This window comes from Paraburkholderia sp. (assembly GCF_047605525.1).
GTDB lineage: Bacteria > Pseudomonadota > Gammaproteobacteria > Burkholderiales > Burkholderiaceae > Paraburkholderia.
Map to the genome: position 1 here is coordinate 56,458 of NZ_JASGFN010000010.1, position 215,245 is coordinate 271,702.

A 215,245-nucleotide genomic window follows, 5' to 3' on the forward strand; every position below is an offset into this window, starting at 1 on the left:
GCCTTCGACTTGTTCGCCGAGAAGCGGCGCACGAAGTCCTGCAGGTCGGCCACGCGCTCCTTCGCCTTGGCGTTGGCGGCCTGCTGACGCTCGCGTGCCTGCGTGCTCGCGAGCATGTAGTCGTCGTAGTTGCCCGGATAGACCTTCAGCGTGCCGTAGTCCATGTCGGCCATGTGCGTGCAGACCTGGTTCAGGAAGTGCCGGTCGTGCGAGATGATGATCATCGTCGAGTTGTACTGGTTGAGAATTTCTTCCAGCCAACGGATCGAGTTGATGTCCAGGTTGTTGGTCGGCTCATCCAGCAGCAGCACGTCCGGATTCGAGAACAGCGCCTGCGCGAGCAGCACGCGCAGCTTCCAGCCGGGCGCGACATTGCTCATCGGACCGTTGTGGTCTTCGATCGCGATGCCGATGCCGAGCAGCAGTTCACCCGCGCGCGCTTCGGCCGTGTAGCCGTCGTACTCGGCGAACTTCGCTTCGAGTTCGGCGGCGTGCATGTAGTCGTCGTCGGTCGCGTCGGGGTTTGCGTAGATCGCGTCACGCTCGGTCATCGCGGCCCACATTTCGGTGTGGCCCATCATCACGACGTCGAGCACGCGCACGTCTTCGTATGCGAACTGGTCCTGACGCAGCTTGCCCAGACGCACGTTCGGCTCGAGCATCACGTTGCCCGAGCTCGGCTCCAGATCGCCGCCGAGGATTTTCATGAAGGTGGATTTACCGCAGCCGTTCGCACCGATCAGGCCGTAGCGGTTCCCTTCCCCGAATTTGACCGAAATGTTCTCGAAGAGGGGCTTCGGCCCGAATTGCATGGTGATATTGGCAGTAGACAGCACGGCGCGTCCCTTTGAATGTGATATCGGCGAAAAACCCAATATTTTAGCAGGTTATAGAGAAACTAACCCGCGTGGCCCGCGCTACCTGCCCGCCGCGCCGCGCGGCGTCTGCAAAACGTCGATGAAGGCCGACAGATCGGCGTCGGCGAGGCCCATCGCGGCACCGAGCCGCAGCAACTGCTGGACCGTCGACGCAACCGGCATCGGCGTGCCGGTCTCATGGGCGGTGGCGGCGACCGTGTCGACGTCCTTCTGGAACGTGCGGAACGCGCCGATGGGCGCGAGGCCGGCTTGCGTCATGCGCGGCACGAACGTTTGCAGCAGCACGGAATCGGCCCAGCCGCCGGCGAGCGCGTCGGTGAGCCTCGCGGCGTCGATGCCGCTGCGCTGCGCGAGGCTCACCGCCTCGGCGATCGCCGCGACGGTCGCGGTGACGATCGCCTGGTTGCAAAGCTTCGCGGTCTGCCCGGCGCCCACCTCGCCCATATGGGTGACGCGCGCCGCGTAGGCGTCGAGCAAGGGACGTACCGCGGCGAGGTCGGCGGCCGCGCCGCCGGCCATGATCGCGAGCGTGCCGGCCTGCGCGCCGGCTACGCCGCCCGATACGGGCGCATCGATCCAGCCGATGGGAGCGGGATCGGCCGCGTCACCCCGCCCGCCATACAACGCCACCCGCCGCGCCAACGCACGCGTGGCCGCCGGCGGAATGCTCGAATGATCGACGATCCAGCGCACCTGGCGCGGCGCCGCCGGGTCGCCGTCGAGCAGCCCCGCCGCGCCGAACACGGTCTGCTCGACCGCCGCCGCGTCCGCGACGCACAACAGCACCGCCTCGCAGCGCGCGGCCAGCTCGCGCGGCGTATCGACGATGTGCGCGCCGTCGACCTGCAACGCCTCGGCCTTGGCCCGCGTGCGATTCCAGACATGCACGGTATGCCCCGCGCGCAGCAGATGCCGGATCATCGGCGCCCCCATCAGACCGGGGCCACAAAAACCAATTTCCACGTTAAAACCTCGTCGCTATCGGATTGACTGGCGCAATACATCGCGCGGACATGATAACGGCCGCGCGCCGCCGCGAAACCCCGGGCATGCGATGTGCGGGATCACGCATACGGGCAGCCACGTGTTACGTGCGGCGGATACGGTGCTTACCGGCGCGAACCGTTGCCTATACTTTTCCTGAAAGCGCGCTTTTCACCCGTGCTTTCCAAACGGCGTTTTTTTCGACCAGCGGTGCAGACCAAGGAGAACATTCATGTCAGACCACGTTTACAAGAAGATCGAACTGACCGGCTCATCGACGAAATCGATCGACGACGCGATCAGCACCGCGATTGCCAAAGCGTCGGCGACGCTGCGCAATCTGCACTGGTTCGAAGTCACGGAAACGCGCGGCCAGATCGAGGACGGCAAGGTCGCGTACTGGCAGGTGACCCTCAAGGTCGGTCTGCGGATCGAGGATTAAGCGGAAGATTGAGCGGCGGCCTTGCCGCGTCGCGACATTGCGGACTCAACGCGAACCGGCGGCCGAAAAAAAGCTGCGTCCAATCCAGGCTGGACGCAGCTTTTTTCAAAAGCAGGCGGACCACGACGGCGGAGGCTACGCCGAAGCGGGTTCGTAAACCGGCTCTTACTTCGCGGCTCTTACTTCGCGGCTGTTACTTCGGCAACGACCCGTCCACCCCCTCGACATACCAGTTCAGGCGTTGCAGCTCCGGATCCGTCAGCGTCTTGCCGGCCGGCACCTTGACCGCGCCCGACTGATCCTTGATCGGCCCGGTGAACACGTCACGCTTGCCGCTCGCGAGTTCGTCGCGCTGCGCCGCGACCTGCTTCTGCCCGTCCGCCGGAATCACCGACGTATTCAGATCCTCGAGGTTGACCGCCTTCTGCGGAATGCCCCACCACACCGGATCGTTCTTCCACTTGCCGTCGAGCACCTGCTGGATCACCGCGCTGTAGTACACGCCCCAGTGCGCGACCACCGAGCCGAGGTGCGCGTCGGGACCGAACTTCTTCATGTCCGAATCCCAGCCGAACGCATGCACGTGCTTCTCCGACGCGGTCGCGAGCGTCGCGCTCGAATCGGTGTTCTGCAGCAGCACGTCGGCGCCCTGGCCGATCAGCGTTTCGGCGGCCTGCTTTTCCTTGCCCGGATCGAACCAGCTATTGATCCAGATCACCTTCGTGTGCACCTTCGGATTCACCGAGCGCGCGCCGAGCGTGAACGCGTTGATGTTGCGCACGACCTCGGGAATCGGCACCGACGCGACGAAGCCGAGCGTATTGCTCTTCGTCACGTAGCCCGCGGCGACGCCGGCCAGATACGCGCCCTGGTACATGCGCACGTCGTAGGTGCCGAAGTTCGGCGCCTTCTTGTAGCCGGTCGCGTGCAGGAACACGGTGTCCGGAAAGTCCTTCGCAACCTTCAACTGGAAATCCTGGAAGCCGAAGCTCGTGCCGAAGATGATCTTGTTGCCCTTGTTCGCGAGATCGCGGAACACGCGCTCGGAGTCCGCCGATTCCGGCACGTTCTCGACGCGCGTGATCTTGATCCTGTTGCCGAACTTCGCCTCGGCTTCCTTCGAACCCTGGTCGTGCGCGAAGGTCCAGCCGGCATCGCCCGGATTGCCGAGATAGACGAACGCGACGCCCGGCGCGTCGGCGGCCCGCGCGGTTTGCGCGAGCGGCGCGGCGAGCGCGAGCGAGGCCGCGCCCCACGCGAAAGCGGTCAGCAGATTTCTTCTCTTCATGTCGTTCCCCTGTCGTGTTGATCAGATGGTGTTGAGCGGATGGTGATAAGCGAATCGTGTGAGTGGAAGCAGCGAAAACATGGCGCCGCTCAGCCCGCCGAGAAAAACGGCTTGCCGAGCGATGCGGGCGCGTTCAGACGGATCGTGTTCGGATTGCGCGAGATCAGCGCGAGCACGACGATCGTCGCGACGTACGGCAGCATCGCGAGGAACTGCGTCGGCACCGGCACGCCGATCGCCTGCGCGTAGAACTGCAATCCCGTGACCGCGCCGAACAGCAGCGAGCCGATCAGCAGACGCCCGGGGCGCCACGTCGCGAACACGACGAGCGCGAGCGCGATCCAGCCGCGGCCCGAGGTCAGGTTTTCCTGCCACAGATGCAGATTGACGATCGAATAGTAGCCGCCCGCGAGCCCCGCCATGCCGCCGCCGAAGGCGACCGCGCCGTAGCGCACGCCGACCACCGGAAAGCCGACCGAATGCGCGACCTGCGGCGATTCGCCGACCGAGCGCAGCACCAGCCCCGCGCGCGTGCGATACAGGAACCAGCCGATCGCGGCGAACATCAGGAACGCGAGGTAGTCGAGCGGCGTGAGGGTGAAGAGCGCCGGGCCGAGCACCGGAATCTTCGACAGGCCCGGAATGGTCCACGTGTCGATCGTCGCGCGCACCGCGGCCGACGTGTACGGCTTGCCGACATACGCGGACAGCCCGATGCCGAAGATCGTCAGCGAGAGTCCCGTCGCGACCTGGTTGGCGAGCATCGTCAGCGTGAGGAACGCGAACAGCAGCGACATCGCGAGCCCGGCGCCGATCGCGGCGAGCACGCCGAGCCACGGGCTGCCGGTGATCGCCGTGACCGCGTAGCCGCTCACGGCGCCCATCAGCATCATTCCTTCCACGCCGAGGTTGAGCACGCCCGACTTCTCGGCGACGAGTTCGCCGGCGCCCGCGAACATCAGCGGGATCGACGCGGTAATGGCGCTCGACGTGAGCGCGCTGGCTTGCTGGATATCCATAAGTAGCCGGTGAGCGGATGGGCGGGCTTAACGAACCACCGCGGCCGCCGAACGGCGCCGCACGCGGTAGTTCACGAACAGGTCGGCGCCGAGCAGGCAGAACAGCAGCAAGCCCTGGAACACGCCGGAGAGCGCCTGCGGCAATTGCATCGAGGTTTGCACCGCTTCGCCGCCGAGATACAGCAACGCCATCAGCAGGCTCGCGAGCACGATGCCGAGCGGATGCAGCCGGCCGACGAACACGACGATGATCGCGGTGAAGCCGTAGCCCGGCGACCACGTCGCCTGCAACTGGCCGATCGGACCGGCGATCTCGCCCATGCCGGCGAGGCCCGCGAGGCCGCCGCTGATCAGGAGCGAAGTCCAGATGGTTTTCTTGTCGGAGAACCCGGCATAGCGCGCGGCGAGCGGCGCGAGTCCGCCGACGTTCATCCGGTAGCCCGCGAAACTCTTGCGCATGAACAGCCACACCAGCGGAATCGCGATCAGCGTCAGGAATATCGATGCGTTCAGGCGCGTGCCGCGCAGCCATTTCCAGTGCCAGTCGCCGTACAGCGTCGGATAGAGCGCGTCGCCGCTGAACATTTCCGACAGCGGGAAGTTCATCCCCTGCGGATCGCGCCACGGTCCGCTCACGAGGTAGATCAGCAGTTGCGTCGCGACGTACGTGAGCATCAGGCTCACGAGAATTTCGTTGGTGTTGAAGCGGCTCTTCAGGAACGCGGGGATCGCGGCCCACGCCATCCCGCCCGCCACGCCGGCCGCCATCATCGTCGGCAGGATCCACCAGCCGCTCGCCTGATCGAAACAGATCGCGACGCCGCTCGCCGCGATGCCGCCGAGCAGCATCTGCCCTTCGGCGCCGATGTTCCACACGTTCGCGCGATAGCCGATCGCGAGACCCAAACCGATCAGGCACAGCGGCGACGCCTTCAGCAACAGTTCGGACCAGCCGTTGATGCTGGACAGCGGCTCGATGAAGAACGCATGCATCGCCTGCAACGGGTCGCGGCCGACGAGGCCGAAGATCAGGAAGCCGATCGCGAGCGTGAGCAGCGCGGCGATCAGCGGCACCGCGAGCTGCATCGCGCGTGAAGGCGCCGTGCGGGCTTCGAGTCGATAAGGAAGCGTCATGGGTGGTCTGGGATGGTTCGTATTCTGTTGTTCAGGGTCCGGGGATGCGCGCGTCACACCTGCTCACCGCGCGCTTCAAAACGCGCGTTACGCATGCGCGGGCTGGTCCGCCGCGGGCGCCGCGCCCTCGCGGTCGCCGAACAGCCCCGCCATCCAGCGGCCGATTTCCTCGGCATTGGTCGCGCCGGTCGCCCGCACCGGCGAAAGCCGCCCGCCCGCGAGCACCGCGATGCGATCGCAGATATCGAACAGTTCTTCGAGCTCCTCCGAGATCACCAGAATCGCGACGCCGCGCGCGGACAGATCGAGCAACTGCTGACGGATGAACGCCGCGGCGCCGACGTCGACGCCCCAGGTGGGCTGCGCGACGACGAGCACCTTCGGCGCCTGCAGGATCTCGCGGCCCATGATGTACTTCTGCAGATTGCCGCCCGACAGGCTTTGCGCGAGCGCATCCGGGCCGCCGCAGCGCACGTCGAACGCGTCGATGCAGCGCTGCGCGAACGCGCGCATCGCGCCCGCCCGGATCCAGCCCGACTTCACCATGCTGTGCCGATGCGCGGTGAGCAGCGCGTTGTCGGCGAGACTCATCGCCGGCACCGCGCCGCGGCCGAGACGCTCCTCCGGCACGAAGCCGAAGCCGAGCGCGCGCCGGCCACCGGCACCGAGACGCGCGGCCGGCTTGCCGCGGATCGTGATCGCATCGGCAGGCAGGCTGCGTTTTTCAGCCCGCTTTTCACCCGATAGCGCGGCCAGCAATTCCGCCTGCCCGTTGCCCGACACCCCGGCAATGCCGAAGATCTCGCCCGCGTGCACGCTGAACGACACGTCGCGCAACGACGTGCCGAACGGATCGTCGCTCGCCACCGACAGCTGCTTCACGTCGAGCAGCACCTCCCCCGGCTTGTGCTCGCGCCGCGTGTAGTCGGGCAGCGAATGGCCGACCATCAACTGCGCGAGCGATGCGTGGGTCTCGCCCTTCGGCTTCACGTGGCCGGTTACGCGGCCGCCGCGCATCACGGTCGCGGTGTCGCACAGTTCCTGGATTTCGTCGAGCTTGTGGCTGATGTAGAGAATGCTGCAGCCTTCGGCCGCGAGCCGGCGCAGCGTCGCGAAGAGCTTTCTCACCGCCTGCGGCGTCAGCACCGAGGTCGGTTCGTCCATGATCAGCAGACGCGGATTCTGCAGCAGGCAGCGCACGATTTCGACGCGCTGCCGCTCACCCACGGTCAGGCTATGCACGTGGCGCTGCGGATCGATGTCGAGGCCGTAGTCGGCCGACACCTCGCGAATGCGTCTGGACAGCGCCTTCAGGTCGAACGGCTCGTCGAGCGCGAGCGCGATGTTTTCGCCGACCGTCAGCGTCTCGAATAGCGAGAAGTGCTGGAACACCATGCCGATGCCGAGCTTGCGCGCGGCCGCCGGACTCGCGATCTCGGCCGTCTCGCCTTCCCAGCGGATCTCGCCGGCGTCGGGCCGCACCGCGCCGTAGATGATCTTCATCAGCGTGCTCTTGCCCGCGCCGTTCTCGCCGAGCACCGCATGGATTTCGCCGGGCGCGACGACGAGCGTGACGTCGTCGTTGGCCCGCACGGCCGGATATTGTTTGGTGATGCCGGTGAGCGCGAGCCGGGGTACCGCCTCGCCGGTCGTTTGCGCGCCGTCGCTATGTGGAGAGTCGCTCATGAGATTCCGTAGTGCGTTCGTGACGCCGCTTTTCCGCCTGGTTGCCGCCTGGTTGCCAGCTCGTTGTCGCGCGGTTGCCGGAGATCCGTTCCGCCCGACCGGCGAACGATCCGTCACCACAACCGGATGACAATACCTAATTCGACCCACTCAGTCGAGCCGACAAAATTCCCGCAAACCCGCGCCACAGCAAGCTCTGCGGGTATGCCACCCTTGACGTCGTTTTTCGTCCATATTAAAACGCATATACCCCCACGTTCGTTCGATCAGCCAGCACATATATTTCGGAGAGTCCATGAGCCAGCAACGCGAGGCGATCGACACGTACCTGCTGCGCGTGTTGCACACGCTATTGATGGAGCGCAGCGTCACGCGCGCGGCCGTCAAACTGAACCAGTCCCAACCCGCGATCAGCGCGGCGCTGCGCCGTCTGCGCGACATCACCGGCGACCCGCTGCTGGTGCGCGGCAAGTCCGGCATGGTGCCGACCGAGTACGGCCTGCGCCTGCTCGAGCCGGTGCAGAACGCGCTGCGCGAGATCGAGCGCATCAAGTTCCAGCAGCACAACTTCGATCCGGCCACGTCGATCCGCTGCTACCGGATCGGCTGCCCCGATTACCTGAACGTGCTGTTCGTGCCGACGGTCGTCGAACGCTTTCGCCAGGCCGCGCCGAACGCGACGCTCGAATTTCATTCGCTCGGCCCCGCGTTCGACTACGAACTCGCGCTCGAGGACGGCAAGCTCGACATCGTGGTCGGCAACTGGCCGGAGCCGCCCGAGCAGTTGCATCTGTCGAACCTGTTCGTCGATCAGATCGTCTGCCTGATGAGCAACACGCATCCGTTCGCGAAGCGCGGCGGGCTCACGCTCGACCAGTACCTGAACGCGCCGCATCTCGCGCCGACGCCGTACTCGGTCGGCCAGCGCGGCGCGATCGACGTACACCTCGCGCGCGAGCGGTTGAAGCGCCATGTGGTCGTCACGTTGCCGTACTTCAATCTCGCGCCGTACGTGCTGATCAAATCCGATCTGATCTTCACGACGACACGCCTCTTTGCCGATTACTACGCGAAGTTCCTGCCGCTCACCGTGGTGCCCGCGCCGCTCGATTTTCCGCCGATGCAGTACTACCAGTTGTGGCACGAGCGCGTGCATTACTCCGACGAAGTGCGCTGGCTGCGCGGGCTGGTTGCCGAGGCGACCAGGACGCTGATCGACAAGCCGTGAGGCCGCTGGCGGCGCGGGTGGCCGCCACGCGTCGCTTTTCCCTGCCTACGCCGCCGCCTCATAAAGCACCCGCGCCAGCCGGTTATGCCGCTCGATCACCGGCCCGAGCTCGAGCGTCGTCAACTGCCCGTCCCTCACGACCACCTTGCCGTCGATCACGCTGTGGCTCACCTGCGACGGCGCGCAGAACACCAGCGCCGCGACCGGGTCGTGCAGCGCGCCCGCAAAGAGCGGCTGACTCAGATCGAACGCGACGAAATCCGCGGCCATGCCGGGCGCGAGCGCGCCGATGTCGTCGCGGTTGAGCACGCGCGCGCCGCCCAACGTCGCGATTTCGAGCGCGTCGCGCGCGCTCATCGCATCCGGTCCGAAACCGACGCGCTGCAACAGCAGCGCCTGCCGCGCCTCGGCGACCATCTGCGCGCCGTCGTTCGACGCCGAACCGTCGACGCCCAGCCCGACCGGCACGCCCGCGAGCCGCATCCGCCTGACCGGCGCGATGCCCGACGCGAGCCGCATGTTCGAGCACGGACAATGCGCGACGCCGGTGCCGGTACGCGCGAACAGCTCGATGCCCGCGTCGTCGAGTTGCACGCAGTGCGCATGCCATACGTCGCGGCCGACCCAGCCGAGATCCTGCGCGTACTGCGCGGGCGTCATGCCGAACTTCTCGCGGCTGTACGCGACGTCGTTGAGGTTCTCCGCGAGATGCGTGTGCATCGACACGCCGAACTCGCGCGCCATCAGCGCAGACTCGCGCATCAGGTCGCGGCTCACCGAAAACGGCGAGCACGGCGCGACGACGACGCGCAGCATCGCGTAACGTCCTTCGTCGTGATACGTCTCGATCAGACGCTGCGTGTCCGTCAGGATGTCCGCTTCACGCTCGACCACCGAATCGGGCGGCAAGCCGCCGTCCTTGCGGCCCACGCTCATGCTGCCGCGCGCCGCGTGAAACCGCATGCCGATGCGGCGCGCCGCGGCGATGCTGTCGTCGAGCCGGCTGCCGTTCGGATAGATATACAGATGGTCGCTCGAGGTCGTGCAGCCGGACAGCAGCAGCTCGGCCATCGCGGTCAGCGTCGACACTTCGATCATCTCCGGCGTGAGGTTCGCCCACACCTTGTAGAGATTCGTGAGCCAGCCGAACAGCTCGGCGTTCTGCGCGGCGGGAATCGCGCGCGTGAGGCTCTGATACATGTGGTGATGCGTGTTGACGAGCCCCGGAATCACGAGGTGGCCGCGCAGATCGAGCACTTCGGCGGCGGTGGGCGGCAACTGCGCCGTGGGGCCGACCGCGGCGATGCGGTTGTCCTCGATATAGAGCGCGCCGTCGCGCAACTCGCGCCGCTCGCCGTCCATCGTGACCAGCACGTCCGCGTGCTTCACGAGCATCGTTTTGCCGGGTTTCTGCGCTGCTTCGTTCATCGTCATTCGTCTTCTCCGCCAGATTGCCTGCATGCAAAGCCGTTCGAACGCGATGCGGCGGCACGCCGACCGTGCCGCCGCGTTCCGTCGAACGCCAAGGGCTCGGTTACCCAGCGTGGTTGCGCCGTCTTCGGGGAGTGCGCCGCGCCCGAGCCGCCTCGGATTCGCACGAGCCGCACCGCACAGCCCCCACCTTCGGCGGCCAAAATCCCGCTGGCAACTCGCGCCATCGAGATACCCGACTTCACGCCGCCGATATAGTGGTCCTTTTTTGGCGCCGGTACGATCGTCCGACGGGTCCGCGCGCGGCGTCGAACGCGCGGCGCGATGCGCGGCGGCTTTCATGCGGCTGTCCATCATGCGTCAGTCATTATCTTTCCTATCGCTCGCGCGCCGGATGGGCCATCCTTTTTACAATGGCTCTCACGGCGCTCGCTTCAGTTCGCCGACGGGTATGTAGCCACTGACGTGGAGCCTCGATCCGCCGCAAACGTAAATGGATCGGGCCGCCGCCGACACCTCGCATTCACACAAGGACAATTGCGAATGGGCAAGCTCACTACCCACGTGCTCGACACCGCGAACGGCCGTCCCGGCGCGGGCATCAAGGTCGAACTCTTCGCGCTCGCGGGCGACACGCGCCGCGCGCTCAAAACTACCGTGACCAATAGCGACGGCCGCTGTGACGAACCGCTGCTCGAAGGCGACGCGCTCGTCGCCGGCGAATACGAACTCGTGTTCGGCGCGGGCGACTATTTCGCGTCGCTCGGCACGCAGGTGCCGCAGCCGCGCTTCGTCGATCGCGTGGTGCTGCGCTTCGGCGTGGCCGACGCCGGCGCGCACTATCACGTGCCGCTGCTGGTGTCGCCGTGGGCGTACAGCACGTATCGGGGCAGCTAGAGCAACCCGGCACATGACCCGTGGCCGCATTCCCTGTTTGAGAACCGCGTGAGGCGTGCGTGAAACCCGCGCGAACCCGAACCCCGAATCCATAAAAACCGTGTCCGGCGAACCGGGCACCCTGCGTCCCTGACCCCGCGGACGGCGCGACGAACGACGCGATATCACGCCGGAAGCCCGTAACTCAGGCGCACCGGCATACCGAACGTCAACGCGCGCACAACGAATCAGAAGTGGAGGAGTTTCATGGAAGGCTTTATTACCGACTGGCTGAACCTGGCGATCCGCTGGTTCCACGTCATCGCCGCGATTGCATGGATCGGCGAATCGTTCTATTTCGTCGCGCTCGACAACAGCCTGACGCCGCCGAAAGACCCGAACCAGCGCCGCCGTGGCGTGTTCGGCGAGCTGTGGCACGTGCACGGCGGCGGCTTCTACAACATGCAGAAGTACACGGTCGCGCCGCCCGAAATGCCGGAAGACCTGCACTGGTCGAAGTGGCCGTCATACACGACGTGGCTGTCGGGCTTCGGTCTGTTCACCGTGCTGTATCTGTTCTCGCCCAGTACGTACCTGATCGACAAGAACGTGCTCGACATGGGCCCGGTGGTCGCGGTTGCCTCCGCGATCGGCTTTCTCGCCGCCGGCTGGATCGTCTACGACTCGCTGTGTCGGATTCTCGGCAATCGCGACAAGGTGCTCGGCGTCTGCGTGGGCCTGTACGTGCTGATCGCGGCATGGCTCGCGTGCCATATCTTCTCCGGCCGCGCCGCGTACCTGATCATGGGTGCGATGCTCGCGACGATCATGTCGGCCAACGTGTTCTTCGTGATCATTCCGGGCCAGCGCAAGATGGTCGACGCGATGCTCAAGGGCAACACGCCGAACCCGATCTACGGCAAGCGCGGCAAGCAGCGCTCGGTGCACAACACCTATTTCACGCTGCCGGTCGTGTTCGCGATGCTGTCGAACCACTACGCGATGACCTACACGCATCCGTACAACTGGGCCGTGCTCGTGGTCATCATGCTCGCGGGCGCGCTGATCCGGCAGTTCTTCGTGATGCGCCATCGCGGCCAGGTGCTGTGGTATCTGCCGCTCGTCGGCGTCGCGCTGATGTGCACGGCGCTCGTCTGGACGATGCCGCGGCCGGTGGTGCAGCAGGCGCAGGCCGCCAACGCGCCGACGCTCAAGGTCGCCGACATCGCGCCGGTGCTGCAACAGCGCTGCGTCGCCTGCCACTCCGCGCATCCGACGATGATGGGCAGCGCGCCGGCGGGCGTGCTGATGGATACGCCGGACGAAATCTCGCAGAACGCGCAACGGATCTATCAGCAGGCGGTCACGCTGAAGGCGATGCCGCTCGGCAACGTCACGCACATGACCGACGAGGAACGGATGAAGATCGCCGCATGGTTCGAAGGCGGCGCCGCGAAATGAGGATCGCGTAACCGATCGATGTGGCGAAACGGGCGTGCGGACCGCGGGTGAAGTCCGCCGCCGGGATCGATAGAGCGAGGTAAGGCAGGAAAGTGAAACGGGCTTGTCGCGAAAGCGGCAGGCCCGTTTTTTTCGGCCGGAAAAAACGCGGAACCGGCCTGCCAGACAAACAAAGAGGCAGACAAACAGGCAGACCGGCATTTTGTCGCCTCAAGGCTACAAATTCTGCAACAATGACCAAAGATGTAGCCTTTCAGGCACAAAATCAGATATTTTTTTGTGCTCTTTGGGCTACAATATGCCGATAAAGCGTCCAGATTGACGCCTTGGGGCTACACATGACCAATCTCGCAGACGTCGCGGACATGCTCAAAGCCGTCCGGCACGACACCAGACTGTCGCAGGAGGAACTGGCGCGCCGCGCGGGCGTCGCCCGCACCACCGTCGCGCGCATGGAAACCCTCGCCAGAAACGATATGAGCGTATCCGTGCTCGTGCGCCTGCTCGAGGCGGCCGGCTACGATCTGAAGTTCGTCGCGCACGGACACGGGCGCACGCTCGAGGACATCCTCGCTGAACAGCGCAACCCGGACGCGACGCCATGAAACTCGACGTCCAGGTGCTCGGTAAAAACGTCGCCACGCTGTTTCGGGAGCGCGACGACTATGTCCTCAAATACAACCGCGACGCGAACCCCGCCGACTTCGTCAGCCTGACGATGCCGGTGCGCGAAGAAGCATGGCGCTGGCCGCGCGACCTGCATCCGTTTTTCCGCCAGAACCTGCCCGAGGGCTATCTGCTGAATCTGATCCGCGAGCAGTTCGGGCCGTTGCTCGACGGCACCGATCTGTCATTGCTCGCCGTAGTGGGCGCGATGGGCATTGGCCGCGTCACCGTGACGCCGGAAGGCGTGGCGCCAGGCACCGAGTTGCAGGCGCTCGACGTCCAGCACATCCTGCACGGCGACAACTCCGCCGAACATTTCGCGCAGCTCGTGCGCGAATATGCGCGCGCGGCCATCTCGGGCGTCGTGCCGAAGTTCATCGCGCCGCAAGCGCAGTCCGCCGCGTCGGCACCGTTGCAGCTCGGCAAGCCCACGATCCGCACGAGCCGCCACATCGTCAAGGGTTCGGACGACAACACGCCCTTTCTCGGCTTCAACGAGTTCTATTCGATGCGCGTGCTGGAGCGGCTGGGCGTCGCGCCGGTCGCGCGCACGCAGATGTCGGACGATGGCCGCGCGCTGATCGTCGAGCGCTTCGATGTCGACGCACAGGGACTCCCGTTGTACGGCGTCGAAGACATGTGCGGTCTGCTGGGTTTGCCGCCGCACGAAAAATACAATGCCACGAGCGAAAAAATGCTCAACGCCGCGCGCGCCTATCTGCTCGATCGCGACACGATGCGCGCGCAACTCCAGCAGCTCGGCTGGCATCTGCTGACGAATTACGTCGTGCGCAACGCGGACTGCCACACCAAGAACGTCGCGCTGTTCTATACGTCGGTCGACGACGTCGCGTTCACGCCGGTCTACGACGTCGTGACGACGCAGGCCTACCCGCGCTTCGCGGCCAATCCGCCAGGCCTGGCCGTCGACGGCCGCAAGACCTGGGCGGCCGGCAAAACACTGGAGCGCTTTTTCAACACGCGCATGGGTATCGCGCCGCGCCACTATGCGCAGATGGTCGAAGCGCTGTGCGACTCGGCCGTCGCCGTCGGTCACGAGTTGATCGAAGCGGCGCGCAACGAACCGCGGTGGCGCGCGGTCGCGAAACAGATGCTGCACGCGTGGGACGACGGCATGGCGTCGCTGCGCTCGCCGAAGAAAAGCCTGCAATTCAAGGGCCTCAAACCGGCGATCGAAGCGGCGGGGTTTTCGGCGCCCGAGCCGCCTGAGCGGGCGCGGGAAGTAATCGGGCATTCGCCGCTTCTCGGCAAGCGGAAGTAAGCGCGCGCCGGGGTTGACCTCGATCTTCCGCCTCACCAGCACTCATGGATGCAAAAAGGCCCACGGCATACACCGTGGGCCTTTTTGCTAACCAACGCCACCAGCGCCGCGGACTAACCCGCGACATCCACCATCAAACCGCCACCGCGCTCAACGCATCTTCCGTGAGCCACAGCGATTCCGCCAGATCCTGCTCATTGAGATTGAGCCCATCGCCGCCGCGATCGACGACGATAAAGTCGCTCACCTCGCCCAACGCGATCAGCGGATGGTGCCACACGCCCTTCGCATAGTTGACGCCCTGCCAGCCGCTCGTCACGAACGCGCGGATCCTGCCGGCGTCGAGCTCGCCCGCCGGCGCGACGACGACCAGATACGGCTTGTCGTTCAGCGGCACGAATGCCTGGCTGCCGAGCGGATGCCGCTCGAGCATCTTCACCTCGAACGGCAGCTTACGCGGCTGGCCGCGAAACAGGTTCACGAGCGTGCGGCCGTTCTCGTCGGTGACATCCACGTTCGCGAGATCGTGAAAGCGGATCGTCGTGCCGAGGTTGATCGGGATCTGCTTCGCGCCTTCGAGTTCGATCACGTCGCCGAATGCGGCGAATGCTTCCTTCGTCAGCGGTTCGATGGCGAGCGTTTTCATTCGAGCGTACCCCACAGACGCAGACGCGAGACCCCGCCGTCCGGATAGATGTTGAAACGCACGTGCGTGACCGGCCCGAGCGCGGCGATCTCGCTTTCGAAGAAATGCTGCTTGTCCATCTGCAGCTTCTGTTCGCCGAGCAGCACCGGCCAGAACATCGCCTGCGTGACGAGCGAGCTGTCGGTGCCGCCCTTCACGTACGCGGCCTGGATCGAGCAGCGGTCCGGATAGTTGCCCTTGAAGTACGCGGTGTCGACTTCGATCTTGCGGATCACGCCCGGCTGCGCGAGCGCGATGATCGCCCAGTCGTTGCCCGGCTCGCGGCGGCGGCGCGTTTCCCAGCCGTCGCCCATGTTCACGCCGCGGCCCGGCATCAGCAGCGTCGAGGCCGCGCCGAAGTGCTGGTTGTTCGCGCCGACCAGATAGGCACCGTTTTCCATCGCGGCGAGATCGAACTGCTCGGTGCGGCTCGCGCCGGCCCAGTCGACCTGCGGCTGGCCGTACACGCGCAGACGCGCGATACCGCCGTCCGGATAGATGTTCACGCGCAGATGCGTGTATGCGTTCGTGTCGCCGACTTCGAGATAGTGGTGGCTATTGCCCTGCAACGTGGTCGACGGCACGATCTCGGTCCATTGCGTCGACTGGTTCGGCGTGCCGTCGACGACGCGCGCCGCTTCCACCGACGCCGCCGGCGGGAAATTGCCGGTGAAGTGGCTCGTATCGAGGTCGAGCCCCTTGATGACGCCCGGGCGCGCGAGCTTGACGACGCACCAGTCGTAGCCGGTCGTGCGCTTGCGGCGCGTTTCCCAGCCGTCCATCCACTTGCCGTTGTCGTCGTACTTGCCCGGAATGAAGACGGCGGCCTCCGGATTCAGCATGCGGTCCTTCGGCGCGAAGAATTCGTCGCTGGCCTCGAGCGCCTGCGCGCCCAGACGCGGATCCGCCAGATTCACGTAACGGCGCGTGAATTCCGGTGCGTTGGGGTCGAGAATCGGAAGTGCCATCTTTGTCGTCCTTGATATCGGTTGAGGCGAAAAAACGCCGGAAAAACGTCACGGTTCGCGCCACGGTCCGGCGCGTGACGCCGAACGCGTCAAGCGTCGATCAGCTCGTCGAGCCGGAAACGTGCAATGCGATAGATCTGGTCGAGGCTCGCGCGCAATTCGTCGGCGCGGCTATTGTTCACGCGCGCTTCGAAGTTCGCGATGATGCCGTGACGGTCATAGCCGCGCACCGCGAGAATGAACGGAAAGCCGAATTTCTCGCGATACGCGTGGTTCAATGCAAGCAGCTTGTCGAACTCTTCCCGCGTGCATTGCGCGAGGCCCGCGCCGCTTTGCTCGCGCGTCGATTCGGCGGTCAGCTCGCCGCGCACCGCGGCCTTGCCGGCGAGTTCCGGGTGCGCGTTGATCAGCGCGAGCTGCTTCTCGTCGCCGGCCGTTTCGACGATCGCCGACATCTTGCGATGCAGTTCGTCGACGCTCGCAAACGGCCGTTGTTGCGCGGCGATTTCCGCGACCCACGGCGAGTGCTCGAAGATGCCCGACAGCGCCGCGACGAATGCGTCGGCCGAGATGCGATTGAGTTGGTCCAGGGTGTAGTGCATCGCCTTCATGCCGCCGCCTCGCGGTTGTCTTGTTGGTAAGGATGAGTTTCGTGCCAGTGCCGCGCGATATCGACGCGCCGCGTGACCCACACGCGGTCATACCGTTCGATGTGATCGAGAAAACGCTGCAGCGCGCGAAAACGTCCCGGCCGGCCGAGCAGCCGGCAGTGCATGCCGATCGACAGCATCTTCGGCACTTCGTCGCCCTCTTCGTAGAGCACGTCGAATGCGTCGCGCAGATAGGTGAAGAAGTGATCCGCGGTATTGAAGCCTTGCGGCGTCGCGAAGCGCATGTCGTTCGTGTCGAGCGTGTACGGCACGATCAGTTGCGGCACCGTTTTACCGCCCGTCACTTCGACGTCCATCCAGAACGGCAGGTCGTCGCCGTAGTAATCCGAGTCGTACAGGAAGCCGCCGTGTTCGGCGACCAGACGATGCGTGTTCGGGCTGTCGCGGCCGGTGTACCAGCCGAGCGGAAGCTTGCCCGTCACGCGTTCGATCGCGTCCATGCCGAGACGCATATGCTCCGCCTCTTTCTCCGGCGACATGTCCTGATAGTGAATCCAGCGATAGCCGTGGCACGCGATCTCATGGCCGAGCTCGACGAACGCGCGCGCCACTTCCGGATGCCGTTCGATCGCCATGCCGACGCCGAACACCGTGAGCGGCAGACCGCGTTTTTCGAATTCGCGCAGGATGCGCCACACGCCCACGCGCGAGCCGTATTCGTAAATCGACTCCATGCTCATATGGCGCGCCGGATACGCGGCCGCGCCGACGATCTCCGACAGGAACTGCTCCGAGGCGGGATCGCCGTGCAGCACGCAGTTCTCGCCGCCCTCCTCGTAGTTCAGGACGAATTGCACCGCGACACGTGCCCGGCCCGGCCAGTTCGCCTGCACCGGGTGGCGGCCGTAGCCGATCAGATCGCGTGGGTAGTTCGGGTCGAATGGCATGGTTTGACGGATGCGTAGTGACGTGACGGGGCCAAAAAATCGCGTAAGGCGCGGACGGCGCGCGGGTTCGGATGTGCGCCGCCGCGCCGAGTTGAGCCAGTGTAGCGAAAAGGTCCCGGTGCGCCCATACAGCCGGGCAGATAGTGCGTGTTACACGGAATGTATGTGCGTGGCCGCAGTTTTACGCGTTTACCCGCGTTGCGCCGGCATCGTCCTGTGCGAGCGCCGCGCCGATGCCGGCCGGATCGCGCGCGGTTTGCCCGGTGATCTCGTCGGTGGCGGCCGATTCGTCCGCGCCGGGACTGAACGATGCCAGCGCGCCGTCGTAGCGCTTCGCGAGCGGCCGCGCGTAGTCGCCGCGCTTGGCCGTCGACAGCCGCAGCGCGACCAGCGCCTCGGTCCATTTCACGGCCGCCGTCACGCCTTCGATCACCGGCGCGCCGAGCGCGTCCTCGATCTCCGCGCATAGCTCGGCCATGCCCGCGCAGCCGAGCACGATCGCATCCGACCCGTCCTCGGCGAGCGCGCGCCGGCATTCGTCGAGGATGACGCGGCGCGCGGCCGAGCCCGGCCTGTCGAGATCGAGCACCGCGACGTCGGTGGCGCGCACGTTGCGGCAGAAGCGCTTCATGCCGTAGCGCTCGGCCAGATGCCAGGCCATGCCGCAGGTGCGCGCGAGTGTGGTCACGACCGAGAAGCCCGGCGCGAGCACGCTCGCCGCGTGCATCGCCGCCTCGGCGATGCCGATCACGGGACCCTTCGCCAGCTCCCGCGCCGCATACAGGCCGGGGTCGCCGAAGCAGGCGATCACGTAGCCGTCGCAGCCCTCCCGCTCGCCCGCCGCGACTTCGGCGAGCAGACCGGGCGTGGCGAGCGCCTCGTCGTAATAGCCTTCGATCGACGGCGGCCCCATCGTCGGATTGACGGCGACAACCTCGGTGCCGGGCGCGGCGACTTCGCGCGCGCAGCGCCCCATCGCCTCGGTCATGCGCCGGGTCGTGTTCGGATTGATCAGTTTGATGCGCATGATGACTCCAGTTGTTCGATGTCCTGTTGCGGTGGCGAAAGCCCGGCGACGCTCAGCGTGCGAGCACGCGATAGAACAGCGCGCCGAGCCCCGCGCCGATGAACCACGAGAAATTCGCCCAGCCGTCGAGCCCCGGCACCATCACGCAGAGCACTGCGATCAGCGCGGCCGGCAACAGCGCCGCCACCGCGCGGTGGTTCACGCCATTGCGATACCAGTAGGTGCCGCTGGGCTCGACCGTGTACAGATCGTCGAGCACGATCTTCTGGCGCTTGACGAGGTAGTAGTCGACGACCAGCACGCCGTACAACGGTCCGATGAAGCTGCCGAGCACGTCGAGCGTGTAGTGGATCACGGCCGGATTGTTGAACAGGTTCCACGGCGTGATGAACACCGAGGCGACCGCCGCGAGCATGCCGCCCGCGCGCCAGCTGATCAGCCGCGGCGCGACGTTGGAGAAGTCGAAGGCCGGCGACACGAAGTTCGCGACGATGTTGATGCCGATCGTGGCGATCGTGAAGGTCAGCGCGCCGAGAATGACCGCGAGCGGATAGTCGATGCGGCCCACCGTTTCCACCGGATCGGTGATCAGTTCGCCGAACACCGGCAGCGTGGCCGCGGTCGTGATCACCGTGACGAGCGAGAACGCGAGGAAGTTGACCGGCAGGCCCCAGAAGTTGCCGCGTTTGATGCTGCGAAAGCTCTTGCCGTAGCGCGAGAAGTCGCCGAAATTGAGCATCGGTCCGGAGAAGTACGACACCACCAGCGAGATCGCGGTGATCATCACCGGCACCACTTCCATGCCGTGATATTTGACGCCGCCGAGGTTGATGCCGATGTTGCGCCAGCCCGCGCGATACACCATGTAGCCGGCGAGGATGAACATCACGACATAGACGGCCGGCCCGGCGAAGTCGATGAACTTCTTGATCGTCTCCATGCCGTGCCAGAACACCAGCGCCTGCAGCACCCACAGCAGCATGAAGCCGGCCCAGCCGAGCGTCGACAGGCCGAGCAGGCCATGCCGATGCACGTCCGCATACGGCAGCAGTTGCGGCACGAACTTCAGCACGACGATCACGAGCGCGCTCGACGCCAGATAGGTCTGGATGCCGTACCACGCCACCGCGATCAGGCCGCGAATCACCGCGGGAACATTCGCGCCGAGCACGCCGAAGGTCGCGCGGCACGCCACCGGATACGGCACGCCGTTCGCCTGGCTCGGCTTGGCGATCAGGTTGCACAGCACGTTGACGATCGTGATGCCGACGAGCAGCGCGACCAGCACCTGCCAGCTCGTCAGGCCGAGCGCGAACAGGCTGCCCGCGAATACGTAGCCGCCGACGCTGTGCACGTCGGACATCCAGAACGCGAAGATGTTGTATGCGGTCCAGCTCTGCGCGCGCAGCGGCGCGAGATCTTCGTTGTAGAGCCGCTCGCTGTAGCGGGCCGGCATCGATGCATCGGCTGGCGTGGTGCCGTCCTCGTAGGTGGGCATTGAGTGACTGTCTGGCGCTGCACTGAACTGAGCCATGATTCCTCCTTGGGATAGGGACCGTCGATTGAAAATCGAAGGACATTGCATCGGCCATGCCAGTCGCTCGCCTGCCGCCCTGCGCGGGTCGGGAAAGTCGGCGCTCTGGTCGCCAGCCGTGCCGCGGATGTCTCCGTACTGAAGTACTTGTGGTTATCGCCTCGCCGGCCGCCGCGGATTCCCGGCGATGCGTCACTGCCCGAAGTCCGGCGCCTCGCGACGGACGTGCGTGTTCAGGCCGGCGGCGCTCACGGGAGCGCTGCCTTGCCATGCGTCTTTGGTTCAATTCAATTCAGTGCGGCGCGCACCACGAACGGGCGCATCCGCCGCTTGCCCGCCGCTTTGCCTGCTGCCTGCCAGCGGTCCGGCTTGTCGCCTCAGCCTTCGTTGGAACCGGCTTTGGCTGTCTCCGTCGATATTTCTCGTGGCGCCAGCGCGCCGAATACTTCGTGCAGATCCGCCGCCCCGCGCGCGGGGCGCTCCAGCATCTTCAACTCGACGCTTTGCAGATGGCGCGACATCAACGCCGCGGCCTCCTTCGCATCGCCGGCGTCGAGCGCGGCGATGATCGCTTCATGGTCCTCGAACGAGCACGGGCTGCGTCCCAGTGACTCGTACAGCGCGGAAATCAGCGTGGAGCGCGCGACCAGTCCGTTCAGGCAATCGCACAGCACCGTGTTGCCGGTGAGATTCGCGAGTTCGGTATGAAACTCGCCCGACAAACGGATCCACGCCGGAAAATCCCGCGTTTCGAACGCCTTGCGCTCGCGGCCGATCATGCCGCTGATGTTTTTCAAACGCCGCATGCCGTGTCCGTTACAGATCTTCTCGACGACGGCCAGCTCGATGATGCGGCGCATTTCGAACACCTCGTGCACCTCCTGCAGCGACGGACTCGCGACGAACGCGCCGCGATTCGGCTCGAGATCGACGAGGCGCTCGCCAGCCAGTTGCGACAGCGCCTGACGGATCGGTCCGCGCTTCACGCCGAATACTTCGCATAGCTGGGCTTCGGTCAGCTTCGCTCCCGGTGCCAGCCGATGCTCGAGAATCGCGGCGCGGATACGCTCGGCGATCGCTTCGGGTTTCGAACTGTTCGCGGCGGAATCGGTATCGGACATGATGTGTGTCTCGGTATGTTGGTCATCATAGGATGGACACAAATATTGTCAACAATTTTTGCGTCATTTTTCGACAATTTTATTGAGGCTTGTTATCAGTTGGCTCGTAAAATCAGGCCGCAAGGCCCGACTGGTGGGGATTTTACCGTGACCGGGCATCGCCGGTCCGTTTGTTGTGGGCCGGTTTTTGTCAACAAAAAATGAAAACATCGACGGTCGGTGTGGAAGGTCGGGGGGTTGAAATGAAGACGGTTAGTTGCGCCATGACGCATTAAAAAAGCGGGCCTGCGCCCGCTACCGCCCTGCCCGTCGCCCCGCTCAGGCGAGACAGGGATAGCCCGACAACGTCAGCCTGAACTCATGCGCATTGGCGACGAGATGCGCGTCCGCGCCGACCGGCAGCGTCAGCATGTTATGGATGTGCCCGAACTGCAGCCCGGTGACGACCGGAATGCCGATCAGCGCGCGCACCTGCTCGATCATCGCGTGCAGGTCGTAGCCGTTGTCGTACTCGTAAGGCTTGCCGCCGGAGAAGTCGCCGAGCACGAGCGCCTGCTGCTGCGCGAGGATGCCGGCCAGATGCAACTGATAGATCATCCGCTCGATCCGGAACGGCTGCTCGTTGACGTCCTCGAGAAACAGGATCCCGCCTTGCACCGGCGGCATGTACGGCGTGCCGACCAGCGACGCCAGCACCGCCAGATTGCCGCCCCACAGCATGCCGGAGACGTCGACCGTCTGCGCTTGCGGCGCGTTGCCGGTCACCGTCATCGCCGGCTTCGTGACGGCCGACCAGAAATGCTGCATCGTGAATTCGCTCAGTTCCTCGGCGCCGAAATCGCTCATCAGCATCGGGCCGCCGAAGGTCTTCACGCCGGCGCGCGCGAGCAGCGCGAGCTGGATCGCGGTGAAGTCGCTATGGCCGACGAGCACGATCGGCTGGTCGGCGAGACGCCGCTGCAGCCCTTCGTAATCGAGGCCGTGCAGAATGCGCACCGCGCCGTAGCCGCCGCGCACGGCAAGCACGACGTCGGGCAGATCACGTGACGGATCGGCGAGCCGGTTCAGATCGGCGGCGCGTTCGCCATCGGTGCCGGCAAAGCGCTGATAGCGGCGCTTCGCCGCCGCCTCGCCGTCGACGCGATGCCCCTGCGCCCGCAGACGATGCAGCGCGCGATGCAGCACCTCCGGATCATGCGGATACCCGGACGGCGCGATTAGTTCGATGGTGCGATGAGCGGTCATGGCGAGGCCCGTGGGATGGTGTCGTTTTTCAGAGCGGCGCGGTGGGGGGCGGTTCGCTGTCGGGTTCGGCGGTGGTTCCGTCGCGCGTGCTATCGCCGCGCGCCGCCGTGCGCGCTTCGCGGTGCGCGCGGCGGCGCTCCGCGAAGAACGATTTGAGCGCGGCGCCGCATTCGGCTTCGAGCACGCCGCCGCTCACCGTCGTGTGATGATTCAGCCGCGGATTCGCAAAGGCATCGACGACACTGCCGCACGCGCCGGTTTTCGGATCGCGCGCACCGAACACGACGCGGGCGATGCGCGCGTGCATGATCGCGCCGGCGCACATCATGCACGGCTCGAGCGTCACGTAGAGTTCGCAGCCCGGCAGACGGTAATTTTCGAGCGCCTGCGCGGCGGCGCGCAGTGCAACCATTTCCGCGTGCGCGGACGGGTCGTGCGCGCCGATCGGATGGTTGAAGCCTGTCGCGATGACTTCGTCGCCGCGCACGAGTACCGCGCCGACCGGCACTTCGCCGGCTGCGCGCGCTTGTTCGGCGACGGCCTGGGCGAGCGCCATGAAACGGAAATCGCGTTCCGGGACGACAGGTGGTTCTGGTGGAATGGCGGCGGTGGGTGTCGCGGAGACAATCGCGCCGGCATCAGTCGACGGCGCGGGAGCTGCATCGACTGCTCCAAGGCCGGCGGAACCGGCTCCGGCTCTGGTCTCGCTCTGCCCCGCAGCCTCCGCCGCCGCGGCATGAATGAACGGCTCGCTCACGGCGAACCCGCGCCGGCCGCATCGACATTGCCGACGCGCTCCGACAGACGTTCAGCGATCCGGCGACAGTATTCGCGCGGCAGGACCAGCGGGCCGCCGCGCAGCGATTCAAGCGCCATATCGAGCGCGAGCATGCGCGCCTGGAGACGGCAACGGGTCGCCTGATCGCTCACGGCATTGAGTTCCGTTTGCAGATCGCGCAACGCGCGAAGCTGCTCGACGGCGGGCGGCACGAAACCCGCGTTTTTCAGAATCCGGTTGGCGATGCGCACCTCCTCCGGCACCAGAGCATCGTCGTCGAGGGGCAGCGGCGCACCCGCACCCGGCAAGTCGTCGAACTCCCCGCGCGCGGCTGCGGCGGCAATACGCTGTTCGACAAGCGCATCAAGCAATTTCATCTGCAATCCACTACGTTGCGGCCCGAGCATTCTATCAGGGAGCGCACGAGCGTTTCAGTCGCGTTTCGGTCGCGTTTCAGTCTGCCTCGCCGCCCTCAAACCCCCGCCGGGCGGCTGATTTTTCCTGTTTGACGCGCCCTCGGCATCGACTTAGAGTGAATCATCAGGTTGCATCCACGCGTGGCGATGACGTGCTGCCACGCTCCTGTTTGCCCTCATCGAAGTTCGTGACGCGATGCCACTCAGAACCATCGGCCGACGCCGTGCCTCTCCTGCTTCGACTCCCCGTCCGGTTTTCGCGGCGTATTACGTTCGGCGCGGCCCGCGCGCATGGCGCGCCGGCATGCCCGGCATGCGTGCGGTGCTGGCGGCGCTGGCCGTCTCGGCGCTGCTGTCCGGCTGCGGCGTGTTTTGCGGCGGCGTGGACGGAAACAACGGCTTTGCCGGCGGATGCGGGACAAGCGTGCGGTTTTAGCGGAATCGTTCCAGTGTCAGCAAGACCTCGTGCTCGCCGTCACTCACCATCACGCACATTCGCCGCCGCTCAACGCTCGCGCGCCAATGGCCAGCGCGCCAGCACGTTATGCTTCGTGCGCCCCAGCAGACTGTGAACCAGCGCAAATTCGCGCACATTCCAGCATGCCGGTTCAGCGGGACGGCGCTCGACCCAAGGCATCCCATAGGCCAGCGTCACGTGCGGCGTAAACTGCGAGCCGGGCCCGAAACCGGCGTTTTTCAGAGCGGCCTCGAGCGCATCGTGAAGCGCATGCAGACCGAGCACGCCGTCGTCTCCCACCATCACCGCCGGCCCCAGCCTCGGCCGTTTCGCGAAGCTGGAAACCGCGTCGAACTCGACCGTAAACGGCGCCATGCTGATCGATGCGGCTGCCCGCTTCGCCGCGTCGACATATTCTTCCGGCAAACCGCCCGCGAAATTGCCGAGATGCCGCAGCGTCACGTGCAAACGGTTCGCCGCAAGCGGTTTGCCGCGCACGCGTGCCTCCACGCAAAGCCGTTGCGCGAACTTTGCGATACCGGCCGCCGTGTTCGCGTCCGGAAAGACCGCAAAAAAAAGCCCGTCGGTCGGCGGGGGCGGCGCCTCGAGCCCCGGCAGCCACAGTTGTTCAGGCATCCTGCCTCGTTCCTTCGCTGTTCTCCGTTCCGATCCGCGCGCCGCCAGCATGCGCGGCCTGTCTTCGATAATACTGTATATTCATACAGTATTCCAGCGCGCAAACGAAGCCGCCCCGCTACGCGTCGGACGGCTTGCCGATGCGCTTGTACCAGAGCTCGATAAACGACTCGGCCGCCGGCGACAGCGAATGCTCGGCCCGCCGGATCAGATTGACGTCGCGCGTGACGACGGGCGCTTCGAGCCTGCGCGCCACCAGATCGCGATGCGGAAACGAGCCGAGCAGAATGCCCGGAAAGATCGCGATGCCGAGACCCGCCTGCACCATCGAAAGGCCGGTCGTCATGTAGGACACTTCGTACTCCACCGCCTTGCGCATGCCGAGGGTGAACAGCGTTTCGTCGATCAGCTTGCGAATGCCGCTCGTCGATCGGATGCCGACCCACGGATATTGCAGCGCATCCTTCCAGCTTACGCGGCGCTTTTTCGCGAGCGCCGAATCCTTGCGGCAGATCGCGCGCAAATGGCTCGAACTGCTGCGGCGGCGCGGCGGCGCCTACAACATCCAGACGCGCCCCGATGGTCAGCAGGAAGTGTTTCGCGGCAACACGCCGGTCGTGATTCCGCAAAAAGGCCATTTCGATTTCGACATGCGCATCCGTCAGATGGACGAATCGGGCATCGACATCTCGGTCGTGTCGCTGACCTGCCCGAACGTGTACTGGGGCGACCGGGAAACGAGCTGCGTCGCCGCGCGCGAATCGAACGACACGATCGCCGACGCGCAGGCCAGGTATCCCGAGCGCATCCGCTGGTTCACGTCGCTGCCGTGGGAGTACCCGAAGGCGGCGCTCGCGGAACTCGAGCGCACCTGCGGAAACGGCGCGAGCGGCGTGATGGTGCTCGCCAACATCGCGGGGCGCAGCCTCACCGATCCGATGTTCGCGCCGATCTGGGCCGAGATCGATCGCCGCGCGCTGCCGGTGCTGGTGCATCCGACCGATCCGCCCGGCGTCGAACTGATGGACATGACGAAGTTCGATCTGAGCTGGGCCGTCGGCTTCATGTTCGACACGACGCTCGCGATCACGCGGATGATCTTCGAGGGCTTCTTCGATCAGTATCCGGATCTGAAGCTCATCGCGTCGCATGCGGGCGGCGCGCTGCCCTATCTGGCCGGCCGCTTCGAGAAAGGCAACGAGGTCGAGATCGCGCAGCGCCATCAGATGAAGAAGAAGCCGATCGACTATCTGCGCCATATCTACTACGACTGCATCACGTATAGCCCGGCGTCGCTCGAATTCCTGGTGTCGGTCGTCGGCGCGGATCGCGTGATGTTCGGCACCGACTGGCCGCATCAGGTATACGACATTCGCAGCGCGTTCGCGAACACCGCGCGTCTGCCGAAGGATCAATGCGACGCGATCCGCGGCGACAATGCGCTGCGCGTGTTCGGCTTCTGAGCGGAATTTAAGCGTATGACGCAGGCGGCGACTCCGGGATCAACGCGGAGATCGGCGCCCGCGGGACGACGGCGCAATCCAGTGCCGTCCGCTACATCGCCCAACGCCCCCTTTCACCATTCCCAACGCTCACCCTCGGGCCAGCCATCGCCGCCAACAAGCGGAACGAATCTCACATCGCCGAACGCGTGTTCTTCATAGTCCTGTTCATTGACGCGCACGATCTTCACGAGCCGCTGCCGGTCCGGCTCGTGCCCCACCGGTATCACGAGGCGTCCGCCGCGCGCGAGCTGGGAACGCAGTGCCTGGGGCACGTGCGGCGCGCCGGCCGCCGCGACGATCGCGTCATACGGCGCGTGTTCCGCGAGGCCGGCCGTGCCGTCGCCGAGATAAACCGCGACGTTCGCATAGCCCAGCCGCTGCAGGCGCTCGCGCGCGGCCTCGACGAGTTCTGCATCGCGTTCGATCGAATCCACCCATGCGGCGATCTCCGCGGCGAGCGCGGCCGCATAGCCGGAGCCCGTGCCGATATCCAGCACGCGATCGCCGGCATGCAACTGCGCGGCCTCCAGCATCTTCGCGACAATGAACGGCTGCGAAATCGACTGCCCGCCGCCGATCGGCAACGGCGCGTCATCGTAAGCGAACGGCCGCCAGTCGGGCACGACGAACGCATCGCGCGGCACGCGGCGCATCGCGGCCAGGACGTGGGGATCGTGCACGCCGCGGCGAACGATCTGCTGCTCGACCATCTGCTCGCGCGCTTCGTTGAAATCACTCATCACAGCCTCCTGACGATCACGGCGTCGTCGTGTGTGCCGTCATACATTCAGTCAAGCAATGAGCATACCTCGGTGCAAGGACGCGCAGGTGCGAGAACGCGGCGCCGGGGAATGGATCCAGACAGGCTCGATCGGACAACCAACGCGCGCTATTTAAGCCCGAGCAGCGCGAAGTAACGCCTCAGATCGCCCTCGGTGCGAACGATCTCGCGCATCAGGTCCGCCAGTGGCATTTGCCCCCACGCAACGCCCGTAGGTGCGCGAGATTGTGTCCTTTGGTCAGGTGCTGCGCGAGCAGTTCGCGCGTCAATGCGCCGGTGGCGGCGTCATCGTCGGCAAGCTGTATCACCCGCTGCCAGTCATCGAGATTGACCTCGGCCGGCTCGCGCCCGTCGACCGTCATCAACGGCCGTGCAGCGACAACGTCAGTGCAAACGAGCAGGTTCTGGCCGCCCAGCCCCGCGTGCGCCACATGGAACGTCTCCGACATCGCCGCGTAGCGCCTGAGCACCTGCCCGAGCTCACCGAAATCCGCCGCGCCGGGTTCCGTTGTGTCTTTGTGACGGAGAATCCGAAGAGTTCGGAAGACCCGGTATCCGTCGCTGTTCGGTGTATAGCACTATCGTTCAAAAATTTTCAGGCTGTCTACCGATCCGTACTTCGTGGAGAAGTCTCAGCGTACAAACCGCTGTATTTGACTTGCCCGAACATCAAGGCAAAACCCGCCGTATCCTGCAGGCCCTCGTTCACCCCTCCCACCACCATTGCTGCCGGCGCGCTGCGAATCGCCATGCCGATCAAATCCGGCTTCACGATTCCCATCAGAAGGAGGTCACGGTCTATGCCGAGGAGCATGAATGAACCTGTCCCACCAAACAGATACCCGGCTGCACCTTCCAGATAGATCGTCCCGCCTTCGAGGCTTTTCGGATTCACAAGATCGGTGCCCCTGAATGAATCTGTCAGATATAGCGTCCCTCTGCTCATGAAGTCAGTCGTGGAGCCCGACCCGCTCAATTCATTTTCCTTGACGACGACTTTTGGCAGCGCAAACCTTGGGATGCGAAGCAAGCTCGAAAGCCCGCGAGATGTGCCCATTCCAGAACCGCTGTAAACATATTGATGAGTCTGGCTTGATGGCGCATCGAGTGCAAACATACCGCTTTCGGAATTAAAGGCACCGAAGCCAATCCCTGCACCCGCGCCAGTGTTGAATTGCCATCGACTCTTTCGCAGGACTATCATCGAAGCCCCTTTCGAAGCGGCTTATCTCTCAACCCCGCATCGAGAAAACCAACTGCCAGAATCAACAGAAAAACTGATGGGGCCCAGAGATCGAGCGCACTATCAATCACGGCTGAGCCGGCCGGATCGTCGGAGCGATATCGAATCAGAACGGATTGACCCGCCTCGAACGACCGGATCGTGCCAATCGGTCGCTCGTAGCGCTGCCCATCTTTTCCAATGAAGGCTATCCGCGGATGATGCCCCCCGGAATTCAAGCGGATAATCTCGCCCGTTGTCCTGACTGATGAAAGGTGAAACTCGACGGCTGAGTAAATCGAGGATGCGGCTGCGATGGAGGCACAAATCCCAATCGCAAGCGCGAAATAGTTTCGACGTTTCACCGGTCCAGATTCCCTTTGATGTCGAAACTGGCAGTGACAGTGCCTGTGCTTGCGCCAATCGCGCCCTGAACGGTGTATTCGTTCTTTACGCGAGCGAATGACAAAGTGACGTGCTCGTGATAGCTCTCACCAAACACAATAGGTTCAACGCCCGTGATAACCACGTCACCCATTGTGATTTTCAGAAAATCCAGCGGGATGCCACCAGCTTTACGCATGGCTAGCACGACCCTCGGTATGTGTCGCCCCGTGAGGCAATACCGCATCAGATTCGGACTCGCGCGATCAATCTGATGAACGAATTCCATGTCGCTTATCGTTGCCTTGCCTGCTCCACCGCCGGAACCTGACATCATCGACGATTGCTGGGAAATTTTCCAACGCCAACTACTTACCTGAATTTCCCCAGGATGGAACTCGTCCTGTGATTCGCCTGCGATACCGTCAATCTTGATAAAAAATGTCCGCCACTTCTACTCCCTGTTGCCTGGACTGAATCGATGCCGTATTTGAGATATAGGGCCTTCATTTGAAGCGTTGTAAATCTAGCAGATCACCGGTGACCTATGTTTTTGGGATATGCTTCCCTACCCTTCGCATACCAATTGGAATCGACATCAAACGGCGCAAGTCCAATCTGCCTGAGTGGACAACGGATAAGCGGAAGGCTCGATGGTGTCGCCGATCAGGCTGCCCATCGCAACGATCCACGATTGCGCTAGCCGTGTGCCCGGCCATCAATATGCCAATGCCACCAGCTTCGGCTTCGCGAGCGACGCAACACCGCGGCGCGCCTCCCCACCCGCGCTCCCCCTTCAACTCAAAACCGATGCCGCAACCCGGCCAGCACCGCGATCTGGCTATTGCGCCCCGCCCCCGCCGGGCCGAAGAAGTTGATCGCGACGACGCTCGCATCGCCGGCCAGCCGCTGATAGACCATCGACAGATGCAGATCGGTGCGCTTCGACAGCAGGTAGCTGATGCCCGCGTCCACCTGATGCCATCGCGGCCGGTCGCCGGTCGCGAACGACGTCGCGCCGCTGCCGGTATAACCATGGCCATCGGTGAAGATGTAGCCGACCCCCGCCATCAATGCCGGCGTGAAGTTGTAGCGCCCGTTGATCTCGTAGTTGTCGACCCGCAGGCTGTGGCCGCCGCGATAGTCGAGCCGCGTGTCGGTGGCGACGAAGTTCAGCGCCGCCGCGCCGAACGTATAGCCAGCGCCCAGCGCCGAGATCCGCTGACGCTCGACGAAGCCCGCGTTATAGAAGATGCTGGTCGAACCGCTGTACTCGTCGCCGATCGCGCCGTTCGGATTGTTGCCCGACGCGAGCCCCGCCGACGGATTATCGAGTTGCAGGTAGCTCGCGACCACACGCAGCGGCCCGCGCCGGTAATCGAGCCCGAAGCCGTACGCGCGGTTATTGGCGAAGCCCTCGCCGGCCTCGCCGCCCGCCTGGTTGCTGAATGCGTAGAGCGCGCCGAGCTTCAGTCCCGCGAGCGGACTCACCTCGTACTTGACGCTGTTGTTGAGGCGAAACGTCTGGAAGCTGTCGTCGACGTCGCCGATGTGCGCGCCGTAGATGCTGCCGAACTGCAGCCACGACATCAGCGGCGCCACGTAGTCGAACGTGTAGTCGTACTGGCGGCCGAGCGTCAGCTTGCCGTATCGCGTGCTCGACAGCCCGACGTACGCCTGCCGCCCGAACAGCCGGCCGCCCTGCGACGACGTGCCGTTCAGTCCGCTGAAGCCCGCTTCGAGCTGGAACACCGCGGCGAAACCGCCGCCCAGGTCTTCGCGGCCGAGAAAACCGAAACGGTCGCCGCTGCCCCAGCCGGTCGCCATCGACCAGCGCGAGGCGCCCTGCGTCCTGATCGACGACGCGACCGTATTCGTCCACGCGATACCCGTATCGATGATGCCGTACAGCGTGACCGAGCTTTGCGCGTCGGCCGTCAGCGGCGCCGCGAGGGCGCAAACCGCCGCAGCAGTGCAGACTGCTGTTTTCATTGTCTTTCTCCGGTTTTAATTTAATTGGGGATGCCGCGGCTGCCAGCCGGCGGGAGCGAGCCTCGTGCGCGAACGCGCCGGGCCTGCCCGCCATGTTTTCGCGGTGTACGGCGGTGCGCGGCGCACCGCCGCCGAACCTGGCGTTCCTATCGATCGGCCGCGGGCAGCGGCGCGTCGGCGCATGCGCCGCCGTCCGCGAGAGCGCCGTCCGCGAGGCCGTCGTCGTGTGCGTCGCCGGGCCGGTACATGCGGCCGAGCACGAACATCAGCCCCGCGACGGTGACGACCGGCAGCGCCGCGACCTGAAACAGCTCGCGCACCGGCAGATGTCCGGCAAGCAGCATCCCGCCGATCATCGGGCCCGAGATCGAGCCGATCTTCGCGACGCCGATCGCGGTGCCGGTGCCTTTCGAGCGGAAGCTGGTCGGATAGACGATCGACGCGACCGCGTTCAGCCCCGCCTGGGTGCCGGCGACGCAGAAGCCGACGCCGAACACGGCGGCGGTCAGCAGCGCCGTATTCAGGTTCATGCCGAGCGCGGCGACGAGCGGAAAGCCGACGAGCGGCAGGCAGGTGACGAGCCGCACGCCGTGCCGGTCGATGAAGCGCATCAGCACGAGGCCGCCGAGCGTGCCGCCGACCGAGAACAGCGTCGTCATCAGCGCGGCGCGATGCGCGGCGACGCCGGTCGCCTCGATCAGCACGGGCAGCCAGTTCTGCAGGAAGAACAGCGCCATCGAATTCGCGATGTACGCGAGCCACAGCGCGCTCGTCACATAGCGCAGGCGGCCCGCGAACAGCATGCGCGGCGAGAACTTCGCGATGCGGCGCTCGTCGGTCACGACGAAATGCGCGCCGGGCGGCAGCGCGAGTTCGGGCCGCACGCGCGCGGCGGTGGCCGCGATGCCGTCGCGCGGCCAGCCCTTCAGGACCTGATAGCGCAGCGACTCCGGCATCACGAACGACAGCGCGGCGGCGACCGCGAGCGGCGCGATGCCGCCGACCACGAACACCGCGGGCCAGCCGTAGTGCGGCACGAGCCACACGGCGACGCCGCCGCCGAAGCCCGCGCCGAGCGTGTAGCCGGTGAACATCAGCGTGACCCAGGTGGCGCGCAGCCGCTTCGGCGCGAACTCCGACACCAGCACGAACGCGTTCGGCACCGCGCCACCGATACCGATGCCCGCGGCAAAGCGCAGCCATAGCAACTGGTCGACACTCGTGGCCCACGCGGTCGCTAGCGTGACGAGCCCGTACCAGCACGCGCCGAGCAGGATCGCGCGCTTGCGCCCGATCCGGTCGCCGACATAGCCGAACAGGATCGAGCCGACCATGATGCCGAAGATGTTGGCGCCGAACACCGGACCGAGCACGCTACGCTCGATGTGCCACGCGCGAATCAGCGAAGGCGCGGCGAATGCCAGCGCGCTGAGCTCGTAGCCGTCGGTCAGCATCACGAGCCATGTCGATGCAATCAGCAGGATCGCGAAGCGGCCGATCTTCTGTTCGTCGATCAGGCGCGACACGTCTACCGTGCGCGCATCGGGCAGGATTTGAATCATTGTCTCCTCCAGAGGTGCCGCGTCGGCGGCCGGGCAGATCCCGGCGCGTCGCGCGGTTCCGTCATTTCGTCTCTGGCCGGCGCGGGAGCGGGTGCTTGTCGTGCGACTCCGGGGGAGCGCGCGACGCACCTCTATCGAATTCCCGCGCCGCCGGCGGGTCGTGCGTCAGTCCGTGCGTCAGTCCTTCAGATGCGGCGGATCGATCCGATCGACGTTGTCGGCGAGCCGCTCGCGCAGCATGCCGCGATCGATGTCATGGACGCTGCCGCCGTCCGCGAGATCGAACGCATGCGCGGCCGCCGCGCCCATCGCGATGCACGGCCCCATCACCCGCACGCTCGACAGCGCGGTCGCATCCGCGTCGATGCAGCGGCCGGCCGCGATCAGGTTGTCCGCGTCCTTCACGACGAGGCTGCCGAACGGCACGGTATGCAGATGGTCGTCGCCGAACGGCTTCCATTCGTAGCCTTCGGCGCGATCGTGCAATTCGATCGGCCACGACGTGCGCGCGACCGCGTCGGGAAACTGCCGCGCGGCGATCACGTCCTGCGAGCTCAACTGCTGCGCGCCGACGATCCAGCGCGTCTGCCGGATACCCGGCAGCCCGTAGCTGCGGATGTGCGCGTTGCGATAGATGTGCGGATACTCGCCGCGCAGGAATTCGAACGCGCGATCCGCCTGGTCGCGCCCGACGAGCGCGGTGCGCGATGCCGCCATCGGCTCGAGCGGCGTCTCGATGTGCGTCATGTTCGCAATGCCGATGTTGCGGCCGCGGAAATAGAACACGAGACCGTCCTTGCGTTCGAGCCCGTACGCGTGCGCCTTTTCCTCGACGCGCTCGCGAAACGCGGGTGGCGTCGGCAGATCGGTTTCGTCGAGATTCTCGAGCACGATCATCTGCGTGCCGCGAATCGGCGTTTCCGGTTCCTGGCAGTCGAAGCCGGCGAGCCACGTGAGCGCCGCGTCGCCGCTCGCGTCGACGAAGCCGTTCGCCGCGATGCGCACGTCGCCGTAGCGCGTCGCGACGTCGAGCTCACGCACCCGCCGGCCTTCGCGCACGACGTCGCGCAATACCGCGCCGAGCACGACGGTGATGCCGGCGTCGAGAATCTTCTGCTCGATCCAGCGCGCGAGCGCCACTTCGTCGTACAGCACGACGGTCGTCAGCGGCCCTTCCTTGTAGTGCAGCGCGCCCTTCTCGCCGAGATCGCGCAGGATGCCGTCCGCGATGCCGTGCGTCACCTGGAAGCGCTTCGGCCCGTTCGAGAACAGCCCGCAGAACGTGCCGATGATCGAGTTGACCGCCTGGCCGCCGAGCGCCGGCAGGCTGTCCACCAGCACGACCTTGCGGCCGAGCGCCGCGGCTTCGAGCGCGGCCGACGTGCCGGCGATGCCCGCGCCGACGATGCACACGTCGGCGTCGAGTTTCCAGCCTGTCGGTCGGCCGTTGCGGCGGACGATGCGAGTACCAGTCTTCAACACATTTTCTCCTTGAAAAGCAATGGCAGGCGCGCGCGGGCGGCCCCGCGCGGCAGGATCAGACGATCAGGCGCGGCCGCGTTTGAGCACTTCGACGATGCCGCGCTCGGCGTCGACGCGAACCCAGTCGCCGGTCTCGATCACGTCGAGCGGATTGGCGTCGAAGTCGGTCAGCGACGGCGCATGGCTCACCACCGCGCCGAGCGCGATCTTCGTGGTCATTTCGTTGAACAGCATCGCGGCGGGCGCGGTGCCGGCGATGCGCGCGATATGGAACTGGCTCGACCAGCCCGACGAACCCTTCGCGCCGGGAAACACCAGCACCTTGTTCGCGAAGCTCTGGCCGCGCAGCTCGTGGCGCGTCTCGATGATCGTGCCGGTGCGCGGGTCGATGCCGCCCCAGCCGGAGATCCGGTCGCGCGTGACGAGCGCCTCGCCCTCGACGCAGCCGCCGACCACCTTGCGCCCGCGCAGCACGATCGGCTCGCGCGGCGTGCTGGCGGTCCTGTTGTTCGTCATGTCGTTCTTCATCCCATTCGTACTCATGCGGCGAGCCCTCCACGCCAGCGACCGCTCACCGCGGCCTCGATGCAGTCGGCCGTGGTGCCGAACCACGCCTGCACGCCCATGATCGCGGGCAGGTAATGCGCCTGCTTCGCCGAATCGAGCGCGACCACGCGCGTGCCCTTCGGCATCACGCGACCGATCGCCGAGCACGTGTCGGTCATCAGCACGCCGCCCGCGTCCTCGATCAGCTTCGTATAGCCGGCCTGATCCGCCAGTTGCCGCGTCGCGCGCGCGGTGAAGATCCACAGTTCGGTATTCGCGCTGAGGCGCCGTCCTTCGAGCAGCTGGCACACCTCCCAGATCTGCTCGATCGAATAGTGCGGGCAGCCGAGCATCACGAAGTCGACCTGCGCATCTTTCGCGGTGGTGTTCACGCGCTCGTACGCGATGCGCCGTTCGGCCGCGCCGTAGCGGATCGTCTCGAGCGGCTTGCGGCCGCGCAACGCTTCGTCGCGCGTGCGCGCCTCCGGGGTCTGGCCGACGATGTGATACATCTCGACGCCGCCGGAAGAAGCCGCGGCCGCGCCGAAGTGCTTGAGCTTCGGCAGGTTCGGCACGTCGCGCAGCCCGTCGATCACCGGAATGCGGTCCTGCACGAGTTCGCCGACGTAGTAGCCGAGCAGCCCCCAGTCCCGCACCGTCCTCACGTCGACGTCGAGTTCGATCAGATGCGTGCCGCCGCGGTTTTCGTCGAGGTGCAGGCCCCAGTACGGAATCTTGCCGGTCAGCATCGCGGCGCCGGTGCTCTCGCGCCCTTCGGCGTTGGTGCGCGCGCCGAGCACCGCGTTGATGTAGATCACCGCCGACGACTCCATCCACGCGCAATGCTCGCCGCGCACCGGCACGTTGCCGGTCAGGTACGGCGCGCAGGTGTTGAGCGGCTGGATGCCGAGTCGTCCGGTGAACGCCTCGCCCTGGCGGTAGAGCTTCACGATCTCGCCATCGATGCCCTGACGCTGCGCGTGCTGCGGGTCGAGCCCCTGCTGCAGATGGCTGCTGAACACCTTCGCCTTCGGCACCTCGACTACCTCGGGGCTATCGAGGTTGAATTCGGAAAACACCGCGTCGAGGCCGCCGTGCCGCGCCGCGTAGTCGCGCAGGAACGGCATCGTCGCGCCGACCGTGCCGCACACGTTACGGGTGTCCACCAGCCGGGGCGCGTCGAGCGCTTCGCCATAGCGCACCAGCAGATCCATCGCGCGCTGCACGGCCGCGCCGTCGCGGCCGTCGAGCATCGCCTGTTCGTCGTCGTTCAGCCGCATTTAATGCGCTCCGTGTGCGGGTTCGAGTTCCACTGCTTGCGGCATTGCGTGCCGGTCCACGTCGACCGTCGTCGCGCGCCGCAGCTCGCGGCGCACCGACAGGTCGTGACGGCGGCCCCGGTGCAATGTGCAGCGGTTGTCCCAGATCACGAGGTCGCCCGGCTGCCAGCGATGCGAGTACACGAAGCGGCGCGCGGTCGCGTGTTCGAGCAGGTCCATCAGCAGCACGCGTCCTTCGGCAATCGTGCGATCGGCGACATGCGTCGCGTGCGCGCCGATGAACAGATGCCGACGCCCCGAACCCGCATGCTCGCGCACCAGCGGCCAGCGCACCGGCGGCAGCGCGTTGCGCTGTTCTTCGCCGTAGTCGGTGTCGCCGAGCAGGAAGCGCGAGTGCAACGCGTAGTGCTCCGCTTCGAGCCCTTCGAGCTCGCGCTGTTCGTGCGGCGCGAGCGCGTCCCACGCGGCACGCATGTCCGCGTACTCGGTCTCGCCGCCGGATTCCGGCACGACGACCGCATGCAGCATCGAATAGCGCGCGGCCGGCTGCTGGAACGAACTGTCGCTGTGCCACAACTGGTTCGCGAGATTGCCGACGATGCGCCGGTGCGCGCGGTCCGCGATCTGTCCGGACTCGTCGACGTTCGAGATGTCCGCGAGCTCCTGGTACGCGAGCCGCACATGCGGCCGGGCGACGCGCTTGAAACCGAGATCGAGCGGCCCGAGCGCGCGCGCGAACGCGAGCTGTTGATCCTGCGTGAGCGGCTGACCGCGGAATACGAGCACCGCGTAGCGGTTCATCGCGGCGTCGATCGCGCTGGCGAGCGCTTCGGAAACCGGCGCGGTGAGATCGATGCCGCTGGCAAGGCCGACGAAATCCGCGCGCGCGGCGTCAATGGGAACGACTTCAAGCGACATGGGCTGCTCCTGTTTGAGAGTTGTCCGGCGCCGCATCGTCGCGGCGGCGATGCAGCCGGCCGAGTGCGAACGCGAGCAGCGCGACGAACGCGACCGGCACCGCGCCGAGGAAGAACAGTTGCTCGACCGGCAGATGCGCGGACATCAGCATTCCACCGATCACCGGCCCCGCGATCGCGCCGATCTTCTGGATGCCGACCGCCGCGCCGGTGCCTTTCGCGCGCAGCGCGGTCGGATAGACGAGCGCCGCGACCGCGTTCAGGCCGAACTGCGTGCCGACTACCGTGAAGCCGGTGAGGAACACCGCCGCGACCAGCATCGGGCCCGGCAGTCCGGTGCCGAGCAACGCGACGAGCGGGGTGCCGACGAGCGGCAGCACGGTGATGATGATCGCGCCGCGCGTATCGACGAAGCGCATCAGCGCGAGGCCGCCGAGCGTGCCGCCGAGCTGGAACATCGCCGACACGAGCGCCGCCTCGCGCGGTGCGAGGCCGACGCTTTCGATCAGCACCGGCAGCCAGCTACTAAGAAAGAACAGCGCCATCGAGTTCGCGATGTACACGGCCCACAGCACCGGCGTGAGCGCGCGCAACCGGCCCGCGAACAGCAGCCGCAGCGAGCCGTCGCGTGGGTCACCATGAGATTCGCCGCCGGTCACGAAGCGCGCGTGCGGCGCGACGGCGAAGCCCGGCGCGATACGCGCGACGATTCGCGCGACTTCGGCGTGACGGCCCTTGAGCGTCAGGAAGCGGATCGATTCCGGCACCGCGAACCACAACATCGCGCTCGACACGAGCGGCGCGATGCCGCCGATCACGAACACCACCTGCCAGCCGAACTTCGGCACGAGCCACGCGGACACGAGACCGCCGACGCTGCTGCCGATCGTGTAGCCGGTGTACATCAGCGTGACCCACGTCGCGCGCCAGCGTTTCGGCGCGAACTCCGTCGTGTACGCGATCGCGTTCGGCACGACGCCGCCGATACCGATGCCCGCGAGAAAGCGCAGCACGAGCAACTGCTCGAGCCCGCTCGCGCGCGACGCCGCGAGCGTGAACACCGCGAGCACGACGCTGCCGATCACGATCGTGCGCTTGCGGCCGATCACGTCGCCGAGATAGCCGAGCACGAACGCGCCGATCATCGTGCCGAATACGAAGGCGCCGAACACCGGGCCGAGCATGCCGTGTTCGAGATGCCACGCGCGGCTCAACGCCGGCGCCGCGAACGCCATCGCGGCGAGGTCGTAGCCCTCGGTCATCATCATCACGCCCATCGCGACGATCAGCAGCACGCCGAAGCGGTTCGTCTGCTGCCGCTCGATCACCGTGCCGATGTCGATTACGGTTTCGCCGCCCATCTCAACGCTCCCGCGTCGGCCGGTCCGCGCCGAGCACCGCGCCTTGCGGCATCGTGCCGACCATCGCGCGATAGATCTTCAGCCAGCCGCTGTCGTTGACCGGCGCGGGACGCTGCCACGCGGCGCGGCGGCGCGCCAATTCGATGTCGTCCACCTTCAGATCGCAGACGCGCCGATCGAGGTCGATCTCGATCGTGTCGCCGTCTTCGACGAACGCGAGCGGGCCGCCGGTCGCCGCCTCCGGCGCCACTTCCGCGACCACCAGACCCTTGCAGACGAGGCCGGACAGATGCCCGTCGGTGAGCATTGCGACCTGCTCGGACAGGCCCGCGCCGTCGATCGCGAACACCACGCGCGACGCACCGCCGCCCATCGCCGGGCCGCCGCACACGCCCGCGCCGCGCATCACGACGACCTTGCCCGGTTGCACGCGGCCGTCCTTGATCGCCGCGATCGCCTCGTCGGAGGTCGAGAAGCAGATCGCCTCGCCGGTGAACGCGCGCTGCTTGGCCGGCGAGATGCCGAACTTCACGATGCCGGCCTGCGGCGCCAGGTTGCCGCGCACCAGCACGATGGCCGGATAGCTCGCGAACGCGCGCTGCGGCGCGCGGATCACGTCGTCGTCGGCAATCCGGACATCGCGCAGGTTGTCCCGCACCGTGTGCCCGGTCACCGTCAGCGCGCCGGTGTCGAGCCACGCTTCGAGCCGCTTCATCACGCCGCGCCCGCCGCCCGCCGCCTCCAGTTGCTCGATCGTGTGCGAGCCGACCGGACGCACGCCGGTCAGCACCGGAATCCGCGCGGCGAATTCCTCGAACAGCGCATAGACGTCGACGTCGAGCTGGCCTTCGGCCGCGACCGCCTGCAAGTGCTTGACCGTGTTGATCGAGCCGCCGACCGCGAGCACCGTCTTCACCGCGTTCGCGAACGCGCCGCGCGTGAGGATGTCGCGCGGCTTCAGATCGTCGCGCACCATCTCGACGATGCGCGCGCCGGCCTCGCGCACGAACGCGAACATCCTCGCGCTGTTCGCGGCGACCGGCGTGCTGCCGGGCAACGACATGCCGAGCGCCTCGCTGACCATATGCATCGAGTTCGCCGTGCCGAGACCCGAGCACACGCCCGGCCCGCGAATCGCGTTCTGGCTCATGCCGATCAGGTCCTCGACGGGCAGCTTGCCGGTCAGCGTATGCATCGCGCCGACGAATACGTCCTCGATGTCCACGTGCTCGCCGCGGTATTCGCCGCTCGGCTGATAGCCGCACGCGACGACGATGGTGGGGATGTTCAGGCGCGCGGCGGCCATCAACTGGCCCGGCACCGTCTTGTCGCACGACGCGAGGCACACCATGCCGTCGAGCTGCGCGCCCTCGACGGCCACTTCGATGTCGTTCGTGACGAGGTCGCGGGCGGCCAGCATGTACGCGCCGCGCGCGCCCGCGCCGGTGATGAAGTCGCTCGGCGCCGCGGTGCGGATCTCGAAGGGCAGCGCGCCCGCCGCGCGGATCGCGTCTTTCAGTTGCGCGGCGATGCCGTCGAGGTGGCTGAAGCAGGTAGCGAGTTCGGACGAAGAGTTGACGATGGCGATCTTCGGCTTGTCGAGATCTTCCTCGCCGATGCCGAGATTGCGCCACTGGGCGGCGCGCACCGCGCCCAGGTAGGAACCACGCGGGAAATTGCTGCGCAACGGGCGTTGCGGCTTGCGTCCATCGGACATGGTGTCTCACTCCTTTGTTGTGGAAACGATGTTAGGAACCGGGATAAAATCCGTCAATTATGTGACATCGATAGGCATCATCCATATCATGGATATTCGTCAGGTCGACCTGAACCTGCTGAAAGTGTTCGACGCGTTGCTGAAAAAACGGCATGTGACGCAGGCGGGCGTGAGCATCGGGCTCAGCCAGCCGGCCATGAGTTTTGCGCTGTCGAAGCTGCGCAAGCTGTTCGAAGACCCGCTGTTCGTGCGCACCGGCCGCGGCATGGAGCCGACCCCGCGCGCGCAGGCGCTCGGCGACCCGGTCGCTCGGATACTGGATCTGGTGCAGACCGAAATCCTGCCGGCGCCCGAATTCCGCCCCGCCGAGTCGTCGCGGAGCTTCGTGCTGTGCATGTCGGATATCGGCGAAATGGTGTTCCTGCCGCGCTTGCAGAACTTTCTCGACAGGACCGCGCCGCGCGTGAGCATCAAGACGGTCGCGCTCAGCATGCCGGAACTGGAGGAAGGTCTGGCGAGCGGCGACGTCGATCTCGCGATCGGCTACTTTCCCGGTTTGCACAGCGAATCGCTGAAGCGCAAGGCGCTATACCGGCATTCGTATGTGTGCATCGCGCGCGACGATCATCCGGAAATCGGCGACACGCTGTCGCTCGATCAGTACCGCTCGGCCGCGCATGTGATGGTGCATCCGGAAGGTCGCGAGCAGGACGTGCTCGCGCGCGCGCACGAACGCCTCGGGATTCGCATCAACGTGCGCTTCAGCGTGCCGCGCTTCATCGGCGTGCCGTTCGTCGTCGCCGGCTCGGACATGATCGCGGCGGTGCCGCAGGCCGTCGGGCGGCGTTTCGCGGAGTTCGTCAACATCAAGCTGCTGCCGCTGCCCTTCCCCGCGCCCAAGTACGACTTCTATCTGCACTGGCATCCGCGCTTTCATCACGAGCCGGCCAACCGCTGGATTCGCGATGCGATGAGCGAGCTGATCAAGGGGCCGATGCAGCACGAGCCGCTGCCGAATACGAAACGGATGCGGCTCAAGGCGGGGGCGTAGCGGCTCGCGCGCGGTCTGTCATGCGTCGTTGTATCGACCGCGCTTTATAAATGCGATTCCGATTCCGCCACCTTGCCCGCGTGCGCTTCGGCCGCGAACATCTCGACCAGGTCGCGCGCGAATAAAGGCAGCGCATCGAAGTCGCGCACGCAGACATGCAGCCGCCGCAATGCCCAACTGTCGGTCAGCGCAATCGCGCTGATACGCATGCCCGGCACCAGCCGGCGCGCCACCGAATCGGGGATCACGCCGATCCCGACCGTCGCCTCGATCATCCGGCACACCGCGTCGAAATTGCCCATCTCCGCGCGAAAGCGAAACGGCCGCCCGGCCTCGGCGGCGGCTCGCACGAGAAAGCCGTGAATCGCGCTCCATTCGGACAGGCCGACGTAGTCGAACGCGAGCGTCTCGACGAAAGCCACCGCCTCGCGCCCGTCCAGCACGTGGCCCTTCGGCACGACGAGCACGAGACGATCGTCGCGGCACGGCAGATAGTGGACGTTTTCCGCGGGCGGACAGCCCGCGACGATGCCGACGTCGGCGGCGCCGTCGGACACTGCCTTGACGATCGCCTGGCTGCCGCTCTCGCGCAGTTCGAGATCGACATCGGGATGCGAAGCGAGAAAACGGCTGAGGATATCCGGCATCACCTCCATCATCGCGGTCGTATTGCCGAGCACGCGCAGGCGCCCTTTGACGCCGCGCGCAAACTCCTGCATGTCGCCGTGCAATTGCTCGACCTGGGCGATCAGGATGCGCGCGTGCCGCATCAGTTCCTCGCCGGAACGGGTGAGCGTCACGCCCTGATTGGTGCGGTACAGCAACGGGGTGCGGAAATAGTCTTCGAGGTTCTTGATCCGCATGCTGGCCGCGGGCGCCGACAGGTGCGATTTTTCGGCTGCCCGCGTGAGACTCAGTGAATCGCCGATGTTCACCATCAACTGCATGTCGGTCAGATCGAAATGCGTCGCCATAGCGTCGAATGTCTCCTCAGCGGCAAACCGGGGCGCACGAATGTCGTAACTCGTCACGACTCCCGCGTGACTCATGTTACGCCTTCCGGCCTGCCGGTCCATCGCGACACCGTTGCCGACGCATTCAGGCGAGACCGAGATCCTTGCGCACATTCGGCAGGAACTCCATCATCGCGACCTGGAACAGGAACTGCGCGCCCTGGATCATGATGAAGTTCATCCCGGCGTCGTGCAGCCGTTTGACCCGCTGGCGCATTTCATCCATCGTGTACGCGTAACTGGTGTTGGCGCCGACCATGATGCCGCGCTCGTGCGCTTTCTTCACGCCACGGTCCACCAGCTTCCACAGCTCCGGGCTATTGAAGTCCGGCTTCTTCGCATTGCCGCCGAGGACTTTCGACAGATCCGTCATCGCGAAGAAGAACATCTTCAGCTCGGGATGATCGAGTACCTTGTCGAAGTCGTCGATGCCGCCCTGGCTTTCCACGTGCGGAATGATGTAGGTGGCCTGCGCCATTTCGTCGGTGCGCTGTTCCCATTCGCGGCTATTGAACGGATGAATCCACAACGCGCGCCGGTGCCAGTCGCGCGCGATTTCGAGCGCTTCGTCGATTTCCCGCAATCCCGAATGCGAAATCAGCACGTATTCGGCGCCCATGCCTTGCAGTCGCGACAGATCGACACCGATGCGCGCATCGTAGCCGTGCCACGGATTGGTCTGCATGCGCACCACCGGCGTAATGCCGGCCGCCTCGCAGGTACGGATCATGTTCTGCACGTCATGGAAATCCATGCCGGTAAACATCATGTCGATCATGATCCAGTCGAAGCCGAGATGCGCGCACAGCTCCGCGGTTTCGGGGTCGTTCGCCCACACGCCGAGCGCGGTGCGGCCCGACTTCATCGTGTCCATCAGCATGTTCTTCGGTTTCATACCCTGCTCCTCCAGACGCCCGTCAACGGGCAGGTTGCGCAGACGGCTGTCTGCTTCGATTGAGTGCTCTTCGCTTGAGTGCTTCGATCCATTGCTTCAGCCCGGCGTGACCGCCTGCATCGAGCGCGGCGCGCTCCAGCTGCGAAAACAGGTCTTCAGAATCGCCATGAAGACGATGCCGACCGCCATCTGCAACAGCGAATAACTCGCGAGCCGCGAGAAGTCGCCGACGTTCCACGCCTCGAATGCAAGCACGGAGAACGTGCGGTCCTGCGCGGTGTAGAGAATCACGACCATCGACAACTCGGTCATGAAGAAGCTGAACAGCAGCAGCCAGGCCGCGACCACGCTCGCGCGGATCAGCGGCAACGTGATGCGCGTGAAGGTGCGCAACGGCCCGTAGCCGCATACGCGCGCGCTTTCCTCGAGTTCGGGATGCACCTGGATCAGGCTCGCCGACACCGAGCGCACCGCATACGCGGTAAAGCGGCCGACGAAAGCAAACACGATGATCAGCGTCGTGCCGTAGACGGACAGCGGCACGTTGATCCAGAACAGCAGCATGCCGACGCCGAACGCGATGCCCGGCATCGAAATGGGCAACAGCACCACGTATTCGAGCAGCCCCCTGCCGCGCAGGCGCGTGCGCACGACGATCCATGCGATTACGATGCCGACGAGCGTCGCCACGGTCGCGGACACCACCGAGATGAACACGCTGTTTTGCAGCGTGAACCACACGTCGTCCGATTGCAGATAGTCGAGCGCGGTCGCGAGCGAGTACGAGCCGGACCACGTGTAGCGCGACAGCGCCGCGGCGATCAGGATCGCGATCGGCGCGAGGATCGTCGCGACGACATAGAGCGCCGCGAGCGCGCAGGTCGCCCAGCGCCAGCCGCGCAGTTCGACGAGCCGCGGCCGGAAGCCCTTGCCGCTGACGGTCGTATACACGCGCCGGCCGACCAGCACGCGTTGCAGCCACGTGGTGAAGCTCGACAGCGCGAGCAGATAGATCGACAGCACGGCCATCACGCCATAGTTCGGCGGGACTTCCTGCGAGCCGATCCAGATCCGCGACGTCAGCATCAGGATCTGCCGCGACCAGCCGAGCACGACCGGCGTGCCGAACAAACCGATCGCGATCGTAAACGACAGCACCGCGCCGGACAGCACGGCCGGCGTGAGCAGCGGAATCGTGATGCGGCGCATCGTCTGCAACGGCGTGAGGCCGCAGACCTGCGCGGCCTCCTCGAGGCTCGGATCCATGCTACGCATCGCGGCCGCGACGATCATCATCACGTACGGCGCGAGGTACAGGCCGATCACGATCAGCATGCCCCAGCGGGTATAGACGTCCAGCACGCCGGGCAAATCGAGCGCCGCGAGCAGATGGTTCATCACGCCGCTGCGCGGCGCGGCGAGCAGCGCCCACGCGACCGCGCCGACGAACGGCGGAATGAAGATCGGCAACTGGCTGATCCATTGCAGCACGCCGCGCATCCCCGTGTCGGTGCGCTCGAAGAGCCATGCGAACGAGACGCCGAGCAGCGTCGCGAGCAGCGCTGCGCCGCCGGACACCAGCAGCGTGTTCCACAACGCGTCCCAGTAGATCCGCCTGCCCAGCACTTCGACGAGGTAGCGGCTCGTGAGCGACGGCGCGGCGGCATCCGCATCGAACACCGCGCGATACAGCACCGCGCACAGCGGCGCGATCACGAGCACCGCGACCGCGCAGAAGATCAGCACGACCGCCACGGCGGCCGGCAACCGCTGCATGAACCGGTGGCGTTGCATCTCGTGACGCTTCGCAAGAGGCAGATCGGCCAACGTCATGCTCCTACCACGCGGATGTCGTCCGCCGCCACCTCGATGCCGACGATGTCGCCCGGCCGGCGCGGGCCCGCGTCGAGCTGCACGGCGCTCATCTGGCCGAACGGCGTGTCGATCCGGTACTCGGTGCGATTGCCGACGAAGCTCGCCTCGGCGACGCGCCCGGCGATCGAGCGGGGGGCGCCGGCCTCGCGCACGCGCCACTTCTCCGGCCGGATACACAACAGCTCACCGGGGTGCGGCGCCTGCGCGAGCGCCGCGGGCAACGTCACGCCGCCCGGCAACGCGAACACCGCACCGCTCGCGCCCATTTGCCACTGGTAATCCGCGATGATGTTCGCGCGCCCCAGAAACTCCGCCGCGTGACGCGTGGCGGGACGGTCGTAGAGATCCTTCGGCGCGCCCCGCTGAATCACCGTGCCCGCGTGATACAGGTAGACGGTATCGGCAATCGACATCGCTTCTTCCTGATCGTGCGTGACGAACAGGATCGTGCGGCCCAAGCGCCGCTGCAGCGCGCGGATTTCGACGCGCATCTCCACGCGCAGTTTCGCGTCCAGATTGCTGAGCGGTTCGTCCATCAGAATCACCGGCGCCTCGGAGACGATCGCGCGCGCGAGCGCCACGCGTTGCTGCTGGCCGCCCGATAGCTGCGTCGCGCTGCGCGGCGCAAACGTTTCGAGCCCGACGAGCCGCAATGTCTCCATCACCGTGTCGCGCGCCCGCTCGCCTTTGATACCCGCCGCCCGCAGCGGCAGCGCGACGTTTTCGAACACCGTCATATGCGGCCAGATCGCGTACGACTGGAACACCATCGACACGTGACGGCGTTCAGGCGCGATCCATATGGGCGGCGTCGCCTGGTACACGGTCCTGCCGGCGATCGCGATCTCGCCGCCGGAGGGCCGCTCCAGTCCCGCGATACAGCGCAGCGTGGTGGTCTTGCCGCAGCCGCTCGCGCCGAGCAGCACCGAGATCCGCGCCTCGGCGAAACTCTCGCTGACCGATTTCAGCACGGACTGCGTGCCATAGGATTTTTGCAGGCGGCGAACGACGATCGACATGGCCAGGGTCTCTTCTCAATGGATCCCGGTTGCTTTCTGCCAGAGCTCGATCAACTGCGTCTGCTGCTTGAGCGCCGCGTCGATATCGAGCGGCAGCACCTTCACCGTCGCGAGTTTCGGCATCCCCTGAGGCGGCGTGGAGCCGTTGCGCAACGCGTACTCGTTCGCCTTCTGGATGATCGTCTGTGCGTCGCTCATCATGAAATCGACGAACAGCTTCGCCGCAGCGGGATGCGGCGCGCCGGCGAGCACCGCGACCGAAAACGGCGTCGACACGGTGCCGGATTTCGGCACGATGAATTCGATCGGCGCGCCCTTCGCGACCGCGCCGCTGAAGTGGTTGTTGACTACATAGAACATCAGCGGCTTTTCGCCGGACAGCATTTTCGCCAGACCGGCCGGCGTGGTCGGCGTCAGTTCCGCACCCGACCTGACGAGCCCCTGGTAGATCGCGACGGTCCGCTGTTCGCCGAAGTTCTGGTACAGCGTGGCCAATAGCGAGAATGCCGCCGACGACGTACGCGGATCGTAAAACGTAATCTGGTTCTGCCACGCCTTGTCCGGATTGGCGAAATCCATCCAGTCCCGCGGCGGCTGCATGCCGTTCAGATAGGCCTTATTTGCGGCGATGCCGAGAATCAGCGTCTTCACGCGTTGAAAGTCTTTTCCGGGCGGCGCGGCGTCCGCGGGAAAGTTCTTCAGCTCCGGCGAATGATAGGGATCGAGCAATTGCTCGTTCTGCATCCGCGTGAAGACGTCTTCCAGCGAGAAGAACGCGTCCGCGGCCTGCTTGCCCGCCTTGCGCTCGGCGACATGGCGGTTGTAGATCTGCCAGCAGCCCGCCACGTAAGAACTCACCTTGATTTCCGGGTAGAGCTTCTTGAATGCTTCGAGGTATACCGGGGTTTGCGGCGGATCGCATCCGTACACCACGAGGGCGCCCTCTTTCTTCGCCGCGGCGACCAGCGCGGGATCGCTCGCGAACGCATCGCGCGATGCGGCCGGCAACAACGCGAACAGCAACGCCAGTACGCCGAGCCAGTTTCGCAGCGGGACTTCGAGCATGTCTGTCTCCAATCTTCCTATGTTATGTTGCGCGCCGCATCGAGAACGTCGCGTCATAGGTTTTCCTGAGCATCGCCGATATTCGCGGCATCCGGAATTCCGATGTGCTGAACGTCGATTTAAGCGCGCACGAAGATTCGGGTTATCGCGGATGCCGGCAATGGATTGCGCGAAAGATCCTGCTTGGCTTGTGGTGCGACGCGATCTATAACGTGAATCCTGTCGATCCACGCTTGCATGCGCCGCGACCCGGCGCACGATGGAGTTCACGATGACCAGCACCGCCGCCAGCACGTCCTCCGGCAGCCGCACGCTTTCGCAAACGCTCGCCGCCTTCGCGCATTCGCTCGAACCCGGCGACATACCCCGCCGCGTGCGCGTGCGCGCGAAGCATCTGATTCTCGACACGGTCGGCATCGCGCTGGCATCGCACCGCAACGAATTCACCGGCGTCATGCGGCGCGGCATCCGCGCGCTCGGCGAAAGCGGGACGAGTCCGGTGATCGGTTGCGGCGATACCCATACGGTGCGCAACGCGGTGCTGCTCAACGCGGCGCTGATGCACGGACTCGATTACGACGACACACATATGAAAGGCATCGTGCACGCCAGCGCGTTCTGCGCGCCGACGGCGCTGGGCGTCGCGCACGAAACCGGCGCAAGCGGACACGCCGCGCTCGCCGCCTATCTGGTGGGTATGGAAGTCGCCACGCGGCTCGGCGCGGCGGCGAAAGGCGGCTTTCATCGCGCCGGCTATCACCCGACCGGCGTGCTGTCGCATTTCGCGGCGGCGCTGATCGCGGGTCGCCTGTACGGACTCGACGCCGCGCAACTGGCCGCGGCGCAAGGCATTGCCGCGAGCACGGCGGCCGGCGTGCAGGTGTTTCTCGAGGAAGGCACATGGTCCAAGCGTTTGCATCCGGGCTGGGGCGGTGCGGCCGGCATCATGGCCGCGCGCCTCGCGCAGGCCGGTTTCGTCGCGCCGTCGCGCCCGTACGAAGGACGTTACGGACTATTCGATTCGCACCTGCAGCAACATGCGGGCGAAGTCGATTACGCGATGGCGAGCGCGGGACTCGGCGAGATCTGGGAAACGGAGCAGATGGCGATCAAGCCCTACCCTGTGTGCCACTTCCTGCATTCGATCGCGGAAGCCGGCGCCGATCTCGCGCGTGACACACGGATCGATCCGGAGCGGATCAGCCGGATTCGCGTGCTGCTGCCGGAACCGGTGATGCCGATCGTCACCGAACCGCTCGACGCGAAAAGGCAGCCGCGCACCAACTACGAAGCGAAATTCAGCGCGCAATACGTGGCGGCGGCTGCGCTCGTGCGCGGGCGGTTCGGACTGGCCGAGCTGGAACCCGACGCACTCGCCGACCAGCGCATCCTGGCGCTCGCGGCGCGCGTGGAATGCATGGCGGACCCGGACAGCGCGTTCCCCGCCTACTACTCGGGCGGGATGATCGTCGATACGGACGACGGGCGGCAACATCGCCGCTATTACCGCATCAACAAAGGCGCCGGCGAACGGGCGCTGAGCAATGAAGAAATCGTCGCGAAGTACTTCGACAATGCGTGCTGGAGCGTGAGTCGCGCACGCGCCGAACAGATACGCGACGCGGTGCTGGCACTCGACGAGTTGCCGGCCGGCGAACTGTGGGCGGTACTGCGCGCAAGCTGATACCCGCAACGAAATGCCGCAACGAAATGCCGCGACGGGATGCGCGGCGCGCGCTACGCCCGGTCCGCAATCTTTTTACAGTATTTGGCGACCGCCCGCCCGATCGACATTTCGTTGCCCTTCACCCGCCGCGTCGGCGCGCCGACGACGATCGCATACGCCTCGCCGTTGATCCACACGTAGTGCCCGACCGACGCGACTTCCGACTGATATCCGCCGATCGACACGAACCAGCCGCGCGCCTTGCCCTGCTCGATCATCCGCTTGTAGCGTGTCTTGCTGGTCACCGTATCCGGCGCGTATTGCTCGAACCGAAGCTCTTCGATCAACGCGTCGCGTGCGGCGTCGTCCATTGCGCCGAGCAGCGCCTGTCCCGCCGCGCCGATGTGAAGCGGCCGCTTTTCGCCGACCGTGGCCGCATAGCGCAGCGTTTGACCGGATTGCACGACTTCGAGGTAATGCGACTGATGGCCGACGCGCGTCGCAAGAAACACCGTCTCGCCGGTTTCGTTGCAGAGCTCCTGCAACACCGGCCGCACGTGCGACAACAGCGGATCGTTATCGATGATGATGCGCGCTTCGTCGAAGATCCGGCGCGTGGGGTAGTAGTCCGCCGAATCGTGCACGCGATACAGGTAGCCGTTCGATTCGAGCGTTTTCAGCAACGCGAGACAACTCGACTTCGGAAACTCGAGACGCTTGCTGATCAACGCGAGCGGCACTGCCTGCCGAAGCTCCGCGAACAACTGGAAAATCTCGACCACGCGCCGCGCGCTTTTGACGTCCGGATCGTTCGCAACCGCCATTGCGCCCCCGAAAAAAGCCTAAGGAAAACCCGCATTCGCGCAAATACGGACGGCACACGTGCTTGCGCGGCGTGTGCGCATCACCTATTCTGAGTTCATGGATAAGAATAGTCGTTCATGTATATGAACGCAAGCAGTTTTCCGTCACGCCTGCCGCGGAGGAAACTCGCATGGCATCGAGCATCATCGTCAGGCCGCTCGCCGGTTCACTGGGCGCCGAAATATTCGGCGTCAACCTGTCAACGGAACTGGATCCGGACACGGTCGCGCAGATCCGGCGCGCGTATCACGAATACCTCGTGATCTTCTTCCGCGACCAGGATGCATCCGACCACGACCTCGCGCGTTTCGCCCGCTATTTCGGAGAGCTGGCGGTATTGCCGCCGCACCGGCAGCATCCGGGCTCGTTGCCGGAACTGCTGATCATCGACAAGAAGCCGGAAGACGCACTCGTCTTCGGCTGGGAATGGCATTCGGACACCACGCACCTGGAAATTCCGCCGCTCGGCTCGGTGCTCGCGGCGCGCATCCTGCCGCCGGTCGGCGGCGACACGCTGTTCGCCAATCAGTACATGGCTTACGACACGTTGTCCGAAGGGATGAAGGCGATGCTCGGCGGGTTGCGCGCGGTGCATGCGAACGGCCACATTCTCGCTTCGCTCGAGGCCGAGGACGTGCTCGCGCAGGGTGCGGGCTACGGCAGTCACACGACGATGTCCGCGGTGCACCCGGTCGTCAGAACGCATCCCGACACCGGCAAAAAGGCGCTTTTCGTCAATTCGCTGCACACGGAACGCTTCGAGAATATGACGGTGCCCGAAAGCACGCCGCTCCTGCGCTTCCTGTTCGAACACTCGACGCGCCCCGAATTCACCTGCCGCTTCCGCTGGGCGCCGGGATCGATCGCGTTCTGGGACAACCGCTGCTGCCAGCATCTCGCGCTCGACGACTATCCGGGCCAGCGGCGCCTGATGCATCGCGTGCAGATACGCGGCACGCGGCCGGTTTGAGCGGCGCTGAAGCGGCGACACATCGCACGACAACAACCGGGCACGGCACCGGGACGGGCATCACTGGAGGAAGACACCATGTCGATCGCGGAGGCAACTATCGAGCGGATGCCCGTCGGCGCGGCGCACCGCCGGATGTTCTGGCTGCTCGGCGCGGGCATGCTGATCGACGCGTTCGAGCTGTTCATGCAGGCCGGCGTCGTCGCGTCGATGGTGCACACGAACTTCACCGGCACGCGCGGCGTCGCGCAGTTCATCTTCGCGACGTTCCTCGGGCTCGCGATCGGCTCGGTGATGAGCGGCACGCTCGCCGATCGTTTCGGACGCAAATCGCTGTACCAGTTCAACCTGCTGCTCTTCAGTCTCGCGACGCTGGCGACCGCCGCGGCGCCGTCGTTCACACCGGTCGTACTGTTGCGCTTCATCGCCGGAATCGGGCTCGGCGGCGAGCTGGTGGTCGGCTACGCGATCATGGCGGAAATGACGCCCGCGTATTGCCGCGGACGCTGGGGCGTCACGCTCGGGCTGCTGGTGAATTGCGCGCAACCGCTCTCGGCATTCGTCGGCGCATGGTTTCTGCCGATGGTCGGCTGGCGCGCGATGTTCGTGGTGGGCGCGGTGCCGGCACTCATCGTCTGGTATCTGCGCCGCGCGCTGCCCGAATCGCCGCGCTGGCTCGAACGCCAGGGGCGCACCACGGAAATGCACGAAGTACTCGACGCGCTGTGGCTCGAAAATACCGGCGACGCGCAGGCGCCGCGCATCGCGCCGACCGCTTCCGCGCCGCTGCGCGACGAGTTGCCGTGGACCGCGTTATTTGGCCGCCGGCGGCTGGGACGCACGTTGTTCTGCTTTGCGATCGTCTCGCTGATCCTCGCCAGCCAGTACGGCTTTATCGCGTGGGTACCGACGCTGCTGCTGCATCGCGGCCAGTCGATCGTCCATTCGCTCACCTACTCCGCCGTGATGGCAATGGGCGCGCCGATCGGCATGCTGCTGCCGATCTTTTTCGTCGACCGCCTCGGACGCCGGACCGTGGTGGCCGCCGCGTCGTTTCTCGCCGCCGCGGTCGGCATCGGCTACGCGTTCGCACTCGACGCACCTGCCTGGGTGCTCGTCTCGACCGGCTTTCTCGAAGTGCTGTTCATCCAGATCACCGCGAATACCGTGCTCGCCGTCTATCTGCCGGAGCTTTTTCCGACCGATATTCGCGGCACCGGCTTCGGCGCATCGACGGCCGTGGGCCGCGTGTCGGCCGCGATCATGCCGTACTTCGTATTGTTCGTGCTGAATGGCTTTGGATCGTTTGCGGTATTCGTGATGCTCGCGTGCGTGCTGCTGACCTTGTGTCTGCTGGTGCTCGCGATCGGACCGGAAACACGGCGTAAAACGCTGGAAGACGTCGAGCGGGAAATCCTCGCGGGGATGGAGCTGCGCGCGGATCACAAGCATGCCAAATCGCCTGCGTCCTGATGAGGTGAGAATCCCGGCGAGCTGAAGATACGGAGAAGGACGGCGCGGGTTCCGGCGCGCGGCTTTTACCGGGCCGCGATGGACCGCTATCGCATATGCGTGATGCGGCGAAACAGATCGGCGTCTTCACTGTTGTGCCGGGTCACGCGCGCATGATCCATTGCCGGATCGAGCAGCGTGATGCCGGACCACTCACCCTGCGTGGACAGTTCGTGAATCAGATCGACGATGGTCTGACACACGGCGGACGTCGCGGAATTCATCGGCGTCGCGCTGGACCAGCAGACGCTCGCGGGACGCTGCAATTCCGGGTTGACGATCCGGCGCACCTTCGGGCGTCGCGACGGATCACGTTGCGCGAGTGCCGACACCGGCAGGATCGTGCACGCGGCGCCCGATTGCGCGATGGAGATCAGCGTGGGCAACGAATCGATATCGGCGACGATGTTGAGCTCGACGTTCTCGCGCGCGAACACTCTCTCCAGCAGCAGGCGCAGGCCGTTGGACAGGCCGGGCGCGACGATTCTCACCCCACCGAGTTGCGCAAGCGTGCAGGTTGGCGCGAGCGGATCGACGGTGCCGCCCGGCTCGCCGAATACATAGAGCCGCTCTTCGAGTACCGGTAGCGCGGTGACACCCAGCGTATCCGAGTCCCGGAACAGAATCGCGAGATCGATGCGCTGATTGGCGAGCAATTCGCTGATAAAGCCGCTCATGCTTTCAAAGAACTGTAACCGGATGCGCGGATAACGTTCCTGAATGCGCGCGAAAAGCGGTACTGCCAGAATCGACGCCATCGTGGTCGGCAAACCCACCGCGACGGTCCCGCTCTCCGCGATACCGCCCTCCTTCACTTCCTGACGCAATTCTTCCATTTGCCGCAATACGAGCCGGCTATGACGGTATAGCGATTGTCCCGCGGCGGTCGGTGCCACGCCTTGCCGGCTTCTGATCAACAGTTTCGTGTCGAGTTCGTCTTCGAGGCGGCTCATCTGCTGGCTCAGCGAAGGCTGCGCGACATAGAGCTTTTCGGCCGCTTTTCCCATGCTGCCGCAGTCGACGATCGAAACGAAATATCTGAGCTGACGCGTGTCCATGAGTCGAGATCCCGGGCCTGACGGTCAGAGGTTATGCCTATGACGGACTCATTCAATTGGTATTTCCACGCAACTCACACATCTTCTACAGTCTTTCAATTGGCATCACTCAAAAGCGCGCAAATACGTTTGCGCCGACAGGACATGGAGACACTGATTCGCGAGGAAAAGCACGTCAATTGCGGCATAGCTGATATGCCGGCGATCCCGTTGATGCTGCACGGCAATCAAAACAACAATGCACGCATTTCCTCTTTTGCCGGCTCCATTTCACGACTCATGAATCTGGCCACGAATTCGGCGCGTGATGCCGCGCTTAATGCCGCGTTTAATCCCGGTAAAGCCAGCACGTCATCCCATGCATTGCTCTCGGTACTCGCCGCCAATGGCGTGGACCGCGTTTTTCTCGTGCCGGGTGAAAGTTATCTGGGGATTCTCGATGCGCTCGCGGACTTTCCGCGGATCGACGTCGTGACGTGCCGCCACGAAGCCGGCGCCGGTTTCATGGCCTGCGCGGATGGACGGTTGACACGCCGTCCGGGTGTCGTGATGGTGAGCCGCGGGCCCGGCGCAACCAACGCGTCGATTGCGCTGCACACCGCGCAACAGGACGGCATTCCGCTGCTGCTGATCGTCGGACAAATCGCCACGGCGAATTTGCGCAAGGAAGCGTTTCAGGAAATCGACTATCAGCACATGGTTGGATCGATTGCGAAATGGGTCGTGGAAGTAACCGAGCCGGAACAACTGGCGCCGGCAACCTTCAAGGCGCTGCGTATCGCGATGTCCGGCACGCCCGGCGCCGTCGTTCTGGTCGTACCGGAAGACATCCAGCAGCAGAGCGTCGAGGTGAACGCGTGGCAGGTGCCGCCCGCGATCGCAACGTTGCCTGGCGCGCAAACGCTGCGGCGCATCGCGCGTTTGCTCGACCAGTCGCAGCGTCCGCTGATCATCGCGGGCGGCGGGTTCGATGCGCCGGACGGACGCGCGTCGCTGCTGCGGCTCGCGCAAACCTACGACGTACCCGTCGCGGTATCGTTTCGCCGTCAGGATATTTTTCCGAACCGGCATCCGCTTTACGCCGGCGAGCTTGGGCTCGCCAATCCGCCGGAGCAGATCGAGGCCTTCGAATCGAGCGATCTGGTCGTCGCGATCGGCACCCGTCTCGGCGATATTACGACGCAGGGCTATCGTTTCCCGAAACCGCCGCGCGCATCGCAAACACTCGTGCATTGCCACGCGGATGGGCACGCGGTCGGGCTTCATGTCGCGCCGGATATCGGCGTCGTGTGCGATCCGGTTGCGCTGGCCGACGCGCTGGCCAGCCTCGGCGGCTCGACGGTGCGCTCCCGGCCCTGGTCGGCGCATTTGCGCAACATCGCGCAGCGGATCGCGCAATGGCCGCCGCGCGCAGCAGACGAGCACCACGCCCGTGACGACGACATTCGCCACGCGGTGCAATTTGCCGACGTGATCCGTTCACTAGAAAAGCACGCGCCCGCCGATGCCGTCGTCTGCGTCGACGCGGGCACGTTCGCGGCCCCCGTGTACCGCCACTTTTCTTTTTGCCCTCCCCAACGTCTGATGGCGCCGTTGTCCGGTGCGATGGGTTACGGCACGCCCGTCGCGGTAGCCACGCAACTGCGCCTGCCGGGCCGGAAGACGATCTGTCTGGTCGGTGACGGCGGCTTCGCGATGACCGGCAACGAAATGATCGCCGCGGTCGCGCGGCGCCTGCCGATTCTCTTCATCGTTTCGAACAACGACTGCTACGGATCGATTCGCCTCCACCAGCAGCGCGCCTATCCGGGGCGGCATGTCGGCACGTCGCTCGTCAATCCGGATTTCGTCACGCTGGCCCGCGCATTCGGTATCGAAGCCGAACGCATCGACGCGTCCACCGATATCGACGCCGCGATCGAACGCGGCCTCGCCGCGCGGCAGCCCTATTTCATCGAAGTCCTGTCGCGCATCGAAGCCGCGCGATGACCGACAGGCGCGTCGCCATCGGCGCTCACTCAGGAGCCGGACTACCCCCTGGTACGAATACACAGACGCAAGGAGACACAACATGAAAAGGACATCGACCGCCGGCGTGCTGGCTTTGCTGGCTACCGCCGCGTCACCCGTTTTCGCGCAATCGAGCCTCACGCTGTACGGCATGATCGACGAAGGCCCCGAATACAACAGCAACGCCGGCGGCAAGCAGTTGTACAACCTGACCACGGCGGCACAGGGCGGCAGCCGTTGGGGCTTGCGCGGAACGGAAGATCTGGGCGGCGGCACGAGCGCGATCTTCAGACTGGAAAACGGCTTCGATCTCGGCACCGGCAAGCTCGGCCAGGGTGGCCTGTTGTTCGGCCGGCAAGCGTACGCCGGTTTGTCATCCAGAAGCCTCGGCACGGTCACGCTCGGGCGGCAATACGATTCGGTGGTCGACTATATCGGCCCGCTGACGGTCGGCGATCAATGGGGCGGCACGATCGGCTCGCACCCCGGCGATCTCGACAACTTCGACAACACGCAGCGCACCAACAATTCGGTCAAGTACGCGAGCGTGAACTACGACGGCATCACGTTCGGCGGCCTGTACAGTTTTGGCGGCATGGCGGGCAACGTCACGCGCAACCAGGTGTGGTCGCTCGGCGCCGGCTATACGAACGGCCCGCTGGTGCTCGGTGCCGCTTATCTGAACGTGCGCAACCCCAACGTCAGCTTCTTCGGCAACAGCACGAGCGGCACCGCGACGCCGGCCGCCAACTCGATCACGAGCCCGGTCTACAGCGGCTACGCGTCCGCTAATACGTATCAGGTGATCGGCGCGGGCGCCAATTACACGATCGGCGCCGCCACGCTCGGCGCGACCTATTCGAACATCAGGTTCATCGGGCTCGGCAACACCGCGCAAAGCGGTCCCAATCCGCGCGGGCTCACCGGCAACGTGAGCTTCAACAACGTCGAAGTCAGCCTCAAGTACCAGTTGCTCGCGAGTCTGCTGTTCGGCCTCGAATACAACTACACGCGCGGCAATTCGGTGAACGGTGAAGACGCCGCGCAATATCACCAGGGCACGGTCGGCCTCGACTACTTCCTGTCGAAGCGAACCGATGTCTATCTGGTCGGCGTCTATCAACATGCATTGGGCGTGGACTCGACCGGCAAACCGGCGGTCGCCGCGATCAACCAGGTGACGCCGTCGGCGAGCAACAACCAGACGGTGGTGTCGCTCGGCTTTCGCCACAAGTTCTGACGCTCACCGCGCATCCGGTGCGAGCCGTGGACTCTCTCCGATTTTCTCCGCCTGGGCGCGCGACAGATGCGCGGGATGAACGCGCGCGCTCCCGACGGACACAAGGAAACACCATGACAACCAACCTGCACATTCCGATCGCGGCGCGAATCGAGCGCCTGCCCGTTTCGAAATATCTGCTGTGGTCGATCCTGCTGATTTCGCTCGGCACGTTCTGGGACTCGTACATGCTGTTTTCAGTCGGGCCCATTTCGGCGCATTTCTTCGCCTATCTCGGGCAACCGCATTTCGCTACCGCATTGCCGCTTGCGCTTTTCTTCGGCACGTTTGTCGGCGCGGTCGGCCTGAGCACGGTGGCCGACCGGATCGGCCGGCGCGGCGCGTTCACGCTCGACCTGTGCGTTCTCGCGACCGGCGCGTTGATCGCCGCGTTCTCGCCGAATGCGACGGTCTTGCTGATCGCGCTGTTTATCGCCGGCCTCGGCACCGGCGCGGAACTGCCGCTATCGACGACCTACGTGCAGGAGCTGTCGCCCGCGCGGGTACGCGGCAAGATGTCGAGCTTTGCATTGACGATCGGCTTTTGCGGCGGCACGGTGGGTGGCTTCGCGTCGATGCTGCTGGTGCCGTTGAACGACCTGCCGCTGCCGGGATTCCGTATCGCGCTGCTGCTCGCGGCAGTGGGCGGATTTTCATCGCTGCTGCTGCGGCTCGGCTTACCCGAATCGCCGCGCTGGCTCGAGCGCGTGGGCCGAAGCGACGAAGCCGACGACGTGATGAACAGGATCGAGCGCCGCGTGATGAAAGAGAAGCATCTCGTGATGCTGCCGCCGCCACCCAGAACGGAATATCAACGCGAAAGCGGCGTGTCGCCGGTCAGTCTGCTGCTCTCGCGCGCCTATCTTCGCCGCACGATGAGCGCGTGGGGCATCGAACTGCTGCAAGGATTCGGTGCATACGGCTTCGCGACGTTCGTGCCGTTCTTCCTCTATTCACGCGGTTATTCGATCGTGCACGCACTCACCTACACGGCCATGATCCAGGTCGCGTACCCGGTCGGCAGCCTTGTTTCGATCTACATCACGGAAAAAATCCAGCGCAAATGGGGGATGGCGTTCGCGTACGTGCTGAACATGATATTCGGACTCGGCTTTCTGCTCGCGAACACGACCTTCCTGATCGTGCTGTTCGGCTTTCTGACCGAGGCGATGATCTTTATCAACGGACCGCTGCTGCACACGTACGAAGCCGAAATCTATCCGACCGGCATCCGGGCGCGTGGCGCCGGTATCAGCTTCGCGTTGAGCCGGCTCGGCGGCTTTTTCGCGCCGCTCGTCGCGGCGCTGCTGCTCGGCCTCGGCGCGGGCCATGCGTGGCTGATCGCGATCGGCGCGGCCGCGTGGTTTGCGTGCGCGCTGGTGGCCGCGATCGTCGCCGTCGATACGACCAACATCAGTCTGGAAGATCTCGAGGTCAAGCATTGAAACGCCGCCGGCTGCCGGCCGGCTGCGCCGCGCGACGGCGAAGCGTTCAGCCAAGCCGCGCTACCAGCGCGTCCGTGAACGTAGCCGTCGACGCATGTCCACCGAGATCCGGCGTGCGCACGTTGTCGTCGTTGAGTGTTTGCCGGATCGCGCGCTCGAGTTGCCGCGCGAGTTCGCCCGCGCCGACATGTTCGAGCATCAGCCCCGCGGCCAGCATCTGCGACACCGGATTGGCGATGCCGCGCCCGGCGATGTCCGGTGCCGATCCGTGTACCGCCTCGAAGATCGCCGCGTCGGCACCGAGATTCGCGCCGGGCGCGAGACCGAGCCCGCCGACCAGCCCGGCCAGTTCGTCCGAGAGAATATCGCCGAACAGATTCGTGCACAGCAGCATGTCGAATTGCCACGGATTCAGTACGAGTTGCATCGCGCATGCATCGACGATGCGATCGTCGATCGCGACCTTGCCTTCGTAATCGCGCGCGACTTCATGCGCCGTCTCCAGAAAAATACCGGTCAACGCCTTGAGCACATTGGCCTTGTGAACCACCGTGATCTTTTTCCGTCCGTTCCTGACCGCGTAATCGAATGCGTAACGGGCGATACGCCGGCACCCTTCGCGCGTGTTCATACCTGTCAGCACGGCCACGCCATGCGGATCGTCGCCAAGCGGAATGTAATGTTCATGCGCGACATAGAGACCGCCGAGGTTCTCGCGCACGAGCACGATATCGATGTTCTCGTAGCGGCCCGGCACGATCGTGTGGACCGGACGCAAGTTGGCGTACAGCGCGAATGCCTCGCGCAGCCTCACATTGGCGGAGCGGAATCCGCCGCCTATGGGTGTCGTCAACGGACCTTTCAGCGCGAGATGCGTGTTGCGAATGCTGGCGAGCGTCGTCTGCGGCAATGCGTCGCCGCAGCGTTCGATGCCCGTCATGCCTGCGTGCTGAATGTCCCATGCGAACGGCGCGCCCAATGCGTCGAGCACCTTGAGCGTTGCGGCGGTCACCTCCGGGCCGATGCCGTCGCCGGGTATCAGCGTCGCGGGAATCGGGAATGCTCGGTGCGCGCTCATCGATAGCTCCTTGCGTGCGGGCCGGGAATGGCAACATCACGGCAACATCAGTCATGACCTGTCGCGACGAATACCGCTGGATGCGCTGAATGGAGCACCATTATCAAAAGTTCTCGCGCGCATCACAATGGATCTGTCCGGCATAGCAGCTATGCCGGGAAAAGCGGGAGTGGCGCAATGGATCTGAGACGACTCGAATTGCTGATGCAGGTATCGTCATTCGGCAGTTTTTCGAAAGCGGCCACGGTACTCGGCATCGCGCAGCCCGCACTGGGCCGGCAGATCCAGAAACTCGAGGAGGAATGCGGGCTGCGCCTGCTCTATCGTCACGGACGCGGCATCTCGCTGACACCCGAGGGTCTTGCGCTGATCGAACGCGCGGGTCCTCTGGTGCGTCAGCTCACTGCGATTCCCGCCGATCTGCAAGCCGAACGCGACTCGCCGCACGGCATCGTCACCCTGGGTCTGACGCCGACGGTGTGCAATCTGATCGGCCTGGAGCTGATTGCCGGGCTGCGCAAGACGCACCCCAATCTGCAGTTGAACGTCGTGTCGGGATATAGCGGCTATGTACACGAATGGCTGATCGACGGGCGCCTCGATATGGCGATCCTGCACGATGCGCGCCGTTCATCCACCATTGCCGTCGATCCGCTGGCGGTCGCCGAGCTGTTTCTCGTCACTCCGGCTGCCGCGCCCCAATTCGCGGGGCCGGGCGAAGCGGCGTTGTCCAGCGGCTTGTGCAACGGGTCGTCCAGTCTCGCGCGCGTGCCACTGGTTTTACCGACACGCAATCACGGTCTGCGCCGGACGCTCGAATCCGCGGCAAGCAGGGAGGGACTGACGCTCGACGTGCAGTATGAAGTCGACACACTCGACCTGCTCAAGGAGATCGTGGTCGCCGGGCTCGCCTGTACGGTGCTCGCGAGACCCGCGATACTCGATGAGCTGGCCGCGGGCACGCTGCGCGCGCATGCGCTGACGGAGCCGCGTCTTGCCACGCGGCTGATGCTGGCCACCGCGGTTCATCGTCCTGTCACGCACGGCATTCGTGTCGTCGACATGCAGATCCGGACACTGCTCGCAAAGTTTATCGAGCAGCACGATCAATATGGTCTCGCGCTGCCGCAATAGTGCCGAAGCATCATAGGATTCACCTATGTCCATCTCATCGTTTTGATATTTCCGCGCCGCGCGGGCTTGCTCTATATTGAATGCTGCACCGCGCTGCAGGAGAGCGCGCATGACCGGACAAAACCCCGTAGACCGAGCCCCATGAACGCAGATCCAGCGCATCTCACGCGCACCGCGATTTCTACTTTACGTCTGCATTTCATTCACGCACTTCATTTCCGCCAATGTTCTCTTCACGCGGAAAGTACTGTCTCTGCCTCGCGGCACACGGTCAAGCACCCGGTCAACCGCGCTCGCGTCTGGCACGAATCAACTTGAGCCAAACCAGCAGCCAATCGGAATCCAACCGAAGAGGACGCCATGGAACAGACTACAAGCCCGTCAAAAGAGCCGATCGACGTGATGGCAATGTTTCCGCAGGTCGCCGATATCGGCGATGCGACGCTGCGTGAAGCCGTCATTTCCACCTGGGAAACGCTCTGGGACATGAGCCCGTGGAAGCGCATCGCGGAAGTGCCGACGTCGACCGAAATTCCCTATCCGACGTTGCCGCACAACCAGTGCGTGCTCGAAATGGCGATCGCGGTGGCCGATCTGTTCGAGCGTCATCATGGCCTGAAGGTGAATCGCGATTATCTGATTGCGGCAGCCGTGCTACAGGATGCGAGCAAGGTCGTCGAGTTCGCGCCCAATGCGGAAGGCAAGGTCGTCGCAACCGATATCGGCAGGCAGTATCCGCATGCCTTCTGGGCCGCGCATCTGGCGCTGCGCAACGGCATTCCTGACGAAGTCGTGCACGTGCTGCTCACGCACTCGCCTCAGGCGCCGAAGTTCCCCGCCACGCTGGAAGGCAAGATTCTCTATTACGTCGACCAGATGGACGTGATAGGCATTCACAAGGACCGCTGGCGCAAGGAACTGTTCATCACGAAGTGACGCGTCCCGCGCAAACGCGAATATCAGCACCCGAAGCGGTTGCCGGTTCGTACTTCCTGGAGGATTCGATGAGCAAGAGAAAGCAGTTGCGTGAATTGATCAGCGCGCCGGACATACTCGTGATGCCCGGCGTATTCGACGGCTACAGCACGAGACTGCTCGGTGCGTCCGGATTCGCCGCGGGCTTCGTAACCGGGGCCGGCGTAAGTGAGGCGAGTCTCGGCTGGGCCGACCAGGGGATCATGGGACTCGAGGAAAACCTGCGTGTGACGCGCGCGCTCGCGGCGTGCGCGGACGTGCCGCTGATCGCGGACGCCGACACCGGTTACGGCAACGCGGTCAACGTGCATTTCACGGTTCGCGCCTTCGAGAACGCGGGCCTCGCCGGTGTGATGATCGAGGACCAGGTGTGGCCGAAGCGCTGCGGCCATATGAAAGGCAAGCAGGTGATCTCCGCCGAGGAAGGCATGGAAAAAATCCGCGCCGCCGCGGAAGCGCGGGTCGATCCGGACCTGCTCGTCATGTCGCGCACCGACTCGCTCGCCACGCATGGCATCGCGGAAGTCATCAAACGCCTGAACATGTATGCGGAAGCCGGCGCGGACCTGCTGTTCGCCGATGCGCTGCTCGCCACCGATCACATTACGATGGTCGTCAGAAACGTTTCCAGACCGGTGTGCGTGAACATGGGTTTCGGCATTCGTCAGCGCTCCACCACGCCCTTGATCTCCGCGCGGCAACTGCAGGAGCTGGGCGTCGCCGTCGTGGTCTATCCCCGCCTGCTGACGGCAGCCGCCATTCAGGGCATGAAGAATGCGATCGCGACGTTGAAGGAATCGGTTGCCAGCGGCAACGTGATAGAGCGTCCGGATCTCGTCGTCTCGTTCGAGGAACTCAACGAGCTCGTGGGGATCGACGAACTCGAACGCATCGAACAGCGTTATCTGACGCCCGAGCAATACCAGCAGAAATACGAAGGCGCCAGTTATGAAAAGCGGCCATGATGGCGGGCCCCGTCGCGGAGCATGACATGACCGGGCCCACGGAAGATCACCGCGCCGCCGGCGGCGGCGAACCGCCGCTCTGCCAGACGCCGGATGCGTCGCCGGTCGCGCTGTCTTTTACGTTGCCGGCCGGCGCCTGCGATTGCCACGCGCATATCTACGGGCCACCCGAGCGCTATCCGTATCGCGCGGGGCGACGCTACACGCCCGCGCCGGTCGGCCTCGCCGAATATCGCGCGGTGCTCGCTACGCCTGGCGTCAAACGCGCGGTGATCGTGCAGCCGACCATCTATCACGACAACCAGATCACGCTCGACGCGCTCGATGCGGCGTCGGGCACCTGGCGCGGCATCGCGCAACTGAAACCGGACGTGAGCGACGCGGAACTGCGACGGCTCGACGCCGCCGGCTTTCGCGGCGTGCGCATGCACACGCGCACGGGGCTCGATGATCTCGAGGCGATGGCGGGCCGCGTCGCGCCGTTCGGATGGCACGTGCAATTGCATCTCGACGCGCGCGATCTGCCGGACATCGGCGCGCGCCTCGCGCATTTGCCGGTGCCCGTCGTGATCGATCATTTCGCGCGCGTCGTGGTCCGGCAAGGCATCGATCAGCCGGGCTTCAGTGCGCTATTGACGCTGCTGGAAAGCGGCCGCTGCTGGGTCAAGCTATCTGCGCCGTTCCGGCTCGGCGACGAGGTGTCGCCGTATGCCGGCGTGCTGCCGTTCGCGAGAGCGCTGGTCGCGGCGCGGCCCGACCGGCTGGTCTGGGGCAGCGACTGGCCGCACTCGTCGTATCACGGCGCGATGCCGAACATGGGCGTGCTGCTCGGCCTCGTCGGCGAGTGGGCGCCCGACCCCGGCACCCGCGACATGATTCTCGTCGGCAATCCCGCGCGGCTATATGGCTTCGAATAGATGTCGGGCCGCCGCGCGTTTTCATGAGTGGGAGAGTGTCATATGAGCAGCACCAGAATCCAGCAGATGCGAGCGCTGATGAATGCCCCGGGAATCATCGTTTCTCCCGGCGTGTACGACGGCTACAGCGCGAGAGTGATCGAAAAGATGGGCTTCAAGGCCGCGTCGACGACCGGCGCCGGACTGGCGAACTCGCGTCTGAGCCAGCCCGACATCGGCATCATGACGCTCACTGAAAATGTCGACGCATGCCACTGGCTCGCGCGCTCCGTGTCGCTGCCGCTGATGGCCGACGCGGACACCGGCTACGGCAATCCGGTGTCGGTGTATCACGCGGTCCAACTGTTCGAGGAAGCCGGCGTGGTCGGCGTGAATATCGAGGATCAGGTCAGCCCGAAGCGTTGCGGCCATATGCGCGGCAAGGAAGTGATCGACGCGCGGGAAATGGCCAAAAAAATCGAGGCGGCGGTCAAGGCGAAATCCGATCCCGGCTTCGTGATCAATGCGCGCACGGACGCGATCGCGGTGGAGGGCATCGATGCCGCAATCGAGCGCGCGAAGCTGTATGTCGAGGCCGGCGCGGACATGGTCTACCCGGATGCGATTGCGTCGGAGGAACAGATCAGGCGATTCGTCGACGCCGTCGAGGCGCCGGTCAGCATCAACATGGGCTTCGGCATCCGCACGCGCCCCACCACGCCGCTGATTCCGGTGCTGCGGCTACAGGAGCTCGGCGTGAAGCGCGTGACCGTCGCGCGGATGCTGCCGGCCGCCGCGATCATGGGCATGCGGCGCGCGCTCGAACTGTTTCGCGATGCCGCGCAGACCGGCACCGTGCACAACCGGCCGGACCTGCTGGTCGGCATCGAGGACATCACGGACCTGATGGGCTATCCGATGATCGACCGGCTCGAAACGGAATTTCTGCTGCCGGAGGACATCGAGCGGAAATATGGCGCGAATGCGGCGGGTTATGTCGTGAAGGAAAAGCATTGATGCGGTTCGTTGCCGCGGCGCGTCACGGCGCCGCGGACTTGCCAGCAGGCCACGTTTCCAGTCTCACGCAACACGCAGGTCTATCCGGATTCCGGCACGCGCTCAGGCTGACATTCCAGCACCGCGACGAATCCCGTCCCGGTCGCGAACAGCACCTGCCTGAGCATCAGGTCGCGCTGCTCGCCGGTCAACCGGTTCACCTGCTCTTCCAGCATCGCCAGCGTCGCGCCGACCACGAACCGATATCTCCGTGTTCCGTCATCGGGTTTGCCGGCGGGACCGTCGCGATGGCGCGCCTGCGCCTTTGCGGCGCCCGCTTTCGCACCCGCCGCGGTATCCGCGCTCCGCACCGCGGATTTACGCGCAGTCATGGCAGCCTCCTTCATGGATATCGAATCGCTCACGGGGCCGAACCGTGTCGCAGCAGTGCTGGATAACTTCGTAACGGCATAGCACGAACACACGTTCGAGGTTGCCGATGCAGTTGGCAAAGGTCAGCGTCATCCGGTGGCCGGGGTGGCAGGTGTCGATCGGCGCAACGCGGATTTCTCCGCTGCCGTGATACAGCCCAGGCCAGTCGATGCTGTTCTTGCATTCGATCTCGAGCTCACCGGTCTCGCAGTCATCGTCCGGATGATCGACCGTCACTTCGACCAGATGGCTGCCGCGGCCGGCCTCGTCCGCGCACGGGCATTCGCCGATCTCCGGACAGGGCTTCTCGCTGTCGTGACCGCTGTCGAACAGCACGGCAACCTGGGTGATTTTGATCGACGGGTCACCCGGCAGATAGGGAAACAGCTTGCGCGAAACCGGCAGCGTGATTACGCCGCGGGAATGTTTTTCATCGACGTCTCTCCCGTTTCTCCGGGCCATTCCGAGCGAACGCCGCAGTTGTTCCCACGCATCGGGAAAATCGCGGTGCAAGTCGAGATAGATCCAGCCGTTACCCGGCAACCGTTCGCCTGACGCCGCGCGCGCCGCGTCGCGCAGCGCGGCGCCGCCCTCGCGCGCGGTGTAGTTCAGATGCAGCACCGTGTCGGTCAGCGTATCGAGGTCGAAGTAATTGCTTTGCTGCGGCAATTCGATGCGCCAGCAACTGACCGCGCCGGAATATTCGAACGGCAGGTGTCGATCGTCGTGGAAACTCAGCTCGAACAACCCCGAGTCATTGCGGCCGCTCGACGTCGCAATCGCTTCGCGCGCGCCGTAGTGCCTGACACCGCGCGGATCGCAACAGCCCACTTCGTAATGCTCATGCAGCGGATGGCGGCAGCCGCACGCGCATTTCGGCTTTTCATCGCAGCAATGCGTCACCGGACACGGCAGGCACGGATCGATCCGCGTCCAGCTATGCAGCAGCGTAAGCTTGCAGTGCACGCCCGTATAAGGACCGGTCACGCAGGGCACCGTCAGACTGACGCTCTTCAGACGCCGCATATACTGCCCCGGATAGTCGATGTCGAACATCCATTCCGGGATCTCGATTTCGCAGTAGCCCGTCAGCTTCAGTTGCAGGAACTGCAACGGGAAATGCAGCGCCAGCGACACATGTTTCGTCAGCTCGTATTCGCGCTGATGATTCTGCAGGTATTCCTTTTCCATCCGGTCGAGCGCGAGCTGCAGTTTCTCACCGGCGAGCAGCCCTTCGTGCAGACCGTTCCAGCTTTCGCACGGCAGGAAGTTGCGATGGCTGAAGCCAAGCTCGAAGTTGAACGCGCGCTGCGTCTGATGCACGAGATGCAGCGTCAGCTCATACATCTTCCAGTACATCGCCACCCCTTCCTTCTGCAGATACAGCCACAGCTCATGGCTCGTGAATTTGTCGCGCAGCATATTGAGCGTTTCGCGCGATTGCTCGAGCGTCTGCTGCTGCAGGTTCAGTTCGAGCAGGGTTTCCTGCTCCTTGCGCTCGGCGGCGAGAATCTGGATTTCGATCTGCTCGATCTCGAGGTCGAGTACTTCGACCTGGTGCACCCATTCGTCGAGCCTGCGCTGCCAGCCCGATTGCGTGAGGTCGAGCTGCGCATTGGTCCCGGCGATTTCGCCGAACTCGTTCGTGATGCGCGCGAGCGTCTTGAACATGCCGGATAGTTTGGTGCCGAGCGGCAGCCAGGTTTCTTCGCACGGGAAACCGACGAACAGGTCGGGAATCAGCTCCATCGTCTCCGCGACGCCCTCGATTTCAGTCGCGGCGGTGCGCAGGATGATGTCGCTGTTCATGTTGTCCTGATAGTCCAGCTCGCCATTGATCAGGCCAAAGTCGATCAGTTGCTTGTAATAGCGCCGGTTGGTCTGCTGCACTTCCTTGCCCTTTCTCAACGCCTGTGCCTGCCAGTCCGCTTCGCGCCACTGCTGCTGGCGGATCGCGACGGTCATGTCGGCGAGTTCGGTTTCATGGCGCGCGCGCATCTGCGCGAGATATTCGCTGTCGCCACGATCGAACGCGTTCAGCAGTCCGGTGCCCAATTCGCGCAGCCGCCCCGCGCATTCCAGCGCTTTCTGCATCAGCACGCTGAAGCGATACGGCGTGTGCGGATGGCACCAGTCCTCGTCGTCGCAGCAAAGCAGCTCGTCGCAAGGCCGATGGGGTTGCGGCACGCAACAGCACGGGTCCTGCCCCCAGTAGGGCGAGCCGCACGCACCGGTCGCGCCGGGGTTGCGCAGCCGTTTATCGGAAAGACAGCGATGGATCACGGACAGACCGTCGCGCACATGGCAGTACAACTGCATCAGCCGTGGATTCAGCGCGGGGTTGAGCGGCTTGAAGCCGGCGACGTTCTGGCCGACCTGTCCGGCGTGGACTTTCACGGTCGGCGGGCACGGCCCGAGAATGCCGGCGGCGGTATCGAGAATCAGCCGCGCCTGCTGCGCCGCCTCGCGCGAATTCCTGCGCATCAGCGCTCGCGCCCAATCGACCAGCGTGTCGACGTAATCGAGCACGATCGCGCGGTCGCGCGCGGTCTGCGCGGAAATCTTCGTACTGTCGCAACACATGTCCGACGGCATGCGGCCGCGCTCGAGCCGCGCCGGCTGGTCGACGGTTTCAGGCACATCCACCGTGCCCACCGCGCCCACCGCACCATTGCCCGGCTCCGTGGCGCCGCCGCAATGCACCCACGTGTTGTCGGATTGCAATGGGTCGCGCACCAGCCGGTACCACTTCAGCGCCGCTTCGAAATGGCAGTGACAGCGCAACACATCGGCAATCGCGCTCGACGGACTGAACATCGATTCGATAAAGAGCCGCGCGCCCGGCTCGACGAAAATAAAGTACGGGTAGGCCGGCAATCCCGCGGGGAACGGGCTGGCGACCGGCGCCGGGTCCTGCACGAGCGGCAAGGTCACGCAGTCGTCATTCGCCATGTCGTAGCGGAAGCCCGCGGCATCGGCGCCGTTATAGCCGGTCGGCGCGACGCCGCCGGTGACCGCGAAGCTCAGCGAATCGTCGAGCCGGCCGACATAGGTCAGGTCCGGCGTCGCACCGGCCGACACCTGTACGAGGTCGCCCGAATGCCGCGGCTGTCCGAATTCACCGTTATGCACCCGGCACCAGGCGAGACGCACCGCGCAGTCCAGCTTCCAGTCGAGCAGCGTCGGCAGTTGCGTCGGGTCATGCCAGTAGGTCGAACTCTGCAACGTCAGATCGTAGTACTCGTCCTGCACCGGCGCGTTGAAGATCTGCGCGGGCACCAGCCAGAAATAGTATTCGTCCACCAGCGGCGAATGCACGCAGCCACATTCGCCGCAGCAACCGGGCTCCGGATGAAAATCGCTCGGCACGAACGCGTGGGCGGCGGGCGGCACGCCGCCGGCCGCGACACGCACGAAATGCACGCCGAGGCGGATGGCCGCCTTGATCCAGAACGGCAGCTTGTCCGGCGCATCGGCGGCCGGCGCGGGCGGCGCCGATGCCGCGGCCTCGATAGCGACGCCGGCGCCCACCCCCGGACCCTCGCGAGGACCCTGATCCGCCGGCGGCGGTGCCGATATGCGCCGCGGCTGGCCGGCATCCGGCGCCAGCCACGAGCAACGTGCATCGCGCTCGGGCGTGCCCAGCACGCCGAGCCCTTCTCGCGGCGGCGTGAGCAGACGCAATGCGGAAGGCTCGCACTGTTGCAGCAGCTTCACCGCCGGATGCGATGGCGGCAGCGATTCTGGCCAGTATTCGAGCCCGCCGGGCGCGGCCAGTGTGAGCGTCGAGCGGCGCAACTGGTCTTCGAGCAACTGGAAGGCCTCGATCCCGCGCGCCTTGCGCAATTCATCCCAGCCGATCCAGTTTTCGCGGTACAGCGTCCCGCAGCGGCAGCTTTCCCACACCTTGAAGCTGGCGAACTCGTGCTTCCACAACGTCAGGAACGGCGCGCCGGTGTGCCAGTCTTCCAGCCCCAGCCGCGCGCGCTGGACGAACGTCTGCGCGGCGCTGATGCCTTCCTCGATCCGGCTGGCCTTTTCACAAAAGCCGCTCTCCACGTCGATCAGCAGCAATGCGCTCAACGCCTGCGGGGACGTCGCATAACCGCCCCAGGGCAGCGGCACCCGGTTCATCGCGCACAGATACGCGAGCAGATGCACGCGTGCGTGTTCGCGCAGGCAGTCATTGATTTTCTGAAGATCGTCATAACGGCGCAGGTCAGGTTCATCGGGCTCGATCAGCGCGTTTTCGACGAGCCGCACCAGGTTGACATTGCCGCTCTTCGTTTCCGCCGGCAGCCACGCGCCGGGATCGTCCGACGCCCACAGGTCGGGCCGCGCGACGCGGATATCGTTCGGCTGAAAATGAGCCAGCAGACGATCGATCCAGCGCCCGGCATGCCAGACCCGGACCGCCCACCGGTCGTCTTTCAGGTCGCTGCCGGCGAGCTTGTAGACGGGCGTCGTCTGCGTCGAGAAATACGACAGCACGCAGCTCGCGTGGTCGAGATCGATGTCCAGATGACGCAGCAACTGCGCGGGGTTGTCCGGCTGGTTTTCCGCGGCTTCCTCGAACAGCAGCCACACGGGTCTTTGCCACGCGGGTTCGCCCCATGCCGCCATCCCGCGCATCTGCGTGTAATCGAAGATCCGCTCCCACCAGTCGAACAGGGCCTGCCTGCGCTGGCTGCTCGGCTGGACGCGCTGGTCCTGGCTGGCCGGCGGCGGCTGATAGAAGTCGAGCAGCGGCAGCAGGTTCATGTCGAAATTGGCGGTATGCCTGACGAACCCCGGATTGCGGTAATAGCTGACGCCCGCAAACAGATCCGCATGCGCGAACAGATAGCCCAGTTCGGACTGGCCAAACGGTCTCACCGGATGCCCGTCCAGCGCGAAGCGGTGCGCGAACAGCAGCGCCTTGAACGCGCGCTGGTAGGTCCGGCGAATGTCGCGCAGGCTGCTCGTGTAGCGCAGGTACAGATATTCGGCGGCGCTGCTTCCTTTCGGGAAACTCATCTTGCCGATCAACTGTTCGTCCTTGCTCGCGCAGAACAGTTTCCGCAACGGCAGCACGATCATTTGCCCGTGCGTGTCGGCGCCCGAATACCGGACCTCGAACCCGGTGCGCACCGGATGCACATCGTCTTCGCCGGTAAATTCCGGCTCGTTCTGAAAGAACTCCACGTCGATGTTGTACGCGCCCGACTTCAGATGCAGCGTCGTCTGGCCTTCGCCGTGTTCGTCCTGCCAGTGACGCGACAGCACCACCCAGGTCTTTTGCCCGCGGTTCAGGCTCACGCGCCAGCGGCGATCGGGGAGCTCTTCGCAGTCGCACGCGTCGCTGTCGCTGGCGCTGTCTTCGTCGTTATCCCGATGCGCGCGCGGCACGCCGGCGGCGAAGCGGTAAGCGCCTTCCTCGTCGATCAGCAGCACCCCGTGCCATCTGACATGAAAGCCGGCCGCGCCGCCGAGTTCCGTGCCGCGCCGGTTCTGTATCGCGAAGCCGTTGCGCACGTCGAACAGTTTCAGTTGCGCCGGCTCGAGGCTCAGGTCCAGTGCCGGCAGGATCGTCGGCAGCGGCGCGTTTTTCCGGTTCTTCTCCGCATCGAACGCCTGCATGTCAGCGCGCGGCTCACGCCAGACGAGCTCGCCGCCCCTCGTGTGAAATTCGCCCATCAATCCGGTACCGAGCAGGCCGAGCAGCGCGGCAAACGCGCCGCCGGACGGCAACGGTTTCCACATCACGCCGGGCGCCGCGCCGGAATCGTCCTCCCACGATGTCAGGCCGCGGTTTTCATCGGCGAACAGGTGCTGCAACACGAGCCATGCGGTGCGCGACGCTTGCGGCAACGGCCGATCGGCGCAACCGCACAGCGACGCGCCCGTCACCGCGCCGACATGGCTGACCAGATGCGCGGCAATCGCATGGCAGCGCTTGACCATCAGCGCAAAGCACGCGCGGAACCAGTGCCAGCGTTTCTCTTCGTCCGGCTCGGCAATCAGGTGTCGTTCCGCGTCGCCAAAACTGGCAAACATCATCGCGAACGGCGCGAGGTCGACGCGCGGCATCGCGTACAGGTTCTGCACCGCGAGTTGTTCGTTCGCCGTCAGCTCGCGCATGTGCACGAGCTTTTCGATCACGGCCCGGTCGCTCAGCGGCAATTGCGTGACCAGCTCGCCGGTCGCCGCATCGAAACGGAACGGACCGTGCGGCGGCGTATTCCACATGTCGGGCGATGCGGTGGTCACCGGCGTGCGGTATTGCCGCTCGGTGGTCGCGACGGCCACGCCCGCGCGTTCGAGCGTGCGGGCAAAGAAATGCTTGCCCAGCGAGGTCAGATAGTCGGTCCCGCCGGCCGGCACCGCATAGCCGAATTCGGTTTTCAGCGTGGTTTCGATCCGGTGCCAGGTCCACGCGTGGATCTCCTCGTCGTCGACGCTCAGGCTCAGCAGCTCGTTGCGCAGCGCGGACAGGCCGTGGCCGTGCCCTTGCGCCGCATGGCCCTCATGGCCCTCTTCATGTTCCTCTTCATGTTCCCTTTCATGTCCGTCCTCACGCCCTTCCCCGCGCTCCTCCTCCGGCAGCCCGAGCGGATAATCGAGCGCTTCATTGGCGTCCTGCAGCGGGAACGGGTCGTCGCCGTCGAGGTGCGGGTCGACGGAAAACAGATACAGCAGTTCGCCGATACCGAAACGCGAGCCGGTGATTTTTGCCAGCACTTCGGCAAGGCGCAGCGTATGGGTCGGCAACGCATGCCAGCTATCGCCGGCTAGTGTGGTCGAAAACCCGGCGAGCGCCGACAGCGGATCGAGGTTGTCGGTCAGCAGCTTGACGAAGTGCGGCGGACGCTTCGGGCAATGGTCGATCTTCTTCTGCGCGAAACGCAGCACGCGTTCGACCAGATGCCGCGTGGCCCACGTCCATTTGGCCGCGGCGGGCCCCACCCACAGCGCGAGCAGATGGGTCCTAGCCGCGCCATGCGCGCCCGCCGTCGCGGTGCCATCGGTTAGACGCAGGTCGAACTGGTCGCGCAGGATCTGGAAAGACACCAGTTGGCGGATAAAGTCCGGGTTGATGCCGCCGCCGATGTAGAGCTGCAGTACTTCGCAGATATCGCACAACTGGGCGAACGTGTAGCGTGCGCCGCACACCGCCTGAAGCTTGCGCCACAGCCGTAGATAAACCGCGAGGAACTTCAGTGCATCGAGCGGATTGCCGGGGTTGGTAAAAACGACGACGTAATGCTCGGGGCAACAGGGTTCGCATTCAGGCAACAACCTGGACGTGCGTTCACCGTTACCGTTCGCTTCGGTTCTGGACCGCATATCGGTATTGCGTGGCCCGTCCGGTTCTTTCCGCACGACAGCAAACTGCACACAGCCTGACTTTTGCAGCTCGACCAGTTCGCAATAGCTGAGGCCCGTGCGCTTCAGCAGTTCGGGCAAGCGAAGGACGATATCGACCCAGTCGACACCGCCCGGGTCCGGCACCGGAAAACCATACAGCTCGTACAGCACCAGTTGACCCGGCGTCGGAACGAGCGCGATGTCCCTGGTGAACAGCAGGTCGTACTCTTCGGGATTGATGCCGAGGTATTCGATGCCGATATCGATTTTCACCGGGTAGCGCCACAGGTGGCTTTGAAATGGCGGCGCGGCGAGCGTCGGGTCGAGCGCGAATTCGGTGATGTCTTTCCTGAAGCCGCGCATCGCCGCAAAGCGGCAAGTGGACAGCGCGTCCAGATAGCCGCGGTTGACGTCGAGCGGCTGCGAATACGGCAGCTTCGGCGATGAAAAATCGTCTTTCAATGCGTGATACGCGCCGCCGTTGGCGACCGGCGTGGCCGGCGACGCGAATTCGGGCTGCGCCGTCAAGAGCCTCACCGGCGCATGGCACTCGTCGGTGTTTTCAATCACGTCGGCGCAGTCGTCGGCCGAGCACAGCTTATGTCCGTTCAGCCCGTGTATCGCGGTGTTGTACACGGTGCCGGGAGCCGGCGGCGAGACCAGGTTCTCGAGCTGCTCGTTGACGATATCGATCAGCGGCAGCGGCGTCATCGCATTGGCGGCCGACACTTCCAGCAAGCCGGGATCGGCACGGCGCGCGGCCAGTTCCTCTTCGAGCGTGAGCCCGCCCGCATCGGGCGCGGCGGAAGGATTCGCGCAGGTCGAATTCTCCGAAAGCCGCAGCAACTCGTGCAGATACTCGATCGTGCCCAGCGGCGACAGATAACAGGGCGGCACGCAGTTTTCCAGCCCGCCGGGATTGATCGGCCGGAACGGGCCGGGCGCCGGCGGCGCGGGCGGCGCGATCCCACCGGCCGCGCTCCAGATCGCGGCGGCGTCGTCGAATGCGACCGTGCCGCGCAACGCGTCGGCAAAGTCGGACTGACTCAACTGGCTGACGTCCGCCGCACTGGTGAAGCCGCGCGCATACAACGCTTCGGCGATGGAAAACGCGAGGCTCGGCACCGGCGGCATCACGTTCGACGCGACGCCGGCCAACTGGCATAACGCATTCAGCACGTTCACGCGCTGAACCAGCCACGCCTGCGCGGACGGGTCCGTGGGAAAGACCGTCTGCGCGGCGGCGGTGACATCGGCATCCACCAGCGCGCCGGCGCCGAACGTGAATACGCCGCCGACGAGCGCCTGATACGCACCGACCCAGCCGGCCACGATATCGACCGTGGGCAGATCGAGTGTCGGCGCGGGCAGTGCCGCCGCGGACGGCAGCGCGGCGATTCCGAAACCCATCGCAAAGAATTTCTGCACGTAGCGGATAAACGCCGCCTCGCGCGCCTCCGGCGTTCCCGGCGCGGTGAACGGCGGCAGCAGCGCGGTATTGGGCGGCGTGCCGAACAGGGTCTGCCAGTCGGTGACGCTCATTGCCGCAAGCTGGCCCACGGTCGAAACCGGCACCGCGAGCAGCGCGGCGATCAGCGGCGCAAAGTCGTTCGTCACCGCGGCCAGATCGAGCGCCAGATACGCGGTCGGCCGCGTGCCGATTTCAGGTGTCCAGAATCCGGCGACATCGTCGCCGGGATGATAGTCGCGCCAGTCGGCGGCCGCCGGATAGGCGAGCCAGTCATTAATCAGCGGCGTCAGCGTCGCATCGAGCGTGCAGTGCGGGGCGGTCGCGTCGTACTGCGCGCCCGGCACCAGCGCGGCCAGCCGGCGCGCGGCCTGCGCCGGGTTGACCGCGAGCGCGTCGCTGATGGTGCCGGCGTCGACGGCCGCCGTCAGCGCGGGCAGCGTGCGCTCCTCGTTGTCGCGGCAGGCGAGCTGATAACGCTGGGTGGCCGACATCTGCAACGGCAGCATGAGGCCCAGCGCGTAAAAGTAGTCGGCCGGCACCTGGAACGCCGGCACGAGCGCGCCGCCGCCGCTTTCGACCAGCACCACGTCGGCCGTGCTGATGGTCGTGCCGGGACTCGACACGCCGGGGTTGACCGGAAAAACCAGCAACGCCATCGTCGCGTCGATGCTCATCTGCTCGCAGGCCATCGCGCAGCCGAGCGCGAAGACATAGCGCGTCAGCCGTTCGACGTCGGCGTTATACGTCGCGTAATAGCTGTTCAGATTCCCTTCGAACTGTTGACGGTTCTGTTCGAGCTGGTTGCCGATCGTGCCGTCGTTGGGCGGCTGCGAATACAGCGCGCCCAGATCGTCGTAGCCGGCCTGGACGCTGGCGGGCGGAACCGGCAGCGGGTCGCGCGTTCCCCAGATGATTTCATTCGCGATATGCGTCGCCTGTAGCGGCGTGAGGTCGGCGAGCGCCGGGACCGGCCCCTGATCGGCAGCCAGCACCGTCTGCACCGCCTGTTTCAGCGACGCGAAATCCGGCACCTGGCCCTGGCTCAGGTCGAGCTGCGCGACGCCGGCCGCCAACGGACGCGGCAGCGGCAGATAGATCGCCACGTCGGCGGCCGCCATGAACGGATACGTGGCCGGCGCGGGCAATGCACCGACGGTCGTGATAGTGGCGTCGTAGTAAATCAGCTTGCTGACGATCGGGGTGCCGCCGCGGCTGATTTCGAGCCGGATATCGGCGCTCGCATATTCGTTGTAGCCGGCTGGCAGCGTAATCTCGATCACCGCCGTCGCTTCGGCTTCGGGCTGGTCGACCGGAAGCGGCGGCGGAACCGACGGCGTGTAGTGCTGGACGATGGTCGTGCCGGGGTCGGGAATCCACGGTGTCGCGACGGGCGGCGCAACGAACGTCGCATCGCCGAGATGCTGACCGACCTTCGGATCGCCGACGTTGAGGTCGTACGCGGAGATTTTCAGGCCGCTCAAATAGCCGCTGAAATCGCCGCCGGCAACAGGCTTATCCGGATGCAGCCGGATGACGAGAATGTGTGGCATGTCGTGGCTCCTCGGTACGTCGTCCTCTGCGCCGCTTTGCTCGATGAAGCGGCGCCGTCGCAGTCAATCGCTCGTTATCAATCGCTTGCTATCGTTCCTTCGCGCCTATCTCGACGGCACGCGCACCGGATCGTTCGGCAACTGATCCGCCGAACGGCACACCAGATCGAGCGCGTCCTCGCCGGTCTGGAATCCGGGCGCATCGGCGGCACGCAGCGAATAGAACGCCTTGACGTCCTCGAACGACTGGTTCGGTGTGGGCGCGAGCGTGCCGTCGCCCGTCACCTCGATCGTGACGTTCGGAGCGGCGGGATCGCCGCCGATCCCCACTTCTCCGCTGAACCGGCCGTTGACGGCACGGTTCAGGGTTCGCTGCACCGCCGTTGCATTGGTGTGCTCGTCGCCTTGCACGTCGATGCAGATCGCGCTGTTGTGGTTCGGATTGCCCGTTGCCGACGGCCCGCCCGACGAGTAGGAGGCCGACTGGTGCACGTGGTGTCCGGCGGTCGAGCGATACGTGCCGGTCGCGCGCGGATCGACACTCGCGTTGGCGGCCGGGTCCGCATAGCTGGCGTTGGGTTCGCCGGTTCCGGAGGTGCCGCTGGCGTCGCCGCTCGCGTCCGGCGCGGGCGAGGAATCGGACGAGCCGGAGTTCTCGTCCTTCGGCGCATTGCCGCCGCCCGAAGAACCGCCGCCATCCATCATCGACATCAGCAACGGCGTGGCGAGCACGCCGGTGCCGACCGCGGCCATGTTGATGGGCGCGGCGAGCGACTGCGTCGCCGCGGACGCGGTGACCGGCGCGGGTACGTTCAGCGACGGGACGTCGAACGTGAAGCCCTCGGGTGTCGTAAAACGTCCGCCGGCCGGCACCGGGTCGCCCAGCCCCGGCGGCCCGCCGCCGCTCAGGCCGCGCGCGCCGAGAAAAGTCGCGGCCGCTTCGATCGGCAGCGCGCCGAGCCGGCGAGATCTTTCCTGGTCGGTCAAGGTGCGCCCGGTGGCCGGATCGACGCCGGTTATCACCGCGCCGGCGGTATCCGCCGTGCCCGCCGCGCCCAGCACCACGCCGGTGGCGACGGCGGCCTGCCCGAGCGTCGTGATGGTCGCCGCGCTGACGCCCGCCTCGGCCAGACCCGCTGCGATCACGGGGGCCGCGGCGCCCGCGGTGACGACCACGACCGCGACGGTCGCGACCGCCAGCACCGCGCCGATCGCGACATCGCTCCAGCTGATATCCCATTTCCCGGTCGGGTCGACGAGGTTGAACGGGTTGTTGCCGACATACAGATAAAGATTCATCGCGTCGCGCAGCCCGGCCGGATCGCACGCGGTCCAGCGGCCGATCCAGGGGGCGTAGTAACGCGCGCCGTAGTAGTAAAAACCGGTTTCCTCGTCCCGCTCCTTGCCGCAATAGCGATACCGTTTGGCCTTCACTTCGGCGGCGCCGCGCCCTGCCTCGAGAGACGACGCGCCGTACGGAAAATATTCTTCGTAGCTGATCAGCGCGCCCTGCGCGTCGCACTCGATGCAGGCGGAACCGAGATGGTTCGACAACTGGTAGCGCGTCAACGCCTGCGGCTGTTCGCGCGGCTTGCCCTCCTCCAGCGTCTGCGTATCGACGAGCGCGATGCATTGCTGCCGGTCCGTCACGCAGCGCGTGCCGCGTTCCAGTTCGATCTTTTTGCCATCGGCGCCGAACCTGCGCCACACTTCCCAACCGTTCAGATAACGGCGCTCGTTTTTGCGCGTGCCGTTGTGCCGCTCGGTGATCTTGCGCACACGCTGGCCGCCCGCGTCGTACACATACCAGGTCCGCTCGCCGCGATCGCCACGCACGATCTGGCGCGCGCTGAGCGAGAGCTGATCGTTGAAATTCCAACGCAGTTGCGACAGGTGAGCGATCTGCGTCAGATTGCCGTGCGCGTCGTAAGCGTAGTTTTCCTGCGCGCTTTCGGGGTTCAGCCGGGTATGGCTCAGGCGGTTGCTGAATACCCGCGGATCGAGCAGGCTCGCTTCCCTGTACGTGTATTCGCGCGTCCAGTTGCCGCCCGGCGCCTGGTGGCGCACGCAGGTGAAATTGCCGGCCGGATCGTAGTCGAAGAATTCGACGTAATTGCGCAGCGCCTGCAGGTCGGCATGCTGCGTGAATCCGGCGAACGGATAATCGCGCAGATCGCCCACCGGCGTCAGGTTGAAACTCGCCTGCAGCGCATGCTCGCGCCCGCTCGCCGCAATCAGACGGTACAGCGCGTCATAGGTCAGATCGACCACGGGTTCGACCTTGCGCCCATCGTGATGAACGGTCTTCAATGCCCGGTCGGTGATGTGCACCATATGACCGGACGGGTCGTACACATAGCGGAGGTCCTGCAATACGTCGACCGCCGCGAAGATCTGGCTGGAGAAACCGGCGTTGCCGTCCTTCGCCCGACGCCGGGTCTTCAAACGCAGCAGGCGCCACGTCAGCGGATCGTAGTGCGATTCAGTGGCGATACCGTTCGCATACGTGATGTCGAGCCGCTGGCCTTTCGCGTTGTATTCGACGTGCGTGACGAACGGCGTGGTCCTGGCGTCGCCGCTGCCGGCCGCCAGCCGCATGTCGATGCTGACCAGTTGATTCGCGCGGTTGAAGCCCGGCAGATAAACACTGCCGTCGGGCGTGGTCACGGCAATCGCGCGGTTGAGCGCGTCGAAACGGCTGCTCTGCGTGAACGTCTCCGGCTCGAGCAGCGGATGCGACGACCAGTCGGGCGCGTGCCTGTAGTCGCTGCAAAAGCGGCGATAACTTTCCAGCAGGTTGCCCTTGAAATCGTACTGCGTATTGACGACGATGCCCGCGCCGTCCATGTGCCGGACGATCCGGTTGCGCGCGTTCGCCCGCAGCCGCTCCGCGTCGCTCAGCCCCGCTTCCGCGCTGTCGCCATAGACACTGCGTTCGTACTGCAACGACTCCACCGTGGCGTCGCCCTCGCCGCCATCGACGAACGACGCCACCGGCCGGCGCAGCGCATCGTATTCGGTGCGAAAGTGAAAGCCGCGGCTGTTCCACGTGCGGATCGGCTTGCCCAGCACGTCGTTCAGACTCCAGCGCTCGCCGGCTTCCATGCTGGCCTGATGAATCTGCGTGCCGCCATGCGCGTAGTCGTAGCGCATCACGACTTTCTGTTCGGCATCGATCACCGCGCGCCGGTTGCCTTCGATATCGAAGTCGACCTGAGAGCGGTAATACACGTCGTTTCGTCGGGCCACCGAGCGGTTATGCGCGATGCTCAGAAACAGGCGCCCCGCGCTGTCGGCAAACGCAACCGACGGCGTGCCCGCGTGCACCGCGGTTTTTTCCGCGGCGGCACGCTGGTCCGGCGTGCCCGATGCATGCGCTTCATACCACGTCGGCAGATAGTCGGATTCCGGCAGGCGCGCGAAATAGACGCCCACGTCGGGGTCGTGCTTCGGGTCGGCGATCAGCGCCGTATCGTTGGGATCCCATTCGGTTTGTCCCCACGCGTCGAACACGGTTTTTTTCCAACTGTGATCGGGGTTGAGCGTGGCGACGACGCGATCGGCCGGGTCGTAAAACAGGGTTGCGCTGACGCCTTGCCGATACGCGTACTGGTACTGATGCGTGGTCGAGAAAAACGGCTCGTATTCGCGTACCGGCTTGCCTTTGTTGTTCAGGATCACCCAGCCGCTCGCGATCCAGCGCGGGGTCGCGGGATCGTCTTGCGCCGGGCTGGTCTGCAGCTTCTTCTGCACTTCGCGGCCAAAGCCATCCGAATAGCTGAAGCCGATCTGCACCGCGCTCGACTGTCCGGGCGCGAGATCGCCGACATGCGTTTCGCGCACGATCACGCACGCGTAACACGGCTTCGCGTCGCGGTAAAAACGGCGCGGGTCGTAGACGACCCGCGTGGTCGCTTCGCCAAGCAACGCGCGCGCGGCGGCGTCGCCGGGATCGGCGAAAAAGGCCTCGCGTTCGGCGCCGGACAGATCGGTGTTCAGGCCCGCGAGACTGTCGCCCTGGCGCTCGCCTTCCTTGCCCATCACGGCGGTGGCGACGACCATCCCCAGCACGTCGAACGCAACCGCGCAGCGATTGCGGTTCACGTCGGTCATCTCACGCGGTTGCAGCACACGGTAGTCGTTCGTCGCGGCAATGGTGTTGCCGAGCGCGTCGGTGAAGCCGGTGATCAGCAGGTCGTCGCGATCGTAGTCGACGCGCTTGCGTTGCCCGAAGGCGTCGTCGTAAGCGCGGGCCTGAAAGAAATGCGCGAGTGCCTGCCGCAGTTCTTCGTCGCTGCCCGCTCGTGGATCGGGGTGATAGAATGCCCGCCCGGAGCGGCTCCAGAAACGGCCGTCGTGATGCAGATCGACATAGCCGCCTCCCGCGCTGTCGCGGCGCGTCAGCTCGACTTCCGTCAGCAGCGGCTCGCCGTTTCGCCGATAGACCCGCGCGATCAGGTCCCGGCTGAAAACGAGCTGGTAGCTTTCGCCGGGCAGCGCCAGCGATTCGACCTGGCCCAGCGGCAGCAGACGGTCGAGTCGATTGCTGCGATACGTCGCGGCGCTTTGCCTCAGCAGACGGCGGTGCGGCGTGCTGACGGCTGCCTGCCACGCGTCGTACGGAAGATCGTGTTTTCCATCGCCGGCCTGCCCGGCGAGCCGGGTGAGTTCGCTAAAGCGATACAGACGCTGCACCGTTTCCACCGGTTTGGGAAGATGCAATTCATAGACAGCCGCGCCGGCCGGCTGCGGCACGCGCCATGCGTCGGATGAACTGACCGCGCCGGTGAAGGTGTTTTCACTCAGCGTCATGTGCCGCCGCGCCTGAATCTCGTGGTCCGTCTGATTCAGAAAGGGCGATCCGGCGGGAAAACTCCGGCCGTATTCGACGTTCACCGCCTGCAATGCATTGCCGAACGCGTCGGTCTTCAGCGTGAATTTCTGCGCGATGCGCGGCGCTGTCCGGAGAGCGTCGAGCGCACCGTCCGTCACGCGATAAAGCCTGCGCTCGTAATCGAGCCGCACCATTTCGCGCTGGGTCCTCAAAAACACCGCATAGCGGTTTTGCCCGCGCGGTTGCAGCATCTGCACCTGGTAGCCGACGTCGTCGACGGTATAGGGCCGGCCGGCGGCCTCGGTGCGATCCTGCGCATACACTTCCTTGTGCAGGATGCTGCCCTTCAACGCGCGGCATGCCTCGCGCATCTCCTCGCCCGTCATCCTCGCTGGCAATGCGCTTTCTTCGCAGCGCAACGCGGCATCGACGGGCCAGTATTCGCGCGCCAGCGCATGCACGATCGAGTCGCCGGCGACATAGGCGCCGGTGTGATACCAGGTGCGCGTGAGCACCGGCGGCACGTAGGACGCGGCATCGATATTGCCGGTGGTGTCCAGTTGCCCGCCTTCGCTCAACGCGGCGAGTTCCTCGGTATCGATCCGGTCGACTCTCGCAAAGCCGCGGAACTCCCTTTCGACACCGTCGTAATACCCGTGGTGATAGCTGTAGCGCGTGACGAAGCGGCTGCGGCTCACGAGATCGTGGGTTTCGGAGCGGGCGACGACGTGAACCGGCATCGGCAGGCGCGTGACCCATTGCGTGCCGGCGGCCTTGTCGGCCAGATAGAACTCGGTGGACGTCGTGTAATGGAGCAGGTTCAGCGCCCCCATGTTGTTGCGGACGCGGGTCACCAGATGCGGCTTGCCGCCGCCCATCAGGTCGACATAGCGGATCTGCCGCCCCTGTTCGCGCGGCAGCGGCGACGACCACAGCAGACACGCGGTGCCGTGGCCAAGCAGATCGGCGACGCTGACGGTCGCGGTGTCGTCGAACGCCGGAAACTGTTCGAGCAAGCGCGCGTCGCTCCAACTGTTGCCGCTCTGATTCAGATAAATGCCGACCGCGCGGTGGCCGAGATAAATGATGTCGGTGAGTCCGGAGCCATCGGTATCGGCGAGCCGGAGCCGCGCCGGATTGAACTGTTCGGGCTCGTCGAACGACGGCGCATTGGCCATCGCGATTTTGGCGCCGAAGCGGCCATAGCCGAGATTCGGCCAGTAGCAGACGTCGCGGTTGCGGATTCTGACCAGATCGAACAGGCCGTCGCCGGTCATGTCGGCCAGATAAACCGACTGCGCGCCGTCATCGAATACGACACGCGGGCCGCTGTGCTCTTCGGTGGGGACGTGGACCAGCACGCCGCGGTCGAACCCTTCACGGCGCAGCGACGCATGCCAGGTGAACGCATGATCTTCGGTGATCAGGATGTCGGCCACGCCGTCGCCGGTCAGGTCGACAAAGCGCAGGTCCGGACTGGCAAAATCCCGCACCGGCAGGCTGCGGAACGCGCGAAAGCCGGCCCAGTCGCGGTTCTCCGTGCGTTCCTGAAAACCGGCAATGGCCGGCGAAAAATCGACCAGGTCGAGTTGGCCGTCACCCGCGATGTCGGTGAGCAGCCATTGACTCTGGTCGGACTCCGACAGCGCCGGCTGGGTGCGAACGATCTCGGTGGCGCCAAAGCGCCCGCCGCCGAGATTGGGTTTATAAAACCAGGCCTCGGCCTGAAGGGCCAGCATCCCGGCAATGCCCTCGCCATCCAGATCGACCAGCCGATACTGGCTCCCGTCGATGCCCGGCAGGCTTTGCAGCGTCGACATGTCGAGCTGCTCCACCCGCAGGCTGGCCGTGTCGCCGTCGTCGAGCGGACTCGTCGACCAGCCGAATTCGCAGGGAGCGAGGCTCGCGGTGTCGAACAGACGGTTGTCCCGATGACGGTGCGCGCTCTGGGTGATCCGCGTGAGCACCGAGACAGTCGGCTTCTCCTGATAGTCGAACTCGAGCGAGCGCACCAGATAGTCGTCGACGCCGAGTTCTTCCGCGAAATGATGAAACATCAGGATCCGCCGGCACAGGCGCTCCGTGCGCAGCGGGAATCCGGGGCGGCACGACATGAACGCATCGCGCCGCTTCGGGGCCGCGTGGCGGGGATCCTTATGGACACGTGCGACACCGGGTTCGACCACCTCGTAATGCCCGTCGCCGTAATCGAAGACCAGCTCGAACATCCATTGCAGATCGTCCGATTTTTTGTACCAGTCGAAATCGCGGCTGCGCAGATCCGGCTGCCGCGCGTCCAGCCCGACCGGTATCCGGTTGCCGTAGCGAACGCGTTTCGGGTAGCGCATCGCCGCGTCCGCGTCGCCCTCGTAGTCGCGCTCGTAGTCGTAAACGATCGCATTGCCCCGGTCGTCCTGGCTGAAACGGATCAGCCAGTTGAACACCTGCGCCGGATTGCCCGGGTTGCTAATGCGTGACTGCTCGTCGCAGCCGTACACGCTCAGCACGTTGTCGCGCGACAAGCTTCGCCAGTGCGCGACGCCGCCGCGGCAACAGGTCCAGCGCTCGATGCGGGTAAAGGTGGTCTCTATCCTGGGGCGAAAGCGCTCGATCCGAAAATCGCCGCGATATTCCGGCTCGCCCGCCGGCACCAGATCCTCGCTACCCGCGAGGATAAAAATGTCGGCGCACTGCGCGGCTCCGCTATCGGCATAGCGCGGCACGCCCTTGTCCGTGCGGCGGCTGATGTTCGCCAGCGTGACGTTCCAGCCGATACCGAACAGGCCGTTGCCGGCTCCGGAGTCGTAGTCCAGCGAAAGTTGTGGATGAAAGCCCGAGCGCGACGGACTGATGGGCAGTGGAACCGACAGGTTGGCCGCGCCGGTCACCGGATTGACGGACAGCTTCTCGTCGATGCCGCGAATCGCGCCGCCGCCTTTGGGCAGCGACACCTGCGGGGGATTAAAAAATCCGCCGGCCCCCGGCGACGGATCTGCTCGCCCGTCCGTCTGCCGCCGCGGCCTGCCCGCCTCGTCTGGCTGATCCGGGTCACGACCCGGGCCGGCAATCGGACTGTCTTCCGTCATTTCGCACCTCGACGAATCGAGCTACCTCTGCCACAGAACGAACGGGAAGCGAGCAGTTTTTACAGGAGATTTCAAAAAGATTGCGAAGCTGCCGTTAACCCGTTCTGACAAGCTGTCGATGTCGGTGACGCCGGCCATCGCGGCTTGATCCGCGAGATCACTCGCGGCGCAATCAATCGCGGGCGGCATGTTAGGTTATGTGTTTCGTTAATGCCGTTCGTGACGATCCTGCTGACGGGCGATCTACTGCCATCGGGGCGTGAGTCGGATACTGAAAATGAATCAGAGTGTCGAGATGTACACGTTGCCACGGGGGAAACTGGCATCGTGGTTGTTGCACGCGGGAAACGACGTTCCGCTGGAAATTCGTGTCGCGCTGGCCGGCAGTCTCTTCGGCACGTTGCCGATTTTTTTCGGCGGCGTGCTCAATACGATTGCCGTTGCATGGGTGCTCGAACGCCGGCATCCGCAGATGCTGTTCAGGATCTGGCTGCTGGTGGAACTCGCTGTCTGCGTGACCCGGCTGTGCGTGCTCGTCACCGCGCGCAGGCGAGCCCGGCGCGAACAGTCGACCCTGACCGACTTCTATGTTCTGCTCGCGCCGGTCTGGGGCGCGACCGTCGGATACGGCGCGCTCGTCAGCGTGTTGAGCGGCGACTGGGTGGCGGCCACGCTGTCGTTTCTGTCGGCGGCGGCGATGGTCGGGGGCATCTGCTTCCGCAATTTCGGTGCGCCGCGGCTCGTCGCCGTGATGATCTTTCTGTCGCTGGGGCCATGCTGCGTGGGCGCGTTATTCGCCGGCGAGCCGGTCATGCTGCTCACGCTCGTGCAGATTCCGTTCTATCTGTTCGCGATGAGCGCGGCGGCCTGGCGCCTGAACGGGCTGCTCGTCACGACGATGAAAGCCGAGCGCGAGAACGACCGGCGCGCGCGTCACGACGGCCTGACGGGACTGCTCAATCGCGCGGGGCTGTTTCATGCGGCGAAACATGGCGACGGAGAGTTTTCGCGTCTGCGGCCTGGCATGGCGCTGCTGTTCCTCGACCTCGACGGCTTCAAGCCGGTCAACGACGCCTACGGCCATGACGTCGGCGATGAACTGCTGATCCGCGTCGCGAAGCGCCTGCGCGCGGTCGCAGGGTCCGGGGCGCTGGTCGCGCGGCTGGGTGGCGACGAGTTCGCCATCGTCACCGCGTACGCGCCGGCCGAGCCGCCGCACGAGCTCGCCGGGCAGATCATCCGGGAGCTGGGCAAGCCGTTCGAGCTGGGCACCGCGGTGTCCGTACGCGTCGGCGTCAGCGTGGGCATGGCGATGGTGCCGGCCGAAGGCAGCGAGATCGACAGCGTGCTGCGGGCCGCGGACGAAGCGATGTATGCCGCGAAGCGCGAGGGGCGCGGCAGACGCGCGCTCGCGCCGGACAGCACGGCGCCGGCGGGCGACGGCGCGGGCCTGTCGTTGGCGTCGGGATGCTGAGGCATCGGGCGCCGCGCGACTGACACATTGAGAAAATCCGCAGCCATGTATCATTGTCACGAACACCGGGCGTGACGGTCGTCGATGGCCGATGGCCGATGGCCGATGGCCGATACCTGATGACGCAGTCAGGGCCGTCCGATGCAACACCCCCTCATCGGTTCCGGGGCATTCCACCGCGCAAGCGGATGAACAGCCTGTCCTTCGATCTGGATCGCGACACGCAACAACAATGACGAATCCGACCTACAACGAAAACATCAACGAGCCCCAAGCGGTCGCGCAACAGGCGATGCGCTGCGCGATCTTCATCGTCGCGACGGTCAATCCCGATCCGTCGAGCCAGCAAACGGTGCGCGAATGGTGCGCCGATATTGCCGGACTCGTCCGCGCGGTCGGCAAGCGCGTTCCGCAGGCAGGGCTTTCGTGCGTGACCGCGTTCTCGTCCGCCGCGTGGGATGCGCTGTTCGGCGAGCCGCGCCCCGCCCGCCTGCATCCTTTCAGGGAGTTCGGCGTGCCCGGCCGCATGGCGATCGCCACGCCCGGCGATATCCTGCTGCACATTCGCGCCGACCAGATGGATCTGTGCTTCGAACTGGCGGCGCTATTGATGGCACCGCTCGCCGGCGCCGTCGCGACGGTCGACGAGATCCACGGCTTCCGCTATTTCGATCAGCGCAGCATCGTGGGCTTCGTCGACGGCACGGAGAACCCCGTCGGCAACGAGGCGTTCACGTACACCGTCGTCGGCGACGAAGACGCGGCGTTCGCGGGCGGCAGTTACGTGCTGGTGCAGAAGTACACGCACGACATGACCGGCTGGAATGCGCTTTCCGTCGAGACGCAGGAGCGCATCATCGGGCGCACCAAGCTGGCCGACATCGAGCTGGCCGACGGCGTGAAGCCGTCGAATTCGCACAGCGCGCTGACCACGCTGACCGAGGACGGCCAGGAGATCAAGATCCTGCGCGACAACATGCCGTTCGGCCGCCCCGGCTTCGGCGAATTCGGGACTTATTTCATCGGCTACGCGCGCACGCCCGACGCGATCGAGAAGATGCTCGAGAACATGTTCGTCGGCAAGCCGCCGGGCAACTACGACCGGCTGCTGGACTTCAGCACGGCCGCCACGGGCGGACTCTTTTTCGCTCCGTCGCAAGCCGCGCTCGAAGCGCTCGCCGAACGCGGCGCACCCGCGGCCGACAGCGCCTCTTCCGGCAACGACACCGAGGCAACCCCGTCGCATGGCGACGGTTCACTGCAGATTGGATCACTGAAAGGAACCCCCTCACATGAATAATCTCCATCGGGAACTGGCACCCGTATCGGCGGCCGCGTGGTCGCAGATCGAGGAAGAGGTGGCGAGAACGTTCAAGCGCTCGCTCGCGGGCCGTCGCGTGGTCGACGTGAAGGGCCCCGGCGGCCTCGAACTGTCGGCGGTGGGCACCGGGCACCAGGTGTCGATCACCGCGCCCGGCACGGGTATCCGTGCGCGCCAGCGCGAGGTGAAAGCGCTGGTGGAACTGCGTGTGCCGTTTGCGCTCACGCGCGACGCGATCGACGACGTCGAGCGCGGCTCGAACGATTCGGACTGGCAGCCCGCCAAGGATGCCGCGCAACTGCTGGCCTATGCCGAGGACAGCGCCATTTTCGACGGCTATAAGGCGGCCGGCATCCAGGGCGTGCGGGAGGGCTCGTCGAACACGGCCCTCGCGTTGCCGGCCGAGGTGCGCGACTATCCCGACGTAGTGGCGAAAGCGCTCGAGGAATTGCGGCTTGCGGGTGTCGAAGGTCCGTATTCGATTCTGCTCGGCGCGGATGCGTACACGGCAGTCGCCGAAGCCAGCGACCGCGGCTATCCGATTCTCGAGCACATCCGCCGGCTCGTCACCGGCGAGATCATCTGGGCGCCGGCGATCACCGGCGGCAGCGTGCTCTCGACGCGTGGCGGCGACTTCGAACTGCACCTGGGTCAGGATGTGTCGATCGGGTATTCGAGTCATACCGACGAAGTCGTCAATCTGTATCTGCAGGAGTCGCTGACGTTTCTGCTGCTGACGGCCGAGGCATCGGTGACGATTGGTTCGGAATAGAGGCGCGGCGCGCGGCGTGTCCATTCGGCGTGTCCATTCGGCGTGTCCATTCGGCGTGTCCATTCGGCGTGGTATGAGGGTATGAGGGTATGAGGGCAGCCGGTCGGCGCTGCCCGACGCCGCTCGCACATGGTGCCCCGGTGGCCCCCATAAAGTTCTCCCCTTCTGTCCGATTCAGGACAATTTGAATCCGGCACCGCTACTAATCTACGTGACAGGCCAGCTACTCACCCAACTGGGCGAGCCGCGCGGTTCCTGTTGGGATCGATCTGACGAACGTCGCATTGCCGTTGGTCATCTCTCTTTCCGACGCATTGCCACGCCGGGCCACGCTCAGTGGAAGCGCTCGCCACTCAACGCCTGAATGGGATGGTGAGTCGTTCCCGTCAGCGTAAGATCGGCCAGAATTTCGCCGATCACACTGGTGAACTTGAATCCTTTGCCGGAATCGCCGCCCGCGTAGGCGACCTGCCGATATCGCGGATGGCGACCGATCGCCATCAGGCCGTCCGGGGTATTGGTGTACATGCACGTCAGCGCCTGCCTGACGGCGCCGATTGCGCCAGGCATATAGCGGTTGAACACGTCCGCCAGTTCGGCCACTTCTGCCTCGCCGATGTTGCGATCGATGGTCTGAGGTGTGCAGAACCGGTCTCCCTTGTGTACGCCGAGTTTCATGCCCTCCCCGTCCAGCATCGGAAATCCGTAGAAATACCCCTCGGGCACGTCCAGTTGATAGACAGGACAATGGCCCGCGTCCGAAAGTGCCGGCCTGAGTGATTCGAAATGCGCGTTGACGATCCGCTCGACATTCCACGGCAATCCCAGTTCCGCGAGAAATTCCGGACTCCATGCGCCCGTGGTCACGACGAGGCGGCTGGCCGAATAGGTGTGCCGCGACGTCGTCACACGGACGCCGTCGCCTTCCGGTTTCCAGCTCAGAACCGCCTCGCCGTGCGTGAGCGTGGCACCGCGAGACGCGGCTAGTTTCAGATGGGCCTCGATACAGTTCCGCGGTCGCAGGAAGCCGGCTAACGGATCATAAAATGCGACATATCCATCCGGTATCCGGAAGAGCGGATATCGGGCGGACAGTTGCGCCGCATCGAGTAACTCATAGTCCATCGCATGCCGCCTCGCGCTCGAGACGCGGCCTCGAACATGCTCGCTATCCGGAAGACCAATCGCCAGACCGCCGGTAACGGTCAGCAGGTCTTCGCCCGACGCGTGCGCGAGACTCTTCCACAATGCGTATGCGCGCCGTGCCAGCAGGAAGTACGCATCGCCTTCCGGATGGGCCGCGCGGATCATCCGCGTCTGCCCGTGGGACGACCCGTTCGTGTGCCCCGGCATGTTGGCGTCCAGCCCCAGAATGCGGCAGCCCCTTTCGGCGAGATGGTAGGCCGCCGCGCTCCCCATGCCCCCCAGGCCTACGACGATCGCGTCATAGTTGGTATTCATCGAGCCGCTCTCCTTTTCAGACCGATTCCCGCAACAGTCGCTGATGGTCGGTTCTACCGCGCGCCGGTCAACCGACTCCGGATATCGTCCTTGCCCGTTCCAGGTCGGGATTGTGACGGATCGTCATGATCAGCACCGCGCCGACGATCGCTGCCGCGCTGAGCACGAAAAGTCCCTGCATCGTCGAACCCGTCGCGTCGACGATGAGCCCCAGCAGATAGGGGCCGACGAAGCCGCCGAACGTTCCGATCGAATTGATGATCGCGATGCCGCTGGCCCTCGCCGCCCCGCTCAGAAAAGAAGTCGACAGCGCCCAGAAAACGGCGTGCGTGCCGAAACCGAAAGCGCCGACGCATAACGCTACCAATGCCAGCGCCGGGTGCTGCTCGAACAGAAGGCCGCAAACGATCAACCCCAAAGCCGTGCAGACAAGGCCGGCAACGATGTGTTTTTTTCGCTCCAGGCACCGGTCCGAAGAGTGCCCGAGGATCAGCAGGCCGATCAGCGTGAATATCCACGGCACCGCCGCAATCAGGCCGATGTGCGCGACGCCCGATACGCCCAGTTGCTTCACGGTGGGAGGCAGCCAGAAGATGATGCCGAACTGCGCGACGGTCATGCAGAAATAAGCCAGCGAAATCAGCAGCACGCGGGGGTTGCGAAAGCTCTGCGCGACGCTCAGCCGTTCCTCGGCCAGCCTCGCGTCCTCTTCGCGCTTCAGACGCTGCGCGAGCCAGGTCTTTTCGGTGCTTTCGAGCCACGCGACCCGGTCGGGCCCTTCGGGCAGGTAAAAGAATGCGCAGATTCCGACGAGGACGGACAACACGCCTTCGACCAGAAAGAGCCATTGCCAGCCACGCAGGCCAGCCACTCCGTCGAGAGTCAGCAACAAGCCGGCGCTCGGGCTACCGAAAATCAGCGCGAGTGGAATCCCCAGCAGGAACAGGCTCATGATGCGGCCTCGATGCATCGCCGGAAACCAGTAGGTCAGGTAAAGCAGCACGCCCGGCACGAACCCGGCCTCGGCCACCCCAAGCAGGAAACGCAGTGCGTAGAACGACATGGGCGTGCGGATAAACATCATCAGCGCGGCGACGATACCCCACGTCACCATTATTCTCGCGAGCCAGATGCGCGCCCCGATCCGATAAAGCACCAGGTTGCTCGGCACCTCGAACAGCAGATAGCCGACAAAAAAGATCCCCGCGCCCAGGCCATAAGCCGCGCCGCTAAAGCCGAGATCCTGCTTGAACTGGATTTGCGCGAAGGACACGTTGGTGCGATCGACGTACGCGATCAGGTACATCAGCAGCAGAAACGGGATCAGGCGCGCGCGGGTCTTCCTGACGACTTCCAGTTCGAGTTGATCGGGGTCGTGCCGTGCCTGCGTGTCGATATGGGCGTTCATCATGTTCCCCTTCGCGATGTACGCTGCGTCCCGCTTCCAGCCGGAGCGCCAGTCGTTCTCAAATGGCGTTGTCGTTTTGCGCGAGCGAGCTCGAATGCGCGAAGTGCAGAGGCGTCGTGCGATCCGACATTGCGCGGTTGATCGCGCGCGTCAGGCGTCCCAATGCATCGTCGATTTCGGCCTCGCTTATGATCGTGGGCGGACATAGACGGATGAAATTCTTCACGCAGATGACGATGACACCCTCGGCGGCCGCGTAATAGCGGACCCGTTCCGCCATTTCATAGTCCGGCTGCTTCGTGCGCCTGTCGGCCACGATATCGAGCATCTGGTACAACCCCTTGCCCCGCACGTCGCCGATGCATTCGTACTCGTCTTTCATGATGTCGAGGCGCGCGCGCAGCACGTGTCCGAGTTGCGCCGCGCGGCTGACCAGGTCGTCGCGCAGCACGATTTGCAATTGCTTGAGCGCGACCGCGCAAGGCAGCGGGTCCTGCGGGTAGGTACCGGCCCACGGTATGCCGGCATGGCCGCGCGCCTGTTCGGCAATCTCGGGGGTGGTGATGGTGCCGCACACGGGCATGCCGGCGCTCATGCCCTTGGCGAAGGTGACGATGTCCGGAACGATGTCGTAGTGCTCGAAGCCCCACATCTTCCCCGTGCGCCCGGGCGCGAGCTGCGCCTCGTCGAGGATCAGCAGCGCGCCCCACTTGTCGGCAATACGCCGCAGCCCTTTCATCCATTCATTGCTGGGCACGATCATGCCCCCCGCGACCATCATCGTCTCGGCGAGCACACCCGCTACCTGCTGGCTGGATGCATGCTGGATCAGCTCTTCCGTCAGTTGCAGACTGATCTCGTCCCAGCGGTCTTCGCAACCCGCGGGAGCGCGGTAGGTAAAGGGCGGAATGATGCAGTTGGCCTTCGCCGGAATCATCAGCGGCCCCAGGCCGCGCCGGCGCGCGCCTCCCACCGTGGTCACGGCTTCGGCGGCCAGTGTGCCACCGTGCAGGCCGCGAATCACCGAGAGAATATCGAACTTGCCCGTTACGCCGAGCGCCATGCGCATCGCAATTTCGTTGGCCTCGGATCCCGTCACCGCGAAGTTCACCACCTTCAGCTTGCCGGGCAGCGTCTGGCCAAGCAGTTCCGCGAATTCGATCGCCCACGGATTGGAATACCACGACGAATGATGGACGAGCCGCCCAGCCTGCTCGCGGATGGTCTCGACCAGTTCGGGGTGAGCGTGACCCAGCACGAGGCACATCATCCCCGAGGTCATGTCGTAGTAGTCGTTGCCGTCCACGTCGGTAATGAACACGCCGTGACCGCGCTCGAAGATGATTCCCGGTTCGTAGCGCCAGCCGAGGACCGACTGTGCGTCCCGGTCCATCCAGGACCGATGTGCCGGTGAAAAATCAAATTCAGGGTTTGCCTCGAATGCCGACATGGGGGTTCCTCTGACGTTCGTTCAATGGAACGGCTCAATGGAATCAACGAAATCGAGTCCACTCCGCTGCGCCATCGCCTTCAATTTCGTTCTAATTTCTCGTACGTGGTGTACGAATATTAGGAACGAAATGGCAGAAGGCCAATTACTTGTGGCTATCGATTTCGTGAACTTTGAAGTCCGCTAGAATCGTGCGGTCAGCGAAAACCCCCATAGAGGCGCTTGCCATGAAAGAACAACCGCCGCCGTCCAACGTCGAGCCCTCGATCGAAGCGAGCCCGAGCGCCCCCATCGAAAAGCTGTTTGCGGTCCTCACGCTGCTCGGCAACGCGCGACGCCCGATGACGCTCAGCGAATTGGCCGCCACCCTGGGCACCGCGAAAACCACGTTGCACCGCATCACCACCCAGCTCGAGCGTCTTGGTTATCTGCAGCGGGAACCGGGCACGCGCTTTCTGCTCGTCGCGCGGCCGATGGTCGACCTTGCAGTGTCGATCGTCAGCACGGCGACGATCACCGGCAGGCGCCACGCGATCCTCCGCGGTTTCTGCGAGAAGGTCGGCGAAAGCGTGACGCTGGGCATGCGCGTCGGCGACGAGATCGCCTATCTCGACGATGTGACGACCGAAGCCGGACTGATGCTGAAAATACGTACCGGCCTGCGCGCGCCCATGCATTGCACGTCGATCGGCAAACTGTTTCTGGCCCACATGGACGAACAGGAATGGCAAGACTACGCAATGCGCCCGTTGCAACGGTTCACGGAAAAAACGCTGACCGACATCGCGGATTTGCGCCGGCAACTCGACGAAATCAGGCGAACGGACTTCGCACTTAGCGACGAGGAGTTCGTACGAGGGGTGATAGGCGCGGCCGTGCCCGTGTACGACGGTAGCCGCCGGTTGCTTGCGGGGTTGTCGATCTCCGCGCCGGCGGCTCGCATGACGAGCGCGCAACTGCGGAAGTTAAAGCCCGTTTTCTCGGACGTGGCGCAAGAAATCGCGACCACGTTCAAATCCGGTCAAAGTGGGGAGACCTGAATCAACCTGCGCTGACAGCGCTGCTGAAGTACGCCTGAGACCCGGGTATCGGCAGTTTCCATCGCGTGCACGCGTCGGTTGTCCACCGCCGGCGGTCTAGCCACGCGCCGCCGACAGTGTCATGTCCATGCCGCCGAAACGTATGCGCGCGTGACTCAGGTCGCGCTGCGCGCCGAGATAACGGATCATCTCCGCGAGCGGCGAGGTTCTATGCTCGTAGACCGGCTCGCTCTTTTTCAACGGACTGAGCAGTTCGGGCGCATAGAACGCCGCGAGCAGCATGTCCTCGTCGCTCGCCGATGCGCCGAGCTGCGCGCGCAGGCGCGGCAATGCGGGCGCGAGATGCACGGCCGGCGCTGTGTCGACGCGCTCGTCGTCGCGAATGCGCGCGCGCTCGAGAAACGCGTCGGCCGGCTGCGCGGCAAGCCGGCCGTAGTAGCCCATCGCGTACTTGCGCACTTCGTCGGGAATGGTCTTGTAGCGCTCGCCCTGCACGACGTTGAGCACCGCCTGCGTGATGATGTACTGCGCGAACGGGCTGACGAGAATCGGATAGCCGAGGTCGCGCCGCACCTGCGCCGCCTCCTCGAGAATCTCCGGCAGACGATGCGACAGGTTCATCGTCCGCAGTTGCGACTTCAGGTTCGAAATCATGCCGCCCGGCACCTGATGCTCGTAGAGCGCCGGATCGTACCGGGCCACGCGGCCGCGCGGCTTGTCGTCGCGAACGCATACCCAGTCGAAGTAGCCGGACACTTCCGCGAGCGCCCCCCGATCGATGTCGGTCGCGAAGCCCAGACGCCGTGCCCGCGCGTCGATCTCTTCGGCGGCCGGCAGCGATGCGCCGTTCGCAAGCGGCGTCACGGCCGTGTGTCCGAGCGCGAAGCCCGCCGCCATCGCCACTTCGTAGACTTCCGGCGCGAGACCGGACTGTGCGTGCGAATGCAGTTGCAGCGGAATGTCGCCGACCGCCGCGACGAGCGCCGGGAAAAGCGTGCGGCCGCGCTCGGGGGTGAGGAGCCCCGTCGGATCCTTGACCGAGATGAAGTCCGCGTCGAGCGCGACCAGTTCCCGCGCGCGCTCGACGTAGTATGCGTCGGTGTGAACCGGGCTCAGCGTGTAGGTCAGCATCGCGTTGACCTTCATGCCCGCTTCGTGTGCCGAGCGCACCGACGAGACGATGTTGCGGTTGTCGTTGAGCGCGTCGTAGACGGTGAGCACGGCCACGCCGAGTTCGGCGAGCACCTTCGAATTGAGCGAGACGATGTCGTCCGGAAAGAGTTCGAACGTGTACAGGCTCTGGCCGCGCGTCAGACCATCGCACGGTGTCGCGAGCCGCTCGCACAGAAGCCCGACGCGCCGCCACGGATTTTCGTGCAGGTAGCGCACGCACACGTCGAAAACCGCGCCGCCCAGAATGTTGACGTATGCATAGCCCACGCGGTCGATCGCGCCAAGAATCGGCGTCATCGTGGCCGTCGTCATGCGCGTGGACCAGAGGCACTGATGCGCATCGCGCAGCGTCACGTCGACGAGGCCGAACGTGCGCGCCATGATGGATGGATCGGTGTCGGTCATGGCGTCTCCAGAAGCCGTTCTTCGACAAAGCGCGTGTGAATCTCGCCGCGCGCGAAGTTCGGATCGGCCAGCAGGGAAAGATGAAAAGGAATCGTCGTCGTGACGCCGTCGACGCGCATTTCGGCGAGCGCGCGGCGCATGCGCGCAATCGCTTCGTCGCGCGACCGGCCCCACACGACCAGCTTCGCGAGCAGCGAGTCGTAGTACGGTGGAATGCGATAACCGGAAAACAGATGTGAATCGACCCGCACGCCGGGGCCGCCCGGTGCATGGAATTCGCGCACGACGCCCGGGCACGGCGCGAAGTTGCGCGCGGCATCTTCGGCGTTGATGCGGCATTCGATCGCGTGGCCACGGATGCACACGTCCGCTTGCGCAATGCGAAGCGGCTCGCCCTGCGCGATGCGAATCTGCTCCTTCACGATGTCGATGCCGGTTACGCATTCCGTCACCGGATGCTCGACCTGCACGCGCGTGTTCATCTCCATGAAGTAGAAGTTGCCCGACGCATCATCGAGAATGCACTCGATCGTGCCGGCGTTCCGATAACCGACGTGCTGGCACAGACGCACCGCGGCCGCGCCGATCTGCGCGCGCAGGCTTGCGCTCAGCGCGGGCGACGGGCTTTCCTCCAGCAGCTTCTGGTTGCGGCGCTGTGCCGAGCAGTCGCGCTCGCCCAACTGCAGAACGGTTTCGCCGTCCGAGAGGATCTGGATTTCGATATGGCGCACACGTGTCAGGAATTTCTCCACGTAGATCGCGCCGTCGCCGAACGCGGCCTTCGCTTCTCGCGACGCGTCGCCGAACCGGCTGTCGAGATTGGCGGGATCGTGCACGACGCGCATGCCGCGTCCGCCGCCGCCGGCCGCCGCCTTGAGCAGCACCGGATAGCCGATCTCGCGCGCGATCGCGCATGCTTGCGCGGAGTTCGCGACCGTGCCGCGCGAACCCGGCGTGGTCGGCACACCGGCTTCATCGGCCATGCGGCGAGCCATCGCCTTGTCGCCCATCAACGAGATCACGCGTGCGCACGGCCCGATGAAGACCACGCCCTCCTTGTCGCACGACGCGGCGAACTCGGCGTTCTCGGAGAGAAATCCGTAGCCGGGATGAATGGCATCCGCGCCATACACGAGGGCTGCCGACACGATGAAGCGCGCGTTCAGATAACTTTCGCCGGAGCGCGCCGGGCCGATACAGACCGCGCGGTCCGCGAGCCGCACGGCGAGCGAATCGCGATCGGCGTCCGAATAGACCTGCACGGTCTCGATGCCGAGCTCGCGGCACGCGCGGATGATGCGCACCGCGATCTCGCCGCGATTCGCGACGAGCACGCGTCTGAAGCGTTTCGCGCTCGCGGACGGTCGGGCGGCCAGGTTCATGCGCGTCCCTCGCTGCCTTGCTGCGCGCGGCGCGGCGCGATCACGATGAGCGGCTGGCCGAACTCCACCGGATCGCCGTCCTCGACCAGCACGTGCGTGACCACGCCGCCCTCGCCCGCCGCGATCGAGTTCATGAGCTTCATCACTTCGATGATGCACACGGTCGTGTCGGGTTCGACGGCGTCGCCGACCTCGACGAAAGGCGTGGCGCCGGGCTCGGGCGAACGGTAGAAGATGCCGACCATCGGCGATTTGACGACGCGGGCGTCGGCGGGCCAGGCGGGAACGGAACCGGAAACGGAAGTAGAAGCGGGAGCGGCTGCTTCAGAGGGTGGCTCGAAGGGCGCGGGCGTCGGCGCGCTGGCCGCAGCCGCTGCGACCGGCGCTTCCGTGCTCGCGCCGCTCGTCGCGCGCACCGCGGGCGCGGTGCCGCTGACCGCCTCGCCGCGCCGCAGGTCGAGTTCGACATCGCCCATGCGCAGATGGAATTCGTTGAAACTCGCCGACGACCTGATCAGTTCGACGAGCTGAACGAGATCCTGAAACGTCAGGGTTGTTTCCTTTTCCATGTGCTGGGCACCTCGCCTTTGCGGCCGGCGCCGGTATGCACCGTGCGCCCGGATTTCAATGGATGGAATGCTGTGTTTCGTTGAGAGAGATGATTGCACACCTGTGAGTCAGGTGCAATAATGAAATGCAGCGTTTCTTTCAGTGAAATCCACTAGATCGCTATTTCACTCAACGGGGAGTCCCGCATGCCGTCTCCAGTCATCATCACCGTCGCGATCACGGGCGCGGTGCCGAGGAAGCGTGACAATCCCGCCGTGCCGGTCACGCCCGACGAGCAGATCGAGTCGACGCACGAGGCGTTCGAGGCAGGCGCGTCGCTCGTGCATATCCACGTGCGCGATTCCGGCGAGAATCCGAGTTCCGATCCCGAGCTGTTCGGCCGCGTGCAGGAAGGCGTGCGCAAGCATTGCCCGGGAATGATCGTGCAGTTCTCGACGGGCGGACGCGGCCGCGAGCAAGCGGCCCGCGGCGCGATGCTTCCGCTCAGGCCCGACATGGCGTCGCTCGCCACCGGCTCGGTCAACTTTCCGAAAAGCATCTACGAGAACCCGCCCGAGTTCGTCGAAGGACTCGCGCGGACGATGCTCGAATACGGCATCAAGCCCGAAATCGAGGTGTTCGATCTCGCGATGCTCTACAACGCCGCGAACCTGGTCAAAGCGGGGTTGCTGGCGCCGAACGCGCACGTGCAGTTCGTGCTGGGCGTACCGAATGCGCTGCCCGCGCGACGCAGCGTGTTCGATTTTCTGCGCGCCGAGCTTCGCGAAGTGCTGCCCCAGGCGACGTGGGTCGCGGCTGGAATCGGGCGGCATCAATGGGAGGTGAACCAGTGGTGTCTCGAGGCGGGCGGCCACTGTCGCACCGGTCTCGAGGACAACACGCGCATCGATGCGACGCGGCTCGCGTCGAGCAACGCGGAGCTGGTCGGCAAGATCGTCGACGCGTGCGAGCGCTTCGGTCGCGTACCCGCGACACCGCAGGAAGCGCGCGCGATCCTGAAGCTGCCGCGGGCGGCCTGAAGGCGTGCTCACGTACAATGGGCGCTTCGAGTTCCTGCCGGATTCCTGCGACGAGCAATGCCGAATGTTGATCCCCAGAAGCCCGAATCGACTGCGTTAAGAGCGTTTGCCGTACTCGAATACGTGGCGCACGCGAACACTCCCGTTTCCCTCGACGACGCGACCCAGGCCTGCAAGCTGCCCAAGCCGACGGTGTTCCGCATCCTGTCGATGCTCGTCGAAGCCGATCTCGTCTATCGCGAGCCGCTCGGCAAGCGCTATACGGTCGGCGCGCGCTCGGCCGCGCTCGCGCTCGACGTGCTGCGCCATTCCACCTTGCGCTCGCAGCCCCATACGGTTTTGCAGGAACTCGTCGACGAAGTGGGCGAAACCTGCAACCTGACCATCCTCGACGGCAACCAGGTGCTCTATCTCGACCGTGTGGAAACGCCGCGGCCGTTACGTCTGCATCTGGAGCCGGGCACGCGCGTGCCGCTGCACTGCACGGCGAGCGGCAAGCTCTTCCTGATGAACATGACGCAAAAGCAGATCGAGGCGCTGATCGGCAAGCCCCCCTACAAGCGCTTCACGTCGCGCACGATCACCGAGTGGGAACCTTTGAAGGAAGAACTCGCGCGCACGCGCGACACCGGTGTCGGCCTGCACGACAGCGAGCTCTTCGACGATTCGGTGGCGATTGCCGTGCCGCTTTCCGCTGCATCCGGACGCGTGTATGCAGCCCTCGCACTGCATGGCCCTTCTTCGCGGCTCGACATCGCGGCCTGCATGAAGTTGTTGCCCGCGTTGCGCGCGGCGGCCAGCGCCATCGCCGATGCGATGGCATAGGTTCGCAGAAGGACCGGGGCATATGCGAGACGACCGGAAGTCTGCTTCGCTGATTTTTCCCCGCGTTTTCCCCGCATTTTTCCCAGCACCCGGCGCTATTCACCCCGACCGGCCGACTGTTCAATACCCAGTTCCATGGTGCGATCCCGCGCCGCGGTTCTGATCGCATCGACGAGCGCTTGCGCCGCGGGCGAGCGCGCCCTTCCGATCGGATAAAGAAAACCATATTCGAGCACGACTTCCGGCGCGAACGGCCGGATCGCAAGATTCCGCGCACCGGTTGACAGCGCGACGAAGGGATCGGCCAATGCAACGCCCAGACCTTGCGCGGCCAGCTCACACGCGATCAATCCATTGGTCGCCTCGAAGCGGATGTTCGGCTTTCGCGCGTGTTCGCGGAACAACCGTTCGAGATGTTGCCGCAACAGCGACCGGCCATGCGTGGCGACGACGGCAATATCGAACAGGTCCGACACTTTGACCCGCCGGCGCTTTGCCAACGGATGGTCTCGCGACATGACGACCACCGCGCGCGTTTTCAGAAACGGTTCGACTTCCACCGTGGGATTGTCGATGGGCAGGACACTGACGCCAATATCGAATTGCTCCTGCGTGATCCATGTTTCGATGTCGAGCCGCACACGCGACGCGACTTCCGCGGTCAGATCCGGCGCGCTTCGCTGAAGAGCCGCCAGTGCAGGCGAAACCAGCGCATTGGTGACGTGAGGCGCCACCAGAATCCTCAGGTGATTCGATGCGCCGGAACGAATCTGCGCGGCTGAACGGGACAGCGACTGGAACTCCCGCATCACCCGATCCACCTCTTCATAGAAGCGCCATCCTTCGGGCGTCGCCTGCAGGCGCTTGCCGACGCGGTTGAACAGCGCGAACCCCACGGACTCTTCCAGCGATATCAGCAACCTGCCCACCTGCGGCTGCGTCCGGTTCAGCCGTTCGGCAGCCTGCGTCACCGACCCGCATTCGATAAACGCCCGAAACGCCTCCAGTTCACGCACGTTCAGCATCTTGCCTCCTTTTGAACTATTTTCGCATATAAGCAATTGTTTTTCGCATTTGACGCATAAGAGCGTGGCTCGTTTAATGGACGACATCGCGGCGGCCCGCGAAGGTCAGGAGAATCCAGCATGTCCAGCGTCGCTGCACGACTCGAACGGCTTCCGTTCTGCGGCTTTCACAAGAAGCTGCTCTTCATGGGAGGACTTGGCTACACCTTCGATGCGATGGACTCATCATCGATGGCCTTCGTCCTGCCCGCGATCAGCCACGCGTGGGCACTGACCTCGTTCCAGATCGGGCTCATCGCCAGCAGCACGTATACGGGTTTTTTCTTCGGCGCGTTGCTGGCCGGCCTCGGCGGTGACCGCTTTGGACGCCGTTTCGTCATGGTCACGGCGCTGATCATTTTCTGCATCGCGTCGCTGATCAGTTCGCAGGTGAATCACTGGCAGGCGTTCTATTCGATCCGGATCTTCGCGGGGTTCGGCGCCGGCGCCGAAAGCGCGATCGTTGCGCCGTTCCTGTCGGAGTTCGTTGCCCGAAAGTATCGGGGCGCGTTTACCGGGGCGCTGGCCGGCTTTTTTGCGGTCGGCTATGTGATGTCCGCGATACTCGGCAATCTGATCATTCCGCACATGGAAGACGGCTGGCGAGTCGTCATCGTGATTACGTCGCTGCCGATTTTCATCCTGCTGTGGTGGCGGCGTTCCCTGCCTGAATCGCCGCGCTGGCTCGAAAGCCGGGGACGTTTCGCGGAGGCAAACGCGACCCTCGACAGGATCGAGGCCCAGGTCAGGAAGGATGGCAAGGCTTTCGAGACTATTCCCGCGTCGATCGCGAAGGCCGTCACGCCACGACATGGTTCGTCGTTCGCCGGCAATCTGGGCGCGATATGGTCGCGCCAGTTGCGCCGTACGACCGCGATGTCGTGGGCAATGTGGTTCGCCATCGCCTTCAGCTACTACGCGTTTTTCACGTGGATCCCAAGCCTGCTGGTTCAACACGGCATGACCATCACGAAGAGCTTCGGCTTCTCGCTGTTGATGTACGTCGCGCAAATCCCGGGTTACCTGTCGGCGGCTTATTGCAATGAACGGTTCGGCCGTCAGGCGACGATCGCCGGCTATATGATCCTCGGCGGCCTGTCGGCGATCGGGATGGCACTGTCGGATGCCACCTGGCAAATCGCCGCCGCGGGCATCTGTCTGTCGTTCTTCATGAATGGCACGTTCGGCGGCATTTACGCGTACACGCCGGAAATCTTTCCCACCTACCTGCGCGCCACGGGCGTCGGCACCTCGTCGTCGTTCGGCCGTATCGGCGCAATCATCGCCCCTATCATGGTCGGCATGATCTATCCGGTACTGGGTTTCGCGGGCGTGTTCGGCGTGACGACCTGCGTGCTGCTGGTCGGTGCATCGACGGTGCTGATTCTGGGCGTGCCGACACGCGGACTCGCGCTCGAAGATATTTCGGCAGCCCATGAAGACGGCGGCCCGGATGACCTCCCGCTCAACGCACGGGAGAGCGACGCGTGAAGACCTTATTGGAGATTGCCCCGGCATGGCTGGCGATTGCCGACGCGCATCGCGACGCCGACCAGCCCGGCGCGACCTTGCGGGCACTGGACGAGGCACTGGAAGCGCTCGTTGGACGCACGTTGCTGACCGTATTGACGGTCTTTCCGGACGACGGCATCGTGCAGCGCACTTATAGCAACCTGAGCGAACGCTATCCGGTTGGTGGATTCAAACGCATCGACCACGCGCCCCGTCTTCGCGAGATACTTGAAACGGGACAGGTATTCATCGCGCGCACGCGCGACGACATCGTCGCCAACTACGCAGACGCGGACACCATTTTTGAAACGGGCTGTTCGAGCGTTCTGAATCTGCCCGTATTCTGGCGCGAACGGATCGTGGCGACAGTCAACCTGCTCCACACGGAAGGGTTCTACGAACCTCGACACGTTCCTGTCGTTCGCAGCCTCGCGCAGGCTGCGCTTCCCGCATTTCTCGAACGTCTGCCGGGTCAACGGCAGGCATTGGCACAAAAAACCGAGCAGGAATACCCTCATGTCTGATCGCGACGATAAAAACAACGCATGGAAAAAGCCGCCCAGCGCTTACCTCACGACGCGCCCCGCCGAATTCAGTCTGCCTTCGACGCCGGTCTCCACCTATATCACGATGCGCGACGGCTGCCGTCTCGCCGCGGATGTTTATGTGCCTCGAGGCGCCGACCCGACTGCGGTGTTTCCGGCGCTGCTGATCTTCACGCCTTACTACCGGCGCTTCAAGACCAACGGCGAAGTCGCTGAACCCGCGCCGGCGGCGGCTCGATATCGGGACTTTTTCGTCGTGCGCGGCTATGTGGTCGTAGTCGTCGATGTGCGCGGCACCGGCGCGAGTTTCGGCACCAGAGACGCGCTGCGCTCGCCAACCGAGCGCGACGATTATCGCGAGGTCGCCGAATGGGCGGTGAAGCAGCCGTGGTCCAACGGTATCCTGGGCTCGACGGGGATCTCGTATGTCGGTGCCGCGGCCTGCTTCCTCGCCAGCACCGGGCACCCCGCGGTGAAGGCGATCGCCCCGCTGTTCGGCGTGTCCGACATCTACAGCGAGCAGTTGTACCCCGGAGGGCTCCTGTCGAGAGTCTGGACCGGCGCATACGATCAACTGATGCTGGCGATGGATCACGACAGACGCGATCTGCTCGGCCAGTTTTCGTACTATACGGACCCGGGGCTTCGCGGGCCGCAGCCAGTCGACGAGGACACCGACGAGGCATGGCTCAAAGCCGCAATCGCCGCGCATCGCAACAATTTCAGCCTGAACGACGCCGCCTCCGAATTCGCGTTCCGGGGCGAAGGCATGCTGCATGATCCGTCGTTGACGCTCGCCGCGTGCAGCCCTTACCACTACCTCGAGCGGATTTCTGCTGACGTACCGATCTACTCGGTGTCGGGCTGGTTCGATGGAGCGGGTTACAGCAACGGCGCGATCACGCGGTTTCTGACCCGGAACAACGCTCACGACAGACTTCTACTCGGCGCGTGGGATCACGGCGCGCGCACGAACGTGTCGCCGTGGCGCGAGGAAGCCGCGCCGCAATTCGACCTCATGGCCGAACTGCTGCGGTTCTTCGATACGCATTTGCAGGGCCGGGAATCCGGTCTGGCCGAAGAGGCGCCGATTCACTATTTCAATATCCATGCGGAAGAATGGGCATCGGCGACATCCTGGCCTCCCGATCACGAACCCGTGCATTTGCATCTCGGGGCCGACCAGTCACTCTCGCCAGCCGAACCGGCGCCGGATGTCATCTCGCATCGCGTCGACTTCGCGACCTCAACGGGTTCACAGACGCGGTACGAGCGCCTGGGCGCCGCCGCAATCGTCGACTACTATCCGGACTGGACGCAACGCTGCGCTTCGATGCTGAACTTCGACACGTCCCCGCTCCCGAGCGCGATGCTGGTCGTGGGACACCCGGTCGCAACGCTGCGCATGTCGATGGATCAGGGCGACGCGTCGATTTTCGTCTATCTGTCGGAAGTGTGCGGCGATGGCCGCGTACATTACATCACCGAAGGAATGCTCAGGGCGATTCATAGAAAGACGGCGCCGGCACCCGACGATTACGTGACCGTGTGGCCGTTCCGACGTTACCACCGCAAGGATGCGAAACCGGTCGACAAAGGCACCGTCGACGAGTATTCGATTCCGCTGCTGCCGGTCGCATGGAAGCTGGCTGAAGGCAGCCGGCTTCGCTTGTCTGTTGCGGGAGCCGACAAAGGACATTTCGTGCCCATGCCGTATGGCCGTCCGCCGACCTTCGACATTCAGGTCGGCTCCGGCGGGAGTTTCGTGGTCGTTCCGGTTCAGGCGAGTTAGACGAACCGACCATCGCCGATACACGATCAGTTGCCGTTGATCGCCCTGTCGGCAATCAGCGCGCCGTAGATTTCGACGGCTTCGTCGATGCGGCTGACCAGACAGAACTCGTCGACCTTGTGAGCCATCGAAGGCTCGCCGGGCCCGAGAATCACCGTGGGCGGATTGCCGGTGACGGACGAAAGCACGCCGCCATCGGTGAAATACGGCGCGGACCTCGCGGTAAGCGCTTCGCGGTGATACGGCGCACAGACCTCCCAGACGCGCTGCATTAACGGATTGCGCCAGTCCGACGTGAGAGGGGGCACGTCGACGAGCCGGTCGAGTTCCACTTCGTCGGTAAGATAATTCGACAGACGCGCGCACAAACATTGATGGTCGAGGCCGGGCACCGTTCTGATATCCACTTCGAACTCGGCCCTGTCCGGCACCGAGTTGACGTTCAGGCCACCGCGAATGGTGCCGACGTTCATGGTCGCGTCGCCCATCAGCGGATGCGTCGGGGCGCCCAGGCTGAATGCCTTGAGCTTCGATATCGCTTCGGCGGCCTTGTAGATGGCGTTGACGCCCTGCTCCGGCATCGATCCGTGAGCCGCGCGGCCACGCGCCGTGGCGCGCATCCACAGCGCGCCCTTGTGGCCGACGAACGGATAGTTGGAGGTTGGCTCACCCACCACCAGGAGCGCGACGTCGCGCATCAGATGACGCGCGGCACCGGCAAGCGCTCTCGCGCCGTCGCAACCCGTTTCTTCACCGCCCGTCAGCACGAGATGAACGCCGGCGCCGGCGCGAATCGCATCGGCATGGTTTGCGCACGCGGCCACGAACGCCGCGATTCCGGCTTTCATGTCGCTCGAACCGCGTCCATAGAGACGGCCGTCATCAATTTCGGCGCCGAGCGGAGCACGGCTCCATTGCGCTTCCCCGAGCGGAACCGTATCGAGGTGGCCCGTAAAGCCGATCGGTTTAACGCATGCGCTTCCGCGCAGGTTGGCGACGAGATTGAATCGCTTCTCCCCGAAGGTTTGCAGCGCGACGTCGAAGCCGATTGAAGACAGGACCTCCGCCATATAGCTCGCGCACGCCTGCTCGTTTCCTGGCGGATTGATCGACGGAATCCGCACCAGATCCTTCGTCAGCGTCACCGCATCCATGCCGGACTGCGAGCGTATTGGGACCATCGCGGTATCCATGGTGTCTCCGGGAAAAATAAATCATGGAGTCGTCGCCTCATGCGCGACGATCCCTGCGCGTTCAATTCGCGCCCTACGTATCGCCGACGATCGCGATGCCGTCGACCTGCACGCGCTGCCCCGGTTGCGTCAGCCCGGCGACGCGCACGATGCTGACCACGGTGCGGTCCCTGTCGAGATGGCGCTCGAGCACGTCGACCAGCCCGGTTACATCGCCGCCGTTATCGCGCCCCTCGGCCACGTAATACACGTTGAGTTTGACGAGATCGTCGAGGCCGGCCCCACACTGGCGCAGCAACTGTCCGATACGTTCCATCGTCGACCCGATCTGCGCCGAAAGGGAAGCGCCGTCCGCCGCGCCGACGCCGCCGACATACACTTCATCGCCAACCCGCGCCGCTGACGGGAAATCCGCGCCCGGCGTCGAAACGAACCGCTTTTCAGCGTGCTTCACCGCGGTTGCGTCGATTTCGAGCAAAAGACCTTCGTACAGGAGATCGACGCCGAGAGAAACGAGCACCGGCGATGCGACCGGAACCCGACGCTTCACCTCGCCGACGATCCCGGTGAGCGTTTGCCGTCCCATCGCCTGATCGTCGCCGCATTGATACGCAATCTTCAGCGAGACCACATCGCTCCACGTCGATCCGGCATCGCGCAGCACATGCTCGATGTAGTCGAGCGTGTTGCGGACCTGCGGAATCAGTTCGCCGGCGGCGATGGCCCGCCCTTTGCGATCGGCGGAAATCTGGCCGCCCACATAGACTTTGTCCCCGACGAGCCATCCTTGCGAAAACGGCGTCGGAATACTCCAGTCCCATGCATGGGCCGGCATGATGCGCGTCTTCGGCGTGCGGACATCGCCGATACCGTCGACACCAATCAACGCGCGCGAGTCGCGCAGCCCTCTGACGCGCAGCGCCGTGGCCGCCGGTCCCGGATCGGCGAGATACTGGAGGCGCACGCCGGTCATCTGCTCCCAGAACCGCGTCACGTCCTCGCCGGTGCCGTCATACAGGTAGTAGGTGTGCAGTTTGACGAGATCGGCCATGCGCGCGCCGCACGATTCGAGTTGCGAAACGAGGCGCCGGAATGCGCCGTGCGTTTGCGGCCCGATACGGTCGCGGTCATGCTCCGGCATGTCGTCGGCGATCTGGCTGCCCACGTACACGGTCGAGCCGATCCGGCGCGCATGCGGAAATGGCCAGCGTAACGCCCGCGGATGCGGATGTGGGGAATCGTCGGCTTCGGCTGTCATGTCATCTCTCCTTCGAAGCGGGATCGAAATTCGATAGCGCGAATCGATGCGCAACGCGGGCGCATTGTCATTCGCCTCGATAGGGTTCCGATATCTCCACCTTGTAGCCATCGGGATCCTCGACGAAGGCCAGAACGCGCTTGCCGTGCTTCATCGGCGACGGCGCCTTGAGAATCCTGACGCCGGCGTTTTCGAGGTAGTCGCAAAACCCGTAGACGTCCGCCACCTCGATCGCGATATGGCCGAATGCCGTGCCGTGCACATACGGTTCCGGCTGTTCCCAGTTGTGGGTCAGCTCGATGGTCGGAAACGAGGCTTCGGCTCCATAGCCGATAAAGGTGTTGGTGAATTTTCCAGCGGGGTAATCGGTACTTCGCAGCACCTGCATATGAAGCAGATCCACATAGAAACGCAGGCTGCGCTGCAAATCCCCCACGCGCAGCATTAAATGGGAAAAACGGATCGTCGGATCGATCCCGTGCCGCCGGGCCTCGCCGGCTTGCGTCGAAAGCGTGTCGCTCATCTGGGTTCCTTGTCGAAAAATCGGCGGTTCAATATCTGCCGCGCGTATACCGATGGATCAGGCCGGCACTGGAGACGATCAACAGCGTCAAGCCGATAAGCAGCACCGACACGGAGGCGATGGTCGGCTCGAATTCGAAACGCGTCGCGTCGAGCAGCCGTTTGGGCAGCGTCACCGCGTTCGCGCCGCTCAGGAATACCGCGATCACGACTTCGTCGAATGAAGTCAGGAACGCGAACAACGCGGCAGTGAAAATCGACGGCCAGATCATCGGAATGATGATGCGCAGCGCGGTGGTGAGCGGCTTCGCGCCTAGGCTGCGCGACGCCGTCTCCAGCGAGAAGTCGAAATTCGTGAGCGCGCCCAGCACCACCACGATCACATAGGGGATCGTGAGGATCAGATGCGCGAGCACGATGCCGGTCGTCGTGCCGACCAGACCGAATTTGGCGAAATTGAGGTAGAACGCCACGGCGAGCACCACCGGCGGCACGATGAGCGGCGAGAGCAGAAACACCAGCAGTGGTATTCTCACGCGCGACTTCAGGCGCACGAGGCCGAGCGCGCACAAGGTGCCGATCGGCACGGCAAGCGCCACGACGATCAACGCGATGCGTACGCTCAATAGCGTCGGGTCCACCCAGTCGTGCGATTCGAAATAGCGCACGTACCATCGCAGCGAATAGCTGTGCGGCGGAAACTGGAGGAATGCGGAACCGCAGAACGAGAGCGGAAACAGCACCACGATCGGACCCACCAGAAAGATCAGCGACAGCACCGTCACGGCCCAACTGGCCGGACTCGCCGGCACCGCGTCGTGCGCGGCCCGGCGCCGCAGTCCCCGCCATCCGGCGCGGCCCGCCAGGCGGCTCGCCGCCGTGATGCGCGCCACCCGGCCCGTCACGCTCCAGATTGCTGCGCTCACGATCCGGCGCGACGGTGCGCGACGCCGCGCGGCGCCGCCGTCGACCTGCGGATTGAGGCTTCTTACGCCGAGCAGCACGCGAAGCAGCGCCAGCGCGACCACCACGACCACGAAGAACAGCACCGACATCGCCGCGGCGCGGTGCCAGTCGTTCATCGCGTTCAACGCATTGTCGATCAGCATCACATAGGTGCTATCGCGAATGCCCCCCAGCAAGGTGGGCGTCACCCAGAATCCCAGCGACATCACGAACACCAGCACGCAGCCCACCGCGACGCCCGGCAGCGAGAGCGGGACGAACACCGTCATCTGCGCGCCGGCGGCGCTCGCGCCCAGGCTGCGAGCGGCGCGCGCGAGGCGTTCATCCACCTGTTTCATCGCGCTGTAGATCGGAAACACCATGTACGGCAGCATGATGTGAACCATGCCGATATAGACGGCGCCGCGCCGATAAAGCAGCGAAAGCGGATGATCGATCACGCCGAGCTGGAGCAGCCACTGATTGAGAATGCCGTGGTTGCCGAGAATCACCATCCACGCATAGCTTCTGACAAGCGTGCTGGTCCACAACGGCAGCGTCAGCGCGAGGCCGATGACGAGTCGCGCCTTCGGCCGCGCGCGCAGCATGACGAGCGCGATCGGGTAGCCGAGCAGCGCGGAGATGAGCGTCACGCCGGCGGCCAGCGCGAGCGTCGAGCGCAGCACGATCCACACCGGTCTTTCGGCAAAAAGCTCGGTATAGGCATCGAGCGACCATTGCGGCGCGCCGACGCTGAACAGCAGCATGTGCATCATCGCCGCGCCGTACACCACCACGAACAGCACGCAGACGGGCAGCAGGCCCCACACGCCGATCGAGTTGAAGCGCGACGCGCGGCGCAGCCCCGGTGCGCGTGCCGCCCGCCGGCGCGTCAACCAGCCGCGTCGCAGGCCATCGAACGACGGATCTATTGGGTCAGTTGCCATTTGTTCCATTCCACGACGTTCTGGGCACGCCAGCTTTTCTTCGTGGCGGGATCGATGGTCGACCACCACGCGTCATTGACCCAGATCTGCTGCGCGAGGTTTTGCGGCGCGGTCGGCAATTCCTTCGCGCGCTGCGCATCGATGTACTGGAAAGCGAACTTGTTGGGCGGGCTCGCGGGAACGAGCTTGACGAAAGCGGCCCAGACGTCGGGGCGCGACGCGAACGCAATGAACTTCATCGCATTCCTGTAGTTGTGCGCCCCCTTCGGGATCACCCAGTAGTCGCCTTTGAGCAGTCCCTCGTTGAACGTGTAATCGACGGGCGCTCCTTCGTCCTTCATCTGCGCGATGCGCATCTGCGACACGACCGCCACGCTCGCTTCGCCGTCGACGAGCGCCTGCGGCCCGACCGCCGCGCCTTGCGCCCACTTCGCCACGGCGGGCTGGATTTTCGAAAGGCTCTGGTAGGCGCGCTTGAAATCGAGCGGGTACAGATGGTCCGCGCTCACGCCGTCCGCCAGCAGCGCGTATTCGATTGGCGGAAACGCGGCGTCGCCCGCGTCGAACACGCGTTTGCCGGGAAAACGCTTCACGTTCCATACGTCGGCATAGCTCTCGGGATGCGGCGTGCCCGGCGGAAACGCCTTGGTGCTCCAGGCGATCACGCGCGAGTAGATCATCGCCGCGACGCCATACGGATCCTTGCCGGCCGGCGTCAGACCGTCGAGCACGGTTTTCTGGTCGATCATCGAGTAATCGATTTTTTCCAGCAGATTCTGGTTCTTGAGCACGAGGAAATCGACGGGCACGACCTGCGCCACGTCGAATTCGATGTTGTTGCTCGCTTCCATCGCGATGATCTTCGACGCCATCGGCTGCGTCGCCTCGACGACCTTGATGCCCGTTTCCTTCTCGAACGGAATAAAGATCGCCTTGCGCTGCGCGTCCTGGATGCTGCCGCCCCACGACGACACAACGACCTGCTGCTGGTCGGCCCGCGCGTCGATGGCCGCGACCGTCAGCAAAACGAATGGCACGATGCGCAACAGGCATCGCAATCCCGGCATCAGATCCATGCGCGTCTCCTCATCAGTGAACGGAGTCGAAAATCACCATGTCTTCGTCGTGCCAGCCGATCGGGATGGCCTCGTCGAGCGACATGGGCTGTGGACAGAACCGCGAATTCGCGAGCTTGGCGGTCATGACCAGATCCGCGCCGAGCTCGACCTTGAGCCGCAAGGTATCGCCGCTGAAAAGCCGCTCGCGCACGCGTCCGCTGAAGCAGTTCGGCAGCGCGGCCGCCTGCTCGCCGAGCATCACGCGCTCGGGGCGCACCATCAGCGTCACGCTCTGGCCATGCCGCACCGGCCGAGGCAGCGACGATTCGATGCAAAGGTCGCCGGCGGTGCGGAATGCGGTCCCGTCGACGCCGTCCTTCTCCGCCTTCGCCACGATGAAATTCGATTCGCCCATGAATTCGGCGACGAAACGCGAAGCCGGGCGCAGGTACACGTTCTCGGGCGTATCGACCTGCTCCAGCCGGCCCGCATTCATGATCGCCACGCGATCGGAAATGAGGAGCGCCTCTTCCTGGTCGTGGGTGACGAACAGCATGGTCATCTGCGTGTTGTCGTGCAGTTGCTTGAGCTCGATCTGCATCTTCTCGCGCAGATGTTTGTCGAGCGCGCTCAGCGGCTCGTCGAGCAGCAGCGCGGACGGATTGAACACCATCGCGCGCGCCAGCGCGACGCGCTGCTGCTGGCCACCGCTCAGTTGCGCCGGATAGCGCTCCAGGTAATCCCCGAGCCCGACGGTGTGCGCGATGACCTTCACCTGACGCTCGATGTTCTCGCGCGCGATGCCGCGCATCACGAGCGGATACGCGATGTTTTGCGCGACGCGCAAATGCGGAAACAACGCATAGTGCTGAAATACCACGCCAAGATTGCGGGCCTCGGGCGGCAGGCGATTGATCGCGACGCCGTTGATCAGTATCTCGCCGGCCGTGGGTTCCGCGAAGCCCGCGATGGTCGACAGAATCGCCGTCTTGCCCGAGCCGCTCGGCCCAAGCAGCGTGACGAGCTCGCCGCAGCCGATGTCGAGCGAGACGTTGTCGATCGCCTGGGTGTTGCCATAGGACCTGCAAAGACTGCGTAGGCTGATCTCGGCGCCCATGATCGCTCCCCGCGAATAATGACCGGTTCCGTACTAACTCGTCGCGCATGCGTTGACACACGGGCCGAGATGCCCGACGCAATGTGCGTCCATGGCTTCCACGTCGGCGCCCGCCGCGACCAGCGCGCGCGACAGCGCGAAAAACGCCGCCGCGTTGAACGCGGCCACGCCCGTTACCCTGCCGTCGAGCGAATAGACCGCGGCGAAGCGGCGGCCATCCGCGGCTTCGTAAAAACGTTCGCGCAGTTGCCCTCCGCACTCGCCATAGAACTGGAAGCGGCTGCCGTGCTGATCGGACCAGACGTAGGGCATCAGCGCATGCGGGCCGTTATGTGCGGCCGGCGCGGCCATCATATGCGCGGCCACGAGACGGGCCTGCGTGAGCGCGTGTGTCCAGTGCTGGCCTCTCGGGGCATACGTACCGCCCTCTTCCTGCCAGCGCGCCACGTCGCCGACCGCGTGGATGCCCGGCGCCGCGCTGCCGCTCGCATCGCAGAGCACGCCGTCGTCGATCGCCAGGCCCGACGACGCAAGAAACTCCACGCACGGCGCCGCGCCGATGCCGACCACGACGAGGTCCACCGGTACGCGCGCGCCGTCGGAAAGCAGCAGCGCCTCGACGCCCGACGCACCTTCGACGACGTCGACGATCTCGCTGCTCAACCTGAGCACGACGCCGCTATCCGCGTGCAAGCGTGCCGCGCGCGCGCCGAACAGCGCGCCCGCGACGCGGCCGAACAGGCGCGCTTGCGTATCGATCAGCGTCACGTCGCGCCCGCTTGTCCGAATCGCGGCTGCCACCTCGGTGCCGATAAAGCCGCCGCCCACCACCGCCACGCGGCGACTGTCCGCCAGCAGGTGGCGCACCCGCAGCGCATCGTCGAGCGTGCGCAATTCGCAGACGTTGTCGAAACGCGTGAGGCAACGCATGCGCCGCGCGCGGGCGCCCGTCGCGATGACGAGCGCATCGTAGGCGAGCGGGCTGCCCTCTTGCAGTTCGAGGCGCGCGCGGGCCGTGTCGACCGCGGTGACCCATTGGCCGAGCCGCAATTCGATGTCCCGCTGCGCGTAGAAGTCCGGCTCGCGCAAGGCCGTGGCGGCCGGCTCCATCTGCCCCGTCAGCACGGTCTTGGAAAGCGGCGGACGGTCGTATGGCCAATGCGCCTCGCCGCCGACGAGCACGATGCGGTCGCGGCAGCCGTGCTCGCGCAGCGAATGCGCGACGTTCACGCCCGCGAGCGAAGCTCCGACGATGACGATGGAACGGGCCGGCGACATCAGCTACGGCTCACGGTGATGGCGGAAACGGGACACATGCGGGCCGCTTCGTTCAATTCGTCGAAGCTCGCGTCCTGCTGCGCGTCGGGAAGCAACTGGGCAAGCCCGGTTGCCTCGTCGATGCGAAACGCGCGCGGCGCGGCAATCACGCAAAGTCCATGCCCCTGGCAGACATCGAGGTCGAGCGAGATCTTGATAGCCATCGCTGGAGTCCGTGTGCTAGATGATGAAACTGTTGTTGCCCTGCGGCTCGCTCGCATCGAGCAGATCGATCAGTTTGGTCTTGATCGAGTAACCGCCGGCGCGCGGCCGCAACTGGAAACTCTGCGTGCCCACGAAACACACGGTCCGATGCCGGTGTTCCCACAGCGTGAGGTTTGCCCGCACCTCGACGATCTCCGCGCTCGCGCGCCACGCCTCGACGTTGGCAAGCATGCGGCAGGTGTTCGACCGCGGAATCTGCGCGCATGGCGCGCCGGTCTCGACGAACGCGATCCGGTCCAGCAGGCGCCGGCGATCGTCGAAATTGATCGCGGCGCTGTGCGCGAGACGATGCTCGGCGCGCATCGACGGAACCCAATAGAGCACGTCCTCGTCGCAGAGCGCGATCCACTGGTCGTAGCGCCGCATGTCCAGCAGACGCGCTTCACGCAGCACGAAGGCGAGCACCGCGTCGCGTTCCGCGGCGGGCAGATCGCACACATCCGTGCGCGTGCTCATGCGCGTGCGGAACGCCTCGATCCCGGCATAGCTGCCGTCGTCGACCGGCGAGCGCTCGACAGACGCGCCCGCCGTGGCCGGAGAAGAGAGTTGCACCATGAAATGATCTCGCGTGTAGGTGGGAGGCCTGGCCTCGATCGGGCACGATCGAGCTTGAGTTCTAGTCGAGCTTCAATCGCACGGGTCTGGCCATCTGCGTCTTCCAGTACCCGTACGCGCCCCTGATCGCAGTGTCGTCGGTCTTGTTGCTCGTCACGACGCCGGTTTGCGGATCGACGCTCTGGCGACACATGCCGCGGCTCACGTCGAGCCATTCCATTTCCGGAATCGTCGTGAGCGCGTGCTGCACACGCTCCATGATTTCGCTGTCGTCGCGCGAGCCGAGGCTGTGAAAATCCTCGTCGAAACGGATGCGCAACTTGTTCACCGCGTCCGGCGCGTCGTTGATGAGCGTCGTGAAGTAGCGCACGTGGGTGCGATCGACAGCAACGGGTTCGAACACCGCGAACATGCCGTTGCCCATGATGAGCAGATTCGGATAGATGACGAGATTGATGCCCGCGCGCCCGACCAGTTCGAGATAGCGCTCGCTCGCCTGCTGGCCGCATTCGCGTTCCAGTTCTTCGGCGAACGCTTCGCGGCCCGGAAAAGGACGCGCCTGATGCCACGACGATCTGAGTTCCGCGCGATGGTCGCCCATCTTGTGACCGTTGCCGAAATACTGGCAGACCATTCCGGTGCGATCCGTGACGTGCGAAAGCCATTTGCCGGGACCGTGGCGGCGTGCATTCATCAGATTGGTCGCCTTGTGCAGGAAGGGCGTGTGATAACCGTCGGTGTTGTTGTCGTTTTGCTGCTTCCAGTTGCCGTGGTAGGTCATCTTCACGCTCTCGACCACGCTTACGCCGTTAGGCCCGATCGCATCCTTCTCGACGGCCCAGTCGAACACGTCGCGCGCCTCGCCGAGCCACGCGTCCAGCGGTTCCACCGCGGGATTCAGCGAGCCGAACACGAAGCCCCGATACGATTCCACGCGCGGCAGGCGCCCAAGACGATGCGCGGCGTAATCGAAATCGGCTCCGTAGCCGTCCGGGAACGTGATCGACGCGAGTTGCCCATTGTTCGAAAAAGTCCAGCCGTGGTACGGACAGGTGAAGCGGCTGCGGTTACCCGCGTTTTCGAGGCACACGGGACTGCCGCGATGCGTGCAGCGATTGAGAAACGCGACGAGTTCGCCGCTTTCGGTGCGCGTGACGATCGTCGAGCGCCGGCCCACGGTCACCACCTTGAAATCGTTCGGCTTCGCGATTTCACTTTCATGCAGCAGGAACACCCAGTTGCCGCCGAAGATCTGCGTCATCTCCGCTTCGAAGATTGCCGGGTCGGTGTAGATCGAGCGGTGCACGAGGCCGTTGTCGAGCACCAGATCCTCATACGAAGTGCGTCGTTCAGGGGCGATGGGAATGCGCTGCTCGATCAGCATGCATGTTCTCCAGAATGTAGACGGCTGAGGCGTCTATTTCACTGCGTTGCTTGTAGGTTTACCGTAGTTCAAGTTACTTGAAAATGCTACAATGTCCTTGCCTAGTGTTTACCCCTTGGCGAATCCGCCCAACCTTCAAAGCGCTTATGAAAACGACGACCCGAACGAACCGCAAAGCGACGGGCGGTGCCCCCGTCAAGGCGAAACCGCGCATCGGCAATGCGGCGGCAGTCAATGCCGTGGTCGCGGCGCCGCCCGCGCCGCCGTCACAGCAGCGCTATTTCGGCCGCAACCTGAATCACGCGCGCAAGGTGGCCGGCTTCACGCTGCGTGAGCTGGCCGACCAGGTGGGATGCTCCGAGAGCCTGCTTTCGAAAATCGAAAACGAGAAAGCCACCCCTTCGCTGCAGATGCTGCACCGGATCGTCACGTGCCTGAACACCTCGATCGGCGCGCTGTTTACGAACGAAGAGCCCGGCACACGAGTCGTGAGCCGGCGCGGCGAACGTCCGGTGATTTCCACGGGTCACGCCGAGCGGTCCGGCAAAGTCGTGGGCGTCGATATCGAATGGCTGGTGCCGTATCCGGAAAGCAAATTGCTGTCGGGGTCCATTCACAAGATCGCGCCGCAAGGCGGTAGTTGCGGCGCGATCGTGCATAAGGGCGAGGAAGTGGGATACGTGCTGAAGGGATCGTTCGAGCTGACCGTGGACGGCATCGTCTACACGCTGAACGAAGGCGATTCGTTCATGTTCTCGTCGGAGCGCCCGCACGGCTATCGCAATCCGGGCGATGTCGAGGCGTGGATTCTCTGGATCAATACGCCACCTACGTTCTAGCGTGACCGCAACGTATAAAGCGCGCGGGTTGGTCACCTTTTCCCGGGGCGAGTTGGGAGCGGTTTAAATCACTCCCTCTCGTGACCGAACAGTTCCGATTCCACCAGCCCGGCCGGTATCCAACTCGCCTTGATAGGCGGTCATGGTGTTCTCCGCGTGACGTATTGATGAAAGCGCCAACCATAGCATGCGTCGCGTCCGCGGACGGACGGTGTAATACAGCGGCGCTCACGCCGTATAGCGCAGCGCTTCCAGCAACAGGCTAAGGGGTGGAGATTTCCGGCGGTTCGAATAGTAGAGGTGATAGCCCTCGTAGACCTGGCGCCATTCACGCAGAACCTCGACCAGTTGACCGGCATCGATGCGCGAACGAACCAGCTGCTCCGGAACATAAGCGAGACCCAGGCCCGCTACCGCAGCCTCGACGACCTGGAAGATGCTGTTGAGCACCACCTGTCCGTCGACCTTGACCCGGTGCTCCTTCGAGCTTTTCCTGAAGACCCATCCAAAATAGCCTTGGGAAGGCAACCGCAGATTGATGCAGTTGTGTTCGATGAGTTGCTGCGGACGCCTGGGTTTTGGGTTGCGCTCGAAATAGGCGGGGGAACCGACGACCGCCATCGGGATGTCGGGTCCGATGCGCACCGCGATCATGTCCCTGGAGATCAGCCCGCCGCGACGAACCCCGGCGTCATAGCGCTGCCCCACGATGTCGGCAAGGCCGTAGTCGGTGGTGATTTCAACCTTGATGTCCGGATAGTTCGCGAGGAACGCCGGGAGAGCGGGCCACAGCACGGTGTGAACCGCATATTCGTCCGCGGAAAGACGGATCGTGCCTGCCGGCCTGCTGCGCAACGCGTTCATCTGGGCCAGACCCTGCTGGATCTCTTCCATCGCCGGCCCGATGAGCGTCAACAGCCGTTCTCCGGCCTCGGTCGGCGATACCCGGCGCGTGGTGCGCTGAAAGAGCGGCATGTCCATGCGTTCCTCGAGCAGACGGATCGTCTGGCTCAGGGCCGACTGCGACACACCCAGCCGTTTGGCGGCACGGGTGAAGCTTTGCTCTTCCGACACGATGAGGAAGGCATGGAGATCACGAAGATTGTCGCCGATCATTGATAAGAAACTCTAATGAGAGCATCTGGATATTACCCTCTTATCGAAGTATATGCCCGCCCCCAGAATGATGTCTGGACGCTTCGGCGCCATCCGACCTATCCCGTCAAAGGAGCCAGTGCAATGAAATCCGTGACATTCAGAAACAGAAGCTGGGACGTGGCCGCCACGCTGCGCGTGCCCGAGGGCTTCGATGCCGGCAGGAAATACGCCGCCATCGTCTGTGCCCACCCCATCAGCAGTTGCAAGGAGCAGACCGCCGGGGCCATCTACGGCGACGCGCTGACCCGGGCCGGTTTCATCACGCTGGCCTTCGACGCATCCACCCAGGGTGCCAGCGGCGGCGAACCGCGATTCCTCGAAGACCCCGCCACGCGTGTCGAGGACTTCCGCTGCGCGGTGGACTACCTGGTCACGCTGCCCTATGTGGATGAGGAGAAGATCGGTGTGCTGGGCGTCTGCGGTGGCGGCGGCTACGCCGTCAGTGCCGCGATGACCGAACGCCGCTTCAAGGCGGTGGGCACCGTGGTCGGCGCCAACTATGGCCGCCTGATGCGCGAGGGCGACATGACGCCCGATGCCGCGATCAAAACGCTGGACGCCGTCGCCAGACAGCGCACCGCCGAGGCACGCGGTGCCGAACCGCTGATCGTCGGCTATATCCCGGGCTCCGAAGCCGAGCGCGCGAAGGCCGGCATGGACGACATCGATATCGTCGAAGCCGTGCAGTACTACACCACACCGCGCGGCCAGCAGCCGGGCTCGCCCAACAGGCTGCGCTTCACCAGCACCGGCGCGGCCGTGGGCTGGGATGCCTTCCACCTGGCCGAAGTACTGCTGACCCAGCCGCTGCACATCGTCATCGGCAGCGTGCCGGGCGGCTTCGGCTCCTACCGCGACGGACTGGAACTCTACGGCCGCGCGCGTTCGAGCCAGAAGAGCATTCAGATCGTCGAAGGCGTCAGCCATTACGACCTTTACGACAAGCCGGAGGCCACCGGCCAGGCGCTGGAACAACTGGTGCCGTTCTACAGGAAGCATCTCGGCGCCTGAAGCCGGCCGCCGCGCGTAACGCCGCCCTGTCCGATTCGCATCCTGGGCGGTCGCTATTTTCAATCCGGTCAGACACGAAAGGAGACCGAACATGAAATCCGTGAAGTTCAGGTACGGCTCGATCGAGATGGCCGCGAACCTGCATCTGCCTGCCGGCTTCGATGAGAAGAAGGCTTATCCGGCCATCGTCGTCGCTCATCCTGCTGGCGGCGTGAAGGAACAGACGTCGGGCGTCTACGCCGGCAAGCTCGCGGCCGAAGGTTTCGTCGCGATCGCCTTCGACGCTTCCTGTCAGGGCGAGAGCAGCGGCGAGCCTCGCCAGCTCGAAGACCCCTATGCGCGCGTCGGAGACATCAGCGCCGCGGTCGATTACCTGACGACACTGCCCTATGTCGATCGTGAGCGCATCGGCGCGATGGGTATCTGCGCGGGCGGCGCCTATACCGTGACGGCGGCGCTCGGTGATCGCCGCATCAAGGCCGTGGGCGCCGTCAGCGCCACCAACTACGGCGCGATCCTGCGCAATGGCTGGGAAGGGCGCAACGACCTTGGCGGAGCGTTCGCGATGCTGGAGGACGCCGTGAAGGCTCGCACCGACGAAGCCAACGGCGCCGCGACAGCCTACTACCCGATCGTGCCGCGAACCGCGAAAGAAGCACCCAATGCCGACCTGGCCGAGGCGGTCGAGTATTACCGTACCCCGCGGGCCCAATGCGCCACGTCGCCGAGCATCGCGCCGGTGCGCAGCCTGATGCAGCTCGTCACGTTCGATGCCTTCCACCTGGTGGACCTGTTCCTGACCCAGCCGATCCAGATCGTCGCCGGCGACGAGGCTGGCACGCGCTGGATCAGCGAAGACCTGTTCCGCCGCGCGGCCAGCAAGGACAAGCATCTGTACATCGTTCCGGGTGGCACGCATATCGGCATGTATGACAAGCCGGATCTGGTGGCCGAGGCGATGTCGAAGCTCGGGCCTTTCTTCAAGGCAAGGCTTTGAGTACAAGCACCGTCCGGGTGTTGTGTTCCGGGCGGTGTTTCGAATCGCCTGTTTGAACGCGGTCGTCGATACCGTCACAACCGTAATGCGGCGCAAAGGTCATCGCGATGACCGAAGCCTTGGGACGTGCGCCACCGAGCGACGATCCGGGCGCGAAGATAAGTTGCAAATCCTCATCGGTTTCCTCGTCGCGCAAGATGCGTTCGGTGATTTGCAACAGCCGCCCCAATTCGATGATCGCAGGAACGCCAGTGGGTACGGGCGACTGAAACTCGTTTCGTAAGTCTCTAACGCGATTGATGTAACACGAAGATGACATTTTCGCCATGGACCTATCCGGATTGGCTGAACGGTTCAACGTCGTATGGACGCGAATCGCAGATCACCTCCTGACGCGGGTGCGCATTGCGCCCAGGTCTTCTTCCGATAGTCCGTGATAACGGCGACTGCTCGATATGCAGCCGCTCGGCCGCTCGCGCAAAGTGGAGTTCTTCGGCAACAGCCAGGAAACAGCGCGGATGACCGGGCTTCATTCCAGAACCTATCTCGTTGCGATGGCATCGATACCAGTGAGTTCGGCTGACAATATCCAAAGGCGCTCCGCCTGATCGGGGTCGATGGCGTAAGAGCGAACGCCGCTGAAGGATGGCGGCTCGCTGTCGTCGACTTCGGCGATTTCGCAATCTTCACAATACAAGCCTCCGATGCCTTCCAACTGCGCAGATGTCGCGGCCCAGACCTGGGTCGCGGCACCTTGCTGTGTCGTCTTGAACGTTGGATCGGCGGGATGACCGTTCGCGTCGAGCCAGCCGGCGGCGATCATTTCGTCCTGTGTTAAATAGCGCTGGAGTGGCGTAAAAATCTTGCCTGGGTGAAGCGAGAAAGCCCGGACACCTTCATGCTGACCAAGCCGATCGAGATGAGCAGCAAACAACGCATTGGCTGTCTTCGATTGTCCATAGGCCAGCCACTTGTCGTAGCCCTGCGTGAATTGCACGTCGTCCCAGCGAATACCCGATAGATGGTGTCCCGCCGAGGACACGGCCACCACCCTGGCACCCCCTTTGAGTGCCGGCCATAGCAGATTCACCAGGGCAAAGTGCCCCAGATGATTGGTGGCGAACTGAGCCTCCCAATCCGGTCCTACGCGGGTTTCCGGGCAGGCCATAAGGCCCGCGCTGCCAATCAGGATGTCGATGTGCTTGCCGCCGGCCAGAAAACGCTGAGCGAAATCGCGCACGCTGGCCAGGTCGGAAAGATCCAGACGCTCGACTTCCGCGTTGGGAATACCGCTGATCTTCGCGCGCGCGGCTTCCTCATCGCGCGCGGCGACAATGACCCGTGCGCCGGCATCTGCCAGTGCTCGCGTCGTCTCCAGACCCAGGCCGGAATGGCCTCCAGTGACAATTGCGGTGGTATCGGACAGATTGCGCGCTACAAGTACTTCGGCCGCGGTCGTTGCCGCTCCGAAACCGGAGTGGATGGGAAACTGTTTGCTGGTCATGGAATGTCCTGTAAGCCGGAGATGGAATTAACGCAAAACCCACGTCCATCATTGTCGAGGCTAGACTTAGGACTGTGAATGCAGCACAGTCCAATGATCTGTCGAGATCGTCCAAATTTATCCATGGACCCGCTATCTGAAGTTCTCTCCCTCCTGAGCACCCAAAGCTCCGTTTTTGCGGGTCTGAAGGCCGGAGGAGACTGGGCCATCGACTTCCCTGCGCCCGATGGCATCAAGTTCAACGCAATCGTCGAAGGAACGTGCTGGCTGACTGTGGAGGACGTGGAGCAACCTGTCCGGCTGGAGGCTGGCGATTGCTTTCTGCTGTCCCGCAAGCGTGCGTTTTCGCTTCGCAGCGATCTGGCCTTGCCGACTATCCACTCGGATGAGATTTATCGTTATGCCGTCAATGGCATCGCCCACTGTGGCGCCGCCGATGCGTTTTTCCTGATCGGGGGCCGCTTTGCTTTTGGTGAGGAAGCCAGTCTGCTATTCGACGGATTGCCGCCGGTGGCGGTCGTCAAGAGCGGTTCGGATCAGGCATCCGTGTTGAGCTGGGCCTTGCAGCGCGTTGCCCATGAGCTTGCCACTCCATCCCCAGGTCACTCGATCGTGGTTCAGCATCTCGGCCACATCATGTTGGTGCAGGTTCTACGGCTTTATCTGGCACAGGAAGGAAACAGCACGCCAAGCTGGCTACTCGCTGTCTCCGATCCACGTATCGGAGCAGCCATTCAAGCTATTCATGCCGATCCCGCGCGTCCCTGGACTGTCGTAGACCTTGCCAAAGTCGCCGGTGTCTCTCGTTCGACTCTTGCTTTACGTTTCAGGCAGAAAGCGGGTCTCCCACCCCTGGAATACGTCTCGCGCTGGCGTATGCAATTAGCTACGCGTTCATTGAAAAACAATCACGCGACGATTTCTTCAATAGCGCAGAAGTTAGGCTACGACTCCGATAGTGCATTCAGCCATGCCTTCAAGCGCATCATGAAGTGTTCGCCTCGTGAATACAGGGAAAAACTGGCGTCCCATTCGCTGCAATAGGAAAAAACTCATACGCTTAAAGCCGCGGGCCACGCGGACAGTGTGCGCAGAACATCGATCTATTCGGCTTCGACGCTTAAATCCTCGCCCACATGCGTGACAAAGCGGGTCGGTAAACGCACTTCCATCGCATTGCCGGTGCCTTCGATCATGTGTATCAGCATGCGCATGGCTTCCTGCCCGATACGCCGGGTCGGTTGCTCGACCACGGGTAGCGGCGGATCGAGAAAGGCCATCCACGGTAAATTGTCGAAGCTTACGATTTCCACGTCCCGTCCATAGCGCAAGCCAAGAACGTTCAGCGCCTGCATCGCTCCTTCGGTGATCCGATGGCTCGACGTCAGCAGTGCCGTGGGACGATCCACGCCGGTGAGCACTTTGATCGCCCCGTCGCGGCCGTTGTCCGCGCGCACGCCACCCGCGGCGATCCACTCCTGGCGGACCGGCAGGCCCGCCGCGGACATGGCCGCGCGAAAGCCCTTCAACCGCTCACGCGATGTCATCAGCCCCGCGCTGCCGACGATCGCGCCGATGCGCGTATGGCCACGTGCGATCAGATACTCGACCGCGGTGCGCGCGCCTTGCAGATTCTCGGACAGCACCGCGCCGCAGCCCGGAATCCGCAGCTCGCGATTGACCGCCACGATTGGAAACGTCTTTGGCAGCTCGGTGCGCAGGTAATCGTGCTCTCCTTCACTCGGCGCGAGAATCAGGCCGTCGACGCGCCGCTCGAACAGTTGCCTTACCGCCTCGCGTTCGCGCACGATGTCTTCGGCCGTATTCGCGAGCAGCACCGAATAACCCTTGTTTCTCGCCTCGGATTCGACGCCACTCGCCACCTCGGCAAAAAACACGTTTTCGATATCGGACACGATGAGGCCCACGACATTCGAACGTTTCGATCGCAAACTGCCCGCGAGGCGGTTGGGACGATAGCCGAGCCGACGGCAGACGTCGAGCACCTTCTCGCGCGTTTCCGCGCTGATTTCATCGTATCCGTTGATAGCACGCGACACGGTCTGGTATGACACCTCGGCTTCGCGCGCCACGTCCTTCAGCGTCACCGTGTGCGAATGACTTTTGCGTCCCATGACTCTTTCCTGGTTATGCGCAGAACGATACCCGACTCCGATCGCGCCGCCAACCTGCGCCGGGATCACGGCGCCGACGCAGCGTCGTCATGCCAGCGTGCCGACGACCTTCTCCAGCATCGCAAACGGCGCCGCGCCGTAGCTGTCGCGCCATTGCCGGTAGAGGCCCGCGTCGCGCACCGCGCGCCGGAACGAATCGCGGTCCGGATCGACGAGCGTCACGCCTTGCGAACGCAGCCGTTGCTTGAGACCGCCCTCGCCATTCGCGATGTCCGCGCGCGCGAGCAGCGCGGCTTCGTTCAGGTACTGGGACGCGATCGCCTGAAGATCCTTCGGCAAACGCTGCCACGCGACGCCGTTCACGACCAGCTCGAACGGCGTCGGCTGATGGCTCGTCAGCGAGACGATCTTTGCGGCCTCATAGTATTTCGCGTTTTCGATCGTGACGAGCGGACCCTCCGCGCCATCGACGAGCCGCGTTTGCAGCGCGGTGTAAACGTCGCCGCTCGGCACCGGCGTCGGCGCGGAACCAAGCGACTTGAACAGCGACTGGTCGATCGCGGCCGCCGGTACGCGCAGCTTCAGGCCCTTCATGTCCGCCGCGCTGCGCACCAGCTTCTCACTCGTGAACAGATGGCGGAAGCCGGCGTCCCAGCCCTTCTCCATCACGTGCAGCCCGGTCTTGCGCTCGATTTCCGCGTGAATGGCGCGACCGAATTCGCCGTCGAGCGCGCGCCAGAGCTCGTCATAGCCGGCGAACGCGAACGGCAGACCGGCGAGCGACGCGGCCGGCACGATGTTGCCCAGAATGATGTCGCCTTGCAGCGTCATCTCCAACGCGCCCGAACGGACCTGCGCGACCATCTGCGTATCGCTGCCGAGCTGGCTGTTCGGATAGATTTCGAGAGCCATCCGGCCGCCCGACGCACTGGCGATCTTATTGGCCGCTTCCACCGCGCGAATGTGCTGCGGATGCGTAATCGGCTGGTCGTGTCCGAGCTTGTACGTGAATTCCGCCGCGCGCGCGGCGCGCGGTACAACGGTCACCGCGGCGATGCCCGCGACGACGCCCACGAAAGCTCTGCGATTAATGCTCATCATGTGTCTCCTCACCGTTCCGTGATTGTTCGTATCACACTCTCAAACCGCGACCGTGGACAGCCACGGCACGGCGGCGATCACCACCAGCGCCGCCAGCAGCGCGCCGAGGTATGGCAGCATCGCGGTGGCGCCCCGATCCGGATCGCACTTGCCGACCGCGCATGCGCCGTAGTAGCCGACGCCGATCGGCGGCGCGAACATGCCGATGCTCATTGCCAGCACGACCACGATTGCATAGTGAATGCCGTCGATATGAAGCTGCAGCGCGATCGGAAACAGCAGCGGCCCGAACAGCACGATCGCGGGAATGCCTTCGAGTAGTGCGCCGAGCGTGATAAACAGCACGATCGACAGCGCCATGAAAGTCAGCTTGCCACCGGGCGCGTGCTCCAGCACCCGTGCAAGCGCGCTGGCAAAGCCCGCCTGCGTCAGCGCCCAGCTCATCGCGGTGGCCATCGCGATCATCAGCATGATCGCGCCCGTGAGCACCGCGGTTTCGCGCAGCATCGGATAGAGCTTGTGCCAATCGAACTCGCGATGCACGAGTATGCCGACCGCGAGCGTATACACGATGCCGACCGTGCTGACCTCGGTCGCGGTGGTGATGCCCTCGACAACGAAGTAACGGATCATGAACGGCAATACGAGCCCCGGCAACGCGGCGAAGAGTACGCGCCAGCGTCGCGCGCCGTGACCGCGTTCGAATACGGCACTCGCGGGATGCGCGGGCAAGGCTGCCTCGGCTCGCGCCGTCGTCGTCGCGTCGGCGCGCTCGCTGCGCCGCCTCGCGCGCAGCAGCGTGACCGAGATCAGACCTAGCGACGCGACCACCGCCGGCATCAGCCCACCGATGAACAAAGACTGGATCGACAGATTGCAGACCGTTCCGACGATGATCAGCACGAGGCTCGGCGGAATCAGCTCGGCCATCGCCGCCGACGTGGCGAGCAGCGCGATCATCTCGGCGCGCTGCTGGCCGCGCCGCTCCATTTCGGGAAACAGCACCGGTGTCACCGCGGCCATGTCCGCGAGCTTCGATCCGGAAATACCGGAAACCAGAAACATCGCCGCCACCAGCACGACGTTCAGGCCGCCGCGCGTGCGCCCGACGAACATCGCGATCAGTTCGACGAGCCGCCGCGCAATGCCGGTCGCCTCCAGCAGCAGCCCGAGCAGCACGAACATCGGAATCGCGAGCAGCACGAGGTTGGTCATGCCATCTGTCATCTGACCGATCACAATGCTTAGCGGCACGTGCGTGACGACAAGAAGGTAGCCGACTGTCGCCGCGCCGAACGCGAATGCGATCGGCACACCGATCGCAATGGCGGCGCCGAGCAGCACGACGAAATCGAGCACGAGATTCAGGTTGCCGAGCATCGCCATGGCATCGCGCGCAAGCCAGCCGCCGCCGATCAGCACGGCCAGCAGCGCGAGCGCGATGCACACGTGCGCGCGCCGGCTCGCAACGAGCCGCATGAGCGCCGACAGCGCGATGCAGAGGAACCCGACGATCACGCCGGCGAGATCGACGGTGCGCGGAATCTGTAGCGCCGGCATCATGTCGATCGCTTCCTGGCCGAAATAGCTCGTCGCGAAGAAGTCACCATTGCCGAGCGCCGTCGACCAGTCGCCGAAGTCGTGCAGCGGCGGCGGGTTGGACGGCCAGATGACCGCCGCGATGATGCCCAGCGAGAACACCGCGACAACCGCCGTTTCGAGCACATTGAGAAATGCCGCCGAGGACGGCGTCACGCGCGCCACCAATGCGCTCACGCGCATATGCGCGTGACGGCTGTATGCGATCGCCGCGCCGAGCATCGACAGCCACAGAAACACGGTGGCGGCGAGTTCGTCGGCCCAGAAGAGCGGCGCGCCGCGCACGTAGCGCGCGTACACGGCGGCCGACATGATGCCCAGCTCACCGACGATCAGGACGGCAGCCAGCGGCTCGATGATCATGCCGATCAGGCGATCGATCGATCGCGCCGACTTGCCGCGCACCTCATCGGGATGCGCGACGACCGAAGCTTCCGAACGGCTCACGATATTGTCTCCATGTCTTTGTCTTTGCTATCGCGGTGGCCTTGCGCGATGCGTCGCGCAAGGCCACTCGCGTGTACTGCCTCACAGATCGACGGGCAGCCCCGAACGCACGGATTGCGCCGCGGCGCTCAGCACCTCGACGACCGCGCGCACTTCCTCCGCCGACGCGAGCGGCGCGCGGCCTTCGTTGATCGCGTTCGCAAACTCGCGGAACTGGCCGTCGAAGCTCTCGTCACCATCGATATACGGTGTCCATTGTTTCTCGACCAGCGGATCTTGACCGATCCACAGCGACCGGTCGTGCTCCAGCCGCAGCGTGCCATTCGGCCCGCAGATCCAGCGCTCGTTGGTGTCCGGTCGCATGTTGAACGATAAATGACCGGTCGCGAGGCTGCCGTCCGCGAACGCAATCGACACCGTTGCTTCGTCTTCGCCTTCCCAGTCACCTCGCTTCAGATGTCCCGTTTGCGCGAAAATGCGCGTCGGCCGCTCGCCGATCAGCCACAGGATCGTGTCGATCACGTGCGGGCCATTAAGCCCCAGCGCGAGACCGCCGGTCTTCTGGGCAGAGCGCCACCAGTCGGCCTGGGCGCGCTCGACGTTCACGCCCAGCACATGCACGATGCTCAGCGGCCGCCCTAACTCGCCGACGCGCCGACGCGCCTCGAGCGCGGCCGGAAAGAAGCGGCGGCATTGCGCGGTCATCAGCACGCGACCGTTGCGCCGGGCGGACGCGATCATCGCGTCTGCCTCCTGCACCGTATTGGCGAGCGGCTTCTCGACCAGCACGTGTTTGCCGGCGTCGAGCGATTTCACCGCTGCTTCCTTGTGCAGATGATTGGGCAAGGTGAGCACGACCGCGTCGATCGACGGATCGGCCAGCACCGCGTCGAAATCGTCCGACGCCGCGCCAGCACCGAACTCCGCCGCGAGCGCGCGGGTCCGCTCGGCCTCGCCCGGCAAACCGGCTATCACAGCCAGTTCGGCAACGTCGCCGTTATTCCGGATCGCAGTGAGATGGGCGCGCGAAATCCGGCCAGGCCCTACGACGGCTATACGAAGACGCTTCATGTCCGGTTCCCGGTTCGTCGTCGTCACACCGTCACCTGCGCGCCGTTGACATCGAGCGAAACGCCGGATACGAAGCACGCATCATCGGACGCGAGAAAGGCAATCGCGGGCGCGATGTCGTCGGTGGTGGGAATGCGCCCGAGCGGAATCGCGCGAATCAGCGCCTGCTCCTTCTCCGTCGTCATGATCTCGCTCAGGCGCTCACCGAGAAACGCGGTCGGGCACACCGCGTTCGCACAGATCCCGTACTGGCCGAACTCATGCGCGATATGCCGGGTCAGCCCCAACACGCCCGCCTTGGCTGCTGCATAGTGCGCGCCCAGAAAATGGCTATAAGTGCGTGCCGCGAGCGACGAGATGTTGACGATCCGGCCGTAGCGCTGCTCGATCATGTGCGGCAGCACCGCCTGGCAAGCGAGAAACGCGCCCTTGAGGTTGGTCGCGATGATCGACTCCCACTCCTCCTCCGAGGTCTGCACGAGGCCCTTGTACGGCGCATAGCCAGCTCCGATATTAACGATCGCGTCGATGCGCCCATACGTGTCGATACCAGCCTCGACCATCTGCTGGATCCGCTGTTTCGACGCGACGTCCACCTCGACCGCAATCGCGCGCCCGGCGCCGGCGTCGTTGATCGACGCGACCACGTCGCGCAGGCGCGTGATGTTGAGATCCGCGGCGACCAGATTCGCACCTTCGGATGCGAGCAGCCTCGCGGTGGTTTCGGCGAGCCCGCGCGCGGCGCCCGTCACAATGACCGTCTTGCCTTCGAATCGCATTTCTGTGTTCCTCATGATATGAATGTATCGTTATCGCGCAAGCGAGCCGGTGGTTGTCGTCAACGCCTTGAAGCGCCGTGCCTGCGCCGCAATCGCCTGCTCGACCGGCAAACGCTCGATGCTCGACGCGCCAAAAAAACCCGCGACGCCGTGCGTATTGCGCAGCACCCAGTCGGCATCGTCCGGCTCGGAGATCGGGCCGCCATGACACAGGACGATGACGTCGGCGCGCACCCGCTTCGCGGCATCGTGTACCGCCTGGACACGTCGGGCGGCGTCCGCCAGCGCAATCGATTCCTTCGCGCCGATTGCACCTTTGGTCGTCAGCCCCATGTGCGCGACGATCACATCGGCACCGGCCTTCGTCATCGCGACCGCTTCTTCCTCGTTGAATACGTACGGGCAGGTCAGCAGCCCGAGTTCATTCGCGGAGCGAACCATGTCGACCTCGAGCCCGTAGCCCATGCCGGTAGCTTCGAGATCCGCGCGAATCTTCCCGTCGAAGAGGCCCACCGTCGGGAAGTTCTGTACGCCCGAGTAGCCGATCGCCTTCACCTGCGCGAGGAAATGCGGCATGAGCCGGAACGGATCCGTCGCGCAGACGCCGGCGAGCACCGGCGTTGCCTTCACCACCGGCAGCACTTCGCCCGCCATCTCCATCACGATCGCGTTCGCGTCGCCGTACGGCATCAGCCCTGCCATCGAGCCACGCCCGGCCATCCGGTAACGACCCGAGTTGTATACGATGATCAGGTCCACGCCGCCGGCTTCCGCGCATTTCGCGGACAGTCCGGTCCCCGCGCCGGCGCCGATGATCGCGCGGCCGTCCGCGAGCGTCCGGTGTAGCGCATTCAACACATCGTCTCGATTCACTGTGTGTTCTCCTGGTGAGTGAAAGGGCAAAGATCGACGAAGAGCGGCACGATTGCGGACGATTCCGCCTCACGTGGTCCATCCATCGTCTTCATGAGTTTCGTGAACGTTCACGGAAATCGGCAAAAAAATTTTCCACCTCGTTCGCTGCCTCGAAAAACTGTGCGACGACGGCATCCGCGAAACCGGGATCGTTGATATGAAAAGGAACGAACACTAGCCGTCGGCTTGCACTCTGAAGCAGATGCTTTTCCAGCGCATCGAACAGCGCACGATCGGCAATCGGGTCGTGAAACGGCATGCCGGGCTTGTCCATTGCCGAGACCCCCTGTTCGGGAATGAGTAGCCGCAGCGGGCCATCGCACAGGTTCAGGCGATTGGCGATCCATTGCCCGCATTCGGCGTTCTCCTCGGGTGTCGTGCGCATCAGCGTGACCTGCGGATTGTGCGCATGCAGCAACCGATCGCTATAGCGTTCGGGCACCGTCGCGAGCGGGCCGAAGTTGATCATGTCCAGTGCGCCGCACGACACCACCGCCGGCACCTTCGTGCGCGCAAGCGCGCCGAAGCGGTCGTCGGTGCACGCCAACACGCCGCCGAAGAGATGGTCGGCCACCTCCGTCGTCGTGATGTCGAGCACGCCCGACAGAAAGCCGCTGTCGACCAGCTTTTCCATGGTCTGCCCGCCGATGCCCGTCGCATGGAACACGATGCACTCGCAGGCGTCGCCGAGCTTCGCGCGAAGCTGGTCGACACAGCCGGTGGTGACACCGAACTGGGTCAGCCCGAGGGCGCGCCGGGTGCCCGTGTCGGGCGCGACTGCGTGCCGCGCCATGCCCGCGAGCGCGTGCGCGGCATTGGTCAGCACCACGCGGTTGATGCTGTTGATACCGGCAATATCGGTGACGGAGTACATCATGCAGATATCGCACGCGCCGACGTATGGCGACACATCACCCGACGCAATCGTCGATACCATCAGCTTTGGCAGGCCGATCGGTAATGCGCGCATGCCTTGGGTGACGAGCGCCGTGTTACCTCCGCCTCCGAGCCCGATTACGCCGGCGACGTCATCGCGCGCCGCCAGAAAGGCTGTAAGCGCTTCGCCCATCGCCGCGACCGCTGTGCCGCGGTCGGTGAGGCCCAGTACCGCTCGCTCGCCATCCGGGTGAAAGCGGGCGACCTCCCGCGCTGTGAAGTCCGCTTCGCGCGAACCGGACACCGTGCTGACATCAACCAGCGCGGCGGGAAAACCAACCGTCTCGATCGCGTCGCGCACGAACTGTAGCTCACGGTACTTGGTATCGCAGGTTCCGACGACGTAGATCTTTTTCACGCGATGCTCTCCTTTGATGCGTGCGGCCGACGTGGCTGTTCTGCTTATCAGTCTGTATGGGAGAAATTATCCGTGAACGTTCACGGAAAAGCGAGTGAAGGTTAACCCGGAGGATGGGAGGGAGTGATGAGACAACATTACATCGTGGGCACAGAGACGTCGAAGTCTGCACCAATGGCCGCTTACGGGCGAACGTAGGGTGTCAAGAATATGCAGATTTCTGCTTCAGCATGATGCTTACAGGCTTGCGCGCCAAGCGGCGGATGAGAGGACGATTTGTGAGCGCGGTACCGTCGCTGATATCGTCAGTCCTCGATACCGTCACATCCGTATGCCGCGCTAAGGTCATCATGCTCGAAGGCACTCGCCATCCGGACAATCTCTGCGCGCTTAGAACCAACTTCCTGAGCGACCAATTGCCATGTCCGGGTCACGTTGCCCCCTCTCGAATCGTAGCGCGAGCAAGTCCAACGTTCTGTCAGCGAGGTGAAGCCCATGAACAAGTCCGACTGGAAACTTACGCTTGCAAAGAAGGTTTTGGCGAGCATGACTGCAATCGCCGTAGCATATTTTTCGGACACTGATCCAGCGAACTCGGCGCCGTAAGCCGATGACTTCGAAAGCCCACTCCCAGGTGGGCTTTTCCATTTCCGCACCCTGCTTCAGCTCGAGTGGCGAGCCCGGGGGCGCAATGGACGACGAAGAGCAAATTCATCGTAACAAGTTGCCGAGTAAGACCTACATCAGTCCGCGGATTTATGTCGACGCACATGAGGCGGTGCGGATTGCCTCAAAGGTGATTAATTCAGACGGGCTCACTATGCGACAGTGAAGAAGGAAATCGTACTGCGACGCACAGAAAAAGGACGCACCGAGATCATCGCCAAGTTTCTCGAATCTACAAGAGACTTCCGTGTCGTGACAATTCAGGACTTCAATGGCCAGCCAGGCGCGCTACATAAAACTCATTTTTCGTTTATCGAGGAAGAGATTCGAAACTGCTCGCTTTCTTTGAGAACATCGCATCCGCCGAGTTTTCGTCCCAAGACAAAATCAACATCACCGACACGGAACTTAGACGACTTGTCTTATCGAAAGAACAAGCTGTCAGCTTGGTTCACGATAATCAAGGCGTCTTCTCAGAGATCATTCGCCACGAGATTACCAAGGAAGATGTTGTCTCTCTCGGCTATCGCAAGCGGCAAGTCACCACATTCGCGAAGTTACTAAGCGAGCCGACCTGCTTCAACCAAGTAAAGGCGGCAAAAAGCATGAAGGGAGACGAAGCTTTATGGCAAGCGTTCTTTGAACGGAATCGATGGATATTCGGGTATGGCCTTAGCTACTTCTTCGTCACAGGGTTCGACAATAGAAAGCTGGAGCAAGTAGTCGAAGGGCATGACTTGATCAACCGTGGAACGCGGCCCGACGGCCTGATGAAGACGAGGGGGCATCGTCAGTTCGCGAAGAGGTATTCAATTCAAACCACGAGCCTTCATCGTTGTCGGCTCTCCCGGTGAATTTATCACCGAGCAGGGTGTGAACAAAGATAAGCTTCGGTCATTCGAGCTTTACCGGAACAGCATATCTTCTGTTGACATTCTGACTTTCGACGAGCTATTCGAACGGTGCAGCTTCATCGTCAGATCGGAGGCTGAGCGCACATCAGGCGAAACGTCGCCACATGGCACGGAAATCGGGCCCTGATCACGGATCACCGACACTGGGAACTGGCGCAGTGAGCGGACGATTTCTGCTCAGGCGCGCGAAGGGACACCGACTTCCCTCGATGGAATGACCGCTTGTTAGGTGGAACCGCCAGCTGGACGTTTGATTGACCGATCCGACGAGGATCTCTTCCTGGCCGCTATCGGTCAGTCCGACCCACTCCTGGTACGTCTGTCATTATTTTTGACGACTGCTCACACGCTGTTGAGAACGTCAATCGCTAAAGTGCGGGCGTCAGTTGACCTGGGAATGAACTGCACGCGTCGACGCGATCCAGGCAAGCACCGCCTTAGTGCTGCTTCCGAAAAACAGAATCAACTGAATTCTGATCTGATTTGTTCCCGGTTTTTGGGGCTTCTACATTCAGTTCATCCATCCGCGACGCTGCGTGCGGATCCTGTGACGAAACCCCGAATGACTGAGGACAGGCGATGGTCACCCTTCCCCGTACTGCGCGCGGCATCCTGCGGCACACGCTGCCTTCGACGAGAAGCCGCGCATGACCGAGCTCATCCAGTATCTCGTCTCCGGCCTCGTGGTCGGCTGCATCTACGGACTGGTCGCGATCGGTTTTACCGCCGTCTATAACGCGACGCATATCGTCAATTTCGCGCAGGGCGAGACCTCGATGCTGGCCGCGCTCGCGGCCGCGAGCATGATTGCGTTCGGCATGCCGCTGATCGTCGCGCTGGCGATCGCCGTGGCTTTCGTCGCGCTCGTCAACGTGATAATCGAACGCATCGCGATCCGGCCGATCGGCAATGACGTGACGCGCGGCATCATCATCACGATCGGCATCGGCATCATGGCACAGGGCCTCGCGGCGCTGGCGTGGGGCACGGACGCCCAACCGTTGCCCGCCTTTTCCGGCTCGGGCTCGCTGAATCTCGGCGGCGTCTCGGTGCCCCGTCAGGCGCTCTGGGTGTTCGGTACGACGCTCGTGCTGATGGCCGGACTGTATTTCTTCCTCACCCGCACCTATCTGGGCAAGGCGTTTCGCGCCTGCGCGATGAATCGCGATGCCGCGGGCCTCATGGGCATTCCCACGCGTTCGATGCGTGGCATCGGCTTCCTGCTGTCGGGCTTCGTCGGCGGCGTGGCGGGCGTGATCATCGCGCCGATCGCCCTGATGCAGTACGACAGCGGCACGCCGCTCGGCATCAAGGGCTTTGTCGCCTGCATCATTGGCGGCTTCGGCAATCCGCTCGGGGCGGCGCTCGGCGGCCTGCTGCTTGGCGTGCTCGAAGCGCTCTGCGCGGGCTATCTCAGTTCGGGCATGAAGGACGCGATCGCCTACGTGCTGTTACTCGTCTTTCTGCTGGTGCGCCCGGGCGGTATGCTCGGCGACTTTGGAGGCGCGCGCACATGAAACCCGTGCTGATCCTCGTGGCGGCCCTCGCCGTGGCACTCGTCGCCAGCAATGCGTACGTCGTCAACCTGCTGGTCGTGAGCGCGATCTATGCGATTCCCGCCGTCGGTCTGTCGATGCTGATGGGCTACACCGGCCAGATTTCACTGGGACACGGTGCATTCGTCGCGTTCGGCGCGTATCTGGCGGCGTGGCTTACGCAAACGCTCGATCTCGATCCGTGGCTCGGCGTGATCGCGGCGACGCTCGCCTCGGCGCTGATCGCCTGGTGCATCGGCTGGATCGTGTTCCGTCTGAAGGGCCATCACCTCGCGATGGCGACCCTAGCGCTCGCGTTGATCGTGCATATCGTGCTGGTGCAATGGCGCAGCGTCACGGGCGGTCCGGACGGCATCGCCGGGATACCGTCACTCACGATCGGGCCGCTCAGTCTCGCCTCCGATCAGGCGGTCTACGTGCTCGCATGGGCGCTCTGCGCGCTCGGACTGGCGATGGCACACAACCTCGCAACCTCGCCGATGGGTCTCGCGATGCGTACGGTCAGCGAAAGCGAACGCGTGGCCCTTTCGCTCGGCATCGATGCAGCACGTGTGAAGCGCAAGGTGATGGCGTTGAGCGGCGCCTACGCCGGGCTCGGCGGTGCGCTCTACGCTTACTGGATGGGCTACATCAGCCCGGACCCGTTCAACGTCGGCTTCTCGATCAAGCTGCTGCTGATCGTGGCGCTCGGCGGCGCGGCGGGCGTGTGGAACGTGCTGTTCGGCACGTTCGTGGTGGTGATCGTCAGCGAATGGCTCAAGCCGTTTGGACGTCTCGACGTGGTGATCTACGGCGCGCTGCTGGTGAGCGTGATGATCTTCATGCGCGACGGCCTCGCGGCGACGCTCGCCGCCCAGTTGCGGCGTCTGCGTGCGCGCCCCTCCCTGCGTCCGCTCGTGCCCGGCGACGTACTGCGCGACAAGGAGTCGCTATGAACGCCGCTGTTTCCACGACTTCCCCGGCCACGCTGCTGGAGGTGACCGGCGTGTCGGTCCGCTTCGGCGGTTTGCAGGCGCTCTCCGATGTCGGCTTCGACGTGCGGCGCGGCGAGATTCTCGCGCTGATCGGCCCAAATGGCGCGGGCAAGTCGACGCTGCTCAACGTGCTGTCGAGCTTCGTCGCACCGCAAAGCGGCGAAGTCCGCTTCAAGGACCGCGTGATCAGCGGACTCGCACCTGATGCGGTCAACCGGCTCGGTCTCGCGCGCACCTTCCAGGCAGCCGAAATGCTGACCAGCATGTCCGTGCTCGACAACGTCGCGACCGCCGGCGTGGCGCGCCGCCCGTCGAGCATGCTGCAAGGCATGACGAACCCGTTCGCCACCGCGAAGACGCTCGATGCACTGCGTAGCCACGCCGCGGAGATGCTCGACCTGGTCGGTCTGCGCGCGCTCGCCGACCGTCCGGCAGCGGCGCTGACCGCGGGCCAGCAGCGGCTCGTCGCCGTGGCGCGCGCGCTCGGCAGCGATGCCGGACTGCTCCTGCTCGACGAGCCCGCCGCCGGCCTCACCACTGACGAAAAGAAGCTACTGGCCGAAGCGATCCACCGCATCCGCGAACGCGGCATCACCGTGCTCTTCGTCGAACATGATCTCGCCTTCGTCAGCAGCCTCGCCGACAGGCTGGTCGTGCTCAATCATGGCGCGGTACTGGCCAAAGGCAATCCGGAAACAGTGCGCCGCGATCCGGCGGTGATCGCCGCCTATCTCGGCAATACCGACGTGCGCACCGCGCGCCGCGCGCGCGAAACGCCCACTGGCGCGGCGCGATCCGGTGTCCCGCTGCTCGCGCTCGATCGCCTGTGCGTGCGCTATGGTCAGGCCGACGCGCTCGTCGACGTATCGCTTTCGGCCCGGCGCGGAGAAATCGTCACGCTGATCGGCGCGAACGGCGCGGGCAAGTCGAGCCTGCTCAAGGCGATCGCCGGTCTGGTCACACCCGTCTCTGGCAATGTCGAATTCAACGGCACGTCGATTGCCCGTCTGCCGATGGAGCGTCGCACCGCGGCGGGTATCGCGCTCGCCCCCGAGGGACGCCAGCTGTTCGGCACGCTGAGCGTGCGCGACAACCTGCGGATGGGCGCGTACACCGGTTTGCGGGGCGCGGGCCTCGTGAACCTGTTCCGTCCGCGTCGCGCAGTCGCGCGCGACATGGCCGACACGATGGACGATGTGCTCGCGTTCTTTCCGCGTCTGAAGGAGCGCATCGACCAGCAGGCGGGCACGCTGTCCGGCGGCGAAGGCCAGATGCTTGCGATCGGCCGCGCGCTGATGAGCCGTCCGCAACTGCTGATGCTCGATGAACCGTCATTCGGACTTGCACCGCAGGTCACGCGTGAAATTCTGGAATCGCTGCCGCGACTGGCCGAACGCGGCATCACCGTACTGCTGGTCGAGCAGAACGCGCACTCGGCATTGCAGGTGGCCGATCGAGGCTACGTGCTGGTCAACGGGCGGATCGCGCTCGAAGGCGACGCGACCGCGCTACTCGACTCGCCCGACATCGGGGAAGCCTACCTCGGCTGGCAGGGCCCGGCTTCCTGCGAGGCCGCCTGATGGAGCATCGTTCCGACATGGCACCGCTCACTTCGTTGTCCCTTGCCGCTTCGTATGCCGAAGCAGATCGCGTCGCGCTAGATGCGATTGCCGCAAGCCGTCCGATGCTGCGCGCGTTGGTACGCGCGCGCGACGCGATCCAGTGGCCCGACCGCACCCTGCTGCACGCCGGTCCGCCGCTCGGTGGCGACGTACCGCCCGCACCGATTCTCCATTCCGCCGCTCATGCCGCTGTCTATGAGGGATGGACGCCAACCTTCGACGCCGCTATCGACGCCATCCGTGCGCACGAGATCCTGCTGGCGCCGGCGCAGGAACACAATTGCGTCGTGCCGCTCGCGGCGGTGCTCTCGCCTGGTCAGTACGTGCAGGTCGTCTCCGACGCGGCAGGCCGTGGCCGTACGATCCACGCCGCGCTGAGCGGCGGTAGCGGCCCGGCGATCCGGCTCGGTATCGACAACCCGCGGGTCGTTACGCACCTGCATTGGGTCAACGGACCGCTCGCGGAGACGATCGGCGCCCGCCTCGGTGCGCCGATCGATCTCGCCGCGATCGCCGATGCCGCGCTCGCGCTGGGTGACGATTGTCACGGCCGCACGATCGAAGGCACGCGGCTCGTCGTCGAACACCTGGCCGCGCAATGTGCATTCGACGACGATACCATCCAGCGCTTTCTCGACACGTCGCCAGGCTTCTTCCTGAATGCATGGATGGCCGCATCGCGCTGCATGCTGAGCGCAGCGGAAAACGTCAACGGCAGCGCAATCGTTACGTCGATGGGCGCCAACGGCCGGCGTGCCGGCATCCGCCTCGCGCACGCGCCGGCGCGCTGGTTCACGATCGCCGCGTCGACGCCCGTCGGACGCTTCGACTCAGGCTTGAGCGCGGCCGACGGACTGCCAGCCGTCGGCGACAGCGCCGTCGTCGAGGCGCTCGGTCTCGGTGCAATGTGCATGCACCGCTCGGACGCGCAGCAACAGAGCCTCGGTGCGTTCATGCCGGCCCCACCCGCCCTGCTGAACGACACATTGCTCGGCGTGGCGCACCCCGCATTCACTCACGGCACGACCCTCCTTGGCCTGAACGCGCGCCGCGTGGTTGCAAGCCGGCTGCAGCCGGCGGTCGCGCTCGGCGTGCTCGATTCGAATGGGCGTCGCGGCCGCATCGGCGGCGGCATCTGGAGCGCTCCGCAAGACCTGTTCGACGAAGCGCTCACCGCTCTCTTCAACTGAAACCACAAGAACGGACACCCCCACATGAAACGCACGCAACGCATTGTTTCCGGCATCCTGATCAGTCTGGGAATCTGCCGCGCCGCCCTTGCAGACGATATCAAGCTTGGCGGTCTGCTCGAAACATCGGGTTTTATCGCGTCGCTCGGTCAACCTGCGCTCGAAGGCGCACAGCTCGCCGTCGATCAGGTCAACGCAGCGGGCGGCATCAGGGGTCGCAAGGTGAGCCTCGTCAATATCAACACGGAGAGCGACAACACCAAGAGCGTGTCGGCGCTCAAGCGGCTGACCACACAGGAAAACGTGGTGGCGATCATCGGGCCGTCGAGCAGCGGTTCGAACTTCGCGATTGCGGACGCCGTGGAGCGGGCAAAGATTCCGATGATCGGCATCGGCGCGACGCGCGGCATCGTCCTGCCGACGGAGCGTCGCAAATACGTGTTCCTCGTGCCGCTCACCGATGTCGTCGTGGAAGGCGTGATGCTGAAGGACATGAAAAAGCGCGGCATCACGAAGATCGCCATGCTGCACTCGGATGTTGCGTTCGGTACCAGCGCGAGCGACAGCCTCGAAAAGCTCGTCAAGGACGAAGGCATCACGCTGGTGGACAACGAAAGCTTCGGCAATGGCGATACCGACATGACGCCGCAGCTCACGAAGATCCGCGGCACGGATGCACAGGCCACGGTGATCTGGGCGACCGGACCAGGGCTCGCCATCGCGACGCGCAACTATCGGGCGCTCGGCATCAAGGGGCCGCTCTATCTGACACACGCAGCCAACGACTTCAACTTCCTGCGTCTTGCCGGCGACGCGGCCAACGGCGTGCTGTTGCCGTCGTCCAAGATCTACGTTGCAAGCGAGTTGCCCGATTCCGATCCGCAAAAGAAGGTGTTGACGTCGTTTTCCGCTGCATATCAGGCGAAGTACGGCCATCTTCCCGCGACCTTCGCAGGCAACGGCTACGACGCGGCGATGCTGCTGATCGACGCGATCCGCACCGCGGGTGACAAGCCCGAAGCGATTCGCAACGCGCTCGAAAACGTCAAGGACTACGTGGGCGTTACTGCGCGCTACACGTATGGCCCACAGGATCACTTCGGCACGCGCGCGGAAAGCGTGGAGATGCTGACCGTCGATCAGGGCAAATTCAAGCTCGCGCATTGAGCGCGTACTTTTTGAATACTCTTTTACTGTCGCCACATCGCCGCTCATGGACCGCAATCCTTTTGCGTTCGCGCCGGTTTCGCAGGTTTCGCCCGCCTCGTCCACCGATTCCGTGAGTGACGCACATGCCGATCCCGCCGCACGACGCGAACGGCTCAGGCACACCGCCGCCTGCGCGTTTCGCTACCTCGCATCGCTGCGCATGAATATCGGTGTGTCCGGGCATCTGTCGGTACGCGACCCGGTGCGCAGCGACTGCTTCTGGGTCAATCCGTTCGGTGTCGGGTACGGCGTGATGCGTGCAGGCGATCTGACGCTCGTCTCGCACGACGGCGCAGTACTGGAAGGACGCGCGATCAACGCAGCGGCATTCGCGATTCACGCGCAGATTCATCGCGCGCGGCCCGATGTCGCGTGCGTGGTACATGGTCATCCCGAACACGCGACCGCGTGGTGTGCGCTGAATCGCCCACTCGATCCGATCAATCAGGACGTGTGTGCGCTCTACGACGAGCACTGCGTGTACGGCGAAGACAGTGGTCTCGTCGTGGACATGAGCGAGGGCGAACGGATTGCACAGGCGCTAGGCGCGCGCAAGGCCGCGCTGCTGCGTAATCACGGCCCACTCACCGTGGGCCAGAGCATCGAGGAAGCCTTGTGGTGGTTCGTGCTGATCGAGCGGTCCGCGCGCATCCAGCTGCTCGCCGAAGCGGCGGGAACACCCACGCAATTGAGCGTCGGCGCCGCGCGTTCGATTGCGCGTGGAATCGGCACGCCTGCGTTCGGTCATTTTCAGGGCGCGACCTGTCTGGCGGAATTTGCCGCGCTGGACCGTGATGGACAGCGCAGCTCGATCACGGACCGGTACGCATCAGAAAAACCTTAGCGAGCAGCCATATTTGTGACTGTCGCCCGGCACACGGCGTCGCTAGCATCGTCATCGAACGTCATACTCGCAGAGTGAAGACATGACCCAGAAAACCATCCTGATCAAACCCTACTCGGCCTATGAACGCGAACGTCAGCCCGCCGAAAACATGGAGCTCACGCACGTCGACAAAGGCACGCCGATGGGCGAGTACCTGCGCCGTTTCTGGCAGCCGGTCGCGCTCTCGACCGAACTCGGCGAACTGCCGAAGACCGTGCGCATGTTCGGCGAAGACCTTGTGCTGTTTCGCGCAAAGAACGGCAAGCCCGGGCTGCTCGAAAAGCATTGCAGCCATCGCGGTACGTCGCTCGAATTCGGCATCTGCGAGGACGAAGGGCTGCGCTGCTGCTATCACGGCTGGCTCTTCGGCGTGGACGGCACCATTCTCGAAACGCCGGGCGATCCGCCGGATTCGCAGCTGCGCTTCAACGTGTGTCACGGCGCCTACCCGCTGCACGAATTTCGCGGCATCATCTTCGGCTACTTTGGGCCGCCGGAACACAAGCCCGAGTTTCCGGTGTTCGATACCTACCATATCGAAGACGACCGGCTCGTGCCGTACTGCATCACATATCCGTGCAACTGGCTACAGGTACTCGAGAATGTGATGGATCCGGCGCACGCGGTATTCCTCCACACGCGCATCAGCTTCACACAGTTTGCCGAAGCATGGGGCGAGTTGCCGGAGATGGATTTCGTACCGACGCCCGCCGGCATGATCTACGTCACCACTCGCCGCTGGAAGGACAAGATATGGGTGCGCTCGAACGACATCATCCTGCCGAATCTCGCGCAGGTCGGTCACATCTGGGAAGACGGCCAGGACGACAAAAGTTTCGTGCGTGTCGCGATCACGCGCTGGACCACGCCGATCGACAACCAGACCTGCCGCATCATCGGATGGCGCCATTTCCATCCCGACGCGGACCCCCGCGGCATTGCCGACGAAAGCCTGTGCGGCGTGGAGTCGGTCGATTTCTTCGGTCAGAACGGCGAGCGTCCGTACGAGGACCGTCAGCGGATGCCGGGAGATTACGACGCGCAGATCTCGCAACGCCCGATCGCCGTTCATGCGCTCGAGAATCTCACGCGCTGCGATCGCGGCGTGGCGATGTTGCGCCAGTTGCTCAAACGCGAAAGCAAAAAAGTCGCGGAAGGCGGTCAACCCGCCGTGTCGCCGCTACGCAGTAACGGCGACACGCCGACCAATGCGCACGATACCGTGATCACCTCCGCGCCGCGCTATGACGACGCGGCTTTCATCCGCGAGGTGGGCAAGGCGATCACGAGCATCGTAGTGCACGGCAATCACCACGAATTGGACGATCGCGACCAGCAGGTGCGCGAACGCATCGAGGATTACGCGCAGTCACTCACCGGCAGCACCGTCTGACGCGCTCCCGTCAACGTCTTCCAACCAAGGCAGAACGAACATGAATCAACCCGTTCATCCCGGCACGGTCGCGTGGACCGGCGATAACCCCGGAATCTATCTGAAGGAAACCGATGACGGCGAGTGGACCAGCCTCGCCGCGTACTACCGGATCAACTATTCGCCGCACGGCATGGGCAAAGGCGTGCTGTTGCTCGAACAGCCCGGTGTGGCCGCAAGTCTCCCCGAAGCGTGCAATGTGTGCATCGCCGACAACGAAGCGCTCGCACGCTATCTGATGGAGCACTTCTTCAGCAAATTCGCGGCGTTTCGCGTCTCGCCTGGCACGACGGCCATCCAGTATCTGCCGCTCACGGAATCGCGTTCAGTGGGCGACACACGTTCGCGCTATCAGGAAATCCTGATGTCGGGCGACCTGGAAGTGGTGATGACGTGGAACAAACTCGGCACGCCCTACGCAGTCGATATGCCTGCCGAAAAAGGGCCCACGCAGAAGCATGAAATGTACAGTCTCTTCATCGATGCAGCGGATGCAAGCATCGAGGTGAACGGACGCATGCTTGCAGGCAAGGTGACCACACGCAACTTCGACGGTGGCAAGAAAAGCTCCGCGTTCCTCGCGTTCTCGGAATCCTGGATGGAAATGCCCGCCGCCTGACGGACGCCACGCGCATCACGCCGCGGCGTTCAGGGAGACTCGATCGTCAGCGTATCGACGATCGACGCGATGCGCTCGACAATCGCCGCGGCGACACGCGGATAGTGATAGCGATACGAATAAGCCACCACGATATTGGGTTGCCGCACCAGCGATTCGAAAGGACGCGACACGATGCGACCGATGCCGGGCACGGTGTACGGCGGGCAGAAATTGAGCAGCGAGAACCCATGTCCGGCGGCGACGAGGCCGAACAGCATGTTCAGCGACGTGACCGAATGTGCGATACGCGGCAGCACGCCGTGGGAGCTGAATGCAGACAGCATGTACTCACGCGTGCGCGGCAGATCGAGCAGGATGAACGGTTCCGTGTTGATATCGCCCGTCGAAATTCGGGGGCGTGCCGTGAGTGGGTGCTGTGGAGGCAACACCACCTGTAACGGCGCGCTGCGTAAGGTCATCACCTGAATGCCCGACGGGATGTCGAAGTCGTAGAGCACCGCGAGATCGAGCGTGCCCGTGCGTAATCCTTCGATCAGATATTCGTGATGGCCATCCGTCCACGTGAGCTTTGCATTAGGAATGTCTTCGCGCACCATGTTAAGCAGCGACGGAATCACGAGTGGCGCGAACGTGGTGAGACAGCCGACTTTCACCTGCCCGCGCAGTGCGCTGCGATCGAGCGAGCCAGGTTGCAGCAGTTCGTTGGCGTTCTGCAGAAACGCACGGCATTGCACGGCGAAGGCACTCCCCGCTTCGGTCAGGATCAGCCCGCGCGCGTGTTGCCGCTTGAACAGCGTCACACCGAGCGTGCCTTCCAGATGCGCGATGGCCGCCGAGACCGCGGGCGAGGAAACATGCAACACCGCAGCGGCCTTCTGCACGGACTGATGTTGCGCGGCGGCCAGGAAGTACGACAGCTGACGCAACGAGAAATCCGGTGCGCGGATAGGACCGTCGGCTGGTTCGTCGTGTTCGGATTTGGGCAGATTCATAACGGAGCGGATCAGGCGATCAGGCAATCGGAGCGCTTGTCATGAAGACGCAGCGGATGGCTGACATGAGGATACATGCGTGATCGACGATCGGGCAACCACCCAGCACCACGACAAGCTCGCGCGCGCGTATGCGGTGGGAGACGGCGTGATGCTCGATGGCGCGATGCGTACACCAGTCGTCGTACGTATCGGGGCCGAGGCTCACGATGAACGCATCGCCTTCACCGTGCCGTTGCGCGATGATGAGCCCGCGAAGCCCGCTGGTGTGCCACGTCACGCGTTGCGTGTCCCCCCGCATCTGCCGCTGCGCGACGCGCTGTGCCTGCCCGCAAGCTGGCCGAAGATCTACATGGCACTCGTGCGACGCCTGAACGTCGGGCCGCGCGACGCCGTCCTGATCCACGACGCGCACACCGCGGGCGGGATGCTCGCCTGCCTGCTCGCGGCATCACTCGATGCCGACGTACTGGCCATATGCGACACCGCCGGCCACGCACGCCGCGCTATCGCCATGGGCGCAATGGAAGCCACGACGATCGGCTCGGCATGGCCGGAACTGATCCGGGAGCATGGCGGCGCGGATGTCGTGCTCGATCCTGCAGGCGGCCGCTACGCGGGTGCATCGACCATTTGCGCACGGCGTCATGCGCGAATCGGCGTACTGGATGGCGCACCGCCGATGGGCATCGACGATGAGCAATGGCAGCGCATTTTCTCGAAGCAGCTCACATTGACGGCCGCCGACTGGTCGCCGTTGCGCGATGCGACGGTCGTGCACGAAGCGGCTGCGTCGTTCGATGCGATCACGCGAACCGACGCGTGGACGCGATACGTGGCCTTGCGCGACAAGTCGATCACCCCGGACGACGGCGATGGCATGCCGACCGATGAACCTCACTGGATTCCAATCGAAACATGACTTCCTTCTACGATGTTTCACCGCTGACGGCAGTGGCGATCCGGCGCGGACTGGCGGACGGATCGCTCACGATCGATGCTGTGTTCGATCGCTTCGAAGCGCGCATCGAGGCCTGCGAGCCGCCCGTTCGGGCGTGGCGCACGCTCGACATGCACGCGGCCCGGCGCGCCGCTGCGCAACGGCATGTGTCTTCTTCTGGCAGTACCGTGCTCGCTGGCGTACCGGTTGGCGTCAAGGATATCTTCACGACACGTGACTTCCCCACCCGATACGGTTCGCCGATTTACGCGCAAGGCATTCGGGCAGCGGACGCCGCGTGCGTCGGACGGGCGAGAGCCGCCGGCGCGCTCGTAGCCGGCAAAACGGTCACCACCGAATTCGCTTACTTCACGCCGGGACCGACCGCCAACCCGCACGATGTGCAGCGCACGCCCGGTGGCTCCTCGAGCGGATCGGCGGCCGCCGTGGCAGCGGGCATGGTGCCGCTTGCTTTCGGCTCGCAGACCGCCGGGTCGCTGATCCGACCCGCCTCGTATTGCGGCGTTTTCGCCCTCAAGCCGACGCACGGCCTGCATAGCCTCACGGGCGCGAAAGCCATGGCGCCCTCGCTCGACACGCTCGGCTGGCTTGCGCGCTCCGCCGATGATCTCGAACTGATGCGCGCGGCGCTCTCAGGCGAGCGGTTCGACGCCTTGCAGGCTATCGATCCGGCGGCCTTGTCGATTGCCATCCTGCCCGGTTACGAACAAAGCCCGATCGAAGCATCGACGCATGCAACCTTCGATGAAGCGCTTACGCGCCTTTCCCGCGCCGGTGTGTCCATCGTCGAGGTCAACGCGTCTCCCGACATGCACGGCCTCGTCGATGCACAGAAATGCGTGCAGGCTTATGAGGCCGCGCGAGCGTTCGATGCGGAATGGCGCGATCACCGCGAGCAGTTGAGCGCGCCGTTCGCCGCACTGCTCGAAGCGGGTCACGCGACGCCGCACGACGCCTGCATGGCGGCGCTCGCGCTGGCCGAACGCGCACGCCTTCAGTTCGCGTCACTGACGCACGACGTCGATGCCGTGCTGACACTCGCCGCGCCGGGCGAAGCACCGATTGGACTCCAGGCCACGGGCGATCCGGTACTGAGCCGTTCGTGGACCCTGCTCGGCCTCCCGTGCATCAACGTACCGGGCATGCGCGGCCCCAATGGGCTGCCGATCGGACTGCAACTGGTCGGCAAACCGCGCGAGGAACGACGCCTCCTCGCGATTGGTCGCCATCTGAACCTCATCGTCGAACAAGGTCTGTAAATGAAGCTGATCGTCGAAAAGAATCACGCGCTGGCCGACGGCGTGCGGCTGATCGCATTACGCGCGGAGGACGGCACGCTGCTGCCCGCGTTTACGCCCGGCGCGCATCTTTCGTTTGCGATACCGGGTACGCCACTGCATCGCGAGTATTCGCTAACCGGCGACGGCGATGCGAGCGCAACCTACGAAGTCGCGGTACTGGCGCGCGAACACGGGCTGGGTTCGTCGTGGATGCATGCGTTGCGACCGGGCGACGTTGTCGAGGCCGAGTTGCGCAATGCGTTCGCGCTCGAGGCAGCCGAAGGCGGTCACCTGCTGATCGCCGGAGGCATCGGCATCACGCCGATTCTGTCGATGGCACGCCGGCTGACGCGCGACGGCCTGCCGTTCTCGCTGCACTACGCGTCCCGAAACGCTGCAAACGCGCCGTTCGCGGGTGAGCTCGCCGCGCTCGGTCCGCATTGCACGCTTCACGGCGGTCGTCCCAACAGCCTGCGTACGAAGCTCGGCAGCGTGCTTGCCGACCCGCATGCGGGAGCGCGCTTATATGTATGTGGGCCTCGCGCGATGATAACCGCAGTGGTCGAGGCTGCACGATCCGCTGGCTGGGCGGCGGAGCGCATCCATGCCGAACTGTTCGAAGGCACGCTGGCGCAACCGGAAGACAAGCCCTTCGACATCGAGCTGAGCTTGAGCGGGATGACGGTGCATGTCGAGGCCGGGCAAACCATGCTCGATGCGTTAACAGCGGCGGGCGTCGAGCCGCTGCACGACTGCAAGCGCGGCGAATGCGGGATGTGTGTCACGCCCGTGCTTGCAGGAGAACCGGATCATCGCGATCGGTATCTGTCAGCAGGCGAACGCGCTGCGAACAAATCGATCTGCGTCTGCGTGTCACGAGCTCGCTCCGATGTCATCGTGCTGGAGATATGAGCTGCTGGACGCATCAGCGTTTTGCGGTACGCAGCAACTATATGCCATCAAATTGCAATAAAAATTGACGCGCCGCTGAGGGGTTTGGCTTCCCCGTTTGCGGCGATCATCCGGACCTATGATTGGTAGCGATCTGGAAGAATGTGCATTGCAGACTCGCGTAATCAGAGATGTTCATACTTTAGCTTTTGTGACGTTTGCGGTTTGGCAAGCGGGCCCACCATCAACCGAGACCGACCGTTGAATGAACGTCATAGACCGGCGGCTGCCTCCCGTCGAAAGTCAGAAGAAATGCATGATGCCAAGCCGCAAGATCAACTGATGCGAGCTGTCTGACGGCGTCAGCGTCAGAATCGAAGCAACCGCCGGCTGGTTCGTCGAATCGGTGCCGCTCGCGATCACATACGTCGCGAGCACGTACAAATCCGTTCGTTTGGACAGCAGATAATGCGCGGCCGCGTTGAACTGGTTGTAATGTGCGGGCGGCTTGCCGTCGATCGCACCACCGGTGAGAAAATCGTATGCGCCGGTCAGCGCGATGTCGGGTCTCGGCAGATAGCGCACGTACGCGGCATAGCTGTTGAATACCGCGGTGCCGTGATAGCCGAGCGGATTCGTCATCGACAGCGTGCCCGAATTCGGATCGCCGAGATCGCCAAACCGCACGTTCGAATAGTTCGCACCAACGAAAAAGTTGCTCGCGCCATACTGTGCGCCTGCTCCGATCACCTGATACGTGCTGGCCGACGCAAAGCCGCTGTAGACTGGGTTCGACTGAATTCCCGTTACCGTGCCGACGTTGTTCCCGGTCGTCGAGCTCAACGTATTGTTGCCGAAGAACGACTGGTTCGGGTCATGCACCTTCAGATAGGCAGCCGCGACCTTGTACGGCCCAGCCCCATACGACGCGCCGAACGAATAGATGCTGTTGCGCGTGAGCGATCCTGCGACGCCACCAAAGCTGTACATGCCGCTGACGGTGAGGCCACGCCAGGAGGGGCTCGTGTACTTGACTGCATTGTTGGTGCGGTAGGTGTCTGCGAAGTTGTCGATGTCGTTGCCATGCGCGGTGAAAGTGCCGCCGCCGCCCACCGCCGCCGCTGAAAGCGGCCGCAGGAAATCGACCACCGAATCGTACTGACGACCGAGTGTCACCGAGCCGTAGGGGGTCGTCATGCCGACATAGGCCTGGCGGCCGAAGAATGTACCCCCTTCCTGCAGCTTGCCGGTGCCGATATCAAAGCCGGTCTCGAGTCGGAAAATCGCCTTGTAGCCGCCGCCGAGATCCTCCGAGCCGAGAAAGCCGAGCTGGTTGCCGGCCATCACGGTGCTGCTCGTCGTCCACTGCGTTTTGCCAACCCGTGCGCCCGCTGCGTTCAGCGCCTGGGCGTTGCTGATGTAGTTGATGCCCTGATCAATGATCCCGTAGATCGTCACCGACGACTGTGCGAGCGCTGCGTGCGAGAACATGCCGGCGCATAGGCATCCGCCGAAAGCAACCGCGCGCAATAATGGTTTTCTCATGGGTGTCTCCGTGGCATTGTCTATATTTAATTTGTGATGTGAAATATTTAAACCATGTTGGGACGGTCTTCAGAACACTGCCCCTTCGCTTAACTATCCAGATTATTTGCGCTTGCGTGCGCGGACTCGAGACCGCCTGCGCCGAGCGGAGCGGGCGCTTGCGCGGGATCGCTTTCGAGGCTCACTCCTCGCGTTTCCGGCAGCAGGAACACGCCAACCAGGAAGGTCATTGCGATAATCGAGACCGGATACCAGAGCCCTGCGTAGATATCGCCACGAGCGGCGACGATCGCGAACGCCGTTGCCGGCAGGAAGCCGCCGAACCATCCATTGCCGATGTTGTAGGGTAGCGAGACGGCTGTGTAACGAATGCGGGTCGGGAACATCTCGGCGAGAACCGCGGCGACCGGGCCATATGTGGCGGTGATGAGCAATCCCAGCGCGATGAGGATCACGAGCGCCATCGGCCAGTTGATCCGCGCGGGATCGGCGCGTTGCGGATAGCCGGCTTGAGCCAGTGCCTGGCTGAGCGCAGCGCCAAAGCGTGCTTCGTCGGCCCTGGCGCTCGTATCGGTCGCGCGATAGCTGCGCACTTCGGCCGTACCGACGCGCACCGAAGCGACCGTGCCGGCGGGCGCGGGCGTGTTTGTATAGCTGAGGCCGGCTTTCGCGAGCGCCTGCTTGGCGACGTCGCACGACGTGACAAATTGCGCGGTGCCGGTAGGGTTGAACTGGAACGAGCAGTCGGCCGGATCGGCGACGACCTGGATCGGCGCGCGCTCGAGCGCGGCTTCGAGCGCAGGATTCACGAAGTGCGTAAGTCCCTTGAACAGAGGGAAATACGCGCACGCTGCCACCAGCAAGCCGGTCATGATGACGGGCTTGCGGCCGATGCGATCGGACAGCGCACCGAAGCCGATGAAGAACGGTGTACAGACGATCAGCGCAATGCCGATCAGCACGTTTGCCGTCATGATGTCGACCTTCAGCGTCTGCGTGAGGAAGAACAGCGCGTAAAACTGGCCGGTATAGAGCACAACAGCCTGGCCGGCAACCAGCCCGAACAGCGCGATCAGCGCGAGCCGCAGATTGCGCCACTGGCCGAACGCCTCGGTCAGCGGCGCGCGCGAACCGCGGTTCTGCGCCTTCATGCGGCTGAACACCGGTGACTCATGCAACTTCAGGCGAATCCACACGGATGCCGCGAGCAGGATCGCGGAACCGAGAAACGGGACGCGCCAGCCCCAGTCGGCGAACGCGTTATCTCCGACCGCGAAGCGCACACCGAGTATCACGATCAGCGACAGCAGCAGGCTGAGTGTGGCCGGTGTCTGGATCCACGCGGTCCACGCGCCGCGTTTCGCGTTCGGCGCGTGTTCGGCCACGTAGGTAGCCGCCCCGCTGTATTCGCCACCGAGCGACAGCCCCTGCAGCAGACGCAACGCAATGAAGATGATCGGCGCGGCAATGCCGATCTGACTGAAGTTTGGCAACAGGCCGATAACGAACGTCGAGAAGCCCATCACCGAAATCGTGAACAGGAAGGTATATTTGCGTCCGACCTTGTCGCCGATCCGGCCGAACACGATCGAGCCGAACGGCCGCACGGCAAAGCCGGCTGCAAAGCTGAGCAGGGTGAAGACGAAAGCTGCGGCGGGATTGACGCCGGAAAAGAACTGCTTGCTGATGATCGTCGCGAGCGAGCCCGCGAGATAGAAGTCGTATGCCTCGAATACCGCGCCAAGCGACGACGCGAACAGAACGCGCCGGTCGTCGCGCGTCATGCGCGCGACAGCCGTGTGGTTGTCAGTCATATTCGTCTCCGTGCGGCCGTCTCGTGGACGGCGTCGTTATCGTTCGTGAAACGGCAAACAGCGGGTGCGCGTCGGCGGAAAGTCTCAGCGCTTGTGGCGACGCGTTATCGGCGCGACACCGGACGACAGCAATTGATCGATGTCGCGCGCCGAGTAGCCCGCATCGCGCAGCACGCTTTCGGTATGAGCGGCGAAGGGCGCCGGCGCGCTGCGCACCGAGCCCGGCGTGCGCGACAGCTTCACTGGAATGCCGACACCGCGATAGTCAGGCAGTTCGACGACCATCTCGCGCGCTTGCGTTTGCGCATGCGTGAGCACGTCCGCGACCGACTGGATGCGCGATGCGGACACGCCCGCTTCGCTCAGACGTTCACAGAGCCGCGCGCCGTCGAACGTGCGCAGAATGGGGTCAAGCACCGAACGCAGCGCGGCGCGATTCGTCACGCGTAACGGATTCGTCGCGAAGCGCGCATCGTCGATCAGTTCGTGATGGCCGATCACGTCGCAGAAACGCCCGAATGCCCCGTCGTTGACCACGCCGATGAACACCTCACAGTCGGCGGCGGAAAAGGTGTCGTACGGCGAGATGTTCGGATGAGCGTTGCCGGTCAGCTTTGGCGTCGCACCGGACGCGAACCAGTTGGCCGGATGCGGATGCAGCAGACTCAGCGCAGTTTCGAACAGCGACGTATCGACCAGTTGCCCTTGCCCCGAACGCTGCCGCTCGGCGACCGCGAGCAGGATGCCGATCACCGAAGACAGGCCCACCGCGGTATCGACGATCGGAATACCGATGCGTGTAGCGCCAGACTCCGCGTGACCGTTCACACTCATCAGCCCGCAGAACGCTTGCAGGACTGCGTCGTAGCCGGGCATCGACGCGAGCGGACCGCTCGCGCCGAAGCCGGAGATGCGGCAATAGATCAGCTTCGGAAAGCGCGTCGAGAGCGTCTCGCGATAGTCGAGGCCCCACTTTTGCATCGTGCCGGGCAGGAAGTTCTCGATCAGCACGTCGGCGTCGGCGAGCAGGCGCAGCAACACTTCGCGACCGGCCGCATTCGCGAGGTCGAGTGCGATGACGCGCTTGTTGCGATTCAAACCGTGAAAATAAGCGGCGCTGTCGCCGACGAACGGCGGACCCAGCTCACGGGTTTCGTCGCCTTGCGGCGGTTCGACCTTCAGCACGTCCGCGCCATGATCGGCAAGTATTTGCGCCGCATACGGACCGGCGAGCACGCGCGACAGATCGACGACCTTCAAGCCGTGCAACGCCCCTCGCGGAGAACAGCCTGATGCATGCGGCACGTCCGACGAATCGCTCATCCAATGTCTCCAATCTCGATGTTCGACGGGGCCGCCATGTCCGGCCCTCCGGCCCTCGATGCTGTTATGCGACTCAGGAAGCCGTCAGTCGCGCGACGGCAACTCGACCACACCGCCGCCCAGAACCGACAGCTCGTTGTCCTGGTTGCGCGCTTCCTGCTCGATCTCGACCAGATGGCGGCCGTTCTCGACGTACTTGCGCAGCACCTTGCCGGTGATGAACAGCATGTCGCCGGCGGGATTGTGGCGGCGGATCTTGCAATGCGCGCGCCGCAGGAAGCCGTCGTCACCCATCCAGTTCGTCATATGATGCGTGAGCCACGAGCAGCGCTCGGGACCATAGTCATACGCGCCCGGTGCTCCGACGCGCAGCGCAAACTCCTCTTCCCAGTGCACGCGTTCCGGGCAATCGGGAATGCCGAAGCGGTTCTTGATGCCCGCGCCCGGATGCGCGTCGACCAGTTGCCAGGCGAGCTTGTTCGCACGGATGTACAGACCGCCCCAGCCCTGGGCATACGCGATGAAGCCGGTCACCGTCATGGGTCCCTTCAGCATTACCGGCAGTTGCTCGCCCTCGGCGACGTCTTCCCAGTAGCGCTTTTGCGCGCCGCGCACCGGTTCGTTCCGATAGAGCTCGTACGCTTCGGCCAGTTCTCGCTCGGAGTACAGGCGCGGCGCGCGCGACTTGACCTCGGCATACTTCGTGCCCTTTTCGCGCGCGTGATCGCGCTCGGTGCGGAAGCACCAGCTATCCGCGTCGGCCACCAGATCGCCATGCTGGTTGTAGAAGTCGACGTGATAGATCTGCTGGATCGCGCGGCCCGCAAAGCGTGTGTCGTGCTCGATCAGATCCTTGAGATGCGCTTCGGTGGAGATGGTGTCGTTGCGGTGGACCGTTTTGTGCCAGTTCCAGTCGGCGCCCGACCACATCGCGTGCACGCCGGGCAAACCGCCCACGTACCCGGAGATGATGCGGCTCGTCGTGAAGAGGAAGCTCGGCAGGGCGACCAGACCGCCATGTTGTGTTCGTGCGGCATATTCGGGCTCGCACCACAGAGGGTTGTCGTCGCCGATGCCGTGTGCGTAGTGGCGGATGTTGTCGCGCGTGGCCTCGTAGCACCACGGTTCGACCGTCGGTCCAACCTTCACGCCGATGCGCCGCTTGAGGTCTTCGAGACCTTGCTCGGTGATTTTGGGGAACATCAGCTGATCTTCGGCCATGCGTCTTCTCCTGATAAGCGAAGTGTGTCTACGTGTTGTCGGTGGTATTGCGTCACGCGGGGGCGTTGGCAGCGGCTTGCCGCTCGCGCTCGCGCAGCGCCTTACGATTGATCTTGCCCGCTGGATTGCGGGGCAGTTCGTCGACGTATTCGACGATGCGCGGATATTCGTACTGGCTCAGCTTCTGTCTTACGTAATCCTGAATTTCCTTCGTAAACTTATCGTCGCCGCGGCGCTGGGCGACGACCAGCACCTTGACAACGTGTCCCCGCAACGGATCAGGTGCGGCGATCGCCGCCGCCTCGCGCACGTCGGGATGCTTGAGGACCGCGTCTTCGACTTCTACTGCGCTGATGGTCCAGCCTGCCGAGATGATCACGTCGTCGGCTCGCCCGAGGTGATAGAAGTAGCCATCCGTGTCGACGCGGCCGAGATCCTTGGTCGGAATCCACGCACCGCGCCGCCATACCGCGAGTTCGCCCGTCACATCGGGCGCGCAGGGCGCGCCGTCGGCGTCCTGCACTTCCACGCGCACGCCGGGCACGGCCTTGCCGAGCGAGCCGGGCCGCACCGCGAAATCCGCAGCGCCCGGATAGCTGACCAGAATCACGCCGATCTCGGTCGTGCCATACATGCTGCACACCGTGCAGCCGAACGTGCGTTGCACGAACTCCATCGTGTCGCTGTCGATCGGCTCGCCGGTGAACGACAGCTTCGAGAGCGCATAGTCGTATTGACGCGCGACGCCGGAGTTGCGGATCATCCGGTAATGCGTCGCGGCGGCCGACATATTGTCGAAGCGATGTTCCGACAGCGCGCGCAACAGCCGCTCGGCGGCGAACTTGCCCGAATAGGCGCCGATCGTCGCGCCGAGCGCGAGCGGCGCGAGCGTGCCATGCCAGAGTCCATGTCCCCATGCCGGAGACGATGGACAGAAGAAAGTTTCACCGGGCCGCACGCCCGTGCCATAGAGCGCCGCGCGCAACACCATTACGAGCGCTCGATGTGTATGGCGCACTGCATCAGGCAATTCGCGCGTGGTGCCCGATGTGTACTGGAAAATCGCAAGATCGTCGCTATGCGACGCACAGTCGAAGCGGTCAGGAAAGTGCGCGAGAGATTGCAGCCAGGCATCGTCGGCGATTACCGTCGAAACGCCCGGCAGCGACGTCGCCACAGACGCCTTCTGCTCATTCGTGAACAGCATCCGCGCCTGGCAGTCCTCGACGCGTAACTTCAGGCCATCGGGACCGAACAGCGTGAAAAGCGGCACGGCGATCGCCCCAAACTTCAGGATACCGAAAAGACAGGCATAAAAAGAAAGCGATGGATCGAGCATCACGCCGATGCGCTCGCCCGGCTGGACACCCCGGTCTCGCAGATAATGCGCGACATGCGAAGAGGTACGCGAAAGCTCGGCGAAACTGAGGATTTCATCGCGGCCATCGGCATGAGCGACGATGACGGCTGTGCGGTCGCTTGCCGCGTGACGGTCCACGCATTCGTACGCAATGTTAAGCCGCGAAGCGTCACCGTCCACCAGTTCCCACAGTTTGTCGACGCTGAAATGCTGCTGTGCATCGGCATAAGAGGTGTATGCCGTCAACTTGGTCATCTGCTTGTCTCCGGGTCGTCGTGTCGTTCGTTAGGAGACACTGTAGAAAGTTGGCGTGGTTTTGTCAAATACGTTATGATTTTGTCTATAGACAAAAATGATGAGGACAAACATGAATGATCGAAACCAGTCTCGGGACGAAACCGGGAAAGCCGGCAGAGGCCCGCGCGTGCGGCCGGTGCCCGCGGTCAGCCGCGCAATTGCGATCTTGCGGCTGCTCGGCGAAAGCGACGAACCGCTCGGCGTCAAGGCGGTCGCCGATCAGTTGGAGATGGTGCCGAGCACCGCGTTGCACATTCTTCGCGTGCTGGTTGACGAAGAACTCGTCAAAGTGGACCGGGCCACCAAGCGTTATGCAATCGGCGCCGGGATGCTGGCGCTCGCGCGCAGCGCGCTGAAGAGCGGTGGCTTCAGCCAGCTCGCACAGCCGCATCTGGACGAACTCGCGTCGCGCTACGGTGTACGCACGATGGGCGTCGAAGCGAGCGGACTGCGGCACATGGTAGTAAAAGCATTGTCGCGTTACGAGCTGTCGATCAGTCTGCATGTCGAACTGGGTAGCCGGTTCCCCGCGCTGATCAGCGCGACTGGCCGTTGCGTGGCGGCGTTCGGCGGCTACAGTGCGGCTGAACTCGAAGCGGGCTTCGCTGCGCTGCACTGGCAGAATGCGCCGTCGCTGGATAGCTGGATGAAAGACGTCGAAGCGACGCGCAAGCGTGGGTATGGTGTCGATCACGGCAACTACATCGTGGGCGTTACGGTGGTCGCGGCGCCGGTGCTCAACTCGATCGGACACATGACATACGGACTCGCGGCGGTCGGCATCGCGACGCAGTTGAATGCCGACCGCATTGCCGCGCTTGGTCACGATCTCCGCGAGGCGGCAGCGGACATCGCGGCATCGATCGTGGAGAGAAGCACATGAGTGACACGACCGATATGCAACTTCTGATCGAGGCCGGCTGGCGCGAGCATGCTCGACGCGGCTTCATGGGGCTCGTCGGGCCGTTATGGAGCCGGCGCGAAGCCGATCGCTACGTGTTCGGAGTGCTTGTCACGCGCGACCATGTGAATCCGGCGGGCATGATCCATGGGGGCATGATCACGAGCCTGCTCGATCAGTCAGTCAGCACTGCGGCGTGGGAAGCTACCGTGCGACAGCCTTGCGTGACAGTACAACTCGACACGCATTTCGTCGCGGCCGTGCGGCCCGGCGCATTCATCGAGGCGCGATCGCGTACTGTGCGGCAGACCGGTACGCTGGTGTTCGTGCAAGCGGAATTAAGCGTCGCGTCGGAGATCGTCGCTATCGGCGTCGCGACACTCAAGGTTATTAGAGCCCCGGCTAACGGACTCAACGCGGGCCATCATCCTTCAACGTGATCCGTTGCATCCGTCAGCGGTGGGTACTGTGGTAGCCATAGGAGAGTTTGCACTGCGTAGCGTGGTTGTCCCAGAATGCGCTCGCGCATTGGTCGCCTCTGCGCTCTGGGGGACCTGCTTCAGAAAGCTGCGAGTGTCCGCAATCAATGCGCTCGCATCGTCACGCGCAAGCGGTACCTCATACCAGTGAGCCCACCGGTCGTCCAACAGCCGCGCGTCGGTATGCATCTTCTCCTGCAACGGCTGAGCGAGCTCGATTGCATTCAGCGCGCGCTCCGCTGCCTGTTCCGTCATCGTAACAACGTATTTGAGCCGGTCATGCGCGTCGGGCACCATCTGTGCCACTGCTTGCAATTGCTGGTCAAGACCGAGTTCGCGCATTGAGTCACGCAGCGTACGCGTGAGTTGCCCGATACGCGCCAGAATCCGATCGCTCGATACGTCCGATACGTCGCCCGCGTCATCGGCTGGCGTGGCGTTTTCCAAAATATTTGACAGATCGTTCACAGTCACGCCCCCGTATTGACCTTCTCAAGGATCCCGGTCAACTTCTCGTCGAGCGTTGCGGCCGTGAACGGCTTGACCACGTACCCGTTCGCCCCCGCCTGCGCCGCCGCAATAATGTTTTCCCGTTTTGCTTCGGCTGTCACCATGAGCACTGGCAAATGCGACAGGCTCGGGTCGGCGCGGATTTGCTGGAGCATGACCAGACCATCCATGACTGGCATATTCCAATCGGACACGACGAAATGGTAGCCACCGGTTCGCAGCCGCGCGAGCGCGGCCGCTCCGTCTTGCGCCTCGTCGACGTTCACCCACCGAATTCAGGCGCCGGTGATACCTGCCCCGGCATCAGGAGCGGTTCTTCGAGATTGCGACGCTGTGGATGCACGGATCGCAATCTCGCGAGATTGCCGATCGTGGCGGCATGCCGATGGACGACTTGCTTGGCGTTTGCACGTTTGTTGGAGAAAAAACTGGAGCGAGACGGTAACGTCCTGGCCGAAGGCGTCCGAACCTTTCCCGATCATTTGCGCTTTGGCTTGCCCGATGCCGACGCTCGCCTTCTGGCCGCCAGCGGACTGCGGCACCGCCGTGCGTGCACCCAACTGGGCGTTACATTGCAGGCCCAGCCCGTCGTCGGCCCCACGCAAGTCAGGATCGATGCGCTGGCGTCGCTCCGGGCCCACGCGGACGCATGGCGTGCACACTCGGGCGAACTCGTCTGTCAGAACACGCTGTCGGATCTGCCCTCACAGTAAGCCACGGCCAGTTAGCTGTTGCGTAAATCGAGCGTCAGGCAATATGGCTCGTGATGCATTCGAATCTCAAGCACTCTCCACGTATTCGGGCCGTTGCGGACCACCTGGCTGAACTGCTTTTAGCGCATCGTTCCCAACTTACAGGCGACACGTAGCTATTTGAATTCATCTGCGCTTTACAAGATACGAGTTCTCGGCGCTATCGCGAGCGCAACCACAAAGGTAGTCATTCAGATTTTCCGATGAGAGTACACGGCGTGCCCCTTGGGTGAAGCCAACTACGTGGCCCACTGCCGCCACACCCGGGTGGGCTCCCCTATTCCTGCCGGGGAGAACAGATAGAGATTCTGTCCGTAGTAGCGCAGAGACAGGTTCCCGGTGTATTGCGCGGCAAGCATATGCCTTGCGCCATCGACTTGTTTCAACAATTCGTCACGCTGGGCAGCATAGACGCGCAGCGGGTCGGCATTGGATGCCGTTTCATCGTGGTTGACGAACATCGTCGCTCCGACCACAAAAGTTGCGCTAATGCCCGACACCGCTACGGCTCCCCATAGAGTCCGCACAATCCCTCTCCGAATTGATCCCACTGTCGCATCAGCGCGCAGACACCTTGCGCGCCTTCTTTGACTCGCGAGTTTCCCATTGCGGCTCATCAAGCAGGCGCTCAAACAGACGGGTCATCAGTGGCTCGGGCAGTCGGGAAAGCCCGAGCAAGGAAGCGAACGCGATGCCATTGGCCGCGAAGTAGCGCAGCAGGGAAAGTTCGAAATCGTTCGCCTCTTCCTGCATCTGCTTCATTCTTGAGGCATCGCTCTCCTTCAGATCGTCCAGGAGTTCCGGATTTTCAACCATTGCGGCAAGAACCGCCCGCGCAACGGAATGAGGCTGCCGGGTCGACTCCCTGTAGATGGCAATCTGCGAGGAAAGACACGGTTCTGATCTGGAGGCCCCTTCCTTCGCCAGGTAATCGCGCGCAATCTGCTCGAACTGCTGCTGCTGATATTTCAGCAACGCTGCAAGCACGCCATTCCTGGTGCGGAACTGATGCAGCAGCCCCCCCTTGCTGATACCGCTCTCACGTGACAACGAATCAAACGTCAGCCCGCCGATCCCCTCTTTGGTGAGGATGCTCAGCGCAGCGTCAATCGCCTTCCTGCGGGAATTCTCCGAACGGGTCTGGTTATCCATGTATCAGTCTGAGTCATATGAAGCCGGACGGCGCCATCGGCCTCCGGAGAAAATTGGGAGAACGCTCCAGATTTGCGGAATCCTGGGACTTATGGACAGACAGTCCCTGCGCGCCTGTTCGGTACCAATTTTACGCTGGAACCCCATCATAAAACAAACCGGATAGACGGTTTACAACTTGTTATGACGATGCTACGCTTCGCCCAGGTCAATCCCCGCCGTAGCTGAACCGTAGCCGGCACCCCATTCATCCTGTCCGAGGCAGACATGTCCGCAAAACTCCCTTTATTTTTCTGCGCTGGTGCCACTGCACTGGTCCTGACGGCCTGCGCCGGCGTGCAGCCGGTCGCGTATTCGGGTATCGCCTCCTCATCGCAGCTGAAACAGAACCGGGACGATGACTCCAACAAGATTCCCTACCGGTACGCCACATCTGTCTCCTGGTCACGCTACACCGAGGTTATCGTCGACCCGGTCGCCATCTATCAGGGGAGCGACAATCAGTTCGGGGATCTGAAGGAGGAAGATCGGAGCGCGCTGGCGGACTACATGAACAAGACGTTCACACAGAAACTCTCAGGCCGGTTTGGCATTACCTCGCACCCCTCCCCGGAGACGCTGCGCATCAGGCTCACGCTCACCGGAGCAGAGAAAACCACCTCGGTTGTCGGGCAGGCGATGCACTTCGACATTGCCGGCAACCTGTACAACGGGGTACAGGCCGTCCGTGGCGGAAAAGGTGCATTCAGCGGCTCGGTGTCCTACGCGGTAGAGATCTATGACAGTACCAGCGGGCGCCTGCTAAGGGCATACGTCTCGAAGCAGTACCCGAACGCCATGAACCTGCCAGCTGCGTTCGGATCGCTCAACGCAGCCAGGACCGGGATCGACAAGGGAGCTGACGCGCTGCTTGCCCAACTGCAATAAGTGATCGTCTGACAATCGCAGTGTGCGCACGGCGGAATTCGTCAGACAGCGTTGTTCCCCGATACATCTATCGCGGGAGCTGCACCGTGAATGCCGCTGGTTATTACCTGAAACTGCCGGAGCCCGCTTATGCGCACAATCGCAGATTTTGCAGTCTCGGCGTCACCACCGCTGATGGTCTCGATCGTTTTCTGGATCGCCTATCTGCTGGTGGGAATTCCAGTGCATTTCGCACGCGGGGCTGTCAGCCGGGATGTGTTCGGGACACTGGCCGGAGTGTTCGCGGCCCTCATCTATCTAACGATGGTACTCAGCTTCCCTTCACACCCGTTGCGATGAACCTGCCGCGCATTCCCCAGGCGACGTGCATGACACGCTGGTGGCGACGCCTGCCGCTCCGTCAGCCAGCACGTCCAGGCCCCTGTCGAACCGGCACGCGCCTTACGATTGCGCGCCGGCTGCTGCGAAGCCTGTGCGACGTGGTCACCGGAAATCTTTAGTGGACAGACCTGGCCGGCCTTCGATCATCTGGTTGATTCCCCTTGCCGCGGCACTGGCTGGCGGTGCACTGCTCGTACAAAAGTGGGCACACGGCGGCCCGGACATCAGGATCAGCCTTGCCTCCGCAGAAGGGCTTCAGCCCGGCAAGACGCGGGTACGCTACAGGGACGTGGACATTGGTGGATTGACAGCCCTGCATCTGTCCGTAGACCGGACGCGCGTTCTCGCAGATGTGGCGCTCGACAGGTCGGCAAAGCGCTTCGCGGAATGCAGCACACGTTACTGGATAGTCCGCCCTCGTATTGACGTGACTGGCATCTCTGCGCTCGCCACGGTTCTATCGGGAGCATACATTGCGACCGATATCGGGCACGCGTCCGCACAATGCCGGGATTTCGCAGGGCTCGAGACGCCGCCCATCATCACGAGCGACCAGGAAGGCAAACGCTTTACGCTCCGTGCCGATTCGCTCGACTCACTGACAACTGGATCGCCCGTGTACTTCCGGCGAATTCAGGTAGGCCGGGTTCTCGGTTATTCGCTGTCGAAGGATGGATCGGAAGTCGTCGTGGAGGTTTTTGTCCGGTCACCATATGATCGTCGTGTTAAATTGAATTCCAGATGGTGGCAGGCAAGCGGGATCGACCTGCGACTCGACTCCAGTGGTTTCAGGCTCGATACCCAGTCGATGGCATCCGTGCTTTCCGGTGGCATCGCGTTCGACACCGCCGGATCGGCGAGTGCAGCCCCCCCAGCCGAAAATGGTGCTTCATTCATGCTTGCGGGAAGCCAGGAGGAAGCCACACGGAAAGCCGAGGACGGGCCGGTAGCCCGCGTTTACATGCGATTTGCACAATCGCTGCGTGGCTTGTCTGTCGGTGCCCCCGTCGATTTCCGTGGCGTCGAACTGGGCCAGGTTGCCGCAATCGACATCGACTTCAATCCTGCATCTACCCATTTCGACATGACCGTCGCGCTCGACCTGTATCCCTCGCGACTTGGGAAGCGTTACCGGGAGACGCTCGGCAATGGTGATGGTCCAGAGGGCAAGGTTTTGCTGCATCAACTGGTTGCAGATGGCCTGCGTGGACAGCTACGCACCGGGAGTTTACTCACGGGCCAGCGATATATTGCGCTCGACTTCTTTCCACGGGCCCCCAAAATCCGCATCGACACCGGGCAGGCTGCAGTCGAACTTCCGACCGTTCCGGGTACACTCGACGAGTTGCAGGACCAGCTTGCCCGTATCGCGCAAAGACTCGACCAGATTCCGTCCGATGAGATCGGGCGCAATCTCAATGAGACCCTCGCGAACGCCGCCTCGTTGTTCCAGCAAGTCAACACGGAACTGGTCCCGGAAGCCCGCTCGGCGCTGTTGGCAGCAAGGCAGTCATTCGACGCAGCCAATGCTACGCTCCAGCTGGATTCTCCGTTACAGTCTGACGTTCACCAGGCGCTGAGCGAACTGCGCAGGACACTCGCATCGCTCAACTCGCTCACCGAGTACCTTCAACGTCACCCCGAAGCTGTTGTCTGGGGAAAGCCTGCTGGCCAATAGGCCATATGAACAAAAGGGTTACGCCATCACTGACGTAACCCTTTGATTTTTCCGGCGGAGCGGACGGGACTCGAACCCGCGCCCCCCGGCGTGACAGACCGGTATCATGTACCTGCCGTGTCTGATCACGGCCGGGAGAATCCGAGCGGCCATCAATCCATGTATGACAAGAACGTGCGTTCGATCAGAGATGATTTGGGAAAGTCCGCGTCATGCAGAGACCGGTACGGGTCAAAAAGCCGTCTTGCTTGCTCCTTTCAATCCGAGCATCTCGCGCGCCTCGGCTGGCGTCGCGATTTCGAACGACAGTTCTTCGAGAATTCGCCTGATCTTCCTGACCTGCTCCGCATTGGACCTGGCCTTCGTGCCTTTCTCGAGAAAAATACTGTCCTCGAGGCCGACGCGAACGTGGCCGCCCATGATTGCGCCGACTGTCAACAGCGGCATCTGGTGTCGTCCTGCGCCCAGTATCGAGAATTCGTACGCGTCGCGGCCAAACAGCCTGTCCGCGATCCCACGCATCACCGAGAGATTCTCCGGATCAGGTCCCATCCCGCCCAGAATCCCGTAGATCGACTGGATGAAGAAAGGCGGCTTCACACCTCCCTCGTCGACGAAATGCGCGAGATTGTAGAGATGCCCGACGTCGTAGCACTCGAACTCGAAGCGGGTGCCGTGCTCGCCCAGTTGCTGCAGAATGTGCTTGATGTCCTTGAACGTGTTCCGGAAGATCAAATCTTCCATTCCCTCGACGTAAGGCTTTTCCCACTCGTATTTCCATTCGTGGATTTTCCGGGCGACCGGATGGATCGAGAAGTTCATCGATCCCATGTTCAGCGAACACATCTCGGGTTTCGCGATCAACGGATAAGCGAGGCGCTCTTCCAGCGTCATGCGCGTGCTGCCGCCCGTCGTGATGTTGATCACCGCATCCGTCGCCGCCGCGATTCGCGGAACGAACTGGTGGAACAGTTCGGGATCGGGCGAAGGACGGCCATCCCGAGGATCGCGCGCATGCAGATGCAGAATGGCGGCGCCCGCCTCGGCCGCTTCGATCGACTGTTCCGTGATCTGATCGGGCGTAAGCGGCAAAAATTCCGACATCGTGGGCGTATGCACCGATCCGGTGACAGCGCACGTAACGATCACCTTGCGGTTCTTGGATTCGCTCATGTTGGCTCCAGGTTGAAACGGTGAACTACTTGCCGAGGGTCATGCCGCCATCGATCGTTACGGTCTCGCCGGTCATGAACTGGAAGGGAGGCTGCGCAAGCGCGATCATCGCAGCCGCGATTTCCTGGGGAGAGGCAAGGCGGTTCATCGGATGCATCGCAGCCAATGCGGCCTCATCCAGTTCGCCTCGGTCGACGAGTTCCTGGACCAAAGGCGTCTTGACGTAGCCCGGCGCAACGGCGATGACCCGGATGCCGTCGGCCGCCCATTCGTTGCCGAGCGAGCGCGTCAGTGTGACGATGCCGGCCTTGGACACCGAATAGTGCGCGCGTCCTTTCAGCATGAGCGTGCCGGCAACCGACGCGACGTTGACAATGACGCCGCGTCGCGCGAGCAGCTTCGGATGAAGCGCATGGGCGGTGTAGAACGATCCGGTGAGATTGACCGAGAGCACGCGGTTCCATTCGGCCGGATCCTTTTCCGCGACAGGCAGGCGGTCGCCCGCGATGCCCGCCGCATTGATCAGCAGATCGACGCCATCGAGGTTCGCAGCCGCGGCCGCCACCGACGCATAGTCGGCGACGTCGACGTGAACCACGCCGGACGCATCGGCCCGGTCCCAGACGATGACCTCCCATCCTTGCGTGCGCAGTTGCCCTACGCACTCTTCTCCGATGCCGCTTGCGCCACCCGTCACGACTGCGATCCGGTTGTTCGTAGATTCCATGATTCTTCCCTTGAAGATGAGTCGAAGCGCTTTACGCGCGCACCTGGCCCGCGACGCTTGCCTGGACGCGCCGACCGCGCACGCAGACGATCGCGAGCAGCGCGCTCGCCAGCGTCACGAAGCCGAATACGATCGCGGCGGAATGCCAGTCGCCGCCGGTCATCTGCATCATGTGTCCCGTCAGCGTCGGACCGAAAAAGCCGCCGAGCGATCCGATGGTCGTCACGAGCGCGAGCGGTCCCGCTTTAGCGCCGATGAAGTTCTGGATCGACGCATTGAGCGGCCCGTAGTAAGCGATCGTGTAGCCGTTGATCAGCGACACCACCGCGAGGAACGCAGCCATCGAGATGGCCGCTGCGCCATTCAGCATGAAGAACCCCGCGCTGCCCATCAAACAGACCGCAGCCAGATGCCACCGGGTGTCGCCGAACCGCTCGCTGCTCCGGCCGACCAGATAACTGATCACGAACGCCGCGATATTGGGCAAGCTCAGCAGCGCGCCGATCTGCAGCGGGGTGATGTGATACATGGCCTTCAGGATAATCGGCAGGAAGTAGATCAGCGCGAAGGTGGCCGCATAGGCGATGAGCAGAACGGCGAGCATGCCCCACAGAACCGGCTGGCGGAAAACGGCAAAGCCATGCCAGACGGATTCGCTGGCGTCGTCGGCCGGCCCCGCTTCGGCCTGCATGAGCGCGTGCAGCGCACGACGCTGGCGATCGTCGATCCAGCTTGCGTCGCGAGGCGTCGAAGGCAGGACGCGCAAGATCAGCAGTCCGAGGACGATGGTCGGTACGCCCTCCAGAAGGAACAGCCATCGCCAGCCGGGCAGCCCGTACCGGATATTCAGCAACGCACCGGCAAGCGGGCCGCCGACGATCAGGCCAAGCGGGATCGCCATGATCAGCAGCGCGTTGACCCGGCTGCGATAGCGAGGCGGCATCCATGACGCGATGTAGTAGCTGACCGCGGGAGCGAATCCGCCCTCGACCAGCCCGAGGCAGAATCGCAGTACGTAAAAGGAGCGCTCGCCCTGCATGGCCGCCATCAGGCACGACATGCCACCCCATGCGATGACGAGGGCCGCGATCCATCGTCGTGCGCCGATGCGCCGGAGCATCAGATTCGCCGGTACGCACGAACCGGCGTATCCGATGAAGAAGAGTCCCGCACCGAGTCCGTACGCGGCCAGCGAAATGCCGAGCTCGCTGCCCATCTGCAACTGCGCGTAGCTGATGTTGGTGCGATCGATGAAGTTCATCAGATACGCGAGAAAGATCAGCGGCATCACCCGGCGGCGAAAGCCTGCCACCGCCTGATCGGCCGCACCGTACTCCTCTGCTTTCAGCATTGCCTGTCTCCTTGATTTTTATGTATGACGACGCGTTCAGCGCGGCTCGGCGATGACGACGTTCTCGATATGGCCGATCCCATCGATTTCGACGCGCATCACGTCGTCGATCTCGAGGAACCGGGGCGGATTCATCGCGACGCCGACACCGGACGGCGTGCCGGTCGCAATCACGTCGCCGGGCTCGAGCGTCATCACGGTCGACAGATACTCGATCTGATCGTAGATGTCGTAGATCATGTCGCCGGTCGACGTGCTTTGCCGCACCTCTCCGTTGACCAGCATCCGCATGTCCAGTCGATGCGGATCCGGAATCTCGTTGGCTGTGACGATCCAGGGCCCGAGCGGACCGTGCGTATCGAACGACTTGCCGAGCGTGAATGTCGGTGACCGGAGTTGCCAGTCTCGAACCGACACGTCGTTGGCGATCGTGTAGCCGAAAATGACGCTCGCGGCCTGATCGCGTGACACGTGGCGGCACCGCTTGCCGATGATGACGGCCAGTTCGGCTTCATAGTCGAGCTCGCGCGAAACCGATGGCATGTGCACCGAATCGTATGGGCCCGTCACGCACGACACCTGCTTGTTGAACCAGAGCTGGCTGGTCGGCACGGGGATGCCTTTGCGCAGCGCTTCCTGCGCGTGCTCCTGGTAGTTCATCCCGATCGCGAGATATTTCGACGGATTGGGAATCGGTGCGAGCAAGCGCACGTCGGCGAGCGGATACGCGTCGGCGGTCGCCATGTCGGCGCGGGCGATATCGGCAAGCAGGCCGGAGCCGCCGCGAATCAGATCGAGCATCGTCGACGGCATCGCCGCGCCGACGCGCTGAAGATCGATCACGCGATCGTCGCGGACGAATCCGATCGACCGGCGCTGCTGATGTTCGAAAGTTACTACGCGCATGACGTGTCTCCTGTTCCGCTTCCCGACGAAGCGGCTTCGTGGTTCGTGATGAACTCGGCCGGGACCTCGGGACCCCACAGATACATCGAGTCCGATGAGGGATGGAATCCGGCCTGCCATTCCTGGCCGGATTCGATGAAGTCGATATCGTATGAGTACTCGGCATAGCTTCCCCACGGATCCCGTACGTAATAGAAATAATTCGATCCGAGGCAGTGCCGGCCCACGCCCCAGCCGCGATCGTGACCGGCCGCCTTCATGCGCTCGCCGCCCCAGCCCACTTCATTGACGCTCGCGACGTCCCAGCTCGAGTGATGCAGGCCTGACGCGGCCGATCGCGCAAACGCCAGCAGGTGATGATCGCTTCCGTGCGCGCCGTGCAGGAACGCGACGTGATCGGAGCGATCGGACAGCCGCATGCCAAGCGTGCCGATGCAGAATTCGATCGCCTCGTCGAGGCTCGGCGTAAAAAACGCAAGATGAGACAAGCGCCGCGGATGCACCGGCGGGCACGACGCTCGACCGGCCGTGCCGGCCACGCCCGCCGGAGCGATACGCCCCGGCGCGGAGGATTTGGCGTCGGGCATCGTTTTTTCCGCGACGCGCAGCACGATCTGAAGACCGCCGGGTGCGCAGCACCAGAGTCCGTCCGTCGGCCCCAGGCGATGCGGTTCGCTCGATCGACCGGATTGCGACAGGCGTTCGCGGAACGTCGACTCGTCCTCGGGAAAGATACCGAGCGCGACGTATTGCAGCGCTTTTGTGTCTCCCTCGTGGATCTTCGCCCAGCAATGTTCGGACGCTTGCGTGCGCAGTTCCAGGCCATGCGCCACGCGGGCGACCCGCAATCCGAAATCCTCGAAAAAGCGTGCGGCGACATCGAGGTTCGGTACGGTCATGCAGAAATGATCGACCGAATGAATGCTTGCGCCTTCGCGCTTCGGTAAAGTCGACATGACGCTCTCCTTTATCGCGAGACGGACGCGGAGTCGGTCCGGGCCGCTTCAGGCGTGAGCCCGACCATTGCATTGGGGAGCATCGCGCCGCGCGCGAGATCGAGAATGTGCGCGGGCGACTGATCCGAGTCGCCGCGCCATGCAATGTGGTGATCCGGGCGAATCAGGATGCAGTCCGCGCCGTAGAGTTCGCGGACCTGCGGATTCGCGAGCGTCAGGATGGCAAGATCGAGATTGCGCTCGCGGGCGGCATGCCGCCAACCGTCGGCGTCGACCGGCCCGCATGCGACGAGCGTGAAATCCCGACCGAGCTGGTCGAACAGCGGCGTACCGTCGATCGAGACATGCGGAGCGCGTGCGCCGGGGCGCGCGGTCGGCACATAAACATTCGGATCGTCAGGCATCGGCGGCGCATCTTCCTGCGCGACGATCGGGCTGCCTTCGTACAGCAAGCCAAGCTGAAGTCCCGGAATGTGATACTCGGCTGCCGCGTGTCGAGCCAGGCGTTCGCCGCATTCCTCGCGTGCGACGCGGCCTGACGGGCCGTCAAGCTCGATATCGTCCGGAATCCCGATACGGCCGATGCTGTCGGCCATGCTGCGCGCAAAGGTGGTGTTCCGTAATGCGATCGGATGCCGTTCTGCCTCGTAAGTGTCGAGTAACGCGGGCGGTGCGCTCCCTCCGGTAACGAGCGCCAGCTTCCAGCCGAGATTCACCGCATCGTCGACGCTCGTGTTGTAACCCATGCCGGCCGTCGGCGTGAACAGATGCGCGGCGTCTCCGGCAATGAATAAGCGTCCCTTCGAGAACGCCTTGGCGACGAGCGTATACCCGGCCTGCCACGGGCCGGCGGCGATCAACTCGAAATCATGCCCGGCGCCGACCACCTCGAGAACCGCCTTGCGGCAGTCGACATGGGCGGGATCCTCCCCCGTTGCGAGTTGAACCGCCAGCAGGAATTCGTCGACGCCGTTGATGGCATTCAGCACGCCGCGCTGCGACCGGTTGAGCGCCCAGTACTGCCACGCCTTCCGGCCACCCATCACGTCATACAAATCGCGCGAACGGAAGTAAATCGACAGCATCTGACCGCCCATGAAATCGCGCTGCTCGTTGCCGATTCCATCGTATGTGACGTCCATCGCACGCCGCACGAGGCTGCGCGGCCCGTCGCATCCGACGACGTAGCGGCTGCGAAGCGACTGCGGATCGCCGCCGTCCGGATTCACGTGTTCGACGATGACGTCGGCGCCGTGGTCGACGACCGAGAGTGCGCGGCGCCCGACACGCAGATCGACGCTGGGATAACGCCGCACCTGATCGCGCAGGATCGGTTCGATGTACATCTGCTGCGCGCGATGCGGCAGTTCGGGCGTCGCCCAGTCGGCGCGCGTGCGGTCGCCCTCGTCTCGCCACTGAATGGCCTGCGTGCGCGACGGCATCTCGAAGCGGGCCAGCTCGTGCCGCACGAGGCGCGTGTAATAACGCACGTCGGTCGGATGGTCATCGGGCAGACCGACGTTGCGCACGAGATGCGCGAAGCCGCGTCGACGGTAGTGCTCCATGGTCCGCGATGACGTGGCGTTGGCCTTCGGGAAATCGGGCGGCGCCACGTCTTCTTCGAGCAGCACGCAGGGAACGCTTCGGCAGCCGAGCTCGATCGCCAGCATCAGCCCGGCCGGTCCGCCGCCAATGATGACGACCTCAGTATCGATTATTGACATGTCTCCACTCCAGTTTGTCCCGGATGACCGCCCTCGTGCTTGTCGTCGTGCTTGTCGAATAGGGGGTTCGGTTTGCGTTGGAGTCGATACTAGAAATTTGTTGAGCGATACATAAGATGGCAATATTGACCAACCGATACCTGTTTGTTATCGATCATGAAAATCCATCACCTTCGAGATTTCGTCGGCATCGCGCAAGCGCGGAGCGTTCGTGCTGCCGCTCGTGAACTCGGTCTCGCTCAGCCAGCATTGACGCGAAGCCTGCACGAACTGGAGACTGAACTCGGCATGCCGCTCCTCGAGCGCCATGCGCGTGGCGTCACGCTCACCGACGCCGGGCATGCGTTTTTGCGGCGCGCGCAATGCGCGATGGAGGAGTTGCGTCGTGGGCGCGATGAGGTCGCGCAAATTCATGGGCAGATGTCAGGCTCGGTTGCCGTCGGCATGTCGAGCGCTGCGTGGCTATCGTTGATGCCGGACGCTTACAAGGATTTCCGGAGCGCGTTTCCGCAGATCCGGCTCCATTTGCTTGATGGCGTGTTCGCGGTCCTTGAACCACGGTTGCTCAACGGCTCATTGGATTTCATCGTGGGCCCAAGACCTGTCGAGCCGCTTGACCACGGTTATCGTGTCGAACTGCTGTTTCGAAATGAGCTCGTGATTGGCTGCCGCGAGGGGCACACGCACGCCGACGTGACGGACCTGAATGAGCTGATCGAGATTGAATGGCTCCTCAGCGGCATACGGCCCAAGGCGGAGGAAGAATTGCAGCAGCTATTCGGGGCACGCGGTCTGCGGAGTCCGGGATCCGTGACGCGCGTCGACTCGGCGATCGGCCTTGCCATACTGCTGTCCTCGACGGACGCCGTCGCGCAGGTGCCGCATCAATGGCTCGAGATGTCCGTGTTCGGGCGGCAAATCCACAGGATTCCGATCGCAGACCGCATCGCCGGCCCGGACATCGTCCAGATATCGCGGGCCGGCGTACCGCTGACACCCGCGGCCGAGCGCTTTTCGACGATGCTGAAGCGCGTCGCGGGACGACTTGACAGGCCGGCGTAGCGGGAAATTCGCGCTCGACGAATGTCGCAATTCAGGAACAGTACGACATCCTGGCGCTGTTACCGTACAGCGCACCTGAGCCCTCAACCTCTGTTTTTAACGGAAAAACAGGCAAAACCGGCACTCCCAGAACGACTTGGGAGCAGTCTAGATCACTCCCACTCAATCGTCGCCGGCGGCTTCCCCGAGATGTCATAAACAACCCGATTAATCCCCCGCACCTCATTGATGATCCGGTTCGACACCTGCCCCAGCAGTTCATGCGGCAGATGCGCCCAGTGCGCGGTCATGAAGTCGAGCGTCTGCACCGCACGCAGCGCGACGACGTACTCATAAGTCCGCCCATCGCCCATCACCCCGACGCTCTTCACCGGCAGGAACACCGCGAATGCCTGGCTTGTCAGGTCGTACCAGGACTTGCCGGTTTCCTTATCGATCGTGTTACGCAGCGTTTCGATGAAAATCGCGTCCGCGCGGCGCAACAGGTCCGCGAAATCGCGCTTCACTTCGCCGAGGATCCGCACGCCCAGACCCGGGCCCGGGAACGGATGGCGGTACACCATCGAGTGCGGCAGACCGAGCTTCACGCCGAGTTCGCGCACTTCGTCCTTGAACAGTTCGCGCAGCGGTTCGAGCAGCTTCAGGTTCAGCGTCTCGGGCAGACCGCCCACGTTATGGTGGCTCTTGATCGTCTGCGCGGCCTTCTTGCCCTTGCCCGCCGATTCGATCACGTCCGGATAGATCGTGCCCTGCGCGAGCCACTTCGCGTCGGTCAGCTTGCCCGCCTCGGCCTGAAATACTTCGACGAATTCCGCGCCGATGATCTTGCGCTTCGCTTCCGGATCGGTCACGCCGGCCAGCTTGCCGAGGAACGCCTCGCTCGCGTCGACGTGGATCACCTTCACGCCGAGGTGATCGGCGAACAGCGCCATCACCTGCTCGGCTTCGTTCAGCCGCAGCAGACCGTGATCGACGAACACACAAATCAGTTGATCGCCGATCGCGCGATGCAGCAGCGCCGCCGCCACCGACGAATCGACGCCGCCCGACAAGCCCAGGATCACGTGCTCGTCGCCGACCTGCTCGCGAATCTTCGCGACGGCCTCGTCGATGTAGTGGCCCATTTCCCAATCCGCCTTCGCCCCGCAGATCTGCAGCACGAAGCGCTCGAGCATCGCGCGGCCCTGCACGGTGTGCGTGACTTCCGGATGCCATTGCAGGCCATAGAAGCGGCGCTGTTCGTCGGCCATCGCGGCGATCGGGCACGATTCCGTCGATGCCATCAGCGCGAAGCCCGGTGGCATTTCGAGCACCTTGTCGCCGTGGCTCATCCACACCTTCAGCATGCCGTGGCCTTCGGGCGTCGTGAAATCGCTGATGCCTTCGAGCAGGCTCGTGTGGTTACGCGCGCGCACTTCGGCATAGCCGAATTCACGCAAATGGCCGATGTCGACCTTGCCGCCGAGCTGCTGGGCCATCGCCTGCATACCGTAGCAGATGCCGAGCACCGGCACGCCGAGTTCGAACACGGCTTGCGGCACGCGCGGCGTATCGTCCTCGGTGACCGAGCTCGGGCCGCCGGAAAGGATCACGCCCTTCGGCGCGAAATCGCGGATGAACGACGCGTCGACGTCGTACGGATGGATTTCCGAATACACGTTGGCTTCGCGAACGCGACGTGCAATCAGTTGGGTGACTTGCGAACCGAAGTCGAGAATCAGGATCTTGTCATGCATGGCAGCGGACGGAATCAGAAGTGGGCGGATACGGAATGCCGCGCACGACGCGCGGCGTTGAATTCAAAGCGGTGCAGGCGGCCACGCATAAAATGCGGCGCGGACCTGAAACATCTCGATGAAGCGCACGGTTATGGCCAACACTGCGGCCAGCCGCTTGCGGTGCGCGCGAACGAAACCCGGTAGCTTCGGCAAACGGCGTGGCGCGCGGCGCGTCAGCCATGAAACGGCGGCCGGGGTGTGCCGGGCGCGTCGCTGCGGGTGTCGCCGGAGGCAGCCGCCGCGCGCGCGGCGCGTTCGGACTCGCTCAGGCCGGGTTCGCTTGCGCCCGGATGGAGCGGCGCGGCGGAACTGACGTTAGGCGCAACAGGTGCGTTGGCAGCCGGATTGACCGGCCGCGTTGCCGGCACGACAGGCTCGGCCACCGGTTCGGCGTGATAGACCGGAAAGCCCGCGGTGACACGCGGCTCGCGCGGAGTGTCCCGCTCGAGTTCGCGCCGCCGCGCGGCTTCCTTTTCAGCCTCTTTCTCCGCTTCTTTGGCGGCACGCTTATCGGCCCTGCTCGAAGAAGACTTGACCACGCTCCCCTTCTCGCGCCGCCGCACCGCGCCCGCCAACCTCACGCCACCCAGGCCGATCACCACCAGCACGACACCGGCCAGCACCGAGACGATCTGCCCGAAGCCAGTCAGCGACGGCGTACGCAACCCGAGCAGCCAGACCAGCATCAGCACGCCGCTCAGCCAGTGCACGTGACCGACGACCTTCGCGACCGTCGACGTCAACGCCCCATCGAACGACGCATGCACCGCGAGCCACGCGAGCCCGATCAGCGCGACGCCGAATGCCTGGCCGACCAGCGCCGGCTGCGTCGGCACCAGTTGCAGGTTGTTGTACAGCGAAGCCCACGGCGTCAGCAGGAACAGCAGGCCGAACGCCAGCAGCACCAACGCATCCAGGATCAGTACAACACGCAGCAGTGGCTTCATCGGCGTTTAGTCCACGTGGTAGTTGGGCGCTTCCTTGGTGATCTGCACGTCGTGCACGTGCGACTCGCGCAGGCCCGCGCCGGTGATCTGCACGAACTCGGCCTTGCCGTTCATTTCGGCGATCGTGCGGCAGCCGCAGTAGCCCATGCTCGCGCGCACGCCGCCGATCAACTGGAACAGGATCGCGTTGACCGAGCCCTTGTAGGCGACGCGGCCTTCGATGCCTTCCGGCACGAGCTTGTCGATGTTCGCCGAGTTGTCCTGGAAGTAGCGGTCGGCGGCGCCGTCCTTCATCGCGCCGACCGAGCCCATGCCGCGGTACGACTTGTACTGGCGCCCTTGATACAGGAACACTTCGCCCGGCGACTCTTCGGTGCCGGCGAACATGCTGCCCATCATGACCGCGCTCGCGCCCGCGGCGAGCGCCTTGCTGATGTCGCCCGAGAAGCGCACGCCGCCGTCGGCGATGACCGGCACGCCAGTGCCCTTCAGCGCGTCGGAGACATTGGAGATCGCGGTGACCTGCGGCACGCCCACGCCCGCGACGATCCGCGTCGTGCAGATCGAGCCCGGACCGATACCGACCTTGACGCCGTCCGCGCCGTATTCGACGAGCGCTTTCGCGGCCGCGGCGGTCGCGATGTTGCCGCCGATCACCTCGACGTGCGGGAAGTTCTGCTTGACCCACTTGACGCGCTCAAGCACGCCCTTGCTGTGGCCATGCGCGGTATCGACGACGATCACGTCGACGCCCGCCTGCACCAGCAGCTCGACGCGCTCTTCGTTGTCCTCGCCGACGCCGACCGCCGCGCCCGCGCGCAGCTTGCCGTGTTCGTCCTTGCATGCGTCCGGGTGTTCGGTCTGCTTGGTGATGTCCTTGACGGTCATCAGGCCGCGCAGCTCGAATGCGTCGTTGACGACCAGCACGCGCTCGAGGCGGTGGCTGTGCATCAGCGCCTTCGCTTCGGCGAGCGGCGTGCCTTCCTTGACGGTGACGAGGCGCTCGCGCGGCGTCATGATGTTGCGCACCGGCTCGTCCAGACGCTCCTCGAAGCGCAGGTCGCGGTTCGTCACGATGCCGACGAGCTGCGAGCCCTCGACGACCGGAAAACCCGAAATGCCATGCTGGCGCGACAGCGCGATCACGTCGCGGACCTTCATTTGCGGCGGCACCGTGATCGGATCGCGCACGACGCCCGACTCGAAGCGCTTGACCTTCGCGACTTCGCGCGCCTGCTCGGCCGGCGTGAGGTTCTTGTGGATGATGCCGACGCCGCCCATTTGCGCCATGGCGATTGCCAGACGTGCTTCGGTCACCGTGTCCATCGCGGCGGACACGAGCGGCATGTTCAGGGAGATGTTGCGGGTCAGCCTGGTCTTGAGGCTGGTGTCGCGCGGCAGAACATCGGAGAAGGCCGGGACGAGGAGCACGTCATCGAACGTGAGTGCTGTTTGGATCAGACGCATGGCAAATCCTATAGGCGCAAAAGCGAATTATACGCGATACCACCCCGGTTTTCACTGCGCGAACAGCAGCTTAGCGAATTTCAGACGATTTTTTCCGTGTTCCCGAGGCCGGCGATTTCGCCTGGCTGTTCGCGCCGGTTTCGATCGGGTTTCGTTTGCGCGTTCGCAGGCAAAAGCCCCCTGGAGGCCGGCGGTAAACGCGGCGCATGCCCGCCCAGGCGAGTCGAAAAACCGCCGAAACCGTCCGAATGCAGGATCGAACAAGACGCGCCGCCCGCAAAACCGCTATTCTGCCGGCCATTCCAGTTTTTTCCAGCAGGGGCAGTCGATGCAGCGCGGTGTGGCATATGGGGTAATGGCCGGGGCTTTGTGGGGCATGGTTTTTCTGGTACCGCGCGTGCTGCCCGACTTCTCGCCGCTGCTGCTGAGCGCCGGCCGCTACTCGATGTACGGCGTCGTGTCGCTGGCCGCGGCGCTGCCGACGGCGCGCTCCCTTCTCGAGCGCCTCACCCGCGAGGATCTGATCGCGCTCGTGAAGCTCGCGCTCGCCGGCAACATCGTCTACTACCTGCTGCTGACGGCCGCGGTCCATCTGATCGGGATCGCGCCCGCGTCACTGATCGTCGGCGTGCTGCCGGTCACCGTCACGCTGGTCGGCCGGCGCGATCACGGCGCGGTGCCGCTCGCGCGCCTCGCGTGGCCGCTCGCGATCGTGATGGCGGGCATCGTCTGCATCAATATCGACGTGTTTACCGTGGCCGGCGCAACGCCGGTCAGCGTTGCGCCGCGGCTTCTCGGCGTCGCCTGCGCAGTTGGCGCGCTCGGCTGCTGGACCTGGTTCGCGGTCGAAAACGCCCGCTATCTGCAGCGCCAGACACATTTCAGCGGCAACGAGTGGTCAGTGCTGTGGGGCGTCGTGACCGGCGCGCTCGGCGGGGCGCTGTGGCTCGTGATCGCGGTGCTGCCGTCCGGCGGTCCCCAGGGCGAGCTGGCCGGCGCGCGCTGGCACACGTTCTGGCTGCTGAACCTGGTGCTCGCGATCGGCGCGTCGTGGCTGGGCAACGGCCTGTGGAACGCCGCGTCGAAACGGCTGCCGCTGACGCTGTCCGGCCAGATGATCGTGTTCGAGACGCTGTTCGCGCTGCTTTATGCGTTCATTTACGACCAGCGCCTGCCCCGCCCGCTGGAGCTCGCGGCGATCCTGTTGCTGGTGGCGGGGGTGTGCTGGTCGGTGCGCCAGCATTCGGACGATGATTCGTCGGGCGCCGCGCGTATCGACGATGAGGCGCAGATGTCGGCGCCGTGATATGACCTGCGCGCAGGCGGTACACGGCGAGCCGGCGGCGCACCGGCTCGCTGGCGCGGCGCTTCGAAACGTTCGGCAACGATCTCCAGCTGGTCGCAATAGCCCGTTCGGGAAACCGGCGGCCTCCAGGCGGCCTGCCTACCGCGAATCCCTGTTCAACCAGCGACGCCCCTCGACCGACCCCGCCTTGCGCGTTTTCTCGACGCGGCGCTGACGTGACATTTTCGGATCCACGAGCAACGGCCGGTAAATCTCGACGCGATCATGGTCGGCGAGCACCGTATCGAGCGGCTTGAGCCTGCCGAACACGCCCACCTTCTGCGTGCCCAGATCGATCGACGGAAAGCGCTGGAGGATTCCGCTCGCGTCGATCGCCTGCTGCAGCGTCGCGCCCGCGGGTATCTCGACCGGAATCAGCGTCTGCGCATCGGGCAACGCATAGCAGACTTCAACCGACAGACGCTCGCTCATGGCTGGCCATAGCGCTGGTTGGCGCGCTTCACGAAGGATTCGACGAACGTATTGGCGATGTGACTGAACACCGGCCCGATGATCTTCTCGAGCAGGATATTGGTGAATTCGTAGTGCAGCGCGAACTCGATCTTGCACGCATCGGCGCGCAGCGGCGTGAAACGCCAGAAACCGGTGAACTTGCGAAACGGGCCGTCCGCGAATTCCATGTCGATGCGCGTGGGCCGCTCCATCGTGTTGCGCGTGGCGAAATGCTGCTTGATGCCCTTGAAGTTGATATCGATCTTCGCCTCCATGCCGGTTTCGTCCTGGCGGCGGATTTCGACTCCTCCGCACCAGGGCAGAAAGTTGGGATAATCGGCGACGTCCGTGACGAGGTCGAACATCTGTTCCGCCGAATGACGGATCAACACGGTTTTCTGGACATCTGCCATAAATTGGACAGCACGTGGCAAGGGTGGATGAGCGCCGCGGGCTTTCCTTGCCCCGCTTTGCTAAAATCGTGATTTTAAACGAGTTGGGCACTTTCCATTCATGAGCATCATCGACAACAGAAAAGCCTTCTTCGACTACTCGGTCGAGGAGCGCTACGAAGCCGGACTCGTGCTCGAAGGATGGGAGGTCAAGGCATTGCGCGCGGGGCGCGGCCAGATCAAGGAAGGCTACGTGGTGATCCGCAACGGTGAGCTGTTCCTGATCGGCACGCACATCAGCCCGCTGCCCGAGGCGTCGACCCACATCAAGCCCGACCCGGTGCGCACGCGCAAGCTGCTGTTGCATAGCGAGGAAATCAGCAAGCTGATCGGCAAGGTCGAGCAGCGCGGCTATACACTCGTGCCGCTGAACTTTCACTACAAGAACGGCCGCGTCAAATGCGAGATCGGCCTCGCGAAAGGCAAGAAGCTGCACGACAAACGCGAGACCGAAAAGAAGCGTGATTGGGAGCGCGAGAAAGCCCGCCTGATGCGTTCGCCGACCTGAGCTTCGCAGCCTCCTCTTTCAGCAGCGCTCCATGAAAATGGCCCGCACGATGTGCGGGCCATTATTTTTTGTGCGACTCGTTAGCGCACGTCGTCTCAACGCGCGTCGCTTCGCGTCGCCTCGCCGCCCGCCTTGCCTTTGTTCACGATCGTCAGCGCCGACGCGATCATCGAACTCATGTTCGACATATCGCCCGGCACGATCAGCGTGGTGCCCTGCTTCGCGAGATTCGAGAACGCATTCACATACTGCTCGGCCACCTTCAGGTTGACCGCGTCCATCCCGCCATTCGACTGGATCGCCGCCGCGATCTTCTGGATCGCCTGCGCGTTGGCCTCGGCCACGGCCAGAATCGCCGCCGCCTGGCCCTGCGCCTGGTTGATCGCCGCCTGGCGCTCGCCCTCGGACTTCTGGATCGCCGCCTCGCGGCCGCCCGACGCGATATTGATCTGTTCCTGCTTGCGCCCTTCCGACGCCGCGATCAGCGCGCGCTTCTCCCGCTCGGCGGTGATCTGCGCCTGCATCGCGTGCAGGATCTCCTTCGGTGGCGTCAAGTCCTTGATCTCGTAGCGCAGCACCTTCACGCCCCAGTTCGCGGCCGCTTCGTCGAGCGCCGACACGATGCTGTGGTTGATGAAATCGCGCTCTTCGAAGGTCCGGTCGAGTTCGAGCTTGCCGATCACCGAGCGCAGCGTGGTCTGCGACAGTTGCGTGATCGCGAATACGAAGTTGCTCGATCCGTACGACGCCTTCATCGGGTCGGTGACCTGGAAATACAGCACGCCGTCGACCTGCAACTGCGTGTTGTCGCGCGTGATACAGACCTGGCTGGGCACCTCGAGCGGAATTTCCTTCAGCACGTGCTTGTACGCGATCCGGTCGACGAACGGAAACGCGAAGCTCAAACCCGGCGTCAGCGTGGCGTGATAACGGCCGAGGCGCTCGAGCACCCACGCGTGCTGCTGCGGGACGATCTTGATGGTCTGCGACGCGAGCACGATCACGACGATCAGCAGTACCGCCCCGACGATGGTTGAATCCATATGACTACCCTCCGGTCCGTGATTCGAATAGTTGTGCGCAGATTCACGCGGTCTGCCCTTTTTGGCAGCTCAGGCCTCAGGCCCTTGAGCTCAGGCTTGCGAGCCCTGGCCCGTGAACGGATATCGATGAGCCTGGGTGGCGAACCCCGTGCTCATATTCAGGCCGTCGTAGCATTAGCCTTCGGGTGCCGGCTCGCCACGACGACGAGGCAACTGCCGCGCAATTCCCTGATCTCGTAGACCAGCGCGTCTTCGGGCTCGCCCGTGGCCAGCTCGACGTCCCACGCCGCGCCGCGATAGGCGACGCGCGCCTTGCGCCCCTGCCACGCCGGCACGTTCAGCGTCTGGCCGATGTCCATATTGACGTCCGGGTTGCGCGACGCCTGTTCACGCTTGCGACGTCCAAAGCGCGAGCGCCGCAGCACCACGACCGCGGCCAGCGCGACCACGGCGGCAATCGCGAACTGCACGTCGGCGCCGGCGCCGGCAATATGCGCCAGCGCGGCCGCGACGAAGCCGAGCGCGACCATCAACAGATAGAAGGTGCCGCTCATCAGCTCCAGCACGACAAGCACACCCGCCCCGATCCACCAGAACAGTCCACCAGGCGCCACGTCGACCTCCACAAAGCAAAACACCCCGGATCTACCGGGGTGTTTATAGCACGAAGCGAGCGTGCATTTAATGGGCGATGCGGCAAGCGTCGCCCGTTACTGCTTCGACTTCGCCAGTTGCTGCCACGTGTCGATGATCGTGTCGGGGTTCAGCGAGATCGACGCGATGCCTTCATCGGTCAGCCATTGCGCGAAATCCGGATGATCGGACGGGCCCTGCCCGCAGATGCCGACGTACTTGTTCAGGCGCAGGCACGTTTCGATCGCGCGCTTCAACATGAACTTGACCGCCGGATCGCGCTCGTCGAAGTCGACGGCGAGCAGTTCCATGCCCGAGTCGCGGTCGAGGCCGAGCGTGAGCTGCGTGAGATCGTTCGAGCCGATCGAGAAACCGTCGAAGTGTTGCAGGAACTCTTCGGCCAGAATCGCATTCGACGGCACTTCGCACATCATGATCAGGCGCAGGCCCTTCTCGCCGCGCTTCAGGCCGAACTTGCCGAGCAGGTCGACCACGCGCTCCGCCTGCTTCAGCGTACGCACGAACGGCACCATGATCTCGACGTTGTCGAGGCCCATCTCTTCACGCACCTTCTTCAGCGCGACGCATTCCATCTGGAACGCCTCGGCGAAGTCTTCCGCGATATAGCGCGACGCGCCGCGGAAGCCGAGCATCGGGTTTTCCTCGTCCGGCTCGTAGCGCGAACCGCCGATCAGCTTCTTGTACTCGTTCGACTTGAAGTCCGACATCCGCACGATCACGGGCTTCGGATAGAACGCCGCGGCGATCGTCGCGATGCCTTCGGTCAACTTGTCGACGTAGAACGCGCGCGGCGACGCATGACCGCGCGCGACGCTTTCGACCGCCTTCTTCAGGTCCTGGTCGACGTTCGGATACTCGAGAATCGCCTTCGGGTGAACGCCGATGTTGTTGTTGATGATGAACTCGAGACGCGCGAGGCCGACGCCCGCGTTCGGCAACTGCGAAAAGTCGAAAGCCAGTTGCGGATTGCCGACGTTCATCATGATCTTCACCGGAATCGGCGGCAGTTCGCCGCGCTGCACTTCGGTGATCTCGGTTTCGAGCAGGCCGTCGTAGATCTTGCCTTCGTCGCCTTCCGCGCACGACACGGTGACGAGCGCGCCGTCCTTCAGCACGTCGGTCGCATCGCCGCAGCCGACCACCGCCGGCACGCCCAGCTCACGCGCGATGATCGCCGCGTGGCAGGTGCGGCCGCCGCGGTTCGTGACGATCGCCGACGCACGCTTCATCACCGGCTCCCAGTTCGGGTCGGTCATGTCGGCGACCAGCACGTCGCCCGGCTGCACGCGGTCCATTTCCGACGGATCGTGGATCACGCGCACCGGACCCGCGCCGATCTTCTGACCGATCGCGCGGCCGGTGGCCAGCACGTTCGACTGACCCTTCAGCTTGAAGCGCTGCTCCGCCTTGCCCGTACCCTGGCTCTTCACGGTTTCCGGACGCGCCTGCAGGATGAAGATCTTGCCGTCGCGGCCGTCCTTGCCCCACTCGATGTCCATCGGGCGCTGGTAGTGCTTTTCGATGATGACCGCGTACTTCGCGAGTTCGATCACGTCTTCGTCGGTGATCGAGAAGCGGTTGCGCTGCTCGTGCGGCACGTCGACGGTCTTCACGCGGCCCGGCTCGCCCGGTTTCGTGAATTCCATCTTGATCAGCTTCGAGCCGATCGAGCGGCGGATGATCGGGTACTTGTCCTGCGCGAGCGTCGTCTTGAAGACGTAGAACTCGTCCGGATTCACCGCGCCTTGCACGACGGTTTCGCCGAGACCGTAGCTCGACGTGATGAACACGGCGTCCTTGAAGCCCGATTCGGTATCGAGCGTGAACATCACGCCCGCGGCACCGACGTCCGAGCGCACCATGCGCTGCACGCCCGCCGACAACGCGACTTCAGCGTGCGTGAAACCCTTGTGGACGCGATAGGAGATCGCGCGGTCGTTGTACAGCGACGCGAACACGTGCTTCATGCGATCGAGCACGTCGTCGATGCCGACCACGTTCAGATAGCTTTCCTGCTGACCGGCGAACGATGCATCGGGCAGGTCTTCCGCGGTCGCGGACGAGCGCACCGCAAACGACAGCTCTTCGGGCGAGCTATTTTGCAGCGTGTCGAACCCCGCGCGGATGTCAGCCTCGAGCCGCGGCTGCAGCGGCGCGTCGACGATCCATTGACGGATCTCCCTGCCCGCTTCGGCGAGCGCCTTCACGTCGTCGACGTCGAGCGTTTCGAGGCGTTTGGCGATGCGTTCGGTCAGATTGTTGTGATGCAGGAAGTCGCGGAAAGCGAGCGCCGTGGTGGCGAAACCGGTCGGCACCCGCACGCCGGCTTCGGCGAGCTGGCTGATCATCTCGCCCAGCGACGCGTTCTTGCCGCCGACAATCTCCACATCGGTCATCCGCAACTGCTCGAACGGAACTACATACGCCTTGTCCTTTGCGACGGTAACTGCGTTAGTCATACAAGCCCCTAAGTGTGAAAGAAATTCACGGCTGTGCAAGTGGGCTTGAACACGGGCAGCCCATTGGAAGCTCGACCCCGTGTCTTGCACAACCTGTTAGATAAGCAATCGCCATGGCGGCCAGGCACGCGCCACAGGGGCGCGGCGGCTGGACGGATGACCAAAAATACGATTGACCGGCTTTGCCGCCCGATTGCCCGCGTTCACCGCACATTAACGGCTGATAACGCGGCGTTGAACGACCGTTCGCGGCAAGTTAGACGTCAATCGTCTGCAATTGCTTATCCAACAGGTTGCCGCTATTCTACCGTGCCGACTCCTGAAATGTGGCAGTCGGACGAGAATTGCGCCTCGAATCGCGCCCGGACCCAGCCAGCGGGCTTTTGCGAGGCGCGGCCGCTTTCCGGGTGCGATCGTGGCGTCCACGGCGCGCTGCGTCGACACCGCCGTCTCCGGCCAGTCACCGGAGCGCGGGCCTGCCGCAGCGCTGTTTGATTCGAGCGTCGGCGTGCGTTTCCGTTACGCATCGTGCCGCTCACGTTCACCGCCTCACTTCACTGCCCCACTGATGCCGCCCACCGTATTCATCGTCTCCGACGGTACCGGAATTACCGCCGAAACCTTCGCGCACTCGATCCTCTCCCAGTTCGACCAGAAATTCCGCCTGGTTCGCGTGCCCTTCGTCGATTCGACCGAAAAAGCCTACGCGACGCTCGAAAAAATCAACGAGGCAGTCGCGCAGGACGGCCGTCGGCCGATCGTTTTCACGACGCTCGTCGATAGCGCATCGAACCAGATCGTCAAGGGCTCGAACGCGCTCGTGCTCGATATGTTCCAGACCTTCGTCGAGCCGCTCGAGCAGGAGCTCGAGCTGAAGTCGAGCCACGCGATGGGCCGTGGCCACCAGAACGCGGACACCGAGGAATACAAGAACCGGATCGAAGCGATCAATTTCTCGCTCGCGCACGACGACGGCCAATCGAACCGCAATCTCGAGGACGCCGACGTGATCCTCGTCGGCGTATCGCGCAGCGGCAAGACGCCGACGAGCCTCTACCTCGCGATGCAGTACGGCGTGAAGGCGGCAAACTATCCGCTGATTCCCGAAGACTTCGAGCGCGGCAAGCTGCCCACGCCACTGCTCGAGCATCGGCGCAAGATGTTCGGTCTGTCCATCGATCCGCAGCGCCTGTCGGAAATCCGCAACGAGCGGCGCCCGGGCAGCAAGTACGCGGCGCTGGAAAACTGCCGCTATGAGATCAACGAAGCCGAAGCGATGATGCGGCGTGAGGGGATCAAGTGGCTGTCGTCGACGCACAAATCGATCGAGGAGATCGCAACGACGATCCTGCAGGAAATCAAACTGGACCGGCCGTCTTATTAGGCGCCGGGTTAGGCGCCGAGTGCGGCGCCTGCCCGCGGCGCCACCCGCACCCGCTACTTTCGTCCGCGCTGCTGCCTGCACTGCTCGAACACGCAGACAGCCGCCGCGGCCGCCACATTCAGCGACTCCATGCCGCCTGGCTGCGGAATCGTCACGCGCAACGACACCGCGTCGCGCCAGACCTGCGACACCCCCGCCCCTTCGTTGCCGAACACCCACGCGAGCGGCCCGCTCAGATCGCAGTCGTAGATCGCCTCGGCGCCATGCGAATCGGTGATGACGACCGGTACCGCAAGGCGATCGATCAGCGCATTCGCGTCGACGTCTTCGTGAATCCGCAGCAGGAAATGCGCGCCCATGCCCGAGCGCAGCACTTTCGACGACCACGCGTACGCGGTACCCGGCGTGCAGAACACCTGCCCGATGCCCGCGGCGGCCGCGCTGCGCAGGATCGAACCGACGTTGCCCGCATCCTGCACGCCGTCGAGCACGAGGCAGTTTTGCGCAATGCGCTCGGGCAGCGGCGCGTCGAGTTTCTCGACGAGTAGCAGAATGCCGACGCCATGCACGACGTTCGACAACTGGCCGAACAACGCGTCCGGCAATGTCACGAGCCGATGCTCGTCGATGCGCGACACGATCGCCTGCGCTTCGTCGTGACGCAGCGCGCCGTCGGTGACGACACACAGCTCCGGCTGCCCGGCGACGTCGAGGTACGCGCTCGCGAGATGGAAGCCCTCGAGCAGCGCGTGGCCACTGCGGCGCTGTTGATGCGTCGAGCCGGCCAGTGCCTTGAGACGCTTGTAGAGCGGATTGTCCCGCGAGGTGATGGCTTTCACAGGCAGCGAAGGCAGTGAGAATGGAAAGGAATGAACGGTGCGTCGGATCGGAAGCGCGGGCCGTGCTTATGCCGTGCTTCTGCCCTGCTTATGCCGCGCTCACGCGGTCTTTCACGCGACGCCGGCTGCGCCGAACGCGTCGTCGTCGAGCAGCACCCCGGATACGACGACGGCCTCGGCCGCCGGCAGTGTCACGCCCGTGCCAAAACGCAGATGCGCTTCACGCACCGGCGCGAACGAACGCCGGTGATGCTCGCAAGGCCCATGCTCGCGCAGCGCGGCGAGATGCTGCGGCGTACCGTAACCGGAATGCGCGTCGAAGCCGTAAACCGGAAAGGACTGGTGCAATTCGAGCAGCATGCGGTCGCGCGTGACTTTCGCGAGAATCGACGCCGCCGAAATGCTCTTAACGAGCGCATCGCCGCCGATCACCGCTTCGCTGCGAACGGTGAGCATCGGGCAGCGGTTGCCGTCCACCTTCACGAGCGTCGGCACGACCGACAGCCCCTCCACCGCGCGCTTCATCGCGAGCATCGTCGCGTGCAGGATATTCAGCGAATCGATTTCCTCGACCGTCGCCGACGCGACGCAGTACGCGAGCGCACGATCGACGATCTTCTCGTACAGCTCCTCGCGCTTCTTCGCGGTGAGCACCTTCGAATCGTCGAGGCCGCGAATCATCGGTTTCGACGGGTCGAAAATCACCGCCGCGGCGACGACCGGGCCGGCCAGCGGCCCGCGGCCCGCTTCGTCGACGCCGCAGACGATGTCGTCCGCGCTCTCGAAGTTCAGGCCCGCCTGCGCCGTCACCTGAACGACGGCCGCGGTCTTGCGGCGAGGCGCGCGCGCCGCGGTCATGGCTGCCTCGCCCGCTTTTCGACGACGCTGGCCACGACTTCCGCCGCGCGCTGCGCGGTGTTCTGCTTCAGCACGTGATGCATCTCCGTGAAGATTTCCGTCAGCGTGCGCCGGTTCGCTTCGTCGCGCAACTGTTTCAGCGTCGCTTCGGCGAGCGCCTGAGGCGTCGCGAAATGCTGCAGGATCTCGGGCACCACGAAACGCCCCGCCAGAATATTCGGCAGGCCGACGTACGGCAGATAGCCCTGGCGGCGCATGATCTGGCCCGTCAGCCAGGGCACCTTGTACGAAATGACCATCGGCTTTTTCAGCAGTGCGGCCTCGAGCGTCACGGTACCGCTTTTCACGAGAATCGCATCGGCGGCGGTCATCGCGAGCTGCGACTGGCCGTCGGTGATGGTCAGCGCAAGCCCCGGATGCGCGTCGACGAGCGGTTGCAGCAGCGTGCGCAACGCCGGCGTGGCCGCCGGCATCACGAAGCGCAGACCGGGCTCCTGATGCTGCATCATCTCCATCGCGGCGAAAAAAGTCGGGCCGATCAGATCGATTTCCGAACGCCGGCTGCCCGGCAGCACCGCGATCACCGGACCGCCTTGCGCGAGACCGAGCGTGCGGCGCGCGCCCAACGTGTCAGGTTCGAGCGGAATCTGGTCGGCGAGCGGATGGCCCACGTACGACGCCGCGACGCCTGCCTTTTCGAGCAGCGCGGTTTCGAACGGGAACACACACAGCATGTGGTCGACCGCCTTCGCGATCTTCCTGATGCGCCCGCCGCGCCATGCCCAGATGGACGGACAGACGAAGTGAACGGTGGGAATGCCGGCGTCGCGCAGCGCGTGCTCGAGCCCGAAGTTGAAATCGGGCGCGTCGACGCCGACGAACACCGACGGCGGCTCGGCGAGCAGTTGGCGCTTCAGTTCGTTGCGGATGCCGAGGATTTCGGGGATGTGCCGCAGTGCCTCGACATAGCCGCGCACCGTGAGCTTTTCCATCGGCCAGTGAGCATCGAAGCCCGTGGCGATCATGCGCGGACCGCCGATGCCGTAGTACTGCGTGGCGGCCGGCAGGCGGCTGGCAAGGCCGTCGAGCAGCGACGCGGCGAGCAGGTCGCCGGACGGCTCGCCGGCCACCATCGCGACGCGCAGCGGACTGGGTTGCAGCGCCATCGGTTAGCGGATGATGCCGCGTTGCGATGCTTCGACGAATGCGAGCAGCGTCTGCACCGGGGCATCGCCGTCGCCGCCGGCCGCGCCGAGCTCCCGCAATTGCACCTTCGCCTCTTCGAGCGACAGACCGTTCTTGTACAGCACGCGATACGCCGTGCGCAGCACCGAGATCGCGTCCGCCGAGAAGCCGCGTCGGCGCAGACCCTCGACGTTGATGCCGTGCGGCTCGGCCTTGTTGCCGGCCGCGATGACGAACGGCGGAATGTCCTGCACGAGTGCCGACGCGCCGCCGAGCATCGCATGCGCGCCGATGCGCACGAACTGATGCACGCCCGACATGCCGCCGATGATCGCGTGGTCGCCGATCGTCACATGGCCGGCCATCTGCGCGTTGCTCGACAGGATCACGTTGTTGCCGACGTGGCAGTCGTGACCGATATGCACGTAGGCCATGATCCAGTTGTCGTCGCCGAGCGTGGTAACGCCCGCGTCCTGCACCGTGCCGGTGTGGATCGTCGTGAACTCGCGGATCGTGTTGCGGTTGCCGACCACGAGCCGGGTCGGCTCGTCCTTGTACTTCATGTCCTGCGGGCGGCCGCCGACCGATGCGTAGTGGCCGATGCGGTTGTCTTCGCCGATCGTGGTGTGGCCTTCGATCACGCTGTGCGAACCGACCGTGCTGCGCGCGCCGATCGTCACGTGTGCGCCGATAACGGCATATGGCCCGATTTCGACGGATTCGTCGAGTTGCGCGCCCGGTTCGATGATCGCAGTGGGATGAATCCTGCTCATGCGTCCTCGCTTCTGATTCTGTTGCGTTGTCTGGATGGACCTGTTACGGGCCGGCCGCGCGCGTGCCGCGCCCCCTGATCCCGAACGTGGGCTTCAGGCGTCTTTGTCCGTGTGACGCACCGCGCACATCAGATCGGCTTCCGCCGCAACGACGCCATCCACTTCGGCGCGCGCCTTGAACTTCCAGATGCCGCGCATGTGACGCTCGAACGTGCAATGCAGGATCAACTGATCGCCCGGCTCCACCACGCGCTTGAAACGCGCGTTGTCGATGCCGACGAACAGGTACAGCGTGTTCGACGGATCGCTCGGCTCTTCCGAGAACGTCAGCAGCGCCGCCGTTTGTGCGAGCGCTTCGAGAATCAGCACGCCAGGCATCACCGGCCGCGTCGGGAAATGTCCCTGGAAATACGGCTCGTTGATCGACACGTTCTTCAACGCTTTGATGCTCTTGTGCGGCTCGAGTTCGAGCACGCGGTCGACCAGCAGGATCGGATAACGATGCGGCAGCAGCGTGAGAATCTTATGAATGTCGAGATTGATTTTTTCGGTGCTCATGGTGTTTCTGCTCACGCATTGACTGCGCGGTGATGACTGCGGATGCTGGTGCAGGTGGGTTGAAAACGCGCGCGGCCGGCGCCCTCGGTGACCGGCGGCCGCGCCACCCGGCCACGGCAACCGGCTTTGCTTCGTGATGCTCGCCCGCTATTTTACGCGGCGTCGGCGGGGCCGCCGTGATATCTGTCAGATCTCGTCGCTCGCGGACGCGTCCGCCGCATTCGCCGCCGCGCCGCCCGCGGCGCTTTCGAGCGCCTTGATGCGATCGCGAAGCTTGTCGATATTGCGCAGCAGCGCCGCGCTTTTGTTCCAGTCCGCGTGGTTCACGGCCGGGAACGCGCTCGTGTACATGCCGGGCTTGAGCAGCGACTTCGAGACGCCCGACTTCGCGGTGACGATCACGTAATCGGCGAGCGTCACGTGCCCGGCAATGCCGACCGCGCCGCCGATCATGCAGTGACGGCCAATCGTCGTGCTGCCCGCGATGCCCGCGCAGCCGGCGATCACCGTATACGCGCCGATCTTGCAGTTATGGCCGATCTGCACGAGGTTGTCGATCTTCACGCACTCCTCGATGATCGTGTCGGCCATCGCGCCGCGATCGATCGTCGTGTTCGCGCCGATTTCGACGTCGTTCGCAATCGACACACCGCCGACCTGCGGAATCTTCACCCAACTGCCGGTGCGCGCTTCGCCCTCGCCGACGAAATCCGGTGCAAAGCCGAAACCGTCCGAGCCGATTACCGCGCCGGCGTGCACGATCACGCGCTCGCCGAGCTTGCAGTCGTGGTACACCGTGACGTTCGGATAAAGATGCGAGTTCGCGCCGACGCGCGAGCCGCGGCCGATCACCACATTGGCGTCGAGCCGCGCGTGCTCGCCGATCACCGCGCCGGCTTCGACCGTGACGCGCGGGCCGATCACCGCGCTCGCGGCGATCTGCGCGGACGGATCGATGATCGCGCCCGGATGCACGCCCGGCACGGGCTTCGGCGCGGCGAGATCGATGAAGGTTTGCGCGACGCGCGCAAAGTAAGCGTAGGGATTCGGTGTGACGATGAAGTTACGCGTGTCGCGCGAAGCGAGCTTCGAGAGGTCGTCGGCGCTGATCAGCACCGCGCCCGCACGGGTCGTTTCGACCTGCGACAGATACTTCGGATTGGCGAGGAACGCCAACTGGTCCGGGCCTGCCTGGTCGAGCGGCGCGAGACTGCTCACGCGCTGCGAACCATCTCCGACTACTTCACCGCCGAACCGCTGGACGATGTCCTCGAGCGTAAATGCCATGCCTATCCTGTCTCCTATGTCGACCCAAGTTAGCGCTTCAGCGCTTACTTGGGTCCCATGCAACGCTGTCGGCTGGAGTTAGCGCTTTAGCGCCTACTCCAATTCCATGCAGATGCTTGCCGCCGTTCAATCAGCTCCGTCGTTGCGCGCGCACGTCGACACCCGCCGCGGAGCCACGCGCGCGATCAGTTGCCCGACGCCGCCAGCGCCTTCAGCACCTGGTCGGTAATATCGATACGCGGGCTCACGTACACCGCTTCCTGCACGATCAGATCGTAGTGTTGCGTCTCGGCGATCTGCTTGATCACCTTGTTCGCGCGATCGAGCACCGCGGCCAGTTCCTCGTTGCGGCGCTGATTGAGGTCTTCCCGGAACTCCCGTTGCTTGCGCTGGAAGTCCGAGTCGAGTTGCGACAGATCACGCTGCTTCTGCGCGCGATCGGCCGCCGACATCGACGCGCCGTTCTTGTCGAGCGCGTCGGACATCGACTTGAGCTTCTGCGCCATGTCGGCGAGATCCTTGTCCCGCTTCGCGAATTCGGCCTCGAGCTTCAACTGCGCGGCCTTCGCCGCCGCCGATTCGCGCAGGATACGGTCGGAATTCACCGCGGCGATCCTCGCCTCCTGCGCATGCGCCACCCCGACCCCCAGGGTCATGGCCAGTGCCAATGCGCACGCTACACGTTTCGAAAACATACCGGTTAGCAAAGTCATCCTCTCGATACCGTAGTTTGGCCGGGGCTGCCGCCGGAGCCGCTCGCGGCCAGGACCGCCCGCCGCGCGATCAGAACGCCGTCCCGATCTGGAACTGGAACTTCTGATACTGGTCGCCTTCGTGCTTGACGAGCGGGAAGCCGAGGCTCAGCTTGAGCGGGCCGATCGGCGAGATCCACGCGAGACCCACACCGTAGCCGTAACGCAGGCCGTTAGAGCCGGTGCTCGCACACGCACTCGCCGTACAACTTGCCTGCCCCCAGACATTACCGCCATCAAGGAACGTGAAAACACGCAGCGTGCGGTCATAGCCTGTACCGGGCAACGGGAACGTGAGTTCGATATTGCCCACCAGCAGCTTCGAACCCCCGATCGGATCGTTCGTCTTGCCGTCGCGCGGACCGAGCGAACTCGGCTCGTAGCCCCGCACCGAACCGATACCGCCCGCGTAGTAGTTCTTGAAAATCGGATAAGGCCTGCCGCCGAGACCGTTACCGTAGCCGCCCTGGAAGTTGAAGCCCAGCACGAAGCCGCGCGCGAACGAGTAATAGTACTGCGCATTGATGTCGGCCTTGTAGTACTGCGTGCCGCCGACCGGCGTGCCGTATTCGGCGTTCGCCTGCGTGAAGTAGCCGCGGCTCGGCACTAGTGCGCTGTCGCGCGCGTCGCGCGACCAGCCTACCGTGAGCGGCACGTTGTTCGAGGTACGGCCGAACTCGTTCACGTAGTCGATATAGCTTTGCGGCGTGTTCGAATCGATGTCGAGCTGGTTCTGCTCGAAGCCCGCGCCGAAGTACACCGTGTCGACTTCGGAGAACGGAATGCCGAACTTCAGGTCGGCGCCGGCCGTGACGATCTTGAAGCTCGAATCCGTCGAGTAGTACAGCGGCTGGTACGTGCGGTAATACACGTCGGTAATACGCTTGATGCCGTCCACCGTGAAGTACGGGTCGACCTGCGTGACCGTCAGCGTGCGGTAAGTCTTCGCGGTATTGACGTTCACGGAGAGGCTCGTACCCGAACCGAACACGTTGTCCTGCGAGATACCCGCGGACAGCACCACCTTGTCCGTCGACGAGAAGCCCGCGCCGAGCGTAATCGCGCCGGTCGGCTTTTCCGCGACCTTCACGTCGATGTCGACCTGGTCGGGCGTGCCTTCCACCGGCACCGTGGTCACGTCGACGTCGGTGAAGTAGCCGAGACGGTTGATGCGATCCTTCGACAGCGCGAGGCGGTTCGAATCGAACCACGAGCTTTCGAGCTGACGCATTTCACGGCGCACCACTTCGTCGCGCGTACGCGTGTTGCCGACCACGTTGATGCGGCGCACATAGACGCGGCGGCTCGGGTCCACCTGCAACGTCAGGTCGACCGTATGGTTGTTCTGGTCGATCTGCGGCTGCGCATTGACGGTCGCGAACGCGTAACCATATTCGCCGAGCTTGTCGACGATCGCCTTCGTAGTGGCCTGCAGCTTTTCAGCCGAGAAACGGTCGCCGGGTTTGATCTTGATCAGCTTCTTGAGCTCAGCCTCGCGGTCGAGCAGATTGCCGGCGAGGCGGATGTTCGAGATCGTGTACGGCTGGCCTTCGTGCAGCGTGACCGTCAGGTACATGTCCTTCTTGTCCGGCGTGATCGACACCTGGGTCGATTCGATGCTGAACTCGAGGTAGCCGCGATTCAGGTAGTACGAGCGGATGTTCTCGAGGTCGCCGGTGAGCTTGTCTTTCGCGTACAGGTCGTTCTTCGTGTACCACGAGAACCAGTTCGGCGTGGACAACTGCATTTCGTCACGCAGCGTGCCGGTGCTGAATGCCTTGTTGCCGATGAAGTTGATCTGGCGGATCTTCGCGCTCGGACCTTCGGCCACCGAGAACAGCACCGCGACGCGATTGCGGTCGATCGGCGTGATCGTGGTGGTGACTTCGGCGGCGTAGTAGCCGCGCGTCAGATACTGGCGCTTCAGCTCCTGCTCGGCCTTGTCGACGAGCGCCTTGTCGTAGTAGCGCCCTTGCGACAATCCGACCGCGCGTAGCGCCTTGGTCAGGTTGTCCTTGTCGAACTCGTGAATGCCGGCGAAGTCGATCGTGCCGATCGCGGGGCGCTCCTGCACCTGCACGATGACGACGTTGCCTTCGGTCGCGATCTTGACGTCGTTGAAGAAGCCGGTGGCATACAACGCGCGGATCGCTTCGGATGCCTTGTCGTCGGAGAAGGTGTCGCCTTGCTTGATGGGCAGATACGCGAACACGGTACCGGGTTCGACGCGTTGCAATCCCTCAATGCGAATGTCTTGCACCACGAAGGGCGTTGTTGCGTGAGCAACCAGCCCATGCGCGGCGAACGCCGCGGCTATAACCGTCTTTGGACCAAAGCGATGAGGTTTGAACAACGTGCTTCCCCAGTGTGTATAGCTGCATCAGGCCGGACGGTCGCCCTCGTGAACGCCGCCGGACACTTTAAAAATGGATTAAACGAGCCAGATCGTTGAACAGCGCAATCGCCGACAACGCGACGATGCAGGCGAGACCCGCCCTCTGAAAAACGAGTTGCCAGCGATCGGAGACAACTTTACCGGTCACAGCTTCAACCAAATAATATAACAGATGGCCCCCGTCCAATACCGGAATCGGGAGGAGGTTCAGCACGCCGAGGCTAATACTGACAAGGGCCAGGAACGACAGAAACGCGGACGGACCGAGACGCGCGCTCTTGCCCGCGTAGTCGGCGATCGTCACCGGACCGGACAGATTGCGCAGCGACGCCTCGCCGACGATCATCCGGCCGAACATGCGCACCGAGTACACCGCGAGGTCCCACGTGCGGTGCGCGCCGAGCCGCAGGCTTTCGAGCGGTCCGTAGCGCACGTCGATCGACGGCACCTGGGTGGCCAGTTCGGCGCCGATGCGGCCGACCTGCTGCCCGCTCGCCGCATCGCGCTGCAGTTGCGGCACGATGCTGAGCTCTTCGAGCGCGCCCGCCGCATGACCGCCATGCCCGCCACGCTCGACCCGCAGCGTAACCGGCACGCCGGCGTGCGATTTTACATAAGCGATGAAGGCCGCGGCATTATCGGTCGGCATGCCGTTGATCGCGCGCAGCCGGTCGCCCGCGACGAGGCCCGCCTTCTGCGCGGCGCTGCCCGCCTGCACCCCGGCCACCGTGAGCGTGCCGCCGCCGGGCTCGAAGCCGAGATGCGACATGAAATCGTCGTCGACGTCTTTCTCGCCAAGTCCGCGCAGGTCCATCGGGAAATCGGACACGCCATGGCCGTCTTTCGCGGTCAGCACGATGTGCTGGTGATCGAACGCGGCGCTGAGCAGCTTCCAGCGCAGATCCGACCACGAGCGCACCGGCGCCGTCTCGTCGCTGCTGCCCGCGCGCACGCCGACGACCGTCTCGCCGCCCTCGAAGCCGGCCAGCGCGGCCGGCGTGCCCGGTGCGGGCGTCGCGATCACGGCCGCCGGTTCGGTCACGCCGGTCGCGAACACCAGCGCGAACAGCACGATCGCCAGCAGGAAGTTCGCGACCGGACCGGCCGCGACGATCGCGAAGCGCCGCCATACCGACTGCCGGTTGAACGCATGCGGTAAATCCGCGGCGGGAATCGCCGCGGCGCCGGTCTCGCGCTCGTCGAGCATCTTCACGTAGCCGCCGAGCGGCAACGCGGCAATCGTCCATTCGGTGCCCGTTTTCGGGCTCACCCAGTGCACGAGCGGCTTGCCGAAGCCGATCGAAAAGCGCAGCACCTTCACGCCGCACAAACGTGCGATGCTGTAGTGCCCGTACTCGTGGACCACCACGAGGACACCAATCGCAACCGCGAAAGCGAGCAGTTCGATCAGCAGATTCATAAACGCCTCACTGGACGGCACGTTCCGTGCGACGGGCGCCATCGGGCAGACGCGCGATGAACTCGGTAGCGGCGCGACGCGCGGCGGCGTCCGCTTCGATGACGTCGTCGAGCGCGTGCGCGCTGCGGTTCGGCAATGCGTTGAGCACCGAGTCGACCACCTCGGCAATCGCCATGAAGCCGATGCGGCGCGTGAGGAACGCTTCGACCGCGACTTCGTTCGCCGCATTCAGCGCCGCGCTCGCGACGCCGCCTTCGGCGAGCGCCTTCATCGCGAGCGCGAGACACGGGAAGCGCGCGTAGTCGGGTTTCTCGAACGACAGCGACGCGATCCCGGCGAGATCGAGCTGCGCGACGCCCGAATCGACGCGATCCGGGAATGCCAGCGCGTGCGCGATCGGCGTGCGCATGTCGGGGTTGCCGAGTTGCGCGAGCACCGAGCCGTCCGCATACGACACGAGCGAATGGATCACGCTCTGCGGATGGATCAGCACGTCGATGCGCTCGCCGGGCAGGCCGAACAGCCAGTGCGCCTCGATGACTTCGAGGCCCTTGTTCATCATCGTGGCCGAATCGACCGAAATCTTCCGGCCCATCACCCAGTTCGGATGCTTGCAGGCCTCATCCGGCGTCACGTCGACGAGCGTGGCCGGCTCGCGCGTGCGGAACGGACCGCCCGAAGCGGTCAGGATGATCTTGGAGACGCCGCCGTGCAGCGACGCTTCGCGCGGCAGGCACTGGAAAATCGCGTTGTGTTCGCTGTCGACCGGCAGCAGCACCGCGCCGTTGTCGCGCACCGCGTTCATGAAAATCGCGCCGGACATCACGAGCGCTTCCTTGTTGGCAAGCAGGATACGCTTGCCCGCGCGCGCGGCGGCAAGGCTCGGCGCGAGGCCGGCCGCGCCGACGATCGCCGCGGCCACGGTGTCGCAGCCATCGCTCTTCGCAACCTCGACGAGCGCTTGCGGTCCGTACGTGACTTCCGTCCTGCTGCCCGCCTCGCGCAGTTTCGCCGCGACGCGCGCGGCCGTGTCGACGTCGCCGACCACCGCCACTTCCGGCGCGAAGCGCAGGCATTGCTCGACGAGCTTGTCGCCGTTGCGATGCGCGGAGAGCGCGTAAACCGAGAAACGCTCGGGATGACGCGCGACGACGTCGAGCGTGCTGTCTCCAATCGAGCCCGTGGAACCGAGCAATGTCAGACGTTTTTGCATATCTCTTTCTCTAGCCGAGCAGCAGCATCGCGAGCGGCAGCACCGGCAGCAGTGCGTCGATGCGATCGAGCACGCCACCGTGCCCCGGCAACAGACCGCTCGAGTCCTTGACGCCGGCCTGGCGTTTCAGCATCGATTCGAACAGGTCGCCAACCACGCTGAAGCCCACCAGCAGGGTCAGCGCGAGCACGGTGCGCATCGCGCCCAGTTGCGCGAGCAGCGCCGAATACAGGGTCGGCTCGAACGCGTGCAAAAAGACCGCCGCTGCCGCGACGATCATCACCAGCAGCCAGCCGCCGATCGCGCCCTCCCAGGTTTTACCCGGACTGATGGCAGGCGCCAGCTTGTGTTTTCCGAACGCTTTTCCCGAGAAGTATGCGCCGATATCGGCGAGCCATACCAATAGCAGCAGCGACAGCACGAACGGCACGCCCTGCATGCGCGCGGCGACGAGAGCATGCCAGCACGCGATGAAACCGACGATGCCGGCAAGGAACAGGAAAGCGCGCCACACGCCCTGCGCGAGTATAGGCTTGCGCAGCAGCACGAACGGACCGACGATCACCCAGAAGATCGCGGCCGCCTGGAAGAATGGCCGGGCGTGCTCCGTGCCGACACCGATCCGCGTGCTGGTAACGAGCGCGAGCGCCGTGACGAGCGCGTACAGCACCGGACCCGCGCCGCCGACCTTGAGCAGGCGCGCCCACTCCCACGCGGCGAACACGACGACGAAAGCGATGAGCGCGCCGAACGCGCCGACCGGCGCGAACAGCGTGACGGGCAGGAACACTGCCAGCAGGATGATCGCCGTGATGACACGGGTCTTTAGCATGGAAGCGAATCGACGTTCTGCGATTGCGGCTCGAGTTGAGCACTGGTGCGGCCGAAGCGGCGCTCACGCTCGGCGTACGAAGCGATGGCATGACCGAGCGCGTCGGCGTCGAAATCCGGCCAGAACGTGTCGGTGAAATAGAACTCCGTGTAGGCGAGTTGCCACAGCAGGAAGTTGCTGACCCGGCGCTCGCCGCCGGTGCGGATGAACAGGTCCGGCTCCGGTGCGTAGGCCATCGACAGATGCTCGGCGAACGAATTCTCGTTGACCTCGACGGCCTTGCCCGTGAGCGCCGCCTGTTCGACGAGCTTGCGGGTGGCCTGCATGATGTCCCAGCGGCCGCCGTAATTCGCGGCGATGGTCAGCGTAAGACGGGTGTTGCGCGCGGTCTTGGTTTCCGCCCGCCTGATCAGATCGCGGATCTTCGCGTCGAAACGATCGAGATCGCCGACCACGCGCAAACGGATGCCGTTCGCGTGCAGCTTGCCGATCTCGCGCTCGAGCGCGGTGACGAAGAGGCGCATCAGGAACGACACCTCCTCGTTCGGACGACGCCAGTTCTCCGAGCTGAACGCGAACAGCGTCAGATATTCGACGCCTCGCCGCGCGCACGCCTCGACGGCCGCCCGCACCGCGTCGACGCCGCGTGTATGGCCCGCCACGCGCGGCAGACGCCGCTGGGTGGCCCAACGGCCGTTGCCATCCATGATGATCGCGATATGTCGCGGCACCGCGGCGACTTCAGGCACGCGCACGGTTGAGCTGGTATAGGTCATGGCCGTCGGGACAGTAATGCCAGTAAAGAAGTGAGAGTCTGAAAGTGCTGAGCCGAACAGCGTCAGACCGTCATGATCTCGGCTTCTTTCGTCGTGACCAGTTTGTCGATTTCAGCGACGAATTTGTCCGTCAGCTTCTGAACGTCGTCACCCGCGCGACGCTCGTCGTCTTCCGAAATCTCCTTCTCTTTCACGAGCTTCTTCAACTGTTCGTTGGCGTCGCGGCGCAGGTTGCGCACGGCCACCTTGGCCGTTTCGGCTTCGCTGCGCACGACCTTGGTCAGCTCGCGACGGCGCTCTTCGGTCAGCGCGGGCATCGGTACGCGGATCACGTCGCCATGCGTGGCCGGGTTCAGACCGAGGTCCGACTCGCGGATCGCCTTTTCGACGACCTGGACCATCTTCTTTTCCCACGGCTGCACGCCGATCGTGCGTGCGTCGATCAGCGTGAGGTTCGCGACCTGAGAAATCGGCACCGGCGAGCCGTAGTAATCGCACTGGATGTGATCGAGCAGACCCGTGTGGGCACGACCCGTGCGGATCTTCGACAGGTCGTTCTTGAACGCGTCGATCGAACGCTGCATCTTCTGCTCAGCGCCCTTCCTGATATCAGCCACAGACATTTTTAAACCTCCGAACCTTCAAAACGGTGCGAGCCGCCCGGCACGCGAGATGCGGCGGCCCGGGCTCGCGTCAAAGCCCACGTTATGCAAACGAGAGTTTACACGTGGACGAGGGTGCCCTCGTCCTCACCTTGCACGATGCGCTTGAGCGCACCCGGCTTGACGATCGAAAACACGCGGATCGGCAGCTTCTGGTCGCGGCACAGCGCGAATGCCGTCGCGTCCATCACCTGCAGATTGCGGCCGATCGCCTCGTCGAAGCTGATCGTGGCGTAGCGGGTCGCGCTCGAGTCCTTCTTCGGATCGGCCGAATAGACGCCGTCCACCTTGGTCGCCTTCAGCACCACTTCCGCGCCGATTTCCGAGCCACGCAAGGCCGCTGCCGTATCGGTCGTGAAGAACGGGTTGCCTGTGCCCGCCGCGAAAATCACGACCTTGCCTTCTTCGAGCTGGCGAATCGCACGGGGCCGGATATACGGCTCGACCACCTGATCCATGCGCAGCGCCGATTGCACGCGCGCCTCGATGCCGGCGTGACGCATCGCGTCCTGCAACGCCAGCGCGTTCATCATCGTGGCCAGCATGCCCATGTAGTCGGCCGTCGCGCGGTCCATCCCGGCCGCGCCGCCCGCCACGCCGCGGAAGATATTGCCGCCGCCGATCACCACGGCCAGTTGCGTTCCGAGACGGACCACTTCGGCCACGTCCGCCACCATTCGTTCGATCGTCGCGCGATTGATGCCGAAGGCATCATCGCCCATCAGAGCTTCACCGGAGAGTTTGAGCAGGACGCGTTTATAGGCAGTGGGCATAGGGGTATCCAGATCGCGCAGAACAGGGCAACAACAAGGGACTAATGTAGGGGTGAAATGCTGATTCGGGCAAGCGCCGCCAAATTTGACGAAACTTCGGGTTCACCCGCCGCGGCCGCGCGGCGGGGGTAATCCGTGCGCGGCCTTGCGGCGCCGCCGAGCGCGGCGAAGTGCTGCTTCGCCGCGGGTCCAACGGTACGGCAGTAAAGCTTAGGTAAGGCTTATTGTTGCTTTGCAGCAGCGACCTGAGCGGCCACTTCCGCGGCGAAGTCGTCCTGCTTTTTCTCGATGCCTTCGCCGACCACGAACAGTGCGAATTTCTGCACGCTCGAGCTCGCCGCCTTCAGCATCTGTTCGACCGTCTGCTTGTCGTTCTTCACGAACGTCTGGTTCAGCAGCGACACTTCCTTCAGGTACTTCTGCACGCTGCCGTCGACCATCTTCGCGACGATTTCAGCCGGCTTGCCCGATTCGGCGGCCTTCTGTTCAGCAATGCTGCGTTCCTTGGCGATCAGGTCGGCCGGCACATCGTCCGACGACAGCGAGACCGGCTTCATCGCGGCGATGTGCATCGCCACGTCCTTGCCGACCTGCTCCTGCGCGCCGGTGTACTCGACCAGCACGCCGATACGCGTGCCGTGCAGGTACGCCGCCAGCTTGTTCGCGGTGTCGAAACGCACGAAACGGCGGATCGACAGGTTTTCGCCGATCTTGCCGACCAGCGCGAGGCGGACTGCGTCGACCGTCGAACCGTCGAGCGGCAGTGCCGACAGCGCGGCGACGTCGGCCGGGTTTTGCGTCGCGACCAGTTCGGCGACCTTCTTCGAGAACGCGAGGAAGTCGTCGTTCTTCGAAACGAAGTCGGTTTCGCAGTTCAGTTCGACCAGCGAACCGGTGTTGCCGTTGATGAACGATGCGACCACGCCTTCAGCCGTCACGCGCGATGCCGCCTTGCTCGCCTTGTTGCCGAGCTTCACGCGCAGCAGTTCTTCGGCACGCGCCAGATCGCCGTCGGCTTCCGTCAGCGCCTTCTTGCATTCCATCATCGGCGCGTCGGTCTTTGCGCGCAGTTCTGCAACCATGCTTGCGGTAATTGCCGCCATCATTTGCTCCTTGGGTTCTGTCTGTCACACGCCGCCCGCATTTCGATACCGGCGGCAGGAATTCGTTTCAGCGTTTTCGCGTATTTTTTACGGACGACGCGCCGGGCGCCGCCGGAAGCACTCTGCCAGATGCCCGTTACAACGCCTGTTACAAACGTCGCGACTTAAAAAAAGGGGGCCTCCTGAAAGCCCCCTTTTATGCCGGACACTGGGCAGCCTTACGCTTCCGGGTTGACCTCGACGAACTCGTCGCCGTCGGCGCCACGCGCAGCCTGGACCACTTCGTTGACCGCATTCGCACGGCCTTCGAGGATCGCGTCGGCCACGCCGGCCGCGTACAGAGCGACGGCCTTGCTGGCGTCGTCGTTACCCGGGATCACGTAGTCCACACCTTCCGGCGAGTGGTTCGTATCGACCACGGCGATGACCGGAATGCCGAGCTTGTTCGCTTCGGTCACGGCAATCTTGTGGTAACCGACGTCAACCACGAAGATCGCGTCCGGAATGCCGCCCATGTCCTTCACGCCGCCGATCGACTTCTGCAGCTTGGCCATTTCGCGTTCGAACAGCAGCGCTTCCTTCTTGCTCATGCGCTCGGTTTCGCCCGCTTCCAGCGCTGCCTCCATGTCCTTCAGGCGCTTGATCGAAACCTTCAGCGTCTTGAAGTTGGTCAGCATGCCGCCGAGCCAGCGCGCGTTGACGAACGGCATACCGGCGCGCTGCGCTTCCTGGGCGATGGTGTCGCGCGACTGACGCTTCGTGCCGACGAACAGGATCGTGCCGCGGTTCGAAGCCAACTGACGCGCGTACTTCAGCGCGTCGTTGTACATCGGCAGCGTCTTTTCGAGGTTGATGATGTGAATCTTGTTGCGATGACCGAAAATGAACGGGGCCATCCGGGGGTTCCAGAAGCGCGTTTGGTGACCGAAGTGGACACCTGCTTCCAGCATTTGACGCATCGTAACTGCCATGAAAATCTCCGCGAGGGTTGGGTCTTAAACCGGCTGCCGCATCGGCCGCGCCCGCCTTTTCGTTTCGGCTGGAACGCGGCGACACCCTGGGTGCGCCGGCTTGCGAGTGGGTTGCCTGTACTACCGTTATTACGCTTGTTGCTCGTGACGCGGGCAAACCAGTCAGCGCCACGAGAAGTCTTTCCCGACCAGTTTCACAATGCAATGCAATAAAAACCGAACCTGGATCGACTTAGCCGAAGATTATAGCACGCGACTGCTGGCTCGCTCAAGCCGCGCGGGTAATGCCTATAAGCTTCACATGGGGTCGCCGGGGGCCGGCGTCGCGCCGGCGGCCGCACCCATGTGACGCAGGTCTGGAATCGCTCCCCCCTTTATTCAGCAGCCCGCCGCCGGCGGCGAAAGGACTCTCCGCAAAAGTATCCGCAAGAGCCGGCAACGTCCCCGCAAAAACGCTTGAATCCGTTCGTAAAAGCCTGCGGCACCAGAAATATGGTGCGATAATCTCGCAATAAATCGAATTTCAGGCCCGGCTCATGGCTATTACCCTCAAAAACGAACACGATATCGCACAGATGCGCGTCGCCTGCCGGCTCGCCAGCGAAGTGCTCGACTACATCACGCCGTTCGTCAAGGCCGGCGTCACGACCGGCGAACTCGACCGCCTGTGCCACGAATACATGCTCAAGGAACAGGGCACGATCCCGGCACCGCTCAATTACCAGCCGCCCGGCTACCCGCCCTATCCGAAAGCGACGTGCATTTCCGTCAACGACGTGATCTGCCACGGCATCCCCGGCGACAAGGCGCTAAAGAACGGCGACGCGCTGAACATCGACGTCACCGTCATCAAGGAAGGCTATTTCGGCGACACGAGCCGCATGTTCATCGTCGGCGAAGGGTCGATCATGGCGAAGCGCCTCGTGCAGGCCACCTTCGAATGCATGTGGCTCGGCATCGACCAGGTGCGCCCCGGCGCGCATCTCGGCGACATCGGCTATGCGATCCAGAAGCATGCCGAAGGCCTCGGCTACAGCGTGGTGCGCGAGTACTGCGGCCACGGCATCGGCACCGTGTTCCACGAAGATCCGCAGATCCTGCACTACGGCCGTCCCGGCACCGGGCTCGAACTGCAGACCGGCATGATCTTCACGATCGAGCCGATGATCAACGCCGGCCGCCGCGACATCCGCACGATGCCGGATCAGTGGACCGTCAAGACCCGGGACCGCAGCCTGTCGGCGCAGTGGGAGCACACGGTGCTCGTCACGGAGACCGGCTACGACGTGCTGACCGTGTCGGCCGGCACGCCCGCGCGTCCGCCCGTCGTCGCGGCCACCGCCTGAGCGGCTTCCGAGCTCATCACCCACCTGCCAATGAGTAGCGTTCCAGCCGTCGCCCCATCCCTTGCCACGTCGCTCAAGGCGGACTACAAAGTGGCCAAAACCCAGTTGCTGGAACGCTTCCGAACGGCCACCAACGTCGACGCATTGATGGGCGCGCTCGCGCGCGCCACCGACAACTCGCTGCGCGCCGCCTGGGACACCTGCGAGCTGCCCGGCGAACTCGCGCTCGTCGCGGTCGGCGGCTACGGGCGCGGCGAACTCGCGCCCCACTCCGACGTCGACATTCTGGTGCTGCTGCCCGATGCGCCGTGCGCGCATCTCGAAGCGCGCGTCGAGCGCTTCATCAGCCTTGCGTGGGATCTCGGGCTGGAGCTCGGCAGCAGCGTGCGCAGCGTGTCGCAATGCATCGAGGAAGCGGCCAACGACGTCACGGTGCGCACGTCGCTCCTCGAGGCGCGGCGCATCACCGGCAGCGCGGCCCTGTTCGACGATTTCGCGCGACGCTATCGCGCCGCACTCGATCCGAAGGCGTTCTTCCAGGCGAAGGTGCTCGAAATGCGCCAGCGCCACGCGAAGTTTCAGGACACGCCGTACGCGCTCGAACCGAACGTCAAGGAAAGCCCGGGCGGCCTGCGCGATCTGCAACTGATCCTGTGGATCACGCAGGCGGCCGGCTTCGGCAGCAGTTGGCGCGAGCTCGAGGCGCGCGGTCTCATCACCGAGCGCGAGGCAAGCGAGTTGCGCCGCAACGAGGGCTTCCTGAAGTCGCTGCGCGCGCGGCTGCACGTGATCGCGGGGCGCCGCCAGGACATTCTGGTGTTCGACCTGCAGACACCGGTCGCCGAAAGCTTCGGCTACAAGCCGACCGCGACGAAGCGCGCGAGCGAACAGTTGATGCGCCGCTACTACTGGGCCGCGAAAGCCGTCACGCAGCTCGCGACGATCCTGATCCAGAACATCGAGGCGCAGCTTTTCCCGAGCACGAGCGGCATCACGCGCGTGCTGTCGGACCGTTTCGTCGAAAAGCAGGGCATGCTCGAAATCGCCTCCGACGACCTGTTCCTGCGCGAGCCGAACGCGATCCTCGAAGCCTTCCTGCTGTATGAGCGCACGCCCGGCGTGAAGGGCCTGTCGGCGCGCACGTTGCGCGCGATCTACAACGCGCGCGACGTGATGGACCGGCACTGGCGGCGCGACCCGGAAAACCGGCGCCTGTTCATGGAGATCCTGAAGCAGCCAGCCGGCATCACGCATGCGTTCCGGCTGATGAACCAGACGAGCGTGCTCGGGCGTTACCTGCTGAACTTCCGGCGCATCGTCGGCCAGATGCAGCACGACCTGTATCACGTCTACACGGTCGATCAGCACATCCTGATGGTGCTGCGCAATCTGCGCCGCTTCGCGGTGGCCGAGCACGCGCACGAATATCCGTTCTGCAGCCAGTTGATGGTCAGCTTCGACCGTCAATGGGTGCTGTTCGTCGCGGCGCTGTTCCATGACATCGCGAAGGGCCGCGGCGGCGATCACTCGACGCTCGGCATGGCCGACGCACGGCGCTTCTGCCGCCAGCACGGCATCGACGGCGAGGACGGCGATCTGATCGTGTGGCTCGTGCAGCAGCATCTGACGATGAGCCAGGTCGCGCAGAAGCAGGACACGAGCGACCCCGAAGTGATCAAGCGCTTTGCCGAACTGGTCGGCACCGAGCGCCGCCTGACCGCGCTTTATCTGCTGACCGTGGCCGATATCCGCGGCACCAGTCCGAAGGTCTGGAACACGTGGAAAGGCAAGCTGCTCGAAGATCTGTACCGCACCACGCTCGCCGTGCTCGGCGGCGCGCGGCCCGATGCGCATTCGGAGCTGAAGTCGCGCCAGGAGGAAGCGCTTGCGCTGCTGCGGCTGGAGACCGTGCCGGAAGGCGCGCAACGGGCGTTGTGGGACAAGCTCGACGTCGGTTATTTCCTGCGCCATGATGCGGCCGATATCGCGTGGCAAACGCGCGTGCTCTACCGTCACGTCGAAACGCCGACGCCGCTCGTGCGCGCCCGCCCTTCGCCGATCGGCGAGGCGTTGCAGGTGCTCGTCTACGTGAAGGACCAGCCCGATCTGTTCGCCGGCATCTGTGCGTACTTCGACCGCAACGGGCTGTCGGTGCTCGATGCGCGCGTGAGCACGACCCGCCACGGCTACGCGCTCGACAACTTCCTTGTCGCGCACACCGAACAGGACGTGCATTACCGCGACATCGCCAATCTGGTCGAACAGGAGCTGACCGCGCGTCTCGCCGGCCACGGCACGCTGCTGCCGGGACCGTCGAAAGGCCGACTGTCGCGCCTGTCGCGCACCTTCCCCATCACGCCGCGCGTCGACCTGCGGGCCGACGAGCGCGGCCAATACTACATCCTGTCCGTGTCGGCGAACGACCGGCCGGGCCTTCTTTATTCGATCGCGCGCGTGCTGGCCGAGCACCGGGTCGGCGTCGCGTCGGCGCGGATCAATACGCTCGGCGAACGCGTCGAGGACGTGTTTCTGCTCGAAGGACACAGCCTGTCGGACAACCGCCTGCAAATACAGGTCGAAACCGAATTGCTGCGCGCGATCGCAGTGTGAGATTTCATGCGAATCAAATTAACAGCCAAGCATCCGCGGCCGGCATCGTCCGAGCGCGCCCCTGTTCGCCCCGGCAGTGCGTCGGCGCGTAAGCCGACCCGTCCGGCACGGCCCCAGCCGCCGCTGGCGGAGTCTGGCGCGCCGCGTGAACGCGCGGCGGCGGATGGCGCGGCGAAGCGGTCCGCGGGCGGTAAGCCGGCGGGCAGCGGTGCGCGGGCGACGCGTGCCGAGGGGCCGTCGTTTGCGCGTGAGCGAAGCACGAATGCCACAGGCGCGCCGCGGCGGCCGGCAGGTGCCGGGGAGCGCGGCGAACGCGTTTCGCGCCGCACCGACGGTGAGCGTGGTTCGTCGCGTGAGGGAGTTGGACGCGCGCCGCGCAGGTTCGAAGGTAGCGGCGAACGCGGCGAGCGTGCCGAACGCGCACCGCGTCGCTTCGAAGGCGCGGGTGAACGCAGCGAGCGCGCGCCGCGCCGCGAAACCGGTGAGCGTGCCGAACGCGCGCCGCGTCGCTTCGAAGGCGCGGGTGAACGCAGCGATCGCGCGCCACGCCGCGAAGCCGGCGAGCGTGCCGAACGCGCACCGCGTCGTTTCGAAGGCACGAGTGAACGCGGCGAGCGCGCGCCACGCCGCGAAACCGGTGAGCGTGCCGAACGCGCGCCGCGTCGCTTCGAAGGCACAGGCGAACGCAACGAACGCGCAACGCGCCGGTTCGAGGGCAGTGCGGATCGCGGTGATCGCGCACCGCGCGGTTTCGGTGACCGCCCGCCTCGCCGCGACGATGGCGAACGCCGCCCGTTCAGCGGTCCGCGCGCGGGCGCGGGCCGTCCGTCGGAAGGCGGCATGCGTGGCGATCGTCCGGTACGCGGGGAGCGCAATGCCGCCGATCGTCCGCGCTTCGGCAGCGATCGCGGTGCGCCGCAGGAGCGCCGCGGCGCCGAACGCCGCGCGCGCGACGGCGATAGCGCCCCGCGCCGCTTCGAAGGCGAGCGTGGCGAACGCGCCTTCGCGAAACCCGTAAAAGGCAGCTACAGCGAACGTTCGGACCGCGCGGAGCGTCCAGCGCGCGCACCGCGTCGTGACGAACGCGACGACCGCAACGCGCGCGGCAACTGGACACCCGACAAACGCGAACCCGGCGAGCGCCCGGCGCGCCGTGGCGAAGCTGCCGGCCGCCCTGCCCGGGGCTTCGACAAACCGCTGCCGGCCGCCGCGCGCCGCGCTCGCGACGAGCGCCCCGCCCGCGCCGGCAAACCACATGCGGCGGCATCGGCAGCCCCGCGCCGCGACGCGGAAATTGACGCACCGCACGACACCCCGCGCGCGCCGCGCCGCGATCGGGAAGACGCGCCCGGCATGCTGCGCCTGTCGAAGCTGATGTCCAAACTCGGCCTGTGCTCGCGCCGCGAGGCCGACGAATGGATCGAGAAAGGCTGGGTCATGGTCGACGGCGAGCGCGTCGATACGCTCGGCACCAAGGTCTTCCCGGACCAGCGCATCGACATCGATCCCGCCGCCGAAGCCGCGCAGTCGAGCCGGGTGACGGTGCTGATCCACAAACCGGTCGGTCTCGTATCGGGTCAAGCCGAGGACGGCTATCAGCCGGCCATCACGCTCGTCACGCCGGAGAACCGCTGGGAAGGCGATCGCTCGGGCATCCCGTTCGCGGTCTCGCATCTGCGCCAGCTTGCGCCGGCCGGGCGTCTCGACATCGATTCGACGGGCCTGCTCGTGCTGACCCAGGACGGCCGCATCGCGAAACAGTTGATCGGCGGTCATTCGGACGTCGACAAGGAATATCTGGTGCGCGTCGCGTATGGCGAGCACACCGTCGACGTCGAAAGCCACTTCCCGGCCGAAAGCCTCGCGCTGCTGCGCCACGGCCTGTCGCTCGACGACGTGCCGCTCAAACCCGCCGAAGTAAGCTGGCAGAACGGCGAGCAGTTGCGCTTCGTGCTGCGCGAAGGCAAGAAGCGCCAGATTCGCCGGATGTGCGAACTGGTCGGCCTCGAAGTGGTCGGCCTGAAGCGGGTGCGCATGGGCCGCGTGGTGCTCGGCGCGCTGCCGCCGGGCCAATGGCGTTATCTGTCGGAAGACGAAGCGTTCTGATGCCGGCCGCACCCGCTCGTTGCGGGCAGGTGCGGCATCCGGCCAATAAAAAACCGCACGCTTACCGCGTCAATCGTCGCTATTCGGATCGAGGTCCGGAAACAGCACCTCGGTAAAGCCGAACTTCGAGAAATCGTTGATCCGCATCGGATACAGCTTGCCGATCAGGTGATCGCACTCGTGCTGCACGACCCGCGCGTGAAAGCCCTCGGCGACGCGGTCGATCGGATTGCCGAACTGATCGAAGCCGTGGTACCGGATCATCGAAAAACGGCTCACCGCGCCGCGCAGCCCCGGCACCGACAGACAGCCCTCCCAGCTCTCTTCCATGTCTTGCGAAACCGGCGTGACGGTCGGGTTGATCAGCACGGTTTCCGGCACCGGCGGCGCATCCGGATAGCGCTCGTTCTTGCCGAAGCCGAAGATCACCACCTGCAGATTGATGCCGATCTGCGGCGCGGCGAGGCCCGCGCCGTTCGCGTCGTGCATGGTCTCGAACATGTCCTTCACGAGCTCATGCAGCTCGGGGGTATCGAAGTGATCGACCGGCTCGGCGATACGCAGCAGGCGCGGATCGCCCATCTTGAGAATGTCGTGAATCATGAGTGCCCCTCCAGGAGCTTGCGCATACCCTCTTCGTCGAGTACCGGGATGCCGAGTTCCTCGGCTTTCGCGAGCTTGCTGCCGGCGTCGGCGCCCGCCACCACGTAACTGGTTTTCTTCGAGACCGACCCCGCCACCTTCGCGCCGGCCGCTTCGAGCATTTCCTTCGCTTCCTCGCGCGACAGCTTCGGCAGTGTGCCGGTCAGCACGACCGTCTGGCCGGCCAGCACGCCCTGCGGCGCCTTCGGCGCGGGCGGCCCCTCCGGCCACGTAACCTTGCCCGGCGCGCGCAGTTGCTCGATCACCGTGAGATTGTGCTCCTCGGCGAAGAACTGGTGGATCGATTCGGCGACCACCGGCCCCACGTCGTTGACTTCGAGCAATTCCTCGATCGACGCGTCCATGATCGGATCCAGCGAGCCGAAGTGCTTGGCGAGATCTTTCGCGGTCGATTCGCCGACGTGGCGGATGCCGAGCGAGTAGATGAAGCGCGCGAGCGTCGTGTGCTTGGCCTTTTCGAGCGAATCGAGCAGGTTCTGTGCCGATTTCTCGGCGAAGCGGTCGAGTTCCGCGAGCGTCGCGAAGCCGAGGTTGAACAGGTCGGCCGGCGTGCGCACGAGATTCTGCTCGACCAGTTGGTCGATGATCTTCTCGCCAAGGCCGTCGATATCGAGCGCGCGCCGCTGCGCGAAGTGCCACAGCGCCTGCTTGCGCTGCGCCGGGCAGAACAGCCCGCCCGTGCAGCGCGCGATCGCCTCGTCGGGCAGCCGCTCGATGCTCGATCCGCACACCGGGCACTGCGTCGGCATCACGAACTCGCGCGCGTCGGCCGGACGGCGGTCGAGCAGCGCGCTGACCACCTCGGGAATCACGTCGCCGGCGCGCCGCACGACCACGGTGTCGCCGATGCGGATGTCCTTGCGGCGCACTTCGTCTTCGTTGTGCAGCGTTGCATTGGTGACCGTCGCGCCGCCGACGAACACCGGTTCGAGCCGCGCGACCGGTGTGATCGCGCCGGTGCGTCCGACCTGCACGTCGATCGCGATGAGCTTCGTCAACGCTTCCTGCGCGGGGAATTTATGCGCGAGTGCAAAACGCGGCGCGCGCGACACGAAGCCGAGCGCCTCCTGCTCGTCGCGCCGGTTGACCTTGTAGACCACGCCGTCGATGTCATACGGCAGCTTCTCGCGCTTCTCGCCGACCGCATGGAAAAAACCGAGCAGGCCTTCGGCGCCGTGCACGACCGCGCGCTCGCCGTTGACCGGCAAGCCCATTTCCTTATACCAGTCGAGCAGTTCGCTATGCGTGGCCGGCATCTCGATGCCTTCGAGCACGCCGATCCCATAGGCGAAAAACGACAGCGGCCGCTGCGCGGTGATCTTCGAATCGAGCTGGCGCAGACTGCCCGCCGCCGCGTTGCGCGGGTTCGCGAATTCGCGCTGCTCCGCGGCGCGCTGGCGTTCGTTCAGGCGTTCGAAATCGCGCTTGAACATCAGCACCTCGCCGCGCACGTCGAGCACGTGCGGCACGCGCTTGCCCTTGAGCTTCAGTGGAATCGAACGGATCGTGCGGACGTTCCCGGTGACGTTTTCACCGGTCGTACCGTCGCCGCGCGTGGACGCCTGCACGAACACGCCGTCGACGTAGCGCAGCGAGATCGCGAGGCCGTCGAACTTCAGCTCCGTTGCATATTCGACCGGCACCGGCGGCTCGCTCGCGTTCTTGCCGAGCGCATCGCCGACGCGCTTGTCGAACGCGACGATGTCTTCATCGGCAAAACCGTTGTTCAGCGACAGCATCGGCTGGTCGTGCACGACCGGCTCGAAGCCGCTCGCGGCCTCGCCGCCGACACGCTGGGTCGGCGAATCCGGCACGATCAGGTCCGGATGCTCGGCTTCGATGTGCTCCAGTTCCTTGAACAGCTTGTCGTACTCGGCGTCCGGCAGGTCCGGCTGGTCGAGCACGTAATACGCGTAGTTCGCGCGTTCGAGTTCCGCGCGCAGCCATGCGGCCCGCTGTGCCGGAGCGCTGGTTTCGGAAGAAGAGACGGAGGAGGTTCGGGCCATGCTGTCGGAAGCTTCTCAAGGTGGAATTCAGACATGGGATTATCGCAGGAAGCGTGCCCCTTTACATCGGCCGAATGGGTAGTCCGGGGCTATTGTGGGCCGCTTGCGCGGCTTGTTCGCCAGCCGACTTGCCACTGGAAAAAACGGCTGGGCAATACCGGGCCGCAATGCAGCGAATCGACGGAGGCAACCCATCGACGCGCCGCCGGAAACGACAACGGCCGCACATCGTGCGGCCGTTACCGGAACACCAACGACGCTAAAAGCTCATTGGCTGAACAATCGCCGCGTAGCCGGCGAACCCGCCGGAATCCCCGCCTGCTCGAGCTTCGCATACAGCGTCATCAACTGCTTTTCGATTGCGAGCAGCGCGCTTTCCGGCAGCGGCCGGCGGCCATCGTCGACCACGCGGCCGCCGATGCGCTCCGCGAGCGACTTCGCGTAATCGCACATCAGCCGGAACGGCAGAATGTCTTCGTCGGCAACCGGCACGTCGAGCACCAGCGTGATCATCTCGCCGCCCTTGTACGTGAGGTCGTCGCGCAGGAAGTTGGTGTCGCCGAACTGCAGCATGAACACCGGGCTTTGCCGCGAGTCGAGCTTGACGAAACGCGTGCCGTCGCGCGACAGCAGCAGGCCGTCCTGCGACGCGACCGCCTGCACGTAATTCGCGGACCACGGTGCGCCGTCGGACAGCACGTTGATCGACAGTTGCGCGTCGCACTGCGCGGCGAAACCGTCGAGCTCGCGCGCCATCGCGACCGTTTCCAGCATGTCGGGAAATTCCGGCGCCGCGTCGAGCGCATCGGCGAATTGCTGCACGCCGGTCACGAACTCGGAGAACTCGAGCTCGTTCAACGCGCCGCTGCGATTGGCCAGTTGCGCGGCCGCGCGCAGTTCCTCGTAGCGCGTGCCGTTCTGCAGCAGCTCCCACGCGCCGCCGCCCTCGGGCTTGCCCTCGATATACACCGGCTTGCTGCCCGCGCGGCGCAGACGCTGCGCGAGCGGAATCACCTTGTCGCCGGCCACCGCGCCGTTCAGGCGGATCGGCACGATGCAGTCGATACGGCGATCGACGATCGCCGGCGGTGCCGACGAAATCGTCGTGGCCGCGGGCAGAATCGGCTCGACGCGCTCCTGCCCGGCGGGTGCCGGCCTGGCGGCGACCCGCCCGGCATCGGCAGCCGGCGCCGCGGCAGGCTCGCTGTCGGCTTCAGCGGCGGCATCGGCTGCCGGATAGCCGTTCGGCGTCGTCATTTCGGCCTGGATATCGGCTGGCGTATCGAGCGGCGCGGCACCCACGCCGAACGTCGGCTCGACGCGCGCGGCGGTCGGATCCGCGCCGGCGTCCGCGCCCGCGGCGGGCTCGCGCCGCGTGGCGGGCCGAGCCGGCTCGATGAACGGGCTCTGCTCCTCATGCTCGTCCCGCGCAAAGCTCTCGGCGGTCTCGGCCGGCATCGGCCGCGGCATCTTGCGGCGCACCTTCGCGCCCTGCCAGGCGTTGTACACGACCACGCCCCCGACCACCACGGCACCCGCGCCGATCAAACCGAGTGTCAACTCGTCCATGCATGCTCCATCAGCAATTCTTCTATCCGCGCGGCCCTGCGTCCGGTTCACCTGTCGGGCGGTCCTCATCAGAAGCCGCCGCGCCGAACGCGCACGTCCGCGAAGGCTTTAACTCAAACGATATTCTGGGCGAAACCGGCCGCCGTTTCCATGTCGACCGCGACGATCCGCGACACGCCCTGCTCCTGCATCGTCACGCCGATCAACTGCTGCGCCATTTCCATTGCGATCTTGTTGTGCGAGATGAACAGGAACTGGGTTTTGTCCGACATCGCGCGCACCAGATTCGCGAAACGGTCGGTGTTGGCGTCGTCGAGCGGCGCGTCCACTTCGTCGAGCAGACAGAACGGCGCCGGATTCAACTGGAACATCGCGAACACCAGCGCGGTCGCGGTCAGCGCCTTTTCGCCACCCGACAGCAGGTGAATCGTCGAATTCTTCTTGCCCGGCGGCTGCGCCATCACCTGCACGCCGGCATCGAGGATTTCGTCGCCGGTCATGATCAGCTTCGCCTGGCCGCCACCAAAGAGACGCGGGAACAGCTCGCCGAAATGACGGTTCACTTCGTCGAAGGTGCTTTGCAGCAGCGTGCGCGTTTCCGCGTCGATCTTGCGAATCGCGTCTTCGAGCGTTTCGATCGCGCTCGTCAGGTCGGCCGATTGCGCGTCGAGGAAAGTCTTGCGCTCCGTCGCCGCCTTCAGTTCGTCGAGCGCGGCCATGTTGACCGGCCCGAGCGCGACGATCGCGTTGTTGATACGCGTGACCTCGCCCTGCAGGTACGACGGCTTCATGTCCGGCGTGAGCTTGGCCTGCAATTCGGCCTCGTCGACGCCCGCGGCCTCGAGCTGCTCGACGAACTGCTCGCCGCTCAGGCGCGCGGCCTGCTCCTTCAGTTGCAATTCGTTGATGCGCTCGCGCAGCGGTTGCAGCGCGCGCTCGGCGGTGAGGCGCGTTTCGTCGGCCGCGCGCAGCTTCGCGGTGAGGTCGTCGAGTTCGACGCGCGCGGCGCGCAGCGTCTCTTCCTTCACCGCGCGGATATCGAGCGCGTCCTGCAGGCCCGTGTGCGCGGTCTGCTCATTGATCGTTTCGAGCTCGGCGCGTGCGTCCTCGAGCGATCCCGCGACGCGTTCGCTCTGTTCGTGCGCGACCTGGATGCTGCGCTTCAGCTCGTCGATGCGGTTTGCCATGTTGCGCGCGGCGAAGCGCGCGTCGGTCGCGGCACGGTCGAAGTCGCGCGCTTCGCCGCGCGCGGTGGTGAGTTGTTCGTCGAGCGCTTCGAACGCCAGTTGATGATCTTCGAAGCGCGCCTGCAACTCGGCGAGCTCGCCGTCGTGGCGCTCGAAGTTCGCCTCCGATTCGGCGCGCAACGCACGCTGCTCGTCGATCTGCGCGGCAATTTCCTCGAGTTCCTCGCGAATCTGCGTGCTGCGCTGCGTGTAGCGCTCGTGCGCCTGGGTGAGCTTGAGCACGTCCATCTGCAATGCGTGCACGCGCTGTGTCGCGCGTTCGGCCTGCTGACGCACGTCGGCGAGCGCCTGCGCGGCCTGCGTATGCGCGGCCTCGGCGCGGATCGCGGCAGCCTTCGCCTCGTCGGCGAGCAGCGCCTGCGCGCGCACCTGGCGGCCGAGGTTTTCGATTTCCTGCTGACGCGCCAGCATGCCGGCCTGTTCGGAATCGGCCGCGTACAACTGCACGCCGACACGCGTGACCACATGGCCGGCCTTGACGACGAACGCGCCACCTTCGGGCAACTGCGAGCGCATCGCCAGCGCCTGCTGCAGATCGTCGGCGACGAACGCGAGGCCGAGCCAGTCGCTCAGCACCGCGCGAATGCCCGCGTCCTCGATGCGCACCAGTGACAGCAGCGAGCGCAGCGCGCCCGGCGCGGCCGCCGGCTGAGCGGCCGCGGGCGGCGCGTAGAACGCGAGCTTGGCGGGCGGCGCGTCTGTGGCGAACGCCTTGACCCAGTCGAGATTCGAGACTTCCAGCGCGGCAAGACGCTCGCGCAGCACGGCTTCGAGCGCGGTTTCCCAGCCGGCCTCGACGTGCAGCTTCTTCCACAGACGCGGCAGGCTGCCCAGTTCGTGCTTGTCGAGCCACGGCTGGATCTTGCCCTCGGTCTGCACGTTTTCCTGCAGTTGCTTCAACGCGGCGAGACGCGCGTCGAGCTGATGAATCTGCGCGCTTTCGGCCTGCACGCGCTCCTGCGCGGCACGGCGCCCGGCGTCCAGCCGCGGCAGCGTTTCCTGTGCGTCGGCGAGGCGCGCCTGCGCGTCGCGCAGGATTTCCTCGTGCTCGGCCAGTTGCATGCGCAACTCTTCGAGCTGCGCTTCGTCGGGCGCGTCGAGCCCGCCCTCTTCCGATTTGAGCCGTTCCTGACGCTGCTGCAACTGCTGCAACTGCTGATCGGCATTGCGCTGATGCGCGGCTTCGAGCTTGAGCGCCTGCTCGGTCTGCGCGATACCGCCGCGCTCGCTGTTCAGTTCCGCCTGCGCGTCGCGCCAGCGCGCTTCGAGCGCGGGCAACGCGTCGTGCTTCGCGGCGGCGTCCTGTTCGGCGAGCACGGCCTTTTCTTCGGCGACGGCCAGTTGCTCTTCGGCGTCGGCGATATCGTCCCGCGCCTTGTCGGCCTGCGACTGCCACTGCTCGCGCTGCGCGGTGAGCGCGGCGATCTGCGCCTGCACCCGGTTGCGCGATTCGACGATGAAGCGGATTTCCGCCTCGAGCCGGCTCACTTCCGCATTCGCCTCGTACAAGGCCCCCTGCGCGCCCTGCATCGCGTCGCTCGCCGAGTAATGCGCGACCCGCAGCGTTTCGAGTTCCGCCTCGACTTCGCGCAGCTTCGCGGTTTGCGCCTCGAGGTCGATCTGCGCCTGCTCGATCGCGCGCTGCTGGCGTTGCTGTTCGCCCGCGGCCTCGTTCTTGCGCAGCAGCCACAGCAGACGCTGCTTTTCCTCGCCGTCGCTTTGCAGTTCGCGATAGCGCGTGGCGACGACCGCCTGTCCCTCGAGCTTTTCGAGGTTCGTGCCCAGCTCGCGGACGATGTCCTCGACGCGCGTCAGGTTCTCGCGCGTGTCGTGCAGACGATTCTCGGTCTCGCGGCGGCGCTCCTTGTACTTCGACACGCCGGCGGCTTCCTCGAGAAACACGCGCAGCTCTTCCGGCTTCGCCTCGATCAGGCGCGCGATCATGCCCTGCCCGATGATCGCGTACGCGCGCGGGCCGAGGCCGGTGCCGAGAAAGATGTCCTGGATGTCGCGGCGGCGCGCCGGCAGATTGTTGATGTAGTAGCTGGACGTGCCATCGCGCGTGAGCACGCGCTTGACGGCGATCTCCGCATACTGGCCCCACTGGCCGGCGGCGCGGCCATCGGCGTTGTCGAACACGAGTTCGACGCTCGCGCGGCTGCCGGGCTTGCGTGCCGTCGAGCCGTTGAAGATCACGTCCTGCATCGACTCGCCGCGCAACTCGGAGGCGCGCGATTCGCCGAGCACCCAGCGCACGGCATCGATGATGTTGGATTTGCCGCACCCGTTCGGTCCGACGACGCCGACCAGTTGGCCCGGGACCTGGAAATGCGTGGGATCGACGAAGGATTTGAAGCCAGCGAGTTTGATCGAGGTCAGACGCACGGCGATTTCGCTGTTTGAAAAGAGAGAAGGATAGGTGGCTCGCGAGGTGGCGCCAGCCGTTCACCGCCGTGGCGGGACGGCCCCACGCAACCTCGCGAGCCTTCGCAATTCGGGCGCCGGCCGCGCGCGCTCAGGCACAGACTCACGCACACGCAACCGCGCACGCGCCGGCTAATGAGGGGGAATCATACCATCGCGCGTGGGCGATTCTTACCGCGCTTACGGTGAGCGCCGCCAGCGTCGTCGCGATGGTGTCCGTCGTCGCCGCCGTCGCGCTCGCCGGGCTCATCCGTACCGCCGATCGCCGGGTCGGGCGGCGCCGTCTTCGTGCGATGCACCCAGCTCGATAACGCCGACGCGAGCACGATGCACGCGCCGCCGGCCCATTCGCGCGGACCCGGCATCTCGCCCGCGAACAGCCACGCGGAGAGCGCCGTCACGACGAGTTCGAACAGCATGATGATCGACGCGCGATTGGCCGGCACGCGCGCGAGCCCGTACTGCACGAGCATGTTGTTCGACGCGAGCAGCAGACCGAGGCCGAGCACGAGCAAGGCCGCGGTACCGAGATGCGCGCCGGCGGGCGGTGCCGGCATCGGCTCGAACAGCGCCGCGAGCGCGCCAAACAGCGCCGCGCCGCCGAAGATCGTCGCGGTGCGCATTTCGGGCTTCATGTCCGGCAGCACCCGGCTCGTCTTCAGGATCAGCACGTTGCTCATCGCGAAGCCCATGCCGCCGGCGAGGCCCGCCCATTCGGCGGGATTGCCGGGCATCGGAATGCCGAGCCGCGGCGACCACAGCATCGTCACCGCGCCCGCGAGCGACAGCGCGGCGAGCCCCGCGCCCGACCACGTGAGCCGCTCGTGCAGGATGAAGTGCGCGAACAGCGCGGTCCATGCGGGCGTCAGATAGAACAGCAGCAACACGCGCATCACCTGGCCGTGGATCGCGCCCCACACGAAGCCGAGATTGGTGATGCCCGCGGCGAGCGCGAGCGCCGGCAGCAGCCAGTGCCAGCGCACGGTCTTCAGCGCGCGGCGCCGCACCAGCAGCACGAACAGGCATCCGGTGCCGCTGGTGAGCGCGCTCGCGGCCGTGCCGGTCACGCCGAGCGCGGCCAGCATGCGCAGCGGATACCAGACCATCCCCCACACCGACGCGCCCAGCATGATCGCGAGCGTCGGCCAGCCGTTGCGAAGCCAACTGCTCATTGGAAGAGGCTCCGGGAGGTGGGGGGCGTGGCTTGTCCGGCCGCGCTACTCGTTACGGTCAGGGCCTTGCGCGGCGCTTCGAGGGGTGCGCGGGTGGCGGCTTTGCCGGCTACGTTGCCGGATGCGCTACTGGATGCCTGAGTTGCCGCCTGGATCGGGATTGCGTTCATCGTGCTCGCGCGCCTCGCATGGGCGCCGGCGGACCCGGCGCGCTCGCGCCGGTTTCGTCCGGGTGTCTCCGGAACTGCTGCGTACATTGCTGCTCCTGCCTGTCTCTTTACGCGAACCGTGCGCGGTTCGCTTCGTTCCCGCTGCGGCGCATGCCGATACGCCACCTGGCGGGGGGCGCCGCTTGCGCGCGACGCCATCTGTCCTGTTGTTCTCTCCGACCTTCCGGACTTCTGTCTCCCTGTTCCCAGCCGCCTCCGCATTGGCCGGCGCGCGCCGGACATGCCACGCTATAATCGTCCGTTCGCCGCCGCCGCTGCCGGCCGGCCCGTCGCCCGCATGGGACGCAGTCCCAACGCAGCCCGCCCGCCGGCGCGCGTGCCCGGTTTTTCCGCATCCGTTCACGTCCCTCCCGATCAGGCCATTTCGTCCGTGAATCCGCTACTCGACTCCCTTCAGCCCTACCCGTTCGAAAAGCTGCGCGTGCTTTTCAAGGACGTTACGCCGCCGGCCGGCCTCGCGCACATCAGCTTCGGCATCGGCGAACCGAAACATCCGACCCCACCGCTGATCCGCGACGCCGTCGTCAATTCGCTCGGCGGCCTCGCCGCGTATCCGGCCACGCTCGGCTCGGCGCCGCTGCGCGAGTCGATCGCGAAGTGGGTCGCGCAGCGCTACCACCTGCCGCCGCTCGATCCGCTCACCCAGGTGCTGCCGGTGGCGGGCTCGCGCGAGGCGCTGTTCGCGCTCGCGCAGACGGTACTGAATCCGCGCCGCGATACCGATGGCAATGCTGACAACGAGCCTGCGATCGTACTCTGTCCGAACCCGTTCTACCAAATCTACGAAGGCGCGGCGCTGCTCGGCGGCGCACAGCCGTACTTCGTCAACAGCGACCCGGCGCGCAATTTCGCGTGCGACTACTCGGCGGTGCCCGCCGACGTGTGGGCCCGCACGCAGCTGCTGTACGTCTGCTCGCCCGGCAACCCGACCGGCGCGGTGCTCACGCTCGACGACTGGCGCGAACTGTTCGCGCTGTCGGATCGCTACGGCTTCGTGATCGCGTCGGACGAGTGCTACTCGGAAATCTATTTCGACGAATCGAAGCCGCCGCTCGGCGGCCTCGAAGCGGCGCACAAGCTCGGGCGCGGCTTCGAGCGGCTCGTGATGCTGTCGAGCCTGTCGAAGCGCTCGAACGTGCCGGGCATGCGCTCGGGCTTCGTCGCCGGCGACGCGGCGATCCTCAAGGCGTTCCTGCTGTATCGCACCTACCACGGCACCGCGCTCTCGACCGTATTCCAGAGCGCGAGCGTCGTCGCGTGGAGCGACGAGACGCACGTGCGCGAAAACCGCGCGAAGTACCTGCGGAAGTTCACGACCGTCACGCCGATGCTCGCCGACGTGCTCGACGTGCGTCTGCCGGACGCCGCGTTCTATCTGTGGGCCAACGTCGAGCGCACCGGCCTCACGGACACCGAGTTCGCCCAGCGCCTCTACGCCGACTATAATGTGACGGTTCTGCCGGGCTCGTTCCTCGCGCGCACCGCGCACGGCGTGAACCCCGGCCGCAATTTCGTGCGCCTCGCGCTCGTCGCCGACGTCGACGAATGCACGCAAGGCGCGCAGCGGATCGTCGAATTTTGCCGATCGCTGGGGCGCTAAGCCGCCGGACCGCCTGAGCACCGCATCCCCTTCTTCAGACTTCAACCCTTCAGAAAATCACGCATATGTCGCAACAACTTCAGAGCATCATCGATACCGCCTGGGACAACCGCGCCGAGCTGTCGCCGAAGGCCGCGCCGGCCGAAGTGCGCGAGGCCGTCGCCCACGCGATCGAGCAACTCGATCGCGGCGCGCTGCGCGTCGCCGAAAAGAAGAACGGCGACTGGGTCGTCAACCAGTGGCTGAAGAAGGCCGTGCTGCTGTCGTTCCGCCTGGAAGACAACGCGCCGATGCCGGCCGGCGGCTACAGCCAGTTCTACGACAAGGTGCCGTCGAAATTCGCCAGCTACACTGCTGAAGACTTCGCCGCCGGCGGCTTTCGCGTGGTGCCGCCCGCGATCGCGCGCCGCGGTTCGTTCATCGCGAAGAACGTCGTGCTGATGCCGTCGTACACCAACATCGGCGCCTACGTCGACGAGGGCACGATGGTCGACACGTGGGCCACCGTCGGCTCGTGCGCGCAGATCGGCAAGAACGTTCACCTGTCGGGCGGCGTGGGCATCGGCGGCGTGCTGGAGCCGCTGCAGGCCAACCCGGTCATCATCGAGGACAACTGCTTCATCGGCGCGCGCTCGGAAGTCGTGGAAGGCGTGATCGTCGAGGAAAATTCGGTGATCTCGATGGGCGTGTACCTCGGCCAGAGCACGAAGATCTACGACCGCGAAACCGGCGAAGTCACGTACGGCCGCATTCCGGCGGGCTCGGTGGTGGTCGCGGGCAACCTGCCGTCGAAGGACGGCACGCATAGCCTCTACTGCGCGGTGATCGTCAAGAAGGTCGACGCGAAGACGCGCGCGAAGGTCGGTCTGAACGAGCTGCTGCGAGGCGACTGATGGCGCGCGGCACCAAAACCGTCGTCTACGGCATTCCGAACTGCGACACCGTGAAGAAAGCGCGCGTGTGGCTCGAAGAGCACGGCGTCGAGTTCGAGTTTCACGACTTCAAGAAGGCCGGTGTGACCGAACCGCTCGTGCAGGACTGGCTCAAGGACGTGAAGCTCGACGCGCTGCTGAACCGTCGCGGCACCACATGGCGCGGTCTGTCCGACGACATGAAGGCGGCCGCCGAAACGCAGCCGGGCGCGATCGCGCTGATGATCCACAAGCCGTCGGTGATCAAGCGTCCGGTGCTCGTCGTGAACGGGCGCGTGAAGTCGCTCGGTTTTTCCGCGGATGAGTACGCGACGCTGTTTGCGTAATTTTTTCGCGTAACGTGAAGCGGGTGACCGAGCGCAACACGCTTCACGACAGGTAGCGCGACACGTCGCAAAAGCAGGTAATCAACGCGGCCTCGCCGCGTGCGTCAAAGGCTGTTGCCGGCTGCGGTATTCCACCGCCAGCCGGCATTTTTTCATTTCAAAGTGGCTTGTACTGAACCATGTCCGGCACCCTCGCCCTTACCGAACAACTGATCTCGCGCGCTTCCGTCACGCCCGACGACCAGCATTGCCAGCGTCTTCTGATCGAGCGCCTGGCCGCGCTCGGCTTCGAGCACGAGACGATCGAATCCAACGGCGTGACCAATCTGTGGGCCGTGAAGCGCGGCGTCGACGGCACGCGCGGCAAGCTGCTCGCATTCGCCGGCCACACCGACGTGGTGCCGACCGGCCCGCTCGAACAGTGGCGCTCGGCGCCGTTCGAGCCGACCCGGCGCGACGGCAAACTGTACGGCCGCGGCGCGGCGGACATGAAGGCGTCGATCGCCGGCTTCGTGGTGGCCAGCGAGGAATTCGTCGCCGCGCATCCGGCGCACCGCGGCTCGATCGCGTTCCTGATCACGAGCGACGAGGAAGGCCCCGCGACCGACGGCACCGTCAAGGTCGTCGAAGCCCTGCAGGCGCGCGGCGAGCGGCTCGACTACTGCATCGTCGGCGAACCGACCTCGAACCAGCGTTTCGGCGACATGGTCAAGAACGGCCGGCGCGGCTCGATGTCGGGCAAGCTGATCGTCAAGGGCGTGCAAGGCCATATCGCCTATCCGCATCTGGCGAAGAATCCGGTGCATCTGCTCGCGCCCGCGCTCGCCGAACTGGTCGCCGAGCATTGGGACGAAGGCAACGAATATTTCCCGCCGACCACCTGGCAGGTGTCGAACATTCACAGCGGCGCCGGCGCGACCAACGTGATCCCCGGCCATGCGGACGTGATGTTCAACTTCCGCTTCTCGACCGCGAGCACCGTCGAAGGCCTGCAGAAGCGCGTGCACGCGATCCTCGACAGGCACGGCCTCGAATACGATCTGCAATGGACGGTCAGCGGTCTGCCGTTCCTGACGCCGCGCGGCGAACTGTCGAACGCGCTCGCAAAGGCGATCAAGGACGAAACCGGCGTGGACACCGAACTGTCGACCACCGGCGGCACGTCGGACGGGCGCTTCATCGCGCGCGTCTGCGACCAGGTGATCGAGTTCGGTCCGCTGAACGCGAGCATCCACAAGATCGACGAACATATCGAAGTCGCCCACATCGAACCGTTGAAAAACGTGTATCGCCGTGTGCTCGAACAACTGATCGCCTGAGCGGGGACTATTTGAGATGACGCTTCCGTTTTGCACCGTCCGCGACCTGCTGCGTTTCGCGGTGTCGCGCTTCAACGAGGCCAGGCTGTCGTTCGGCCACGGCTCGGCCAATGCGTACGATGAAGCCGCCTATCTGGTGCTGCACACGCTGCATCTGCCGCTCGATCTGCTCGAGCCGTTTCTCGACGCACGCCTCACCTCGGCAGAAATCGACGCGGTGCTCAAGGTGATCGAGCGGCGCGCCGCCCAACGCGTGCCGGCCGCGTACATCACCCAGGAAGCGTGGATGCACGGCTACCGCTTCCATGTCGACGAGCGCGTGATCGTGCCGCGTTCGTTCATCGGCGAGCTGCTGCAGGACGGCCTGCAACCGTACGTCGAAGACCCGGAACAGGTCGGCGCGGTGCTCGAGTTGTGCACCGGCTCGGGGTGTCTCGCGATTCTCGCCGCGCATGCGTTTCCGAACGCGGACATCGACGCGGTCGATCTCTCCGCGCCCGCCCTCGAAGTCGCCGCGCGCAACGTGGCGGACTATCACCTCGACGACCGCGTCGCGCTGTTCGAGGGCGATCTGTACGCACCGCTTGCCGAGCGCCGCTACGACGTGATCATCAGCAACCCGCCGTACGTGAACGCCGCGTCGATGCGGGAACTGCCCGCCGAATACAAACACGAGCCGGAGATGGCGCTCGCGGGCGGCACGGACGGCATGGACATCGTGCGCCGGATCGTCGCCGACGCGCGCAACTGGCTGACCGACGACGGCGTGCTCGTCGTCGAGATCGGCAACGAGCGCGAGCATGTGGAAGCAGCCTTCGGCGGCCTCGATCTGGTGTGGCTGCCGACGAGCGCCGGCGACGACAACGTGTTCCTGATCCAGGCGAGAGACCTGCCGGTCTGAGGCCGGCATGCTGCTTGTCTGATCGCGCGGCGTGCGCCATATCGGGATTACAGCGGGATTGCACCGACATTGGCAGTTGACGTGCTCGCCGCACGCTGTGTTGAAACGCAATGTAGAGCGCACGGTTTCAGGTGCGCTTTCAGGCGTAGTTTTTTAGCGTGGTTCTCAGGCCGGCTGGCCGGAGCGCGCCGCCACGGCGCGCCGCGTTGCCCGAAGCCCCGGCCTGAAAACCGTTGCCCGACGTGTTCGCTTCAGACCCCGGAGCGGCCCTGCGCCCGCCACCGCTTCCTGAAGCGCAACGCTTCGTCAACTGTTTGCGAGCTTATGCAATTCGACCTGCTTCACGTCGGCCCACTGGTTGCCCTTGCCCATATCCTCGGCATCATCGCGGCCGCCCACGCGATTCTCCATACCCGCACGTCGCAAGGCGCGATTGCGTGGGCGGTGTCGCTGGTCGCGATGCCTTATCTGACGCTCATTCCTTACCTGTTCCTCGGCCGCAGCAAGTTCGCCGGCTATGCCGACGCGCGCCGCGTCGAAAACGAACTGCTGCGCACGCGCGCGCATCCGCAGGTATGGGACACGCAGGCGTCGTCGGCGGGATTGCCGACGCAGCAGCTCGGCGCGCGGCTCGTGCAGTCGCTCACGCGCCTGGGCGGCATGCCGTTCCTGCCGGGCAACACCGTGCGTACGCTGGTCAACGGCACGGCGACCTTCACGGCGATCTTCGACGCGATCGAGAATGCACGCCGCTATGTGATCGTGCAGTTCTTTATCGTGCGCGACGACGACCTCGGCGAGATGCTGAAGGACCTGCTGATCGCGAAGGCGCAACAGGGCGTGCGGGTCTACTTTCTGTACGACAGCATCGGCAGCTTCGATCTGCCGCACCGCTACGTCGCGGCGCTGCGCGAGGGCGGGGTCGACGTGCATCCGTTCGCGACCAACCGGCGCTTCGTGAACCGTCTGCAACTGAACTTCCGCAATCACCGCAAGATCGTCTCCGTGGACGGCGAGCGTGCGTTTGTAGGCGGCCATAACGTCGGCGTCGAATATCTCGGCGCGAAGCCGCCGCTGTCGCCGTGGCGCGATACGCATATCGAAGTGCGCGGCCCGGCGGTCGCGAGCATCCAGTTCGTCTTCGTCGAGGACTGGTACTGGGCCACGCAGCAGTTGCCCGAATTCGACATGCCGTCCGCCCCGGCGGCCGGCGAAACCGATCCGGCTGACCAGACCGGCGAAACCAGCGCATCGCACATGCACTGCCTCGTGCTGCCGAGCGGGCCGGCCGACAAGCAGGAAACCTGTTCGCTCTTTTTCGTCGAGGCGATCAACGCGGCGCGCGAGCGCGTCTGGATCACGACGCCCTACCTGGTGCCCGACGAAGCGGTGTTCGCCGCGCTGCGGCTCGCGGTGTTGCGCGGCGTCGACGTGCGCATCCTGATTCCCTGCCGCCGCGATCACCGGGTGGTGTTCGCGGCGTCGAAGCTCTATGCGTACGACTCGCTGCGCGCGGGCATCCGCATCTTCCGCTACCAGCCGGGCTTTTTGCATCAGAAGGTCGTGCTGATCGACAGCGCCGCGGCCGCGATCGGCAGCGCCAATCTCGACAACCGCTCATTCCGGCTCAACTTCGAGATCATGGTGCTGACCGTGGACCACGGCTTCGCGCTCGAAGTCGAAACGATGCTGCTCAACGACTTCGCCGAGTCGCGCGAAATCGACCGCGGCGAGTATCGCAACGCGAGCGCCTGGCGGCGCATGCTGATGCACGTGGCGCGGCTTTTTTCGCCGATTCTCTAGCAGGTTGTTGAAAAGCGCCCCGTCATGACGACCGAAGCTATGTTCAGGAGG

General features: G+C 64.4%; 182 protein-coding genes and 3 pseudogenes (1 of these 185 cut by a window edge). 67 read left to right on the top strand and 118 right to left on the bottom strand.

Annotation, left to right across the window (positions count from 1 at the left end):
• On the bottom strand, positions 1 to 836 hold the 5' portion of the coding sequence (locus QM685_RS15935) for an ABC-F family ATPase (protein WP_415117334.1). It extends 757 nt beyond the left edge of the window; the window shows 836 of its 1,593 coding nt (coding positions 1-836); the start codon lies at positions 834 to 836; the stop codon falls past the left edge of the window.
• 81 nt (positions 837 to 917) lie between these two features.
• A complete protein-coding gene (locus QM685_RS15940; protein WP_415117335.1) occupies positions 918 to 1,841 on the bottom strand; it encodes an NAD(P)-dependent oxidoreductase in 924 nt (307 codons plus the stop codon).
• Between the two features lie 253 nt (positions 1,842 to 2,094).
• On the opposite strand from QM685_RS15940, the gene QM685_RS15945 reads away from it, so the two are divergent.
• Positions 2,095 to 2,304: a dodecin gene (locus QM685_RS15945; protein ID WP_233830446.1), complete on the top strand. Its 210-nt coding sequence runs from the start codon at positions 2,095 to 2,097 to the stop codon at positions 2,302 to 2,304.
• A gap of 193 nt (positions 2,305 to 2,497) precedes the next feature.
• On the opposite strand, the gene QM685_RS15950 is transcribed toward QM685_RS15945, so the two are convergent.
• The 4 genes from QM685_RS15950 to QM685_RS15965 form a co-directional block, all read right to left on the bottom strand.
• Positions 2,498 to 3,592: a BMP family ABC transporter substrate-binding protein gene (locus QM685_RS15950; protein ID WP_415117336.1), complete on the bottom strand. Its 1,095-nt coding sequence runs from the start codon at positions 3,590 to 3,592 to the stop codon at positions 2,498 to 2,500.
• Between the two features lie 89 nt (positions 3,593 to 3,681).
• Positions 3,682 to 4,611, bottom strand: coding sequence for an ABC transporter permease (locus QM685_RS15955; protein WP_415117337.1), 930 nt, complete (start codon positions 4,609 to 4,611; stop codon positions 3,682 to 3,684).
• 27 nt (positions 4,612 to 4,638) lie between these two features.
• Complete coding sequence (locus tag QM685_RS15960; RefSeq protein WP_415117338.1) at positions 4,639 to 5,745, bottom strand: ABC transporter permease; 1,107 nt, start codon at positions 5,743 to 5,745, stop codon at positions 4,639 to 4,641.
• Between the two features lie 87 nt (positions 5,746 to 5,832).
• On the bottom strand, positions 5,833 to 7,431 hold the full coding sequence (locus QM685_RS15965; protein WP_415117339.1) for an ABC transporter ATP-binding protein: 1,599 nt from the start codon (positions 7,429 to 7,431) through the stop codon (positions 5,833 to 5,835).
• 295 nt (positions 7,432 to 7,726) lie between these two features.
• Here QM685_RS15965 and QM685_RS15970 point away from each other — a divergent pair, with 295 nt between their 5' ends.
• On the top strand, positions 7,727 to 8,659 hold the full coding sequence (locus tag QM685_RS15970; RefSeq protein WP_415117340.1) for a LysR substrate-binding domain-containing protein: 933 nt from the start codon (positions 7,727 to 7,729) through the stop codon (positions 8,657 to 8,659).
• Between the two features lie 45 nt (positions 8,660 to 8,704).
• Here the strand turns inward: QM685_RS15970 and QM685_RS15975 are convergent, their stop codons facing one another.
• Positions 8,705 to 10,093, bottom strand: coding sequence for an 8-oxoguanine deaminase (locus QM685_RS15975; protein ID WP_415117341.1), 1,389 nt, complete (start codon positions 10,091 to 10,093; stop codon positions 8,705 to 8,707).
• A 540-nt stretch (positions 10,094 to 10,633) separates the two neighbouring features.
• On the opposite strand from QM685_RS15975, the gene uraH reads away from it, so the two are divergent.
• From uraH to QM685_RS15995, 4 genes are all read left to right on the top strand, one after another.
• Positions 10,634 to 10,987 carry a hydroxyisourate hydrolase gene (gene uraH, locus QM685_RS15980; RefSeq protein WP_415117342.1) on the top strand — a complete coding sequence of 118 codons (354 nt, stop codon included), beginning with the start codon at positions 10,634 to 10,636 and terminating at the stop codon, positions 10,985 to 10,987.
• Between the two features lie 246 nt (positions 10,988 to 11,233).
• Positions 11,234 to 12,427 carry a urate hydroxylase PuuD gene (locus tag QM685_RS15985; RefSeq protein ID WP_415117343.1) on the top strand — a complete coding sequence of 398 codons (1,194 nt, stop codon included), beginning with the start codon at positions 11,234 to 11,236 and terminating at the stop codon, positions 12,425 to 12,427.
• 338 nt (positions 12,428 to 12,765) lie between these two features.
• Entirely contained in the window at positions 12,766 to 13,032 is a 267-nt protein-coding gene (locus QM685_RS15990; RefSeq protein WP_415117344.1) for a helix-turn-helix domain-containing protein, read from the top strand.
• Positions 13,029 to 14,375 (top strand): type II toxin-antitoxin system HipA family toxin, encoded by a 1,347-nt coding sequence (locus tag QM685_RS15995; RefSeq protein WP_415117345.1) that lies wholly within the window; start codon positions 13,029 to 13,031, stop codon positions 14,373 to 14,375. The genes QM685_RS15990 and QM685_RS15995 overlap by 4 nt, the downstream gene beginning before the upstream one ends.
• Positions 14,376 to 14,508: 133 nt before the next feature.
• Here the strand turns inward: QM685_RS15995 and QM685_RS16000 are convergent, their stop codons facing one another.
• From QM685_RS16000 to QM685_RS16045, 10 genes are all read right to left on the bottom strand, one after another.
• Positions 14,509 to 15,021: an ureidoglycolate lyase gene (locus QM685_RS16000; protein ID WP_415117346.1), complete on the bottom strand. Its 513-nt coding sequence runs from the start codon at positions 15,019 to 15,021 to the stop codon at positions 14,509 to 14,511.
• Entirely contained in the window at positions 15,018 to 16,028 is a 1,011-nt protein-coding gene (alc, locus tag QM685_RS16005; protein WP_415117347.1) for an allantoicase, read from the bottom strand. The genes QM685_RS16000 and alc overlap by 4 nt, the downstream gene beginning before the upstream one ends.
• Positions 16,029 to 16,117: 89 nt before the next feature.
• Complete coding sequence (gene uraD / locus QM685_RS16010) at positions 16,118 to 16,639, bottom strand: 2-oxo-4-hydroxy-4-carboxy-5-ureidoimidazoline decarboxylase (protein WP_415117348.1); 522 nt, start codon at positions 16,637 to 16,639, stop codon at positions 16,118 to 16,120.
• Complete coding sequence (gene puuE / locus QM685_RS16015) at positions 16,636 to 17,586, bottom strand: allantoinase PuuE (RefSeq protein ID WP_415117349.1); 951 nt, start codon at positions 17,584 to 17,586, stop codon at positions 16,636 to 16,638. The genes uraD and puuE overlap by 4 nt, the downstream gene beginning before the upstream one ends.
• Positions 17,587 to 17,767: 181 nt before the next feature.
• Positions 17,768 to 18,613 carry an aspartate/glutamate racemase family protein gene (locus QM685_RS16020; protein WP_415117350.1) on the bottom strand — a complete coding sequence of 282 codons (846 nt, stop codon included), beginning with the start codon at positions 18,611 to 18,613 and terminating at the stop codon, positions 17,768 to 17,770.
• 52 nt (positions 18,614 to 18,665) lie between these two features.
• On the bottom strand, positions 18,666 to 20,147 hold the full coding sequence (locus tag QM685_RS16025) for an NCS1 family nucleobase:cation symporter-1 (RefSeq protein ID WP_415117351.1): 1,482 nt from the start codon (positions 20,145 to 20,147) through the stop codon (positions 18,666 to 18,668).
• A 377-nt stretch (positions 20,148 to 20,524) separates the two neighbouring features.
• Entirely contained in the window at positions 20,525 to 21,268 is a 744-nt protein-coding gene (locus QM685_RS16030; RefSeq protein WP_415117352.1) for a GntR family transcriptional regulator, read from the bottom strand.
• Between the two features lie 318 nt (positions 21,269 to 21,586).
• Positions 21,587 to 22,513 carry a muramoyltetrapeptide carboxypeptidase gene (gene ldcA / locus QM685_RS16035; RefSeq protein WP_415117353.1) on the bottom strand — a complete coding sequence of 309 codons (927 nt, stop codon included), beginning with the start codon at positions 22,511 to 22,513 and terminating at the stop codon, positions 21,587 to 21,589.
• Positions 22,514 to 22,541: 28 nt separating this feature from the next.
• On the bottom strand, positions 22,542 to 23,270 hold the full coding sequence (gene tadA / locus QM685_RS16040) for a tRNA adenosine(34) deaminase TadA (RefSeq protein ID WP_415117354.1): 729 nt from the start codon (positions 23,268 to 23,270) through the stop codon (positions 22,542 to 22,544).
• Positions 23,267 to 23,668 carry a DnaJ family domain-containing protein gene (locus QM685_RS16045; protein WP_415117355.1) on the bottom strand — a complete coding sequence of 134 codons (402 nt, stop codon included), beginning with the start codon at positions 23,666 to 23,668 and terminating at the stop codon, positions 23,267 to 23,269. Before QM685_RS16045 ends, tadA begins: the two co-directional genes overlap by 4 nt.
• Positions 23,669 to 24,011: 343 nt before the next feature.
• On the opposite strand from QM685_RS16045, the gene QM685_RS16050 reads away from it, so the two are divergent.
• Positions 24,012 to 24,143, top strand: a complete 132-nt coding sequence (locus QM685_RS16050; RefSeq protein WP_415117356.1) for a hypothetical protein — start codon at positions 24,012 to 24,014, stop codon at positions 24,141 to 24,143.
• A 69-nt stretch (positions 24,144 to 24,212) separates the two neighbouring features.
• Here QM685_RS16050 and QM685_RS16055 read toward each other — a convergent pair whose 3' ends face one another.
• Positions 24,213 to 24,800, bottom strand: a complete 588-nt coding sequence (locus tag QM685_RS16055; protein WP_415117357.1) for a 2'-5' RNA ligase family protein — start codon at positions 24,798 to 24,800, stop codon at positions 24,213 to 24,215.
• Positions 24,801 to 24,918: 118 nt separating this feature from the next.
• A complete protein-coding gene (locus QM685_RS16060; RefSeq protein WP_415117358.1) occupies positions 24,919 to 25,323 on the bottom strand; it encodes a LysR substrate-binding domain-containing protein in 405 nt (134 codons plus the stop codon).
• On the opposite strand from QM685_RS16060, the gene QM685_RS16065 reads away from it, so the two are divergent.
• Positions 25,304 to 26,263, top strand: coding sequence for an amidohydrolase family protein (locus QM685_RS16065; protein WP_415117359.1), 960 nt, complete (start codon positions 25,304 to 25,306; stop codon positions 26,261 to 26,263). The genes QM685_RS16060 and QM685_RS16065 overlap by 20 nt on opposite strands.
• Positions 26,264 to 26,376: 113 nt before the next feature.
• Here QM685_RS16065 and QM685_RS16070 read toward each other — a convergent pair whose 3' ends face one another.
• The 13 genes from QM685_RS16070 to QM685_RS16130 form a co-directional block, all read right to left on the bottom strand.
• On the bottom strand, positions 26,377 to 27,045 hold the full coding sequence (locus QM685_RS16070; RefSeq protein WP_415117360.1) for a protein-L-isoaspartate(D-aspartate) O-methyltransferase: 669 nt from the start codon (positions 27,043 to 27,045) through the stop codon (positions 26,377 to 26,379).
• Positions 27,046 to 27,259: 214 nt separating this feature from the next.
• Positions 27,260 to 27,535 carry a hypothetical protein gene (locus QM685_RS16075; protein ID WP_415117361.1) on the bottom strand — a complete coding sequence of 92 codons (276 nt, stop codon included), beginning with the start codon at positions 27,533 to 27,535 and terminating at the stop codon, positions 27,260 to 27,262.
• A 155-nt stretch (positions 27,536 to 27,690) separates the two neighbouring features.
• Positions 27,691 to 28,203: a hypothetical protein gene (locus QM685_RS16080; RefSeq protein WP_415117362.1), complete on the bottom strand. Its 513-nt coding sequence runs from the start codon at positions 28,201 to 28,203 to the stop codon at positions 27,691 to 27,693.
• Positions 28,204 to 28,286: 83 nt separating this feature from the next.
• On the bottom strand, positions 28,287 to 28,673 hold the full coding sequence (locus tag QM685_RS16085) for a DUF3592 domain-containing protein (RefSeq protein ID WP_415117363.1): 387 nt from the start codon (positions 28,671 to 28,673) through the stop codon (positions 28,287 to 28,289).
• Entirely contained in the window at positions 28,670 to 29,128 is a 459-nt protein-coding gene (locus QM685_RS16090) for an Hcp family type VI secretion system effector (protein WP_415117507.1), read from the bottom strand. The genes QM685_RS16085 and QM685_RS16090 overlap by 4 nt, the downstream gene beginning before the upstream one ends.
• 365 nt (positions 29,129 to 29,493) lie before the next feature.
• The gene (locus QM685_RS16095; protein ID WP_415117364.1) at positions 29,494 to 30,684 is read right to left on the bottom strand and encodes a porin; all 1,191 of its coding nucleotides are present in this window, start codon (positions 30,682 to 30,684) and stop codon (positions 29,494 to 29,496) included.
• A gap of 146 nt (positions 30,685 to 30,830) precedes the next feature.
• The gene (locus QM685_RS16100) at positions 30,831 to 32,246 is read right to left on the bottom strand and encodes an MFS transporter (protein ID WP_415117365.1); all 1,416 of its coding nucleotides are present in this window, start codon (positions 32,244 to 32,246) and stop codon (positions 30,831 to 30,833) included.
• A 177-nt stretch (positions 32,247 to 32,423) separates the two neighbouring features.
• A complete protein-coding gene (locus QM685_RS16105; RefSeq protein WP_415117508.1) occupies positions 32,424 to 33,749 on the bottom strand; it encodes an FAD-dependent oxidoreductase in 1,326 nt (441 codons plus the stop codon).
• Positions 33,750 to 33,791: 42 nt separating this feature from the next.
• Positions 33,792 to 34,256: an aconitase X swivel domain-containing protein gene (locus QM685_RS16110; RefSeq protein ID WP_415117509.1), complete on the bottom strand. Its 465-nt coding sequence runs from the start codon at positions 34,254 to 34,256 to the stop codon at positions 33,792 to 33,794.
• An 11-nt stretch (positions 34,257 to 34,267) separates the two neighbouring features.
• Positions 34,268 to 35,554 carry an aconitase X gene (locus tag QM685_RS16115; RefSeq protein WP_415117366.1) on the bottom strand — a complete coding sequence of 429 codons (1,287 nt, stop codon included), beginning with the start codon at positions 35,552 to 35,554 and terminating at the stop codon, positions 34,268 to 34,270.
• Positions 35,555 to 36,472, bottom strand: coding sequence for a TauD/TfdA dioxygenase family protein (locus QM685_RS16120; RefSeq protein ID WP_415117367.1), 918 nt, complete (start codon positions 36,470 to 36,472; stop codon positions 35,555 to 35,557).
• Entirely contained in the window at positions 36,462 to 37,832 is a 1,371-nt protein-coding gene (locus tag QM685_RS16125) for an MFS transporter (RefSeq protein ID WP_415117368.1), read from the bottom strand. Before QM685_RS16125 ends, QM685_RS16120 begins: the two co-directional genes overlap by 11 nt.
• Before the next feature lies 1 nt (position 37,833).
• Positions 37,834 to 39,549: a dihydroxy-acid dehydratase gene (locus QM685_RS16130; protein WP_415117369.1), complete on the bottom strand. Its 1,716-nt coding sequence runs from the start codon at positions 39,547 to 39,549 to the stop codon at positions 37,834 to 37,836.
• 88 nt (positions 39,550 to 39,637) lie between these two features.
• Here QM685_RS16130 and QM685_RS16135 point away from each other — a divergent pair, with 88 nt between their 5' ends.
• Positions 39,638 to 40,600 (top strand): LysR family transcriptional regulator, encoded by a 963-nt coding sequence (locus tag QM685_RS16135; RefSeq protein ID WP_415117370.1) that lies wholly within the window; start codon positions 39,638 to 39,640, stop codon positions 40,598 to 40,600.
• A gap of 44 nt (positions 40,601 to 40,644) precedes the next feature.
• Here QM685_RS16135 and QM685_RS16140 read toward each other — a convergent pair whose 3' ends face one another.
• The 5 genes from QM685_RS16140 to QM685_RS16160 form a co-directional block, all read right to left on the bottom strand.
• Positions 40,645 to 41,574, bottom strand: a complete 930-nt coding sequence (locus QM685_RS16140) for a LysR substrate-binding domain-containing protein (protein ID WP_415117371.1) — start codon at positions 41,572 to 41,574, stop codon at positions 40,645 to 40,647.
• A gap of 124 nt (positions 41,575 to 41,698) precedes the next feature.
• Positions 41,699 to 42,508 carry an aldolase/citrate lyase family protein gene (locus QM685_RS16145; protein WP_415117372.1) on the bottom strand — a complete coding sequence of 270 codons (810 nt, stop codon included), beginning with the start codon at positions 42,506 to 42,508 and terminating at the stop codon, positions 41,699 to 41,701.
• A gap of 96 nt (positions 42,509 to 42,604) precedes the next feature.
• Entirely contained in the window at positions 42,605 to 44,335 is a 1,731-nt protein-coding gene (locus QM685_RS16150) for an ABC transporter permease (RefSeq protein ID WP_415117373.1), read from the bottom strand.
• 2 nt (positions 44,336 to 44,337) lie between these two features.
• Positions 44,338 to 45,402, bottom strand: coding sequence for an ABC transporter ATP-binding protein (locus QM685_RS16155; protein WP_415117374.1), 1,065 nt, complete (start codon positions 45,400 to 45,402; stop codon positions 44,338 to 44,340).
• A gap of 15 nt (positions 45,403 to 45,417) precedes the next feature.
• Complete coding sequence (locus QM685_RS16160; protein ID WP_415117375.1) at positions 45,418 to 46,467, bottom strand: ABC transporter substrate-binding protein; 1,050 nt, start codon at positions 46,465 to 46,467, stop codon at positions 45,418 to 45,420.
• A gap of 271 nt (positions 46,468 to 46,738) precedes the next feature.
• Between QM685_RS16160 and QM685_RS16165 the strand changes: the two genes are divergently transcribed.
• Entirely contained in the window at positions 46,739 to 48,151 is a 1,413-nt protein-coding gene (locus QM685_RS16165) for an MmgE/PrpD family protein (protein ID WP_415117376.1), read from the top strand.
• 53 nt (positions 48,152 to 48,204) lie between these two features.
• Here the strand turns inward: QM685_RS16165 and QM685_RS16170 are convergent, their stop codons facing one another.
• A complete protein-coding gene (locus QM685_RS16170) occupies positions 48,205 to 48,957 on the bottom strand; it encodes an IclR family transcriptional regulator (protein ID WP_415117377.1) in 753 nt (250 codons plus the stop codon).
• 170 nt (positions 48,958 to 49,127) lie between these two features.
• Between QM685_RS16170 and QM685_RS16175 the strand changes: the two genes are divergently transcribed.
• Positions 49,128 to 49,967: a TauD/TfdA dioxygenase family protein gene (locus QM685_RS16175; RefSeq protein ID WP_415117378.1), complete on the top strand. Its 840-nt coding sequence runs from the start codon at positions 49,128 to 49,130 to the stop codon at positions 49,965 to 49,967.
• A gap of 78 nt (positions 49,968 to 50,045) precedes the next feature.
• Positions 50,046 to 51,440, top strand: a complete 1,395-nt coding sequence (locus tag QM685_RS16180; protein WP_415117379.1) for an MFS transporter — start codon at positions 50,046 to 50,048, stop codon at positions 51,438 to 51,440.
• Between the two features lie 86 nt (positions 51,441 to 51,526).
• Here QM685_RS16180 and QM685_RS16185 read toward each other — a convergent pair whose 3' ends face one another.
• Positions 51,527 to 52,537 (bottom strand): LysR substrate-binding domain-containing protein, encoded by a 1,011-nt coding sequence (locus QM685_RS16185; protein WP_415117380.1) that lies wholly within the window; start codon positions 52,535 to 52,537, stop codon positions 51,527 to 51,529.
• Positions 52,538 to 52,681: 144 nt separating this feature from the next.
• Here QM685_RS16185 and QM685_RS16190 point away from each other — a divergent pair, with 144 nt between their 5' ends.
• From QM685_RS16190 to QM685_RS16200, 3 genes are all read left to right on the top strand, one after another.
• The gene (locus QM685_RS16190) at positions 52,682 to 54,526 is read left to right on the top strand and encodes a thiamine pyrophosphate-dependent enzyme (RefSeq protein ID WP_415117381.1); all 1,845 of its coding nucleotides are present in this window, start codon (positions 52,682 to 52,684) and stop codon (positions 54,524 to 54,526) included.
• A gap of 82 nt (positions 54,527 to 54,608) precedes the next feature.
• Entirely contained in the window at positions 54,609 to 55,787 is a 1,179-nt protein-coding gene (locus QM685_RS16195) for a porin (protein ID WP_415117382.1), read from the top strand.
• Positions 55,788 to 55,900: 113 nt separating this feature from the next.
• On the top strand, positions 55,901 to 57,271 hold the full coding sequence (locus QM685_RS16200) for an MFS transporter (RefSeq protein WP_415117383.1): 1,371 nt from the start codon (positions 55,901 to 55,903) through the stop codon (positions 57,269 to 57,271).
• Between the two features lie 46 nt (positions 57,272 to 57,317).
• Here QM685_RS16200 and QM685_RS16205 read toward each other — a convergent pair whose 3' ends face one another.
• Positions 57,318 to 58,349, bottom strand: a complete 1,032-nt coding sequence (locus tag QM685_RS16205; RefSeq protein ID WP_415117384.1) for an isocitrate/isopropylmalate dehydrogenase family protein — start codon at positions 58,347 to 58,349, stop codon at positions 57,318 to 57,320.
• Between the two features lie 177 nt (positions 58,350 to 58,526).
• On the opposite strand from QM685_RS16205, the gene QM685_RS16210 reads away from it, so the two are divergent.
• From QM685_RS16210 to QM685_RS16230, 5 genes are all read left to right on the top strand, one after another.
• Positions 58,527 to 59,483: a LysR family transcriptional regulator gene (locus QM685_RS16210; RefSeq protein WP_415117385.1), complete on the top strand. Its 957-nt coding sequence runs from the start codon at positions 58,527 to 58,529 to the stop codon at positions 59,481 to 59,483.
• Positions 59,484 to 59,843: 360 nt separating this feature from the next.
• Complete coding sequence (locus tag QM685_RS16215; protein ID WP_415117386.1) at positions 59,844 to 60,419, top strand: hypothetical protein; 576 nt, start codon at positions 59,844 to 59,846, stop codon at positions 60,417 to 60,419.
• A gap of 68 nt (positions 60,420 to 60,487) precedes the next feature.
• Positions 60,488 to 61,423 (top strand): isocitrate lyase/PEP mutase family protein, encoded by a 936-nt coding sequence (locus QM685_RS16220; RefSeq protein ID WP_415117387.1) that lies wholly within the window; start codon positions 60,488 to 60,490, stop codon positions 61,421 to 61,423.
• A 26-nt stretch (positions 61,424 to 61,449) separates the two neighbouring features.
• The gene (locus QM685_RS16225) at positions 61,450 to 62,340 is read left to right on the top strand and encodes an amidohydrolase family protein (protein ID WP_415117388.1); all 891 of its coding nucleotides are present in this window, start codon (positions 61,450 to 61,452) and stop codon (positions 62,338 to 62,340) included.
• A gap of 42 nt (positions 62,341 to 62,382) precedes the next feature.
• Positions 62,383 to 63,336, top strand: a complete 954-nt coding sequence (locus tag QM685_RS16230; RefSeq protein WP_415117389.1) for an isocitrate lyase/PEP mutase family protein — start codon at positions 62,383 to 62,385, stop codon at positions 63,334 to 63,336.
• A gap of 80 nt (positions 63,337 to 63,416) precedes the next feature.
• Here the strand turns inward: QM685_RS16230 and QM685_RS16235 are convergent, their stop codons facing one another.
• From QM685_RS16235 to QM685_RS16245, 3 genes are all read right to left on the bottom strand, one after another.
• Complete coding sequence (locus tag QM685_RS16235; protein WP_415117390.1) at positions 63,417 to 63,707, bottom strand: hypothetical protein; 291 nt, start codon at positions 63,705 to 63,707, stop codon at positions 63,417 to 63,419.
• Complete coding sequence (locus QM685_RS16240) at positions 63,694 to 74,115, bottom strand: neuraminidase-like domain-containing protein (RefSeq protein ID WP_415117391.1); 10,422 nt, start codon at positions 74,113 to 74,115, stop codon at positions 63,694 to 63,696. Before QM685_RS16240 ends, QM685_RS16235 begins: the two co-directional genes overlap by 14 nt.
• Positions 74,116 to 74,220: 105 nt before the next feature.
• The gene (locus QM685_RS16245) at positions 74,221 to 82,035 is read right to left on the bottom strand and encodes a SpvB/TcaC N-terminal domain-containing protein (protein ID WP_415117392.1); all 7,815 of its coding nucleotides are present in this window, start codon (positions 82,033 to 82,035) and stop codon (positions 74,221 to 74,223) included.
• A 277-nt stretch (positions 82,036 to 82,312) separates the two neighbouring features.
• On the opposite strand from QM685_RS16245, the gene QM685_RS16250 reads away from it, so the two are divergent.
• The 4 genes from QM685_RS16250 to QM685_RS16265 all read left to right on the top strand — a co-directional run bounded on the left by QM685_RS16250 (position 82,313) and on the right by QM685_RS16265 (position 85,602).
• The gene (locus QM685_RS16250; RefSeq protein ID WP_415117393.1) at positions 82,313 to 83,509 is read left to right on the top strand and encodes a diguanylate cyclase domain-containing protein; all 1,197 of its coding nucleotides are present in this window, start codon (positions 82,313 to 82,315) and stop codon (positions 83,507 to 83,509) included.
• A 71-nt stretch (positions 83,510 to 83,580) separates the two neighbouring features.
• On the top strand, positions 83,581 to 83,745 hold the full coding sequence (locus QM685_RS16255) for a hypothetical protein (RefSeq protein ID WP_415117394.1): 165 nt from the start codon (positions 83,581 to 83,583) through the stop codon (positions 83,743 to 83,745).
• Complete coding sequence (locus tag QM685_RS16260; protein ID WP_415117395.1) at positions 83,742 to 84,809, top strand: Dyp-type peroxidase; 1,068 nt, start codon at positions 83,742 to 83,744, stop codon at positions 84,807 to 84,809. Before QM685_RS16255 ends, QM685_RS16260 begins: the two co-directional genes overlap by 4 nt.
• Positions 84,802 to 85,602, top strand: coding sequence for a family 1 encapsulin nanocompartment shell protein (locus tag QM685_RS16265; RefSeq protein WP_415117396.1), 801 nt, complete (start codon positions 84,802 to 84,804; stop codon positions 85,600 to 85,602). Before QM685_RS16260 ends, QM685_RS16265 begins: the two co-directional genes overlap by 8 nt.
• A 333-nt stretch (positions 85,603 to 85,935) precedes the next feature.
• Here the strand turns inward: QM685_RS16265 and solA are convergent, their stop codons facing one another.
• From solA to QM685_RS16280, 3 genes are all read right to left on the bottom strand, one after another.
• The gene (gene solA, locus QM685_RS16270) at positions 85,936 to 87,063 is read right to left on the bottom strand and encodes an N-methyl-L-tryptophan oxidase (RefSeq protein WP_415117397.1); all 1,128 of its coding nucleotides are present in this window, start codon (positions 87,061 to 87,063) and stop codon (positions 85,936 to 85,938) included.
• A gap of 67 nt (positions 87,064 to 87,130) precedes the next feature.
• Positions 87,131 to 88,474, bottom strand: a complete 1,344-nt coding sequence (locus tag QM685_RS16275) for an MFS transporter (RefSeq protein ID WP_415117398.1) — start codon at positions 88,472 to 88,474, stop codon at positions 87,131 to 87,133.
• 55 nt (positions 88,475 to 88,529) lie between these two features.
• Positions 88,530 to 89,864: an aspartate aminotransferase family protein gene (locus QM685_RS16280; RefSeq protein WP_415117399.1), complete on the bottom strand. Its 1,335-nt coding sequence runs from the start codon at positions 89,862 to 89,864 to the stop codon at positions 88,530 to 88,532.
• Between the two features lie 284 nt (positions 89,865 to 90,148).
• Between QM685_RS16280 and QM685_RS16285 the strand changes: the two genes are divergently transcribed.
• Positions 90,149 to 90,961 carry an IclR family transcriptional regulator gene (locus tag QM685_RS16285; RefSeq protein ID WP_415117400.1) on the top strand — a complete coding sequence of 271 codons (813 nt, stop codon included), beginning with the start codon at positions 90,149 to 90,151 and terminating at the stop codon, positions 90,959 to 90,961.
• Between the two features lie 96 nt (positions 90,962 to 91,057).
• Here QM685_RS16285 and QM685_RS16290 read toward each other — a convergent pair whose 3' ends face one another.
• From QM685_RS16290 to accB, 3 genes are read right to left on the bottom strand one after another with little or no spacing between them, the layout of a single operon-like run.
• Entirely contained in the window at positions 91,058 to 92,539 is a 1,482-nt protein-coding gene (locus QM685_RS16290; RefSeq protein WP_415117401.1) for a pyruvate carboxylase subunit B, read from the bottom strand.
• On the bottom strand, positions 92,536 to 93,921 hold the full coding sequence (gene accC / locus QM685_RS16295; RefSeq protein ID WP_415117402.1) for an acetyl-CoA carboxylase biotin carboxylase subunit: 1,386 nt from the start codon (positions 93,919 to 93,921) through the stop codon (positions 92,536 to 92,538). Before accC ends, QM685_RS16290 begins: the two co-directional genes overlap by 4 nt.
• On the bottom strand, positions 93,918 to 94,490 hold the full coding sequence (accB, locus tag QM685_RS16300) for an acetyl-CoA carboxylase biotin carboxyl carrier protein (RefSeq protein ID WP_415117403.1): 573 nt from the start codon (positions 94,488 to 94,490) through the stop codon (positions 93,918 to 93,920). Before accB ends, accC begins: the two co-directional genes overlap by 4 nt.
• Before the next feature lie 186 nt (positions 94,491 to 94,676).
• Between accB and QM685_RS16305 the strand changes: the two genes are divergently transcribed.
• Positions 94,677 to 95,510 carry a 3-keto-5-aminohexanoate cleavage protein gene (locus tag QM685_RS16305; protein WP_415117404.1) on the top strand — a complete coding sequence of 278 codons (834 nt, stop codon included), beginning with the start codon at positions 94,677 to 94,679 and terminating at the stop codon, positions 95,508 to 95,510.
• A gap of 57 nt (positions 95,511 to 95,567) precedes the next feature.
• Positions 95,568 to 96,335, top strand: a complete 768-nt coding sequence (locus QM685_RS16310) for an IclR family transcriptional regulator (protein ID WP_415117405.1) — start codon at positions 95,568 to 95,570, stop codon at positions 96,333 to 96,335.
• A 95-nt stretch (positions 96,336 to 96,430) separates the two neighbouring features.
• Here the strand turns inward: QM685_RS16310 and QM685_RS16315 are convergent, their stop codons facing one another.
• Entirely contained in the window at positions 96,431 to 97,360 is a 930-nt protein-coding gene (locus tag QM685_RS16315) for a LysR family transcriptional regulator (protein WP_415117406.1), read from the bottom strand.
• 120 nt (positions 97,361 to 97,480) lie between these two features.
• Here QM685_RS16315 and QM685_RS16320 point away from each other — a divergent pair, with 120 nt between their 5' ends.
• From QM685_RS16320 to QM685_RS16330, 3 genes are read left to right on the top strand one after another with little or no spacing between them, the layout of a single operon-like run.
• The gene (locus QM685_RS16320; protein WP_415117407.1) at positions 97,481 to 98,890 is read left to right on the top strand and encodes an MFS transporter; all 1,410 of its coding nucleotides are present in this window, start codon (positions 97,481 to 97,483) and stop codon (positions 98,888 to 98,890) included.
• A complete protein-coding gene (locus tag QM685_RS16325; RefSeq protein ID WP_415117408.1) occupies positions 98,887 to 99,435 on the top strand; it encodes a GAF domain-containing protein in 549 nt (182 codons plus the stop codon). Before QM685_RS16320 ends, QM685_RS16325 begins: the two co-directional genes overlap by 4 nt.
• A complete protein-coding gene (locus QM685_RS16330; protein WP_415117409.1) occupies positions 99,428 to 101,248 on the top strand; it encodes a CocE/NonD family hydrolase in 1,821 nt (606 codons plus the stop codon). Before QM685_RS16325 ends, QM685_RS16330 begins: the two co-directional genes overlap by 8 nt.
• Positions 101,249 to 101,274: 26 nt before the next feature.
• Here QM685_RS16330 and QM685_RS16335 read toward each other — a convergent pair whose 3' ends face one another.
• The 10 genes from QM685_RS16335 to QM685_RS16380 form a co-directional block, all read right to left on the bottom strand.
• Positions 101,275 to 102,441 (bottom strand): M20 family metallopeptidase, encoded by a 1,167-nt coding sequence (locus QM685_RS16335; RefSeq protein WP_415117410.1) that lies wholly within the window; start codon positions 102,439 to 102,441, stop codon positions 101,275 to 101,277.
• 73 nt (positions 102,442 to 102,514) lie between these two features.
• The gene (locus tag QM685_RS16340; protein WP_415117411.1) at positions 102,515 to 103,699 is read right to left on the bottom strand and encodes a Rid family hydrolase; all 1,185 of its coding nucleotides are present in this window, start codon (positions 103,697 to 103,699) and stop codon (positions 102,515 to 102,517) included.
• A gap of 67 nt (positions 103,700 to 103,766) precedes the next feature.
• Positions 103,767 to 104,162 carry a lactoylglutathione lyase gene (gene gloA, locus QM685_RS16345; RefSeq protein ID WP_415117510.1) on the bottom strand — a complete coding sequence of 132 codons (396 nt, stop codon included), beginning with the start codon at positions 104,160 to 104,162 and terminating at the stop codon, positions 103,767 to 103,769.
• Between the two features lie 88 nt (positions 104,163 to 104,250).
• A complete protein-coding gene (locus tag QM685_RS16350; RefSeq protein WP_415117412.1) occupies positions 104,251 to 106,113 on the bottom strand; it encodes an ABC transporter permease subunit in 1,863 nt (620 codons plus the stop codon).
• Positions 106,095 to 107,189, bottom strand: coding sequence for an ABC transporter substrate-binding protein (locus QM685_RS16355; protein WP_415117413.1), 1,095 nt, complete (start codon positions 107,187 to 107,189; stop codon positions 106,095 to 106,097). Before QM685_RS16355 ends, QM685_RS16350 begins: the two co-directional genes overlap by 19 nt.
• 13 nt (positions 107,190 to 107,202) lie before the next feature.
• The gene (locus tag QM685_RS16360; RefSeq protein WP_415117414.1) at positions 107,203 to 108,288 is read right to left on the bottom strand and encodes an ABC transporter ATP-binding protein; all 1,086 of its coding nucleotides are present in this window, start codon (positions 108,286 to 108,288) and stop codon (positions 107,203 to 107,205) included.
• 33 nt (positions 108,289 to 108,321) lie between these two features.
• Positions 108,322 to 109,566 (bottom strand): NAD(P)/FAD-dependent oxidoreductase, encoded by a 1,245-nt coding sequence (locus tag QM685_RS16365; protein WP_415117415.1) that lies wholly within the window; start codon positions 109,564 to 109,566, stop codon positions 108,322 to 108,324.
• On the bottom strand, positions 109,566 to 109,769 hold the full coding sequence (locus tag QM685_RS16370; protein WP_415117416.1) for a ferredoxin: 204 nt from the start codon (positions 109,767 to 109,769) through the stop codon (positions 109,566 to 109,568). Before QM685_RS16370 ends, QM685_RS16365 begins: the two co-directional genes overlap by 1 nt.
• A gap of 16 nt (positions 109,770 to 109,785) precedes the next feature.
• Entirely contained in the window at positions 109,786 to 110,385 is a 600-nt protein-coding gene (locus QM685_RS16375; protein WP_415117417.1) for an aromatic-ring-hydroxylating dioxygenase subunit beta, read from the bottom strand.
• A 61-nt stretch (positions 110,386 to 110,446) separates the two neighbouring features.
• Positions 110,447 to 111,769, bottom strand: a complete 1,323-nt coding sequence (locus QM685_RS16380) for an aromatic ring-hydroxylating oxygenase subunit alpha (protein ID WP_415117418.1) — start codon at positions 111,767 to 111,769, stop codon at positions 110,447 to 110,449.
• A gap of 146 nt (positions 111,770 to 111,915) precedes the next feature.
• On the opposite strand from QM685_RS16380, the gene QM685_RS16385 reads away from it, so the two are divergent.
• On the top strand, positions 111,916 to 112,608 hold the full coding sequence (locus tag QM685_RS16385; RefSeq protein WP_415117419.1) for a cupin domain-containing protein: 693 nt from the start codon (positions 111,916 to 111,918) through the stop codon (positions 112,606 to 112,608).
• A 228-nt stretch (positions 112,609 to 112,836) separates the two neighbouring features.
• Here the strand turns inward: QM685_RS16385 and QM685_RS16390 are convergent, their stop codons facing one another.
• Entirely contained in the window at positions 112,837 to 113,724 is an 888-nt protein-coding gene (locus QM685_RS16390; protein WP_415117420.1) for a LysR family transcriptional regulator, read from the bottom strand.
• 123 nt (positions 113,725 to 113,847) lie between these two features.
• On the opposite strand from QM685_RS16390, the gene QM685_RS16395 reads away from it, so the two are divergent.
• Positions 113,848 to 114,777 carry an alpha/beta hydrolase gene (locus tag QM685_RS16395; protein WP_415117421.1) on the top strand — a complete coding sequence of 310 codons (930 nt, stop codon included), beginning with the start codon at positions 113,848 to 113,850 and terminating at the stop codon, positions 114,775 to 114,777.
• A gap of 91 nt (positions 114,778 to 114,868) precedes the next feature.
• Positions 114,869 to 115,774 (top strand): alpha/beta hydrolase, encoded by a 906-nt coding sequence (locus QM685_RS16400; RefSeq protein ID WP_415117422.1) that lies wholly within the window; start codon positions 114,869 to 114,871, stop codon positions 115,772 to 115,774.
• Here QM685_RS16400 and QM685_RS16405 read toward each other — a convergent pair.
• From QM685_RS16405 to QM685_RS16415, 3 genes and pseudogenes are all read right to left on the bottom strand, one after another.
• On the bottom strand, positions 115,758 to 116,102 hold the full coding sequence (locus QM685_RS16405; protein ID WP_415117423.1) for a hypothetical protein: 345 nt from the start codon (positions 116,100 to 116,102) through the stop codon (positions 115,758 to 115,760). The genes QM685_RS16400 and QM685_RS16405 overlap by 17 nt on opposite strands.
• Before the next feature lie 97 nt (positions 116,103 to 116,199).
• Positions 116,200 to 116,307, bottom strand: a pseudogene (locus QM685_RS16410) (LysR family transcriptional regulator); the annotation flags it as partial.
• A gap of 8 nt (positions 116,308 to 116,315) precedes the next feature.
• Complete coding sequence (locus tag QM685_RS16415) at positions 116,316 to 117,278, bottom strand: SDR family NAD(P)-dependent oxidoreductase (RefSeq protein WP_415117424.1); 963 nt, start codon at positions 117,276 to 117,278, stop codon at positions 116,316 to 116,318.
• Between the two features lie 78 nt (positions 117,279 to 117,356).
• Between QM685_RS16415 and QM685_RS16420 the strand changes: the two genes are divergently transcribed.
• Complete coding sequence (locus QM685_RS16420) at positions 117,357 to 118,322, top strand: AraC family transcriptional regulator (protein WP_415117425.1); 966 nt, start codon at positions 117,357 to 117,359, stop codon at positions 118,320 to 118,322.
• Positions 118,323 to 118,381: 59 nt separating this feature from the next.
• Here QM685_RS16420 and QM685_RS16425 read toward each other — a convergent pair whose 3' ends face one another.
• The 8 genes from QM685_RS16425 to QM685_RS16460 form a co-directional block, all read right to left on the bottom strand.
• Positions 118,382 to 119,413: a LacI family DNA-binding transcriptional regulator gene (locus QM685_RS16425; RefSeq protein WP_415117426.1), complete on the bottom strand. Its 1,032-nt coding sequence runs from the start codon at positions 119,411 to 119,413 to the stop codon at positions 118,382 to 118,384.
• Positions 119,414 to 119,500: 87 nt separating this feature from the next.
• On the bottom strand, positions 119,501 to 120,514 hold the full coding sequence (locus QM685_RS16430; RefSeq protein WP_415117427.1) for a TRAP transporter substrate-binding protein: 1,014 nt from the start codon (positions 120,512 to 120,514) through the stop codon (positions 119,501 to 119,503).
• A gap of 39 nt (positions 120,515 to 120,553) precedes the next feature.
• The gene (locus QM685_RS16435) at positions 120,554 to 122,560 is read right to left on the bottom strand and encodes a TRAP transporter large permease subunit (protein ID WP_415117428.1); all 2,007 of its coding nucleotides are present in this window, start codon (positions 122,558 to 122,560) and stop codon (positions 120,554 to 120,556) included.
• An 81-nt stretch (positions 122,561 to 122,641) separates the two neighbouring features.
• Positions 122,642 to 123,631 (bottom strand): Gfo/Idh/MocA family protein, encoded by a 990-nt coding sequence (locus QM685_RS16440; protein WP_415117429.1) that lies wholly within the window; start codon positions 123,629 to 123,631, stop codon positions 122,642 to 122,644.
• Between the two features lie 23 nt (positions 123,632 to 123,654).
• On the bottom strand, positions 123,655 to 124,410 hold the full coding sequence (locus QM685_RS16445) for an SDR family NAD(P)-dependent oxidoreductase (RefSeq protein WP_415117430.1): 756 nt from the start codon (positions 124,408 to 124,410) through the stop codon (positions 123,655 to 123,657).
• A gap of 30 nt (positions 124,411 to 124,440) precedes the next feature.
• Positions 124,441 to 125,283: a phosphoenolpyruvate hydrolase family protein gene (locus tag QM685_RS16450; RefSeq protein ID WP_415117431.1), complete on the bottom strand. Its 843-nt coding sequence runs from the start codon at positions 125,281 to 125,283 to the stop codon at positions 124,441 to 124,443.
• A gap of 91 nt (positions 125,284 to 125,374) precedes the next feature.
• Positions 125,375 to 126,619, bottom strand: coding sequence for a Tm-1-like ATP-binding domain-containing protein (locus QM685_RS16455; RefSeq protein WP_415117432.1), 1,245 nt, complete (start codon positions 126,617 to 126,619; stop codon positions 125,375 to 125,377).
• A gap of 305 nt (positions 126,620 to 126,924) precedes the next feature.
• Positions 126,925 to 127,167, bottom strand: coding sequence for a hypothetical protein (locus QM685_RS16460; protein WP_415117433.1), 243 nt, complete (start codon positions 127,165 to 127,167; stop codon positions 126,925 to 126,927).
• Between the two features lie 564 nt (positions 127,168 to 127,731).
• On the opposite strand from QM685_RS16460, the gene QM685_RS16465 reads away from it, so the two are divergent.
• The 10 genes from QM685_RS16465 (at position 127,732) to QM685_RS16510 (ending at position 137,687) form a co-directional block, all read left to right on the top strand.
• Entirely contained in the window at positions 127,732 to 128,139 is a 408-nt protein-coding gene (locus tag QM685_RS16465; RefSeq protein ID WP_415117434.1) for a hypothetical protein, read from the top strand.
• Between the two features lie 4 nt (positions 128,140 to 128,143).
• Complete coding sequence (locus QM685_RS16470) at positions 128,144 to 128,326, top strand: hypothetical protein (protein ID WP_415117511.1); 183 nt, start codon at positions 128,144 to 128,146, stop codon at positions 128,324 to 128,326.
• A gap of 520 nt (positions 128,327 to 128,846) precedes the next feature.
• Entirely contained in the window at positions 128,847 to 129,716 is an 870-nt protein-coding gene (locus QM685_RS16475) for a branched-chain amino acid ABC transporter permease (protein WP_415117435.1), read from the top strand.
• On the top strand, positions 129,713 to 130,690 hold the full coding sequence (locus tag QM685_RS16480; protein ID WP_415117436.1) for a branched-chain amino acid ABC transporter permease: 978 nt from the start codon (positions 129,713 to 129,715) through the stop codon (positions 130,688 to 130,690). The genes QM685_RS16475 and QM685_RS16480 overlap by 4 nt, the downstream gene beginning before the upstream one ends.
• Complete coding sequence (locus tag QM685_RS16485; RefSeq protein WP_415117437.1) at positions 130,687 to 132,309, top strand: ATP-binding cassette domain-containing protein; 1,623 nt, start codon at positions 130,687 to 130,689, stop codon at positions 132,307 to 132,309. Before QM685_RS16480 ends, QM685_RS16485 begins: the two co-directional genes overlap by 4 nt.
• 17 nt (positions 132,310 to 132,326) lie before the next feature.
• Positions 132,327 to 133,541, top strand: a complete 1,215-nt coding sequence (locus tag QM685_RS16490) for a DUF1116 domain-containing protein (protein WP_415117438.1) — start codon at positions 132,327 to 132,329, stop codon at positions 133,539 to 133,541.
• A gap of 24 nt (positions 133,542 to 133,565) precedes the next feature.
• A complete protein-coding gene (locus QM685_RS16495; RefSeq protein ID WP_415117439.1) occupies positions 133,566 to 134,708 on the top strand; it encodes an ABC transporter substrate-binding protein in 1,143 nt (380 codons plus the stop codon).
• A gap of 112 nt (positions 134,709 to 134,820) precedes the next feature.
• Positions 134,821 to 135,594: a class II aldolase/adducin family protein gene (locus tag QM685_RS16500; protein WP_415117440.1), complete on the top strand. Its 774-nt coding sequence runs from the start codon at positions 134,821 to 134,823 to the stop codon at positions 135,592 to 135,594.
• A gap of 82 nt (positions 135,595 to 135,676) precedes the next feature.
• A complete protein-coding gene (locus QM685_RS16505) occupies positions 135,677 to 137,029 on the top strand; it encodes a Rieske 2Fe-2S domain-containing protein (RefSeq protein WP_415117441.1) in 1,353 nt (450 codons plus the stop codon).
• 40 nt (positions 137,030 to 137,069) lie between these two features.
• Positions 137,070 to 137,687 (top strand): hypothetical protein, encoded by a 618-nt coding sequence (locus QM685_RS16510; protein ID WP_415117442.1) that lies wholly within the window; start codon positions 137,070 to 137,072, stop codon positions 137,685 to 137,687.
• A gap of 29 nt (positions 137,688 to 137,716) precedes the next feature.
• Here the strand turns inward: QM685_RS16510 and QM685_RS16515 are convergent, their stop codons facing one another.
• Entirely contained in the window at positions 137,717 to 138,682 is a 966-nt protein-coding gene (locus QM685_RS16515) for a LysR family transcriptional regulator (RefSeq protein WP_415117443.1), read from the bottom strand.
• 79 nt (positions 138,683 to 138,761) lie between these two features.
• Here QM685_RS16515 and QM685_RS16520 point away from each other — a divergent pair, with 79 nt between their 5' ends.
• From QM685_RS16520 to QM685_RS16530, 3 genes are read left to right on the top strand one after another with little or no spacing between them, the layout of a single operon-like run.
• Complete coding sequence (locus tag QM685_RS16520; RefSeq protein WP_415117444.1) at positions 138,762 to 139,604, top strand: hypothetical protein; 843 nt, start codon at positions 138,762 to 138,764, stop codon at positions 139,602 to 139,604.
• Complete coding sequence (locus tag QM685_RS16525) at positions 139,601 to 140,902, top strand: amidase (protein WP_415117445.1); 1,302 nt, start codon at positions 139,601 to 139,603, stop codon at positions 140,900 to 140,902. Before QM685_RS16520 ends, QM685_RS16525 begins: the two co-directional genes overlap by 4 nt.
• Positions 140,903 to 141,835: a PDR/VanB family oxidoreductase gene (locus QM685_RS16530; protein WP_415117446.1), complete on the top strand. Its 933-nt coding sequence runs from the start codon at positions 140,903 to 140,905 to the stop codon at positions 141,833 to 141,835.
• Between the two features lie 282 nt (positions 141,836 to 142,117).
• Here QM685_RS16530 and QM685_RS16535 read toward each other — a convergent pair whose 3' ends face one another.
• From QM685_RS16535 to QM685_RS16555, 5 genes and pseudogenes are all read right to left on the bottom strand, one after another.
• Entirely contained in the window at positions 142,118 to 143,359 is a 1,242-nt protein-coding gene (locus tag QM685_RS16535) for a porin (RefSeq protein WP_415117447.1), read from the bottom strand.
• Positions 143,360 to 143,529: 170 nt separating this feature from the next.
• A pseudogene (locus tag QM685_RS16540) lies at positions 143,530 to 145,173 on the bottom strand (MFS transporter); the annotation flags it as partial.
• Between the two features lie 84 nt (positions 145,174 to 145,257).
• Complete coding sequence (locus QM685_RS16545) at positions 145,258 to 146,496, bottom strand: CaiB/BaiF CoA transferase family protein (RefSeq protein WP_415117448.1); 1,239 nt, start codon at positions 146,494 to 146,496, stop codon at positions 145,258 to 145,260.
• 84 nt (positions 146,497 to 146,580) lie between these two features.
• Complete coding sequence (locus QM685_RS16550; RefSeq protein WP_415117449.1) at positions 146,581 to 147,717, bottom strand: MaoC family dehydratase N-terminal domain-containing protein; 1,137 nt, start codon at positions 147,715 to 147,717, stop codon at positions 146,581 to 146,583.
• Positions 147,718 to 147,769: 52 nt separating this feature from the next.
• Positions 147,770 to 149,332: an acyl-CoA synthetase gene (locus tag QM685_RS16555; protein ID WP_415117450.1), complete on the bottom strand. Its 1,563-nt coding sequence runs from the start codon at positions 149,330 to 149,332 to the stop codon at positions 147,770 to 147,772.
• A 112-nt stretch (positions 149,333 to 149,444) separates the two neighbouring features.
• On the opposite strand from QM685_RS16555, the gene QM685_RS16560 reads away from it, so the two are divergent.
• Positions 149,445 to 150,257 carry an IclR family transcriptional regulator gene (locus QM685_RS16560; RefSeq protein ID WP_415117451.1) on the top strand — a complete coding sequence of 271 codons (813 nt, stop codon included), beginning with the start codon at positions 149,445 to 149,447 and terminating at the stop codon, positions 150,255 to 150,257.
• A complete protein-coding gene (locus QM685_RS16565) occupies positions 150,254 to 150,715 on the top strand; it encodes a PaaI family thioesterase (RefSeq protein WP_415117452.1) in 462 nt (153 codons plus the stop codon). The genes QM685_RS16560 and QM685_RS16565 overlap by 4 nt, the downstream gene beginning before the upstream one ends.
• Here QM685_RS16565 and QM685_RS16570 read toward each other — a convergent pair.
• Both QM685_RS16570 and QM685_RS16575 read right to left on the bottom strand, forming a co-directional pair.
• On the bottom strand, positions 150,707 to 151,222 hold the full coding sequence (locus QM685_RS16570; RefSeq protein ID WP_415117453.1) for a protein phosphatase CheZ: 516 nt from the start codon (positions 151,220 to 151,222) through the stop codon (positions 150,707 to 150,709). The genes QM685_RS16565 and QM685_RS16570 overlap by 9 nt on opposite strands.
• A gap of 2 nt (positions 151,223 to 151,224) precedes the next feature.
• The gene (locus QM685_RS16575; RefSeq protein WP_415117454.1) at positions 151,225 to 151,530 is read right to left on the bottom strand and encodes a response regulator; all 306 of its coding nucleotides are present in this window, start codon (positions 151,528 to 151,530) and stop codon (positions 151,225 to 151,227) included.
• Between the two features lie 132 nt (positions 151,531 to 151,662).
• Between QM685_RS16575 and QM685_RS16580 the strand changes: the two genes are divergently transcribed.
• Positions 151,663 to 151,977: a hypothetical protein gene (locus tag QM685_RS16580; RefSeq protein ID WP_415117455.1), complete on the top strand. Its 315-nt coding sequence runs from the start codon at positions 151,663 to 151,665 to the stop codon at positions 151,975 to 151,977.
• Positions 151,978 to 152,255: 278 nt separating this feature from the next.
• Here the strand turns inward: QM685_RS16580 and QM685_RS16585 are convergent, their stop codons facing one another.
• Positions 152,256 to 152,477: a hypothetical protein gene (locus tag QM685_RS16585; protein WP_415117456.1), complete on the bottom strand. Its 222-nt coding sequence runs from the start codon at positions 152,475 to 152,477 to the stop codon at positions 152,256 to 152,258.
• Between the two features lie 97 nt (positions 152,478 to 152,574).
• Positions 152,575 to 153,168: a TetR/AcrR family transcriptional regulator gene (locus tag QM685_RS16590; RefSeq protein ID WP_415117457.1), complete on the bottom strand. Its 594-nt coding sequence runs from the start codon at positions 153,166 to 153,168 to the stop codon at positions 152,575 to 152,577.
• Positions 153,169 to 153,435: 267 nt separating this feature from the next.
• On the opposite strand from QM685_RS16590, the gene QM685_RS16595 reads away from it, so the two are divergent.
• The 3 genes from QM685_RS16595 (at position 153,436) to QM685_RS16605 (ending at position 156,154) form a co-directional block, all read left to right on the top strand.
• The gene (locus tag QM685_RS16595; RefSeq protein WP_415117458.1) at positions 153,436 to 154,095 is read left to right on the top strand and encodes a DUF3313 domain-containing protein; all 660 of its coding nucleotides are present in this window, start codon (positions 153,436 to 153,438) and stop codon (positions 154,093 to 154,095) included.
• Between the two features lie 129 nt (positions 154,096 to 154,224).
• Entirely contained in the window at positions 154,225 to 154,434 is a 210-nt protein-coding gene (locus QM685_RS16600; RefSeq protein WP_415117459.1) for a hypothetical protein, read from the top strand.
• Positions 154,435 to 154,594: 160 nt separating this feature from the next.
• Positions 154,595 to 156,154: an intermembrane transport protein PqiB gene (locus QM685_RS16605; protein ID WP_415117460.1), complete on the top strand. Its 1,560-nt coding sequence runs from the start codon at positions 154,595 to 154,597 to the stop codon at positions 156,152 to 156,154.
• 231 nt (positions 156,155 to 156,385) lie between these two features.
• Here QM685_RS16605 and QM685_RS16610 read toward each other — a convergent pair whose 3' ends face one another.
• Genes QM685_RS16610 through QM685_RS16635 form a run of 6 tightly spaced genes read right to left on the bottom strand, consistent with a single transcriptional unit; the run spans position 156,386 to position 162,991 of the window.
• Positions 156,386 to 157,327: a 3-keto-5-aminohexanoate cleavage protein gene (locus tag QM685_RS16610; RefSeq protein ID WP_415117461.1), complete on the bottom strand. Its 942-nt coding sequence runs from the start codon at positions 157,325 to 157,327 to the stop codon at positions 156,386 to 156,388.
• 25 nt (positions 157,328 to 157,352) lie between these two features.
• Positions 157,353 to 158,054 (bottom strand): SDR family NAD(P)-dependent oxidoreductase, encoded by a 702-nt coding sequence (locus tag QM685_RS16615; protein ID WP_415117462.1) that lies wholly within the window; start codon positions 158,052 to 158,054, stop codon positions 157,353 to 157,355.
• Positions 158,055 to 158,085: 31 nt separating this feature from the next.
• The gene (locus QM685_RS16620) at positions 158,086 to 159,405 is read right to left on the bottom strand and encodes an MFS transporter (RefSeq protein WP_415117463.1); all 1,320 of its coding nucleotides are present in this window, start codon (positions 159,403 to 159,405) and stop codon (positions 158,086 to 158,088) included.
• A 36-nt stretch (positions 159,406 to 159,441) separates the two neighbouring features.
• Positions 159,442 to 160,311 (bottom strand): fumarylacetoacetate hydrolase family protein, encoded by an 870-nt coding sequence (locus QM685_RS16625; protein WP_415117464.1) that lies wholly within the window; start codon positions 160,309 to 160,311, stop codon positions 159,442 to 159,444.
• Positions 160,302 to 161,267: a VOC family protein gene (locus tag QM685_RS16630; RefSeq protein WP_415117465.1), complete on the bottom strand. Its 966-nt coding sequence runs from the start codon at positions 161,265 to 161,267 to the stop codon at positions 160,302 to 160,304. The genes QM685_RS16625 and QM685_RS16630 overlap by 10 nt, the downstream gene beginning before the upstream one ends.
• Positions 161,268 to 161,278: 11 nt before the next feature.
• Positions 161,279 to 162,991, bottom strand: coding sequence for an FAD-dependent monooxygenase (locus tag QM685_RS16635; protein ID WP_415117466.1), 1,713 nt, complete (start codon positions 162,989 to 162,991; stop codon positions 161,279 to 161,281).
• A 156-nt stretch (positions 162,992 to 163,147) separates the two neighbouring features.
• Here QM685_RS16635 and QM685_RS16640 point away from each other — a divergent pair.
• A pseudogene (locus QM685_RS16640) lies at positions 163,148 to 163,273 on the top strand (LysR family transcriptional regulator); the annotation flags it as partial.
• A gap of 87 nt (positions 163,274 to 163,360) precedes the next feature.
• Positions 163,361 to 164,053 (top strand): LysR substrate-binding domain-containing protein, encoded by a 693-nt coding sequence (locus QM685_RS16645; RefSeq protein WP_415117512.1) that lies wholly within the window; start codon positions 163,361 to 163,363, stop codon positions 164,051 to 164,053.
• A gap of 152 nt (positions 164,054 to 164,205) precedes the next feature.
• On the opposite strand, the gene guaA is transcribed toward QM685_RS16645, so the two are convergent.
• The 3 genes from guaA to guaB all read right to left on the bottom strand — a co-directional run bounded on the left by guaA (position 164,206) and on the right by guaB (position 168,245).
• Positions 164,206 to 165,789 (bottom strand): glutamine-hydrolyzing GMP synthase, encoded by a 1,584-nt coding sequence (gene guaA, locus QM685_RS16650; protein ID WP_415117467.1) that lies wholly within the window; start codon positions 165,787 to 165,789, stop codon positions 164,206 to 164,208.
• Positions 165,790 to 166,004: 215 nt separating this feature from the next.
• Positions 166,005 to 166,778 (bottom strand): hypothetical protein, encoded by a 774-nt coding sequence (locus tag QM685_RS16655; protein WP_415117468.1) that lies wholly within the window; start codon positions 166,776 to 166,778, stop codon positions 166,005 to 166,007.
• Positions 166,779 to 166,784: 6 nt separating this feature from the next.
• Positions 166,785 to 168,245 carry an IMP dehydrogenase gene (guaB, locus tag QM685_RS16660; protein WP_415117469.1) on the bottom strand — a complete coding sequence of 487 codons (1,461 nt, stop codon included), beginning with the start codon at positions 168,243 to 168,245 and terminating at the stop codon, positions 166,785 to 166,787.
• Positions 168,246 to 168,573: 328 nt separating this feature from the next.
• Between guaB and QM685_RS16665 the strand changes: the two genes are divergently transcribed.
• On the top strand, positions 168,574 to 169,551 hold the full coding sequence (locus QM685_RS16665) for a DMT family transporter (RefSeq protein WP_415117470.1): 978 nt from the start codon (positions 168,574 to 168,576) through the stop codon (positions 169,549 to 169,551).
• Positions 169,552 to 169,689: 138 nt separating this feature from the next.
• Here the strand turns inward: QM685_RS16665 and QM685_RS16670 are convergent, their stop codons facing one another.
• Together QM685_RS16670 and QM685_RS16675 are read right to left on the bottom strand one after the other, a co-directional pair.
• Positions 169,690 to 170,022 carry an RnfH family protein gene (locus QM685_RS16670; RefSeq protein WP_415117471.1) on the bottom strand — a complete coding sequence of 111 codons (333 nt, stop codon included), beginning with the start codon at positions 170,020 to 170,022 and terminating at the stop codon, positions 169,690 to 169,692.
• Positions 170,019 to 170,456: a type II toxin-antitoxin system RatA family toxin gene (locus tag QM685_RS16675; RefSeq protein ID WP_415117472.1), complete on the bottom strand. Its 438-nt coding sequence runs from the start codon at positions 170,454 to 170,456 to the stop codon at positions 170,019 to 170,021. The genes QM685_RS16670 and QM685_RS16675 overlap by 4 nt, the downstream gene beginning before the upstream one ends.
• Positions 170,457 to 170,556: 100 nt before the next feature.
• Here QM685_RS16675 and smpB point away from each other — a divergent pair, with 100 nt between their 5' ends.
• Positions 170,557 to 171,003: an SsrA-binding protein SmpB gene (gene smpB / locus QM685_RS16680; protein WP_415117473.1), complete on the top strand. Its 447-nt coding sequence runs from the start codon at positions 170,557 to 170,559 to the stop codon at positions 171,001 to 171,003.
• A 95-nt stretch (positions 171,004 to 171,098) separates the two neighbouring features.
• On the opposite strand, the gene QM685_RS16685 is transcribed toward smpB, so the two are convergent.
• From QM685_RS16685 to ppsA, 3 genes are all read right to left on the bottom strand, one after another.
• Complete coding sequence (locus tag QM685_RS16685) at positions 171,099 to 172,046, bottom strand: SPFH domain-containing protein (protein ID WP_415117474.1); 948 nt, start codon at positions 172,044 to 172,046, stop codon at positions 171,099 to 171,101.
• Between the two features lie 158 nt (positions 172,047 to 172,204).
• On the bottom strand, positions 172,205 to 172,660 hold the full coding sequence (locus QM685_RS16690; protein ID WP_415117475.1) for an NfeD family protein: 456 nt from the start codon (positions 172,658 to 172,660) through the stop codon (positions 172,205 to 172,207).
• A gap of 96 nt (positions 172,661 to 172,756) precedes the next feature.
• Complete coding sequence (gene ppsA / locus QM685_RS16695) at positions 172,757 to 175,159, bottom strand: phosphoenolpyruvate synthase (RefSeq protein WP_415117476.1); 2,403 nt, start codon at positions 175,157 to 175,159, stop codon at positions 172,757 to 172,759.
• A gap of 568 nt (positions 175,160 to 175,727) precedes the next feature.
• Between ppsA and QM685_RS16700 the strand changes: the two genes are divergently transcribed.
• Positions 175,728 to 176,543: a pyruvate, water dikinase regulatory protein gene (locus QM685_RS16700; protein ID WP_415117477.1), complete on the top strand. Its 816-nt coding sequence runs from the start codon at positions 175,728 to 175,730 to the stop codon at positions 176,541 to 176,543.
• 53 nt (positions 176,544 to 176,596) lie between these two features.
• On the opposite strand, the gene QM685_RS16705 is transcribed toward QM685_RS16700, so the two are convergent.
• From QM685_RS16705 to rpsB, 16 genes are all read right to left on the bottom strand, one after another.
• Positions 176,597 to 177,382: a TrmH family RNA methyltransferase gene (locus tag QM685_RS16705; RefSeq protein ID WP_415117478.1), complete on the bottom strand. Its 786-nt coding sequence runs from the start codon at positions 177,380 to 177,382 to the stop codon at positions 176,597 to 176,599.
• 111 nt (positions 177,383 to 177,493) lie between these two features.
• Positions 177,494 to 178,240, bottom strand: coding sequence for a ribonuclease HII (gene rnhB / locus QM685_RS16710; RefSeq protein ID WP_415117479.1), 747 nt, complete (start codon positions 178,238 to 178,240; stop codon positions 177,494 to 177,496).
• Complete coding sequence (lpxB, locus tag QM685_RS16715; protein ID WP_415117480.1) at positions 178,237 to 179,406, bottom strand: lipid-A-disaccharide synthase; 1,170 nt, start codon at positions 179,404 to 179,406, stop codon at positions 178,237 to 178,239. The genes rnhB and lpxB overlap by 4 nt, the downstream gene beginning before the upstream one ends.
• A 3-nt stretch (positions 179,407 to 179,409) precedes the next feature.
• Complete coding sequence (gene lpxA, locus QM685_RS16720; protein WP_415117481.1) at positions 179,410 to 180,198, bottom strand: acyl-ACP--UDP-N-acetylglucosamine O-acyltransferase; 789 nt, start codon at positions 180,196 to 180,198, stop codon at positions 179,410 to 179,412.
• Between the two features lie 93 nt (positions 180,199 to 180,291).
• Positions 180,292 to 180,756: a 3-hydroxyacyl-ACP dehydratase FabZ gene (fabZ, locus tag QM685_RS16725; RefSeq protein WP_415117482.1), complete on the bottom strand. Its 465-nt coding sequence runs from the start codon at positions 180,754 to 180,756 to the stop codon at positions 180,292 to 180,294.
• 186 nt (positions 180,757 to 180,942) lie between these two features.
• Positions 180,943 to 182,043: a UDP-3-O-(3-hydroxymyristoyl)glucosamine N-acyltransferase gene (lpxD, locus tag QM685_RS16730; protein WP_415117483.1), complete on the bottom strand. Its 1,101-nt coding sequence runs from the start codon at positions 182,041 to 182,043 to the stop codon at positions 180,943 to 180,945.
• 185 nt (positions 182,044 to 182,228) lie between these two features.
• Positions 182,229 to 182,750 carry an OmpH family outer membrane protein gene (locus QM685_RS16735; protein ID WP_205193092.1) on the bottom strand — a complete coding sequence of 174 codons (522 nt, stop codon included), beginning with the start codon at positions 182,748 to 182,750 and terminating at the stop codon, positions 182,229 to 182,231.
• 76 nt (positions 182,751 to 182,826) lie between these two features.
• Positions 182,827 to 185,148 carry an outer membrane protein assembly factor BamA gene (gene bamA / locus QM685_RS16740; RefSeq protein WP_415117484.1) on the bottom strand — a complete coding sequence of 774 codons (2,322 nt, stop codon included), beginning with the start codon at positions 185,146 to 185,148 and terminating at the stop codon, positions 182,827 to 182,829.
• Between the two features lie 67 nt (positions 185,149 to 185,215).
• Positions 185,216 to 186,610: an RIP metalloprotease RseP gene (gene rseP, locus QM685_RS16745; protein ID WP_415117485.1), complete on the bottom strand. Its 1,395-nt coding sequence runs from the start codon at positions 186,608 to 186,610 to the stop codon at positions 185,216 to 185,218.
• 7 nt (positions 186,611 to 186,617) lie between these two features.
• Positions 186,618 to 187,823 carry a 1-deoxy-D-xylulose-5-phosphate reductoisomerase gene (locus tag QM685_RS16750; protein ID WP_415117486.1) on the bottom strand — a complete coding sequence of 402 codons (1,206 nt, stop codon included), beginning with the start codon at positions 187,821 to 187,823 and terminating at the stop codon, positions 186,618 to 186,620.
• A gap of 10 nt (positions 187,824 to 187,833) precedes the next feature.
• Positions 187,834 to 188,655, bottom strand: coding sequence for a phosphatidate cytidylyltransferase (locus tag QM685_RS16755; RefSeq protein ID WP_415117487.1), 822 nt, complete (start codon positions 188,653 to 188,655; stop codon positions 187,834 to 187,836).
• Positions 188,649 to 189,431: a polyprenyl diphosphate synthase gene (gene uppS / locus QM685_RS16760; RefSeq protein ID WP_415117488.1), complete on the bottom strand. Its 783-nt coding sequence runs from the start codon at positions 189,429 to 189,431 to the stop codon at positions 188,649 to 188,651. Before uppS ends, QM685_RS16755 begins: the two co-directional genes overlap by 7 nt.
• Before the next feature lie 62 nt (positions 189,432 to 189,493).
• Positions 189,494 to 190,054: a ribosome recycling factor gene (frr, locus tag QM685_RS16765; RefSeq protein WP_415117489.1), complete on the bottom strand. Its 561-nt coding sequence runs from the start codon at positions 190,052 to 190,054 to the stop codon at positions 189,494 to 189,496.
• Between the two features lie 98 nt (positions 190,055 to 190,152).
• A complete protein-coding gene (pyrH, locus tag QM685_RS16770; RefSeq protein WP_415117490.1) occupies positions 190,153 to 190,866 on the bottom strand; it encodes a UMP kinase in 714 nt (237 codons plus the stop codon).
• A gap of 221 nt (positions 190,867 to 191,087) precedes the next feature.
• Positions 191,088 to 191,969: a translation elongation factor Ts gene (gene tsf, locus QM685_RS16775; RefSeq protein ID WP_415117513.1), complete on the bottom strand. Its 882-nt coding sequence runs from the start codon at positions 191,967 to 191,969 to the stop codon at positions 191,088 to 191,090.
• Positions 191,970 to 192,187: 218 nt separating this feature from the next.
• Positions 192,188 to 192,940 carry a 30S ribosomal protein S2 gene (gene rpsB, locus QM685_RS16780; protein WP_415117491.1) on the bottom strand — a complete coding sequence of 251 codons (753 nt, stop codon included), beginning with the start codon at positions 192,938 to 192,940 and terminating at the stop codon, positions 192,188 to 192,190.
• A 536-nt stretch (positions 192,941 to 193,476) separates the two neighbouring features.
• Between rpsB and map the strand changes: the two genes are divergently transcribed.
• Together map and QM685_RS16790 are read left to right on the top strand one after the other, a co-directional pair.
• Complete coding sequence (gene map / locus QM685_RS16785) at positions 193,477 to 194,286, top strand: type I methionyl aminopeptidase (RefSeq protein WP_415117492.1); 810 nt, start codon at positions 193,477 to 193,479, stop codon at positions 194,284 to 194,286.
• A gap of 30 nt (positions 194,287 to 194,316) precedes the next feature.
• On the top strand, positions 194,317 to 196,896 hold the full coding sequence (locus tag QM685_RS16790; protein ID WP_415117493.1) for a [protein-PII] uridylyltransferase: 2,580 nt from the start codon (positions 194,317 to 194,319) through the stop codon (positions 196,894 to 196,896).
• Between the two features lie 18 nt (positions 196,897 to 196,914).
• On the opposite strand, the gene QM685_RS16795 is transcribed toward QM685_RS16790, so the two are convergent.
• Complete coding sequence (locus QM685_RS16795) at positions 196,915 to 198,153, bottom strand: hypothetical protein (RefSeq protein ID WP_415117494.1); 1,239 nt, start codon at positions 198,151 to 198,153, stop codon at positions 196,915 to 196,917.
• 96 nt (positions 198,154 to 198,249) lie between these two features.
• On the opposite strand from QM685_RS16795, the gene QM685_RS16800 reads away from it, so the two are divergent.
• A complete protein-coding gene (locus QM685_RS16800; protein WP_415117495.1) occupies positions 198,250 to 199,002 on the top strand; it encodes a pseudouridine synthase in 753 nt (250 codons plus the stop codon).
• A gap of 69 nt (positions 199,003 to 199,071) precedes the next feature.
• On the opposite strand, the gene def is transcribed toward QM685_RS16800, so the two are convergent.
• The 5 genes from def to QM685_RS16825 all read right to left on the bottom strand — a co-directional run bounded on the left by def (position 199,072) and on the right by QM685_RS16825 (position 208,083).
• Positions 199,072 to 199,605, bottom strand: coding sequence for a peptide deformylase (gene def, locus QM685_RS16805; RefSeq protein WP_415117496.1), 534 nt, complete (start codon positions 199,603 to 199,605; stop codon positions 199,072 to 199,074).
• Positions 199,602 to 201,671 carry an NAD-dependent DNA ligase LigA gene (ligA, locus tag QM685_RS16810; protein ID WP_415117497.1) on the bottom strand — a complete coding sequence of 690 codons (2,070 nt, stop codon included), beginning with the start codon at positions 201,669 to 201,671 and terminating at the stop codon, positions 199,602 to 199,604. The genes def and ligA overlap by 4 nt, the downstream gene beginning before the upstream one ends.
• 267 nt (positions 201,672 to 201,938) lie before the next feature.
• Positions 201,939 to 203,240 (bottom strand): cell division protein ZipA C-terminal FtsZ-binding domain-containing protein, encoded by a 1,302-nt coding sequence (locus QM685_RS16815; RefSeq protein WP_415117498.1) that lies wholly within the window; start codon positions 203,238 to 203,240, stop codon positions 201,939 to 201,941.
• 113 nt (positions 203,241 to 203,353) lie between these two features.
• The gene (smc, locus tag QM685_RS16820) at positions 203,354 to 206,872 is read right to left on the bottom strand and encodes a chromosome segregation protein SMC (protein WP_415117499.1); all 3,519 of its coding nucleotides are present in this window, start codon (positions 206,870 to 206,872) and stop codon (positions 203,354 to 203,356) included.
• Positions 206,873 to 207,057: 185 nt separating this feature from the next.
• Positions 207,058 to 208,083 carry a DMT family transporter gene (locus QM685_RS16825; protein ID WP_415117500.1) on the bottom strand — a complete coding sequence of 342 codons (1,026 nt, stop codon included), beginning with the start codon at positions 208,081 to 208,083 and terminating at the stop codon, positions 207,058 to 207,060.
• Positions 208,084 to 208,683: 600 nt separating this feature from the next.
• Between QM685_RS16825 and dapC the strand changes: the two genes are divergently transcribed.
• From dapC to cls, 6 genes are all read left to right on the top strand, one after another.
• Positions 208,684 to 209,913, top strand: a complete 1,230-nt coding sequence (gene dapC / locus QM685_RS16830) for a succinyldiaminopimelate transaminase (protein WP_415117514.1) — start codon at positions 208,684 to 208,686, stop codon at positions 209,911 to 209,913.
• 65 nt (positions 209,914 to 209,978) lie between these two features.
• The gene (gene dapD / locus QM685_RS16835) at positions 209,979 to 210,806 is read left to right on the top strand and encodes a 2,3,4,5-tetrahydropyridine-2,6-dicarboxylate N-succinyltransferase (protein ID WP_415117501.1); all 828 of its coding nucleotides are present in this window, start codon (positions 209,979 to 209,981) and stop codon (positions 210,804 to 210,806) included.
• The gene (locus QM685_RS16840; RefSeq protein ID WP_415117502.1) at positions 210,806 to 211,171 is read left to right on the top strand and encodes an ArsC family reductase; all 366 of its coding nucleotides are present in this window, start codon (positions 210,806 to 210,808) and stop codon (positions 211,169 to 211,171) included. Before dapD ends, QM685_RS16840 begins: the two co-directional genes overlap by 1 nt.
• 179 nt (positions 211,172 to 211,350) lie before the next feature.
• Entirely contained in the window at positions 211,351 to 212,490 is a 1,140-nt protein-coding gene (gene dapE / locus QM685_RS16845; protein WP_415117503.1) for a succinyl-diaminopimelate desuccinylase, read from the top strand.
• A gap of 16 nt (positions 212,491 to 212,506) precedes the next feature.
• Positions 212,507 to 213,391: a 50S ribosomal protein L3 N(5)-glutamine methyltransferase gene (gene prmB, locus QM685_RS16850; protein WP_415117504.1), complete on the top strand. Its 885-nt coding sequence runs from the start codon at positions 212,507 to 212,509 to the stop codon at positions 213,389 to 213,391.
• A gap of 324 nt (positions 213,392 to 213,715) precedes the next feature.
• Positions 213,716 to 215,194, top strand: a complete 1,479-nt coding sequence (cls, locus tag QM685_RS16855; RefSeq protein ID WP_415117505.1) for a cardiolipin synthase — start codon at positions 213,716 to 213,718, stop codon at positions 215,192 to 215,194.
• Positions 215,195 to 215,245: the final 51 nt, after the last annotated feature.

Excerpts from the sequence above, each read along its gene's own strand:
- QM685_RS15945 (WP_233830446.1), top strand. The coding sequence starts at position 2,095 with ATGTCAGACCACGTTTACAAGAAGATCGAACTGACCGGCTCATCGACG.
- QM685_RS15950 (WP_415117336.1), bottom strand. The coding sequence starts at position 3,592 with ATGAAGAGAAGAAATCTGCTGACCGCTTTCGCGTGGGGCGCGGCCTCG.
- QM685_RS15955 (WP_415117337.1), bottom strand. The coding sequence starts at position 4,611 with ATGGATATCCAGCAAGCCAGCGCGCTCACGTCGAGCGCCATTACCGCG.
- QM685_RS15960 (WP_415117338.1), bottom strand. The coding sequence starts at position 5,745 with ATGACGCTTCCTTATCGACTCGAAGCCCGCACGGCGCCTTCACGCGCG.
- QM685_RS15965 (WP_415117339.1), bottom strand. The coding sequence starts at position 7,431 with ATGAGCGACTCTCCACATAGCGACGGCGCGCAAACGACCGGCGAGGCG.
- QM685_RS15970 (WP_415117340.1), top strand. The coding sequence starts at position 7,727 with ATGAGCCAGCAACGCGAGGCGATCGACACGTACCTGCTGCGCGTGTTG.
- QM685_RS15975 (WP_415117341.1), bottom strand. The coding sequence starts at position 10,093 with ATGACGATGAACGAAGCAGCGCAGAAACCCGGCAAAACGATGCTCGTG.
- uraH (WP_415117342.1), top strand. The coding sequence starts at position 10,634 with ATGGGCAAGCTCACTACCCACGTGCTCGACACCGCGAACGGCCGTCCC.
- QM685_RS15985 (WP_415117343.1), top strand. The coding sequence starts at position 11,234 with ATGGAAGGCTTTATTACCGACTGGCTGAACCTGGCGATCCGCTGGTTC.
- QM685_RS15990 (WP_415117344.1), top strand. The coding sequence starts at position 12,766 with ATGACCAATCTCGCAGACGTCGCGGACATGCTCAAAGCCGTCCGGCAC.
- QM685_RS15995 (WP_415117345.1), top strand. The coding sequence starts at position 13,029 with ATGAAACTCGACGTCCAGGTGCTCGGTAAAAACGTCGCCACGCTGTTT.
- QM685_RS16000 (WP_415117346.1), bottom strand. The coding sequence starts at position 15,021 with ATGAAAACGCTCGCCATCGAACCGCTGACGAAGGAAGCATTCGCCGCA.
- alc (WP_415117347.1), bottom strand. The coding sequence starts at position 16,028 with ATGGCACTTCCGATTCTCGACCCCAACGCACCGGAATTCACGCGCCGT.
- uraD (WP_415117348.1), bottom strand. The coding sequence starts at position 16,639 with ATGAAGGCGATGCACTACACCCTGGACCAACTCAATCGCATCTCGGCC.
- puuE (WP_415117349.1), bottom strand. The coding sequence starts at position 17,586 with ATGCCATTCGACCCGAACTACCCACGCGATCTGATCGGCTACGGCCGC.
- QM685_RS16020 (WP_415117350.1), bottom strand. The coding sequence starts at position 18,613 with ATGCGCATCAAACTGATCAATCCGAACACGACCCGGCGCATGACCGAG.
- QM685_RS16025 (WP_415117351.1), bottom strand. The coding sequence starts at position 20,147 with ATGGCTCAGTTCAGTGCAGCGCCAGACAGTCACTCAATGCCCACCTAC.
- QM685_RS16030 (WP_415117352.1), bottom strand. The coding sequence starts at position 21,268 with ATGTCCGATACCGATTCCGCCGCGAACAGTTCGAAACCCGAAGCGATC.
- ldcA (WP_415117353.1), bottom strand. The coding sequence starts at position 22,513 with ATGACCGCTCATCGCACCATCGAACTAATCGCGCCGTCCGGGTATCCG.
- QM685_RS16045 (WP_415117355.1), bottom strand. The coding sequence starts at position 23,668 with ATGAAATTGCTTGATGCGCTTGTCGAACAGCGTATTGCCGCCGCAGCC.
- QM685_RS16050 (WP_415117356.1), top strand. The coding sequence starts at position 24,012 with ATGCCCGGCATGCGTGCGGTGCTGGCGGCGCTGGCCGTCTCGGCGCTG.
- QM685_RS16055 (WP_415117357.1), bottom strand. The coding sequence starts at position 24,800 with ATGCCTGAACAACTGTGGCTGCCGGGGCTCGAGGCGCCGCCCCCGCCG.
- QM685_RS16070 (WP_415117360.1), bottom strand. The coding sequence starts at position 27,045 with ATGAGTGATTTCAACGAAGCGCGCGAGCAGATGGTCGAGCAGCAGATC.
- QM685_RS16075 (WP_415117361.1), bottom strand. The coding sequence starts at position 27,535 with ATGTCGGAGACGTTCCATGTGGCGCACGCGGGGCTGGGCGGCCAGAAC.
- QM685_RS16080 (WP_415117362.1), bottom strand. The coding sequence starts at position 28,203 with ATGTTTGCACTCGATGCGCCATCAAGCCAGACTCATCAATATGTTTAC.
- QM685_RS16095 (WP_415117364.1), bottom strand. The coding sequence starts at position 30,684 with ATGAAAACAGCAGTCTGCACTGCTGCGGCGGTTTGCGCCCTCGCGGCG.
- QM685_RS16100 (WP_415117365.1), bottom strand. The coding sequence starts at position 32,246 with ATGATTCAAATCCTGCCCGATGCGCGCACGGTAGACGTGTCGCGCCTG.
- QM685_RS16110 (WP_415117509.1), bottom strand. The coding sequence starts at position 34,256 with ATGAAGAACGACATGACGAACAACAGGACCGCCAGCACGCCGCGCGAG.
- QM685_RS16115 (WP_415117366.1), bottom strand. The coding sequence starts at position 35,554 with ATGCGGCTGAACGACGACGAACAGGCGATGCTCGACGGCCGCGACGGC.
- QM685_RS16120 (WP_415117367.1), bottom strand. The coding sequence starts at position 36,472 with ATGTCGCTTGAAGTCGTTCCCATTGACGCCGCGCGCGCGGATTTCGTC.
- QM685_RS16125 (WP_415117368.1), bottom strand. The coding sequence starts at position 37,832 with ATGGGCGGCGAAACCGTAATCGACATCGGCACGGTGATCGAGCGGCAG.
- QM685_RS16130 (WP_415117369.1), bottom strand. The coding sequence starts at position 39,549 with ATGTCCGATGGACGCAAGCCGCAACGCCCGTTGCGCAGCAATTTCCCG.
- QM685_RS16135 (WP_415117370.1), top strand. The coding sequence starts at position 39,638 with ATGGATATTCGTCAGGTCGACCTGAACCTGCTGAAAGTGTTCGACGCG.
- QM685_RS16140 (WP_415117371.1), bottom strand. The coding sequence starts at position 41,574 with ATGGCGACGCATTTCGATCTGACCGACATGCAGTTGATGGTGAACATC.
- QM685_RS16145 (WP_415117372.1), bottom strand. The coding sequence starts at position 42,508 with ATGAAACCGAAGAACATGCTGATGGACACGATGAAGTCGGGCCGCACC.
- QM685_RS16155 (WP_415117374.1), bottom strand. The coding sequence starts at position 45,402 with ATGTCGATCGTCGTTCGCCGCCTGCAAAAATCCTATGGCACGCAGTCC.
- QM685_RS16160 (WP_415117375.1), bottom strand. The coding sequence starts at position 46,467 with ATGCTCGAAGTCCCGCTGCGAAACTGGCTCGGCGTACTGGCGTTGCTG.
- QM685_RS16165 (WP_415117376.1), top strand. The coding sequence starts at position 46,739 with ATGACCAGCACCGCCGCCAGCACGTCCTCCGGCAGCCGCACGCTTTCG.
- QM685_RS16170 (WP_415117377.1), bottom strand. The coding sequence starts at position 48,957 with ATGGCGGTTGCGAACGATCCGGACGTCAAAAGCGCGCGGCGCGTGGTC.
- QM685_RS16175 (WP_415117378.1), top strand. The coding sequence starts at position 49,128 with ATGGCATCGAGCATCATCGTCAGGCCGCTCGCCGGTTCACTGGGCGCC.
- QM685_RS16180 (WP_415117379.1), top strand. The coding sequence starts at position 50,046 with ATGTCGATCGCGGAGGCAACTATCGAGCGGATGCCCGTCGGCGCGGCG.
- QM685_RS16185 (WP_415117380.1), bottom strand. The coding sequence starts at position 52,537 with ATGGACACGCGTCAGCTCAGATATTTCGTTTCGATCGTCGACTGCGGC.
- QM685_RS16190 (WP_415117381.1), top strand. The coding sequence starts at position 52,682 with ATGGAGACACTGATTCGCGAGGAAAAGCACGTCAATTGCGGCATAGCT.
- QM685_RS16195 (WP_415117382.1), top strand. The coding sequence starts at position 54,609 with ATGAAAAGGACATCGACCGCCGGCGTGCTGGCTTTGCTGGCTACCGCC.
- QM685_RS16200 (WP_415117383.1), top strand. The coding sequence starts at position 55,901 with ATGACAACCAACCTGCACATTCCGATCGCGGCGCGAATCGAGCGCCTG.
- QM685_RS16205 (WP_415117384.1), bottom strand. The coding sequence starts at position 58,349 with ATGAGCGCGCACCGAGCATTCCCGATTCCCGCGACGCTGATACCCGGC.
- QM685_RS16210 (WP_415117385.1), top strand. The coding sequence starts at position 58,527 with ATGGATCTGAGACGACTCGAATTGCTGATGCAGGTATCGTCATTCGGC.
- QM685_RS16215 (WP_415117386.1), top strand. The coding sequence starts at position 59,844 with ATGGAACAGACTACAAGCCCGTCAAAAGAGCCGATCGACGTGATGGCA.
- QM685_RS16220 (WP_415117387.1), top strand. The coding sequence starts at position 60,488 with ATGAGCAAGAGAAAGCAGTTGCGTGAATTGATCAGCGCGCCGGACATA.
- QM685_RS16225 (WP_415117388.1), top strand. The coding sequence starts at position 61,450 with ATGACCGGGCCCACGGAAGATCACCGCGCCGCCGGCGGCGGCGAACCG.
- QM685_RS16230 (WP_415117389.1), top strand. The coding sequence starts at position 62,383 with ATGAGCAGCACCAGAATCCAGCAGATGCGAGCGCTGATGAATGCCCCG.
- QM685_RS16235 (WP_415117390.1), bottom strand. The coding sequence starts at position 63,707 with ATGACTGCGCGTAAATCCGCGGTGCGGAGCGCGGATACCGCGGCGGGT.
- QM685_RS16240 (WP_415117391.1), bottom strand. The coding sequence starts at position 74,115 with ATGCCACACATTCTCGTCATCCGGCTGCATCCGGATAAGCCTGTTGCC.
- QM685_RS16245 (WP_415117392.1), bottom strand. The coding sequence starts at position 82,035 with ATGACGGAAGACAGTCCGATTGCCGGCCCGGGTCGTGACCCGGATCAG.
- QM685_RS16250 (WP_415117393.1), top strand. The coding sequence starts at position 82,313 with ATGAATCAGAGTGTCGAGATGTACACGTTGCCACGGGGGAAACTGGCA.
- QM685_RS16260 (WP_415117395.1), top strand. The coding sequence starts at position 83,742 with ATGACGAATCCGACCTACAACGAAAACATCAACGAGCCCCAAGCGGTC.
- QM685_RS16265 (WP_415117396.1), top strand. The coding sequence starts at position 84,802 with ATGAATAATCTCCATCGGGAACTGGCACCCGTATCGGCGGCCGCGTGG.
- solA (WP_415117397.1), bottom strand. The coding sequence starts at position 87,063 with ATGAATACCAACTATGACGCGATCGTCGTAGGCCTGGGGGGCATGGGG.
- QM685_RS16275 (WP_415117398.1), bottom strand. The coding sequence starts at position 88,474 with ATGATGAACGCCCATATCGACACGCAGGCACGGCACGACCCCGATCAA.
- QM685_RS16280 (WP_415117399.1), bottom strand. The coding sequence starts at position 89,864 with ATGGACCGGGACGCACAGTCGGTCCTCGGCTGGCGCTACGAACCGGGA.
- QM685_RS16285 (WP_415117400.1), top strand. The coding sequence starts at position 90,149 with ATGAAAGAACAACCGCCGCCGTCCAACGTCGAGCCCTCGATCGAAGCG.
- QM685_RS16290 (WP_415117401.1), bottom strand. The coding sequence starts at position 92,539 with ATGACCGACACCGATCCATCCATCATGGCGCGCACGTTCGGCCTCGTC.
- accC (WP_415117402.1), bottom strand. The coding sequence starts at position 93,921 with ATGAACCTGGCCGCCCGACCGTCCGCGAGCGCGAAACGCTTCAGACGC.
- accB (WP_415117403.1), bottom strand. The coding sequence starts at position 94,490 with ATGGAAAAGGAAACAACCCTGACGTTTCAGGATCTCGTTCAGCTCGTC.
- QM685_RS16305 (WP_415117404.1), top strand. The coding sequence starts at position 94,677 with ATGCCGTCTCCAGTCATCATCACCGTCGCGATCACGGGCGCGGTGCCG.
- QM685_RS16310 (WP_415117405.1), top strand. The coding sequence starts at position 95,568 with ATGCCGAATGTTGATCCCCAGAAGCCCGAATCGACTGCGTTAAGAGCG.
- QM685_RS16315 (WP_415117406.1), bottom strand. The coding sequence starts at position 97,360 with ATGCTGAACGTGCGTGAACTGGAGGCGTTTCGGGCGTTTATCGAATGC.
- QM685_RS16320 (WP_415117407.1), top strand. The coding sequence starts at position 97,481 with ATGTCCAGCGTCGCTGCACGACTCGAACGGCTTCCGTTCTGCGGCTTT.
- QM685_RS16330 (WP_415117409.1), top strand. The coding sequence starts at position 99,428 with ATGTCTGATCGCGACGATAAAAACAACGCATGGAAAAAGCCGCCCAGC.
- QM685_RS16335 (WP_415117410.1), bottom strand. The coding sequence starts at position 102,441 with ATGGATACCGCGATGGTCCCAATACGCTCGCAGTCCGGCATGGATGCG.
- QM685_RS16340 (WP_415117411.1), bottom strand. The coding sequence starts at position 103,699 with ATGACAGCCGAAGCCGACGATTCCCCACATCCGCATCCGCGGGCGTTA.
- QM685_RS16350 (WP_415117412.1), bottom strand. The coding sequence starts at position 106,113 with ATGGCAACTGACCCAATAGATCCGTCGTTCGATGGCCTGCGACGCGGC.
- QM685_RS16355 (WP_415117413.1), bottom strand. The coding sequence starts at position 107,189 with ATGGATCTGATGCCGGGATTGCGATGCCTGTTGCGCATCGTGCCATTC.
- QM685_RS16360 (WP_415117414.1), bottom strand. The coding sequence starts at position 108,288 with ATGGGCGCCGAGATCAGCCTACGCAGTCTTTGCAGGTCCTATGGCAAC.
- QM685_RS16365 (WP_415117415.1), bottom strand. The coding sequence starts at position 109,566 with ATGTCGCCGGCCCGTTCCATCGTCATCGTCGGAGCTTCGCTCGCGGGC.
- QM685_RS16370 (WP_415117416.1), bottom strand. The coding sequence starts at position 109,769 with ATGGCTATCAAGATCTCGCTCGACCTCGATGTCTGCCAGGGGCATGGA.
- QM685_RS16375 (WP_415117417.1), bottom strand. The coding sequence starts at position 110,385 with ATGGTGCAACTCTCTTCTCCGGCCACGGCGGGCGCGTCTGTCGAGCGC.
- QM685_RS16380 (WP_415117418.1), bottom strand. The coding sequence starts at position 111,769 with ATGCTGATCGAGCAGCGCATTCCCATCGCCCCTGAACGACGCACTTCG.
- QM685_RS16385 (WP_415117419.1), top strand. The coding sequence starts at position 111,916 with ATGAAAACGACGACCCGAACGAACCGCAAAGCGACGGGCGGTGCCCCC.
- QM685_RS16390 (WP_415117420.1), bottom strand. The coding sequence starts at position 113,724 with ATGATCGGCGACAATCTTCGTGATCTCCATGCCTTCCTCATCGTGTCG.
- QM685_RS16395 (WP_415117421.1), top strand. The coding sequence starts at position 113,848 with ATGAAATCCGTGACATTCAGAAACAGAAGCTGGGACGTGGCCGCCACG.
- QM685_RS16400 (WP_415117422.1), top strand. The coding sequence starts at position 114,869 with ATGAAATCCGTGAAGTTCAGGTACGGCTCGATCGAGATGGCCGCGAAC.
- QM685_RS16405 (WP_415117423.1), bottom strand. The coding sequence starts at position 116,102 with ATGGCGAAAATGTCATCTTCGTGTTACATCAATCGCGTTAGAGACTTA.
- QM685_RS16415 (WP_415117424.1), bottom strand. The coding sequence starts at position 117,278 with ATGACCAGCAAACAGTTTCCCATCCACTCCGGTTTCGGAGCGGCAACG.
- QM685_RS16420 (WP_415117425.1), top strand. The coding sequence starts at position 117,357 with ATGCAGCACAGTCCAATGATCTGTCGAGATCGTCCAAATTTATCCATG.
- QM685_RS16425 (WP_415117426.1), bottom strand. The coding sequence starts at position 119,413 with ATGGGACGCAAAAGTCATTCGCACACGGTGACGCTGAAGGACGTGGCG.
- QM685_RS16430 (WP_415117427.1), bottom strand. The coding sequence starts at position 120,514 with ATGATGAGCATTAATCGCAGAGCTTTCGTGGGCGTCGTCGCGGGCATC.
- QM685_RS16440 (WP_415117429.1), bottom strand. The coding sequence starts at position 123,631 with ATGAAGCGTCTTCGTATAGCCGTCGTAGGGCCTGGCCGGATTTCGCGC.
- QM685_RS16445 (WP_415117430.1), bottom strand. The coding sequence starts at position 124,410 with ATGCGATTCGAAGGCAAGACGGTCATTGTGACGGGCGCCGCGCGCGGG.
- QM685_RS16460 (WP_415117433.1), bottom strand. The coding sequence starts at position 127,167 with ATGCTCGCCAAAACCTTCTTTGCAAGCGTAAGTTTCCAGTCGGACTTG.
- QM685_RS16475 (WP_415117435.1), top strand. The coding sequence starts at position 128,847 with ATGACCGAGCTCATCCAGTATCTCGTCTCCGGCCTCGTGGTCGGCTGC.
- QM685_RS16480 (WP_415117436.1), top strand. The coding sequence starts at position 129,713 with ATGAAACCCGTGCTGATCCTCGTGGCGGCCCTCGCCGTGGCACTCGTC.
- QM685_RS16485 (WP_415117437.1), top strand. The coding sequence starts at position 130,687 with ATGAACGCCGCTGTTTCCACGACTTCCCCGGCCACGCTGCTGGAGGTG.
- QM685_RS16490 (WP_415117438.1), top strand. The coding sequence starts at position 132,327 with ATGGCACCGCTCACTTCGTTGTCCCTTGCCGCTTCGTATGCCGAAGCA.
- QM685_RS16495 (WP_415117439.1), top strand. The coding sequence starts at position 133,566 with ATGAAACGCACGCAACGCATTGTTTCCGGCATCCTGATCAGTCTGGGA.
- QM685_RS16505 (WP_415117441.1), top strand. The coding sequence starts at position 135,677 with ATGACCCAGAAAACCATCCTGATCAAACCCTACTCGGCCTATGAACGC.
- QM685_RS16510 (WP_415117442.1), top strand. The coding sequence starts at position 137,070 with ATGAATCAACCCGTTCATCCCGGCACGGTCGCGTGGACCGGCGATAAC.
- QM685_RS16515 (WP_415117443.1), bottom strand. The coding sequence starts at position 138,682 with ATGAATCTGCCCAAATCCGAACACGACGAACCAGCCGACGGTCCTATC.
- QM685_RS16525 (WP_415117445.1), top strand. The coding sequence starts at position 139,601 with ATGACTTCCTTCTACGATGTTTCACCGCTGACGGCAGTGGCGATCCGG.
- QM685_RS16530 (WP_415117446.1), top strand. The coding sequence starts at position 140,903 with ATGAAGCTGATCGTCGAAAAGAATCACGCGCTGGCCGACGGCGTGCGG.
- QM685_RS16535 (WP_415117447.1), bottom strand. The coding sequence starts at position 143,359 with ATGAGAAAACCATTATTGCGCGCGGTTGCTTTCGGCGGATGCCTATGC.
- QM685_RS16545 (WP_415117448.1), bottom strand. The coding sequence starts at position 146,496 with ATGAGCGATTCGTCGGACGTGCCGCATGCATCAGGCTGTTCTCCGCGA.
- QM685_RS16550 (WP_415117449.1), bottom strand. The coding sequence starts at position 147,717 with ATGGCCGAAGATCAGCTGATGTTCCCCAAAATCACCGAGCAAGGTCTC.
- QM685_RS16555 (WP_415117450.1), bottom strand. The coding sequence starts at position 149,332 with ATGACCAAGTTGACGGCATACACCTCTTATGCCGATGCACAGCAGCAT.
- QM685_RS16560 (WP_415117451.1), top strand. The coding sequence starts at position 149,445 with ATGAATGATCGAAACCAGTCTCGGGACGAAACCGGGAAAGCCGGCAGA.
- QM685_RS16565 (WP_415117452.1), top strand. The coding sequence starts at position 150,254 with ATGAGTGACACGACCGATATGCAACTTCTGATCGAGGCCGGCTGGCGC.
- QM685_RS16585 (WP_415117456.1), bottom strand. The coding sequence starts at position 152,477 with ATGTTCGTCAACCACGATGAAACGGCATCCAATGCCGACCCGCTGCGC.
- QM685_RS16590 (WP_415117457.1), bottom strand. The coding sequence starts at position 153,168 with ATGGATAACCAGACCCGTTCGGAGAATTCCCGCAGGAAGGCGATTGAC.
- QM685_RS16595 (WP_415117458.1), top strand. The coding sequence starts at position 153,436 with ATGTCCGCAAAACTCCCTTTATTTTTCTGCGCTGGTGCCACTGCACTG.
- QM685_RS16600 (WP_415117459.1), top strand. The coding sequence starts at position 154,225 with ATGCGCACAATCGCAGATTTTGCAGTCTCGGCGTCACCACCGCTGATG.
- QM685_RS16610 (WP_415117461.1), bottom strand. The coding sequence starts at position 157,327 with ATGAGCGAATCCAAGAACCGCAAGGTGATCGTTACGTGCGCTGTCACC.
- QM685_RS16615 (WP_415117462.1), bottom strand. The coding sequence starts at position 158,054 with ATGGAATCTACGAACAACCGGATCGCAGTCGTGACGGGTGGCGCAAGC.
- QM685_RS16620 (WP_415117463.1), bottom strand. The coding sequence starts at position 159,405 with ATGCTGAAAGCAGAGGAGTACGGTGCGGCCGATCAGGCGGTGGCAGGC.
- QM685_RS16625 (WP_415117464.1), bottom strand. The coding sequence starts at position 160,311 with ATGCGCGTAGTAACTTTCGAACATCAGCAGCGCCGGTCGATCGGATTC.
- QM685_RS16630 (WP_415117465.1), bottom strand. The coding sequence starts at position 161,267 with ATGTCGACTTTACCGAAGCGCGAAGGCGCAAGCATTCATTCGGTCGAT.
- QM685_RS16635 (WP_415117466.1), bottom strand. The coding sequence starts at position 162,991 with ATGTCAATAATCGATACTGAGGTCGTCATCATTGGCGGCGGACCGGCC.
- QM685_RS16645 (WP_415117512.1), top strand. The coding sequence starts at position 163,361 with ATGGAGGAGTTGCGTCGTGGGCGCGATGAGGTCGCGCAAATTCATGGG.
- guaA (WP_415117467.1), bottom strand. The coding sequence starts at position 165,789 with ATGCATGACAAGATCCTGATTCTCGACTTCGGTTCGCAAGTCACCCAA.
- QM685_RS16655 (WP_415117468.1), bottom strand. The coding sequence starts at position 166,778 with ATGAAGCCACTGCTGCGTGTTGTACTGATCCTGGATGCGTTGGTGCTG.
- guaB (WP_415117469.1), bottom strand. The coding sequence starts at position 168,245 with ATGCGTCTGATCCAAACAGCACTCACGTTCGATGACGTGCTCCTCGTC.
- QM685_RS16665 (WP_415117470.1), top strand. The coding sequence starts at position 168,574 with ATGCAGCGCGGTGTGGCATATGGGGTAATGGCCGGGGCTTTGTGGGGC.
- QM685_RS16670 (WP_415117471.1), bottom strand. The coding sequence starts at position 170,022 with ATGAGCGAGCGTCTGTCGGTTGAAGTCTGCTATGCGTTGCCCGATGCG.
- QM685_RS16675 (WP_415117472.1), bottom strand. The coding sequence starts at position 170,456 with ATGGCAGATGTCCAGAAAACCGTGTTGATCCGTCATTCGGCGGAACAG.
- smpB (WP_415117473.1), top strand. The coding sequence starts at position 170,557 with ATGAGCATCATCGACAACAGAAAAGCCTTCTTCGACTACTCGGTCGAG.
- QM685_RS16685 (WP_415117474.1), bottom strand. The coding sequence starts at position 172,046 with ATGGATTCAACCATCGTCGGGGCGGTACTGCTGATCGTCGTGATCGTG.
- ppsA (WP_415117476.1), bottom strand. The coding sequence starts at position 175,159 with ATGACTAACGCAGTTACCGTCGCAAAGGACAAGGCGTATGTAGTTCCG.
- QM685_RS16700 (WP_415117477.1), top strand. The coding sequence starts at position 175,728 with ATGCCGCCCACCGTATTCATCGTCTCCGACGGTACCGGAATTACCGCC.
- rnhB (WP_415117479.1), bottom strand. The coding sequence starts at position 178,240 with ATGACCGCGGCGCGCGCGCCTCGCCGCAAGACCGCGGCCGTCGTTCAG.
- lpxB (WP_415117480.1), bottom strand. The coding sequence starts at position 179,406 with ATGGCGCTGCAACCCAGTCCGCTGCGCGTCGCGATGGTGGCCGGCGAG.
- lpxA (WP_415117481.1), bottom strand. The coding sequence starts at position 180,198 with ATGAGCAGGATTCATCCCACTGCGATCATCGAACCGGGCGCGCAACTC.
- fabZ (WP_415117482.1), bottom strand. The coding sequence starts at position 180,756 with ATGAGCACCGAAAAAATCAATCTCGACATTCATAAGATTCTCACGCTG.
- lpxD (WP_415117483.1), bottom strand. The coding sequence starts at position 182,043 with ATGGCATTTACGCTCGAGGACATCGTCCAGCGGTTCGGCGGTGAAGTA.
- rseP (WP_415117485.1), bottom strand. The coding sequence starts at position 186,610 with ATGAATCTGCTGATCGAACTGCTCGCTTTCGCGGTTGCGATTGGTGTC.
- QM685_RS16750 (WP_415117486.1), bottom strand. The coding sequence starts at position 187,823 with ATGCAAAAACGTCTGACATTGCTCGGTTCCACGGGCTCGATTGGAGAC.
- QM685_RS16755 (WP_415117487.1), bottom strand. The coding sequence starts at position 188,655 with ATGCTAAAGACCCGTGTCATCACGGCGATCATCCTGCTGGCAGTGTTC.
- uppS (WP_415117488.1), bottom strand. The coding sequence starts at position 189,431 with ATGACCTATACCAGCTCAACCGTGCGCGTGCCTGAAGTCGCCGCGGTG.
- frr (WP_415117489.1), bottom strand. The coding sequence starts at position 190,054 with ATGTCTGTGGCTGATATCAGGAAGGGCGCTGAGCAGAAGATGCAGCGT.
- pyrH (WP_415117490.1), bottom strand. The coding sequence starts at position 190,866 with ATGCCCACTGCCTATAAACGCGTCCTGCTCAAACTCTCCGGTGAAGCT.
- tsf (WP_415117513.1), bottom strand. The coding sequence starts at position 191,969 with ATGGCGGCAATTACCGCAAGCATGGTTGCAGAACTGCGCGCAAAGACC.
- rpsB (WP_415117491.1), bottom strand. The coding sequence starts at position 192,940 with ATGGCAGTTACGATGCGTCAAATGCTGGAAGCAGGTGTCCACTTCGGT.
- map (WP_415117492.1), top strand. The coding sequence starts at position 193,477 with ATGGCTATTACCCTCAAAAACGAACACGATATCGCACAGATGCGCGTC.
- QM685_RS16790 (WP_415117493.1), top strand. The coding sequence starts at position 194,317 with ATGAGTAGCGTTCCAGCCGTCGCCCCATCCCTTGCCACGTCGCTCAAG.
- QM685_RS16795 (WP_415117494.1), bottom strand. The coding sequence starts at position 198,153 with ATGTGGTTTGCCGGCGCGGGCGGGGCGCTCGTCGCGAGCGCGGCGCGC.
- QM685_RS16800 (WP_415117495.1), top strand. The coding sequence starts at position 198,250 with ATGCTGCGCCTGTCGAAGCTGATGTCCAAACTCGGCCTGTGCTCGCGC.
- def (WP_415117496.1), bottom strand. The coding sequence starts at position 199,605 with ATGATTCACGACATTCTCAAGATGGGCGATCCGCGCCTGCTGCGTATC.
- ligA (WP_415117497.1), bottom strand. The coding sequence starts at position 201,671 with ATGGCCCGAACCTCCTCCGTCTCTTCTTCCGAAACCAGCGCTCCGGCA.
- QM685_RS16815 (WP_415117498.1), bottom strand. The coding sequence starts at position 203,240 with ATGGACGAGTTGACACTCGGTTTGATCGGCGCGGGTGCCGTGGTGGTC.
- QM685_RS16825 (WP_415117500.1), bottom strand. The coding sequence starts at position 208,083 with ATGAGCAGTTGGCTTCGCAACGGCTGGCCGACGCTCGCGATCATGCTG.
- dapD (WP_415117501.1), top strand. The coding sequence starts at position 209,979 with ATGTCGCAACAACTTCAGAGCATCATCGATACCGCCTGGGACAACCGC.
- QM685_RS16840 (WP_415117502.1), top strand. The coding sequence starts at position 210,806 with ATGGCGCGCGGCACCAAAACCGTCGTCTACGGCATTCCGAACTGCGAC.
- dapE (WP_415117503.1), top strand. The coding sequence starts at position 211,351 with ATGTCCGGCACCCTCGCCCTTACCGAACAACTGATCTCGCGCGCTTCC.
- prmB (WP_415117504.1), top strand. The coding sequence starts at position 212,507 with ATGACGCTTCCGTTTTGCACCGTCCGCGACCTGCTGCGTTTCGCGGTG.
- cls (WP_415117505.1), top strand. The coding sequence starts at position 213,716 with ATGCAATTCGACCTGCTTCACGTCGGCCCACTGGTTGCCCTTGCCCAT.